General features: G+C 57.6%; 204 protein-coding genes, 2 tRNA genes and 5 pseudogenes (2 of these 211 only partly in view). 97 read left to right on the forward strand and 114 right to left on the reverse strand.

Annotation, left to right across the window (positions count from 1 at the left end):
* The 3 genes from FIU92_RS01080 to FIU92_RS01090 all read left to right on the forward strand — a co-directional run.
* Positions 1–1,190: the 3' portion of an electron transfer flavoprotein-ubiquinone oxidoreductase gene (locus tag FIU92_RS01080; RefSeq protein WP_152456797.1), read on the forward strand. Its footprint begins 457 nt before the window's first position; 1,190 of the gene's 1,647 nt are visible here — the last part of the coding sequence; its start codon lies off the left edge, out of view; the stop codon is at positions 1,188–1,190.
* Between the two features lie 145 nt (positions 1,191–1,335).
* Positions 1,336–3,006, forward strand: coding sequence for a tetratricopeptide repeat protein (locus FIU92_RS01085; RefSeq protein ID WP_152459806.1), 1,671 nt, complete (start codon positions 1,336–1,338; stop codon positions 3,004–3,006).
* Complete coding sequence (locus tag FIU92_RS01090) at positions 2,996–3,817, forward strand: 4-(cytidine 5'-diphospho)-2-C-methyl-D-erythritol kinase (protein WP_152456798.1); 822 nt, start codon at positions 2,996–2,998, stop codon at positions 3,815–3,817. Before FIU92_RS01085 ends, FIU92_RS01090 begins: the two co-directional genes overlap by 11 nt.
* On the opposite strand, the gene FIU92_RS01095 is transcribed toward FIU92_RS01090, so the two are convergent.
* On the reverse strand, positions 3,810–4,808 hold the full coding sequence (locus FIU92_RS01095) for a polyprenyl synthetase family protein (protein WP_152456799.1): 999 nt from the start codon (positions 4,806–4,808) through the stop codon (positions 3,810–3,812). The two genes, FIU92_RS01090 and FIU92_RS01095, sit on opposite strands and share 8 nt — an antisense overlap.
* 56 nt (positions 4,809–4,864) lie before the next feature.
* Here FIU92_RS01095 and FIU92_RS01100 point away from each other — a divergent pair, with 56 nt between their 5' ends.
* The 3 genes from FIU92_RS01100 to FIU92_RS01110 all read left to right on the forward strand — a co-directional run bounded on the left by FIU92_RS01100 (position 4,865) and on the right by FIU92_RS01110 (position 6,136).
* Positions 4,865–5,080, forward strand: a complete 216-nt coding sequence (locus tag FIU92_RS01100) for a DUF2007 domain-containing protein (protein ID WP_152456800.1) — start codon at positions 4,865–4,867, stop codon at positions 5,078–5,080.
* The gene (locus FIU92_RS01105; protein ID WP_152456801.1) at positions 5,077–5,856 is read left to right on the forward strand and encodes a tRNA1(Val) (adenine(37)-N6)-methyltransferase; all 780 of its coding nucleotides are present in this window, start codon (positions 5,077–5,079) and stop codon (positions 5,854–5,856) included. The genes FIU92_RS01100 and FIU92_RS01105 overlap by 4 nt, the downstream gene beginning before the upstream one ends.
* Before the next feature lie 115 nt (positions 5,857–5,971).
* Positions 5,972–6,136 carry a YdcH family protein gene (locus FIU92_RS01110; RefSeq protein WP_083445267.1) on the forward strand — a complete coding sequence of 55 codons (165 nt, stop codon included), beginning with the start codon at positions 5,972–5,974 and terminating at the stop codon, positions 6,134–6,136.
* On the opposite strand, the gene FIU92_RS01115 is transcribed toward FIU92_RS01110, so the two are convergent.
* The 11 genes from FIU92_RS01115 to FIU92_RS01165 form a co-directional block, all read right to left on the reverse strand.
* Positions 6,133–6,999 carry a DMT family transporter gene (locus tag FIU92_RS01115; RefSeq protein WP_152456802.1) on the reverse strand — a complete coding sequence of 289 codons (867 nt, stop codon included), beginning with the start codon at positions 6,997–6,999 and terminating at the stop codon, positions 6,133–6,135. The genes FIU92_RS01110 and FIU92_RS01115 overlap by 4 nt on opposite strands.
* The gene (locus FIU92_RS01120; protein WP_152456803.1) at positions 6,996–7,943 is read right to left on the reverse strand and encodes a transcriptional regulator GcvA; all 948 of its coding nucleotides are present in this window, start codon (positions 7,941–7,943) and stop codon (positions 6,996–6,998) included. The genes FIU92_RS01115 and FIU92_RS01120 overlap by 4 nt, the downstream gene beginning before the upstream one ends.
* A gap of 299 nt (positions 7,944–8,242) precedes the next feature.
* Positions 8,243–8,965 (reverse strand): acetoacetyl-CoA reductase, encoded by a 723-nt coding sequence (gene phbB, locus FIU92_RS01125; protein ID WP_152456804.1) that lies wholly within the window; start codon positions 8,963–8,965, stop codon positions 8,243–8,245.
* Positions 8,966–9,151: 186 nt separating this feature from the next.
* A complete protein-coding gene (locus FIU92_RS01130; protein ID WP_152456805.1) occupies positions 9,152–10,327 on the reverse strand; it encodes an acetyl-CoA C-acetyltransferase in 1,176 nt (391 codons plus the stop codon).
* A gap of 190 nt (positions 10,328–10,517) precedes the next feature.
* Complete coding sequence (locus tag FIU92_RS01135; protein ID WP_152456806.1) at positions 10,518–11,351, reverse strand: EAL domain-containing protein; 834 nt, start codon at positions 11,349–11,351, stop codon at positions 10,518–10,520.
* A 103-nt stretch (positions 11,352–11,454) separates the two neighbouring features.
* Positions 11,455–11,643: a hypothetical protein gene (locus tag FIU92_RS01140; protein WP_152456807.1), complete on the reverse strand. Its 189-nt coding sequence runs from the start codon at positions 11,641–11,643 to the stop codon at positions 11,455–11,457.
* A 93-nt stretch (positions 11,644–11,736) separates the two neighbouring features.
* Complete coding sequence (locus tag FIU92_RS01145) at positions 11,737–12,708, reverse strand: sterol desaturase family protein (RefSeq protein ID WP_152456808.1); 972 nt, start codon at positions 12,706–12,708, stop codon at positions 11,737–11,739.
* Positions 12,705–13,091, reverse strand: a complete 387-nt coding sequence (locus tag FIU92_RS01150; RefSeq protein ID WP_152456809.1) for a hypothetical protein — start codon at positions 13,089–13,091, stop codon at positions 12,705–12,707. The genes FIU92_RS01145 and FIU92_RS01150 overlap by 4 nt, the downstream gene beginning before the upstream one ends.
* 59 nt (positions 13,092–13,150) lie before the next feature.
* Complete coding sequence (locus tag FIU92_RS01155) at positions 13,151–13,480, reverse strand: hypothetical protein (protein WP_152456810.1); 330 nt, start codon at positions 13,478–13,480, stop codon at positions 13,151–13,153.
* 85 nt (positions 13,481–13,565) lie between these two features.
* A complete protein-coding gene (locus FIU92_RS01160; RefSeq protein WP_216646555.1) occupies positions 13,566–13,982 on the reverse strand; it encodes a hypothetical protein in 417 nt (138 codons plus the stop codon).
* A gap of 15 nt (positions 13,983–13,997) precedes the next feature.
* Positions 13,998–14,564 (reverse strand): TlpA disulfide reductase family protein, encoded by a 567-nt coding sequence (locus tag FIU92_RS01165; protein WP_152456812.1) that lies wholly within the window; start codon positions 14,562–14,564, stop codon positions 13,998–14,000.
* A 21-nt stretch (positions 14,565–14,585) separates the two neighbouring features.
* On the opposite strand from FIU92_RS01165, the gene argH reads away from it, so the two are divergent.
* The 5 genes from argH (at position 14,586) to FIU92_RS01185 (ending at position 20,323) form a co-directional block, all read left to right on the forward strand.
* Positions 14,586–15,974 carry an argininosuccinate lyase gene (gene argH, locus FIU92_RS01170; protein WP_152456813.1) on the forward strand — a complete coding sequence of 463 codons (1,389 nt, stop codon included), beginning with the start codon at positions 14,586–14,588 and terminating at the stop codon, positions 15,972–15,974.
* Positions 15,956–16,171 (forward strand): hypothetical protein, encoded by a 216-nt coding sequence (locus FIU92_RS01175; RefSeq protein ID WP_224854660.1) that lies wholly within the window; start codon positions 15,956–15,958, stop codon positions 16,169–16,171. The genes argH and FIU92_RS01175 overlap by 19 nt, the downstream gene beginning before the upstream one ends.
* 87 nt (positions 16,172–16,258) lie before the next feature.
* A complete protein-coding gene (locus tag FIU92_RS22665) occupies positions 16,259–16,414 on the forward strand; it encodes a hypothetical protein (protein ID WP_171229797.1) in 156 nt (51 codons plus the stop codon).
* 62 nt (positions 16,415–16,476) lie between these two features.
* Positions 16,477–17,742: a diaminopimelate decarboxylase gene (gene lysA, locus FIU92_RS01180; RefSeq protein WP_152456814.1), complete on the forward strand. Its 1,266-nt coding sequence runs from the start codon at positions 16,477–16,479 to the stop codon at positions 17,740–17,742.
* Positions 17,743–17,839: 97 nt separating this feature from the next.
* A complete protein-coding gene (locus tag FIU92_RS01185; protein WP_152459808.1) occupies positions 17,840–20,323 on the forward strand; it encodes a TIGR02302 family protein in 2,484 nt (827 codons plus the stop codon).
* A 3-nt stretch (positions 20,324–20,326) separates the two neighbouring features.
* Here the strand turns inward: FIU92_RS01185 and FIU92_RS01190 are convergent, their stop codons facing one another.
* Positions 20,327–21,067 carry a zinc-ribbon domain-containing protein gene (locus FIU92_RS01190; RefSeq protein WP_152456815.1) on the reverse strand — a complete coding sequence of 247 codons (741 nt, stop codon included), beginning with the start codon at positions 21,065–21,067 and terminating at the stop codon, positions 20,327–20,329.
* Positions 21,068–21,249: 182 nt separating this feature from the next.
* Here FIU92_RS01190 and FIU92_RS01195 point away from each other — a divergent pair, with 182 nt between their 5' ends.
* Genes FIU92_RS01195 through FIU92_RS01210 form a run of 4 tightly spaced genes read left to right on the forward strand, consistent with a single transcriptional unit; the run spans position 21,250 to position 24,155 of the window.
* Positions 21,250–21,927, forward strand: coding sequence for a cell division ATP-binding protein FtsE (locus FIU92_RS01195; RefSeq protein WP_152456816.1), 678 nt, complete (start codon positions 21,250–21,252; stop codon positions 21,925–21,927).
* On the forward strand, positions 21,924–22,823 hold the full coding sequence (locus FIU92_RS01200; protein ID WP_152456817.1) for an ABC transporter permease: 900 nt from the start codon (positions 21,924–21,926) through the stop codon (positions 22,821–22,823). Before FIU92_RS01195 ends, FIU92_RS01200 begins: the two co-directional genes overlap by 4 nt.
* The gene (locus FIU92_RS01205) at positions 22,823–23,566 is read left to right on the forward strand and encodes a 1-acyl-sn-glycerol-3-phosphate acyltransferase (RefSeq protein WP_152456818.1); all 744 of its coding nucleotides are present in this window, start codon (positions 22,823–22,825) and stop codon (positions 23,564–23,566) included. Before FIU92_RS01200 ends, FIU92_RS01205 begins: the two co-directional genes overlap by 1 nt.
* Positions 23,550–24,155 (forward strand): pyridoxamine 5'-phosphate oxidase family protein, encoded by a 606-nt coding sequence (locus tag FIU92_RS01210; protein ID WP_152456819.1) that lies wholly within the window; start codon positions 23,550–23,552, stop codon positions 24,153–24,155. Before FIU92_RS01205 ends, FIU92_RS01210 begins: the two co-directional genes overlap by 17 nt.
* Before the next feature lie 20 nt (positions 24,156–24,175).
* Here FIU92_RS01210 and FIU92_RS01215 read toward each other — a convergent pair whose 3' ends face one another.
* Complete coding sequence (locus FIU92_RS01215) at positions 24,176–24,769, reverse strand: NAD(P)H-dependent oxidoreductase (protein WP_152456820.1); 594 nt, start codon at positions 24,767–24,769, stop codon at positions 24,176–24,178.
* A gap of 103 nt (positions 24,770–24,872) precedes the next feature.
* Here FIU92_RS01215 and FIU92_RS01220 point away from each other — a divergent pair, with 103 nt between their 5' ends.
* The gene (locus FIU92_RS01220; RefSeq protein ID WP_152456821.1) at positions 24,873–25,451 is read left to right on the forward strand and encodes a TetR/AcrR family transcriptional regulator; all 579 of its coding nucleotides are present in this window, start codon (positions 24,873–24,875) and stop codon (positions 25,449–25,451) included.
* Between the two features lie 21 nt (positions 25,452–25,472).
* Here the strand turns inward: FIU92_RS01220 and FIU92_RS23110 are convergent, their stop codons facing one another.
* The 11 genes from FIU92_RS23110 to mdh form a co-directional block, all read right to left on the reverse strand.
* Positions 25,473–25,601, reverse strand: coding sequence for a hypothetical protein (locus FIU92_RS23110; protein ID WP_256367493.1), 129 nt, complete (start codon positions 25,599–25,601; stop codon positions 25,473–25,475).
* A gap of 27 nt (positions 25,602–25,628) precedes the next feature.
* Positions 25,629–27,017: a dihydrolipoyl dehydrogenase gene (lpdA, locus tag FIU92_RS01225; protein ID WP_152456822.1), complete on the reverse strand. Its 1,389-nt coding sequence runs from the start codon at positions 27,015–27,017 to the stop codon at positions 25,629–25,631.
* Positions 27,018–27,089: 72 nt separating this feature from the next.
* Positions 27,090–27,359: a hypothetical protein gene (locus FIU92_RS01230; protein ID WP_152456823.1), complete on the reverse strand. Its 270-nt coding sequence runs from the start codon at positions 27,357–27,359 to the stop codon at positions 27,090–27,092.
* Positions 27,360–27,361: 2 nt separating this feature from the next.
* Complete coding sequence (odhB, locus tag FIU92_RS01235; RefSeq protein WP_152456824.1) at positions 27,362–28,876, reverse strand: 2-oxoglutarate dehydrogenase complex dihydrolipoyllysine-residue succinyltransferase; 1,515 nt, start codon at positions 28,874–28,876, stop codon at positions 27,362–27,364.
* Between the two features lie 3 nt (positions 28,877–28,879).
* Positions 28,880–31,837 (reverse strand): 2-oxoglutarate dehydrogenase E1 component, encoded by a 2,958-nt coding sequence (locus FIU92_RS01240; protein ID WP_152456825.1) that lies wholly within the window; start codon positions 31,835–31,837, stop codon positions 28,880–28,882.
* Positions 31,834–32,376, reverse strand: a complete 543-nt coding sequence (locus FIU92_RS01245; RefSeq protein ID WP_152456826.1) for a DUF805 domain-containing protein — start codon at positions 32,374–32,376, stop codon at positions 31,834–31,836. The genes FIU92_RS01240 and FIU92_RS01245 overlap by 4 nt, the downstream gene beginning before the upstream one ends.
* Entirely contained in the window at positions 32,373–32,870 is a 498-nt protein-coding gene (locus FIU92_RS01250; RefSeq protein ID WP_152456827.1) for a DUF805 domain-containing protein, read from the reverse strand. The genes FIU92_RS01245 and FIU92_RS01250 overlap by 4 nt, the downstream gene beginning before the upstream one ends.
* A gap of 116 nt (positions 32,871–32,986) precedes the next feature.
* Positions 32,987–33,868 (reverse strand): succinate--CoA ligase subunit alpha, encoded by an 882-nt coding sequence (gene sucD, locus FIU92_RS01255; protein ID WP_152456828.1) that lies wholly within the window; start codon positions 33,866–33,868, stop codon positions 32,987–32,989.
* A gap of 13 nt (positions 33,869–33,881) precedes the next feature.
* Positions 33,882–34,709, reverse strand: coding sequence for a glycosyltransferase family 25 protein (locus FIU92_RS01260; RefSeq protein ID WP_152456829.1), 828 nt, complete (start codon positions 34,707–34,709; stop codon positions 33,882–33,884).
* A gap of 97 nt (positions 34,710–34,806) precedes the next feature.
* Positions 34,807–36,000 carry an ADP-forming succinate--CoA ligase subunit beta gene (gene sucC, locus FIU92_RS01265; RefSeq protein ID WP_152456830.1) on the reverse strand — a complete coding sequence of 398 codons (1,194 nt, stop codon included), beginning with the start codon at positions 35,998–36,000 and terminating at the stop codon, positions 34,807–34,809.
* A gap of 309 nt (positions 36,001–36,309) precedes the next feature.
* Complete coding sequence (mdh, locus tag FIU92_RS01270) at positions 36,310–37,272, reverse strand: malate dehydrogenase (RefSeq protein ID WP_117870353.1); 963 nt, start codon at positions 37,270–37,272, stop codon at positions 36,310–36,312.
* 167 nt (positions 37,273–37,439) lie between these two features.
* Here mdh and FIU92_RS01275 point away from each other — a divergent pair, with 167 nt between their 5' ends.
* Positions 37,440–38,195, forward strand: a complete 756-nt coding sequence (locus tag FIU92_RS01275) for a sulfite exporter TauE/SafE family protein (RefSeq protein WP_152456831.1) — start codon at positions 37,440–37,442, stop codon at positions 38,193–38,195.
* Here the strand turns inward: FIU92_RS01275 and FIU92_RS01280 are convergent, their stop codons facing one another.
* Complete coding sequence (locus FIU92_RS01280) at positions 38,196–38,501, reverse strand: hypothetical protein (RefSeq protein ID WP_152456832.1); 306 nt, start codon at positions 38,499–38,501, stop codon at positions 38,196–38,198.
* A gap of 171 nt (positions 38,502–38,672) precedes the next feature.
* Here FIU92_RS01280 and FIU92_RS01285 point away from each other — a divergent pair, with 171 nt between their 5' ends.
* The 14 genes from FIU92_RS01285 to FIU92_RS01345 all read left to right on the forward strand — a co-directional run bounded on the left by FIU92_RS01285 (position 38,673) and on the right by FIU92_RS01345 (position 48,490).
* Complete coding sequence (locus tag FIU92_RS01285; protein WP_152456833.1) at positions 38,673–39,530, forward strand: CoA ester lyase; 858 nt, start codon at positions 38,673–38,675, stop codon at positions 39,528–39,530.
* Positions 39,531–39,536: 6 nt separating this feature from the next.
* Positions 39,537–40,091: an NnrU family protein gene (locus FIU92_RS01290; protein ID WP_152456834.1), complete on the forward strand. Its 555-nt coding sequence runs from the start codon at positions 39,537–39,539 to the stop codon at positions 40,089–40,091.
* A gap of 12 nt (positions 40,092–40,103) precedes the next feature.
* Positions 40,104–40,310, forward strand: a complete 207-nt coding sequence (locus FIU92_RS01295; protein ID WP_152456835.1) for a DUF1737 domain-containing protein — start codon at positions 40,104–40,106, stop codon at positions 40,308–40,310.
* Positions 40,310–41,338, forward strand: coding sequence for a MaoC family dehydratase (locus FIU92_RS01300; RefSeq protein ID WP_152456836.1), 1,029 nt, complete (start codon positions 40,310–40,312; stop codon positions 41,336–41,338). The genes FIU92_RS01295 and FIU92_RS01300 overlap by 1 nt, the downstream gene beginning before the upstream one ends.
* A 54-nt stretch (positions 41,339–41,392) precedes the next feature.
* A complete protein-coding gene (locus FIU92_RS01305) occupies positions 41,393–42,055 on the forward strand; it encodes a DUF1194 domain-containing protein (RefSeq protein WP_152456837.1) in 663 nt (220 codons plus the stop codon).
* Between the two features lie 214 nt (positions 42,056–42,269).
* A complete protein-coding gene (sdhC, locus tag FIU92_RS01310) occupies positions 42,270–42,656 on the forward strand; it encodes a succinate dehydrogenase, cytochrome b556 subunit (protein WP_152456838.1) in 387 nt (128 codons plus the stop codon).
* 13 nt (positions 42,657–42,669) lie between these two features.
* A complete protein-coding gene (gene sdhD, locus FIU92_RS01315) occupies positions 42,670–43,041 on the forward strand; it encodes a succinate dehydrogenase, hydrophobic membrane anchor protein (RefSeq protein ID WP_117870336.1) in 372 nt (123 codons plus the stop codon).
* A gap of 18 nt (positions 43,042–43,059) precedes the next feature.
* Positions 43,060–44,865 (forward strand): succinate dehydrogenase flavoprotein subunit, encoded by a 1,806-nt coding sequence (gene sdhA, locus FIU92_RS01320; protein WP_152456839.1) that lies wholly within the window; start codon positions 43,060–43,062, stop codon positions 44,863–44,865.
* A 24-nt stretch (positions 44,866–44,889) separates the two neighbouring features.
* The gene (locus tag FIU92_RS01325) at positions 44,890–45,489 is read left to right on the forward strand and encodes a class I SAM-dependent methyltransferase (protein WP_152456840.1); all 600 of its coding nucleotides are present in this window, start codon (positions 44,890–44,892) and stop codon (positions 45,487–45,489) included.
* A gap of 147 nt (positions 45,490–45,636) precedes the next feature.
* A complete protein-coding gene (locus FIU92_RS01330; RefSeq protein WP_152456841.1) occupies positions 45,637–46,263 on the forward strand; it encodes a sulfotransferase in 627 nt (208 codons plus the stop codon).
* A 31-nt stretch (positions 46,264–46,294) separates the two neighbouring features.
* Complete coding sequence (locus tag FIU92_RS01335; RefSeq protein ID WP_152456842.1) at positions 46,295–47,074, forward strand: succinate dehydrogenase iron-sulfur subunit; 780 nt, start codon at positions 46,295–46,297, stop codon at positions 47,072–47,074.
* Between the two features lie 121 nt (positions 47,075–47,195).
* Positions 47,196–47,336 carry a hypothetical protein gene (locus tag FIU92_RS22670; protein WP_171119692.1) on the forward strand — a complete coding sequence of 47 codons (141 nt, stop codon included), beginning with the start codon at positions 47,196–47,198 and terminating at the stop codon, positions 47,334–47,336.
* A 49-nt stretch (positions 47,337–47,385) separates the two neighbouring features.
* Entirely contained in the window at positions 47,386–47,580 is a 195-nt protein-coding gene (locus FIU92_RS01340; protein ID WP_152456843.1) for a hypothetical protein, read from the forward strand.
* A 46-nt stretch (positions 47,581–47,626) separates the two neighbouring features.
* Positions 47,627–48,490: a DUF1989 domain-containing protein gene (locus tag FIU92_RS01345; RefSeq protein WP_152456844.1), complete on the forward strand. Its 864-nt coding sequence runs from the start codon at positions 47,627–47,629 to the stop codon at positions 48,488–48,490.
* A gap of 37 nt (positions 48,491–48,527) precedes the next feature.
* Here FIU92_RS01345 and deoD read toward each other — a convergent pair whose 3' ends face one another.
* From deoD to FIU92_RS01360, 3 genes are all read right to left on the reverse strand, one after another.
* On the reverse strand, positions 48,528–49,238 hold the full coding sequence (gene deoD, locus FIU92_RS01350) for a purine-nucleoside phosphorylase (RefSeq protein ID WP_152456845.1): 711 nt from the start codon (positions 49,236–49,238) through the stop codon (positions 48,528–48,530).
* 17 nt (positions 49,239–49,255) lie between these two features.
* The gene (locus FIU92_RS01355) at positions 49,256–49,573 is read right to left on the reverse strand and encodes an H-NS family nucleoid-associated regulatory protein (RefSeq protein WP_152456846.1); all 318 of its coding nucleotides are present in this window, start codon (positions 49,571–49,573) and stop codon (positions 49,256–49,258) included.
* 124 nt (positions 49,574–49,697) lie between these two features.
* The gene (locus FIU92_RS01360) at positions 49,698–51,665 is read right to left on the reverse strand and encodes a protein meaA (RefSeq protein ID WP_152456847.1); all 1,968 of its coding nucleotides are present in this window, start codon (positions 51,663–51,665) and stop codon (positions 49,698–49,700) included.
* A 144-nt stretch (positions 51,666–51,809) separates the two neighbouring features.
* Between FIU92_RS01360 and FIU92_RS01365 the strand changes: the two genes are divergently transcribed.
* From FIU92_RS01365 to FIU92_RS01395, 6 genes are all read left to right on the forward strand, one after another.
* On the forward strand, positions 51,810–53,174 hold the full coding sequence (locus tag FIU92_RS01365; protein WP_152456848.1) for a 1-acyl-sn-glycerol-3-phosphate acyltransferase: 1,365 nt from the start codon (positions 51,810–51,812) through the stop codon (positions 53,172–53,174).
* 136 nt (positions 53,175–53,310) lie between these two features.
* A complete protein-coding gene (gene ccrA, locus FIU92_RS01370; RefSeq protein WP_152456849.1) occupies positions 53,311–54,594 on the forward strand; it encodes a crotonyl-CoA carboxylase/reductase in 1,284 nt (427 codons plus the stop codon).
* A 368-nt stretch (positions 54,595–54,962) separates the two neighbouring features.
* On the forward strand, positions 54,963–55,682 hold the full coding sequence (locus FIU92_RS01380; RefSeq protein WP_152456851.1) for a LuxR family transcriptional regulator: 720 nt from the start codon (positions 54,963–54,965) through the stop codon (positions 55,680–55,682).
* 83 nt (positions 55,683–55,765) lie between these two features.
* Positions 55,766–56,404 carry an acyl-homoserine-lactone synthase gene (locus tag FIU92_RS01385; protein WP_152456852.1) on the forward strand — a complete coding sequence of 213 codons (639 nt, stop codon included), beginning with the start codon at positions 55,766–55,768 and terminating at the stop codon, positions 56,402–56,404.
* Positions 56,405–56,464: 60 nt separating this feature from the next.
* The gene (locus tag FIU92_RS01390; protein WP_152456853.1) at positions 56,465–57,997 is read left to right on the forward strand and encodes an ATP-dependent RecD-like DNA helicase; all 1,533 of its coding nucleotides are present in this window, start codon (positions 56,465–56,467) and stop codon (positions 57,995–57,997) included.
* Positions 57,994–58,722: an SDR family oxidoreductase gene (locus tag FIU92_RS01395; RefSeq protein WP_152456854.1), complete on the forward strand. Its 729-nt coding sequence runs from the start codon at positions 57,994–57,996 to the stop codon at positions 58,720–58,722. Before FIU92_RS01390 ends, FIU92_RS01395 begins: the two co-directional genes overlap by 4 nt.
* A 3-nt stretch (positions 58,723–58,725) precedes the next feature.
* On the opposite strand, the gene FIU92_RS01400 is transcribed toward FIU92_RS01395, so the two are convergent.
* The 13 genes from FIU92_RS01400 to trpS form a co-directional block, all read right to left on the reverse strand.
* On the reverse strand, positions 58,726–59,493 hold the full coding sequence (locus FIU92_RS01400; RefSeq protein ID WP_152456855.1) for a TIGR02186 family protein: 768 nt from the start codon (positions 59,491–59,493) through the stop codon (positions 58,726–58,728).
* A 2-nt stretch (positions 59,494–59,495) separates the two neighbouring features.
* Entirely contained in the window at positions 59,496–60,416 is a 921-nt protein-coding gene (locus FIU92_RS01405; protein ID WP_152456856.1) for a sulfite exporter TauE/SafE family protein, read from the reverse strand.
* Between the two features lie 257 nt (positions 60,417–60,673).
* Positions 60,674–61,642: an ABC transporter permease gene (locus FIU92_RS01410; protein ID WP_152456857.1), complete on the reverse strand. Its 969-nt coding sequence runs from the start codon at positions 61,640–61,642 to the stop codon at positions 60,674–60,676.
* Positions 61,642–62,736: an ABC transporter permease gene (locus tag FIU92_RS01415; RefSeq protein WP_152456858.1), complete on the reverse strand. Its 1,095-nt coding sequence runs from the start codon at positions 62,734–62,736 to the stop codon at positions 61,642–61,644. Before FIU92_RS01415 ends, FIU92_RS01410 begins: the two co-directional genes overlap by 1 nt.
* A gap of 1 nt (position 62,737) precedes the next feature.
* Entirely contained in the window at positions 62,738–64,267 is a 1,530-nt protein-coding gene (locus tag FIU92_RS01420) for an ABC transporter ATP-binding protein (protein WP_152456859.1), read from the reverse strand.
* A 95-nt stretch (positions 64,268–64,362) separates the two neighbouring features.
* Positions 64,363–65,361 carry a BMP family protein gene (locus tag FIU92_RS01425; protein ID WP_152456860.1) on the reverse strand — a complete coding sequence of 333 codons (999 nt, stop codon included), beginning with the start codon at positions 65,359–65,361 and terminating at the stop codon, positions 64,363–64,365.
* 139 nt (positions 65,362–65,500) lie between these two features.
* On the reverse strand, positions 65,501–65,935 hold the full coding sequence (locus tag FIU92_RS01430) for an N-acetyltransferase (RefSeq protein ID WP_152456861.1): 435 nt from the start codon (positions 65,933–65,935) through the stop codon (positions 65,501–65,503).
* Positions 65,932–66,522, reverse strand: coding sequence for a tRNA (adenosine(37)-N6)-threonylcarbamoyltransferase complex dimerization subunit type 1 TsaB (gene tsaB / locus FIU92_RS01435; RefSeq protein WP_152456862.1), 591 nt, complete (start codon positions 66,520–66,522; stop codon positions 65,932–65,934). The genes FIU92_RS01430 and tsaB overlap by 4 nt, the downstream gene beginning before the upstream one ends.
* On the reverse strand, positions 66,512–67,075 hold the full coding sequence (locus FIU92_RS01440; protein ID WP_152456863.1) for a NifU family protein: 564 nt from the start codon (positions 67,073–67,075) through the stop codon (positions 66,512–66,514). The genes tsaB and FIU92_RS01440 overlap by 11 nt, the downstream gene beginning before the upstream one ends.
* A gap of 69 nt (positions 67,076–67,144) precedes the next feature.
* Positions 67,145–67,738, reverse strand: coding sequence for a 2-hydroxychromene-2-carboxylate isomerase (locus tag FIU92_RS01445; protein WP_152456864.1), 594 nt, complete (start codon positions 67,736–67,738; stop codon positions 67,145–67,147).
* Positions 67,739–67,747: 9 nt separating this feature from the next.
* Positions 67,748–68,203, reverse strand: a complete 456-nt coding sequence (locus tag FIU92_RS01450) for a universal stress protein (protein WP_152456865.1) — start codon at positions 68,201–68,203, stop codon at positions 67,748–67,750.
* A 77-nt stretch (positions 68,204–68,280) separates the two neighbouring features.
* Positions 68,281–69,144, reverse strand: coding sequence for a branched-chain amino acid aminotransferase (locus FIU92_RS01455; protein ID WP_152456866.1), 864 nt, complete (start codon positions 69,142–69,144; stop codon positions 68,281–68,283).
* A 59-nt stretch (positions 69,145–69,203) separates the two neighbouring features.
* On the reverse strand, positions 69,204–70,232 hold the full coding sequence (gene trpS, locus FIU92_RS01460) for a tryptophan--tRNA ligase (RefSeq protein ID WP_152456867.1): 1,029 nt from the start codon (positions 70,230–70,232) through the stop codon (positions 69,204–69,206).
* Between the two features lie 86 nt (positions 70,233–70,318).
* Between trpS and FIU92_RS01465 the strand changes: the two genes are divergently transcribed.
* Positions 70,319–71,005, forward strand: a complete 687-nt coding sequence (locus FIU92_RS01465) for a rhomboid family intramembrane serine protease (protein ID WP_152456868.1) — start codon at positions 70,319–70,321, stop codon at positions 71,003–71,005.
* Here FIU92_RS01465 and murJ read toward each other — a convergent pair whose 3' ends face one another.
* From murJ to FIU92_RS01480, 3 genes are read right to left on the reverse strand one after another with little or no spacing between them, the layout of a single operon-like run.
* Positions 71,006–72,547: a murein biosynthesis integral membrane protein MurJ gene (murJ, locus tag FIU92_RS01470; RefSeq protein ID WP_152456869.1), complete on the reverse strand. Its 1,542-nt coding sequence runs from the start codon at positions 72,545–72,547 to the stop codon at positions 71,006–71,008.
* Positions 72,544–75,363 (reverse strand): [protein-PII] uridylyltransferase, encoded by a 2,820-nt coding sequence (locus FIU92_RS01475; protein WP_152456870.1) that lies wholly within the window; start codon positions 75,361–75,363, stop codon positions 72,544–72,546. Before FIU92_RS01475 ends, murJ begins: the two co-directional genes overlap by 4 nt.
* Entirely contained in the window at positions 75,323–76,483 is a 1,161-nt protein-coding gene (locus FIU92_RS01480; RefSeq protein ID WP_152456871.1) for a penicillin-binding protein activator, read from the reverse strand. The genes FIU92_RS01475 and FIU92_RS01480 overlap by 41 nt, the downstream gene beginning before the upstream one ends.
* 88 nt (positions 76,484–76,571) lie before the next feature.
* On the opposite strand from FIU92_RS01480, the gene rsmI reads away from it, so the two are divergent.
* The 3 genes from rsmI to gshB all read left to right on the forward strand — a co-directional run bounded on the left by rsmI (position 76,572) and on the right by gshB (position 78,796).
* Positions 76,572–77,429, forward strand: coding sequence for a 16S rRNA (cytidine(1402)-2'-O)-methyltransferase (gene rsmI / locus FIU92_RS01485; protein WP_152456872.1), 858 nt, complete (start codon positions 76,572–76,574; stop codon positions 77,427–77,429).
* Between the two features lies 1 nt (position 77,430).
* Entirely contained in the window at positions 77,431–77,802 is a 372-nt protein-coding gene (locus FIU92_RS01490; protein WP_152456873.1) for a YraN family protein, read from the forward strand.
* Positions 77,803–77,863: 61 nt separating this feature from the next.
* Entirely contained in the window at positions 77,864–78,796 is a 933-nt protein-coding gene (gene gshB / locus FIU92_RS01495; protein ID WP_152456874.1) for a glutathione synthase, read from the forward strand.
* On the opposite strand, the gene FIU92_RS01500 is transcribed toward gshB, so the two are convergent.
* From FIU92_RS01500 to cobU, 4 genes are read right to left on the reverse strand one after another with little or no spacing between them, the layout of a single operon-like run.
* Positions 78,793–80,307 carry a YifB family Mg chelatase-like AAA ATPase gene (locus FIU92_RS01500; protein ID WP_152456875.1) on the reverse strand — a complete coding sequence of 505 codons (1,515 nt, stop codon included), beginning with the start codon at positions 80,305–80,307 and terminating at the stop codon, positions 78,793–78,795. The two genes, gshB and FIU92_RS01500, sit on opposite strands and share 4 nt — an antisense overlap.
* Positions 80,308–80,354: 47 nt before the next feature.
* Positions 80,355–81,236, reverse strand: coding sequence for a glutathione S-transferase (locus FIU92_RS01505; protein ID WP_152456876.1), 882 nt, complete (start codon positions 81,234–81,236; stop codon positions 80,355–80,357).
* Between the two features lie 58 nt (positions 81,237–81,294).
* The gene (locus FIU92_RS01510; RefSeq protein WP_152456877.1) at positions 81,295–81,873 is read right to left on the reverse strand and encodes a histidine phosphatase family protein; all 579 of its coding nucleotides are present in this window, start codon (positions 81,871–81,873) and stop codon (positions 81,295–81,297) included.
* Positions 81,870–82,391, reverse strand: a complete 522-nt coding sequence (gene cobU, locus FIU92_RS01515) for a bifunctional adenosylcobinamide kinase/adenosylcobinamide-phosphate guanylyltransferase (protein WP_152456878.1) — start codon at positions 82,389–82,391, stop codon at positions 81,870–81,872. The genes FIU92_RS01510 and cobU overlap by 4 nt, the downstream gene beginning before the upstream one ends.
* 99 nt (positions 82,392–82,490) lie before the next feature.
* Here cobU and FIU92_RS01520 point away from each other — a divergent pair, with 99 nt between their 5' ends.
* From FIU92_RS01520 to FIU92_RS01545, 6 genes are all read left to right on the forward strand, one after another.
* Positions 82,491–83,369 carry an RNA polymerase factor sigma-32 gene (locus tag FIU92_RS01520; protein WP_152456879.1) on the forward strand — a complete coding sequence of 293 codons (879 nt, stop codon included), beginning with the start codon at positions 82,491–82,493 and terminating at the stop codon, positions 83,367–83,369.
* A complete protein-coding gene (locus FIU92_RS01525; RefSeq protein WP_152456880.1) occupies positions 83,366–84,190 on the forward strand; it encodes a ChaN family lipoprotein in 825 nt (274 codons plus the stop codon). Before FIU92_RS01520 ends, FIU92_RS01525 begins: the two co-directional genes overlap by 4 nt.
* 63 nt (positions 84,191–84,253) lie before the next feature.
* On the forward strand, positions 84,254–85,450 hold the full coding sequence (coaBC, locus tag FIU92_RS01530) for a bifunctional phosphopantothenoylcysteine decarboxylase/phosphopantothenate--cysteine ligase CoaBC (RefSeq protein ID WP_152456881.1): 1,197 nt from the start codon (positions 84,254–84,256) through the stop codon (positions 85,448–85,450).
* A gap of 15 nt (positions 85,451–85,465) precedes the next feature.
* Entirely contained in the window at positions 85,466–85,921 is a 456-nt protein-coding gene (gene dut / locus FIU92_RS01535) for a dUTP diphosphatase (RefSeq protein WP_152456882.1), read from the forward strand.
* Positions 85,921–86,970: a HesA/MoeB/ThiF family protein gene (locus FIU92_RS01540; protein ID WP_152456883.1), complete on the forward strand. Its 1,050-nt coding sequence runs from the start codon at positions 85,921–85,923 to the stop codon at positions 86,968–86,970. The genes dut and FIU92_RS01540 overlap by 1 nt, the downstream gene beginning before the upstream one ends.
* A 75-nt stretch (positions 86,971–87,045) precedes the next feature.
* Positions 87,046–89,061: a M3 family metallopeptidase gene (locus FIU92_RS01545; RefSeq protein WP_152456884.1), complete on the forward strand. Its 2,016-nt coding sequence runs from the start codon at positions 87,046–87,048 to the stop codon at positions 89,059–89,061.
* Positions 89,062–89,063: 2 nt separating this feature from the next.
* Here the strand turns inward: FIU92_RS01545 and FIU92_RS01550 are convergent, their stop codons facing one another.
* The 6 genes from FIU92_RS01550 to FIU92_RS01575 are packed head-to-tail and all read right to left on the reverse strand — an operon-like array spanning position 89,064 to position 95,631.
* Entirely contained in the window at positions 89,064–89,996 is a 933-nt protein-coding gene (locus tag FIU92_RS01550; RefSeq protein ID WP_152456885.1) for a glyoxylate/hydroxypyruvate reductase A, read from the reverse strand.
* A gap of 15 nt (positions 89,997–90,011) precedes the next feature.
* Positions 90,012–91,151, reverse strand: a complete 1,140-nt coding sequence (gene rodA / locus FIU92_RS01555; RefSeq protein WP_152456886.1) for a rod shape-determining protein RodA — start codon at positions 91,149–91,151, stop codon at positions 90,012–90,014.
* Positions 91,148–93,097 (reverse strand): penicillin-binding protein 2, encoded by a 1,950-nt coding sequence (mrdA, locus tag FIU92_RS01560; RefSeq protein WP_152456887.1) that lies wholly within the window; start codon positions 93,095–93,097, stop codon positions 91,148–91,150. Before mrdA ends, rodA begins: the two co-directional genes overlap by 4 nt.
* Complete coding sequence (locus tag FIU92_RS01565; RefSeq protein ID WP_152456888.1) at positions 93,094–93,630, reverse strand: rod shape-determining protein MreD; 537 nt, start codon at positions 93,628–93,630, stop codon at positions 93,094–93,096. Before FIU92_RS01565 ends, mrdA begins: the two co-directional genes overlap by 4 nt.
* On the reverse strand, positions 93,623–94,525 hold the full coding sequence (mreC, locus tag FIU92_RS01570) for a rod shape-determining protein MreC (protein WP_152456889.1): 903 nt from the start codon (positions 94,523–94,525) through the stop codon (positions 93,623–93,625). The genes FIU92_RS01565 and mreC overlap by 8 nt, the downstream gene beginning before the upstream one ends.
* Positions 94,526–94,584: 59 nt before the next feature.
* Positions 94,585–95,631 (reverse strand): rod shape-determining protein, encoded by a 1,047-nt coding sequence (locus FIU92_RS01575; RefSeq protein WP_039523195.1) that lies wholly within the window; start codon positions 95,629–95,631, stop codon positions 94,585–94,587.
* A 155-nt stretch (positions 95,632–95,786) separates the two neighbouring features.
* Between FIU92_RS01575 and FIU92_RS01580 the strand changes: the two genes are divergently transcribed.
* A complete protein-coding gene (locus tag FIU92_RS01580) occupies positions 95,787–96,572 on the forward strand; it encodes a 23S rRNA (adenine(2030)-N(6))-methyltransferase RlmJ (protein ID WP_152456890.1) in 786 nt (261 codons plus the stop codon).
* A 178-nt stretch (positions 96,573–96,750) separates the two neighbouring features.
* On the opposite strand, the gene FIU92_RS01585 is transcribed toward FIU92_RS01580, so the two are convergent.
* Positions 96,751–98,319 (reverse strand): 2-isopropylmalate synthase, encoded by a 1,569-nt coding sequence (locus FIU92_RS01585; protein ID WP_152456891.1) that lies wholly within the window; start codon positions 98,317–98,319, stop codon positions 96,751–96,753.
* A gap of 290 nt (positions 98,320–98,609) precedes the next feature.
* Here FIU92_RS01585 and FIU92_RS01590 point away from each other — a divergent pair, with 290 nt between their 5' ends.
* Complete coding sequence (locus FIU92_RS01590) at positions 98,610–99,275, forward strand: SDR family NAD(P)-dependent oxidoreductase (RefSeq protein WP_152456892.1); 666 nt, start codon at positions 98,610–98,612, stop codon at positions 99,273–99,275.
* A gap of 4 nt (positions 99,276–99,279) precedes the next feature.
* On the opposite strand, the gene FIU92_RS01595 is transcribed toward FIU92_RS01590, so the two are convergent.
* Complete coding sequence (locus FIU92_RS01595; protein WP_152456893.1) at positions 99,280–100,761, reverse strand: MORN repeat-containing protein; 1,482 nt, start codon at positions 100,759–100,761, stop codon at positions 99,280–99,282.
* A 153-nt stretch (positions 100,762–100,914) separates the two neighbouring features.
* Here FIU92_RS01595 and FIU92_RS01600 point away from each other — a divergent pair, with 153 nt between their 5' ends.
* The 3 genes from FIU92_RS01600 (at position 100,915) to FIU92_RS01610 (ending at position 104,576) form a co-directional block, all read left to right on the forward strand.
* Entirely contained in the window at positions 100,915–102,573 is a 1,659-nt protein-coding gene (locus FIU92_RS01600) for an NAD+ synthase (RefSeq protein WP_152456894.1), read from the forward strand.
* 187 nt (positions 102,574–102,760) lie between these two features.
* Positions 102,761–103,108, forward strand: coding sequence for a hypothetical protein (locus FIU92_RS01605; RefSeq protein WP_254705339.1), 348 nt, complete (start codon positions 102,761–102,763; stop codon positions 103,106–103,108).
* Between the two features lie 136 nt (positions 103,109–103,244).
* Positions 103,245–104,576, forward strand: a complete 1,332-nt coding sequence (locus FIU92_RS01610; protein ID WP_152456895.1) for an FAD-binding oxidoreductase — start codon at positions 103,245–103,247, stop codon at positions 104,574–104,576.
* A gap of 4 nt (positions 104,577–104,580) precedes the next feature.
* Here FIU92_RS01610 and FIU92_RS01615 read toward each other — a convergent pair whose 3' ends face one another.
* Positions 104,581–105,513 carry an MBL fold metallo-hydrolase gene (locus FIU92_RS01615; protein WP_152456896.1) on the reverse strand — a complete coding sequence of 311 codons (933 nt, stop codon included), beginning with the start codon at positions 105,511–105,513 and terminating at the stop codon, positions 104,581–104,583.
* 116 nt (positions 105,514–105,629) lie between these two features.
* On the opposite strand from FIU92_RS01615, the gene FIU92_RS01620 reads away from it, so the two are divergent.
* Both FIU92_RS01620 and gltX read left to right on the forward strand, forming a co-directional pair.
* Positions 105,630–106,064 carry a DUF1801 domain-containing protein gene (locus tag FIU92_RS01620; RefSeq protein WP_152456897.1) on the forward strand — a complete coding sequence of 145 codons (435 nt, stop codon included), beginning with the start codon at positions 105,630–105,632 and terminating at the stop codon, positions 106,062–106,064.
* A 75-nt stretch (positions 106,065–106,139) separates the two neighbouring features.
* Positions 106,140–107,465: a glutamate--tRNA ligase gene (gene gltX, locus FIU92_RS01625; protein WP_152456898.1), complete on the forward strand. Its 1,326-nt coding sequence runs from the start codon at positions 106,140–106,142 to the stop codon at positions 107,463–107,465.
* Positions 107,466–107,517: 52 nt separating this feature from the next.
* Here gltX and FIU92_RS01630 read toward each other — a convergent pair whose 3' ends face one another.
* Positions 107,518–108,087, reverse strand: coding sequence for a gamma-glutamylcyclotransferase family protein (locus tag FIU92_RS01630; protein ID WP_152456899.1), 570 nt, complete (start codon positions 108,085–108,087; stop codon positions 107,518–107,520).
* A gap of 93 nt (positions 108,088–108,180) precedes the next feature.
* On the opposite strand from FIU92_RS01630, the gene FIU92_RS01635 reads away from it, so the two are divergent.
* Positions 108,181–108,627: an Rrf2 family transcriptional regulator gene (locus tag FIU92_RS01635; protein WP_152456900.1), complete on the forward strand. Its 447-nt coding sequence runs from the start codon at positions 108,181–108,183 to the stop codon at positions 108,625–108,627.
* A 2-nt stretch (positions 108,628–108,629) separates the two neighbouring features.
* On the opposite strand, the gene FIU92_RS01640 is transcribed toward FIU92_RS01635, so the two are convergent.
* Positions 108,630–111,158, reverse strand: a complete 2,529-nt coding sequence (locus FIU92_RS01640; RefSeq protein WP_152456901.1) for an ABC transporter permease — start codon at positions 111,156–111,158, stop codon at positions 108,630–108,632.
* Positions 111,155–111,850 (reverse strand): ABC transporter ATP-binding protein, encoded by a 696-nt coding sequence (locus tag FIU92_RS01645; protein WP_152456902.1) that lies wholly within the window; start codon positions 111,848–111,850, stop codon positions 111,155–111,157. Before FIU92_RS01645 ends, FIU92_RS01640 begins: the two co-directional genes overlap by 4 nt.
* Before the next feature lie 66 nt (positions 111,851–111,916).
* Between FIU92_RS01645 and FIU92_RS01650 the strand changes: the two genes are divergently transcribed.
* Positions 111,917–112,543 (forward strand): arylesterase, encoded by a 627-nt coding sequence (locus tag FIU92_RS01650; protein WP_152459810.1) that lies wholly within the window; start codon positions 111,917–111,919, stop codon positions 112,541–112,543.
* 18 nt (positions 112,544–112,561) lie between these two features.
* Here the strand turns inward: FIU92_RS01650 and FIU92_RS01655 are convergent, their stop codons facing one another.
* From FIU92_RS01655 to FIU92_RS01665, 3 genes are all read right to left on the reverse strand, one after another.
* Positions 112,562–113,116: a L,D-transpeptidase gene (locus tag FIU92_RS01655; protein ID WP_152456903.1), complete on the reverse strand. Its 555-nt coding sequence runs from the start codon at positions 113,114–113,116 to the stop codon at positions 112,562–112,564.
* Positions 113,117–113,279: 163 nt separating this feature from the next.
* Positions 113,280–113,486 (reverse strand): cold-shock protein, encoded by a 207-nt coding sequence (locus FIU92_RS01660; protein ID WP_152456904.1) that lies wholly within the window; start codon positions 113,484–113,486, stop codon positions 113,280–113,282.
* Positions 113,487–114,100: 614 nt separating this feature from the next.
* A complete protein-coding gene (locus FIU92_RS01665; protein WP_152456905.1) occupies positions 114,101–115,135 on the reverse strand; it encodes a fatty acid desaturase in 1,035 nt (344 codons plus the stop codon).
* A 309-nt stretch (positions 115,136–115,444) separates the two neighbouring features.
* Here FIU92_RS01665 and rplO point away from each other — a divergent pair, with 309 nt between their 5' ends.
* The 17 genes from rplO (at position 115,445) to FIU92_RS01750 (ending at position 131,686) form a co-directional block, all read left to right on the forward strand.
* Positions 115,445–115,918 carry a 50S ribosomal protein L15 gene (rplO, locus tag FIU92_RS01670; RefSeq protein ID WP_152456906.1) on the forward strand — a complete coding sequence of 158 codons (474 nt, stop codon included), beginning with the start codon at positions 115,445–115,447 and terminating at the stop codon, positions 115,916–115,918.
* 109 nt (positions 115,919–116,027) lie between these two features.
* A complete protein-coding gene (gene secY / locus FIU92_RS01675; RefSeq protein ID WP_152456907.1) occupies positions 116,028–117,392 on the forward strand; it encodes a preprotein translocase subunit SecY in 1,365 nt (454 codons plus the stop codon).
* Positions 117,389–118,033 carry an adenylate kinase gene (locus FIU92_RS01680; protein ID WP_152456908.1) on the forward strand — a complete coding sequence of 215 codons (645 nt, stop codon included), beginning with the start codon at positions 117,389–117,391 and terminating at the stop codon, positions 118,031–118,033. Before secY ends, FIU92_RS01680 begins: the two co-directional genes overlap by 4 nt.
* A gap of 200 nt (positions 118,034–118,233) precedes the next feature.
* Entirely contained in the window at positions 118,234–118,602 is a 369-nt protein-coding gene (gene rpsM, locus FIU92_RS01685; protein ID WP_008757392.1) for a 30S ribosomal protein S13, read from the forward strand.
* Positions 118,603–118,617: 15 nt separating this feature from the next.
* The gene (gene rpsK / locus FIU92_RS01690; RefSeq protein WP_008757289.1) at positions 118,618–119,007 is read left to right on the forward strand and encodes a 30S ribosomal protein S11; all 390 of its coding nucleotides are present in this window, start codon (positions 118,618–118,620) and stop codon (positions 119,005–119,007) included.
* A 114-nt stretch (positions 119,008–119,121) separates the two neighbouring features.
* Positions 119,122–120,138, forward strand: coding sequence for a DNA-directed RNA polymerase subunit alpha (locus tag FIU92_RS01695; protein ID WP_117870179.1), 1,017 nt, complete (start codon positions 119,122–119,124; stop codon positions 120,136–120,138).
* A gap of 130 nt (positions 120,139–120,268) precedes the next feature.
* Positions 120,269–120,691: a 50S ribosomal protein L17 gene (gene rplQ, locus FIU92_RS01700; protein WP_152456909.1), complete on the forward strand. Its 423-nt coding sequence runs from the start codon at positions 120,269–120,271 to the stop codon at positions 120,689–120,691.
* Positions 120,692–120,851: 160 nt separating this feature from the next.
* Complete coding sequence (locus FIU92_RS01705) at positions 120,852–122,237, forward strand: trypsin-like peptidase domain-containing protein (RefSeq protein ID WP_152456910.1); 1,386 nt, start codon at positions 120,852–120,854, stop codon at positions 122,235–122,237.
* 3 nt (positions 122,238–122,240) lie between these two features.
* On the forward strand, positions 122,241–123,551 hold the full coding sequence (locus tag FIU92_RS01710; RefSeq protein WP_152456911.1) for a replication-associated recombination protein A: 1,311 nt from the start codon (positions 122,241–122,243) through the stop codon (positions 123,549–123,551).
* 98 nt (positions 123,552–123,649) lie between these two features.
* Positions 123,650–124,456, forward strand: coding sequence for a crotonase/enoyl-CoA hydratase family protein (locus tag FIU92_RS01715; protein ID WP_152456912.1), 807 nt, complete (start codon positions 123,650–123,652; stop codon positions 124,454–124,456).
* A 120-nt stretch (positions 124,457–124,576) separates the two neighbouring features.
* Positions 124,577–125,620, forward strand: coding sequence for an RluA family pseudouridine synthase (locus tag FIU92_RS01720; protein ID WP_152456913.1), 1,044 nt, complete (start codon positions 124,577–124,579; stop codon positions 125,618–125,620).
* Positions 125,617–126,288: an HAD-IA family hydrolase gene (locus FIU92_RS01725; protein WP_152456914.1), complete on the forward strand. Its 672-nt coding sequence runs from the start codon at positions 125,617–125,619 to the stop codon at positions 126,286–126,288. Before FIU92_RS01720 ends, FIU92_RS01725 begins: the two co-directional genes overlap by 4 nt.
* A 3-nt stretch (positions 126,289–126,291) precedes the next feature.
* The gene (locus FIU92_RS01730) at positions 126,292–126,999 is read left to right on the forward strand and encodes an ATP12 family chaperone protein (protein WP_152456915.1); all 708 of its coding nucleotides are present in this window, start codon (positions 126,292–126,294) and stop codon (positions 126,997–126,999) included.
* A gap of 205 nt (positions 127,000–127,204) precedes the next feature.
* Positions 127,205–128,221, forward strand: coding sequence for an amino acid ABC transporter substrate-binding protein (locus FIU92_RS01735; protein WP_152456916.1), 1,017 nt, complete (start codon positions 127,205–127,207; stop codon positions 128,219–128,221).
* 126 nt (positions 128,222–128,347) lie between these two features.
* Positions 128,348–129,580 (forward strand): amino acid ABC transporter permease, encoded by a 1,233-nt coding sequence (locus tag FIU92_RS01740; protein WP_152456917.1) that lies wholly within the window; start codon positions 128,348–128,350, stop codon positions 129,578–129,580.
* A 3-nt stretch (positions 129,581–129,583) separates the two neighbouring features.
* A complete protein-coding gene (locus tag FIU92_RS01745; protein ID WP_152456918.1) occupies positions 129,584–130,882 on the forward strand; it encodes an amino acid ABC transporter permease in 1,299 nt (432 codons plus the stop codon).
* A 12-nt stretch (positions 130,883–130,894) separates the two neighbouring features.
* On the forward strand, positions 130,895–131,686 hold the full coding sequence (locus tag FIU92_RS01750; protein ID WP_152456919.1) for an amino acid ABC transporter ATP-binding protein: 792 nt from the start codon (positions 130,895–130,897) through the stop codon (positions 131,684–131,686).
* A gap of 49 nt (positions 131,687–131,735) precedes the next feature.
* Here the strand turns inward: FIU92_RS01750 and FIU92_RS01755 are convergent, their stop codons facing one another.
* The 12 genes from FIU92_RS01755 to rpmH form a co-directional block, all read right to left on the reverse strand.
* Positions 131,736–132,233, reverse strand: coding sequence for a histidine phosphatase family protein (locus FIU92_RS01755; protein WP_152456920.1), 498 nt, complete (start codon positions 132,231–132,233; stop codon positions 131,736–131,738).
* Entirely contained in the window at positions 132,230–132,916 is a 687-nt protein-coding gene (locus FIU92_RS01760; protein ID WP_152456921.1) for a ferredoxin, read from the reverse strand. Before FIU92_RS01760 ends, FIU92_RS01755 begins: the two co-directional genes overlap by 4 nt.
* 25 nt (positions 132,917–132,941) lie before the next feature.
* Positions 132,942–133,805 (reverse strand): acetylglutamate kinase, encoded by an 864-nt coding sequence (gene argB, locus FIU92_RS01765; RefSeq protein ID WP_152456922.1) that lies wholly within the window; start codon positions 133,803–133,805, stop codon positions 132,942–132,944.
* A 60-nt stretch (positions 133,806–133,865) separates the two neighbouring features.
* Entirely contained in the window at positions 133,866–134,519 is a 654-nt protein-coding gene (gene yihA / locus FIU92_RS01770; protein WP_152456923.1) for a ribosome biogenesis GTP-binding protein YihA/YsxC, read from the reverse strand.
* Positions 134,516–135,253 (reverse strand): MOSC domain-containing protein, encoded by a 738-nt coding sequence (locus FIU92_RS01775; protein ID WP_152456924.1) that lies wholly within the window; start codon positions 135,251–135,253, stop codon positions 134,516–134,518. Before FIU92_RS01775 ends, yihA begins: the two co-directional genes overlap by 4 nt.
* On the reverse strand, positions 135,250–137,079 hold the full coding sequence (yidC, locus tag FIU92_RS01780; RefSeq protein WP_152456925.1) for a membrane protein insertase YidC: 1,830 nt from the start codon (positions 137,077–137,079) through the stop codon (positions 135,250–135,252). Before yidC ends, FIU92_RS01775 begins: the two co-directional genes overlap by 4 nt.
* A gap of 126 nt (positions 137,080–137,205) precedes the next feature.
* Positions 137,206–138,738 (reverse strand): bifunctional diguanylate cyclase/phosphodiesterase, encoded by a 1,533-nt coding sequence (locus FIU92_RS01785; protein WP_172978450.1) that lies wholly within the window; start codon positions 138,736–138,738, stop codon positions 137,206–137,208.
* 61 nt (positions 138,739–138,799) lie between these two features.
* Positions 138,800–139,693: a tRNA 2-thiocytidine(32) synthetase TtcA gene (ttcA, locus tag FIU92_RS01790; RefSeq protein WP_152456926.1), complete on the reverse strand. Its 894-nt coding sequence runs from the start codon at positions 139,691–139,693 to the stop codon at positions 138,800–138,802.
* Positions 139,694–139,736: 43 nt separating this feature from the next.
* Entirely contained in the window at positions 139,737–141,353 is a 1,617-nt protein-coding gene (locus FIU92_RS01795; protein WP_152456927.1) for an acyl-CoA dehydrogenase family protein, read from the reverse strand.
* A 67-nt stretch (positions 141,354–141,420) separates the two neighbouring features.
* Positions 141,421–141,666 carry a membrane protein insertion efficiency factor YidD gene (gene yidD, locus FIU92_RS01800; RefSeq protein WP_152456928.1) on the reverse strand — a complete coding sequence of 82 codons (246 nt, stop codon included), beginning with the start codon at positions 141,664–141,666 and terminating at the stop codon, positions 141,421–141,423.
* Positions 141,663–142,088 carry a ribonuclease P protein component gene (gene rnpA / locus FIU92_RS01805; protein WP_152456929.1) on the reverse strand — a complete coding sequence of 142 codons (426 nt, stop codon included), beginning with the start codon at positions 142,086–142,088 and terminating at the stop codon, positions 141,663–141,665. The genes yidD and rnpA overlap by 4 nt, the downstream gene beginning before the upstream one ends.
* Before the next feature lie 25 nt (positions 142,089–142,113).
* Positions 142,114–142,248 carry a 50S ribosomal protein L34 gene (rpmH, locus tag FIU92_RS01810; RefSeq protein WP_005980833.1) on the reverse strand — a complete coding sequence of 45 codons (135 nt, stop codon included), beginning with the start codon at positions 142,246–142,248 and terminating at the stop codon, positions 142,114–142,116.
* Between the two features lie 295 nt (positions 142,249–142,543).
* Here rpmH and FIU92_RS01815 point away from each other — a divergent pair, with 295 nt between their 5' ends.
* The 4 genes from FIU92_RS01815 (at position 142,544) to FIU92_RS01830 (ending at position 146,239) form a co-directional block, all read left to right on the forward strand.
* Positions 142,544–143,275, forward strand: coding sequence for a TVP38/TMEM64 family protein (locus FIU92_RS01815; protein WP_152456930.1), 732 nt, complete (start codon positions 142,544–142,546; stop codon positions 143,273–143,275).
* Positions 143,276–143,278: 3 nt separating this feature from the next.
* On the forward strand, positions 143,279–144,697 hold the full coding sequence (locus FIU92_RS01820; RefSeq protein ID WP_152456931.1) for an NAD(P)/FAD-dependent oxidoreductase: 1,419 nt from the start codon (positions 143,279–143,281) through the stop codon (positions 144,695–144,697).
* An 18-nt stretch (positions 144,698–144,715) separates the two neighbouring features.
* Positions 144,716–146,098, forward strand: coding sequence for a sensor histidine kinase (locus FIU92_RS01825; RefSeq protein ID WP_152456932.1), 1,383 nt, complete (start codon positions 144,716–144,718; stop codon positions 146,096–146,098).
* Positions 146,099–146,162: 64 nt separating this feature from the next.
* Positions 146,163–146,239: transfer RNA gene (locus FIU92_RS01830), tRNA-Arg, on the forward strand.
* 350 nt (positions 146,240–146,589) lie between these two features.
* Here the strand turns inward: FIU92_RS01830 and FIU92_RS01835 are convergent.
* The 3 genes from FIU92_RS01835 to FIU92_RS01845 are packed head-to-tail and all read right to left on the reverse strand — an operon-like array spanning position 146,590 to position 148,888.
* Complete coding sequence (locus tag FIU92_RS01835; protein WP_152456933.1) at positions 146,590–148,260, reverse strand: recombinase family protein; 1,671 nt, start codon at positions 148,258–148,260, stop codon at positions 146,590–146,592.
* Positions 148,257–148,661, reverse strand: coding sequence for a DUF2924 domain-containing protein (locus FIU92_RS01840; protein WP_152456934.1), 405 nt, complete (start codon positions 148,659–148,661; stop codon positions 148,257–148,259). Before FIU92_RS01840 ends, FIU92_RS01835 begins: the two co-directional genes overlap by 4 nt.
* Positions 148,658–148,888, reverse strand: a complete 231-nt coding sequence (locus FIU92_RS01845) for a DUF3489 domain-containing protein (RefSeq protein ID WP_152456935.1) — start codon at positions 148,886–148,888, stop codon at positions 148,658–148,660. Before FIU92_RS01845 ends, FIU92_RS01840 begins: the two co-directional genes overlap by 4 nt.
* A gap of 460 nt (positions 148,889–149,348) precedes the next feature.
* On the opposite strand from FIU92_RS01845, the gene FIU92_RS01850 reads away from it, so the two are divergent.
* Genes FIU92_RS01850 through terL form a run of 3 tightly spaced genes read left to right on the forward strand, consistent with a single transcriptional unit; the run spans position 149,349 to position 152,674 of the window.
* Positions 149,349–150,737 carry a DNA methyltransferase gene (locus FIU92_RS01850; RefSeq protein WP_254705340.1) on the forward strand — a complete coding sequence of 463 codons (1,389 nt, stop codon included), beginning with the start codon at positions 149,349–149,351 and terminating at the stop codon, positions 150,735–150,737.
* Positions 150,730–151,206 (forward strand): DUF5681 domain-containing protein, encoded by a 477-nt coding sequence (locus FIU92_RS22680; protein ID WP_172978451.1) that lies wholly within the window; start codon positions 150,730–150,732, stop codon positions 151,204–151,206. The genes FIU92_RS01850 and FIU92_RS22680 overlap by 8 nt, the downstream gene beginning before the upstream one ends.
* The gene (terL, locus tag FIU92_RS01855) at positions 151,193–152,674 is read left to right on the forward strand and encodes a phage terminase large subunit (RefSeq protein WP_172978452.1); all 1,482 of its coding nucleotides are present in this window, start codon (positions 151,193–151,195) and stop codon (positions 152,672–152,674) included. Before FIU92_RS22680 ends, terL begins: the two co-directional genes overlap by 14 nt.
* A 212-nt stretch (positions 152,675–152,886) precedes the next feature.
* Here terL and FIU92_RS22980 read toward each other — a convergent pair whose 3' ends face one another.
* Positions 152,887–153,408, reverse strand: a complete 522-nt coding sequence (locus tag FIU92_RS22980) for a hypothetical protein (RefSeq protein WP_254705341.1) — start codon at positions 153,406–153,408, stop codon at positions 152,887–152,889.
* 103 nt (positions 153,409–153,511) lie between these two features.
* Positions 153,512–154,009, reverse strand: a complete 498-nt coding sequence (locus FIU92_RS01865; protein ID WP_152456937.1) for a very short patch repair endonuclease — start codon at positions 154,007–154,009, stop codon at positions 153,512–153,514.
* A 67-nt stretch (positions 154,010–154,076) separates the two neighbouring features.
* On the opposite strand from FIU92_RS01865, the gene FIU92_RS01870 reads away from it, so the two are divergent.
* Positions 154,077–155,609 (forward strand): DNA cytosine methyltransferase, encoded by a 1,533-nt coding sequence (locus FIU92_RS01870; protein ID WP_172978453.1) that lies wholly within the window; start codon positions 154,077–154,079, stop codon positions 155,607–155,609.
* 51 nt (positions 155,610–155,660) lie between these two features.
* On the opposite strand, the gene FIU92_RS01875 is transcribed toward FIU92_RS01870, so the two are convergent.
* From FIU92_RS01875 to FIU92_RS01925, 9 genes are all read right to left on the reverse strand, one after another.
* The gene (locus FIU92_RS01875) at positions 155,661–156,980 is read right to left on the reverse strand and encodes an ATP-dependent endonuclease (RefSeq protein ID WP_152456939.1); all 1,320 of its coding nucleotides are present in this window, start codon (positions 156,978–156,980) and stop codon (positions 155,661–155,663) included.
* Positions 156,981–157,186: 206 nt separating this feature from the next.
* A protein-coding gene (locus FIU92_RS01880) for an IS3 family transposase (protein ID WP_152456940.1) occupies positions 157,187–158,346 on the reverse strand; the annotation gives its coding sequence in 2 pieces (ribosomal slippage) (positions 157,187–158,097 and positions 158,097–158,346; 1,161 coding nt in all).
* A 110-nt stretch (positions 158,347–158,456) separates the two neighbouring features.
* Positions 158,457–160,262, reverse strand: a complete 1,806-nt coding sequence (locus FIU92_RS01885; RefSeq protein ID WP_152456941.1) for an AIPR family protein — start codon at positions 160,260–160,262, stop codon at positions 158,457–158,459.
* A gap of 1 nt (position 160,263) precedes the next feature.
* Positions 160,264–161,268 (reverse strand): PD-(D/E)XK motif protein, encoded by a 1,005-nt coding sequence (locus FIU92_RS01890; protein ID WP_152456942.1) that lies wholly within the window; start codon positions 161,266–161,268, stop codon positions 160,264–160,266.
* A complete protein-coding gene (locus FIU92_RS01895) occupies positions 161,252–164,140 on the reverse strand; it encodes a Z1 domain-containing protein (protein ID WP_152456943.1) in 2,889 nt (962 codons plus the stop codon). Before FIU92_RS01895 ends, FIU92_RS01890 begins: the two co-directional genes overlap by 17 nt.
* The gene (locus tag FIU92_RS01900; protein WP_152456944.1) at positions 164,137–165,639 is read right to left on the reverse strand and encodes an ATP-binding protein; all 1,503 of its coding nucleotides are present in this window, start codon (positions 165,637–165,639) and stop codon (positions 164,137–164,139) included. Before FIU92_RS01900 ends, FIU92_RS01895 begins: the two co-directional genes overlap by 4 nt.
* Positions 165,636–168,581 carry a sigma-70 family RNA polymerase sigma factor gene (locus FIU92_RS22985; RefSeq protein WP_254705342.1) on the reverse strand — a complete coding sequence of 982 codons (2,946 nt, stop codon included), beginning with the start codon at positions 168,579–168,581 and terminating at the stop codon, positions 165,636–165,638. Before FIU92_RS22985 ends, FIU92_RS01900 begins: the two co-directional genes overlap by 4 nt.
* Positions 168,565–169,425 (reverse strand): WYL domain-containing protein, encoded by an 861-nt coding sequence (locus FIU92_RS01920; RefSeq protein ID WP_152456945.1) that lies wholly within the window; start codon positions 169,423–169,425, stop codon positions 168,565–168,567. Before FIU92_RS01920 ends, FIU92_RS22985 begins: the two co-directional genes overlap by 17 nt.
* A 354-nt stretch (positions 169,426–169,779) precedes the next feature.
* Complete coding sequence (locus FIU92_RS01925; protein WP_172978454.1) at positions 169,780–170,925, reverse strand: GAF domain-containing protein; 1,146 nt, start codon at positions 170,923–170,925, stop codon at positions 169,780–169,782.
* Positions 170,926–171,130: 205 nt separating this feature from the next.
* Here FIU92_RS01925 and FIU92_RS01930 point away from each other — a divergent pair.
* The 5 genes and pseudogenes from FIU92_RS01930 to FIU92_RS01950 form a co-directional block, all read left to right on the forward strand.
* Positions 171,131–171,519: pseudogene (locus FIU92_RS01930) on the forward strand (IS5 family transposase); the annotation flags it as partial.
* A 722-nt stretch (positions 171,520–172,241) separates the two neighbouring features.
* Positions 172,242–173,921, forward strand: a complete 1,680-nt coding sequence (locus FIU92_RS01935) for a serine protease (protein ID WP_152456947.1) — start codon at positions 172,242–172,244, stop codon at positions 173,919–173,921.
* A gap of 64 nt (positions 173,922–173,985) precedes the next feature.
* A complete protein-coding gene (locus FIU92_RS01940) occupies positions 173,986–175,353 on the forward strand; it encodes a hypothetical protein (RefSeq protein ID WP_152456948.1) in 1,368 nt (455 codons plus the stop codon).
* A gap of 1 nt (position 175,354) precedes the next feature.
* Positions 175,355–175,906 (forward strand): D-Ala-D-Ala carboxypeptidase family metallohydrolase, encoded by a 552-nt coding sequence (locus tag FIU92_RS01945; RefSeq protein WP_152456949.1) that lies wholly within the window; start codon positions 175,355–175,357, stop codon positions 175,904–175,906.
* Positions 175,907–175,910: 4 nt separating this feature from the next.
* The gene (locus FIU92_RS01950; protein WP_172978455.1) at positions 175,911–177,239 is read left to right on the forward strand and encodes a toll/interleukin-1 receptor domain-containing protein; all 1,329 of its coding nucleotides are present in this window, start codon (positions 175,911–175,913) and stop codon (positions 177,237–177,239) included.
* A 52-nt stretch (positions 177,240–177,291) separates the two neighbouring features.
* On the opposite strand, the gene FIU92_RS01955 is transcribed toward FIU92_RS01950, so the two are convergent.
* Both FIU92_RS01955 and FIU92_RS01960 read right to left on the reverse strand, forming a co-directional pair.
* A protein-coding gene (locus FIU92_RS01955) for an IS5 family transposase (protein ID WP_152456952.1) occupies positions 177,292–178,049 on the reverse strand; the annotation gives its coding sequence in 2 pieces (ribosomal slippage) (positions 177,292–177,728 and positions 177,728–178,049; 759 coding nt in all).
* 244 nt (positions 178,050–178,293) lie between these two features.
* Entirely contained in the window at positions 178,294–178,899 is a 606-nt protein-coding gene (locus FIU92_RS01960; protein ID WP_152456954.1) for a toll/interleukin-1 receptor domain-containing protein, read from the reverse strand.
* 166 nt (positions 178,900–179,065) lie between these two features.
* Here FIU92_RS01960 and FIU92_RS01965 point away from each other — a divergent pair, with 166 nt between their 5' ends.
* Positions 179,066–179,770 (forward strand): IS6 family transposase, encoded by a 705-nt coding sequence (locus tag FIU92_RS01965; RefSeq protein WP_152456955.1) that lies wholly within the window; start codon positions 179,066–179,068, stop codon positions 179,768–179,770.
* Between the two features lie 129 nt (positions 179,771–179,899).
* On the opposite strand, the gene FIU92_RS01970 is transcribed toward FIU92_RS01965, so the two are convergent.
* Entirely contained in the window at positions 179,900–183,040 is a 3,141-nt protein-coding gene (locus tag FIU92_RS01970) for a hypothetical protein (RefSeq protein WP_371419727.1), read from the reverse strand.
* A 2-nt stretch (positions 183,041–183,042) separates the two neighbouring features.
* Positions 183,043–184,665, reverse strand: a complete 1,623-nt coding sequence (locus FIU92_RS01975; RefSeq protein ID WP_152456958.1) for a toll/interleukin-1 receptor domain-containing protein — start codon at positions 184,663–184,665, stop codon at positions 183,043–183,045.
* Positions 184,666–184,778: 113 nt separating this feature from the next.
* On the opposite strand from FIU92_RS01975, the pseudogene FIU92_RS01980 reads away from it, so the two are divergent.
* Positions 184,779–185,537, forward strand: a pseudogene (locus tag FIU92_RS01980) (IS5 family transposase).
* 9 nt (positions 185,538–185,546) lie between these two features.
* Here the strand turns inward: FIU92_RS01980 and FIU92_RS01985 are convergent.
* The 5 genes and pseudogenes from FIU92_RS01985 to istA all read right to left on the reverse strand — a co-directional run.
* Positions 185,547–186,239, reverse strand: a complete 693-nt coding sequence (locus FIU92_RS01985) for a toll/interleukin-1 receptor domain-containing protein (protein ID WP_152456960.1) — start codon at positions 186,237–186,239, stop codon at positions 185,547–185,549.
* 351 nt (positions 186,240–186,590) lie between these two features.
* Complete coding sequence (locus tag FIU92_RS01990; RefSeq protein WP_152456962.1) at positions 186,591–187,679, reverse strand: toll/interleukin-1 receptor domain-containing protein; 1,089 nt, start codon at positions 187,677–187,679, stop codon at positions 186,591–186,593.
* Positions 187,680–187,839: 160 nt separating this feature from the next.
* Positions 187,840–188,799: an IS110 family transposase gene (locus tag FIU92_RS01995; RefSeq protein ID WP_152456964.1), complete on the reverse strand. Its 960-nt coding sequence runs from the start codon at positions 188,797–188,799 to the stop codon at positions 187,840–187,842.
* 196 nt (positions 188,800–188,995) lie between these two features.
* Positions 188,996–189,319 (reverse strand): annotated as a pseudogene (locus FIU92_RS22685) (transposase); the annotation flags it as partial.
* A pseudogene (istA, locus tag FIU92_RS22930) lies at positions 189,311–190,365 on the reverse strand (IS21 family transposase); the annotation flags it as partial. The pseudogenes FIU92_RS22685 and istA, both read right to left, overlap by 9 nt.
* 90 nt (positions 190,366–190,455) lie before the next feature.
* Between istA and FIU92_RS02005 the strand changes: the two are divergent.
* On the forward strand, positions 190,456–190,863 hold the full coding sequence (locus FIU92_RS02005; protein WP_152456965.1) for a hypothetical protein: 408 nt from the start codon (positions 190,456–190,458) through the stop codon (positions 190,861–190,863).
* A 49-nt stretch (positions 190,864–190,912) separates the two neighbouring features.
* Here the strand turns inward: FIU92_RS02005 and FIU92_RS02010 are convergent, their stop codons facing one another.
* From FIU92_RS02010 to FIU92_RS02025, 4 genes are all read right to left on the reverse strand, one after another.
* Positions 190,913–192,853, reverse strand: a complete 1,941-nt coding sequence (locus FIU92_RS02010) for a CHAT domain-containing protein (protein WP_172978456.1) — start codon at positions 192,851–192,853, stop codon at positions 190,913–190,915.
* 30 nt (positions 192,854–192,883) lie between these two features.
* Positions 192,884–193,702: a hypothetical protein gene (locus tag FIU92_RS02015; RefSeq protein WP_152456969.1), complete on the reverse strand. Its 819-nt coding sequence runs from the start codon at positions 193,700–193,702 to the stop codon at positions 192,884–192,886.
* 95 nt (positions 193,703–193,797) lie between these two features.
* Positions 193,798–194,763, reverse strand: coding sequence for a peptidoglycan-binding protein (locus tag FIU92_RS02020; protein WP_152456971.1), 966 nt, complete (start codon positions 194,761–194,763; stop codon positions 193,798–193,800).
* An 835-nt stretch (positions 194,764–195,598) separates the two neighbouring features.
* Positions 195,599–195,988, reverse strand: coding sequence for a hypothetical protein (locus tag FIU92_RS02025; RefSeq protein ID WP_152456972.1), 390 nt, complete (start codon positions 195,986–195,988; stop codon positions 195,599–195,601).
* Positions 195,989–196,185: 197 nt separating this feature from the next.
* Between FIU92_RS02025 and FIU92_RS02030 the strand changes: the two genes are divergently transcribed.
* Both FIU92_RS02030 and FIU92_RS02035 read left to right on the forward strand, forming a co-directional pair.
* Positions 196,186–196,890, forward strand: coding sequence for an IS6 family transposase (locus FIU92_RS02030; RefSeq protein WP_152456974.1), 705 nt, complete (start codon positions 196,186–196,188; stop codon positions 196,888–196,890).
* A gap of 390 nt (positions 196,891–197,280) precedes the next feature.
* Positions 197,281–198,004, forward strand: a pseudogene (locus FIU92_RS02035) (IS5 family transposase).
* Between the two features lie 165 nt (positions 198,005–198,169).
* On the opposite strand, the gene FIU92_RS02040 reads toward FIU92_RS02035, so the two are convergent.
* Positions 198,170–198,245 (reverse strand) — tRNA-Val (locus FIU92_RS02040).
* A 295-nt stretch (positions 198,246–198,540) separates the two neighbouring features.
* On the opposite strand from FIU92_RS02040, the gene modA reads away from it, so the two are divergent.
* Genes modA through modC form a run of 3 tightly spaced genes read left to right on the forward strand, consistent with a single transcriptional unit; the run spans position 198,541 to position 201,115 of the window.
* Entirely contained in the window at positions 198,541–199,320 is a 780-nt protein-coding gene (gene modA, locus FIU92_RS02045; RefSeq protein WP_254705343.1) for a molybdate ABC transporter substrate-binding protein, read from the forward strand.
* Between the two features lie 5 nt (positions 199,321–199,325).
* On the forward strand, positions 199,326–200,018 hold the full coding sequence (modB, locus tag FIU92_RS02050) for a molybdate ABC transporter permease subunit (protein WP_152456975.1): 693 nt from the start codon (positions 199,326–199,328) through the stop codon (positions 200,016–200,018).
* The gene (modC, locus tag FIU92_RS02055; protein WP_152456977.1) at positions 200,015–201,115 is read left to right on the forward strand and encodes a molybdenum ABC transporter ATP-binding protein; all 1,101 of its coding nucleotides are present in this window, start codon (positions 200,015–200,017) and stop codon (positions 201,113–201,115) included. The genes modB and modC overlap by 4 nt, the downstream gene beginning before the upstream one ends.
* Here modC and FIU92_RS02060 read toward each other — a convergent pair.
* Positions 201,112–202,044, reverse strand: coding sequence for a Hint domain-containing protein (locus FIU92_RS02060; protein WP_152456979.1), 933 nt, complete (start codon positions 202,042–202,044; stop codon positions 201,112–201,114). The genes modC and FIU92_RS02060 overlap by 4 nt on opposite strands.
* Positions 202,045–202,557 carry a toxin-activating lysine-acyltransferase gene (locus tag FIU92_RS02065; protein WP_152456981.1) on the reverse strand — a complete coding sequence of 171 codons (513 nt, stop codon included), beginning with the start codon at positions 202,555–202,557 and terminating at the stop codon, positions 202,045–202,047. It lies immediately after the preceding gene.
* A 185-nt stretch (positions 202,558–202,742) separates the two neighbouring features.
* Between FIU92_RS02065 and FIU92_RS02070 the strand changes: the two genes are divergently transcribed.
* Positions 202,743–203,150 (forward strand): hypothetical protein, encoded by a 408-nt coding sequence (locus tag FIU92_RS02070; protein WP_152456982.1) that lies wholly within the window; start codon positions 202,743–202,745, stop codon positions 203,148–203,150.
* Between the two features lie 3 nt (positions 203,151–203,153).
* On the opposite strand, the gene hemF is transcribed toward FIU92_RS02070, so the two are convergent.
* Genes hemF through clpS form a run of 4 tightly spaced genes read right to left on the reverse strand, consistent with a single transcriptional unit; the run spans position 203,154 to position 206,230 of the window.
* Positions 203,154–204,038, reverse strand: coding sequence for an oxygen-dependent coproporphyrinogen oxidase (gene hemF / locus FIU92_RS02075; protein WP_152456983.1), 885 nt, complete (start codon positions 204,036–204,038; stop codon positions 203,154–203,156).
* 5 nt (positions 204,039–204,043) lie between these two features.
* Positions 204,044–204,844 carry an SDR family NAD(P)-dependent oxidoreductase gene (locus tag FIU92_RS02080; protein WP_152456984.1) on the reverse strand — a complete coding sequence of 267 codons (801 nt, stop codon included), beginning with the start codon at positions 204,842–204,844 and terminating at the stop codon, positions 204,044–204,046.
* 36 nt (positions 204,845–204,880) lie between these two features.
* Complete coding sequence (locus tag FIU92_RS02085) at positions 204,881–205,846, reverse strand: class I SAM-dependent methyltransferase (protein WP_152456985.1); 966 nt, start codon at positions 205,844–205,846, stop codon at positions 204,881–204,883.
* Positions 205,847–205,888: 42 nt separating this feature from the next.
* A complete protein-coding gene (clpS, locus tag FIU92_RS02090) occupies positions 205,889–206,230 on the reverse strand; it encodes an ATP-dependent Clp protease adapter ClpS (RefSeq protein WP_152456986.1) in 342 nt (113 codons plus the stop codon).
* A 93-nt stretch (positions 206,231–206,323) separates the two neighbouring features.
* Here clpS and FIU92_RS02095 point away from each other — a divergent pair, with 93 nt between their 5' ends.
* Together FIU92_RS02095 and FIU92_RS02100 are read left to right on the forward strand one after the other, a co-directional pair.
* A complete protein-coding gene (locus tag FIU92_RS02095; RefSeq protein WP_152456987.1) occupies positions 206,324–207,025 on the forward strand; it encodes an HAD family hydrolase in 702 nt (233 codons plus the stop codon).
* A 279-nt stretch (positions 207,026–207,304) separates the two neighbouring features.
* A complete protein-coding gene (locus tag FIU92_RS02100; RefSeq protein WP_152456988.1) occupies positions 207,305–208,699 on the forward strand; it encodes a D-alanyl-D-alanine carboxypeptidase family protein in 1,395 nt (464 codons plus the stop codon).
* 57 nt (positions 208,700–208,756) lie between these two features.
* On the opposite strand, the gene FIU92_RS02105 is transcribed toward FIU92_RS02100, so the two are convergent.
* The 4 genes from FIU92_RS02105 to FIU92_RS02120 form a co-directional block, all read right to left on the reverse strand.
* Positions 208,757–210,004 carry a hypothetical protein gene (locus tag FIU92_RS02105; protein WP_152456989.1) on the reverse strand — a complete coding sequence of 416 codons (1,248 nt, stop codon included), beginning with the start codon at positions 210,002–210,004 and terminating at the stop codon, positions 208,757–208,759.
* Positions 210,005–210,153: 149 nt separating this feature from the next.
* Positions 210,154–210,915: a LamB/YcsF family protein gene (locus FIU92_RS02110; RefSeq protein WP_152456990.1), complete on the reverse strand. Its 762-nt coding sequence runs from the start codon at positions 210,913–210,915 to the stop codon at positions 210,154–210,156.
* A gap of 12 nt (positions 210,916–210,927) precedes the next feature.
* On the reverse strand, positions 210,928–211,926 hold the full coding sequence (locus tag FIU92_RS02115) for a biotin-dependent carboxyltransferase family protein (RefSeq protein WP_152456991.1): 999 nt from the start codon (positions 211,924–211,926) through the stop codon (positions 210,928–210,930).
* Positions 211,923–212,218, reverse strand: partial view of an allophanate hydrolase subunit 1 gene (locus FIU92_RS02120; protein WP_152456992.1) — the final stretch only. The gene runs 454 nt beyond the window's last position; the window shows 296 of its 750 coding nt (coding positions 455–750); its start codon lies beyond the right edge, outside the window; it ends in the stop codon at positions 211,923–211,925. The genes FIU92_RS02115 and FIU92_RS02120 overlap by 4 nt, the downstream gene beginning before the upstream one ends.

Raw genomic sequence — 212,218 nt, forward strand, 5'->3', positions numbered from 1 at the left:
TCGTAGCGGGCGTTTTTGGCCTTGAGGCAGACGGTTCCTATGGCCCCAACACCGAACCGGGGATGGAGCTGCACGGCAAATATGTCTTCCTGTCAGAAGGTGTGCGCGGGTCGCTGTCCAAGGAAGTGATCGCCAAATACGACCTGTCTGCCGGCAAAGAGCCGCAGAAATATGGTGTCGGCATGAAAGAGATCTGGGAGATCGACCCTGCCAAGCACAAGGAAGGCAGCGTGACGCACACGATGGGCTGGCCACTGGGCAGCAACGCAGGCGGCGGATCCTTCATCTACCATCTTGAAAATAATCAGGTCTATGTCGGCTTCGTGGTGCACCTGAACTATAAGAACCCGCATCTGTACCCCTATATGGAGTTCCAGCGTTTCAAGCACCATCCCATGGTGGCCGATCTGCTGAAAGGCGGCAAGCGGGTCGCTTACGGCGCCCGTGCGATTACGGAAGGCGGCTATCAGTCGATGCCGAAACTGGTCGCGCCGGGCGTGGCGCTGTTGGGTTGTTCGGCGGGCATGGTCAACGTGCCGCGCATCAAAGGCAACCACAACGCGATGCTGTCAGGCAAAGCTGCAGCCGAGGCTGCTTTCGAAGCGATCAAGGCCGAGCGTTCGGGCGATGAGCTGACGGCTTACGAGACCGAAGTTCGCAATGGCGCGATTGGCTCCGACCTGAAGAAGGTTCGTAATGTCAAACCGATGTGGTCGAAATGGGGTCTGACCGCCAGCCTGATGTTGGGTGGTCTGGACATGTGGACCAACACGTTTGGCTTTTCGCTGTTTGGCACGTTGGGCCATGGCAAGAACGACGCGGAATCGACCGAGGATGCCAGCAAGCACCAGCCAATCGATTACCCAAAGCCGGATGGAACGCTGTCCTTCGATCGTCTGACGAATGTCTCGTTCGCAGCGACAAACCACGAGGAAAGCCAGCCCTGCCACCTGCGTCTCGCCGATCCCGAGATCCCCGTGAAGGTCAACCTGCCCAAATACGACGAGCCGGCGCAGCGGTATTGCCCTGCGGGCGTGTATGAAGTGGTCGAGGATGAGGGCGGCCCACGATTCGTCATCAACTTCCAGAACTGCGTTCACTGCAAAACCTGCGACATCAAGGATCCCAGCCAGAACATCACCTGGACCACACCGCAGGGCGGCGATGGTCCAAACTATCCGAACATGTAAGCAAAAAACGGGCAATGGCGGCGCTGTGAAGGCTCTGCCATTGCCTCTTGCCTGCCGAAGCCCTAGCTTACCCCTCAGTCAACGATAGCAAGGCAGGATTTCGGTGTTTTCCCTGGTTCGTCGCGCGGCTTTGTCCGTGCTGTTCATGTCGTCGGTCGCGGTTCCGGCCTTTTCGGAAACGGGCGCCGGGTCTTATCTGGCCGGGCGGCAGGCGATTTACGAAAACGACTATTCTGCCGCTGAAAGATATTACGCTCAGGCCCTCAGGTTTGATCCCCAAAATGCGCTGTTGCAGGAAAGCGTTGTCGTTGCACGCATCGCTTTGGGGGAAGTGGCGCGCGCGCTGCCGATCGCCCAGCAGATCGAGGAAGCCAACCTTCCCAGCCAGGCAGCGCGTATGGTGATTTCGGCCAATCTGATCGCCGATGGGAGATTTGACGACCTGCTGGCCCGGGACCCTGAAACACAGGGAGTTGGCCCCCTTGTTGACGGCCTGATGATCGCCTGGGCCCATCTGGGGCAGGGCGAGATGACCAAGGCGATGGAACAGTTCGATTCTGTCGCCACACAGGATGGCCTCAGGGAATTTGCGCTTTACCACAAGGCGATGGCATTGGCGTCTATCGGCGATTTCGAAGGCGCCGAGGCGATACTTGCCGACAATGATGGAACGGTTGCCCGGTTCTCTCGTCGTGCTGCTTTGGCCCGCACCGAGATTCTGTCGCAGCTGGATCGCAACGAAGACGCCATTCAGTTTCTGGACGATGTGTTTGTGGCGGGCAGTGACCCGACCATCGAGGCGTATTTGAGCCAGTTGGCGGCGGGTGAAACACTGCCGTTCACCCATGTCCGATCCGCTCAGGACGGCATGGCCGAGATTTTTTTCACCGTCGGTGCCGCATTGAACAGCGAAGCTTCGGCCGATTACGTTCTGCTGTACGCACGCTTGGCCAGTTTCCTGCGCCCCGATCATGTGGATGCCATTTTGCTGAGCGCGGATCTGCTGGACAACTTGCAGCAATATGATCTGGCGGTTGAGGCATACCGCCTGGTCCCGGCGGACAGCAACGATCACCATGCGGCCGAATTGGGCCGGGCCGAAGTTCTGGACCGTTCGGGAAAAACCGATGCGGCCGTCGAGGTGTTGCAGAACCTGGCTGCGCAAGACCCTGATTTTCCGGGTGTGCATGTCGCTTTGGCAGACTTGCAGCGCCGACAGGAAAACTATGCCGCTGCCGTGGCCTCTTATGACACTGCGATCGCGCTGACGGACAACGCGGCGGGTGGGAATTGGTTCCTGCATTATGCTCGTGGAATCAGTCATGAAAGGCTGAAGCAATGGGACCAGGCCGAAGCTGATTTCCGTCGGGCGCTGGAACTGAACCCGGATCAGCCTCAGGTTCTGAATTACCTGGGGTATTCGCTGGTTGAGCGCAAAGAAAAGCTGGATGAAGCATTGGATATGATCGAGCGCGCAGTAGCTGCGCGTCCGGACAGTGGCTATATCGTGGACAGTCTGGGTTGGGTTCTGTTCCGTCTGGGGCGTTACGATGAGGCCGTCGAACACATGGAACGTGCGGTTGAGCTGATGCCGGTGGATCCGGTGGTCAACGATCATCTGGGTGACGTCTACTGGGCTGTCGGCCGCGCGCGCGAGGCCGAGTTTCAGTGGAGCCGCGCCTTGTCCTTCATCGACCCGGAAGACACGGACGGCGAAGCCGATCCGGATCGAATCCGGCGCAAGATCGAAGTCGGGCTGGATGCCGTTCTGGCCGAAGAAGGTTCGGAGCCATTGAAAGTCGCCAATGGAAATTAAGGCGTTTGCGCCCGCCAAGATCAACCTGACCCTTCATGTGACTGGCCGTCGAGACGACGGCTATCACCTGTTGGATTCGCTGGTTGTATTCGCCGATCTGGGTGATCGGCTGACATTCACCCCCGGCCCCGAATTGTCCATGGATGTGCGCGGCGAGTTTGCCGACGGAGTCCCCACGGACAGCCGAAATCTGGTCTGGAGGGCGGCAGAAGCTGTCGGCTGGACCGGTCATATTCAACTGACCAAGTCCCTGCCCCATGGGGCGGGCATTGGCGGAGGGTCGTCTGATGCTGCGGCCACGCTTGGGGCCCTGGCAGATCAGGGCCACGACCTCCCGCAGGGCCTGCCGTTGTCATTGGGGGCGGATGTCCCCGTCTGCCTGGAAGGTCGGGCGATCAGAATGCAGGGCATTGGCGATCGTTTGACGGCGGTGAACCTTCCGCACCTGCCCGCCCTTTTGGTCAACCCGAATGTACAGGTGCCCACCGGCGCCGTTTTCAACGCGCTGGCGTCCAGAGGCAACCCGCCAATGCCTGAAAGCACACCTGAGTTTGAAAGTGCCGATGAGTGCGCCCAGTGGCTGCGCAATCAACGAAACGATCTGCAAGTGCCCGCCATGAACGTCGCACCTGAGATTGATCAGGTGTTGGACGAGTTGCAGATGACCAATCGCGCGCTCGTGGTGCGCATGTCAGGGTCAGGATCAACCTGTTTTGCGCTCTATCCGACGATGAAAGACGCGCATTTCGCGGCCTATGAGATCGGCGCAGCCCATCCTGATTGGTGGTGCCGCGCCACACAGCTCAATTGAGACGTGAAACCACGTAATCGGCCAATTCGCGCAACAGGCTGCGAATCTCATGATCCGGCAGCACGTCCAGCGACGTCTTGGCTTTGTTGGCCCAGCCCAAAGCGTCTTGCCGGGTTTCTTCCAGCGTGGCGTATTTGTTCATCAGCCCCAGCGCCTGATCCAGATCCCCGTCCTGTTGGCGGCCCTTTTCGATCGTACGCTCCCAGAAGGCGCGTTCTTCCGGCGTGGATTGCGCCACGGCTTTGATGACGGGCAGGGTCAGTTTCCGTTCACGGAAGTCATCGCCAACATTCTTCCCGGTCGCTTTGCTGTCGCCCTGATAATCCAACAGGTCATCGGCAATCTGGAACGCGATGCCCAGTGAATCGCCATAGTCGAAAAGCGCTTTGACCTGCTCTTCCGAGGCACCTGCGATCACGCCGCCCACTTCGGTCGCGGCTGAAAACAATGCAGCCGTCTTGCCGCGTACGACCTGAAGATAAACGTTTTCATCCGTGCGCAGATCGGTTGCGGCCGTCATTTGCAGCACTTCGCCTTCGGCAATGGTTGCAGAGGCATTGGCCAGGATATCCAGAACGCGCAGCGAGCCCGTTTCCACCATCAGCTGGAAACTGCGTGAAAACAGGTAATCGCCAACCAGAACGCTGGATTTGTTGTCCCAAAGCAGATTGGCGGTCGGGCGGCCCCGTCGCTGTGCGCTTTCATCCACGACGTCGTCATGCAGCAGGGTGGCGGTGTGAATGAACTCGACCGTCGCAGCAAGGCGCACATGGTGGTCGCCGGAATAGCCAAACAGGCGTGCTGCGGCCAGTGTCAGCATCGGGCGCAGGCGTTTTCCACCTGCTTCGACCAGATGCCGCGTCACTTCCGGGATGCGTGGCGCATGGTCCGACGCCATCCGCGTGCGGATCAGCCCGTTCACGGCTTCCATCTCGCCCGCCAGAATTTCAGCCAGACGCTCATGCGGTTTTGAGATCATGTCGACGGTCATCACACTCCTGATACAAGGCTCGACTTTCGCCTCGCCTTGCCCTTACATCCATCCCCATGAAAGAACTGTTGCGCAGTACCGATCCGACAATCCTGGCCTTTGCATCCGCTCTCCTTGAGGGCGAGGATATAGACTGCTTTCAGATGGACGTAAATATGAGCATCCTCGAAGGTGGTATCGGGATCTTTCCCCGTCGACTGATGGTTCGGTCCGAAGACCTGACCCGTGCCGAGCGTGTGATGCGCGACAACGAAATCCCGCTGGGCCGATGATGCGCTTTGACGACAATGAATTGACGTGCAACGATTTCCTTGGTGGCCGGGTGCGATTGCTGCAACCTGCGTCAGGTTACCGCGCCGGAGTAGACCCTGTTCTGCTTGCCGCATCCGTCCCTGCAAAGGCCGGGCAATCCGTGCTGGAACTGGGATGTGGCGCGGGGGCTGCCATTCTGTGCCTGTCCGCGCGGGTACCGGGGCTGCAAATGGTTGGGATCGAATTGCAACCGGCCTACGCGGAGCTGGCCCGCCGCAATTCTGAAATCAACGGCTGTGATCTGGACGTGATCGAGGCTGACCTGAACGCTTTGCCTGATGACCTCCGACAGCGTCGCTTTGATCACGTTATCGCGAACCCGCCTTATTACCGTTCTGGGGCGCATAGCCCCGCCAGCGACACAGGGCGGAGCATTGCCCTGGGTGAAAATACGCCTCTAATTGACTGGATCACCGTGGCGGCCAAACGCCTTGCCCCTCGGGGGTTCCTGCACATGATCCAGAAAGCCGACCGTCTTCCCGATATGCTGACGGCTTGTGAAGGGAAACTGGGTTCAATCGAGGTGCTGCCGCTCAGCGCGCGGGTGGGCCGCGAGGCCGAACTGGTCATCCTGAGCGCCCGCAAAGGGGGACGCGCGGCATTTCGCCTCCATGCGCCTTTGATTCTGCACGCTGGTGAGCGCCACGAAAAAGACGGTGAAAGCTATACCGAGGCGGTCTCAGCCGTGCTTCGACACGCCGCTCCGTTGCCTCGGAACTTGTGCCATCGGCAATGACCAGCCGAATTTGTCGGATTTGTTACAGATTCTGTGCGTCTGCAGCGTGACAGGGTGGAAACGATGTGGTCAAATTCTTACGTGACATACAGACACATAAACAAGGAGGATCGCAATGAGCGTGAGCGCACATCTGACGGAACTGAAGAAAAAGCACGAATCTCTCGGTCTAGAAGTAGAACAAGCCCAACGCTCGCCAGGTATCGATGATCTCCATATTGCTCAGTTGAAAAAGCAGAAGCTCAAGCTGAAAGAAGAGATCGAACGCCTGTCCGCTTAAGTTTTCAGGCTGGCGCGGGCCGCTATCAAGGCCCCGCCGGTGATCAGAAAGGCCGCGATCGCAAGCCCCCAGGACGGGGTCGCGATCCCGGCCACTACCAAAGCAAGGGTCGACAGTAACGGGGCCGCATAGGATGAGGTTCCGAGAATTTGAATGTCGCCTTGCTTGACGCCAATGTCCCAGACGTAGAACGCCAGCCCGACGGGCCCAAGGCCGAGTGCCAGCACCGACGCCCAGCCCAGTACCGTATCGGGCAGTACAGTGTCTTCCACCGCCAGATGCAGCAGACCCGAAGCCGATGCAGCCGCAAGGCAGAAAATTGCGACGGAACTGGTCGGCGTGCCTTCCAGTCTGCGTGATAGAACGGAATAGCCCGACCATGTCAGTGCGCACAGCAAAGCCAATGCGTATCCAGGCAGGTATTGGGCCTGAAAGCCCGCGCCGCCACCCCCGGCAATGATGACAGCGGCCCCTGCGAATCCAAGGCAGGCCCCGATCAGGTGGCCGATACGCAGATGTTCACCCGGAAGCAGGCCCGACAGAAGCACAATGAGCAGAGGCCAGAGATATGCGATCAGCCCGGCCTCGGCAGCCGGCGCCATGCGCAGGGCCGAAAAATACAGCGCGTGATAGCCAAACAGGCCCAATGCGCCAAACAGGTAGGTCGTCCAGGGGACTTGCTTTAGATCGCTCAGACCACCTGTCGCCGTCGCCCAGACAAGCCCAAGCGCTCCACCAATCGAAAAGCAGATCGTGTTCAGCAGCAGGGGCGGCGTGGGCGCCGACCCGACAGTGAACAACGCCAGCAAGGCCCATAGCAAGACAGCCACGAAGCCGATGGCCGTTGCGCGCATTTTGGTCATGGGCGGGAAACCTCTTCAATCGGTATGATTCTGAACTCATCCGATATATGCGCGGTTTTTTCAATCTCGGTCAGGAACCAATCGCGAAACGCCGCGATCTGAGGTTTCTTTTCAGCCCCCGGCAGGCACAGAAACCGGAACCGGCCTTGTGTTTCCAGGGCCACCTTGAACGGCGCAACCAAGCGGCCTTCGGTCAGGTCCTTGAGAATCATGGCGCGTCGCCCCAGTGCCACGCCGACACCGGCAACAGCGGCATCAATCGCGTGATCTGCATTGGAAAAATGCGCGCCATGGGTCGGAGTGAAATCCATTCCGACAGCACGGAACCAAGCGGGCCAATCACAAGGCGGGGTCAGAAAGCTGATCGAATCGTCATGGATCAGCGGGGCCCCTTCAAGGCTTTCCGGCGTGGTGAATTGTTCCGCAAGTTCCGGCGTCATTACAGGGGTCAGCCATTCCTTTCTGACGGGAACGGAATACAGCCCGTCATCGGCCGAATTCCCGAAGCGGATGGCGACGTCCACGTCGTCCCGTTCCAGATCCATGTTGCGCAGCGTGGCCGAGAATTTCAGATCGATCTCGGGATGCGCCCGAGCAAATTCGTAAAGCCGCGGCGCCAGCCACTTGGCGGTCAAAGCTGGGCCCGCGGTGACGGTCAGGCTTGTGTCATCTTCCTGTCTGCGCACCGCACGCCATGCGGCTTGCAAGGTGGCAAACCCATCTGCCGCACCAGGCGCAAGGGCACGGCCCGCCTCGGTCAGTTCTACGGCGCGGTTCAGACGACGAAACAGCGGCCTACCAAGGTGTTCTTCAAGCGACTTGATCTGAAACGACAGGGCAGCTGGCGTCACATGCAGCTCTTCCGCCGCCTTCGAAAAAGACATGTGCCGGGCTGCGGCGTCAAAAGCACGCAACGCGGTCAGCGGAGGCAGATAGTCACTCATAGTGAAGAAAAACTTAACTGAAGTCTCAAGAAAGCTCGTTTGTCGTGTTTGTTTTTAGCCTCCATATTCACATCAGGTCAAACAAAACTGATTTGAAAAAGGAGACTGCCATGATCGAGATGACGACGAATCCCGCCGCCCAGATGGCGATCCTGCGTGCCCACCAAGAGCGCAGCAGGGTGGTCTGGCAGTTTTGCGGATGGATATTCGGTTCCCGCTGATCGCAGCGCGCGCGTTCTTACGGGATCAGAAAGGGCCGGCCCAAAAGGACCGGCCCGTTTTTTGTTCACAAGTCTGGATCAGACGAAGAATTGCGCACCGTTGGCCGAGATCGTCGAACCGTTGATGAACTGCGAATCGTCCGATGCCAGGAAGACCACGCAGCGGGCGATTTCCTCTGGCTCACCCAGGCGGCCGGCCGGGATCTGGCCAATGATGGACTCGCGCACCTTCTCGGGCACAGCCATGACCATTTCGGTTGCGATATAGCCGGGGCAGATCGCGTTGGCAGTGATCCCCGCCCGCGCGCCTTCCTGCGCCAGGGATTTCACGATGCCCAGGTCACCCGCCTTGGTCGCTGCATAGTTCACCTGAGCGAACTGGCCTTTCTGACCGTTGATCGAGCTGATGACGATGACACGGCCGAACTTGCGCTCGCGCATGCCGGGCCAAATGGGGTGCACGGTGTTGAACACGCCAGTCAGGTTGGTGTCGATCACGTCTTTCCACTGATCCGGCGTCATTTTGTGGAACGGTGCATCGCGGGTGATGCCTGCATTGGCGACGACCACATCGATGGGGCCAACCTCAGCTTCAACCTTTTCGATGCCCGCTTTGGATTCGTCATAATCCGCGACGTTCCACTTGTAGGTCTTGATCCCGGTTTCTTCGGTGAATTTTGCGGCTGCTTCGTCGTTCCCTGCATAGGTGGCCGCAACGTTATATCCTTCGGCTTTTAGCGCCTTGGAAATTGCTGCGCCAATGCCGCGGGAACCGCCAGTTACGAGTGCTGTTCGTGCCATTTATGACTCCTTCAATTTTAGTCGTCTTAGTAATGCTGTTACTCTGAGAGATGGTTGTGCGCAATATTGTTTCGTCTTGAATCTCGGTTTCCGGGCGGCAATATCGTCGCATCCAAGGGTTAGAACCTCAATGTAACAAAAAAAGGCGCCCACTGGGCGCCTAATTCTATTTGATTGTCAAAGCGCTTAGTCGCGCTCCACACAAAGGGCAACGCCCATGCCACCGCCGATGCACAAGGTCGCCAGACCCTTTTTTGCATCGCGTCGCTTCATTTCGAACAACAGGGTGTTCAAAACACGGCACCCCGAAGCACCGATCGGATGGCCGATGGCAATGGCGCCGCCGTTTACGTTCACGATCGACGGATCCCAGCCCATATCCTTGTTAACCGCGCAAGCCTGCGCGGCAAAGGCTTCGTTGGCTTCGACCAGGTCCAGATCGTCTACCGACCAGCCTGCTTTTTCCAGTGCCTTGCGCGATGCATAGATCGGGCCGACGCCCATGATCGAAGGGTCCAGACCGGCGGTCGCATAGGACGCGATGCGCGCCAGAGGTTCGATTCCCCGCTTTTCGGCGTTTTCGGCTGACATCAGCAGCGTCGCGGCCGCACCGTCGTTCAATCCCGAGGCGTTGGCAGCTGTGACCGAACCGTCCTTGGTGAAGGCCGGACGCAGTTTGGCCATCGCCTCCATGGTTGCGCCATGACGGATGTATTCGTCCTTGTCCATCACGATGTCGCCTTTGCGGGTCTTGATGGTGAAGGGCACGATTTCGTCTGCGAACTTGCCGGCCTTTTGGGCTGCTTCGGCCTTGTTCTGCGAAGCAACGGCGAATTCATCCTGCATCTCGCGGCTAATCTGCCATTTCTGTGCAACATTCTCGGCAGTCTGACCCATGTGATAGCCGTTGAAAGCATCCCACAAGCCATCGCGGATCATCGTGTCGATATACTTCATGTCGCCCATCTTGTGACCGGCGCGCAGCGCGGCGGCGTGGGGTGACAGCGTCATGTTTTCCTGACCACCAGCAGCGACGATTTCCGCGTCTCCCAGCTGAATATGCTGGGCGCCCAAAGCAACGGCGCGCAGGCCCGAGCCACAAACCTGATTGATGCCCCATGCGGCGCTTTCCTGTGGCAGGCCGGCATTGATATGCGCCTGTCGCGCGGGATTCTGGCCTTGGGCGGCAGTCAGAACCTGACCCATAATGGTTTCGCTGACTTCGCCTTTTTCCACTCCGGCGCGCTCGACAACTGCTTCCAGAACGGCAGCGCCCAGATCATGGGCAGGTGTGTTCGCAAACGAACCACTGAAGCTGCCAACACCTGTTCGTGCGGCGGATGCGATTACTACGTTGGTCATATGATCAGTCCTTTACCGTCATGGGCCAGCGGAATTTCTGACGGCGCAGGTCGAAAGGTGTCCTTTCGAAACAAGAGCGCCCCGTGATCCCCCGCTCAAGTACTCTTGCAATAGCGTAACGCTGCACATGCAGCAACGGGCAGCTTGTCTCAGTGTCGGAAATGGTAGGAAAATGTCGATGAACAGGCAATCAACTGCCTGTTTTTGATCCGTTTTCCTGCTTCCAGGGTTCCACGACACTGGGTGCGCCATACAAGAATCCTTGCAGGCAATCCACGCCACTTGCCACCAAGAAAGCGGCATCCTCCTGCGTTTCAACCGATTCGGCCGTAACCAGAATTTCAAATTCACGGGCCACTGCAATCAGGGCCCGCACCAAAGTCTGGTTGTCGGGATCGTTGCTGATGCCCCGAACGAACTGTCCATCGATTTTGGCTGCGTCGAACAGAAACTCGCGAAAATGCCGAAAGCTGAAATTGCTGGCGCCAAAGTCATCCAGCGCAAAAGCGATGCCGCGATCCTGCAAGCGGTCCATGAAGTCGACAACCAGCTCAGGCACCTGCATGGCCGAGCTTTCGGAGATTTCGAGGATCAAGCGTTCGCCCAATCCGGCATCTCGTTTCAGGAATCTGTCCAGTATTCTGGACCAGTTGGAATAACCGATCGAGCGCGCAGACATGTTGATCGACAGGCGTATTTCCGGGTTCCTCGCCAATGTGCGCAACCCAAGCTCCAGCGCGACGCAGTCCAGATCGCGGCCGATAGGAGTATTTTCGACCTGAGGCATGAATTCGCGCGCCGGGATGACGCGGCCGGTCTCGTCCAGAACCCGAATGAACCCTTCGTAAAACGCGACTCGGTACGGGGCGTGCGCCTGAATCACCGGCTGAAAAGCCAGTTTGCATTGCTTATGCTTCACGGCATCGGTTGCCATCTGCACAACCGAACGATCCCGCGTCGAAACGGCCGCATTCAACGGGCTGTCCGACCCCTCAGGCAGATTTGCCAGTTTTTTGTTTCCCATAAGCGCGGATTCCCATGTGTCCGGGACAGGTGTCCGGTCACAGTCTCGGGGCAAAGAGATGAATCTGCGGTTAAGGGTTCGGAAAAATTTCCGTCTCGCGGGCTCAGCGGGTGGATTGCCGCGCGCGCGACAAAGAAGCTGCCGCACCAAGTATCGCGCCCATCGCACCTAGGGCCATCATTGCAAAACCCAACGCGATCAGGGCTGCAACGGCGCCCCCAAGGGCTGCGAGCATGGCCATCAACAGGCCGAACAGGCCGAAAAAGGTTGAAATGGTTGCCAAACGATTCATACCGACCCTCGCTCACTCACACACGGCGCCTGTTGACTGATATGGCGCTGAATGACCGAGATTCAAGGCACAAGCAGGTTCCAGCCGGCCGTTTCAGGCCTGTTCTGCTTGTCCGCTGGGCAGTTTTTTGTCCAGATGCTCAAAACCTGGCGTTCCGCGGTCTTCCGGGTGGCGCGCCAGATGCTTGGCCTTGATCTGTTCCGAACTGTCCCGGCTGCCGTCATGGCTGTACCCAGGTGGGGCAAAGCAGTAGGCCAGCCGCTGTTTCAGGGTCAGACCCGGCTGGGTCGCGTCGCGCCAGATGGCCACCCATTCGTGAAAGGCCACCCGCAGGGGATTGAAAGTGCCGATATTGTGCACCAGGCCATAGTCCACCCGGTCGTCCTCCTGCTCGGGGACGAAGGTGCCGAACAGCTTGTCCCAGATGATGAACACCCCGGCATAGTTGCAATCCAGATAGCGCGCGTTGCGGCCGTGATGGGCGCGGTGGTGACTGGGCGTGTTCATTATGGCCTCGAACCAGCGGGGCATCTTGCCGATGGCCTCGGTGTGAATCCAGAACTGATAGATAAGATTGAGGCCACCGACGAACAAAACCATCGCAGGATGGAACCCAAGCAGGATCAGCGGGGCGCGTACGACCATCATGAAAGTGAACGTATAGGTCCAGGTCTGCCGCAGCGCGGTCGTCAGGTTGTAGTGCTGCGAGCTGTGATGGTTTACGTGGCTGGCCCAGACCCAGCGGATGCGATGGCCAAAGCGGTGGACCCAGTAGTAACGCAGATCGTCCAGGACAAAGCACAGGATGATAACCGGAATTGACGTACCCAGGTTCATCGGTGTGATCTGCCACAGCCACATGAAAAACGCATAGGCGATAAAGCCCAGCAAAAAACCCGATGCGATGTTTCCGGCCCCCATGATCAAAGAGGTCACCGCATCGCGTGTTTCATAACGCCCGCCTTTTCCTTTGACTGCGATCCACAGAAACTCGGCCAGAATCGCTGCGATGAAAAAGGGAACGGCCCATTGTACCGCATCGGGAAAACTAATTTGGTCTGTCATGCGGGCTCCATTAGGTCACACCAGTGACGGCGTTCGAATTCGTCCAGTCGGATGAGTGTTTTGGGCACCGAGAACTCGTGAAACAGAATCTCAAAGCCTTCCGGATGATCCAGAAGATCATAGTCCATCAGATGCCGGGCCACGGTGTCGGCCCCGAAGGACCAAAGCAACCCATTGCCTGAACTGGTGCGCACCACCGCGGCGTGGCCATCATGGGAAACCGTGACGTCGACCACATCATCGTCCGGAAAGTGACGTGCCCATTGTGATCGTGCAATGTCGGGCGTCAGCATCACCTGCTGCGACCTGCCGGTGAGATGCAATAACAGGGTGACACCAGCTATGCCGCCGACGACCAGCGCCAGTAGAATTTCAAGTGGCATTCCATCCTCCTGAGCGCAGAGTGCAAAGGAGTTGAAACTCTGTCAAAGGTGGCGTAGCGTCAGCTGTTTTCCAGCCGTTCCAGTATCTCGTGTTGCACCACACGTTCGACGAAGGGCACCAGCCCCTCGGGGCCGGATGTACGATCCTTCAGGTGGATGCAGATATCCGGGCGGCGGGCGGCAATAATGCCCACCATTTCACCACGGATCGTGTCGTCAAGCCCCGCGCCCAGGATGGCGCAGGCAATCCGGGGCTCGGCATCCAGCTGTTTCCGAACCTCGTCCGTGTCATGTGCGCCCAGCCACTGAATCGGCAGATGATCCAGTTGCCGCGCCACATCACCGATCACATTTGGCAACCGTCCGATCAGCAGTACGACGGGTTTCATCATTGCCTCCATTCCAAAAAAATATGCCGGCCCTGCCCGGCAGGGCAGGAACAGTATATCACGAGATTGAAAGGGGCTGACGCCTTTAGTTGTTGATCGAATAAATGGTTGTTTTGCCCTTGCCTTTTTCACGGGTCATTCGGGCCGTGGCCCCGTCAATTTCCCAAAGCTGACAATCCGTGCCCAGTGCCTTGCCGTCCAATACTCCGTTTCGGCACCAGAATTTTTTGTTCCAGACCCAGGTTCCGCTGAACTTTTTCCCACTTTTGAGTTTGGCTGAAATCGTGCCATCAGCATTCGCGACAAAAACATTGCCTTGTTCGTCTGTCAGCTTTTTCCCAACAATATCAGAATTGAACTGCTTTGCGGTCTTGATCCGTTTGTAGTCCGCGTGTGCGGCGCCAGCGATTGCCAATGTGCCTGCAACAGCAAGGAATAAAATCGTATGTTTCATAAAAAACCTCCCACTCTTAATGCGTGGGAGGGTACCATAATTCCGCAAATTTTTCTAAATGCGTTAACTTTCGGCGCCAACAAGCGTCGAAATGATCGCCTTGGCACTGTCCGAGTTCCATTCGGCGTCGCCGATCAGCCGGGCGATTTCCTGCCCTTCGGGGTTCAGGATGACCGTGATCGGCAAGGCGATGACGCCGAACTCACGGGCAGCGGCCGAACTGGAGTCCTGGTGACGGGGCAGGTTGGCGATGCCGTTCTCTTCAAAGAACTTTTTGATGCCGGCAGGCGAGTTGCGGCCCGTGGCCAGTGTCAGAACCTGAAACTTGTCGCCGCCGAACTCTTCCTGAAGTTCAGCGATCTGAGGCATCTCTTTGCGGCAAGGCGCACACCAGGTGGCCCAGAAATTCAGCAGCACATATTGGCCCTCATAATCGGCAAGCGTGCCGACGCCGCCGTCATCTTCCAGCTGGAATTCGATTGATTTGGCGGGTTTCGGTTCCTTGTGCAGGATCAGACGTTTCAGGCTGTCTTCCCGCAGAGGGGCCAGCGTCTCGGCATCGGTCGCCAAGGCGGCATTTGCACCCAGCGCAAGGGCCATATAAAGGGGGATCAAACGAAATAGGCGCATATCAACTCCGGGTTTTCTTACATGACCGATCAATCCTCGAACCAGATGTGGGGTGGCCGCTTTGCCGCCGGTCCAGACGCGATCATGGAGGCAATCAACGCCTCGATCGGGTTCGATCAGCGGATGGCAGCCCAGGACATCACAGGCTCGCGCGCCCATGCGGCCATGCTGGCAGCCACAGGCGTCATAAGTGATAGTGACGCCGAAGCCATTCGGGAAGGGCTGCTCACCGTTTTGTCAGAAATCCAGAACGGAGAGTTCCAGTTCTCGACCGCGCTGGAAGACATCCACATGAATGTCGAGGCCCGTCTGAAAGAGATCATCGGAGAGCCCGCAGGCCGTTTGCACACAGGCCGGTCACGCAATGACCAGGTCGCAACCGATTTCAAACTCTGGGTTCGTGATCAGCTGGACGCCGCTGAGAGCGGCTTGCTGGCCCTGATCCGCGCGCTTTTGGCGCAGGCCGAGGCCGGGGCCGATTGGGTCATGCCGGGCTTTACCCACCTGCAAACGGCGCAGCCGGTGACATGGGGCCATCACATGATGGCCTATGTCGAGATGTTTGGCCGTGATCTGTCCCGCGTTCGTGACGCCCGCGCCCGGATGAACGAATCGCCACTGGGTGCTGCGGCGCTGGCCGGAACGTCCTTTCCCATCGACCGCCATATGACGGCACAGGCGCTGGGTTTTGACCGGCCTGCCGCCAACTCGCTGGACGCCGTCAGCGATCGTGACTTCGCGCTGGAGTTCCTGTCCGTGGCCTCGATCTGCGCCGTGCATCTGTCTCGGTTTGCCGAGGAACTGGTGATCTGGTCCTCGGCCCAGTTCCGTTTTGTCACCCTGTCCGACCGGTTCTCGACCGGCTCGTCGATCATGCCGCAGAAGAAAAACCCCGATGCGGCAGAGCTGATCCGTGCCAAGGTGGGTCGGATATTTGGCGCCAACACGGCGCTGATCATGGTGATGAAGGGCCTGCCGCTGGCCTATTCAAAGGACATGCAGGAAGACAAGGAACAGGTCTTTGATGCCGCCGACAACTGGATGCTGGCGCTGGCGGCGATGGAAGGCATGGTCAAGGACATGACCGCCAATCGCGACAGCTTGGCCGCTGCGGCGGGTTCGGGTTTCTCGACTGCAACTGATCTGGCCGACTGGCTGGTGCGGGTGCTGGGCCTGCCCTTCCGTGACGCGCATCATGTTACTGGATCGCTGGTGGCCATGGCCGAGAAGAAGGGCTGCGACCTGCCGGATCTGACGCTGGACGACATGCAATCGGTCCATGCCGAGATCACAAATGACGTCTACTCTGTCCTTGGTGTCGAAAATTCTGTAGACTCACGCCAGTCCTATGGTGGCACGGCCCCGGATCAGGTGCGTGCTCAGGTTGAACGATGGAAGGCAATGGTGTGATGACCGTGCTGCGCGCGATTCTGATTGCAGGGTCCGGCCTAATGCTGGCCGGATGCGGAGCCGACGGTGAACCCGTTCAGCCTGCGCCCGCTCAGCCAACTGTCAGTGCAACCGTCGGCGTTGGCTCTGGTGGAGCGTATGTAGGCGGTGGCGTAGGTCTAAGCCGTGGGCCGCTGGGGATTTACCTGGGATTCTAAGCCACTTTCATATTGCGCATCGGTTTTATATCCACCAACGTGAGGTGGCATGTCGGTGCGCATGTCATCCAAAGAAAAGATACTGAAATGAGAACACTAGGACTGTTTCTGGTATTTGCGGCTTTGACGGCTTGCGAACCTACATCGGCAAGACGCCCGGAACCTGCGGCAGAGCCCAAGCAATCGGGCACCGGAGTTTCGATCTCGGGCTATGGCCGGGTTGGAGTTTCGACCCGAAATTAAACTTGGTCGATGGGTTCGGAATCCATTGATTCGAAGCCATCTTCTGGTCTAAGCGCGCAGACATGGATCATTTTCTCTACCGCGACGGCGCGCTTTTCGCCGAGGATGTCCCTGTCTCCGAAATCGCTGCCGCGGTCGGAACGCCGTTCTATGTCTACTCCACCGCAACCTTGCTGCGGCATTTTCAACTGTTCGACGATGCGCTTGACGGCACGGACCACCTTGTCTGCTATGCGATGAAAGCGGCCAGCAATCAGGCGATCCTGAAAACTCTGGCACAGGCGGGCGCGGGAATGGACGTGGTCTCGGGCGGGGAATACCTGCGCGCCAAGGCGGCGGGCGTTCCCGGCGACAAGATCGTGTTCTCTGGCGTGGGCAAAACGGCGGATGAGATTCGTACCGCGCTGACCGGTGGCATCCGTCAGTTCAACGTCGAATCCGAGCCCGAGATGGAAGTGATCAACGCCGTTGCACTGGAATTGGGTGTGGTTGCTCCGATCACGGTCCGAGTGAATCCGGATGTTGATGCCAAGACCCACGCCAAGATCGCGACCGGCAAGTCCGAGAACAAATTTGGAATTCCGATATCCCGCGCCTCGGACGTCTATGCGCATGCGGCCAGCCTGCCGGGACTGGAGGTGATCGGCATCGACGTCCATATCGGCTCGCAGCTGACGGAACTCGAACCATTCGAGCTGGCCTATAAGAAAGTAGCCGAACTGACCGAGCAGTTGCGGGCTGAAGGCCACAACATCCGCCGTCTTGACCTGGGCGGTGGATTGGGCATCCCCTATACCCGCTCGAATGACGCGCCGCCGCTGCCGGTGGAATATGGCGCGTTGATCAAGAAAACACTGGGCCATCTGGGCTGTGAGATCGAGATCGAGCCGGGCCGCCTGATCGCAGGCAATGCGGGGCTGATGGTCAGCAAAGTGATCTATGTGAAGTCGGGCGAAGGCCGTGATTTCCTGATTGTCGACGGCGCCATGAATGATCTGATCCGCCCGGCGATGTATGAGGCGCATCATGATATCGTCGCGGTGCAGGAACCGGCGGCAGGCGTGGAACAGCAAGCCTATGACATCGTTGGCCCGGTTTGCGAATCCGGTGACACTTTTGCCAAACAACGCAACATGCCGCCGCTGAAATCGGGTGACCTGATCGCCTTCCGCAGCGCGGGTGCCTACGGCGCGGTGATGGCCAGCGAGTACAATACCCGCCCGCTGATCCCCGAGGTTCTGGTCAATGATGATCAATTTGCAGTCATTCGTGAACGACCAAGCTTTGACGAAATCATAAACCGCGATACCATACCTTCATGGCTTTGACGCGATGACCGCGCGGGCCTAACCCCGGAGGCCCGTCTTGTCCGACCGTTCAAACCTGCCCATTCCGCGCCTGTCCGTGTGGCTGACCCATGTCGGCATGGTGGCTGAACAGGTGTTGCGCGCGTTCTGGCCGGCATTCTCGATTGCACTTGTTCTGCTTGCGGCATTGATGCTGGGGCTTCAAGATGTTGTTTCCGTGGAAATCGTCTGGGCAGTTGGCGCGCTGTCCCTGGGGTTGTTGTTGACGGCCGCGGTGCTTGGCCTGAGGGGTCTCAAGTTGCCCTCGCGCGCCGACGTTTTGGTGCGGCTGGATGAGACCTTGCCGGGACGCCCAATTCAGGCCTTGATGGATGATCAGGCCATCGGTGCGGCCGATCGGGATTCCGTGGCGCTGTGGCAAGCCCACAAAGCCCGGATGGCGCAACGGGTCGCAACGGCCGAGGCCGTGAAACCAGATCTTCGGCTGGCATCGCGAGATCCTTATGCACTGCGCTACGCGGCGTTGCTGGCTTTTGTCGTGGCGCTGGTTTTCGGCTCTTTGTGGCGCGTGGGGTCTGTGGCGGACATGGCCCCGGGCACTGCCGCCGCCGGGCAAGGGCCGACTTGGGAAGGATGGGTCGAACCCCCGCGCTATACGGGCCTTCCAACGCTGTATCTTGCGGACCAAACGGATGCAGAGCTTGCCGTTCCCAAAGGCAGTCGCGTTACCTTGCGGCTTTATGGTGAGGTTGGCGCACATAGCCTGACGGAAAACAGCTCGGCCCTGGGGGCCGAGGCGGCGACCGACCCCGAGCAGGAGTTCGTGGCAGAACGCTCTGGCCAGTTGCGCATCGACGGGCCAGCGGGGCGGGAATGGGCCGTTGAGATCATTGACGACACGGCACCACAGATAGCCGTGGCTGGATCGGCTGAGGCCGAAGCGGGCGGGCAGATGAAGCTGCCATTCGTCGCAGGAGATGACTATGGTGTGGTTTCAGGCTCTGCCCGGATCGAGCTGGATCTGGCTGCCGTTGACCGCCGCTATGGTCTGGCAGCAGAGCCCGAGCCACGCGAAGCGATCGCAGTTGAACTGCCTATGCCGATCACCGGCGATCGGGCGGATTTTGCAGAAGAACTGATCGAGGACTTCTCGCAACACCCATGGGCGCATTTGCCGGTCCGGATCACCTTGATGGCTACGGACGCGGCGGATCAGCAATCGTCTTCCGAACCTTATGTGACCGACCTTCCGGCCCGTCGGTTCTTTGATCCGCTGGCCGCTGCGGTGATTGAACAACGGCGCGATCTGCTGTGGTCGCGGTCCAATGCGCCTCGGATCGCGCAACTGCTGCGGGCTGTATCGCATCTGCCAGAGGACTTGTTTCGTTCGGAAACTGCCTATTTGCGTCTGAGGGTCGTGCTGCGGCGGCTTGAGACCTTTGATCAATACGGGTTGAAACCCGAACAGCAGGCAGAGATCGCGCAGGCCCTCTGGGATCTTGCCGTGTTGATCGAGGACGGCACGCTTGCGGATGCGCTGGAACGGATGCGGCGCGCGCAGGAACGTCTGACCGAAGCAATGAAGAACGGCGCCAGCGACGAGGAAATCGCGGAACTGATGCAGGAATTGCGCGAAGCGACACAGGATTACCTCCAACAACTGCAACGGTTGGCCCAGCCAAACGGCGAAGATGGCGAGCGTCAGCAGGGCCAGAACGGCGAGTCCCTGCAAATGACGCAGGATGATCTGCAACGCATGATGGACCGCATTCAGGAGCTCATGGAACAGGGCCGAATGGCTGAAGCCCAGCAGGCGCTGGAAGAGTTCCAGCAGATGATGGAAAACATGCGTGTGACTCAGGGCCAGGGCGGTGGGCAGCAGTCCGAAGGTCAGCAGGCCATGGAAGGTCTTGCGGAAACTCTGCGCGAGCAACAAGGTCTGAGCGATCAGGCCTTCCGTGATTTGCAGGAACAGTTCAACCCGGGCGCTCAATCCGGTGAAAGCCAGGGCAATGAGGGACGCAATGGCGGGCAAGGCCGGGGGCAAAGCCACGAAGGTCAGGGCGGTCAGGGGGAAGGCTCGGATCAGGCTGGCGAAGGCCAGCAGGGTCAAGGCACACTTGCGGATCGGCAGCAGGCGCTGAGAGATGAGTTGAGCCGCCAGCAACAGGGGTTGCCCGGTGCCGGTACGCCCGAAGGCGACGCCGCGCGCGAGGCGCTGGACCGGGCCGGGCGCGCCATGGACGAGGCGGAACAGGCCCTGCGTGGGGATGATCTGGCCGAAGCCATCGACCGGCAATCCGAGGCCATGGAAGCCCTGCGCGAAGGGATGCGTTCGCTGGGTGAGGCGATGGCGCAGAACCAGCAGAATCAGCCGGGTCAGGGAACGCAGGATGGCGACATGCAAGCCAACAACCGCGATCCGCTGGGCCGAAACCCGGGTGCCGCCGGTTCGATTTCAACAGATGAGAATTTGCTGCAAGGCGAAGACGTGTATCGCCGGGCGCGGGAACTGCTGGATGAAATCCGGCGCAGAACCGGGGAATCGGACCGTCCTCAGATCGAGTTGGAATACCTGAAACGTTTGTTGGAGCGGTTCTAGACCTCAGTTCTGGGTACCGGATCCAGCCTGTGCCTCAAGCCAGATACGCGCCTGATCCACAAGCGACACGTATGAACTCAGCAACGGGTCGGCCTGAGGGACCGCTTCGCTGATCTGTTGGGCATTTCCATAGATCAGATACAGAACCACGCCGATGATCAGCATCAACGCGAAGCCGCGTAGGAATCCGCCCGATTTGCGGGGTGGCTGCGGGACCTCTTCCGGCTCATCTGATCGCATGGTTGAATTGATGGCTTCGACATCCGGCAGCGCGTCTTTCTGCCCGGCATCGACAGCGGTTTCCGAAGCCGAAGGCCGCTTGGGGCGCACCTTGGGTTCTGGCGGCGTATCCAGCCCCAGATCGGGCTGGCTTTCGAGGCTGCTGCCTTCCTGCGCCCGCAATTCCGCTTCGCGGGCAGCTTCCTCTCTCAGAATGCTGGCGACGGACGGATCGACATTCCCGGTGGGCGCGGCGGGTTCATCAATTTCTGGCTTGTCTTCGGATACCGCTTTTTCAACAGGTTCCGGTTCAACGCCCTGCGGAGCGTCGACCACGTCGGGCGATGCGTCATCCTGTTCAGGGGTTTCCGCTTTTTCGTCCGGTGCCTCTGCGGCTTCGGCAGGGTGCTTCGCTTGGAACCAGGTCTGATCGCAGTTGGAACACTGTACGTCGCGGCCTTCCTCGGGGATGACCTCGTCAGGAACCTCGTACTGCGCGCTGCAATTCGGACATGTAAGACGCATGCTGCCTCCTCGGCCGGGCGAAGGGCCGATAATAGTTTTTTCAGGAATGATATTCGGTTAAGACCCAACAGCAAAGAGCGTTTTCGGTTTCGCGGGTCAAGTGTCACCAATTGGACTCGGTAGAGCCATTGAAACCATCACCATGCTCGGGCAAGAAGAGCGGCAAAATAACGGGGGCACGTGTGATCGAGCTGGAAAATGTCAGCTACACCTATGGTGGCGGTGAATTGCTGAGTGATGTCTCGGTACAATTGCAGCCGGGTTCGTTTCACTTTCTGACCGGGCCTTCCGGGGCGGGCAAGACCACGTTGCTCAAGCTGTGCTATGGTGCCCTGCTGCCGAGCTCGGGGCGGTTGAGCGTGTTTGACCAGGATATTTCAACGCTTGATCGCGACCAGCTGGCCGTATTGCGTCGCCGCGTTGGTGTCGTGCATCAGGATTGTCAGTTCCTTGACCACATGACGCTTGCAGAAAATGTCGCGTTGCCACTGATGGTGTCCGGGCGTTCCGAAACATCCGAGCAGGAAAACCTGACCGAGCTGCTTAGTTGGGTGGGTCTTGGCGCCAGGCTCGAAGCGCTCCCGCCTGAACTGTCCGGCGGCGAGCGGCAAAGGGCCGCTCTGGCGCGTGCCGTCATATTGTCGCCTGACGTGGTTTTGGCGGATGAGCCGACAGGCAATGTTGACTGGGAAATGTCGCAACGGCTGCTGCGTCTTCTGATCGAACTGAACCGGATGGGCAAAACCGTCCTGATCGCCACCCATGATCTGAGCCTGATCCGCGCGGCCAAAAGCCAGGTACAGGCCCGTGTCTTGCGTATTTCGCAGCGCAAGCTGCAACTGGCGGGGGCGGATCTATGATCAGCCCTGACCTCAGAAATCTGTTGCGCGGTGACAAACGGGCAGACCGGGTTGTTCCCCCAACGGGATACACGGCGCACCTGACTCTGTTTGTCGCGGGTGCGATGGCGTTTCTTGCGGTATTCGCCCTGGCCCTGTCTCTGGCGTCGGGGCGCATTGCGGATCGCTGGGCCTCGGAACTGGCCGGAGCTGCAACCCTGCGTATCAACGCGCCAGCGGAACAGCGTGCAGCCCAGACCGAGGCGGCGCTTACCGTTCTGGGCCAGACGCCTGGCGTGGCCTCGGCCCGTGCTTTGACGCAGGAAGAGCAGGCGGCGTTGCTTGCCCCTTGGTTCGGGCCGGATCTGCCGCTGGATACGTTGCCCGTGCCGCAGCTTATCGAGATCATTGAAACCGAACCGGGCATCGACGTGGCCGGGTTGCGATTGCGACTGGGGGCCGAAGTGCCGGGCGCCGTGCTGGATGATCATACGCGGTGGCGGGAGCCTTTGGTTGATGCGGCGATGTCCCTGCGTCGTCTGGGGTGGATTTCGATCCTGCTGATCGGCGGTGCGACGGCTGCCATGATTACCCTTGCCGCCAACGCGTCGCTTGCCGCAAATGCCCAGATCATCGAAGTGCTGCGCCTGGTCGGTGCACGCGATGGGTTCATAGCGGGCGCATTCGTAAGGCGGTTTACCTATCGCGCATTCTTTGGGGCATCAGTCGGTACATTGCTGGGCATGACCGGTGTTCTGATGCTGCCCGAAGCCTCGGAATCGGGTGGTTTTCTGGCTGGCGTCGGCTTTCAGGGCAAAGACTGGGCGTTGCCGGTTCTTATTCCGATCCTTGGTGCCATGGTCGCGTTTTTTGCCACCTGGGCTGCGGCCCGACGCAAATTGAAGGAGCTTTCCTGATGTTGATGGCTGTTCAATGGGTTCGGTCATTGATCTTCATGATCGTGATCTACGCATGGATGCTGATCCTTGGCATTGTCTTTCTGCCCTATGCACTGTTTTCTAAGGCTGGCGCCCTGAGGGCGTGCAAGACCTACGCGCACAGCACCATGTGGCTGGCTCGTTGGATGGTTGGCATTCGGTGTGAAGTGCGGGGTAGGGTCCCAACGAATGAAGTGGTCATAGCCGCAAAACACCAGTCTTTTCTTGATATCATCATCATTTTTGATGCCATTCCGCACGGCAAGTTCATCATGAAGCGCGAGCTTTTGTTTACGCCCGTCATTGGAATGTATGCGCGGCGACTTGGCTGTATTCCGGTCAATCGCGGCAAGCGCGGTGCTGCCGTGACCAAGATGGTCAAGGATGTATCGAAAGAGTTTTCGGAACCCGGGCAGCTTGTGATCTACCCGCAAGGGACACGTGTGGCGCCCGGTGCGAAGAAACCTTACAAGGTTGGAACAGCCGTTCTTTACGAAGGGCTCGGCTTTCCCTGCGTTCCGGTCGCGACGAATGCCGGCGTTTTCTGGCCCCGAACGGGTGTCATGCGCAAACCGGGCCTTGCGATCGTCGATTTCCTCGACCCAATCGAGCCGGGTGTTGGCCGGGACGAATTCCTTGCCCGGCTGGAAGATGTGATAGAAACACGTTCCAACGAGTTGATGCGGGAAGTGGGGTTTGATCCGGATGGAGCACATTCGTGACATTGAAACGCTTGAAGCTTTGTATGGTCGGCCCGGTGCTCCGTCCTTGCGAAAGGTCGTTCATCAACTGACGCCTCTCTATCGCAAGTGGATCCTCGCATCGCGCCTCTGTGTGCTCAGCACAGTCGGCCCTGAAGGTGTGGATGGCAGCCCTCGGGGCGATGATGGTCCAGTGGTGAAAGAGCTGGATGCGAATACGCTGGCTCTGCCGGACTGGCGCGGCAACAACCGTCTGGACAGTTTGCGCAATATCGTGCGCGATCCACGTGTTTCGCTGATGTTCCTTGTTCCGGGGTCCAACAACGTCGTTCGGGTGAACGGGTTGGCGCGGGTAACGGCGGATGAGACCCTGCGGCATCAATTCGAGAAGGCCGGCAAACGCCCAGCGACCGTTATCGTCGTTGAAATCGCCGAGATATACAGCCAATGTGCCCGTGCTCTGATCCGGGCGCGTATCTGGTCAAGTGGTGACGAAAGCGGCAATCTTCCCACGATAGGCCAGCTTCTGTCCGAGGCATCAGACGGCGTGGAAGGCGGCGCGCAATATGACGAGGAATGGCTTGCACGCGCCGCAAAAACGATGTGGTAGATGTGGGTGTCGGCTGTGGTTCAAGCCGCAGCGGCCCCGATCCTTGATACTTTTTCCACCCAGCGATCTACGCTGCCGGGCTTGGGATAGCTTGCACCGGAAAAATAGGTGAAACGCGTTGGTTTGAAGCCGACGAACCCAAGAATCTGGTCCCGTACCTGACGGATAAGCGCCTGCCGGTATATCAGGCGCATGAACCATCCCGGCGTGTCTGACGTCAGGATGACACGCGCGGTGCGCCCTGTCAGCATCGGGGCCGGAAACCCGATCTTGGTAGTGTTCCGTGTGTCAAAGGTTCGCCCCGGAATGAACATTCGGTCGATCAGTCCTTTGAGTTTGGCTGGAAGGCCGCCCCACCACATGGGGGTGGTCAGGACCAGATGGTCGCTCCACTCAAAGTCTTGCAGCACTTGTTCCAGAACCGGCTCAAGTGGTTTGAAGTCGTGATAATTGCCCTGACCGAAATCAAAATCGAATTGCAGATCGCTCAGATGAACCAACCGTACATCGTGCCCGTTTTTGCGGGCCGCGTCCCTGTACGTTTCGGCAAATGTGCGTGACAGGCTGCTTTCTGCGGGGTGTCCGTCAAGGATGAGAATCTTTTTCGGTTGCATCGGGTATCTCCTGAAAAAGTGACCGTGGTCAGTTTATAGAATCAAAAAATGACCGCGGTCAATAAAAATTTGACCACGGTCAAAAATTATGCGATTGAGCCACATGCAAAAGACAGTTCAGAAACGTACGATCAAGACCCGCGCCAAGCTTCTTGCGGCCGCTGAAGAGGTCATCCGCAATGGCGGATATGAAGCGTTACGGGTGGAAGAAGTCGTAAAGGCCGCAGGGGTCGCGAAGGGCACTTTTTTCGCGCATTTTCACGACAAGGATGCGCTGATGGAAATTCTGATCGCAGACAAGCTGAACGCCTGTCTGGATCTGGCCGAGGCCGGAACGCCACCCAAAACTGTTGCAGAAATCGTCACTGCGCTGGAACCGGTTCACAGTTTCATAACCTCCGAGCGATATGTATTCGATCTGTTGATCAGGTATTCCGGTGCGACGGCTGTCGCCGAAATAGGACCGGTCGCCTATTGCTTTGAGAGATATTTCCGTGTCGTGATGCTGTGGCTCGAAGCTGCAGAGGTGCGAAAGGACGTGCCATGCGAGTTATTGGCCGAAGGTGTGCAGGCTTTCGCCATTCAGGCCATGTCACTAAAGTTTTGCGCGCTGCATTCAGCGACGACATTTACAGACAGGTTGGAGACCTATCTGGATGCCTGGTTGACCCCGACAGGCTGATCGCTGCCGGGGTCAAGGTTGTCAGCTGTGGATCGGGCCGTCGCCGCAAGCCAGTGCCGCTTCACGCACCGCTTCGGAATAGGTCGGGTGCGCGTGGCAGGGTTTGACGTGGTTCGACGCAGCCGATGAAAGGTCCGGTGGACCTTTCACGCGTCAAACGGGCGGAGCCCGACCTGCCTAACTGTGGATCGGGCCGTCGCCGCAAGCTAGCGCGGCCTCGCGCACGGCCTCGGAATAGGTCGGGTGCGCGTGGCAGGTCAGGGCCAGATCCTCGGCGGATGCGCCGAATTCCATCGCCACGCAGACCTCATGGATCAGATCGCCTGCTGCGGGACCGATGATATGGGCGCCCAGGATACGGTCAGTTTCCTTGTCGGCCAGGATCTTGACGAACCCGTCAGAGGCAAAGTTGGCTTTGGCGCGGCCGTTGCCCATGAACATGAACTTGCCGACCTTGTAGGCACGACCTTGTTCTTTGAGCGTCGCCTCGGTTTCACCGACATTGGCGACCTCGGGCCACGTATAGATCACACCCGGAATGACACCATAGTTTACATGGCCATGCTTGCCCGCAACCTGTTCCGCGGCGGCCATGCCTTCATCTTCGGCCTTGTGCGCCAGCATCGGGCCTTCGATCACGTCGCCGATGGCGTAGATGCCCGCTACGTTGGTCTGCCAGTCCGCACCCACCTTGATCTGGCCGCGCGGGGTCATCTCGACGCCCAGAGCGTCCAGCCCCAGACCATCGGAATATGGTTTGCGCCCGGTGGCCACCAGCACGGTATCGGCGTCGATCACATGCTCGCTGTCGTCCTTGAGCAGCTTGTAGGTCACCTTGGCCTTGGTCTTGGTTGCTTCGGTTTTCTGCACCGCTGCACCCATGATGAAATTCAGCCCCTGTTTCTTGAGGATACGCTGGAATGTCTTCTGTACTTCCGGGTCCATGCCCGGAGTGATTTCCTTGAGGAATTCGATCACCGTCACCTCGGCGCCCAGGCGGCTGTACACCGAACCCAGTTCAAGCCCGATCACGCCCGCGCCGATAACCACCATTTTCTTCGGGATCTTACCCAGAGACAGCGCACCGGTTGAGGTCACAACGACCTTCTCATCCACTTCGACACCGGGCAGCGAGGACGGTTCGGAGCCTGACGCAATGATGATGTTCTTGGTTTCATGGATTTCATCGCCAACCTGAACCTTGCCGGCCGCAGGGATCGATCCCCAGCCTTTCAGCCAGTCGATCTTGTTCTTCTTGAACAGGAACTCGATGCCCTTGGTGTTGCCCTCGATCACCTCATCCTTGTAGGTCTGCATCTGTTTCCAATCGACAGAAGGCGATTTGCCTTTCAGGCCCATCTTAACAAAGTTGTGTTCGGCTTCATGAAGCTGATGGCTGGCATGCAGCAATGCTTTCGAGGGGATGCAGCCCACGTTCAGACAGGTGCCGCCCAATGTTTCGCGCCCTTCGGCCACAGCAGTTTTCAGACCCAGCTGTGCACAACGGATCGCACAAACATACCCGCCGGGGCCGGCGCCGATTACGATGACGTCATAATTTGCCATTATATTCTCCTAAATCGACCGGACGTTCCGGCGCTTCCCCGACCCGATCTGGCGGGTCGGGAATATCTATTGTCAAACGGGTTCCAGCAGCTTGATCGAGATATGCGCGATACCGCCGCGTTCATGGTGCATCGCCAATTCCTCGGATCCGAAGAATGCTTTGGCCTTGTCCAGGTTGATTACCTCGAACATCGCGATCGCATGGTCCTTCTGATCGGGGTCGCGCCAGACATGCAGGTCGCGGATACCCGCGGCCTTGCGCATCGGCTTGTCCTCGCGGAACACCTTCAGCCAGGCGTCGAAATCGGCCACATCGGCCTGCCAGAGTACATGTGTCGCCATGGTTACAGATCCATCAGCAGGCGGCGCGGGTCTTCCAGCGCCTCTTTCACACGAACCAAGAAGGTCACGGCACCTTTGCCGTCAACAATGCGGTGGTCATAGGACAGGGCCAGATACATCATCGGGCGGATCTTGATCTCGCCATTGATGACCATCGGTCGTTCCTGAATCTTGTGCATCCCCAGAATGCCCGACTGCGGGGGGTTCAGGATCGGCGAGGACATCAGCGAGCCGTAGACGCCACCGTTCGAGATTGTGAAGGTACCGCCCTGCATCTCGGCCATCGAAAGCTTGCCATCGCGGGCGCGCTTGCCCTTTTCGGCGATGGCTTTTTCGATGGCTGCAAAGGACATGCTGTCCGCGTCGCGAATGACCGGAACCACCAGACCCTGCGGCGTGCCGGCCGCAACGCCCATGTGAACGAAATTCTTGTAGACGATGTCGGTGCCATCGATCTCGGCATTGACCTCGGGCACTTCTTTCAGGGCATGGCAGCAGGCCTTGGTGAAAAAGGACATGAAGCCCAGGCGCACACCGTGCTTCTTCTCGAACTGGTCCTTGTACTGATTGCGCAGGGCCATCACCTCGGTCATGTCCACCTCGTTATAGGTGGTCAGGATCGCGGCGGTGTTCTGCGCATCCTTCAGGCGCTTGGCGATGGTCTGACGCAGACGGGTCATCCGTACACGCTCTTCGCGCGCCTCATCTTCGGCAGCAACCGGTGCGCGCGGAACCTGAGCAACGGGCGCCGGCGAAGCAGCCGCAGGTGCGGGGGCCGAAGCAGCTGCAACCGCCTTGGCGACATCTTCCTTCATAATGCGACCATCGCGACCGGTGCCGGTAACCTGATCGGCTGACAACCCGGCTTCGGCCATGGCCTTTTCGGCAGACGGCGCATTTGCAACATCCTTGCCGCTGCTTGCCGCAGCTGGAGCCGCAGCAGCAGCAGCCGGTGCAGGGGCTGCGCCTGCGGCCGCGCCCGAGATGACGGCCAGCTTTGCGGTTGCATCAACAGTTGCACCTTCCGGCGCGACGATTTCCGCCAGAACACCCGCAGCCGGGGCGGGTACCTCGACCGAGACTTTGTCGGTTTCCAACTCACACAGCATCTCGTCTTGCGCGACGCTGTCGCCGACTTGCTTGAACCAGGTCGAAACAGTCGCCTCTGTCACGGATTCGCCAAGCGTGGGCACCATCACGTCAACCGACCCGCCCGATGCAGAGGGTGCGGCCTCGGGGGTTGCTGCGGCTGTTGCCGGGGCAGGCGCGGCTGCACCTTCACCGGCAGCAATCGTCGCCAGCAGAGCATCGACACCAACCGTGTCGCCTTCGGCGGCCACAATCTCACCCATCACGCCAGCTGAGGGAGAGGGCACTTCGACCGTCACCTTGTCAGTCTCCAGCTCACACAGCATCTCATCCACGGCGACCGCATCACCGGGCTTTTTGAACCATGTTGCAACAGTGGCTTCGGTGACCGACTCGCCAAGCGTGGGAACACGAACTTCAATCGTCATCGCTTATTTTCCTTCGAGGCTCAGCGCTTCGTTAACCAGCGCTTCTTGTTGGGCTTTGTGTTGGCTGGCCAGGCCCGTTGCGGGCGAGGCCGAGGTTGCGCGACCGACATAAGCCGGACGGGTATGTTTCGCGCCGATCCGGGAAAGAACCCATTCGATATTGGGTTCAATAAAGGTCCACGCACCTTGGTTTTTGGGCTCTTCCTGACACCAGACCATTTCGGCATTCTTGAACCGTTCAAGCTCGTTGATCAGAGAATGCGCCGGGAAGGGATAGAACTGTTCGATCCGCATCAGATAAATGTCGTCGATGCCGCGAGCATCGCGTTCCTCCAGCAGGTCGAAATAGACTTTACCGGAACACATCACCACGCGTTTGATCTTGTCATCCGCCACCAGCTTGGTGTCGGAATTGCCCTTCTGGGCATCATCCCACAATACCCGGTGGAAGCTGGATCCGGTGGTGAAATCCTCTGCGGTGCTGACTGCCAGCTTGTGGCGCAGCAGTGATTTCGGAGTCACCAGGATCAGCGGCTTGCGGAATGTCCGGTGCAGTTGGCGGCGCAGGATGTGGAAATAGTTCGCAGGCGTCGTGCAGTTCGCCACGATCCAATTGTCCTGACCGCACATTTGCAGGAACCGCTCCAGCCTTGCCGACGAATGTTCGGGGCCTTGCCCCTCGAACCCATGCGGCAGCAGACAGACCAGGCCGGACATCCGCAGCCATTTCGATTCACCCGAACTGATGAATTGGTCGAACATGATCTGCGCGCCGTTGGCGAAGTCCCCGAACTGGGCTTCCCACAGGACCAACGCATTTGGTTCGGCCAGCGAGTATCCGTATTCGAAGCCGAGCACTGCATATTCGGACAGCATCGAGTCGATCACTTCGTAATGCGACTGACCTGCGCGAATGTTGTTCAGCGGGTAATACCGTTCTTCGGTTTCCTGATGAACGAATCCGGAATGGCGTTGGCTGAAGGTGCCGCGCGTGGCGTCCTGCCCTGCAAGGCGTACCGGGTAGCCCTCGGTCAGCAGGGATCCGAAGGCCAGCGCCTCACCAGTGGCCCAGTCAAAGCCTTTACCGGTTTCAAACATCTGTTTCTTGTGCTCAAGCAGACGACCAACCGTCTTGTGCATGGCAAATCCGCTTGGTGCGCGGGTGAGGGCATCGCCGATTTCGGCCATGGTTTCCGGCGTAATCGCCGTCTCGCCGCGCATGTATTCGTCTTTGTTCTTGTCAAGATGCGACCAGCGCCCATCCAGCCAATCGGCCTTGTTGGGTTTATAGTCCTTACCGGCCTCGAATTCGTCGTTCAGATGAGCCTGGAAGGCCGCTTTCATATCCTCGATCTCACCCTCGGGGATCAGGCCATCCTTGACGAGGCGTTCCGTGTACAAGGACAGCGTGGTCTTATGCGTCTTGATCTTCTTGTACATGATCGGGTTGGTGAACATGGGCTCGTCGCCCTCGTTGTGACCAAACCGGCGATAACAGAAGATATCCAGAACCACGTCCTTGTGGAACTTTTGGCGGAACTCGGTCGCCACCTTGGCTGCATGAACAACTGCCTCGGGGTCATCCCCGTTCACGTGGAAGATCGGCGCCTCGACCATCAACGCGATATCCGTCGGATATGGGCTGGAGCGTGAAAAATGCGGCGCGGTGGTAAAGCCGATCTGGTTGTTCACTACGATGTGCATTGTCCCACCGGTGCGATGCCCGCGCAGACCGCTCAGGCCAAAGCCTTCGGCCACGACGCCCTGACCGGCAAAGGCTGCATCGCCGTGCAGCAGAATGGCCATGACCTTGGTGCGGTCCGTGTCGCCCAACTGATCCTGCTTGGCGCGGACCTTGCCCAGAACCACAGGGTTCACCGCCTCAAGATGCGACGGGTTCGCCGTCAGCGACAGGTGCACGCTGTTGCCGTCGAACTCGCGATCGCTTGAAGCACCGAGGTGGTATTTCACGTCGCCCGAACCATCCACGTCTTCGGGTTTGAAACTGCCGCCCTGGAATTCGTTGAAAATGGCGCGGTACGGTTTGCCCATCACATTGGCCAGAATGTTCAAACGGCCCCGGTGCGGCATCCCGATCACGATATCACTGAGGCCGAGCGCGCCGCCACGCTTGATGATCTGCTCCATCGCCGGAATAAGTGCCTCACCGCCATCGAGACCAAAGCGCTTGGTGCCCATGTACTTGACGTGCAGGAATTTCTCAAAGCCTTCGGCCTCGACCATCTTGTTCAGGATGGCTTTGCGGCCTTCCTTGGTGAACTGGATTTCCTTGCCATAACCCTCAATCCGCTCTTTCAACCATGCAGCCTCTTCCGGGTTCGAGATATGCATGTATTGCAGCGCAAAAGTACCACAATAGGTTCGCTTCACTATCTCGACGATCTGCCGCATCGAGGCGACCTGAAGTCCCAGAACGTTGTCGATAAAGATCGGTCTATCCATATCGGCATCGGTGAAGCCGTAGGTTTTGGGGTCCAGTTCCGGATGATTGCTGGCCGCGCGCATGCCAAGGGGGTCAAGGTTGGCGGCCAGATGGCCCCGGATCCGATAGGCCCGGATCAGCATAAGCGCCCGCAGACTGTCCAGCACCGCGCGTTTGATCTGGTCATCGCTGACTTCGACACCTTTGTCGGCGGCCTTTTCCTTGATCTTCTTGCCTGCGGCCTTGGCGTCAATCTCGGCCCACTCGCCGGTCAACGCACCGGTCAGATCATCGGCAGGCATGGGCGGCCAGTCGGTCCGCGCCCAAGACGGCCCTTCGGCCTCGCGCTGCACATCCGGCGCGGCGTCACCCATGGCCTTGAAGAACTCGACCCAGGCAGCGTCTACCGCACCGGGGTTCTTGGTGTACTGCGCATAAAGCTGTTCCAGGTATTCGGCGTTGTGCCCCTGCATGAAGCTCGAGGCGTGAAAGGCAGTATTGGGCGAGTGTTCGGTCATTGGGCTACCTCATGTGGGTTGGGACCGTATTGATTGGTGCCTGGCTGGCTGGGGCGGGTCAGCCACCACAGCACCAGGAGGGGCGACACCACCAGAACGATAAGTGTCGGGATGACGATCAGCAATGTTGCGCGGGTAAACAAAATGTCGAGCGTTCCGCCATGCTGAAAACTCGAGGCGATCCCGATACCAAAGATCAGGACGGCAAAGGCCCCAAGGATCAGCAGGATCGGCAGCAGAGCATACAGCCCACTGCGCCCGGTGTCGTGCATCCGCCGCCACGCAACGGCCAGATGCGGGAAGAAGACGATCAGGCCGACGATGCTCTGCACCGGAGCCGAGGAAGTTGCGGTGACAGATTTCACCTCATCGCTTTCGGTGATCGCGACCTGAGTGAAGAACTGCCAGTCGATGATGCCGGCGATGATGTTCCAAATCACGATGAACAGGAAAAAGAACCAGTATTCGGGTCGCGAGGCACGACCTGAGAAGGTGAAAAACTTGGAGAAACAGGTGCGTATGGCGTCGGAGAAGGTCATGCGAAGCCCTCTTCACGCGGCACCCCAAATCGATTTTTGTCTGGGTCGGAAGCAACCAGCATCAACCCGATAACATTGGACGCAACCAGCGCGCTTGTCACTATCGCGATTAGGAACACTGGAACAAAAAGAAAGATGACCAGAAGAAACAGGAGAATCGGTCCGCCGATCAGCAACCCGAAGCCAAGAAAGACATGATACCCCAGCCAAACGATAAATACTGTTGCGAACGGATAGAGCGCTTGATGCCCATCTTCGCCAGTATCCTGCAGCCGTCTGCACATTGCCGAAAGCAGGGGCAAAGACGCGGCGGTGATCACCAAAAGCCTCGAGGTGCCCCAGTTTACGAGAACGCTCCAGTCAAACAGTAATGCGGCGGAGATCGGCAAAACAATTGCAATAGGGGCAAACCACCAAAACTCAGAACGCGACGCTCTGCCCGAAAAGACAAATGTCTTTCGGATGCCGGTCGATATGGCTTGCTTTGGTCCCATCGTTACTGTTCCGCCCGGAATTGCCAAAGGCAAACTTCAGGATTGATGGGCGGGCGCGTCTCGCCCACCCCCGAGCCGGGCGTTGCACCAAAAGCATATGCCCGGTTCTTGGTCACTTACCCAATCGCTTCCAGCACGGCTTCGCCCAGCTGCGCCGGGCTTTCGGCCACGACGATACCGGCCGAGCGCATGGCTTCGATCTTGTCTTCGGCGCCGCCTTTGCCACCGGCGACAATCGCGCCTGCGTGGCCCATACGGCGGCCTGGAGGGGCTGTGCGGCCTGCGATGAAACCGGCGGTCGGCTTTTTGCGGCCCTTCTTGGCCTCATCCGCCAGGAACTGCGCAGCTTCTTCCTCGGCCGAGCCACCGATCTCACCGATCATGATGATCGACTCGGTCTCGTCATCGGCCAGGAACCATTCCAGCACATCGATATGCTCGGTGCCTTTGATCGGGTCGCCGCCGATACCCACGCAGGTGGACTGGCCCAGACCCACATCGGTGGTCTGCTTGACGGCCTCATAGGTCAGGGTGCCCGAGCGGGACACAACGCCGACCGAGCCGCGCTTGTGGATATGGCCGGGCATGATGCCGATCTTGCAGGCGTCGGGTGTAATCACACCGGGGCAGTTCGGGCCGATCAGGCGGGATTTGCTGCCTTCCAGCGCGCGCTTCACCTTCATCATGTCCAGCACCGGGATGCCTTCGGTGATGCAGACGATCACTTCCATCTCGGCATCAATCGCCTCGAGGATCGAGTCCGCCGCGAATGGCGGCGGCACATAGATCACGCTGGCATTGGCTTCGGTCACGTGCTTGGCCTCGTGGACCGAGTTGAACACGGGCAGGCCCAGATGCTCCATCCCGCCTTTGCCGGGGGTGACGCCGCCGACCATCTTGGTGCCATAGGCAATGGCCTGTTCGCTGTGGAATGTACCCTGCGAGCCGGTAAAGCCCTGACAGATCACTTTGGTGTTTTCGTCGATGAGGACTGCCATTTTGTCCCTTTCTCTAGGCGGTGTTGGATTGATTGGGTTCAGTCGCCGGCAGAACCTGCGGCGCATAGGTAATTTTCTCGAGCGTGGCACGTCCCAGGGCCAGGTTGGCCGTCGTACGCAGGCCGCTGCTGATTTCAGCGATGCCACGCCTTACTTTTTGCCGGATCAGAGGCCAGCCTGTTGGTCGCGCGCGCGGTGCCCCCATATTGTATTCGCCGGGCGCCTCGTTGCCCTGTTCGACCATGGCTGGGATCACCTGGTAGATGTTGATCTGACGCGCCGCCGGCGATGCGGAAGGGTTGAACAACAAACCATCCAGCGTAATGTCAAAGGGTTTCTGGGCCAGGAAGTGCCGGGCCGCTTCGCGTGTCAGCGCATAAGCTGCACCACCGGGATGGCGCGAACGCATCAGGCGCAGTTCCCGCCCCAAATGGGACAACCGCTTGCGTCCAAGTGCCACGTAAAGCTTCGTGCTGCGCCAGCGTTCAAACCGGACGATATCGGCATCTGTGGGCCACCATGAGGCATCATTCAGCCAGTCTGCCAGTTCCGGTGTCAGAAACACATCATCCTCAAGGATCAACGCCTGTTCCGCGCCCGAGGCGATCAGCGCCTCCCATGCTTTGGCATGGCTGAGGGTGCAGGCCATGTCCTTGGTATGGAAATAGCCCCACGGCCCCTCGGCCCGACAGTCGCGCAGGAAATCCTCACGGGTGGCGGCGTCGCAATCAACGGCATTAACGCGCGTCGCCGACAGGCCTGCCTTTTGCAGCTCCTGCTCCATCAAACGCGCCCGCCCTGTGGCGCGTTCAAGACCTATGAGGAAGATGGGGATGGTCATCAGATCGATTGCTTCTTTCGGCCTTGCGCGGCAATGCTTTTCAGCTTGGTTTTAGCCGCGATGGGGCGGGCCTGAGGCCAGCCCCACTTGAACAAGCTTACCCCTTGACCGCCTTCACGATCTTTTCGGCACCGTCTTTCAGGTTGTCCGCCGCGATCACGTCCAGGCCAGAGGTGTTGATGATCTCTTTGCCTTTCTCGACATTGGTTCCTTCCAGACGCACAACCAACGGAACCTTTAGGCCGACCTCTTTCACCGCGGCCACGACACCCTCGGCGATCACGTCACAGCGCATGATGCCGCCGAAGATGTTGACCAGGATGCCTTTGACCTGCGGATCGCTGGTGATGATCTTGAACGCCTCGGTCACCTTCTCTTTAGTGGCGCCGCCACCCACGTCGAGGAAGTTGGCAGGCTCGGCACCATAAAGCTTGATGATATCCATCGTCGCCATCGCCAGACCGGCACCGTTGACCATACAGCCAATCTCACCATCCAGCGCGATGTAGTTCAGGTCGTATTTCGACGCTTCCAGCTCCTTGGGGTCTTCCTCGGTCGTGTCGCGCAGCTCGGCGATGTCGGGGTGGCGGTAGACCGCGTTGCCGTCAAAGCCGACCTTGGCGTCCAGCACCTTGAGATCGCCGCTGTCGGAAACGATCAGCGGGTTGATCTCCAGCATCTCCATGTCCTTCTCGACGAAGGCTTGATAGAGCTGACCCATCAGTTTGACGCATTGCTTGACTTGCGGGCCTTCCAGACCCAGCGAGAAGGCGATGCGGCGACCGTGATACGGCATGTAACCGGTGGCCGGATCGACCGAGAAGGACAGGATTTTCTCGGGCGTCGCGGCGGCCACCTCTTCGATGTCCATGCCGCCCTCGGTCGAACAGACGAAGGAAATGCGGCTGGTCTGACGATCCACCAGCAGGGCCAGGTACAGTTCACGCTCGATGCCCGAGCCTGCTTCGATATAGATGCGGTTGACCTGCTTGCCTGCCGGACCGGTCTGATGCGTGACCAGAGTACGGCCCAGCATCTTTTTGGCTTCTTCGGCGGCTTCTTCAACCGATTTGGTCAGACGAACACCGCCTTTTTCACCGGCGTCGGCCTCTTTGAACGAACCCTTGCCGCGACCACCTGCGTGGATCTGTGCTTTGACAACCCAAAGCGGGCCGTCCAGCTCACCTGCTGCGGTTTTGGCTTCTTCGGCGCGCAACACGGCGCGACCATCGGACACCGGTGCGCCATAGCTGCGAAGGAGGGCTTTGGCCTGATATTCGTGAATGTTCATCGAAACTGTCCCGTCTGACTGCGTTTAATCGTTATAGGGGTGTCTAGCGGGCAAGTTTAAAGGGTTTTTTGATGGTCGATGGGTTTTTAGCGAAGATTTTCAACATTTGTGATCACGGGATTTTAGGGTGTGATCACAAAATTTCTGATGTGGCAAAACGATTCGAAAAAACTGCGCAGCGTCAGAAAATCACATTCGAAAAAAGGGATTTGCGGCGTTTGCGCCAACATTTGCGACCGGGACATGCGCGGACCAAAAGAAAACCGGCCCTGAAACGGGCCGGTCTGTTATTCGGAGTTCAGGGCTGTTTTACGCCAGCGAGCTGTCGATGCCCTTGCACGCGTCGATCAGACCCTTCACGGCGTTCACCGAGTTGTCGAACCCTGCCTGCTCGTCTTCGTTCAGCTTGATGTCAACGATACGCTCGACGCCGCCTGCGCCGATCACGGTCGGAACACCGACATAGAGCCCGTCTACACCCAGTTCGCCGTTGCAGTAGGCCGCGCATGGCAGAACGCGTTTCTGGTCTTTCAGATAGGCTTCGGCCATTTCGATCGCCGATGTTGCAGGCGCGTAATAGGCCGAACCGGTTTTCAGCAGGCCAACGATTTCGGCGCCGCCGTCACGGGTACGCTGCACGATGGCGTCCAGTTTCTCTTGCGTGGTCCAGCCCATCTCGACCAGATCAGGCAGCGGAATGCCGGCAACGGTCGAGTAACGGACCGACGGTACCATGGTGTCGCCGTGGCCGCCCAGAACGAAGGCGGTGACGTCGCGCATCGAGACGTTGAACTCTTCCGACAGGAAGTGTGCAAAGCGCGCCGAGTCAAGCACCCCTGCCATGCCGCAGACCTTGTTGTGCGGCAGGCCCGAGAATTCGCGCAAGGCCCAGACCATCGCGTCCAGCGGGTTGGTGATGCAGATCACGAACGCGTCGGGTGCGTGGGCTGCGATGCCTTCACCAACCGACTTCATGACTTTCAGGTTGATGCCCAGCAGATCATCGCGGCTCATGCCCGGTTTGCGGGCCACGCCTGCGGTCACGATGCACACATCCGCGCCAGCGATATCGGCATAGTCGCTGGTGCCTTTCATCGAGGCGTCGAACCCTTCCGAAGGGCCGGATTCAGCGATGTCGAGCGCCTTGCCTTGAGGCAGCCCGTCTGCGATGTCAAACAGGACAACGTCACCCAGTTCTTTGACAGCTGCGAGATGTGCGAGCGTGCCGCCGATGTTCCCCGCGCCGATCAGCGCAATCTTGGGTCTGGCCATTTGGAATTTCTCCATATCCGGTCGGTATTGAAATCGCGGTTGTGCTAGTCGTTAAAACGTCAATAGGCAAGAGTTCTGCGACGTGGCATACAACCGCATACTGTTTGCAGGCCCCGCTTTGATTGCGCTAAACGGCCTTTGAGACAAGCCAAAACCGGGACTGTCACATGTTCGAATTGAACTTGATGTTTTTTGCCGTGGCGATCCCTGCCGTGATCTTTGCCGGTATTTCAAAGGGCGGTTTCGGTTCCGGCGTGGCCTTTGCCTCGTCGTCGATTCTGGCCTTGATCCTGACGCCCGGGCAGGCTTTGGCCCTGATGCTGCCGATCTTGATGGTGATCGACGTGGCCACGTTGGGTCCCTATTGGAGGCGGTGGAGCTGGCCGGATTCCCGTCTGCTGATCCTTGGCGCCGTGCCCGGTGTGGCGATGGGTGCGTGGCTTTATCGTGCAACAGATGATGATCTGTTGCGTCTGCTGATCGGTGGCATCTCGGTCGGGTTCGTAATCTGGCACATCGCGCAGTCGAAAGGGTGGGTGCGCGGGTTTGCCAGGCGACTGCCGCCGTCTTCCGGTTTATTTGCCGGGCTGGTCGCGGGTTTCACAAGTTTCGTCAGCCATGCCGGTGGCCCCCCGGCAGCGGTCTATCTATTGTCGCAACGCCTGACGAAAACGGAATTTCAAGCCAGTACGGTACTGGTTTTCTGGGTGATCAATATCGCGAAATTCATACCTTATGCGTATCTGGGTATGTTCACATGGCAGACGTTATGGGCGGATTTGCTGCTGACACCCTTTGCGATCCTGGGGGCATGGCTGGGCGTCCGGGCACATTTCATGTTGTCCGAACGCCTGTTCTTCGGGCTTACCTATGTGCTGCTGACGCTCACCGGCAGCAAGCTGATCTGGGACGCGCTTACTTAATCAGGCATTGGGTGGCAGCGCCTCGGCCACCTCTTCAAAAGCCTGACCAGAAGCCACAAGGCAGGTGATCCCGTTGGGCAACGTCACCGTGATCGTCCAGCTGCCGGTTTCGTCCGAGGCAAAAAGCTCCATGACGGCGCCTTTCCGGACCAGTCCCAAACCCCTGCGCGTTTCACCATAGGACTCGTGCAACCGTTCCAATACAGCTTCTCTGGGCGCACAGTTTTGACCCTGAGCATGCACATGTTGCGCGACCAGGACCATGATCCCAAGCCCCATCGTCATCTTGAACACCGTCTTTTGCATCCCGTACCCCTTTTTGATTCCAACTGCCGATCAGGGTGGGTGGCAAGGGACGAAATCCGGTTAAGGGAACGCACGTTGCGTCGGGTTTGCTGCGGTGCGGCGATTTTGTGCTTGAACTTTCCTGCAAAAAATGTCCCATTCCGCGCAACTTTATTTCAATAGGAGTGGTCCATGGATCCTCGTCTGCGCCCCTATCGTTCGGTTCTCTACATTCCTGGCTCGAGGGACCGGGCCCTGGACAAGGCCCGTTCTTTGCCTGTGGATGCGATCATCTTCGATCTGGAAGATGCAGTTGCAGCGGACGAAAAAGAAAACGCTCGCGAAACGCTGAAAGGGGCCTTGGCCGCTGGGGGCTATGGTGCGCGGGTCAAGATCGTCCGGATCAATGGGCTGGACACCGAATGGGGGCGTGCCGATGCCGAGGCGGTGCGCGACATGGATGCCGATGTTGTCCTGTTGCCCAAGGTGAATTCGGCGGCTGACGTGGATGCTCTGGCGGCGATCACCGGAGAATTGCCGATCTGGGCCATGATGGAAACGCCGCGCGGAATGCTGAACGCTGCCGAGATCGCCGCGCATCCGCTGATGGCCGGGTTCGTGATGGGAACAAACGATCTGGCCAAAGAACTGCAAACCCGCTTTCGTCCCGATCGCCTGCCGATGATGACTTCGCTGGGTCTGTGCCTGTTGGCCGCCAAGGCCGAAGGGCTGATCATCATCGATGGCGTTTACAACGCTTTCAAGGATGCCGAGGGTCTGGCCGCCGAGTGTGCGCAGGGTCGCGACATGGGCTTTGACGGCAAAACTCTGATCCATCCGGCCCAGGTCGATGTGGCCAACACAGCCTTCGCACCATCGGATGACGAGATCGATCTGGCCCGCCGCCAAATTTCGGCATTCGAAGAGACCGAAGCGCAAGGGCAGGGTGTTGCCGTCGTGGATGGCAAGATCGTTGAAAACCTGCACGTTGCAACGGCCCGTGAAATTCTGGCAAAAGCAGAGGCGATTTCAGCTTTGCAAGCGGGGTAAGCCAGCATGGGCTTTGTTCTTCTTATTTTAGGCGTGGCGCTGTGGTGGGCCGCGCATCTGTTCAAACGCGTGGCACCTGAACGCCGCGCCGCGATGGGCGACGGGGGCAAGGGGGCAGTAGCCCTGGCGCTGGTCGCGTCGATCCTGTTGATGGTGTTCGGCTATCGCATGACCGACTTCATTTATGTCTGGGCACCGCCGACCTTTCTGATTCACGTCAATAATCTGTTGGTTCTGATCGCGATCTTCATGATGAGCCCCGCGGGCACCAAAGGCCGGGTGCTGAACAAGCTTCGCCATCCGATGCTGGGTGGATTCAAGCTGTGGGCCTTTGCGCATTTGCTGGTAAACGGAGATCTGGCCTCGATCATCCTGTTCGGCGGTCTTCTGGCATGGGCCGTGGTCGAAGTAGTTGTGATCAACAAGGCCGAACCCGACTGGACGCCCAGTGAGCCGGGTACCTATGGCAAGGATGCGATGTTCTTTGTGGCGTCGATCGTGCTGCTGGGGGTTATCGGATATATCCACGGCCTGGTCGGTCCGTCTCCGTTTGGCTCATGAGGACCTGACCCCATGGCGAAACTCTATCGTTTGTTGACCGAAGAAGACACGTCAGCCTTCTGCCACAAGGTGTCAGATGCGCTGGCGAAGGGATGGGAGCTGTACGGCGACCCGTCCTATGCCTTCGACTCAGCCAACAATGTAATGCGGTGTGCGCAGGCTGTGACCAAAGAGGTCGAAGCCGACTATTCCCCCGACATGAAACTGGGACAGCAGTAATGGTAAAAACAAATCCGGGTCGATTTTTCGAGGATTATTCCGTAGGGCAGGTGTTGCAACACGCCGTGCCGCGCACAGTGACCGAGGGGGAACGCGGTTTGTATCATGCGCTTTATCCCGCGCGTCACGCGCTGTATTCCTCGGACGAATTTGCCCGGGATTGCGGTTTGCCGGAAAGTCCGCTTGATGATCTGGCGGCGTTTCATCTGGTTTTCGGTAAAACGGTTCCGGATGTCTCATTGAACGCGGTTGCCAACCTTGGCTATGGCGAAGGCCGTTGGCTGAAACCCGTCTACGCCGGTGATACCCTGCGATCTGTATCCGAGGTTATTGGCGTCAAACAGAATTCCAACGGGAAAACAGGTGTCGTCTGGGTCCGCACCCGTGGTTTGAACCAATTGGACGAAGTCGTCATCGAATATGTCCGTTGGGTGATGGTGCGCAAGGCAGACGTGAATGCGCCAGCGCCCGAAACGGTTGTTCCCGAATTGAAGAAGGCCTTGACGCCCCAGGATCTGATCGTGCCCGAAGGTCTGGATTTCTCGAATTACGATTTCGCTTTGGCCGGTGAAGCGCATCGTTGGGGCGATTATGAAATCGGAGAGAAAATCGACCACGTGGACGGCGTCACCGTGGAAGAGGCCGAACACATGCTGGCCACGCGATTGTGGCAGAACACCGCCAAGGTGCATTTCGACCTGACGTTCCGCCCGGAAGGCAGGTTGATCTATGGCGGGCACGTGATCTCGATGGCGCGGACATTGTCGTTCAATGGGCTTGCGAACGCGCAGATGATTGTCGGCCTGAATGGCGGCGCGCATGCCAACCCGTGTTTCGCGGGCGACACGATCAAGGCCTGGTCCGAAGTTCTGGATAAGGCAGAAACCGGTGTTCCCGGCGTGGGTGCGATCCGCCTGCGTCTGGTGGCGACAAAGGGTGGCGATCCGTTCGTTTTGAAGAATGACGAGGGCCGGTATTTGCCGGATGTGCTTCTGGACCTCGACTATTGGGCGCTCATGCCGCAATAGGCGTGCTGACGGTAATGTGAGCCATTCGCGTGCAAGCCGTGCTAGGCTTGCAACATGCATATTCTGCGCGCGATATTGACCAGCGTTTGTCTGGCGCCGGCGGCTCAGGCCTGCGATCTGGCGCTGGCCCTGGCGGTTGACGTTTCCGGCTCTGTCGACGCCAGCGAGTTTCGTATCCAGATGGACGGGCTGGCCGCTGGTCTGCGTGACCCGATCGTGTCCGAGGCATTGGTTCGTGGTCAGGCGCAGTTGATGCTGGTGCAATGGACCGGGTCGTCGCGCCAGCAGGTCACGATCCCCTGGACCCGAGTTGACAGTTTCGCGGCGCTGGATCGTTTTGCCGATCAGGTTGCCGAAGATCCACGCATCTGGCGGAACTTCTCGACAGCGATTGGCGAGGCGCTGCACACGACGCTGGACGCATTTGAGTCCGTTTCCGATTGCAAACGGCGACTGATCGATCTGTCCGGGGACGGCGTATCCAATGAAGGCGTCGAACCGACGCAAGTTCACGCGGCTTTGCGCAACCGCGGCATTGTCGTCAATGCGTTGGCCATCGAAGAAAGTGAACCGGACCTGACGGCCTATTTCTTTGAGAATGTCATCGTGGGCGAAGGCGCTTTTGTCGTTTCGGCCTCGGGCTTCGCGGACTACCCGGAACGAATTCGCAAGAAACTGCTGCGCGAAGTGACGCAGCAAACGGCAGGCCTGAAATGACAGTCAGGAGATTCGTGATCACATGCCTTTGGTCTTGAAATCGCTAACATTGATGAAGGGGAATGTTAAATGTGATCACGACAATATTTTGTGTGATCACATACCGGAATAATCCGTCAAATTGCGCTGAATTTAGTGGTTTTTGCACCCGCAGCACGTGACAGTGTCGCAAAAAACAGTAAAACGTTCGGTAGCCAACCGAAAAGGAGCCGCCATGGCCGATGTAAATCGGGGCAACCGCCCACTTTCGCCGCACCTGTCGATCTATCGTCCACAGCTGACGTCGGTCACATCCATCCTGACACGCATCACCGGAAACGCGCTACTGCTGGCGGCGCTGCTGATCGTCTGGTGGTTTCTGGCCGCAGCAACGTCGCCCGAGGCCTTCGCCGTTGCGAACGGAGTGATTACTTCGGTGCTTGGCGATCTGGTGATGGCTCTGTCCGTTTGGGGTCTTTGGTATCACACGCTGGCCGGTGTACGGCACCTGATCTGGGACAATGCGATTGGGCTGGACCTTCCCACAGCGACAAAGCTGGGCTGGGCCGTCGTCATCGGATCGGTCGTGCTGACCCTTCTGACCCTTGTCATCGTCGCGTGATTGGAGGCCTTACATGCGTTATCTGACCGACCGCAAACGCGCCGCTGGCCTTGGCTCGGCGAAATCCGGCACCGCTCATTTCTGGGCGATGAAAGTCAGCTCGGTGGCTCTGCTGATCCTTGTGCCTTTGTTTGTTTTCACCTTCGGCCCGGTTCTGGGTCAGCCGTTTGACGTGGTACTTGAATACTACTCGCGGCCCTTCCCGGCCATCGTGGCAGCACTGACGCTGGCGGTTGGCTTCAAACACTTCGCAGACGGTGCGCAGGTGATGCTTGAAGACTATGTTCACGGCACGCTTGAGAAGGTCCTGATCATTCTGGTGACCTGCCTGTCCTACGGTGCGGCCGCGGCCGGCATCTTCGCCATCGCGCGCATTGCCCTTTAATTCCCGGAGCTGAAAGAAATGGCTGCATACGAATACGAAACGCATGAATATGACGTGGTCGTTGTCGGCGCCGGTGGGGCCGGTCTGCGGGCGACATTGGGTATGGCGGAACAAGGCCTGCGTACGGCCTGCGTGACCAAGGTTTTCCCAACCCGTTCTCATACCGTGGCTGCACAGGGTGGCATTGCCGCGTCGCTGTCGAATATGGGCCCCGATCATTGGCAATGGCACATGTACGATACTGTCAAGGGCTCGGACTGGTTGGGCGATACCGACGCGATGGAGTACCTTGCCCGCGAGGCGCCAAAGGCGGTCTACGAGCTGGAGCACTATGGCGTTCCGTTCAGCCGGACGGAAGAGGGCAAGATTTATCAGCGCCCCTTCGGTGGACACACTACTGAATTCGGAGAAGGTCCTGCGGTACAGCGCACCTGTGCAGCCGCCGACCGGACCGGCCACGCGATTCTGCATACTCTGTACGGGCAGTCGCTGAAGAACAACGCCGAGTTCTATATCGAATACTTCGCCATCGACCTGATCATGTCCGAAGACGGTCAGTGTCAGGGTGTCGTCTGCTGGAAGCTGGACGATGGCACCATGCATGTCTTCAACGCCAAGATGGTGGTGCTGGCTACGGGTGGCTATGGCCGTGCCTATTTCAGTGCGACCTCGGCCCATACCTGCACAGGTGATGGCGGCGGCATGGTGGCCCGTGCTGGGCTGGCCTTGCAGGATATGGAATTCGTTCAGTTCCACCCCACAGGCATCTACGGTTCAGGCTGTCTGATCACCGAAGGTGCGCGCGGCGAAGGCGGGTATCTGACAAACTCGGAAGGTGAACGGTTCATGGAGCGCTATGCGCCCCAGTACAAGGACCTCGCACCGCGCGATTACGTTTCGCGCTCGATGACCATGGAAATCCGCGAGGGACGTGGCGTAGGGGCCGAAGGGGATCACATTCACCTGAACCTCAGCCACTTGCCTGCCGAGGCTCTGGCGGAGCGCCTGCCCGGCATCTCGGAAAGCGCCAAGATTTTTGCGGGTGTGGATGTCACGAAGGAACCGATCCCGGTTCTGCCCACCGTGCATTACAACATGGGCGGTATCCCCACGAACTATTGGGGTGAGGTTCTGAACCCGACTGCCGACGATCCGACTGCGGTTGTTCCCGGTTTGATGGCCGTTGGCGAAGCCGGTTGTGCCTCGGTCCACGGTGCGAACCGACTGGGGTCGAACTCGCTGATTGACCTTGTGGTCTTTGGCAGGGCGGCAGCGATCCGGGCTGGCAAGGTTGTCGACGCCGAATCCCCCAACCCGGTTCTGAACCAGGCGTCGGTCGACAAGGCGTTTGACCGTTTTGATGCGGTGCGTAACGCCAGCGGTTCAATCCCAACCGCCGATCTTCGGCTTGAGATGCAAAAGACCATGCAGGCGGACGCGGCCGTGTTCCGAACCGCCAAGACCATGGCCGAAGGCGTCGAGAAGATGACGGCGATTGCCGCAAAGATGGACGACCTGAAGGTCACAGACCGTTCATTGGTCTGGAACAGCGATCTGATGGAAACCCTTGAACTGACGAACCTGATGCCAAACGCGCTTGCCACCATCGTCGGCGCCGAGGCCCGCAAGGAATCCCGAGGGGCCCACGCGCATGAGGACTTCAGCGAGCGTGATGACGAAAACTGGCGTGTTCACACGGTCAGCCGGGTTGAGGGCAGCAAGGTTGAGCTCAGCTATCGTCCGGTCATCGTTGATCCGCTGACGACCGAGGACCAAGGCGGTATCAGCTTGCAGAAAATCGCGCCCAAAGCGCGGACGTTCTAAAGGCTGGTCAGGAACAGGGGCGAGATGGCAGAGTTTTCTTCGACCGATTATTGGCAACGCCGATATGAGCGCGGCAAGACCTCGGGAGCGGGGTCTTACGGGCGTCTTGCCGTCTACAAAGCGAATTTCATCAACACGATGGTCGAGATGGAAGGCGTGGACTCGGTTGTAGAATTGGGATCGGGCGACGGAAATCAGGCGCAATTGTTTGATATCCCGAAATATACCGGTCTTGATGTCTCGGACCTCTGCGTTCGTCGCTGCAACGAAGTTTTTCGATCCCGCCCCAATTGGGTGTTCAAAAACGCCGATTCCGAGGTTGAGCCGCATGACGTTTCTCTTTCGCTGGATGTCATTTATCATCTGACCGAAGACAGCGTTTTCGAGAACTACATGCGGCGGTTGTTCGGGCTGGCAAAGCGTTTTGTCGTTATCTATTCGTCTGATTTTGACCAGAACCCTTCCAACCAGCATGTGCGCCATCGCCCGTATTCCCTGTGGGTTGAAGAATTCATGTCCGGCTGGCAGCTCTATTGTGAAGAAGAGAACCCGTTTGCCGTCAAAGGGCATGCGCATGCCTCAAAGAACAGCTTTGCCGCGTTCAAAGTGTTCGAGCGGAGTTGAACGTGTGACTGGCGTAAGCACCATATCGACCCGGGAAGCCAAACAAGCCGCTTTTGATCCTGTCACATGCCGGAAGGGCGCTCAAAAAAGCGCAAGTCATGGTGAATTTCCAAGCGCATCGCGGTATATGCCTTGCTGGTGCTTGCAATGACGGTCGAGAAACTCCAATCCGGGCAAAGCGATCCCAAGATCATCCTGATCGGCTTGAACCGCTGTGCGACGACCTCGTTTCACAAGCTGTTTCAGAACAACGGGATTCCTTCGGTGCATTGGGAAGATGAACAGGGTCTAAACCTTGCACACCGCATGGTAACCAATATTGCCATGGGGCGCAGACCGCTGGATGGGTTCGGTGCCGTCCGGGCCTTCACCGATATCGCCTTTGTCAATTCGCGCTTCATGCTGGACGGCGCGCGGTTCTTTCGAGAGCTGCACGCGGCTTACCCCGACGCCTATTTCTTGCTGAACACGCGCAATCGCGATGACTGGATCGCATCACGTGCCAACCATTCCGGCGGTAGGTACCTAGAGCGATGCTGCAAGGCCAATGGACAGACGGCCGACGAGGTAAAACGGGGCTGGGCGCGTATGTATGACGTGCACCATTCCGAGGTCGAAGCTTTCTTTGACGACAACCCGCGCTTTCTGCGCTTTGATATCGACAGGGACGATCCGCAAAGCTTTGCGGATTGGCTTTCGCCGGATTTCGACGTGAACATCGCCCATTGGGGGCATTATAACCGAGGGGCGTCTGAATGCGCCCGGACAGGCTGAAAGGCGGCCTTGTGCTGAATGGAGAATTGACATGGTTCAACTGACCCTGCCCAAGAATTCCCGGATTACCACCGGCAAGACCTGGCCAAAGCCGGACGGCGCCACGAACGTGCGCAAGTTCCAGATCTATCGTTGGAACCCCGATGACGGGCAGAACCCGCGTGTCGACACCTATTTCGTTGATATGGATACGTGCGGTCCGATGGTGCTGGACGCGCTGATCAAGATCAAAAACGAGATCGATCCGACGTTGACATTCCGACGGTCCTGTCGCGAAGGCATCTGCGGATCTTGCGCGATGAACATCGACGGGATCAACACGTTGGCCTGTATCTATGGCATGGATGAGATCAAGGGCGATGTGAAAATCTATCCGCTGCCGCATATGCCAGTGGTCAAGGACCTGATCCCTGATCTGACTCATTTCTATGCCCAGCATGCGTCCATCATGCCGTGGCTGGAAACCAAGACCAATCGCCCTGCGAAGGAATGGAAACAATCCATCGAAGATCGCAAGAAGCTGGACGGTCTCTATGAATGCGTGATGTGCGCCAGCTGCTCGACCTCATGCCCCAGCTACTGGTGGAATGGCGACCGCTATCTTGGCCCTGCGGCCTTGCTGCATGCCTATCGCTGGATCATCGACAGCCGGGATGAAGCCACCGGTGAACGTCTGGATGAGCTGGAAGATCCGTTCAAGCTCTACCGCTGTCACACCATCATGAACTGTGCCAAGACCTGCCCGAAAGGTCTGAACCCGGCCAAGGCGATTGCCGAGATCAAGAAGATGATGGTCGAGCGCGCGGTCTAAACACAGACCCGATTTGCGATTTTCGCATGTCCATCTTGCAAAAACAGGCGATGCAGCCCCGGCTGCATTGCCTTATTTTTTGGGCAGGGAGGAGTGATGAGCTTTAGTCAGGATCACTCCAATGAGCAAAGACACATCCAAACGGAAAACCGACGCCCAAGACGCGCTGGAACTGCTTGAACAGGCATGGGCCTATTACACGCCCGAACCTGCGAAGGCTGACAAGGAACCAGAGCTTTTCGAATACGCAAACGCAGCCTGATACAGGCGGCAAGGCTTGCAAACTGACGGTTTATCGGCAAAGCAGAGGGATGCCTGTTCTTCTGCTTCTTCTGGCGGCCGGCGTGTTTGCCTATTTCCTCTGGCGCTCGCGCCATTCCGGGCTGACACGTGATTGCAGGTGGCGGCAGGACAAGAGCCACGGCATCTGGCGGTGCAGCTTCTGCGGTGCCGAAATAACTGCACTGGACCAACCATTGCGGTGCTTGAAGGCGCGTGACGCCTGAAAGATAGGGCTTTCCGAGGGCTGAATAATACGCCACTCTGCCCGGCATGACCGTTTCAGAAAACACTCTACAACCGCCCGAAGATGCCGAAGCCCGTCGCGCGGTCGCCCCTGTCATCTGTTACCCGAACGAGGCATTGCCACGACCGGATGTACCTTGGATGAAGTCCCTTCGCGCACGCGCAAGCAAAACGGGCGAAGTGCTGGTGCCGCCACGCGATGCGCGTTGTTTTGAAGTGCCTGCCGGCCATTTCTTTCGCATCACTTCCGTCGAGGGGCCGCAGGTTGGCGATCTGAACCTCTGGAACCGAAACGACCTTTCGGAACGCTTCTATTCCGGAAAAACCCGGGCGCTGCATGGCACGCATCTGACCACCGGAGAGCGGATGTGGTCCAGTTTTCCTCATCTGCGCCCGATGGCCACGATTATTGCGGATACGCTGGAGTGGTACGGGATCGATTCCTATGGGGGGTCGGTTCATGACGTCATCGGTACGCGATGCGATCCGTATACGGGCAACCTTTTGTCCGGTACGCAATACCACCATTGTTGCCATTCCAACCTGACCCGCGCGCTTGCGGATCACCTCAATATTCCGCTGGCCGAAGCCGAACCAGCGGTGCACGACGTATTGAACGTCTTCATGTGTACCGGTTTCACCCGCGACACGGGTCAGTACTTCATGAAAGCCTCACCCGTGCGCCCCGGAGATTTTCTGGAATTTTTTGCCGAGATTGATTTGCTGGGAAACCTCAGCGCCTGCCCGGGCGGGGATTGTTCCTCGGAACATTCCTCGGACACGGCTGCATGCTACCCCTTGCTGGTCGAGGTGTTCGCGCCTGCCAATGGTGATTTGAAGGGGTGGGACAGCCCTGCGAGCAATGGTTATGATCGCTCGCACGGGCGTTAGCAACGGCAGGCACCCGTTTCCTCGTGCCTGCCCACCATCAGCTGTTGGGGAACGCAGTCTGAAGCGCGATTTCCACCATTTCACCAAAGCTGCTTTCACGTTCTGATGATGGCAGAGCCTCTCCGGTCAACAGGTGGTCGGAAACAGTGAGAACGGCCAAGGCGCGGCATTTGTGGCGCGCCGCCAGGATGTAAAGTTCGGCCGCTTCCATCTCGACCCCCAGAATGCCGTGACGCACCATCTGTTCATTGAGATCTGGACGCTCGTCATAAAAGACATCTGACGAGTAAATTCCACCAACATGGGTCGGCGTTCCCTTGGCGGCAGCCGCCGTGGCGGCAGCTTGCAGCAGCCCCCAATCGGCGCAGGGTGCAAAGTTCAGCTCTTTCATGATGCCGCGCGACGGCGTGCTCAGCGTGGTTGATGTCATGGCCAGAATAACGTCACGAATTTTGACGCTGTCCTGCATCCCCCCGCAGGATCCGATGCGGATCAGGGTTTTCGCATCGTAATCGCGGATCAACTCGTTTACATAAATGGAAAGAGACGGCATTCCCATGCCGCTTCCCTGAATTGTTACGGGGTTTCCCTTCCAGTTTCCGGTAAAGCCGAGCATTCCCCGAACGTTATTGACCTGTTTGACATCGTCCAAAAACGTTTCGGCCGCCCATTTCGCCCGGTAGGGATCACCGGGCAAAAGAACGGTTTCAGCTATTTCGCCTTTTTCGGCGCCAATATGAATTGTCATTTTCAAAAACGCTCAGATTAGATTTCCAGATCAGAAATATCCACGCCTGCGGTCAGCGCGTCATGCACCCATTGAGGCTTGCGGCCGCGACCAGTCCAGGTTTGATCTGGATTTTCCGGGTTGCGGTATTTAGCCTTTGTTTTTGTTGGCTTAACGCTGCGCGACGCTTCTCCGGACAGCTCAGACAAAGAGAAGCCGAATTCTGCCGCAGCCTTTTCTGCGGCTTTCAAAGCTTCCTGACGTTCGCGTTTTTCTGCCCTGATCAAAGCTTTTTCAATGTCATTGCGCAAAGCCAAAAGGTCTTTGCGTGACATATTCTCAAGATTGATCCCCATCATTCTTCTCCATCAGATAATAATTACGGTGCACATGAGCGCGCACCGTAATTCCAAATATCAGCTTATTCCATCCCGAATTTTTCAGAGACGGAAACAGGAGAAAAAGTGCCTTTAAGCTAATTTACTCTGCCGCGAGGTTCCGAGGATCCGCCAGAGTAACGATATCGCCCATTATCGAATTGAGTTCGAAGTTTTTCGGGGTGTAGACCTTGGCCACACCCATGGATTTCAGTTTTTCGGCATCTTCGTCCGGAATAATGCCACCCACCACGACTGGGATATGAGACAACCCCGCCTGCCGCAGACGTTCCATGACGTCTTTGACCAGTGGCAGGTGGCTGCCGGACAGGATCGACAATCCAATGACATGCGCGTCATCTTCGCGGGCGGCCGCAACGATTTCTTCGGGTGTCAGGCGAATGCCCTCATAGCTGATGTCCATACCGCAATCGCGGGCACGGAAGGCGATCTGTTCGGCACCGTTGGAATGGCCGTCCAGTCCGGGTTTGCCTACAAGGAACTTCAGACGCCGGCCCAGCTTGTCGCTGACGGCATCAACAGCGGCACGCAGGTCGTCCAGCCCTTCGGTCTTGTTCGAAACAGACCCGGAAACACCGGTTGGGCCGCGATAGGTTCCATAGACTTTGCGCATCTCTTCGGCCCATTCGCCCGTCGTCGCGCCGGCCTTTGCGGCGGCAATGGACGGTTCCATGATGTTTGCCCCGGTCTGTGCCGCTTCGCGCAGCGCGGCCAAGGCCGCGGTTACGGCCGCTTCGTCCCGTTCTGCGCGCCACGTATTTAGGCGGTCGATCTGTTCTTGTTCCACGGCAGGATCAACAACCATGATGCCACCGTCTTCGGTTTGAAGCGGTGATGCCTCGCCTTCGATCCATTTGTTCACACCGACAACAACGGTTTCGTTGCGCTCGATCCGGTTCAGGCGTTCAGCGTTGGAATCTACCAGTCGGGACTTCATGTATTCGATCGAAGCGACCGCGCCGCCCATCGAATCCAGGTTGGCCAGTTCGGCCCGCGCGCCTTCTTTCAGCTCTTCGACCTTGGCATCGACAGCAGGGTTGCCATCGAACAGGTCGTCGTATTCCAGCAGATCGGTTTCGTAGGCCAGGATCTGCTGCATCCGCATCGACCACTGCTGGTCCCACGGGCGCGGCAGACCGAGCGCTTCGTTCCAGGCGGGCAACTGCACCGCTCGGGCTCGGGCATTCTTCGACAGGGTTACGGCCAGCATCTCGATCAGGATGCGATAGACGTTGTTTTCGGGCTGCTGCTCGGTCAGACCCAGAGAGTTCACCTGCACGCCATAGCGGAATCGACGGAATTTCGGATTTTCAACGCCATAGCGTTGTTGCAGGATCTCATCCCAAAGATCCACGAAGGCACGCATTTTGCACATTTCGGTGACAAAGCGGATGCCAGCATTTACAAAGAAGGAAATCCGACCGCAGAGCGCCGGGAAATCCTCGGCAGGTACACGTGGGCGCAATTCGTCCAGCACGGCGATGGCAGTGGCTAGGGCATAGGCCAGTTCCTGCTCTGGCGTCGCACCCGCCTCTTGCAGGTGATACGAGCACACGTTCATCGGGTTCCATTTCGGAACATTGGTATAGCAATACTCGGCTACGTCCGCGATCATCTTGAGCGACGGTTTGGGCGGGCAAACATAAGTGCCGCGGCTCAGGTATTCCTTGATCAGGTCGTTTTGAACCGTGCCCTGTAGTTTGGATACATCCGCGCCTTGCTCTTCCGCGACGGCGATATAAAGCGCCAAAAGCCATGGCGCAGTGGCGTTGATCGTCATCGAGGTGTTCATCTGCTCAAGCGGGATCTGGTCGAACAGAACCCGCATGTCGCCCAGATGACAGACCGGCACACCGACCTTGCCGACTTCACCGCGGGCCAAAGTGTGGTCGCTGTCATAGCCTGTTTGCGTGGGCAGATCGAAGGCCACGGACAGGCCGGTTTGGCCTTTCGCAAGATTCCCCCGATAAAGCGCGTTCGAGGCTTTGGCCGTGGAATGACCGGCATAGGTTCGGATGAGCCAGGGGCGATCTTTCTGCGTCTGCGTCATAGCGGGGCCTCGCGTTTCAGTGGGCAATAAAATTTCGTCTTGAGGTTCTAAAGCGCAATTTTCGGGACATGTCAATTCGCTGCGTTGCGGCATGCCGCAATTGTTCAGATTGTGGGCAGCTGTGATTGGTGGCAATCTGCCGCCATGACGCAAACCGTGGAACTTCCGCTTTGGCTTTTCGTGCTGATCGTGGTCTTTGCCATGGTCACTTTTGCATCGCATTTCCTGTTTCCGTCCGTCCGCTGGTTTTTCCGTCGCAGGTTGGAACGCGCGGTGGCGCGCCTGAACCAGCGCCTTCAACGCCCAATCCAGCCCTTCAAGTTGGCGCGTCGACACGACATGATCCAGCGCTTGATTTATGATCCGCAGGTCGGCCAGGCGGTTCAGCAACATGCCCGTGAAACCGGCATGCCCGAGGCCGTCGCCTCGGAGCAGGCACGTCGTTATGCCCGAGAGATCGTTCCGTCATTTTCGGCCTTCGCCTATTTCAGCTTTGCGATCCGGTTGGCCCGCTTGCTGAGCAACACATTCTACGAGGTACGGCTTAGCTACCAGGACGAAGAATCCGTCAGGAACATTGACCCCGAAGCTACGGTTGTCTTTGTCATGAACCACCGGAGCAACATGGATTACGTTTTGGTCACGTATCTTGCAGCCCGACATTCTGCACTGTCTTATGCTGTAGGAGAGTGGGCCCGGGTCTGGCCGCTCAGCCGATTGATCCGGGCGATGGGGGCGTATTTTATCCGGCGCAAGTCCGGCAGCGAACTCTATCGTCAGGTTCTGTCCACCTATGTGCGCCACGCAACCGAAGCCGGCGTAACTCAAGCCATGTTTCCAGAAGGCGGGCTGAGCCTGACCGGGGCCATTGCGCGCCCCAAGCTTGGACTGCTCAAATACATTATGGATGGAACGTCGCCACAGGGGCGCGATGTGGTGTTTGTCCCGGTTGCCCTGAATTACGACCGTGTGTTGGAAGATACCATCCTGACCCGCGCGGCACTTGGAACAGAGCGGCGGTTTCGCGCGCGGATCGGCGTCATCACGCGCTGGATAGTGAAACAGATCTGGCGTCGTTTGATCGGCCGATACAAGCGGTTCGGTCTGGCGTCCGTCCGATACGGCAGGCCGATCTCTCTGAGAGAATTCCGGGCCAAGGGCAGCGACGACATGATGACGGATTTGGCCCGGGCGCTGATGCAACGTATCCAGCATGCTATTCCGCTTGTGCCGGCACCAGCGGCCTGTTTGCTGGTGCGCGACAAGGGCCCGATGTCCGAAGAAGACGTGCTGTCACAAATCCGACAGATGATGGAGCGCGATGATCCGCAGACCAAGGACAATTCGCAGGCCATATCAAATGCTTTGGATCAACTGGTTGAACGCCGGATTCTGAACCGACAGGGGAACATGCTGTCCGTATCAGGTCAGCGCGGCGATCTTCTGGACTATTACGCCGCATCCGTCCCGTCGGATTCAGGTGACCGAATTTCTGCGTCCGCAAAATAACTTTCTGCAACCGCTGGGTCATAAAATTACAATATGGCGCCAAAAACGGTTGCAATATTACTCAGCGCCCAATATTCCAGTCTGTGAAGCGCGCGATTCTGCGTCGCGGCAAAGGCACTGAACAGAGGAGGCCGGCATGGCTTTGGACACCGAAAGTGGTATCGCGTCGTACGAGGCACCTGAAAAAGATCTGTATGAAATGGGTGAAATCCCGCCCATGGGATATGTCCCAAAGCAAATGTACGCTTGGGCCATCCGCAAAGAACGTCATGGTGAGCCGAACACCGCCATGCAGCAGGAAGTTGTGGATGTTCCGACCCTGGACAGCAACGAAGTGCTGGTTCTGGTTATGGCCGCAGGGGTCAACTACAACGGCGTCTGGGCCGCTCTGGGGCAGCCGATCAGCCCGTTTGACGGCCACAAAGCACCCTACCACATCGCGGGTTCGGATGCGTCGGGCATCGTTTGGGCCGTTGGCGACAAGGTGAAGCGCTGGAAAGTTGGCGATGAGGTTGTGATCCACTGCAACCAGGACGACGGCGACGACGAGGAATGCAACGGCGGTGATCCGATGTATTCGCCCAGCCAGCGGATCTGGGGCTATGAAACACCGGATGGCTCGTTCAGCCAGTTCACCCGCGTGCAGGCACAGCAGCTTATGCCGCGCCCCAAGCATCTGACATGGGAAGAAGCGGCGTGCTACACCCTGACGCTGGCAACCGCGTACCGGATGCTGTTTGGCCACGAACCGCACGATCTGAAACCGGGTCAGAATGTCCTGGTCTGGGGTGCGTCGGGCGGTCTAGGGTCCTACGCGATCCAATTGATCAACACCGCAGGCGCAAATGCGATCGGTGTGATTTCAGACGAAAGCAAGCGTGATTTCGTTATGGGTCTGGGCGCCAAAGGCGTTCTGAACCGTCGTGACTTCAACTGCTGGGGTCAATTGCCCACGGTCAACACACCGGAATATGCCGAATGGTTCAAAGAGGCCCGCAAATTCGGCAAGGCGATCTGGGACATCACCGGCAAAGGCAAAAATGTCGATATGGTGTTCGAACACCCGGGTGAAAGCACTTTCCCAGTGTCGACCTTCGTTGTGAAAAAAGGCGGTATGGTCGTGATTTGCGCCGGAACATCGGGTTTCAACTGTACATTCGATGTGCGCTACATGTGGATGCACCAGAAGCGTTTGCAGGGCTCGCACTTTGCTCATCTCAAGCAGGCGGCAGCCGCGAACAAGCTGATGGTCGAGCGCCGCCTTGACCCCTGCATGTCCGAAGTATTCACGTGGAATGACCTGCCCGAGGCCCATATGAAAATGCTGCGGAACGAGCACAAGCCGGGCAATATGTCTGTTCTTGTTCAGGCGCCGCGTACGGGTCTGCGTACCCTCGAGGAAGTCCTGGACGCAGGCTAACAACCCGCCAGGGTTGTAGACAAAAAACGCCCGCGAATCACCTTGCTGGTTCGCGGGTGTTTTACGTTTTTCAGTCCCCTGACGATCTTTCAAATGCTTGCAATTTTTCCCATCGCTATTTTTGGGGAGTAGAAACCGGCGAATAGGCCAAAAAAGATCATACATGTTATGGTTGTGTTAACCCTTCGTTAACTGTTTCAGAGAGACCCTGATGGCGCAAAATGAGTGGATATTGGACGTATTGTCGGACCTCAATGCTTTCGCCGTTGCGAATGGTTTGAGCGCGCTTGCAGAGCAGCTTGATGACACAAGACTGATCGCGGCTGCCGAGATTGCGTCCATGAAGAACGAGGCACGGGCGCCCGCGGATGGCAACGAAGGTCGATTTGGGTCAAATCCTTCAGGATTTGGAAAACACCAACACGCTTGAAGAACTCAGCGCCGTAGCTGAGCGTTTGCGGGACGCGTTGAACGTCGAGCACCTGACGTATCACTGGGTTGACGGTGCCGGAGATCAATACGGCTACACCACCTATTCAGACGCCTGGGATGAGCGCTACAGGGAAAAAAACTATCACCGTATCGACCCTGTGATCTTGGGGTGTTTCCAGCGGTTTCATCCGGTTGACTGGAAGTCGTTGGATTGGTCCGGCAAGGTGGCAAAGGCCTTCCTTCTGGATGCGCAAAACCATGGCGTTGGCAATCAGGGGTATTCAATCCCAATTCGGGGTCCAAATGGTCAGTTTGCCTTGTTCACGGTCAACCACAGTTGTGATGATCAAACCTGGAAGAACTTTATCTCGACTTACGGGCGTGATTTGATTCTTGTTGCGCATTACATAAATCGCAAGGCGCTGGAGTTTGAAAAAGACAGGCAGCCGGACTGCCCGCGCAGCTTGTCGCCAAGGGAAATCGACGCGATCACACTTTTGGCGTTGGGATACAGCCGCGCCCAAGTGGCCCATTCCCTGACGATTTCCGAGCATACGTTGCGCGTTTACATTGAAAGCGCGCGCTCAAAGCTGGGCGCACATAACACAACCCACGCAATCGCCACGGCACTCAGCCGGGGATTAATAGTGGTTTAAGAGGCGAACGGCCTCCACACGCAAAATTAACCACGACTCTGTACTCCCTTCGTTCCTGCACAGGACGACAAGGGGAACAAGTCATGTTGCGTTATCTATATGCCGATGAGTTACACAGATTTCCGACTCTGGCAGAGGGGATGTTCAAAGATCGTGCGGATCAGTTCAAGACCAGGTTGGGGTGGGATGTCCACGTCAACGAGAAGGGCGAAGAACGGGACGAATATGATGATCTCAATCCGCTTTATGTCATCTGGGAAGAGCCGGATGGCAGCCACGGAGGGTCGATGCGTGTATTGCCTACGACCGGTCGGGTGATGATCAATGAGGTTTTTGGTCATCTGAATGGCGGCAAGCCGATTTGCAGCCCCCTGATCTGGGAGGTCACCCGGTTCTGCCTGTCCCGAACAGCCAGCCCGCATACTGCCGGCGCCATCATGTTGAGCGGCGGTGAAATGATGGAAGGTTTCGGCCTGACGCATATCGCCGGCGTATTTGATGCCAGAATGATCAGAATCTATCGCCTGATCGGGTCATCGCCCGAGGTTCTGGGAACCCAGGGCAGCGGGCGCGATCAGATTTCAGTCGGATTGTGGCCCTATTCAGCGGACGACTGCAACCGAGTGGCCGAGCGTGCGGGCATCCCGCGCGACCTGTCTCGGATGTGGTTCAAAGCCGCATTCGGGCCAAAGAAACAGCACCGGTTCGCCCTATCCGCTTAAGTGCCGGAAAACGCCAATCCACATCTGGTGGTGGTCGGCGCGGCCCTGTAGGGTCGCGCCATGTCCTTGCCGAATGTAACGTTCTCAGATGATCAGGCCGCCGCATATGACAGCATCGCCGAGATGCTGCGGGCAGCAGGTGTTGATCTCGAAGATGATGCCCTTCTGAAACTGCCAAGCGCAGGAAAATCCGGTGTGATGGCCGTGATCGGAAAGGCCGGATCGGGCAAAACGCTGCTGTTGGCCGAACTGTACAAGGCTCTGGCAGAGACGGGTGTTCAGATCGTGTCCGGCGATTATGAAAGCCGCAAATCGAAAGACAAGCGCAGCCTAGCCATCCTGGCCCCGACGAACAAGGCTGCAAGCGTTCTGCGATTGCGCGGCGTGCCTGCGACCACGATTCACCGCATATTGTACACGCCGGTCTATGATCCGGAATACGAGCGTATTGCGGAATGGCTGGCCGGCAATGACGAACGCCCCGATATCGAAGGTTTGACGGATGAAGCCTTGGATCGTGCGGCTGCTTTTTACCAAAACAACAAATCTATCCCCGGGGCGCTGGCCGCCGCCGGTTTGCGAGGGTCGGATTTCATCACCGGGTGGAAGCGCCGTGACGAACCGCTGGATATCGGGTTCGTCGACGAGGCGTCGATGCTGGATGACCGCCAGTTCGATGATCTCAAAGAGATTTTCCCGACCCTTCTGTTGTTCGGCGATCCGGCTCAGCTGGCACCGGTAAATCAGTCTGGCAGCATGGTGTTTGAGGGATTGCCCGAGCCCAGGAAGCTGACACTTCAGCGCGTGCACCGCCAGGATGCAGACAATCCAATTCTGGATCTTGCGCATGCGCTGGCTGACCCGGCAATGGGCTTCGAGGATTTCGAGCGACTGATCGAAGAAACTGCCCGTCGGGATGATCGGGTTGTCTGGGGCCAGCGGGTTGAGGTCGATCTGATGGCCCGAAGCCCGGTTCTCGTCTGGCGCAACGCCACGCGCATTCGTTTGATACAGGCCTTCAGGCAAGTTCACGGCGCACCGGATACGGAATTGCTGGAAGGTGAACCGCTTATTTGTGATGGGATCGAATTGCCCTTGAAACATCGCAAGAAACGGCTGGACCTTGAGGCGCGCGGGCTGATCAAAGGAGCTCAGGTGGTATATCTGGGGCCGGGACGAAAGCCGGGCTTCTCGCGTCTTCACGTGATGGGGGCCGAAGACCCGCAGGTCAGCGCAGCGTCTATTGTGCAGATCGAAAAACCGGACGAGGAAGAGCCGTTTATTCCCTATGCCGCCCGCATGGGGGCGACCTTTTTGCACGGAGCGGCCGTGACGATCCACAAGGCGCAGGGGTCACAATGGGATACGGTTCAGGTGTTCGCTCCGGATCTCTATGCCGCCGCTCGCATGGGCCGGACCGAGGCCGGACAGCCATTGTGGAAGCGTTTGGCATATGTCGCGATCACGCGCGCGCAAGAGCGGTTGATCTGGGTGGTGCGAAATCGCCTGTCAAAGCCCACGCACACCCTGCGTGTGGATGACTTGAGGGCGATTCCGGCGGCTTCGCTGACGTTGGAGGCGGAAGAGACATGAAATCCATCATCGTAACGGGTGCCAGTTCAGGTATCGGCCGGGCAACGGCCCTGCTGTTTCTGTCCCAAGGGTGGACGGTCGGGCTGTTGGCGCGCAGCAAGGACAAGCTGGAAGCTCTGGCAAAAGAGCATCAGGCAGCCATTGTCCTGCCTGCGGATGTGACCGACCCGAATGCGGTAGAACGGGCATTCCGGTCTTTTTCAGTTCGCACCGGGCGGCTGGATGTTCTGTTCAACAACGCCGGGATCTTTGCGCCGGGCGGCACGATCGACGAGATCGCACTGGACGATTGGTATCAAAGCGTCAACGTGAACCTGAACGGCATGTTCCTCTGCGCGCGTGAAGCTTTCAAAATCATGCGTCATCAAAACCCGCAGGGCGGCCGGATCATAAACAACGGCTCGATAGCGGCACATGTTCCGCGCCCGAATTCGGTACACTATTCGGCCACAAAGCACGCCATTACAGGGCTGACGCGCAGCCTTTCGCTGGATGGGCGTCGCTTTGGAATTGCCTGCGGGCAGATCGATATCGGAAATGCGCGCACGCAGATGGTTCAGGGCCTTGTGGACGCGGCGCAAGCCGCGGGCGAAACACCAGATCCGACGATGGCCGTGGAAGACGCCGCGCGCTCGGTCCTGCATATGGCAAGCCTGCCGCCCGAGGCCAACGTGCAGTTCATGACCGTCATGGCCACGACCATGCCCTATATCGGCCGGGGGTGACGGTTACTTTTCTCGCAACAGCCGGAAGGCTGTCGAGGCGCCCCAGCCTGCCGCAATCGCTATGACCAGCGACATCAGGCCGTACCAGACGGGCTGCTGGCGGGACATATTGTACAAAAAACGCTCCAGACCGACTTTCCGGACATCAATGATCGCTTCATATTGCGAGACGACCTCTCCGCCTCGGGTGAGGAAAATCCGGGCGGAATAATCGCCTTCGGTCAGGTCGGCGGGCATATCGATTGAGGTACGGAACAGGGTTTGTTCATCCACTGCTACGGTGTTTTCGCGGATCGAATATAGTTGTTCGTGTTCTCGAATTCTTATTACGGCGTCTGCAAAATCCTGTGCGCCCCGGATATGCATCGCGGCACCGACCGAGCGGATCGCGCGTTCGATCGAAATCCGGTAACGCAGGTCTTCGGTGTCGGACAGGATGTCGTCAAAGGGCCCGCTGGTTGCAACGGCGTAAAAGCTGGGTGCAAGGTCGACAAGAACACTGTCGGTGTTCACCCAGATCCCAAGCTTGCGTTCCTTGCGTCGCACGGTGACAGGCTCGGACGGACCCGCAACCGCGACGATGACTTCGACCGGAGGGCCGGAAGGGATTGGGGTTTCCCGCTTGATGGCCCCAAAAATCAGAAGTTCAGATCCGTCGAATGTCGCGGTGATGGCAACCCGGTCCTGGCTGAGACCAAGGACAACCTGTTCTTCCGCTGCCAAAGCGGGCGAGCAGAACAAGCACAGGGCGGCAATAAGCGAACGCAGCATCCTCAGTGCCCTCCGCCGCTGCCAAGCGAGTAGAGCTCGGCGGGTTCGATAAGCAGATCAAGTGCAAGCTTGCCACATACGGCCAGTACCAGAGCGGCAAGCAGCACGCGCAATTGTTCCGCCGGCATCCGGGCTCCGATCACGGTTCCGATCTGGGCGCCAATGACACCGCCCACCAGCAACAAGACTGCCAGAACAACATCAACCGTGTAGTTGGTGGTGGCGTGCAGCATCGTGGTGAAGGCTGTCACAAAGATGATCTGAAACAGCGACGTGCCGACAACGACCTTGGTCGGCATACCCAGCAAGTAGATCATGGCAGGAACCATGATGAAGCCGCCGCCAACGCCCATGATCGCCGACAAAACCCCAACGCACAGACCGACCAAGGCCGGCGGGATGACCGAGATATACAGGCCCGAGGTGCGAAAACGCATTTTGAAGGGCATGGCATGGACCCAGCCCCGCTGCCGGCGCTTGGCAGGGGCCGCGCCGCCTTTCTTGGCTTTACGCAGGGCCCTCAGGCTTTCGACAAACATCAGGCTGCCAATGACGCCGAGAAAAACAACGTAACAGAGTGTCACCAGCAGATCGACCTGACCCAGGCTTTTGAGATAGTTGAAGACAACCACGCCCAAAGCGGCCCCAACAAGCCCGCCAACCAGCAATACCGTTCCCATTTTGAGGTCCACGGTCTTTCGTCGGAAATGTGCCAGAACTCCGGAAAAAGATGATGCGACGATCTGATTGGCTTCGGTAGCAACAGCCACCGCCGGCGGAATACCGATGAAGAACAGCAGCGGGGTCATCAAAAAGCCGCCACCGACACCGAACATTCCGGACAGGATGCCAACCATGCCGCCCAACCCCAACAAGAGAAAGGCGTTTACTGAGACTTCGGCGATGGGAAGGTATATCTGCATGGGCTCTTCTAGTTGCACTGAGTTGAGAGGCGCAACGCCATAGCGTCGCATTCGCCTAAATATTTAAAAAATTGAATGTGACTAATCGGCACATACGACCAGACCTGCCTGTTTGCGCTGATCGGGTCTGCGGGCAACTGCCAGTTTGCAGGAAGGTACACACTCATACCCTCTTAGAACGGTTGCGGCATGCAAAATCAACTCTGCATGCCGCTCCGCAGCGAACAGGACTGAAACTCAGTTCGGAACTGGCCTTATCAGCGCTCTTTGACGTAGGGTTCTCCGCCTGCCCGAGGTGGGATGGCTTTGCCGACGAAGCCGGCAAGGATCACCACCGTCAGAATATAGGGCAGGGCGTCCATCACCTGCACGGGAATCACGACGCCACCCAGGTCGATATTTTGGAACCGCAGCGCGATCGCTTGCAGCAGACCAAACAGCAAGCAGGCCCACATGGCATGCCACGGGCGCCACTTGGCAAAGATCAGGGCGGCCAAGGCGATAAATCCACGACCGGCGGTCATTTCCTTGACAAACCCTGCCTGCAAGGCCGTAGCCAGATAGGCGCCTGCGATGCCGCACAGCACACCACAGATGGCGACGGCGGCGAACCGCAGGCCAACCACCGAGACACCGGCGGTGTCCACTGCGGCCGGGTTCTCACCCACCGCCCGCAGGCGCAGACCGAACCGGGTGCGATACAGAATCCACCAAGTGGTCGGAACCATCAGGAACGCGACATAAACCAGGATCGAATGGCCCGAGAGCAATTCGGAATAGATGGGACCAACAATTGGCACACCGCCGAGGGACTCGGCGAATGGGAAGTTGATCGGTTCGAACCGGCCCCCGCCAAACAGGGACGGTGTACGACCACCTTGCTGAAACCAGCTTTGCGCGACCAGGACGGTCAGGCCCGAGGCCAGAAAGTTGATCGCCACGCCCGATATCAACTGGTTGCCCCGGAAGGTGATCGACGCCAGCCCGTGCAGGCCCGACAGCAACAAAGAGGATGCGATACCAGCCAGCAGGCCCAGCCAAACCGACCCTGTGACAGCTGCGATTGCAGCTGAAAAGAACGCTGACATCAACATTTTGCCTTCGAGGCCGATGTCGAAGATCCCGGCCCGTTCCGAAAACAGACCGGCCAGACAGGCAAGCAGCAGTGGGGTGGACAGGCGAATGGTCGAATCCAGAACCTGAATGAGGGTTACAAAAAATTCCATCACTCAGCCCTCTTCCGCATACCCAGGAAAAGTTTTTCAAGCGGCATTCGCACCATGTTGTCCAATGCGCCGGTGAACAGGATGACCAGGGCCTGAATGACCACGATCAGTTCCCGCGGAATCGAAGCCCACAGCGCCAGCTCGGCGCCGCCCTGATACAGAAATCCGAACAAGAGCGCAGCCAGAAACACACCGAACGGATGTGAACGCCCCATCAGAGCCACGGCGATGCCTATGAAACCCGCTCCCTCGGTCGAGTTCATAACTAGTCGCTCGGCTTCGCCCATGACATTGTTGATGGCCATCAACCCTGCCAGCCCGCCGGAAATCAGCATCGCGACAATCGTGATGCGCACAGGTGAAATACCGGCATAGACAGCGCCGGTCTCGGAATGGCCGTAAGCCCGGATTTCATAACCCAGACGCGTGCGCCAGATCAGCGCCCAGACAACGACGCAGGCAAGCAACGCGATGAAGAAGGTGATGTTCGCAGGGGCGCCGCGGAAAACAACGTTCTCTGCGGTCGAGAACATCTCCTGGAAAGAGGGCAGATGCACGCTTTCAGAGAACCGCGCGGTGGCCGGATCCTGCGACCCTTGGGGGCGCATGACATTGACCAGCATGTAATTCAGGAAAGCAGCGGCGATGAAGTTGAACATGATCGTGGTGATCACGATATGGCTGCCACGCTTTGCCTGAAGATAGGCCGGAATGGCTGCCCAGAGCGCGCCGAACAGCATCGATGCCGCACAGGCGGCAAGCAAGGCAATGCTCCAATGCGGCCAGTCGACATAAAGACAGACCATGGCCACGCCTAGCCCGCCCAGCATCGCCTGACCTTCGCCCCCGATGTTGAACATACGGGCATGGAAGGCGACGGCCACCGCAAGACCGGTAAACATGAAGTTGGTCGCGTAATAGAGCGTATAGCCCCAGCCATAGGTCGATCCCAGCGCACCAGTGACCATCAATTTGACGGCTTCGACAGGGTTTTCGCCGATGGCGAGGATGACCAGCGCCGAAAGGATTGCGGCCAGTATCAGACTGATCAGGGGGATCAGAATGACATCGGCCCATTTAGGCATTTTTTCCATGTTACGCGGCCTCTCCCGCAACACCGGCCATCAGAAGGCCCAGTTCTTTTTCATCTGTCTCATGGGGCAGGCGTTCTCCCATGATATGTCCGTCAAACATCACCGCGATCCGGTCCGAGAGCGAGAAGATTTCTTCCAGTTCGACCGATACCAGCAGGATTGCCTTGCCCTGATCACGCAGCGCGACAATCTGTTTGTGAATGAACTCGATGGCGCCGATGTCCACGCCCCGCGTGGGTTGCCCGACCAGCAGCAGGTCAGGGTTGCGTTCAATCTCGCGGGCGACAACGATTTTCTGCTGATTGCCGCCCGAGAAACTTTTGGCTGCCAGCCAGGGATTGGGCGGGCGGACGTCGAATTTTTCGATCTTGGCTTCGGTATCGGCGCGCAACGCCGCGTTGTCCATGAAGATACCGCGTTTATAGGCCGGGTCGCGGTGATATCCGAAGGCCACGTTTTCCCAGGCGTGGAAGTCCATGATCAGGCCTTCGCGCTGCCGGTCTTCGGGCACGTGGGCGATGTGATGCGCGCGGCGGGCCTGACCATCTGATCCGGCCCCACTCAGTGCCAGCGGTTCGCCGTTCAGCTTGATCGTGCCCTGTCCGGGGCGCATTCCACCAAGAACTTCCAGCAGTTCGGATTGACCATTGCCGGCCACGCCGGCGATGCCGACGATCTCACCTGCGCGTACGGTCAGGTCGATATTTTTGACCCGTTCAACGCCTGCCGAATCAAAAACGCTGAGATTTTCGATCTCGAGAATGGGTTCGCCGGGCGTCGCGGGCACTTTGTCGACTTGCAGCAGAACCTTGCGGCCGACCATCAGCTCGGCCAGCTCCTCGGGGCTGGTCTCGGATGTTTTGACCGTGGCCGTCATTTGCCCGCGCCGCATAACCGATACCGTGTCGGTGTTTTCCATGATCTCGCGCAGTTTGTGGGTGATCACGATGACCGTTTTGCCCTCGGACCGCAGCCGGTCGAGGATGCGGAACAGCTGATCGGCTTCGGCTGGGGTCAACACGCCGGTCGGTTCGTCCAGAATCAGAATTTCGGCCTTGCGGTACAGCGCCTTCAGGATCTCGACCCGCTGCTGCATCCCCACGCCGATCTCGTCGATGCGCTTGTCGGGATCGACGAACAGTTCGTATTCTTCCTCGAGCTCTTTCAGCTCTTTGCGGGCTTTTGCCAGTGATGGCGCCAGCAGCCCGCCATCCTCGGCGCCCAGTACGATGTTTTCCAGAACTGTGAAATTTTCCACCAGCTTGAAATGCTGGAACACCATCCCGATGCCCGAGGCGATGGCCGCCTGGCTGTCCGGGATGTCGGTCTTGGTCCCATTGATCCAGATCTCACCTTTGTCGGCTTTGTAAAAGCCGAAGAGAATGCTCATCAACGTGGATTTGCCTGCGCCGTTTTCACCGATGATCCCATGGATCGTACCGGGTGCAACGCTGATCGAGATGTCTTTGTTGGCCTGAACTGGCCCAAAGGCTTTGGATATCCCTTTGAGCTCAATGGCTGGGACGGTCATGTCTTGCCCTCAACTGCCGAGAAACCCATCCGGCTGTCCGCCAGGATGGCGAAGTGGGTGGCGAGGCGGAAGGCACTCTCCCGCCCCGCACGGTATCAGAACTGCAGCGCCGGGCAGCTGTCGTTCTCGTAATAGCTTACAACATTGATTTCGCCGTTGATGATCGCCTTGCGGGCTTCGTCTACGGCGTCGCTCATGCGAACCGAAACAAGCTCTTTGTTGTTTTCATCCATGGCAACGCCGACCCCATCTTCGGCCAGACCCATGATGAAAACGCCGGTTTCAACGTTTTCGCCTGCTTTCATCGCTTCATAAACAGCGACGTCCACACGCTTCAGCATCGAAGTCAGAACTTTGCCTGGGTGCAGGTGATTCTGGTTGCTGTCCACACCAATCGACAGGATGCCCTCGTCAGCCGCAGTTTGCAGAACGCCAACGCCGGTTCCGCCGGCCGCAGCGTATATCACATCAGCGCCCTGGCTGATCTGCGCTTTTGTAAGCTCCGAACCTTTTACCGGATCGTTCCAGGCAGCAGGCGTTGTTCCTGTCATGTTGGCAACAACATTGATGTCTGGGTTCACGGCCTTAGCGCCCTGGGCATAGCCGCATCCGAAATGGCGAATCAACGGGATGTCCATACCTCCGATGAAACCAACGGTGCCGGATTTCGACGCCATGGCGGCCATCATCCCGACCAGGTAGGACCCTTCGTGCTCGGCAAAGCCAATCTGGCGGATGTTTGGAGCGTCCAGCCAAGTCACGTCAACAGCGACGAATTTGGTGTCGGGGTAATCACTTGCAACAGCCGCCAGGGCGTCAGCGATTCCGAACCCCATGGTGATGATCGGATTTGCACCGGATTCCGCAAACCGGCGCAGGGCCTGTTCGCGCTGCGGTTCTGCCTGAATTTCGATTTCCAGATACTTGCCGCCGGTTTCATTCGCCCAGCGCTGCGCGCCGTTATAGGCGGCCTCGTTGAAGGACTTGTCGAACTTGCCGCCCAGGTCAAAGATCACCGCCGGTTCGGCCAGTACCGCTCCGGCTGACATTGCGACGGCAGCGGCAGCACCCATCAAGGATTTCATCAGGGTCATTTCAGTCTCCCAATTTTATTTTGTTGGCACAGGGTCAGATTAGCCCCGTTCACCCACTTTTAGCGAGCATAACTGTTGTGATGGCGGGTATTAAGGGGGTTTGCAACCACCATGGTCAACTGAATTCTGACCAAATGGTCTAAAAAACGGGCGATTGCCGTAGGGGCAGGCGGCATTCCATTACGAGTGCATTAGTTTTCTGGCCCGTTTCGCGTGCATAGTACGCCTTGCGCAGCCCGCACTGCCGATATCCGCATCGATTGTACAGGGAAATGGCCGCAATGTTGTCGGCCGCGACATCCAGAAAGGCACGCGTTGCCTGCAAATCGATCGCTTGATCATGCCATTCCTGCATGAGTCGAAGTGCCAGGCCTTGCCTTTGAAACGAAGGGTGGGTCGCAATTGTCAGCAACTCGGCTTCGCGCGCAATCACCTGAAACAGTGCAAAGCACCGGGAATCTCCGACGGCATGAGTAAAGCGGTTTTCAAGAAGGGCGGCGAATTCATCTTCTGTCCAGCCGCGCGAGTGCGAAAACGCTGCGGCTTGGGTCGATGCCATCTCGTGCGGTGTCATTCGTTCAGCAGAACAGGGGGGGTATCGCGGGACGGAGCCGCGTCGGCGGGCCTTACGTACAAAGGTGCAGGCGGCAAGCTGGTACGATCCCAGCGCCGCGCGGCCAGCCGGGCGATGGCTTGTGCCAGCAAGGCAGGGTCAGAGCAGGAATACAACGGCCCGCCAAGTTCCGCTTCGGCCCGAGGCAAGAGACACGGATCGGCACCGGGCATTTTCACATAAACCTGGTCGCGCGGGGCAGGGATCGCCGGTGTCTGCCCGCCTTCCGCCAGCTCACGCAAGGCATCGAAGCCGGAAACTCCGACCGCAGGGATTTCCAGCCCAAGTGCAAGACCCCGCGCGGCCGAAACCGAAATACGGATGCCGGTGAAGTTCCCGGGCCCTATCCCAACGCCGATCGCGTCCAAACCGGCCCAATCACATCCGGTTTCCGCCAGAACGTCTTCCAACAGCGGAATCAATCGTTCGGCTTGTCCGCGTGACATTGCTTCGGCACGAGACGTCACGATTTCGCCGTCGCGCAACAAAGCGGCCGCGCAATGCGCGGCCGATGTGTCAAATGCCAGAATAGTCGGGTTAGACGGCAACAGGGCGAACCTCGGTCACTTCCGGAATGTAATGGCGCAGAAGGTTTTCGATACCCATCTTCAGGGTCAATGTCGAAGACGGGCAACCCGCGCAGGCCCCCTGCATGTGCAGATAGACGACGCCGCGATCAAACCCGTGGAACGTGATATCACCCCCATCCTGAGCCACGGCAGGACGCACACGGCTGTCCAGCAAATCCTTGATCTGATTGACGATATCAGCGTCCTCTCCAGAGTGTTCGGCATGGCCCGAGGCCCCGGCGGAATCTGCGCCCATAACAGGCTGGCCGGATTGATAATGCTCCATCACTGCGCCAAGAATGGCCGGTTTGATGTGGTCCCACTGAACGTCGTCCGATTTGGTAACGGTGACAAAATCGTTGCCAAAAAACACGCCAGTCACACCGTTGACCGCAAAAATGCGTTTGGCCAAAGGGGATTTTTCGCCCGCTTCCGCAGTTGGGAAATCCGCTGTTCCAGCTTCCAGCACCGTTTGGCCGGGCAGGAATTTCAACGTGGCCGGATTGGGGGTGGATTCGGTCTGGATGAACATGAGGGCGCTCCGTCTGATGTGCTTCTGATATGCGCGCAGGCGCACGGGAAGTCAAGATTTGGAACGATTCTAAATTGTGGAGGCGTATTCTAGTGCATCATCCAGACGATCATCGCCCCAGAACAACTCTTCCCCGGCCAGAAAACTTGGTGCACCAAACAGACCAAGCGCCTTGGCGCGGGCAGATTGTTCGAACAGGGCCTGTTTTATGTCCGGGTCCCCTGCGCGGTTCATCACGCCGCTGTGCACCCCTGCTTCGTCGAGACAGGAGGCCAATACGCTGTCCTCTGAGATATTCTGCCCGGCGCCGAATTCGGCGCTCAAGACGGCCCGAACAAACGCCGCCCGTTCCCGATGATCCTCGATGCCCAGAACCAGACGTGCTGCCCTGAGCGAATTCTGCGGAAATGGATCAGGCTTTGCAAAAGGAAGCCCGCGCGCCTTGCACAGACGTTCCATATCGCGCCACATGTACCGCCCTTTGGCCGGATACAGGTTGAAAGGTGAGGTGCGCCATCCTTGATCCGCGAAAATCGGACCCAACAGGAACGGGTGCCATTCAATGTCAACGCCTTTGTCTTGCGCGGCCGCTTCGATCCGCATCGCGCTGAGGTAGGAATAGGTCGAGGCGAATTCGAACCAGAACTGTATCGTCTTCGCCATCGCCGCTCCTCAGGTTATTTCTTCCAGTTTCTCTTTGCTCAGATTGCCCGGAACGATCGTGATCGGAATCGGCAGGCTACCCGAATTCTTCGTCAGTTGAGTCACCAACGGACCAGGACCTTTCTTGTCGGTCCCTGCCCCAAGTACAAGAACACCAATCTCGGGATCGGACTGAACATGTTCGATGATCTGTGCCACGGGATCGCCTTCGCGAATGGCCAGTTCCGGTTCCACGTTCTGCTTGTCCCGCATCCATTTGGCAAACACTTCGAAATGCGCGTGGATACGTTCGCGGGCTTCTTCACGCATGGTTTCGGCCACACCGATCCAGTGATTGAACTCGTCGGGCGGGATGACAGACAGGACCGTCACACCACCTCCGGTATGGGCAGCCCGCATCGCGGCAAACCGCATCGCGTTCAGGCATTCGCGGCTGTCATCCAGAACGACTAGGAACTTACGCATGGGTATCCTCTTTAGGTTTCCGGGATCATGCCCGACCGATCGCACGCTGGCAACTCGGGCAAGCCTGAGGCATAGTGCTATCGTTCACTTGCAGCCCAATCCCAATAGAGGGCGCGGGCACGGCGAGCAATAGGACCCACCTGAAATTGCGTTTCCTCCAGCGCAGTTACCGGTGTGACCTTGCTCATGTTGCCGGACATGAAGACCTCGTCGGCCTCGTGGAAATCCTCGAAGCTCAGAACCGTTTCGTGGACCTTTACTCCATCTGCGCGCAGGTTTTTGATATGCCGTGCTCGGGTAATTCCAGCCAGGAAGGTTCCGTTCGGGATCGGTGTAAAGACTTCGCCATCCTTCACCATGAAGATGTTGGCCGTCGCCGTTTCCGCCACATGCCCCATCGCATCGGCCACCAAAGCGTTGGAAAAGCCTTTCGAGCGCGCCTCTTGCAGCATGCGGGCGTTGTTGGGGTAAAGGCACCCCGCCTTGGCGTTTACGACCGCGCTTTCCAGAACCGGGCGGCGGAAGCGCGTGGTCGACAGAGTGGCCGACGCGGTTTCCGGGGCCATTGGGATTTCTTCCAGGCAGATGGCAAAACCGGTGCTGTTTTCCTGAGGGACTATTGCCGTGCTGTCACCGTCGATCCCCCAGTACATCGGACGAATGTAAACGGCTGTGTCCGGGCTGTAGGCCTGCAACCCTTCGCGTATCAACTCGACCATCTGTTCGGTCGTCGTGGTCGGCGTCAGCATCAAGGCTTCGGCTGACCGATTTACCCGTGCGCAATGGGCCTCCAGATCCGGGGCCACGCCGTCAAAATATCGCGCGCCGTCAAAGACCGAAGATCCCAGCCAGGCGCCATGATCCGCCGCGCGCATGATGGGTGCATCCCCCTCATGCCATTGGCCTTGAAAATAGGTCCGGATGTTCGTGCCGGTTGCCATGACGCCCTCCTTTGATTCAGGCAAACCCTAGGAGGGCGTCAGGCGAAGGTCCAGTGCAATCAGCGTGATGCGGCGCCAACCATGCCAACGATTTCGTAGGTCTTTTGCAGGATCGGAGCAGCGATTTCACGTGCGCGCTCGGCGCCGCGGGCGAGAATCCGGTCAATCTCGGCCTGATCCCCCATCAGGCGTGACATTTCGGTCGAGATCGGAGCCAGTTTCGCCACTGCCAGATCGGCCAGCATCGGTTTGAACTCACCGAACTGCTTGCCGCCTACTTCGGACAGAACCTGTTCGATGGTTTGATCGTTCAGGGCCGCGTAGATATTGACCAGGTTACGCGCCTCGGGGCGGTCCTCGAGCCCTTCGGCCTCTGACGGCAGAGCATCAGGGTCGGTCTTGGCTTTGCGGATTTTCTTGGCAATCGTTTCGGCGTCATCCGTCAGGTTGATCCGGCTCATGTCAGAAGGATCGGATTTCGACATCTTCTTTGATCCGTCCCTCAGGCTCATGACCCGTGTGGCCGCACCTTCGATCACCGGCTCGGTGACGGGAAAGAAATCGACGCCGAAATCGTTGTTGAACTTGATGGCGATGTCGCGAGTCAGCTCAAGATGCTGTTTCTGGTCTTCCCCTACCGGTACGTGGGTCGCGTGGTAGATGAGGATGTCCGCAGCCATCAGAGCAGGATAGGCAAACAAGCCAAGCGAAGCGTTCTGCTGGTTTTTGCCGGCCTTGTCCTTCCACTGGGTCATGCGCTGCATCCAACCCATACGAGCAACACAGTTAAATATCCAAGCCAGTTGCGCGTGTTCCGGCACTTGGCTTTGATTGAACAAAATCGATTTTTCGGGGTTTAGTCCAGAAGCGATGTAACCGGCACAAAGCTCCCGCGTTGCATGCTGCAACTCGGTTGGATTTTGCCAGACCGTGATTGCATGAAGATCGACCATGCAATAGATGGTTTCAAATTCCTCGCTTTGCATTCTCACCCAGTTCCGAAGCGCACCGAGATAATTGCCGAGGTGCAGGTTACCCGAAGGCTGTGCGCCGGAAAACACGCGGGGCGTGAACTGGGTCTCGGTCATCAAAGGGAACTCCTGTCTGGAAAAATCGGCTCCCGTCGCTTACCCATGAGGCAAAGGGACGTCAACAGCCGCGAAAGGCCAGCCCGATGAGCAGTGAGCATTACACACCCGCCGTAAACCCGTTGCCGCCCGTTGTGGTGGCGCTGGTTCTGTTCATCATCGGCATCGAACTGGCCTTCACGCTGGGATCGCGCGGTTTGATCGGAGGGCCGGCGGCCGTGGGTTGGCGTCTGGACGCGATACAGCACTATGCCTTCTCGGCAGATATTTTCGATTGGATGGTGCTGAACGGGCGTTGGCCGTTCGAACATCTGGTCCGGTTCGTGACCTATCCCTTTGTATCCGCCAACTTTACGCAGGCGATTTTTGTCTGTGTCTTCGTTCTGGCGATGGGAAAAATGGTTGGTGAGGTTTTCGGTGGTGTCCCCATGCTGCTGATCTTCGTCGTCTCGGGGATTGGCGGCGCGTTGAGTTATGCCGTTTTGCTGGACCCGCGCTATCCCCTGATCGGAGGGTTTCCACCTGTTTATGGCCTGATCGGAGGATTCACGTGGTTGTTGTGGCGCAAACTGTCGCTTGTGGGGGCAAATCAGGCAAGGGCGTTCCAACTGATCGCCGTTCTGATGGGCATTCAGTTCCTATTTGGTCTGATCTTCGGCGGAAACGCGGAATGGGTCGCCGATCTGGGTGGGTTTGCCACCGGCTTTGGCATGTCATTTCTGGTGGCGCCGGGGGCCTGGGCCCGGATCGTCGGGCGCATCCGCCGCGATTGATCAGGCCCGGCGCAAGGCGCGTTTGAACTCTGACAATTTGAACGCTCCCAGGACATGACCAAGACAGAAATACGAGACGGCGGCGACCACGATCAGGACCAAAAGCGCCAGATAGCGCCAACCGGGAATGTCCAGCGTCCAACCTAAGAAGTGGATCAACGCAAACAAAACCGCGCCCATGCCGACCGAGGCCAGAACGATCCGTCCCGCACGTGCCTTGAAACGGTCATCGAAACGCGCTTCTTCGCCCATGCGACGTGCACCGATCGCCAGAAGAACAACCATGGCCCAGCCGGCAGTTGACGCAGCAATCGCAGGGGCGATCCAACCCACCAGCGGGAAAAGGCCAAACGCCAATGCCGCGTTCACGACCATTGCGACCACCGCATATCGGAATGGGGAACGCGTATCCTCGCGCGCAAAGAAAAGTGGTTGCAGCAGTTTTTGCAGCATGAATGCAGGCAGACCAATGCCATAAATCGCGACCGCCAGAGCTGTCGCAGCGGTATCCTCGGGACTGAACTGTCCCCTTTCGAACAGTACCGAAACCAGCGGGTTCGGGATCATCAGGAACGCCACGGTCGAGGGCAACGTCAACAGCAGCATGAATTCCCCGGCGCGGGAAAACGCGTTGCGGGCCCCTTCCTTGTCGTCGGCGCGCAGGCGGCGGGACAGGTCGGGCAGCAGGACAATGCCAATGGCGATTCCGACGACGCCCAAAGGCAGTTGGTACAGGCGATCCGCGGCAAACAGCCAACTCACGGCCTTTTCGGTATTTGACGCCACCAGTTGTCCGACCACCAGATTGACCTGCGTAACCCCCATGGCCAAGGCGGCGGGAACCGCGATGCGGACCATCCGGCGCATCTCGGGCGTCAGGTGGGGCAGGCCCGGGCGGATACGGATACCTGCACGTTCGGTCGCCACCCAGACCAGCACCAGTTGTGCGACGCCGGCGACCGGAATGACCGAGATCAGCCATCGTATCACCTCGCCTCCAGAGATGGCCCCGGCAATCAGCGCGGTGCAGGCAAAGATGTTCAGCAAAACAGGTGCCGCTGCGGCCGCTGCGAACCTGCCAGTGGCGTTCAATACCCCCGAAAACAACGCCGCCAAGGACATGAAAAGGATATACGGGAACACGACATAGCCATAGTCCACGGCCAGCTCGAAACGTTCATCCCCATGGAACCCTTCGGCCGTCAGCCACACCAGACCCGGCATGAAAACCATGGCCAGCCCGACCAGCGCCAGAACGGCCACGGCCAACAGGTTGAACGCATCCTGCGCGAACCCCTGGGGGTTCTCGTCCGCCTCCAGCCGTTTCGAGAACATGGGCACAAAAGCCGCGTTAAACGCACCTTCGGCGAAAAAGCGGCGGAACATGTTCGGCAGGCGAAAGGCCGCGACGAAAGCATCCATCACCGGCCCGGGGCCGATGAAGGCGGTCAGCAGAATTTCCCGCAGAAACCCCAGTATTCGACTGGCCAGCGTCCAGAAGCCGACCGTGAACAGGCCTGAAAACAAACGGATTTGCTTCATGAGGCCGCACGCTCGGCGCCTTCGGTGATCGCCTTGCGCAGCTTGGCCTCAAGCCCACGTTGCTTGCTTTCCGAATGATATTTCAAGCCGAACATATCCTTGACGTAAAATGTATCGACCACCTGTTCTCCATAGGTCGCGATCACGGCATTGGCGATGTAGACATTCGCTGCGGCGAGGGTCCGGGTCAGATCGAACAACAGACCCGGACGGTCGCGGGTGTCCACTTCGATGATCGTGTATATTTCAGAACCGTCATTGTCGAAGGTGATATGCGTTGGAACGTTGAAGGCACGCTCGCGTTTCTTGATCTTGTCGCGTGACTTCAACGCCTCCTTCGCAACCACTTCGCCGCGCAATGTCTTATGGATCATCTGTGTAAGACGTGGCAGGCGCGAGGCTTCAAACGGGTGCCCTTCGGCGTCTTGAATCCAGAATGCATCGGTGACATAGCCGTCTTTGGTCGTATAGCTGCGCGCATCCACGACATTCGCGCCAACCAGGGCCAGCGCGCCGGCAATGCGGGCAAAGATACCGGGGTGGTCGCCCATGGCAAAACAGGCTCGGGTTGCGTCGCGATCCTCGTCCGGTTGCAGGCGGATCTCCATCGCGCCGGGGTCGCCGCTTTGTTCCAGCGCACGCAGCATGTTCGCAAACTCGACATGTGTGGCCAGATTGAGACCCTGCCAATACGGGTCGTAGTGGCGCCCCGTCTCGGATTTGAGGTCGGCCTTGGACCAGGCTGCCAGTTCGGTGCGCAGGGCTTTCTTTGCCTCGGCGCCGCGATTGGCGCGGTTGAGGTCCTCCATCCCGGTTTCCAGCGCGCGCTTGGTTTCAGCGTGAAGGGCACGCAAAAGCGTGGCTTTCCAGTTGTTCCATGTGTTCGGCCCCACGCCGCGAATGTCGCAGACGGTCAGAACGGTCAACAGGTCCAGCCGTTTGACGGTTTGAACTGCCTTGGCGAAATCACGCACTGTGCGGGGGTCTGAAATGTCACGTTTCTGTGCCATGTCGGACATCAGCAGGTGATAGCGCACCAGCCATTCGACCGTTTCCGAATCTGCTTTGTTCAGGCCCAGTCTTGGTGCCACCTTGCGCGCGATCTGTGCCCCAAGGATCGAGTGATCCTCGGGGCGCCCCTTCGCGATATCATGCAGCAACAGGGCGACATACAGCACCTTGCGATTGACCCCACCTTTCAGAATCGATGAGGCAAGAGGCAGCGATTCAATCAACTCTCCGCGTTCGATCTGGGCCAGATTTACGATGCACTGGATGGTATGCTCGTCCACCGTATAGCTGTGGTACATGTTGAACTGCATCATGGCCACGATGGGCTCGAACTCGGGCAGGAAGGCGGATAGTACGCCCAGTTCGTTCATCCGCCGCAAGGCTCGCTCTGGGTTGCCGTGTTTCAGCATCAGGTCCAGAAAGATGCGCCGCGCCTCTTTGTCATTGCGCATTTCGTCGTCGATCAGATGCAGATTTGCCGCCACCAGACGCATGGCATCCGGATGGATCAGCATTCCCGTTCGCAAGCCTTCTTCGAACAGGCGCAGAAGGTTTACCTTGTCGGACAGAAATTTGTCAGGGTCCGCTACGTCCAGACGACCGTGAACAACCCGGTATCCCGCTTTGACCCGACGGCGCCTGCGGAAAATACGCTCCAGCAAAGGTGCGCCTTTCACGTGCAGCGCCTCAAGCTTCGTCAGAAAAATCCGCGTCAACTCGCCGACACGCGTGGCTTCGCGGAAATAGCGTTGCATGAACACCTCGACCGCCCGGCGACCGGCGTGATCCTCATAGCCCATGCGCGCGGCAACCTCGACCTGCATGTCAAAAGTCAGTTGCTCGGTGGCGCGACCCGTCACCAGATGCAAATGCGAACGAACAGCCCAAAGAAATTCTTCGGCCTGAACGAAAGTCTTGAACTCTTCCGGGGTGAACAGACCCAAAGGCACAAGTTCGGCCACGTCCTGAACGCCATAGATGTACTTTGCGATCCAGTAGAGGGATTGGAGGTCGCGCAACCCCCCTTTGCCCTCTTTCACATTGGGTTCGACCTTGTAGCGCTCTCCCTGTTTCAGGTGACGCTCATCTCGTTCGTTCAGTTTGGCTTCGATGAATTCCCGCTCGGTTCCTTTGAACAGCTCGGTTTTCAGGCGTCGCTCAAGCTCGTCGGCCAACGCCTTGTCGCCCGCCAGATAGCGTTGTTCAAGCATTGCCGTGCGGATCGTGAAATCCTCGGTGCCCAGCCGAAGGCAGTCTTTGATCGTGCGCGAGGAATGCCCGACCTTAAGCCTGAGATCCCAAAGGATATAAAGCATCGATTCAATGACGCTCTCGGCCCAGGCGGTGATTTTGTACGGGGTCAGAAACAGCAGATCGACATCAGAAGACGGTGCCATTTCACCGCGCCCATATCCGCCAACGGCCAGTACGGCGATCTTTTCACCTTGTGTTGGCGTCGCAAGCGGGTGCAGGCGCGTGCTGGAGACCAGCATCGCGGTTCCGACCAGCTGGTCCGTCAGGTAGGTATAGGACCGGGTCAGCGCACGCGCGTCGAACGGACGTTCGCTGAAGGCATCGGCAATGGCTTTGCGACCCGCTTTCTGAGCGTCGCGCAGAATGCGCACTGTTTCAGAACGCATTTTGCTGTTGTCAGAGCTGGTCTCGAACACCTCGGCCAGCGCATCATTGACGCTGACGCTGTCAAAGATGTTTTCGGCAGGGCAAATTAGCGCGCCATCCGGCGCCATGGTCTCGCCCGATCGCTCAGAAACCGGCACCAGAGAAGCTTTGCGGGGCAGGGTCAATCACAACCACCTGTTTATTCTGAATCGTCGCTACGGCAAGGCCGCGTTCATTGGTGCCGTTCGGGCGGAGGCGGAAGATACCGCCAACACCTTGGAAACCGGCATTTTGGGTCAGGGCAGCACCGGTCAGAGCATTGGATTTGCCCTGGCTGACCAAAGCACCAATCGCCGCTATTCCGTCATAGGCCAGACCGCTGATCGGATGAGGCGCTTCTCCATATGTCGCGTTATAGCGTTGACGATAGGCTTGGGCCTTTGACGGGTCGGGCAGGGCGAACCATCCCCCTTGCACGCCCGGCAGCTCCAGCGTTTGCGGGGGGATATCCCAACGGGTTAGACCGATGAATTGTGTCGTCGCCGGAGAAACGCCGGCCTCAGGCAGCAATTGCGAGAAAAGTGGCAAGGCACCCGCTGTCGTTGCCGTCATGAAAATCGAGTCCGCCCCTGTCGAATCGACGGTGGCCTTGATGGTGGGAACCGAGTTGATGACACCCTGTTGCGACCGGTCGTATCCGACCGTTCCCGCATTGTTGACCCGGCTGTTTGCCAGAGCATTGGCGATGGCAGCTTGCCCCACTTGCCCCGCGGCATCATTGCTGTGCACGATAACCGTGTTCGTTTTGCCTTGCCTGCCCGCATAATTCACCAGCCGGTTGGCGGTGTTTTCAAAGGTCGGTCCAAGTACAAATACATTGCCACCCGCAATGCTGGTGTTGTTCGAGAACGAAAGAACATTCACGTTATTGTTCAGTACGGCCAGTCCGGCAGCGTTTGCCGCCTGGGCGTAAACAGGGCCGACAATGATCTTGGCGCCTTCGGCAACGGCCTGCTGGGCCACCGCTGTCGCCGTGGTCGGGTTTCCTGCCGTATCGTAAACACGCAGGTCGATTTTGACGTTAGGCAGATCGGACATTGCCATACGGGCCGCATTCTCAAGGCTCTGCGCCAGCGCGGCGTCGCCCGAGCGGGGAACCAGCAAAGCAACCGGAACAGGATTCGACGTGTCAATCGAAGGGCCACCCCCAACGCCGCCCGGCTCACAAGCGGCCAGAAATGCTGCGGTCGTCAGGGCAATGGCGGCTTTCGCCAGCTTGCTTACGGGCTTGCAAACGGTAAACATCTAAATGAAAACTCCCTGATCCGGCGGCTGTGAATGCTTCTGTTCTGTTGAGCCGCGATAATAAACGTCACGCTGTGAGGGTCCAGCTTTGAATTTCCAAAAGATCAGATTGGCTGCGGGCCTGTATTTTGTTGCCACTCCGATCGGAACCGCGCGCGACATTACGCTCAGGGCGCTGGATGTTCTGGCCTCGGCCGATGTGATAGCGGCGGAGGACACCCGGAGCCTGCGGCGGTTGATGGAAATCCATGGCATCCCCCTGGAGGGTCGGCATATCCAAGCCTACCATGATCACAGCGGCGCCGGGGCGCGTGGCAGGCTTATGGATGCCCTGGCACAGGGGCAATCGGTCGCCTATGCATCCGAGGCGGGTATGCCGCTGATCGCTGATCCGGGATATGATCTGGGCAAACAGGCGGCCGAAGCCGGGCATATGGTGACCTGTGCGCCCGGGGCTTCCGCCGCCATAACAGCGCTGACCCTGGCGGGTCTGCCAACGGATTCGTTCTTTTTCGCAGGTTTCTTGCCGAACGCATCAGGTGCACGCCGGACCCGGATTGAGACGTTGAAAAACATACCAGGCACCTTGGTGTTCTATGAATCCCCAAAACGCGTCTCGGCCAGCCTTGCAGATCTTGCGGATTGCCTGGGGGCAGACCGTCAGGCGGCTTTGTGCCGTGAACTGACAAAAAAATTCGAAGAAATCCGCCGTGGAAGCCTGGCCGATCTGGCGGCAGAAATTCAGGAAAAACCGGTCAAGGGTGAGATCGTTCTGCTGGTGGACCGTGGCCATTCGCAAAGCGTTAACGAATCCGACGTAGAAGAGGCTTTGAAACGAGCTTTGGAAACTCATTCGGTCAGGGACGCAGCGGATCTTGTGTCAGAAATGTATGATCTGCCGCGCCGTCCAATTTACCAGAAAGCTCTGAAACTGGGAAAGGGATGACATGGGGCGGCGTGCAATTCAGGGCTCGGTTTCCTATCAGGCGGGGCAGTCAGCCGAGCTTCGGGTCGCCTCGGACTACGAGCGCCGGGGGTTTGCAATTGCGCATCGCCGGTGGCGGGGTGCCGGTGGTGAAATCGATCTGATTGTGCGGGACGGCGATGGGCTGGTGTTCATCGAGGTCAAGAAAAGCTCCAGTTTCGAAAAAGCTGCAGCCCGGATCAGCCAAAGACAAATCGACCGAATCTGTGCTTCAGCCGCGCAATACCTGGAAAACGAACCGGGTGGGCAATTGACCAATGTCCGATTTGACGCGGCACTGGTAGATGGCACTGGCGCGGTTCAAATCATCGAAAACGCCTTCGGTCACGCCTAAGCCCCATTGAACCCTCAGGCCTGCTGGGCCATGTATCTTGCGTGAAACTGAGGGACACGCCATGAAAATCGCCTTTCAAATGGACCCGATCGGGGCCGTGGACATCAACGCCGACAGCTCCTTCCGTCTGGCGGAAGAGGCGCAGGCGCGCGGTCATTCGTTGTTTTTCTATGGGCCGGATCAGCTGGCCTATCAGGAAGGTCGTATCACGGCGCGCGGCCATGACATGACCGTGCAGCGGGTCGCCGGCGATCCGGCGGTTCTGAGCCCCGAACGTGAAGTTGACCTGGCCGATTTCGACGTGGTCTGGCTGCGTCAGGATCCACCCTTTGACATGCATTACATCACGTCCACCCATCTGCTGGACCGCCTGAAAGGGCAAACGCTGGTGGTCAACGACCCGTTCTGGGTTCGGAACTATCCTGAAAAACTGCTGGTTTTGGATTTCCCTGACCTGACGCCGCCGACAACGATTGCCCGTGATATAAAAACGATCAAGGCGTTCAAGGAAAAGCACGGCGATATCATCCTCAAGCCGCTTTATGGCAATGGCGGTGCGGGCGTGTTCCGACTGGATGCCAATGACCGCAACCTGACCTCTCTGCACGAGCTGTTCACGGGGTTCTCGCGCGAGCCTCTGATCGTGCAAAAGTTCCTGCCGGATGTCAGCAATGGCGACAAGCGGGTGATCCTGGTGGACGGTGAACCGGTTGGCGCAATCAACCGGGTGCCGGCCGCGGGCGAAACGCGGTCAAACATGCATGTGGGCGGACGCCCGGAAAAGATCGGGTTGTCAGAGCGTGATCTGGAGATCTGCGCCGCCATCGGACCGCTGCTGAAGGAAAAAGGGCAGATTTTTGTCGGGATCGACATCATTGGTGACTATCTAACCGAAATCAACGTGACCTCGCCGACCGGTATTCAAGAGCTGGAACGGTTCGACGGCGTGAACATCGCCGAGAAGATCTGGCAGGCGATTGAAGCCAAGGTCTAAGCCATGACCCGGGCGCTGATGCGAAAGCTCAGCGCCTCTGCCACATGTGGTCTACGGATGTCGTCTGAGCCGTCCAGGTCGGCGATCGTCCGCGCCACCCTCAGAATGCGATGAAAGGCACGGGCCGATAGGCCGAACCGATCAGCCGCCTTCAGCAAAACTGCTTTTCCTTCTGCATCGGGTGTTGCGATCTGTTCCAGAACTTTGCCTTCGGCGTCGGAATTCTGACGCATCTCTGGCATTCCCCGAAACCGGTCTGCCTGTATGGCGCGGGCGTTTTCAACCCGCGTGGCAACTGTCGCCGAGCTGTCGCCGGAAGGGGGCAGATCAAGATCGGTGAAGCCCACAGGCGGAACTTCGATCCGCAGGTCGAACCTGTCCATCAAGGGCCCCGAGATACGGTTCAGATAGTCTTCGCCGCAGCCGGGTGCGCGAGAGCAGGCGCGCGATGGATCCGTCAGGTAGCCGCATTTGCACGGGTTCGCGGCGGCCACCAGCATGAAGCGGCAGGGGTATTTCACATGGGCATTGGCACGCGCCACCATGACTTCTCCGGACTCTATTGGCTGGCGCAGGGTCTCCAGAACCGTACGCGGAAATTCGGGGAACTCATCCATGAACAGCACGCCGTTATGCGCCAAAGAGATCTCACCGGGCTTGGCACCTTTGCCCCCGCCGACAATGGCTGCCATTGAGGCCGTATGATGCGGTTCCCGAAAAGGACGCGTGCGGTTGATGCCGCCTTCATCCAGCAACCCGCACAGGGATTGGATCATCGAAGTTTCCAACGCTTCGACTGCGGTCAGCGGTGGCAAGATGCCCGGAAGCCGTGCAGCCAACATGGATTTGCCCGACCCCGGCGTGCCGATCATGATCAGATGGTGACGCCCGGCTGCCGCGATTTCCAAAGCGCGTTTGGCGCGTTCCTGCCCCTTTACATCGCGCAGATCCCGCACGCTGGGCGTCAGATTCACCTCGCCGGGTTGTGCCGCCGGCAAAGGGCACTGTCCCGAGAAATGGCGGACGACATCGCCCAGGGAACCCGCGCCGATAACCTGAGTGGCGTCGACCCATGCAGCCTCGGCGCTGGAAGCTTTGGGACACAGCAACATGCGTTCCTCGGATGCGGCCGTCATGGCGGCGGGCAGGGCGCCGACGACAGGCACCAGAGAGCCATCAAGCGACAACTCTCCCAGTGCGACCGTTCCTTCGGCGGCATCGGCTGGGATGACCTCGAGTGCCGATAACAGCGCGACTGCGATGGGCAGGTCGAAATGGCTGCCTTCCTTGGGCAGATCCGCAGGAGACAGGTTGATCGTAATTCGTTTAGAGGGCAGAGCGATGGCCATCGCACTCAGCGCGCTGCGGACACGGTCGCGGGCTTCGGACACGGCCTTGTCGGGAAGGCCAACGATGGAAAAGGCCGGCAAGCCGGGCGATACGGCACATTGCACCTCGACCGGGCGGGCTTCGACGCCGTGAAAGGCAACAGTGTGGGCGCGGGCGACCATGGCAGTCCTGTTCTTGGTTAACAGGGTGTTGCTGCCATGATTGTGGTTTAAGAGTCGTTAACGGTTGCGCGCAATGCAGCGAATTTTGGCCACGCGTCGGGATCGGCAATTGTTTTGTCGCGGCAGAATGGATTGCAGAAGCCCCAGCATTTTCCATCCAACTCCAGAAATTCCGCAACGGGTTTGCCGGAATACGGGCAAACTTGGTTGATTGACGGGCCGGAGACCGGCTTGGCGGTTGAAACCCCTCCGATCGGCCAGGGCTTGGACGGCAAATCCAGACGATAGGGAAAAGGGTCGTATCTGACAGTCAGGCCCATTGCGCGCCATTGTCTGACGGCGGGGTCTGACAAAAGGTCCAGGCAGTAGGTCCGGTTCGCCTTGGAAACTGGCAGCCCATATCCGATGATCCGCGCTGCGACAGGTGTGTAAAACACGTCCGCCAGCGAATACGAGCCGAACAACGGGCCTTGTTCCGCACCAGACTCTCTGCGTGCATGGTCCCAGAGTATTTCGATGCGTGCCAGATCTGCCAGTGTTTCATCTGATGGGTCGAAACCCTGCCAGACGTGCAGCAATTGCATCGGGCATTCATCCCGCAAGGCACCAACCCCTGCCACCATCTCGGCGCATAGCCAGCGGGCGGTTGCCCGGGCGGCGGGATGTGATGGCCACAACCCGGCATCAAGGTGGCGCTCGGCCAGGGTTTCAGCAATGGCCAGGCTTTCGCTCACCACGGTTCCTTCCGGCAGGCGCAGGGCAGGCACAAGTCGCGCTGGGGCCAAGGGCTCCATATCCTGTGTCATTGTGCCCGAATACAGGCCAATCATGTGGCTTCTGTAGGGCAAGTTGAATTTCTCAAGCATCAACCAGCCACGCATTGACCAGCTGGAGAAGAGGCGGTCGCCGATATACAAATCATATGTCATACGCAGACGATGCCGCAGGTTCGCAGTTCGGTAAAACATTGATTTGTGCGGGGTCTGTTCACGGAAGGTGATTGATTGTACCGACGGACGACCTGTCTGCGTCGATCAGGATATCCGTCACCGACAGGTTGTCGATTCGGTGTGAAAAAGTCTGTTGTCCGTCCAGATCAAGGGCGCGCTGCACCTGGGTAAGGATAACGCCGAAATGTGCAACGATGATCAGATCGCGGCCTGAATGTGCAGAAACAAGCGTGTCGATCGCCGCGTCGACCCGATCGCGGACGTCGTTCCAGCTTTCACCTTGCGGCGGGCGGACATCGCCGGGGTTGTCCCAATACGCAAAGGCCAGTTCCGGGTCTTCGGCTTCGATTTCGGCAAATCCGCGCAACTCCCAGTGACCAAAATGGATTTCCCGCAAGCCCGGATGATGAGGAAGGCGTTGACGTTGGCCTTGTATGGCCGTGGCGGTTTCAACTGCCCGTGACAGATCGGACGAGATCACAAGCGCCTCGGGCGGCAAATGGTCGTGCAGACGTTTCAGTGCGGCTGTATCACTCAGGTCGGCGGGCAGGTCGGACCAGCCGACCATGGTTTTCGCATGTGTCGGCCCGTGTCGGACGAGGTGAAGGCGCGTCACGGCATTTGCCCTTTCAGAACCAAGGGCAACCCGGCAGTGATTTGCACTACCAGATCGGCCTGCGCTGCAAGTGCGATGTTCAGCCGCCCCTGGGCTTCGCGAAACCGGCGGGCTAGGGCGTTGTCCGGGACAATGCCGTGGCCAACTTCGTTCGAGACCATCACGATTTGCGCCGGGCATCCACGAAGGGCGTCAAGTAGGGCGGTTTGTGCCGCTTCCAGATCGGATTCGGCCAACAGGTGGTTGCTCAGCCACATGGTGGCGCAGTCAATCAGGCAAATCTGATCGGGCGACAATGTGGCCAGAACCGGCCCCGGATCGAAGGGTTCTTCAACCGTAGTCCACCCGTCGCCGCGTTGTTCAAGATGGCGCTCAATCTTCTGGCGCATCTCGTCATCAAACACTTGTGATGTCGCAAGGTAAAGTCGGCTTTTCCCCTGAGAAACAACCAGTTCTTCGGCGAAAACCGACTTGCCTGACGCGGCCCCACCCAGAACCAAGGTTAAATCCGGCGACACAGTACTTACCTATAGTTGATCCGTTTGGTGCTGTTTTGCGTAATGGTCATAGGTCGGCAAAGCAAGTCTGACCAGTACCTGCAAACAGGGGAGAGGTTTATGGCACTGGATAATGCGACGGACTTTTCGATGTCCCGGCAAGCAATGAAGGCCGAGCTGCTGGATGCGGAAACCGAACTGAAACTGGCTTATGCTTGGCGTGATGAGCGTGATGAACAGGCGTTGCACCGTCTGATCACCGCCTATATGCGTCTGGCGATTTCGATGGCGGCCAAGTTCAAGCGCTATGGCGCGCCGATGAATGATCTCATTCAGGAAGCAGGCCTTGGCCTGATGAAGGCCGCAGACAAGTTCGATCCAGATCGCGGCGTGCGGTTTTCGACCTATGCTGTATGGTGGATCAAGGCAAGCATTCAGGACTATGTGATGCGGAACTGGTCCATGGTTCGGACCGGGTCAACCTCATCTCAGAAGTCGCTGTTCTTCAACATGCGGCGAGTTCAGGCCCGGCTGGAACGTGAAGCCGCCACTGAAGGTCAGGAACTGGACCGTCATCAGTTGCATCAGATGATCGCCACGGAAATCGGTGTGCCGCTGCGCGACGTCGAGATGATGGAAGGTCGTCTGTCCGGCTCTGATTTTTCGCTGAATGCGGTGCAATCCGCTGATGAGGATGGGCGCGAGTGGATCGATGCTCTGGAAGATGACCGCGAGCAGGCAGCCGAAGCAGTTGAACACAGCCATGATACCGAACAATTGCGCAAGTGGCTGTTGACGGCGATGAATGCCTTGAATGATCGCGAGCGTTTCATTGTGCGCGAGCGCAAGCTGCGAGACCCCGCGCGAACCCTGGAAAGCCTGGGAACCGAGCTGGGCCTGTCCAAGGAACGTGTACGACAGCTTGAGGCCGCAGCCTTCGCGAAAATGCGCAAGAACCTTGAAGCCCAGTCGCGCGAGGTGCAACACTTCATCGCATGAAACAGTTTGCGATTCTTGTGTGCCTTCTGGGTCTTACGGTTGCGGCAGCGCGACCGGGGCTGGCAGATAGACTTGTTCCCGCTGATGCCATGTCCGTGATGCGGGACGCCGATGTCGTGATATTGGGGGAAGTTCACGACAACCCGACGCATCATCTGGTGCAGGCCGAAGCGCTCAAGGCTGTTTCACCTTCGGCCGTCGTCTGGGAAATGGTCACGGAAGAGGGCGCGCAGAGGCTCGCTCAGAAAGCTGTGTCCAACCCAGAAGAACTGAGCCGCATTTTGAAATGGGCTGAAAGTGGCTGGCCGCCGCTCAGCATGTATTATCCGGTGTTCGAGGCATCGGGCGCGCCGGTTTACGGGGCCATGGTTCCGCGTGCTGCTGCGCGTGCCGCGATGGAACGCGGTGCCGCCACGGCGTTGGGGGCAGACGCGGCGCGTTATGGTCTGACGGTGCCTCTATCGCCCGAAGAACAGGCCGCGCGCGAAGCCGACCAGTTGGCGGCGCATTGCGATGCGCTTCCGGCTGAAATGTTGCCCCAGATGGTTGCGATCCAACGATTGCGCGATGCTGTGCTGGCCCGTGCCGTGGTCCGTGCGATGGACGAAACCGGGGGTCCGGTTGCCGTGATTACTGGAAATGGTCACGCGCGAAAGGATCGGGGCATACCGACCTATCTTGCGCGCCTCAGACCAGGTTGGAAAGTCGTGGCCGTCGGACAATCCGAGGATGGAGCAATCGACGGAGAATTCGATATCGTGGTTGATAGCCCCACGGCCGAGCGCGAAGACCCCTGTGCAGCATTTCAGGTTCAGAATTAATCGCTGGAACTACCTGCGGGCCTTGCCTAATGTCGGGACCGACCGGGACGGGAAGGGCTGAACATGCTGTCATCCAAACGCATTCTGCTGATTATCGGTGGCGGAATCGCGGCCTACAAATCGCTGGACCTGATCCGCAGATTGCGCGAGCGTGGCGCGGACGTGACCCCTGTATTGACGCGCGCTGCGGAAGAGTTTGTGACACCGCTGTCGGTATCGGCTCTGGCAGGTGAAAAAGGCTATCGCGATCTGTTTGACCTCACCGATGAGGCCGAGATGGGGCATATTCAACTGTCCCGCTCTGCGGATCTGATCGTTGTGGCCCCCGCAACGGCGGATCTGATGGGCAAGATGGCCGCAGGGCTGGCCAACGATCTGGCCTCGACGCTTCTGATGGCCACGGACACACCCATTCTGTGTGCGCCCGCGATGAATGTGCGCATGTGGACCCACCCGGCAACACAGCGAAACCTGAAGCAGCTGCAAGCGGATGGCGTGCGCTTTGTGGGCCCGAACGAAGGCGACATGGCCTGTGGCGAATACGGTCCGGGGCGCATGTCAGAGCCGCTGGAAATTGTCACGGCGGTTGAGGCTCGGTTGTCTGCGGGGCCCTTGGCGGGCAGGCGGGTGCTGGTGACGTCCGGCCCGACGCATGAGCCGATAGATCCGGTCCGGTATATAGCCAACCGTTCGTCCGGGGCCCAAGGTGCCGCCGTGGCCCGGGCGCTGGCGGAATTGGGGGCCGAGGTGACCTTTGTGACCGGCCCGGCAGACGTGCCGCCCCCGGTGGGTGTGCGGGTCGTACCTGTCGAAACCGCGCAACAGATGTCTGATGCAGTTGATGCAGCTCTGCCCGTCGATGCCGGAATATTCGCGGCTGCGGTCGCGGACTGGCGGGTCGCCAGCGCATCGGACAAGAAGCTGAAGAAAAGCCGCGATGGCCTGCCGGTACTGGAATTCGCCGAAAACCCGGACATTCTGAAACGTGTTTCCGGGATGGGCGTGAACCGCCCGCCGTTGGTTGTAGGCTTTGCGGCCGAGACCGACAATGTGATCGAACACGCCACGGCCAAGCGTCTGCGCAAAGGCTGCGACTGGATCGTCGCAAACGATGTCAGCCCTGCAACAGGCATTATGGGCGGGTCGGAAAATGCGGTAACCCTGATTTCGGACAACGGGGCCGAGGAATGGCCCCGTATGGGCAAAGACGAAGTTGCCCGGCGTCTGGCGGCGAAAATCGCGGACGCGTTGGTAGGCTGAAGGAAAGGCAAGGGCATGGTTGCAATCCGGGTGATCCGCGAAGACGGGGCAGACCCCGCCGTGGCGCTTCCCTCTTACGAAACCTCGGGGGCAGCCGGCGCGGACGTGCGTGCCAATCTGCCCGACGGCGCGCCGATTACGCTGGACCCCGGTCAGCGGGCGCTGGTGCCGACCGGCCTGCGCATTGAAATCCCGCAAGGGTATGAGGTTCAGGTTCGGCCCCGCTCGGGCCTTGCGTTGAAACATGGGATTACACTGCCCAACACGCCGGGCACCATCGACAGTGACTATCGTGGGCCCTTGGGCGTGATCGTGATGAATGCGGGCCAGGAACGGTTCGAGATCGCCCACGGAGATCGTATCGCGCAGCTTGTGGTCGCGCCGGTGGTGCAGGCCAGGTTTGAACTGGCTCAGGCGCTGGGCGAAACCGATCGCGGGGCTGGCGGTTTCGGCTCGACCGGGCGCGGCTGATGCTGTTGGTTTTCATCCTGGCTGCGGGGCTTTGGGGTGTCGGTTATATCGCCGGCACGTCGAAAAAAGCGCGCATGGTTTCCGTGAGTGTGCTGCTGGCCGGCGTCATACTGTCCCATCTGATCTTGCCGGATGGGCACCCTCTTCGCGAAGCAACCGGCGGGTCTGCGGCGCTGTGGCTGATCCTTGTGGGTTTCGTGGCGCTGGCTTTGCTGTATGGCAGAGTACTCAAAGCCTTGCGCAACCGTGCAGTTTCATCTGCGGACCCGGAGCCCGACATGCCCTCGGACCGATTTACCGAGACCGAGCTGGACCGCTATGCCCGCCATATCGTTTTGCGCGAACTGGGTGGGCCCGGTCAGAAAAAGCTTAAAAAAGCCCGCGTTCTGGTCATTGGCGCAGGTGGTCTGGGCGCACCTGCGCTGCAATATCTGGCGGCTGCGGGTGTCGGCACGATCGGGATCATCGACGATGACGTTGTCGAGAATGCCAACCTGCAACGACAGGTCATTCACCGGGACGCGGATATTGGAATGCCCAAGGTCTTTTCGGCCCAGCAGGCGATGGAGGCGCAAAACCCGAACGTCGTTGTTCTGCCCTATCACCGCCGCTTGAGCGAGGAAATCGCCACCGACCTGTTTGCAGACTTCGATCTGATCCTTGACGGAACCGACAATTTTGAGACCCGGTATCTGGCAAACCGAACCGCCGTCGCGCTGGGCAAACCGCTGATTTCGGGGGCTTTGTCGCAGTGGGAAGGTCAGCTGAGTGTGTTTGATCCGGCCAATGGCAGCCCCTGCTATCAGTGCATCTTCCCAGAGGCCCCGGCCCCCGGTCTGGCCCCGTCCTGTTCCGAGGCCGGCGTGATCGGCCCGCTGCCGGGCGTCGTCGGATCGATGATGGCGGTCGAGGCGATCAAGGTGATGACGGGCGCCGGCATGGCGCTGCGCGGCGAGATGCTGATCTATGACGCGCTGTATGGCGAAAGCCGAAAGATTGCTCTGACCCGCCGGGACGATTGCCCCATTTGTGGCATCAGAAACGATTAACCTTTCTTCACGTGGGTTGGGTGTTCTGGAACACCCGGCCATGGCGACATAGCTATGGGATCAAAGGAGATCCGCATGACCAACCCGATCCTGTCCAACTGGACCACACCATTTGAAATCGCCCCTTTTTCCGATATCTCGGATGATGATTTCTCGCCGGCACTGGAGCAGGCGATGAAAGAGCACAACGCCGAAATTGACGCGATAGCGGCAAATCCGGATACCCCCACATTCGCCAACACGATCGAGGCGCTCGAGGCTGCGGGCGGGCAACTTGACAAGGTCCTGTCGGTCTTCTTCACGATCGCGGGCGCGGACAGCAACCCCAAGCGGGAAGAACTGCAACGCGCGTTTTCCCCCAGGCTTTCGGCGCATTTTTCGGGCATTTCTTCCAACAAGTCGCTGTTCAAGCGTGTGGCCGACCTATGGGCACGGCGCGATGATCTTGACCTGACCGAGGAACAGGCGCGTGTGCTGATGCTGACCCACCGGGGCTTTGTGCGTGCCGGCGCGGCTTTGGAAGGAGACGAAGACGCCCGTATGCAAAAGATCAAGTCGCGCCTCGCGTCGCTGGGCACGTCGTTTACCCAGAACCTGCTGGCGGATGAGCGGGACTGGTACATGGATCTGACCGAAGAGGATCTGAACGGCCTGCCGGATTTCGTCGTGGACGCGGCGCGTGCCGCTGGGCAGGAGAAGAAGGCACAGGGGCCGGTGGTCACCTTGTCACGGTCGCTGATCGTGCCGTTTCTGCAATTCTCGCCCCGCCGGGACCTGCGTGAAAAAGCCTATCGCGCCTGGGCCGCACGCGGTGCCAATGGGGGCGAGACAGACAACCGAGATATCGCGGCCGAGATTCTGGCCTTGCGCGAAGAGCGTGCCAAGCTTCTGGGCTATGATACATTCGCCGACTACAAGCTGGAAACCGAGATGGCGCGCACGCCGGATCGGGTGCGTGAACTGTTGATGCAGGTTTGGGGACCGGCCAAGTCCCGCGCCGACGCCGACGCGGATGTTCTGACGCAGATGATGCAGGAAGACGGCATCAACGGCCCTCTGGAAGCCTGGGATTGGCGGTACTATGCTGAAAAGCGGCGCAAGGCGGAACATGATCTGGATGAGGCCGCGTTGAAACCCTATCTGCAACTGGATCGCATGATTGAGGCTTCGTTTGCCTGCGCCAACCGGCTTTTCGGGCTGGAATTCAAACCGTTGGACGTACCCCTCTATCACCCGGATTGCCGGGCTTGGGACGTTACCCGCGACGGGCAGCATGTTGCCGTATTTATCGGAGACTACTTTGCACGAGGGTCCAAGCGGTCAGGTGCCTGGTGCAGCGCGATGAGGGCGCAGGCCAAATTCCCAAAGAAGCAGACACCGGTTGTCATCAATGTCTGCAACTTTGCCAAGGGGGATCCCGCCCTGCTGTCCTATGATGACGCGCGGACCCTGTTTCATGAATTCGGCCATGCCCTGCACCAGATGCTGTCCAACGTGACATATGAAAGCATCTCGGGCACGTCTGTGGCGCGCGATTTCGTAGAATTGCCCAGCCAGCTTTACGAACACTGGCTGGAAGTGCCCGAGGTTCTTGCCGAGTTTGCGACCCATGCGGAAACGGGCGAGCCGATGCCGCAGGAAATGCTGCAAAAGGTGCTGAAGGCGGCCAATTTCGATCAGGGATTCCAGACGGTGGAATATGTCGCCTCGGCCCTTGTTGATCTGGCCTTCCACGATGGCGAGGCGCCGACAGATCCGATGGCGAAACAGTCAGAAGTTTTGGCCGGGTTGGGGATGCCGAAGGCCATTGGAATGCGCCACGCTACTCCGCATTTCGCGCATGTCTTTGCAGGCGATGGCTACAGCTCGGGGTACTACAGCTATATGTGGTCCGAAGTGATGGATGCCGACGCCTTTGCCGCCTTTGAAGAGGCGGGAGGTGCCTTTGACCCCGAACGCGCCAAAGCGTTGGAGGACAACATCCTGTCCACTGGCGGTTCGCGCGAGGCAGAAGACCTGTATCTGGCGTTCCGGGGAAGATTGCCGGGGGTTGACGCCCTGTTGAAAGGCCGCGGTCTGATCGCGGCCTGAAATCAGTAGCCCAAAGCGCGATCCACCAGGTGCACGAAGGGCTCTCCGGCTTCGCCGCGCCGGATGTTTTCGCAAATGACCTGCGCGGCTGTGGCCGGGCGGGTCTCGGACGCGATATGAGGGGTCACCGTCACGTTCCGATGTGCCCAATACGGATGATCGGGGGGCAGGGGTTCGACCCGGAACACATCCAGCGTCGCGTGACCGACCTGACCCGCGTTCAAGGCAACCAGCAGCGCATCGTCATCGATCAGGGGCCCGCGACCCGGGTTGATGATCCGCGCGCCCTTGGGCAGCAGGGCCAGCGTTTCAGCATTCAACGCGTTTTCGGTGGCAGCGGTGTCAGGCAGCAGCAGAACCAGTATCTCGGCCCGGGAAAGCGCGTCACGCAGACCGTCTGGGCCATGCAGGCAGGTTACGCCGGGGATGGCCTTGGCGGTGCGGCTCCAGCCTGTGACCGTGAAATTCAGCGAGGCCAGGGCGCGGGCCGCGGCTTCGCCCAAAGCGCCCAGGCCCAGAATGCACACTTTGCGCTCTTGCGCCAAAGGCGGGGCATCCGGGGCCCAGACGCCATCCTGGATGGTGATGTGGCGATCCATTCCCAGATGATAGCGCAGCACGTGGCCCACCACCCATTCGGTCATACCCTGCGTCAGCCCGTGATCCACCATTCGCGCCAAGGGGACGGTCAGCGTGTCATTGTCCGCGATCTTTTCAACCCCGGCCCAGAGACTCAGAACCGCTTTCAGGCGTGTAAAGGGCGAAAAATCCAGTAACCCGCCATTCGGAGCGTAGACAACGTAATCGACCTGATCCGGGTCAAACTCCGTACCGAGCCGCGCCTCAACGCCGGCTTCCGCAAGGTATCGATTGAGCAGCAGTTCATACACGGGCCACAGGGCAGGGCGCGCGGAAAACAGAACGTTTACGGGCATTGGGGGCCTTTCAGATCAGCGGGGACGATGGATATGAGCGCTTTGGACGATGCCGAACGCGGCCATCAGCACCAGCATGGCCGATCCGCCATAGCTGACCATTGGCAGAGGGACGCCCACAACCGGTGCCATGCCCATCACCATCGACATGTTGACGGCAAAGAACAAGAAGAAGTTCAGCGCGATGCCCAGAGTAACCAGTGACGAGAACCGATCCTTGGTGGCCAGCGCGGTCGCCATGCAGAACACAAGGATCAGGGCGTAGAGAATCAAGAGCGTGATGCCTCCGACGAATCCGAACTCCTCTGCGAGGGTGGTGAAGATGAAATCGGTGTGTTTCTCGGGCAGGAAGTTCAGCCGGGATTGCGTACCCTGCATGAAACCGCGCCCGTTCCAGCCCCCGGAACCAAGGGCGATCTTGGATTGCGTGATGTGATATCCGGCACCCAAAGGATCGGTAGAGGGGTCAAGAAACGTGTCGATCCGGCGGAACTGATAATCCTTGAGCAACTGCCAGTCGGTCCCGCGACTGTTGAACACGGCGGCGATCAGGCCCACGACGGCGGCAATGACGGCTGCAAAGTAGGCCCAGTGGACACCCGCAAGAAACATCAGCCCGCCACCGGCAGCCAACAGCAGGATCGACGTGCCGAGATCCGGCTGCTTCAGAACCAGCAGCGTGGGCAGGACAATCAGGGCCACGGGAATAAAGACCCACAGAGGGCGGGACGTCTTGTGCGATGGCAGCCAGTCGTAATAGGCCGCCAGAACCATGACCAGGGCCACTTTCATGACTTCTGAGGGTTGCAGGCGCATGAATCCAAGGTCGATCCAACGCTGCGCGCCCATGCCGATGGTTCCGAACAACTCCACGAATACCAGCAACGCAACCGACCCGAGATAGGCCAGCACGGACATGTTGCGCCAGAACCAGATCGGAACCAAAGCAATGATGAACATCGCGATCAGGCCAAGTCCGAACCGCTCCATCTGCGGTTCTGCCCAGGGTGTCCACGACCCACCGGCAACCGAATACAGCATCAGGAACCCGGCGCTGGCCGTGCTGATCAGCAACAGGGTCAGCGGCCAGTTCATGTACAGGAATTTCCGAAACCCCGAGGGCGTGGATTTCACGGCATATTCAAGATAGCTCATGCGCGGTCCTTTCCATCGGGACGCGCTTTGGGGCGACGGTCGCCCTCGAGCCGTTTTTGCTGTTCCTTGATACGCTCGCGGTCGGCAACCGGATACGCCTCAAGCGGCGGAGTACCGTCATAGAGCGCCTGAAGCATGATGTCGCGGGCCACCGGTGCCGCCGCCTTGGACCCGCCGCCGCCATGTTCAACGACCACGGCAACCGCGTATTTCGGATTGTCATAGGGCGCGAAGCAGACGAACAAGGCGTGGTCGCGACGCTCCCATGGCAGGTCTTCGTTGCGGATCACGCCGGCGGCACGCTCGGCCTTGGTGATGTTGCGGACTTGGCTGGTGCCGGTTTTGCCGGCCATGCGGAACTCGTCTGCGATGATGCGACTGCGATAGGCCGTCCCCCGCCGATCATTCGAGACCGAGTACATGGCCTTGCGCACCTGTTCCAGATTGTAGGCGTTGATGTCCAGCGGTTCCCCTGCGCCCGAAGGCTGCTCGACACCGTCGATCGATCGTACAAGGCGCGGTGTCACCGATCGGCCGGTGGCTATACGAGCCGTCATGACGGCCAGTTGAAGCGGTGATGCCAGCATGAACCCTTGCCCGATGGACGCGTTGGCCGTGTCGCCCACCAGCCAATCCTGACCGTGTGTCCGCTGCTTCCATTCCTGATTGGGGGCAAGTCCAGCGGCAACCGCCGACATCGGAATATCGTGCTTGACGCCCAGCCCCAATGTACGGGCCATTTCGGATATCTTGTCGATCCCGACCCGCAAAGCCACGTCGTAGTAATAGACGTCGCAGCTGCGTTTAAGCGACAGGTTCAGATCGACCGTACCATGCCCACCGCGCTTCCAGCAGTGGAACCTGCGGCTGCCGACCTTCAGATGTCCGGGGCAATACACTGTGTTTCCAGGGCCTATTACGCCGGCCTCCAGCGCGGCCAATGCGGTGACCATCTTGAACGTCGACCCCGGAGGATAAGTGCCTTGTACGGACTTGTTGGCCAGAGGGCGATACTTGTCCCCCGTCAAAGCCCGATAATCCGCGACCGAGATACCGCGCACAAACAGATTAGGATCGAAACTGGGTGTAGAGCTGACAGCGCGCAGGTCCCCGGTTTCGCAATCCAGAACAATTGCAGCCGCGCTTTCACCTGCCAGCCGCGCTTGCGCATATTGTTGCAGGTCGGCATCGATCGCCAATTGCAAGTCCGCACCCGGCTGACCTTCCTGCCGGTCCAGCTCGCGCATGACGCGCCCTGTGGCGTTGACTTCGACACGCTTTGCGCCGGCTTTGCCACGCAAGGCTGTTTCCTGCTTGGCTTCCAACCCGACCTTGCCAATCTGAAACCGGGGAATTCGCAAAACCGGCTCGGGGTCTTCGAGCTTGCTGAGATCGTAGTCGCTGACCGGGCCGACATAGCCGACGATATGGGCGAAATCCTCATAGCGTGGGTATTGCCGTGTCAGGCCGACCTCGGGCGTCACACCCGGCAGGGCCGGGGCATTGACCGCGACTTTCGAGATGTCTTCCCAAGTGACCTGATCCGCCAGAGTCACCGGCAGGAACGGCGCTGATCGGCGCATTTCGGTCCGGGCGCGTTGGATCTCATCATCGTTCAGCGGGATGAGTTCCGACAATTTGGCAATCACCTTGTCGACGTCACCTGCGTCTTCACGCACGATAACGATGCGATAGGATGGTGAGTTCTGACCGATGATCTGACCATTGCGGTCATAGATGCGTCCACGGGTTGGCGGGATCAGTCGAATGTTGATGCGGTTTTCTTCGGCCAGCAGGCGGTATTCGTCGGCCTGATCCACCTGCATGAAACGCATCCGTGCGGCCAACCCGCCGATAAAAGCCGCCTGCAAACCGCCCAGCAGCAGCGCCCGGCGTGGCAGGCGTTTATAGGCAAGGCCCTGCGACTTGGGTTTGCGTTGTTTCATGCTCCGCCCCCTACGGCTCCGCCATCAGCAGCAGACTGGCGGTGGACGCCAAATACGCTTTGGCTCAACAGCACGATGAACGGGTAGAAGGCGATTGTCAGCACAAGTTGCATCACGACTGGCCACAAAGCGGCCTGCTGCACCGACAAGATCGACAAAACGACTCTGTTCGTCAAAAACACCATGGCAATCACCACACCGACGGACATCCATTCTCCGACAAATCCAGTGTCCTTCATACCCGGAGCGGCAGAGCGCAGATAGGCTGTGCCAAACACCACCAGCGCAGCCAGAAGGCCGGGCGGGCGTTGCAGCAAAAGATCCGCCATCAGCATGACAAACGCGACCAACAGGGTGGGCACATAATCGGGGCGCCGCAATACCCAGGCAAAGGTCAGCGCAACCAATACATCAGGAAAAGGCCATCGATCCGGTTGCGCATCGAGCGGCAGCAAGTGCATGAACAGCACGACAAAGGCCAGCGCAACGTAAAGGCCGCGCATGGCCCAGTTGTATGAGGCGGGCCTATCCATCGCTTACCTCATCCGGTACAAGCGCAGTTTCGGGCCGAGTTGGCCCGACGATCCCACCCGGATCCTGAATTGGCGGGGGCGAATGGAAGCGCAGAACGCGAAGAAACTCGAGCCGTTCAAAATCCGCAGAAAGGCGAACGCGCAGACGGCCGCCCGGATCCGCGGCGATCTGGCCGATCAAAAGGCCTGCCGGAAAAACGCCTCCGTCGCCGGATGTGATCACCCGATCACCGGGGCGGACCAGCTCTCGGTTTTCCAAGAATTCGACCACTGGGGCCGGAGTATTGTCTCCTTTGATCAACGCGGTCTGGCCAGAAGGCTGAATCGTTGCCGGAATGGCGCTGGTGGCATCCGTCACCAGGATCACCCGAGCCGTATCTGGTCCGACGCCGGAAATTCGGCCAACCAGCCCGATTCCATCCATCGTGGCCCAGCCATCAACGATCCCGTCGCGCTCCCCTACATTCAACAGGACGGACTGCCGGAAGGGTGACCCGCTGTCGGCCATCACAACACCCGTGATGTATGTCAGGCGCGGGTCGAGGCGGACATTGTTCAGATCCAACAGCCGCGCATTTTCCTGCTCCAATTGCAGTGCGGCCTCTTTCCAGGCACGCATCAGGCGCAGTTCGCTGCGCAGCTCGCGGTTCTGCTCGCTCAGACGCTGGTAGCTTTGGAAATCGCGCACAAGGTTCACAGCGGCGGTCACGGGCACCATGGCCCAATCCATCGACGGTACGACCGCGTCCACCACCTGCGCGCGGAACCGCTCGACGCGCGGGCTGTCGATCCGCCAAACCAGAAAGATACCCAGCAAGCACAGGATGATGATCCCCAGCAACAAGCGGCGCAGAGGGGTCGTGTAGTCATCGCGCTGTGATCGGTCTTTTGCCACAGGTTACCTTCCCGTGCTGCTCGTGCCGAATTCAGACTGCCCCCTGAAAGGTGCGCGCCTCAGCTTTCGTAGTCAATCGCATGGCGCAGCTGTTTTTCGTATTCTAGCGCCTTGCCGGTGCCCAAAGCCACACAATTCAGGCTTTCGTCGGCAATCGACACGGCCAGGCCGGTCTGTTCGCGCAGGGCCAGATCCAGATCACCCAGCAATGCACCACCGCCTGTCAGCATGACGCCGCGATCCACGATATCGGCGGCCAGATCGGGCGGAGTGGTTTCCAGCGCAGTCATCACCGCTTCGCAGATCTGCTGGACGGGTTCCGACAGCGCCTCGGCGACCTGGGCCTGGCTGATCTCGATTTCCTTGGGTACGCCGTTCAACAGGTCACGACCCCGGATATGCATCGACTGGCCGCGGCCATCATCAGGCATCCGCGCCGTGCCGATCGTCGTCTTGATGCGTTCCGCAGTGGATTCACCGACCAGCAGGTTCTGCTGGCGACGCAGGTACGAGATGATGGCTTCGTCCATGCGGTCGCCACCCACGCGGACCGAGCGGGCATAGACGATGTCGCCCAGCGACAGAACCGCCACTTCGGTTGTACCACCGCCGATGTCGACGACCATGTTGCCGGTCGGGTCGGTGATCGGCATGCCCGCGCCGATGGCGGCGGCGATCGGTTCGGCGATCAGGCCGGCGCGGCGGGCACCAGCGGACAGAACCGACTGACGGATCGCCCGCTTTTCAACGGGTGTCGCGCCATGGGGGACGCAGACGATGATCTTGGGCTTCGAGAAAGTCGAACGCTTGTGCACCTTGCGGATGAAGTGCTTGATCATTTCTTCGGCTGTATCGAAGTCGGCAATCACACCTTCGCGCATGGGGCGGATGGCTTCGATCGAACCGGGCGTCCGGCCCAGCATCAGCTTGGCATCTTCGCCGACAGCCAGAACTTTCTTCACGCCGTCCTTGACGTGATAGGCTACGACCGAAGGCTCAGACAGGATGACACCGCGCCCCTTGACGTAAACCAGCGTGTTCGCCGTTCCAAGGTCGATGGCCATGTCCGCTGTGAACAGGCCGCCCAGATTGCCAAAGATCCCCATGTTTCCCCTGATCCTGTATGTCGGTTTTTCTACTGCCCGCGACTCGACGGTTCCGGGACGGATGACTTATAGGGTGCCATCACGCCCGGTAAAAGGGCTGATTCCGCGACAATCAGCACCTTTCCGCCTTATTGAATGGGACTTTAGAAGGCAAAATGCTCTCTTATCAACACATTTACCACGCCGGGAATCTGGCTGATGTCCAAAAGCACGCATTGCTGGCCTGGGTGCTGAATTATCTGACACAGAAGGACAAGCCGCTCAGCTATGTCGAAACGCATTCCGGGCGGGGGCTGTACCAGTTGGACGCGGACGAATCCATGCGGACGGGCGAGGCGGCGGCAGGAATCGCGCGCGCGCAACGAGAAGGGTGGTTCGGCCCCGGACATCCGATGGCGCGGGTTCTGAAAAACATACAGGCCCGGCACGGCGACGCGGCCTATCCGGGATCGCCGATGATTGCAGCACATCTGTTGAGGGATCAGGACAGCCTGCATTTTGCCGAGCTGCACCCCCAGGAATATGCCGCGCTGTCTTTGGCAATGTCACCGTTCGGGGCGAAGGTGTATCGGCAGGACGGGTTTGAGCTGGTGCAATCCCTGCTGCCTCCGACGCCGCGACGGGGGCTTTTGCTGATAGACCCAAGCTATGAGGTGAAGACCGATTACGATCGACTGCCCGGAGTGATTGCCAAACTGCACCGGAAATGGAATGTCGGGGTGATCGCGCTGTGGTACCCGGTTCTGTCGGACAAACGCCACGCCCGGATGATCGCGACGCTTGAAGCGCAAAACTTCCCCAAAGCCATTTGTCATGAGGTGACATTTCCACCGGTGCGCGAAGGGCATCGGATGGTGGGGTCAGGGATGTTCATTCTGAACGCACCATTCGGCATCGAGGAAGAAACGACACGCCTGTCGCAGCTATTTGCAGGTCTCTGAGGTCAGCCATCAGAAATGCAACCGATACTCCCGCCCTGTTTGCCTGCATCAGAGATGCCGTCAAACATGTTGGGCCCGGCAGCGCGCCGCAGGCGCGCTGCCGGGCCCAAAGCTGCAAGGGTGCTCGGCGCAGCCGGGCAACCGCAGGTGCGGGAGCCCCTCACCGTGCCAATTTGGATCAGGTCAGGTCTTTGTAGCTGATTTCGCGGGCATCCGCGCCCGGGCCGGTCTTTTCCCGGCGCACGATCAGGCGGTTCAGCGCGTGGATGTAGGCTTTGGCCGAAGCCACGACGGTATCCGTGTTCGCCGACTGACCCGTGGCGATCATGCCATCTTCTTCCAGCCTGACCGAAACCGTGGCCTGCGCATCTGTGCCTTCGGTCACCGCATGAACCTGATACAGCTGCAAACGGGCCGTGTTGGGGTGAATCGCTCGGATCGCCTTGAAGGTCGCGTCTACCGGCCCGTCACCGTGTTCAGTTGCGATGACGTCCTTGCCGTCGACTTCCAGCTCGACCGTCGCTTCCGCCTGCCCGCCGGTGCCGCAGGTGACTTTCATCGACACCAATTGCAGATAGTCGTCCGCCTCGTCCAACGTCATCAGCGCAATGAGATCGTCGTCGAACACTTCTTTCTTGCGATCCGCCAGATCCTTGAACCGCACGAAGATGTCTTTGAGTTGATTGTCGCCAACTTCAAAGCCCAGCGTTTCCAGTTTGTCGCGCAGAGCCGCGCGGCCCGAGTGTTTGCCCAGAGGCAGGGACGTGCCCGACAGGCCGATATCCTCGGGGCGCATGATCTCGAAATTGTCGCGGTTCTTGAGCATGCCGTCCTGATGGATGCCGCTTTCGTGGGCAAACGCGTTCTTGCCGACGATGGCCTTGTTGAACTGAACGTTGAAGCCCGACACGGTCGCGACCCGGCGCGAGATATGCATGATCTTGGTCGTGTCGATCCCGGTGTGGAAGGGCATGATGTCATTGCGCGTGCGCATGGCCATCACGACCTCTTCCAGGGCGGTGTTGCCGGCGCGTTCGCCCAGGCCGTTGATGGTGCATTCGATCTGGCGCGCGCCGCCGATGACCGCCGCCAGCGAGTTCGCTGTCGCCATGCCGAGGTCGTTGTGACAATGGGTGGCGAAGATCACCTGATCTGCGCCCGGAACCGTTTCGATCAGGCGTTTGATCAGGTCAGCGGATTCCAGAGGCGCAGTATATCCCACGGTGTCGGGGATGTTGATGGTGGTTGCCCCGGCCTTGATCGCGATTTCGATGACGCGGCACAGGTAATCCCACTCGGTCCGGGTCGCGTCCATCGGCGACCACTGCACGTTTTCGCACAGGTTGCGCGCGTGGCTGACCGTTTCGTGAATTTTGTCAGCCATCTCGTCCTGCGTCAGGTTCGGAATGGCGCGGTGCAGCGGAGAGGTGCCGATGAATGTGTGAATGCGGTTCTGTTCCGCGTGTTTGACCGCCTCCCAGCAGCGGTCGATATCGGCGAAATTGGCGCGGGCCAGACCGCAGATGCGGCTGTTTTTCGATCGTTGTGCGATCTCGGACACCGCTTTGAAGTCACCTTCGGATGCGATCGGAAATCCCGCTTCGATGATGTCGACGCCCATGTCATCCAACAGTTCGGCAATCTCGAGCTTTTCGTCATGGGTCATCGTCGCGCCGGGGCTCTGCTCGCCGTCGCGCAAAGTGGTATCAAAGATCAAGACACGGTCTTGGTCGGTCACGTTGGTCATGGGAATCTCTTTCTTGTCTGTCCTAAAGCCTGTTGGCGCGCTGGCGTCCTCCTCTGAGCGGGCGCGCCGGATGGCACGCTCAGAGGCGGATTAGGATCAGTAGGCCACGCAGAACCGCGCCGCGAGGGGCGGCTTTGGCAAAAGGGATATCTGCGCAGTTGATCATGGGGTTGAGGTTATACAGACGCCGCCGGGAATGAAAAGAACCAATTTTCGACAAGTTGCGGTGTAGGGGGGGTGGAAATTCCCTGTCCCTTGATTGATCCGTCCATGCCGCTAGCTGGTCGAAAATGGATACTGCTTTGATCATTGGTGCGTCCGGCGGGATTGGAGCGGCCGTACGCGAGCAATTGGAGGCGCGGGGCGTTGCGGTGACGTGCCTCTCGCGCTCTGTCGAGGGGTTCGATCTGATGGAGCCAGATCGAGCAAGCCGGATGCTTGATCGCCTATCGGGCCCGTTCGATCTTGTTCTCGTCGCTTCCGGGGCGCTGGAAATTTCAGGCAATGCGCCCGAAAAGACCATTCGATCTGTTTCGGCAAGGGCAATGATGGACCAGTTTGCTCTGAATGCCGTTGGTCCGGCGTTGGTGCTAAGCCGGGCCCATCAGTTGTTGCCGCGACAGCGGCGTTCGGTATTTGTTGTATTGTCCGCGCGGGTCGGGTCCATTGGCGACAATCGGATGGGCGGCTGGATCAGCTACCGCGCGGCCAAGGCCGCGGTCAATCAAATCGTCCATACTTCGGCAATTGAATTGGCCCGGACTCATAAACAGGCGATATGTGTTGCGCTGCATCCCGGCACGGTCAAAACAGAGTTTACTCGGAAATATCTGGGACGGCATCCCGCCGTTGAACCCGGTGAAGCCGCGCGCAACCTGTTGTCCGTGATCGGCGGGTTGCTCCCGGCGGATACCGGTGGGTTCTTTGACTGGGCCGGAAAACCAGTTCCCTGGTGAACGATCATTCGCCAGACGGATCTGGTTGCTCCGCCTCTGAGAGCGGGTCTGTCTGCTGTGCCGGAGCGTCTACGCCGCCCTGCTGGTCCGGAGTTTGATTTGGTAAAACACCGTTTTCCCAGATACCGGTTTCTTCTTGCCCGTTGGCATAGCGCATGGTTCCGCTGCCCTGCCTTTTGTTGTCGACAAAGTTGCCCTCATAGACGTCGCCGTTCGAATAGGTCGCTATGCCTTCGCCGTTGATTCTGCCTTCGGACCAGTCGCCGACATACTTGAACCCGGCAGGGGTCACGATTTCTCCTTTGCCGTGGCGCTTACCGTTCACGAAATCCCCGGTGTAGACCGTGCCGTCAGAGTAGGTCGCCTTGCCTTTTCCCTGACGAACCCCGTTGACCCAGTCTCCGTCATAGATCGAACCGTCCGCGCGGGTCATCACACCCTTGCCGTGGCTTTGTGCGTTTTTGAACTGACCCTTGTAGATCATGCCGGTGGCATAGGTCGCCGTACCCTGGCCTTCGATGACGCCGGCGATCCACTCACCCTCGTAAGTGGAGCCGTCGGGATAGGTGATGCGGCCGTTTCCTTCCGCCAGATCGGCCACGAAATCGCCCACGTAAACCGAACCGTCGGGATAGGTCAGCTCACCCAGGCCTTCTATCTGACCTTGGTTCCAGTCGCCGGTGTACACAAAACCATCGGTTCCGGTGAACGTGCCTGTGCCATGGCGGCGATCATCGACAAAGTCGCCCTCATAGACGTCCCCTGACGCGTGAGTTACTTTGCCTTTGCCCTGACGGCGCCCCTGCACAAGCTCGCCTTCATACACATCACCATTGGCATAGGTCAGGCGACCTGTCCCGGTGATCTGGTCCTGCGTCCATTCGCCTTCGTACACCATTCCGTCAGGCATCGTCTGGGTGCCCGTGCCATCGCGCAAGCCGGCGTTGACATCGCCTTCGTAAACGCTGCCATCGGCATAGGTGATTGTGGCCTTGCCTTGCCGCTGACCGTCCACCCAGTCGCCATCGTAGACGTATCCGTCGGGAAAGGTCAGTTTGCCCTTGCCGTGCCGTTGTGCGTTCCTGAACTCACCTTCATAGCGCGAGCCATTGGCAAATTCAGCGATGCCCGTGCCGTTGATGGATCCGTTGGACCATTCTCCATCATAGCTGCTGCCATTGGCGTAAACGATCTTGCCGCGCCCTTCCGGCTGACCTTTGACGAACGCGCCTTCATAAACCGATCCATCCGGGTACTTGGTGACGCCCTGGCCCTGAATTTCGCCTTCCACCCACTGGCCGGTGTATTCGAACCCGTTGGGCAGCCTATACGTACCCGTCCCGTGGCGCAGGCCATTCTCATAAGTGCCCTCGTAGACGCCACCCACTTCGTCATCCTTGACGATAATCGTGCCGTCCTGCGCAAAAGCGGTCGCAGCTGCCAGGCTCATGGCCACAGCCCCAATTGAGTTTCGGATCACGTTCATTTTGGTCCTGCCTGCCGGATCATCGTTGGTTGCATCCCTGGGCGCAAAACTAGGATACCGTCGAGGGCAGGGCAACGGGTTTTGCCGCATTGGCCTTTTACTCGCGCGATGATCTGCTAAATGGCAATAGGACTGACGAGGCAAGAGGGCAGCATGGCCGACCGTTTCCGCATCACTCTGGCGCAACTGAACCCGACCGTAGGGGATATCGACGGCAATGCGGCCAAGGTCGTTGCCGCGTGGGAACAGGGCAAGGCGGCGGGGGCCGATCTGGTGGCGTTCCCCGAGATGTTCATCACCGGATACAACACGCAGGATCTGGTGCTGAAGCCTGTGTTTCATCGCGCGGCCATGGATGCGGTCGAGTCTCTGGCCGCGAAATGCGCCGATGGGCCCGCGATTGCCCTGGGTGGTCCGTGGGTCGATGATGGCAAGTTGTACAATGCCTATCTGATCCTGAAGGGGGGGCGGATCACCAGCAAGGTTCTGAAGCACCACCTGCCGAATGAGACTGTTTTCGACGAAGTGCGCCTGTATGATGCGGGTCCTCTGGGCGGTCCGTATTCAGTTGGCAACTTCCGGATCGGCAGCCCCATCTGCGAGGATGGCTGGCACCCGGATGTGGCGGAAACCCTTGAGGAAACCGGGGCCGAGTTTCTGCTGATCCCCAATGGGTCGCCCTATTTCCGGAACAAATACGATGTACGTCTGAACCATATGGTCGCGCGCGTGGTCGAAACGGGCCTGCCGCTGATCTACCTGAACATGGTCGGCGGGCAGGACGATCAGGTCTTTGACGGCGCCAGCTTCGGTCTCAACCCGGGCGGAGAGCTGGCCTTCCGGATGCCGGTATTCGACGAAGTTGTTGCGCAGGTGGATCTTGAGCGCGGCGATGATGGCTGGCGCATTGTGCCGGCAGAAATCGTGCCCCAGCCGGATGTGTGGGAGCAGGATTATCGCGCGATGGTGCAGTCCCTGCGGGACTATATGGGCAAGACCGGTTTCAAAAAGGCAGTTCTGGGACTGTCCGGAGGGATCGATTCCGCGTTGGTGGCGACCATCGCGGTGGATGCCATCGGGGCCGACAATGTTCGCTGCGTGATGTTGCCGTCGGAATATACCAGCCAAGCGTCATTGGACGATGCCGAGGCCGTCGCCAAGGCGCTGGGTGTGCATTATGACCATGTGCCGATTTCGGAAAGCCGGGCTGCCGTTACCAACACGCTTGCTCCGCTATTTGCGGGGTTGGACGAAGGCTTGACCGAGGAGAACATTCAGTCGCGCCTGCGCGGGCTTTTGCTGATGGCGATTTCGAACAAGTTTGGTGAAATGCTTTTGACCACCGGCAACAAGTCCGAGGTCGCGGTGGGCTATGCCACGATCTATGGCGACATGAATGGCGGCTACAACCCGATCAAGGATCTGTACAAGACCCGCGTGTTCGAAACCTGCCGCTGGCGCAACGCCAACCATCGGGACTGGATGATGGGGCCTGACGGAGAGGTCATTCGCCCGTCCGTCATTGACAAACCCCCCAGCGCCGAACTGCGCGAAGATCAGAAGGACAGTGACAGTCTGCCGGACTATCCCGTACTGGACGCGATACTTGACATTCTGGTCGATCAGGATGGCTCCATCGCGGATTGCGTCGCCGCCGGATTTGACGAGGCGGACGCGCGAAAGGTCGAGCACCTGATCTATATCAGCGAGTACAAACGGTTCCAGTCCGCTCCGGGCACGCGCTTGAGCAAGCGGGCATTCTGGCTGGACCGGCGGTACCCGATCGTAAATCGCTGGCGTGATCGTCACTGAAATCGAAGCCAAGCCCGTCAGATCGGAAACAGTGAAGTTTCCGTGTTGTGCATTGTTCCTTGATCGAGGGGCAAAGCCCGCGCAACCGTGCGAAAAGGCCATCCCTGGCTTGCTTGGGTGACATTTTTCTGACACATTTTTGCTTGGAAGTTGCCCAATGTGGGGCGGATGCGACGCATTGCCGTTGATGGCGAAGGCTGAATGTGGCGAACGCAGCGTATCCGGGGTTGGATGTCTGAGTGAATGGTTTGGTGTTAAAATGTACGAGGATTATGAAAGATCGCTTCATGCGCCTTTGAAATGGCGCACAATGGAATCTCCGCCGCAAGAATTGGATGAAAAAAAGCTGGATGCAGCAATTGCCGATTTGTTGAATGAACAGCGGCAGTCGGAAGATCAGAAAGCGGCCATGTTGCGGCCAGAGTTTCCGCAATTGCTTCCTCAGGAAGACGTATCCGCGCAAGCGGCGCTGAAGGAAAACCGGTTGTCCGCGATCTTGCGCCAGAAATGGGCGGAACTGTCCGGCGCAGCGTAACCTTCGGCCCGCGCTTTTAACCTCAGGCGTCTGGGTCACAGATGCCGAAAATCTTATGTTGCGGTGGCAGTTTGTATTGCCCATGCTTTGTCTTTTGGTCTCCATAGCGGTCCAAGCGACAGAGTAAGGCCTATTGATGACCGCGCCCAAACCGACTCCTGTAGAACCTGATCTTGCCCTGCCCAAAACCGTTGATGTCGTGGTCATCGGCGGCGGAATCATCGGCGTTTCAACCGCGTTGGAACTGGCCGAGCGGGGCGCTTCGGTTCTTTTGTGCGAGAAAGGGCAGATTGCGGCCGAACAAAGTTCTCGCAATTGGGGTTGGGTCCGTCTTGGGATGCGCGACCCAAGAGAGATACCCCTGATGCAGGAATCGTTGCGCATCTGGCAGACGCTCGATGACCGGCTGGACCGCAAGACAGGTTACACCCGATCCGGTATCCTTTTTGGCGCATCCGGCAGGCGGGATGCCGGCAACATGGAACGGTGGCTGCACCATGTGGACGGATTGCAGACCGGCGCGCGGATGGTTTCGGGCGGTGAGTTGGCAGACCTTTTGCACGGCAACCAATCGGGCTTTGAATCCGGTTTGTACATGCCGCAGGACGGTCGTGCCGAACCTCAATGGACAGCCCCCGCTATCGCCGAAGCCGCGCGGGCTCGGGGCGCAGTGATCATGACGAATTGCGCCGTGCGCAGTGTGGACGTTCAGGCTGGACGTATCGCCGGTGTTTTCACCGAGCGCGGCAAAGTTGCCAGCGGCCGCGTCGTTCTGGCCGGGGGCGCGTGGTCGCGCCTGTTTGCAGGCAATGCGGGGATCGAACTGCCGCAGCTGAAGGTTCTGAATACGGTCCTGCGCACATCCCCAGTCGCAGAGGGGCCCGAGACGTCGTTGTGGTCGGATGACTTTGCGATCCGAAAACGGGCCGATGGCGGTTACACAATTGCCTCCGGCCATGAGAATACCGTGGACATCGTGCCGGACAGCTTTCGATTGGCGATGCAGTTTCTGCCGGCTTTTGTACAGGAGTGGAAATCTCTGCGCTTTCGCCTGTCCAAACGCTGGACGATCGAAGCAAAACAGGATCGGAGATGGCTGCCAACCGATGTGACGCCGTTCGAAAAGTGCCGGATCCTGGACCCTGAGCCGTCTCAAAAAACACTGCGACGCGCCTGGGCCAGTGCATGCAAGGGATACCCAGCTGTGCAAACAGGCGAGATCGTACAAAGCTGGGCAGGTATGATCGATGTGACGCCGGATGCCATTCCCGTCATCTCGGGCGTGGATGATCTGCCGGGAATGTACATTGCCACGGGGTTTTCAGGCCATGGCTTTGGAATCGGCCCCGGGGCGGGGCGGCTGATGGCTGATCTGGTTGCCGAAACAACGCCTTGCGTGGACCCGGCCGCCTTTCGCTTGTCGCGGTTCAGTGACGGTTCAAAAGTGCGGCCGGATCCGGGGTACTGAACGCTTAGCCCATCATCTGGTAGCTGACCGGGACAAAGCGAAAGCCTTCTCCACGGGTCTCAACATACCCGGCGCCGGGGAAGGGCATGTGATAGCCGACCATCGGCACTTTGTCGGCAGCCAGCATGCCAAGAACATCGCGGCGTGCGGCAGTGGCTGCGGCCTTGTCCATGTCAAACCGGACTTCCCATTCGGGATGGGCGAAAGACCAGACATAGTGGTTGGCCAGATCCGCCGTCAGCACCAGACGTTGCCCGTTGCTTTCCAGATGGTAGACCGTGTGGCCCGGTGTGTGGCCATAAGCGGCCACTGCGGTAATGCCCGAGGCAACCTCGCCCCCGTCTTCGACAAAGGTCATTTTCTCGGCCAGCGGTGTAACTTTTTCAGCGACCAGATCGCCCACGCGATTGCCTGCGTCCTGCGCAGCCCAGAAATCATATTCCGGAGAAGCCGTCACGTAGCGCGCATTCGCAAAGGTCGGCGCGCCTTCGGTGGTCATGCCACCGATATGGTCAGGGTGCATATGCGTTATCACGACCACATCGATCTGATCCGGGGTCACGCCCGCATCTGCCAGCGCGGCCTGTATGCCACCTTGCCCCAGACCGGTATCAAACAGAACCAGCTCTGATCCCGTGTTGACCAGTGAGGGGGTAAAGAAAAACTGTGCGACGTCTGCCGGAATGAAGTTTTCAGCCGAAACCTTGGCAAATTCTTCGTCCGTCGCTCCGCCCCCAAAAATCTCTTTGGCTCCGTCGCGTGGAAAGCTGCCATCCAGCAGGGTCGTGACCGTGAAATCGCCAATATGAAATGACCTTGCGATGGTCGAGTTTGCTTTGGTTTCCGGGCTGGCGGCCAGAACCGGTGCGGCCGCAGCTGCAAACGGCAAGGCGGCGGCACTTCCCAAAGCGGCGCGGCGTGAAAGTTTTATTGTCATCTTCGTTCTCCCTGTCAGGACATCATTGTTGCAGTTAGGGCGTCGAGAGTCTCTTGCCAGTTTATACGCCATTCAGATGGGGTGCATGGATGAATAATACGTGTTAATTTTTGTTCATGGCGCGATCAGACAACAAGACAGTTCCGACAGATCAAAGCGTCGAGAATTTCCTGAGAACGGTTCAACCGGCGCGCCGTGCTGAAGACGCGCACCAGCTTGACAAATTGTTTCGCGCCACCACCGGGTTTAGCCCGGTCATGTGGGGCCCGTCGATCGTCGGGTATGGCCGCTACCACTATCGCTACAAATCGGGTCGTGAAGGGGACTTTCTGGCAACCGGTTTTTCGCCGCGCAAATCAGCTTTGGTGATTTACATCATGCCGGGTTACGCAGATTTTGCGGAACTCATGGCCAGATTGGGAAAGCACAAGCTGGGCAAGTCCTGTCTTTACGTCAACAAACTGGCGGAAATCGACACGGGCGTTTTGCGCGAACTCATTCGCGCCGGACTGGACGACCTCGACAGGGTGTGGCCGGTGAAACCGTTCTGAATCACCTGATGGATCAAGCGGCGGCTGGACAAAAACGCCCCCATGTGACAAGAGCCGCGCCAACAGGAGACACCCATGACAACCACCCGTTTCGCCCCGTCGCCCACCGGTTACATCCATGTGGGCAACCTGCGCACCGCCCTGATGAACTATCTGATTGCCCGCAAGGCAGGCGGTACGTTCATCCTGCGCATCGATGATACCGACCCCGAGCGGTCGAAAGAAGAATATGTCGATGCCATCAAGCAGGACCTGGAATGGCTGGGTTTGCATTGGGACCGGGTCGAGCGTCAGTCGGACCGTCTGGACCGCTATGCCGAAGCGGCCGACAAGCTGCGCGCGATGGGTCGTTTGTACGAAGCGTTCGAAACGCCGACCGAGCTGGATCTGAAACGCAAGAAGCAACTGAACATGGGCAAGCCGCCGGTCTATGACCGCGCTGCGCTGAACCTGTCGGAGGCCGAGAAAGAGAAGCTGCGCGCTGAACGTGGCAACGGCGTCTGGCGCTTCAAGCTGGATCATGAACGTATCGAATGGAATGACGGCATTCTTGGCGACATCTCGATTGATGCGGCTTCGGTTTCCGATCCGGTTCTGATCCGTGGCGATGGTCAGGTTCTCTATACGATTGCGTCGGTTGTGGATGATACTGAAATGGGCGTGACGGATGTCGTACGGGGTTCGGACCATGTGACCAACACGGCAACGCAGATCCAGATCATCGAGGCGCTGGGCGGGCGTTGTCCGCGTTTTGCCCACCATTCTCTGCTGACTGGTCCGCAGGGCGAGGCATTGTCGAAACGGCTGGGCACGCTGGCCTTGCGCGATCTTCGCGAACAAGGGGTGCAACCGATGGCGTTGCTGAGCCTGATGGCGCGTCTGGGCTCGTCTGATCCGGTTGAGCTGCGCTCGGAAATGGCCGAGCTGATCGAAGGGTTCGATGTACGCCGGTTTGGCGCCGCGCCGACCAAGTTCGATGTACAGGACCTGTTTCCGCTGACCGCCAGGCATTTGCAATCGCTGCCGCTGTCAGATGTGGCCAGTGCCGTTGCGGATGCCGGTGTTCCAGATGAATTGGCAGAACCTTTCTGGGCCATGGCCCGTGAAAACATCACCACCCTGGCCGATCTCAAGGGCTGGTGGGAACTGTGCCGTGACGGGGCCGATCCCCTGATCGCCGATGAAGATCGGGAATTTATTGCCCAGGCGATGGCCTTGCTGCCCGAAGGTTCGTTCGATGGTGACACGTGGGGCACCTGGACCAAAGCCGTGAAAGAGGCAACCGGTCGCAAGGGCAAAGGCCTGTTCATGCCTCTGCGCAAAGCGTTGACCGGCATGGAGCGCGGCCCGGAAATGGCTGCGTTGATGCCGTTGCTACAGGTGATCCGCGCGCGCGGCTAACGTGGTGGCACACCAATTTTCTGGGCCACGTCATCGGCGTGGCCCATTTTTGTTACGCCGGCTGTACGAACCGCACCGATAAACTTGTCAGGCGGTCATCGACAAAATCACGTTCGACAGGTTTGAGTTGCTGATGGCGTGGATAACGCGGTTCGGCGCGATCATTCAGGATCGGGGCGGCCCAGCCTGTTGTCGTCTCAAAGAAACGATCCGCGCCGTCCTCGCCGAACGCCCCCAAGTAACCCTGCACGACAACGTCGATATAGCTGAGCAGCAACGGGTGGTGATTGCTGGGCTGGCTGTGCCGATCCTGCGGGACGGCGTAGACAGCTATTTCGACGTCGTGCGTCAGGGGATGTGAAACCGACTGCGTTGCAGGAATTCGGTCATACGCCCATTCCCGTTCATCCAGCGCGGCCCAGTCATTATTGGGAACATGCGCAATCATGCCTTCGATCTCTGACTTCGGGTCGGGCACAGCAGTCAGAAACGCCACGGGTCGCAGATCGGTATGCCGCCAGGCCCGCCGCCAACCCTTCAGTCGCGCGGGGCGCGGATCGGGGAAATCATGCGTCGCGAGGTTCACGAGGCTGCCATAGCCAAAGAAATAGGGGTCGGCCATCCAAGAAGTGTCCTTTGGGTCGATTGATGTATGTCAAACCGCTTTTTTCCCGGACATGCAATAAGGTTGCATCTTGAATTTAGGGAGGCCCTCATGCGGATTACCAAAAGGACGAATATCGCTGTGCGCCTGTTGATGTATTGCGCAGCTCACCCGGACAGGCTGGTCACGAAATCCGAAATCGCCGAAGTGTGCAACATTTCGGAAAACCATCTGGCGCAGGTGATCAATCAGCTGAGCCAGCTGAACTATCTGAGCACGCAGCGCGGTCGAAACGGTGGCATGTCGCTGGCGCGCCCGGCGGATCAGATACGCATCGGTGCGGTGTTCCGGCATGTTGAAGGGGCTTTGCCCCTTGCCGAGTGTTTCGCCGACGCTGACAACACGTGCCCGCTCACGGATGCCTGCCGGCTGAGGCTTGCGCTTCAGGACGCGGCAGAGGTGTTCTATGCGTCCCTGGACGATGTTACCCTGGATGCTTTGGTATGTGACAATGATCCGCTGCTGAGGCTCTTGCAGCCCGTGGCCTGCGTGCGCTGATTTCAATCGCTCGCGCGCAATATGCGCGCCGGACGCACCGAAAGTGGACGCAGGGCAAATGCCAGCCCAGCACATAACGTGACGCCTATCCCGGCCAGAACGATGCCGAAGGCCGATGACCAGATGACCGTGAACTCTGTGTCGAAGATGTAGGTGGCAACGGCCCAGCCGCCCAGAATGCCAACGAACAGCGCGACGCATCCCGCAGCGGCCCCAAGCAGAACAGATCGCAGGCCAAAGCTGCGCAGGATACTGCCACGATCTGCACCCAATGTCCTGAGGATCGCTGCTTCGTATCTGCGGGCAGGTTCGCCCGCCGCCGCTGCGCCGATCAGAACCAGAAATCCGGTCAGCAGCGATACTCCTGCACCGTACGAGGTCGCTGCGGCGATGCCTGCCAGCAGGCCCGAGACACGATCAATGGCGTCGCGCACCCGGATGGCCGTGATATTGGGGAACTGGCCGGCAAGATCCCGCAGGATGGCCGCCTCGGCCTGTTCTTCGGCATAGACCGTCGCGATAAAACTGTGCGGCGCACCGGCCAGCGCAGAGGGGTTCATCGACATGACAAAGCCCATTCCCGCGGTAGAGAAATCCACCTCGCGCAGGGACGTCAGCTCTGCCGTGATGTCTCGCCCCAGGATATTGACGGTCAGTTGGTCGCCCAGGTTCAGGCCCATCTCTTCGGCTTCTTCTGCGGCAAAGCTGACCTGGGGTGCACCTGCGTAATCTTCGGCCCACCATTCCCCTGCGGTCAGGCGTGCGTTCGGCGGCGGTTGAACCGAATAGGTCACGCCGCGATCCCCTTCCAGCACCCAGTGATCTCCGGCCACGTCCCGAGCGGGCCGGCCGTTGATCTGCGTGATGATCCCGCGCAACATCGGCGCGCTTTCAATGCGGCTGACCGCGGGGTCACTTTGCAAGCGTTCGGTGAAGCCGGGCATTTGATCTCTCTGGATGTCTACGAAGAAGTACGACGGCGCGACATCCGGCAAGTTGCCCGAAATGGCGTTGCGCAGGGTACCGTCGATCTGCCCGACCGCAGCCAGCACCGACAAGCCCAGCCCCAGTGACAGAACCACAGATCCTGCACCTTCGCGTGGGTCCGAGATGGCCGACAACGCCCATCTGACTGTGGGTCGCCCGCGGGCCAACGAAGTCCCAGCCCGGGCCAGTTTGCGAATGGCATAAGCGGCGAGGGCCAACAGCGCCAGTGCACCGACAAGCCCGCCGCCGGTCCAGACAGTAAGCCGCGTCGAGCCGCTGAACCATGATGCCAGGGCGATCAGCAACAACAGCCCGGCACCCGTTGCCACGACGTAAATCAGACGTGGAAAGGGGCGGGCCGAGCTCAGCGCGTCGCGAAACAACGTCGCGGCGCGCACATCTTCGGTGCGGGCCAGTGGCCAAAGGGTGAACAGGAACGCTGTGAGCAGACCGTATATTGCTGCCTCGATCAGCGGCTGTGGATAAAGGGAAAACACTGCTGGAACCGGCAATTGGCTTTCCAGCAGCGGGGCCAGAACAAGCGGCGCCAATCCACCCAGCGTCAGGCCGATCGCGATCCCGAAGACGGACAGAACGCCAATTTGAATCATGTAGGTTTGAAAAATGGTGGCGCGATCGGCCCCCAAGGTGCGCAGAGTCGCAACCGTTTCCGTCTTCTGCCCCAGATAAGCACGCACGGCGGCAGAAACGCCGATGCCTCCGACGGCAAGCCCGGACAGCCCGACAAGGACAAGAAATGCACTCAGGCGATTGACGAACTCGGATATCCCGGGGGCACCGTTGCGTGCATCCGTCCAGCGCATTCCCGTGCCTTCGAATGCCGCGTCGGCCCTTGCGGATACATCCGAAAGATCTGCGTTCCGGGGCAGGATCATCCTGTACTTTGTTGAAAACAGCGTTCCGGGTTCCAGCAGACCGGACGCCTGCAATGCCTCGGTTCGCACCAGAGTGCGCGGCCCAAGGCCAAACCCATCCGCCGCGCTGTCGGGCTCGTCCAGCAAGCCAGCCGTCAGGATGAGCTCTTGCGTCCCAAGTGAAAACCGATCACCGACGGACAACCCAAGCCGGTCCATCAGCACAGGTTCCATCACGGCCCCGGGCAAGCCGGAGCTACCGTTCAGGGCGTCTTCCAGCGGGATCTCGGGTTCCAGCCGTACCGAGCCGACAAGTGGGTACGCGTTGTCGACCGACTTAACCTGAGTCAGCGCTCGTTCCGGACCTGTCGCGCCGGGCACAACGGCCATCGAGCGGAAATCGACAACCTCGGACATCTGGACGGATGTCTGTTGCATCCAGGCGCGCTCTGCCTCATCGGCAAAACGATAGGTGAATTCAAGTTCGGCATCGCCCCCCAGCAGCGAGGCCCCTTCTTGCGCAAGCCCAGCCTGTATGGCCTGCCGCACCGACCCGACGGCCGCGATGGCTGCGACCCCCAACGCCAAGCAGGCCAGAAAGATCCGAAAACCGCTCAGGCCTCCGCGCAGCTCGCGGCGGGCGAGCCGCCCGGCCATCCGCAGGCTCATTCCGCGGCCTCCTGCCGGGTCTCTTCGGCGATCCTGCCGTCACGCAACCGAACGACCCGATCACATCTTTCGGCCAATGAATGGCTGTGGGTCACCAGAACCAGGGTTGCATCGTATTTCCGGCGCAGACCAAACAGCAAATCAACAATTGCGGCCCCGTTGGTTTCGTCCAGGTTCCCGGTCGGTTCATCAGCCAACAGGATTTTGGGGCGCGGCGCAGATGCTCGTGCCAAGGCAACACGCTGTTGTTCTCCGCCCGAAAGTTGCGCCGGGTAATGATCGCGACGGTGCGACAGGCCAACGGCGTCCAGCTCTTGCTCGGCCCGGTCGAACGCATCCTTGTGCCCTGCCAGTTCCAGTGGGGTTGCCACGTTTTCAAGCGCGGTCATCGTCGGGATCAGATGGAAGTTCTGAAACACCACCCCCATACTGTCGCGCCGAAACCGGGCCAGAGCGTCCTCATCCATGTCGGTAAGGTCTTGACCCAGCGCCATGATTTGACCGTGCGTCGCCTGCTCCAACCCCGCCATCAACATCAGCAGCGAAGACTTGCCCGAGCCAGAAGGCCCGATAAGCCCCAGCGTCTCGCCCTTGTTCACAGTCAACGTAATGTCATGCAGAATATCGACCCGCCCGGCATTGCCATCCAGGGACAAAGAGGCATCTTGGAGGGCGAGAACAGCAGTCGTCATGGGTCTACCCGAAAAAGGAGCGGTCTTTTGGGATATGGAGCGATCACCACGTTGCGCAAGGCTTTGATGGCAGGCCTTTTCACGTGGTGCGGTTTTGCGGCCACAGCCGAACAAGTGGTGATTGCGGCTTTGGGGGACTCGCTGACTCAGGGCTATGGGCTGGTGGAGGAAAGCGGGTTTGTTCCACAGCTTGAACGCTGGTTGCAGACGCAGGGCGCGGATGTCCGCGTCATCAACGCAGGTGTTTCGGGCGACACGACGGCGGGCGGGGCCGCACGTGTGGACTGGACCCTGACACCGGATGTGGATGGCATGATCGTTGCCCTTGGCGGCAACGACCTGCTGCGTGGGATCGACCCTGCCGTATCAAAGGCCAATCTGCGCAGGATCCTGGACGTGGCGCTAGACGCGAATGTACCGGTTCTGCTGATCGGTATGCAGGCGCCGGGCAACTACGGGGCCGATTACAAGCAAGCTTTCGACGGAATGTACCCAGACTTGGCGAAGGAGTTCGACGTCCTCTTCGCCGCCAGTTTCTTCGAAGGGCTTGCGGCCGAGGGCGACCCCGGTGCGGTATCGCAGTTCATGCAGCCGGACGGAATACATCCAAACGCGGATGGGGTGGTAAAGATCGTTGAATCACTGGGGCCGTCCGTTCTGAAGCTTGTTGATCAGGCGGGTCGAGCGGAATAGGCGCCAATCCATGGGCACCTAGACGACCGTGACAACGGTTCCGATCGGGACCCGGTTGTACAAATCGATCACATGCTCGTTCAGCATTCGTATGCAACCGTTGGACACCGCCCGGCCAATGGTCTGCGGCTGCGTCGTGCCGTGGATGCGGAAATAGGTGTCGACACCGTTCTGGAACAGATACAGCGCGCGCGCGCCCAGCGGGTTATCTCCGCCGCCGGGTTGGACATAGTCGTTGTCCTTGAATTTGGCGTAAGCGACGGGATCACGTTCGATCATCTCATCGGTCGGGCGCCAGGTCGGCCATTCCTTTTTCACATCGATGGTTGCTGTGCCGGTAAATTCCAGCCCTGCCTTGCCGACGCCACAGCCATAGCGGATCGCCTTGCGAGGTTCCGTGACGAAGTAAAGGTAGAACGACCTGGGCGCGACCAGCAGCTGTCCTGGTACGAACTGTTTCTTGATGCGCACGAATTGCGGTGTCGGATCATACTCGACCGCCTTTTTGGCGCGGGCGATGCCCGGCAACATGCTTGCTGCTGTTCCGGCCAGAAAAATACGGCGTGTAAACATCGAAACCCTCGTCGAATGACCAATGAAACTGAAACCAATTTCATCATCATATGATATTTGGTCAATTCTAGGGCAGTCATCACGTGGACGTGATGTGTCCTGCCTGCCACCCGAGGTGGTGGCGGGAAAGGGGCGAGGGGGATCCCCTCACCCGATATCAAGCTCAGGCCAGCTGGATGCTGTCGGCGCTTTCGCGGCCGTCACGACCGGCGCGCAGCTCGTACGTGACTTTCTGGTTGTCGGCCAGACCGGTCAGGCCCGAACGTTCGACAGCCGAGATGTGTACGAATACATCTTTGCCGCCTTCTTCCGGTGCGATGAAGCCGAAGCCTTTGGTGGTATTGAACCATTTTACGGTGCCTGCTGGCATATCCGTGTCTCCTGTTTGAGTGCTGCCCACGGAGTTGCGGCAGCCTGGCGTCGTCGGTCTGTATCGATAGACTGACTGCCGATGAAGGAGACAGTAGGTCGAATAGAAAAACGTAAGCACTTTGCATATGGCATCGGGGCGGGGGTGTGACAAGGGATTTTGTTTGATTTCTGCAAAGGCATGAGGGATTTCCGCCGTGTCCACAGGCCCGGGGAGGCTAGTTTTCTTTCACGGTGCCGCAGCCTTGCCCAGCATCGACGAACAGGTTGAACGGTCAATCCTAGTTATCACTGATGTCGTGCAGAGTGGTGTTCATGTCACCAGATGGTCACCGCCTTTTTCACTGCAATGCAGGTCGCGATGCGGCTTGCGTCAATCGCGATCGCTTTCCCGTCCAGGCGCGGGCGATCAAGCCAGCCAAGATCCGGATGAAGGCACCTTAGTCGCGCCTGCGTTTGCACCGGTTGAATACCGGTTTGTGACGCGCGCATTCTTTGTCAAAATCGCGCCCGAGAAAGTCGTCGTGATGGATAGAGGCTATCCCGCGCCACACGCCTGCCGTTGACGCAAGGCATGCGCTTCGATTCCAGAAACGAAAGCGCCGGGCATGCCCGTTACCCATAAAGTGCGCGGGCCTCGGCGAAGGACAACAGACGACGTTTCTTCTCGTCCCACAGGTGAAGCCGCGCATTGGCGAGGCTTTCCCGGATGGTCATCCGGTTGCTGTTCGCCAGTTCTTCATGATCGCGCAGCACTTCGGTCAGACGATAGAACGGAATGCGGCTGTAGAGGTGGTGTACATGGTGGATGCCGATATTGGCACTGAACCACTGCAACACCGAGGGCAGGATATAGTGCGAACTTCCGTGCAGCGCCGCTTCATGCAGTTGCCAGTCTGCATCCGCGTCCCAATGCGTGTTCTCGAACTGGTGTTGTACATAAAACAGCCAAACTCCGGCCGTTGCGGCAATCAGAGTCGACGGCAGGAAGATCAGCAACATCGGCATCAGCCCGCCAAAATAGTAGATGGCCACAAGGGCAACCAGAATCGCAAGATTGGTCGCCATCGCGCTGACCCAGAACCTTACGCTGTCTGTCAGGCCCAGCGGAAGGCGGTTTTGAAACAGAAACAGATAACCGGGGCCAAGCACGAACAGAGTGATCGGGTTCCGGTACACGCGGTACCAGAACCTGTTCAGTGGTGTTTTGGCGCGGTATTCCGCCACGGTCAGGGTGTGGACATCGCCCATCCCGCGCTTGTCCAGGTTGCCGGAACTGTTGTGATGCGTGGAATGACTGCGGCGCCAGACATCATATGGTGTCAGTGTCAGAACTCCGATGCCGCGCCCGATCCAGTCGCTGACGGCCCGGTTTTTGAAGAATGCGCCGTGCCCGCAATCATGCTGGATGGCAAACAAGCGCAACAGAAAGGCCGCATTGAGGGCGGAAATCACAAAGGCCAGCCAATAGCTGACTGAAAGTGACATCCAGGACAATGCCCACAGTCCGAAAAAGGGGACAATGCTTACGCCCAGCTCAAAAGCGCTGCGCATTTGGTCCGGTTCGCGATATTTGGCAAGCGTTGTTACCCAGTCACGTGCGGCGGTGGTCTCCGGCTTGTCGCGGAGCGAGAGAGAGGGTTCAGTCATACGCCTGCCAGTCTAGTGTTTGCTGGCCACCGGATAGACGACCACCCCGACATAGCAAGCGGTTTTTGCAAAAGTTGCTGCATTTCACGGTCACTTTTCGGTCAAAGGCCGGCAGAGGTGCCCTTTGCGTAACACTGGGCTCAAGACCTCATGCCGGCATCCCGCGGCGCAAGGCAATCTACAGGCTTGTCAAGTGCGGTTATCGGGCCTATACGCCTGCGGTGGCTTTCCGCCACGAGAATCAAAACCAAGAAATGCCGTGTTTGGCCCATCACGCTTCGGGGTCATATCCGGCTTAGGAGAAGCGACATGAAACTGAACGAACTGCGCGACAATCCAGGCGCCAGCCCGAAACGCACCCGCGTCGGCCGTGGTCCGGGTTCCGGCAAAGGTAAAATGGGTGGCCGTGGTATCAAAGGCCAGAAATCCCGTTCGGGTGTGGCCATCAATGGCTACGAAGGCGGCCAGATGCCATTGTACCAGCGTTTGCCCAAGCGCGGCTTCAACAAGCCGAACCGCAAGGAATTCGCGGTTATCAATCTGGGTCTGATCCAGAAATTCGTCGACGCCGGCAAGCTGGACGCTTCGGCTGCGATCACCGAAGACGCTCTGGTCGCGTCCGGTCTGGTGCGCCGCAAGCTGGACGGTATCCGCGTTCTGGCCAAAGGCGAAATCAGCGCCAAGGTGAACCTGGAAGTGACCGGTGCTTCGAAATCTGCCGTCGAGGCAGTTGAGAAAGCGGGCGGTTCACTGAAGGTCACAAAAGCTGCTGCGGCAGAGTAATCGCTTGTGAGCGGGCAAAGACCCGCTTACATAGACCTCAGAGTTTTCCAAGACGCCGTCCGAGCCGGAAAACGGTTCCGGGCGGCGTTTGCATAAGAGAGACCGATTTATGGTATCAGCAGCAGAACAAATGGCAGCCAACACAAGCTGGGCTGCTTTAGGCAAGGCCACCGATCTGCGCAACCGCATCCTGTTCACGCTGGGTTTGCTGATCGTCTATCGTCTGGGCACCTTTATTCCGGTGCCGGGGATTGACGGAGCAGCTTTGCGCGAATTCATGGAACAGGCGGGGCAGGGCATCGGCGGCATGATTTCGATGTTCACCGGCGGGGCGCTGGGGCGGATGGGTATCTTTGCCCTCGGCATCATGCCTTACATCTCGGCCTCGATCATCGTTCAGCTTCTGACATCCATGGTTCCCGCGCTCGAACAGCTCAAGAAAGAGGGCGAGCAGGGGCGCAAGAAGATCAACCAGTATACCCGGTTCGGCACCGTGGCTCTGGCCACCGTTCAGGCTTATGGTCTGGCCGTTTCGCTGGAATCGGGCGATCTTGCGACTGATCCGGGGCTCTATTTCCGCATGTCGACCATGATAACGCTGGTTGGCGGTACCATGTTCCTGATGTGGCTGGGTGAGCAGATCACTGCACGCGGGATCGGCAACGGTATCTCTTTGATCATCTTCGTCGGCATCATTGCCGAGGTTCCGGCTGCTCTGGCGCAGTTCTTTGCAAGCGGCCGCAGCGGTGCGATCAGCCCTGCCGTGATCGTCGGCGTGATCGTTATGGTCATCGCGGTCATCACCTTTGTGGTGTTCATGGAGCGCGCCCTGCGCAAGATCCACATTCAGTATCCGCGCCGCCAGGCCGGTATGAAAGTCTACGAAGGCGGCTCAAGCCACTTGCCGGTCAAGGTCAACCCTGCGGGTGTTATTCCGGCGATCTTCGCCAGCTCGCTGCTGCTGCTGCCGGTCACGATCTCGACCTTCTCGTCCGGTGCTGCCAACGGGCCGGTCATGTCGTGGCTGCTGGCCAATTTCGGCCCCGGACAGCCGCTTTACCTTCTGTTCTTTGCCTCGATGATCGTGTTCTTCGCCTATTTCTATACGTTCAACGTGTCGTTCAAACCGGACGATGTGGCGGACAACCTGAAAAAGCAGAACGGTTTTGTGCCCGGCATCCGGCCCGGCAAGAAAACCGCCGAGTATCTGGAATACGTGGTCAACCGCGTGCTGGTTCTGGGTTCGGCCTATCTGGCGGCGGTCTGTCTGCTGCCCGAAATTCTGCGGGGCCAGTTTGCCATTCCGTTCTATTTCGGTGGCACCTCGGTTCTGATTATCGTCTCTGTGACCATGGACACGATCCAGCAGGTCCAGAGCCACCTGTTGGCGCATCAATACGAAGGGCTTATCGAAAAGTCCCAGCTGCGCGGCAAAGGCAAGAAACGCGGCAGAAAGGGAGCTGCTCGCCGATGAACATCATTCTTCTGGGCCCCCCGGGGGCAGGCAAGGGAACGCAGGCGCGTCACCTGGTAGAGACCCGCGGGATGGTGCAGCTCAGCACCGGGGATATGCTGCGCGAGGCCAAGACCAGCGGAACCGAAATGGGCCAGAAGGTTGCCGCGATCATGGACGCGGGCAAGCTGGTCACCGATGAGATCGTGATCGGCCTGATTGAGGAAAAACTGACCACCGAAAAAGGCGCCGGTTTCATCTTTGACGGCTTCCCCCGCACTTTGGCACAGGCCGACGCGCTGTCGGCTCTGCTGACCAAGCTGGGCCAGTCCCTGCATACCGTGATCGAGATGCGCGTGGATGACGATGCTCTGGTGGAGCGGATTACCGCGCGGTCAACCTGCGGCGGATGTGGTGAGGTCTATAACGACAAGACCAAGCCGATCCCGGCTGACGGCAAATGCACCAATTGCGGCAAGGAAAATGACTTCGTTCGTCGCGCCGACGATAACGAAGACAGTCTGCGCACGCGGTTGATGGAATACTACAAGAAGACCTCACCGCTGATTGGCTATTACTACGCCAAGGGCGATCTGCGCCCCGTGAACGGGCTGGCGGACATCAAGGAAGTCACAGCGTCGATCGAGGCCATTCTCGGCTGATTTCAATATGGGCTTGACGGCACCGCCAAAAGCCCATATCGACCCCCATCCCTAAAGGGAATCAAGACCGCGTGCGGGATTCGTCCCAACCGCCCCGACCACCTCGATTAATGCTGAACCCTCTGGCCACACTGCCACGGTAAAGCGTTGTGAAAAAAGGTTCTGGAGTTACGGAACCGCAACGAAAAGGAAAGTGACACGTGGCACGTATTGCCGGCGTAAACATCCCGACTGCAAAGCGGGTACCTATCGCCCTCACATATATCACCGGTATCGGAAACACCTCGGCCAAAGCGATCTGCGAAGCCGTGGGCATTGAAGCGCACCGTCGCGTCAACGAACTGTCCGACGCCGAAGTTCTGGCCATCCGCGAGCACATCGACGCAAATTTCACCGTTGAAGGTGACCTGCGTCGTGAAGTTCAGATGAACGTCAAGCGCTTGATGGACCTGGGCTGCTATCGCGGTCTGCGTCACCGCCGCAACCTGCCGGTTCGCGGTCAGCGTACCCACACCAACGCTCGTACCCGCAAAGGCCCCGCAAAGGCCATCGCTGGTAAGAAGAAATAAGGGAGGGTCTGACCGATGGCACGTGACAAGACTCGCGTTAAGCGCAAAGAGCGTAAGAACATCGCATCGGGCGTTGCCCATGTGAATTCGACCTTCAACAACACCAAGATCCTGATCTCGGACGTACAGGGCAACGCCATCTCGTGGTCGTCTGCCGGTACCATGGGCTTCAAGGGATCGCGGAAATCGACCCCCTACGCCGCTCAGATGGCTGCCGAAGACGCAGGCAAGAAGGCGCAGGAACATGGCGTCAAGACGCTGGAAGTCGAAGTTCAGGGCCCCGGTTCGGGCCGTGAATCGGCACTGCGCGCGCTGGCTGCCGTGGGCTTCAACATCACGTCGATCCGCGACGTGACACCGATTGCTCACAACGGCTGCCGCCCGCCGAAACGTCGTCGCGTCTAAGCGATTTTGAATTGAGCTGGGGCTGTGTTTCTGCACGGCCCCAGCACGTCATTTTGAACCTCGGGCGTCTGCACCTTGTTGGTCATGGGGCGCGGACAGGAATGGAGGGATTACATGATCCACAAGAATTGGGCAGAATTGATCAAGCCGACCCAGCTGGAAGCCAAGCCGGGCAATGATCCTGCACGTCAGGCCACCCTGGTTGCCGAACCGCTGGAGCGTGGCTTTGGTCTGACCCTGGGCAACGCCCTGCGCCGCGTCCTGATGAGCTCGCTGCAAGGTGCGGCCATCACCAGCGTCCAGATCGACAACGTCCTGCACGAGTTTTCGAGCGTGGCAGGCGTTCGTGAAGACGTCACCGACATCATCCTGAACCTCAAGCAGGTTGCCCTGCGCATGGAAGTCGAAGGCCCCAAGCGCCTGTCGATCAATGCCAAAGGCCCCGCGGTCGTCACTGCGGGTGACATCAGCGAAAGCGCCGGCATCGAGGTTCTGAACCGCGATCACGTCATCTGCCACCTCGACGATGGCGCTGACCTGTTCATGGAGCTGACCGTCAACACCGGCAAGGGCTATGTCTCGGCCGAGAAGAACAAGCCCGAAGACGCACCCATCGGCCTGATCCCGATTGATGCGATCTATTCGCCGGTCAAAAAGGTCGCTTATGACGTTCAGCCGACCCGTGAAGGTCAGGTTCTGGACTATGACAAACTGACCCTGAAGATCGAAACCGATGGTTCGATCACGCCGGAAGACGCACTGGCCTTTGCCGCTCGTATCCTTCAGGATCAGCTGTCGATCTTCGTCAACTTCGACGAGCCGGAATCGGCAAGCCGTCAAGACGAGGACGATGGTCTGGAGTTCAACCCGCTGCTGCTGAAGAAGGTGGACGAGCTGGAACTGTCGGTCCGTTCGGCAAACTGCCTAAAGAACGACAACATCGTCTATATCGGCGACCTGATCCAAAAGACCGAAGCCGAGATGCTGCGCACCCCGAACTTCGGCCGCAAGTCGCTGAACGAGATCAAGGAAGTGCTGTCCGGCATGGGCCTGCACCTGGGCATGGATGTCGAGGATTGGCCGCCGGACAACATCGAAGATTTGGCCAAGAAATTCGAAGACGCGTTCTAAGCGCGTCTTCCCCAATGCCCGGCCCAAAGTGGGAATATCCGGGGACCATATGGGCATTCCCGCCCCAAGGAGAGCCGGTGACACGCATCGCCGGCCAGACAAAGCAAAACGCAAAAGAAGGAACTAGAAAATGCGTCACGCACGTGGTTATCGCCGCCTGAACCGTACTCATGAGCACCGCAAGGCGCTGTTTGCGAACATGGCTGGCTCGCTCATCGAGCATGAGCAAATCAAAACAACTCTGCCCAAGGCAAAAGAACTGCGCCCGATCGTTGAAAAACTGATCACTCTGGGCAAGCGCGGCGACCTGCACGCCCGCCGTCAGGCCGCAGCACAGCTGAAGGAAGACAAAGACGTCGCCAAGCTGTTCGAAGTTCTGGGCCCCCGCTACGCCGAGCGTCAGGGCGGTTATGTCCGCATTCTGAAAGCTGGCTTCCGCTATGGCGATATGGCCCCGATGGCGATCATCGAATTCGTTGATCGTGATCTGGACGCCAAAGGTGCGGCTGACAAAGCCCGCGTTGCCGCCGAAGAGGCAGCAGACGAAGAATAAGATCTGACCCAAGGTCACGGTCGAACCTCCGTTCGGGAAACCGGACGGAGGTTTTTTCGTTATGGCATGTCCGACATGTTGCGGGGCATACCCGACCGCCGACTTGCAATTCAGATTTTGTGTCAGCATATCTGGGCCAATCGCAAAAAACGGAGCCACCATGATCCGCGTAATGCTGACCCTTGTTGCCTTGACCTGCGCGACGCAAGGAATGGCCGAAACGAAAGTTCCGCAGTCACAGGCCGAGATTTCGTTGGGATTTGCCCCGGTCGTGAAACAGGCATCGCCGGCGGTTGTGAACATCTATGCCAAGATCGTCCGGCAGGGCCGGGCTAGCCCGTTTTTCTCGGACCCGTTCTTTCAGGATTTCTTTGGCCGGGGATTTGGCGAACCCCGTCAGCGTGTTCAAAACTCGCTGGGTTCCGGGGTTATTCTGTCTGACGATGGGTATGTTGTTTCCAACTATCACGTGGTTGGCTCTGCGACCGAGATCCGGGTTGTCACCACGGATCGGCGCGAGTTTTCGGCCGAGGTTGTGCTGGGCCATGAGGAAAGCGATATCGCGATCCTGCGGCTGAAAGAGGCCGAAGACCTGCCCTACCTGACCCTTCGCGATTCCGATCAGGTCGAGGTTGGAGAGCTGGCCCTGGCCATCGGAAACCCGTTCGGGGTCGGGCAGACGGTATCGTCCGGCATCATCTCGGGGCTGGCGCGCACGGGCACGGCAACCGGGAATGGTCGCGGGTATTTCATCCAGACGGATGCGGCAATCAATCCGGGCAACTCCGGCGGGGCGCTGATCGATGTGAATGGCCAACTGATCGGGATCAATACCTCGATTCTGACCCGATCGGGTGGGTCAAACGGAATAGGCTTTGCCATCCCCGCCAATCTGGTGGCGCAATTCCTCAAGCAGGCGCAGCAGGGAAACGAAACCTTCGTCAGCCCGTGGGCGGGAATGTCGGGTCAACACATGAGCGCGGATATCGCGGAATCCCTTGGTCTGGCCATCCCGTTGGGCGTTGTGATCTCTGATCTGCATGAGCTCAGTCCTTTGCGCGACGCAGGGTTCAGAGTGGGAGACGTGGTAACCCATGTGGACGGGGATGAGGTCAATTCGCCCGCCGAGATGAAGTTTCGGATGTCGGTCGCCGGAGTGGGCGGAACCTCGGTTCTGACCCGTCTGCGCGGCGACCAAAGTGAAGATGTCGAGGTGGCGCTTATCAAAGCCCCCGATGTTCCGGCCGCCGAAGAAACGACGTTGAATGACAGAACCGTTCTTCCGGGGTTGGTGGTGTCCCGGGTCAATCCCGCGGTGATCACCAGGATGGGATTGTCGCTGTCGCTGACCGGTGTCGTCGTGGTGGATCCCGGCCCGTATGGCGGAAGGGCGGGTTTGCGAACCGGTGATATTCTTGAAAGCATCAATGCCGATGAGATCCAGCGCCCTCGGGACGTTGAGACCGCGCTGACCGATCCGGGCCGTTACGTGCAGATAGGTCTGGTGCGCGGGGGGCGGTCCGTCTCTTTGCGGTTCCGGTTGTGACCTGTGAGTGATCTGTTCGATACCGGGGCGGCAGAACCTGCCGCTTCTCCTCACCGGCCTCTGGCTGACCGGTTGCGGCCTCGATCCCTGGCCGAGGTGATCGGGCAGGAGCAGGTGCTGGGCCCCGAGGCCCCTCTGGGTGTCATGCTGGCGGCAGGCAGTCTGTCCAGCCTGATCTTCTGGGGCCCTCCCGGAGTTGGAAAGACCACGATTGCACGGCTGTTGGCACAGGAAACCGATCTGCATTTCGTTCAGATCAGTGCGATCTTTACCGGTGTGCCGGATCTGAAGAAAGTCTTCGAGGCCGCGAAGATACGCCGCCAGAACGGACAGGGCACCTTGTTGTTCGTGGACGAGATTCACCGCTTCAACAAGGCTCAGCAAGATGGGTTTCTGCCCCATATGGAAGACGGGACCATCCTGTTGGTCGGCGCAACCACCGAGAACCCGTCATTCGAACTGAATGCCGCAGTGCTCAGCCGGTCGCAGGTGCTGGTGCTGGAACGGTTGAGCCTTGCCGATCTGGAGCGTCTGACCCAGCGGGCCGAGAAAGAGCTGGGCCACGCGTTGCCATTGACGCCTGCCGCCCGCGATGCGTTGCAAGAGATGGCCGATGGCGACGGTCGGGCTTTGCTGAACCTGATCGAACAGGTTTCGGCGTGGAAAGTGGACGCGCCGCTGGACCCCGACGCGCTGTCAACGCGTTTGATGCGGCGGGCTGCAAAATACGACAAATCCGGAGATGAACATTACAACCTGATCTCGGCCCTGCACAAATCGGTGCGCGGATCTGACCCCGATGCGGCCTTGTATTGGTTTGCGCGCATGCTAACCGGGGGCGAAGATCCGCGGTATCTTGCGCGCAGGATCACACGCATGGCGGTCGAGGACATAGGCCTGGCCGATCCGCAGGCGCAGGCCATTTGTTTGCAATCGTGGGAAACCTACGAACGTCTGGGTTCACCCGAGGGCGAGTTGGCGCTTGCTCAGGCGCTGGTCTATCTTGCCCTGGCGCCAAAATCCAACGGCGCCTATGTCGGCTACAAGGCGGCAATGCGGCTGGCCAAGCAATCCGGCAGCGAGCCACCGCCCAAGCATATCCTGAACGCGCCGACCTCTTTGATGAAGGGTCAGGGTTACGGCGCGGGCTATGCCTATGACCATGATGCCGAGGACGGGTTTTCCGGTCAGAACTACTTCCCCGAGACGATGAAACGCCCGGTTTTGTATCAGCCGGTCGAGCGCGGTTTCGAGCGTGAGCTAAAGAAACGCCTCGATTATTTTGCCAAGCTGCGGACACAGCGGAACAGCTAGTAACGCAGGGTCAGTCGTGGAGGTTCCGCTGCGTCACAAGCGACAGGATTGAAATTGAACGCTTCCCTTGGGTCAAAGCTTGCAGGGGAGGACTTGATATGCCGGTTTCAATCGAAAAATCCGAAGATGTCTGGACCGTCATTCATGACAGGCCGGATGCGCGGAACGCCGTTGATACGAAACATGCCGAGGCTCTGGTTGAGGCATTTCTGAGTTTCGAGGCCAGTTCGGCCAAGGCTGCGGTATTCTGGGGCAAAGGTGGCAATTTCTGTGCAGGGTGGGATCTGAAACTTGCCGCATCGCTGGCCGATCCCGAACGGCGCGAGGCGTATTTCGACAAACATGGCTTTCCCATCGGTTCGGCCCCGTCAACGCTGGGGCCCATGGGGCCGTCGCGGCTGGAGCTTTCGAAACCTGTCATCGGCGCGATAGAAGGCGCGGCAGTGGCCGGAGGAATGGAGCTTGCCTTGTGGTGCGATATCCGGGTCATGGCGGAAACGGCTTACTTGGGTGTGTTTTGCCGCCGCTGGGGGATTACCCTGATGGATGGTGGTTCGGTCAGGTTGCCGCGTCTGGTGGGGCAGGGCAAGGCGTTGGAGATTGCTCTGACCGGTCGCAAGGTCGAGGCGGAGGAGTGTTACAGGATTGGGCTGGCGGAAAAGGTCGTTCCGCATGGCGCAGCACGAAAGGCGGCTGAAGACATGGCACATGATATCGCCCGTTTCCCGCAAGAGGCCGTTCGGGCAGACCGCCGGTCGATCATCGAAACCCGTGGAATGCCGGTTCGTGACGCGCTGAAGGTTGAATGGGCCAACGGGTTGGATGCCATTCGCCGCGAAGGAACCGCTGGTGCGGCCCGTTTTCGGGATGGAGCGGGGCGGCACGGCGACTTCTCGAACATCTGAGATCCAGAGCCTGATACCTTGACTCTTGCCGCGTTGCGCGCGACAGACGCCCATGATTTCTGGGACACGGATAAACACGCAATCCGGGCGGATCACCCGCGCGGAAAAAGGGGTAATGGCATGAGTGGCGTGCAGATGATTACAGTCGCCGAAGGGGATGGGGACCAGCGCGTGGATCGCTGGCTGCGCCGCCTGTTTCCGCATGTCAGCCAGGGGCGCATTGAAAAGATGTGCCGCAAGGGAGAATTGCGTGTTGACGGTAGCCGTGCCAAGGCCTCGACCCGGTTGGAGGCAGGGCAGGTTGTTCGCGTGCCGCCTTTGCCGGACGCTGATCACAAACCGGCTGAGGTCAAGCATCACATCTCGGATGCGGATGCCAAGATGATCCAGTCCTGCGTGATCTACCGCGACGATCACATTCTGGCGCTGAACAAGCCGCATGGTCTGCCGGTGCAGGGCGGCAGCGGGCAGACAAGGCATGTTGACAGCCTGTCCGAAGCGCTGCGGTTCGGCTATGACGAGAACCCTCGGCTGGTTCATAGATTGGACAAGGACACGTCAGGTGTTCTGCTGCTGGCACGCACGCGTGAGGCCGCCAAGGGTTTGACGGCCGCTTTCCGTCACCGTGATACGCGCAAGATCTACTGGGCGCTGGTTGCCGGTGTTCCAACGCCGTACCTGGGTGAGATCAAGACCGGCCTTGTCAAGGCGACCGGTCATGGCAAGCACGGCGAGGGTGAAAAGATGATCCCCGTGCACATGAACGAAATTGACAGCACTCCGGGCGCAAAACGCGCGCATACGCATTATGCAACCCTTTATCGCGTTGCCGGCCGCGCCGCCTGGGTCGCGATGGAGCCGATCACCGGACGTACGCACCAATTGAGGGCGCATATGGCCGCAATCGGACATCCGATTATCGGCGACGGAAAATACGGTGGTTCGGGGCAGGAAAACCTTGGCGACGGATGGGGTGCGCAACTGGGTGGGATCATCAGCAAAAAGCTGCATCTGCACGCACGGCGGCTATCCTTCCTGCATCCGGTGACGCGGAAACCAGTGACCGTGACGGCGCCCTTGCCCGAGCATATGAAGCACAGCTGGGACACGTTCGGATGGAGCGAGGATCTAGCGGCCGACGACCCGTTTGAGGCGCTGCAATGAGCGCACCCTTGCGGCTGGTCCTGTTCGACGTCGACGGCACTCTGGTCGACAGTCAGGGCAGCATCGTTCATTCCATGACCGCCAGCTTTCAGGCCGCTTCCGTGCCGGTTCCGACGCGAAAGGCGATCCTGTCCATTGTCGGCTTGTCGCTGCCGCATGCCATCGCACGGTTGGTGCCGGAACAGCCTCTTTCGGTCCAGAACGATCTGGTCGACGGGTATAAAGTGGCCTATCACGCCCATCGTCTTGAATTGGGCGCGGCAAGTTCGCCGCTGTACCCCGGTGCGCGCGAGGCGATTGAAACGTTGCATGCCGTGCCCGAAGTGCTTCTTGGCGTGGCAACCGGCAAGTCGCAGCGCGGGTTGGACGCATTGATCGAAGCCCACGGGCTGGAACCGTATTTCGTGACCCGGCAGGTCGCGGATCACCACCCGTCAAAGCCGCATCCGTCCATGGTGCAGACCGCATTGGCGGAAACCGGGGTCGATCCGGCCTGCGCAGTGATGATCGGCGACACGAGCTTTGACATGGATATGGCCGCGGCCGCCGGTGTTCGCGGTATCGGCGTCACCTGGGGCTATCACGACCGATCGGCTCTGACCGCAGCTTCTTGCATTATCGAAACCTTTGACCAGTTGCCCAATGCGCTGGCTGGGATGTGGAATTGAAAGATGAGTGACTGGAAACCGAAACGCTTTTGGAAGGACAGCACCGTTGTCGCGGTTGATGGCGGCTTCACCGTCGAACTGGATGGCCGCAGGGTCAAAACACCCGCCAAGGCAGACCTGATCCTGCCAACCCGCCCCATGGCCGAAGCGGTGGCAGGGGAATGGGACGCGCAGGAAAAAGAAGTTGATCCTGCCGTGATGCCTTTCACCCGTTCTGCAAATGCAGCGATAGACAAAGTCCGCATCCAGCACGGGGAAGTGGCCGACATGCTGGCCGATTATGGCGATTCCGATTTGTTGTGTTATCGCGCAACCCACCCGCAGGAGTTGCAGGATCGTCAGAGCGCCGAATGGGATCCCGCCCTGGATTGGGCCGAGACCGCGCTGTCTGCCCGTCTGGTTCCGGTTGCGGGCGTCCTGCATCAACCGCAGCCGGAATCCGCCCTGGCGATATTGCGATCTCGGGTGCACGGGCTGGATGCGTTCCAACTGGCCGCTTTTCACGATCTGGTCAGCCTGTCGGGGTCATTGATTCTTGGCTTTGCGGCCGCCATGAATTGGCGCAATCCGGACGAAATATGGCGCATTTCAAGATTGGATGAAACCTGGCAGATTGAACAATGGGGCCATGACGAAGAAGCCCATCAGGTTGCCGAGGCCAAGAAAGCAGCCTTTATGCATGCCAAACGCTTCTTTGAATTATCGGTTTGATCCTAAATTCCGGTTTTTTGAGCAAATCTGTAAACAGCTTGGGGCCTGATCCATCGATTTCGATGATCCGGCCCTTGACGTTTGTTTATGAATACGCCCAAACTCGGTGCCACTAAAGGGGAGACACCTTTGGGGTAACCTATCCGGCATCCACTTGCCGGGCAGAGCCGTCTCGGACGGGGCGGAAAATCAGGAAGAGGTAAAAATGAAAAAATCCGTAATCTTGGGCGCGGCAACGATTGCCGGTCTTGCTGCTGGCGCAGCCATGGCGGGGACCGTTGACGACGTTAAAGCACGCGGCAAGCTGAATTGTGGTGTGACCACCGGTCTGGTTGGTTTTGCTGCGCCCGACGCAAATGGCGAATGGCAAGGCTTTGACGTATCGCTGTGCCGCGCCGTTGCTGCTGCCGTTCTGGGTGACGCCAACGCCGTTGAATTCGTTCCGACCACTGGTAAGACACGTTTTACCGCTCTGGCCTCGGGCGAGATCGACATGCTGGCAAGGAACACCACCTGGACCTTCAGCCGCGACGTCGACCTGAAGTTCGAATTCACCGGTGTGAACTATTATGACGGTCAGGGCTTCATGGTTCCCAAGGCGCTGGGCGTCAGCTCGGCCAAGGAACTGGACGGCGCCCGTGTCTGCATCCAGACCGGCACCACCACCGAGCTGAACCTGGCCGATTTCTTCCGCGCCAACAACATCAGCTACGAGCCGGTTCCGATCGAAACCAACGCCGAAGCGCAGCAGCAGTACCTGGCTGGTGCATGTGACGTTTACACCACCGATGCATCGGGCCTGGCCGCAACCCGCGCCACCTTCGAAGCGCCGGACGAGCACATCCTGCTGCCCGAAATCATCTCGAAAGAGCCGCTGGGCCCGCTGGTCCGTCATGGCGACCACGAGTGGGGCGACGTTGTTCGCTGGACCCTGAACGCACTGATTTCGGCTGAAGAGCTGGGCGTGACCTCGGCAAATATCGACGAGCTGAGCGCCGGCACCGACAACCCGGAAATCAACCGCCTGCTGGGTACAGAAGGCACTCTGGGTGAAATGCTGGGTCTGGACGCCGACTGGGCGGCCAAAGCGATCAAAGCTGGCGGCAACTATGGTGAAATCTTTGCCAAGAACATCGGTGAAGAAACACCGATCGGCCTGGCGCGCGGCCTGAACGCACAGTGGACCGAAGGCGGCCTGCTGTACTCGCCGCCGTTCCGTTAAGGCATCAATGGAAGAGGGCGCGGGGCAACCTGCGCCCTCTTCTACAATAAATTGCTGCGGGCAGATGCAGAGCGGGGAAAACCTCGCCGAAATGAAACAGCTCGCAAGCCACGGGGATCCCAAAATATGTCGACTATGACTGACCCACCGAAAGCTGATTTTCGGTTGTCTATGCTCATAAACGATACCCGCTATCGCTCTCTTACATTTCAGGTGATTGCGGCCATCGTCATTGCGCTTTCCATCTGGTATCTGGGCAACAACCTGATCCAGAACCTCAGGGCCGCAGGGCTCAATATTTCCTATGCTTTCCTCGGCGATTCCGCCGGGTACGACATCAACCAGCGTCTTGTTGAATATGACAGTCAGTCATCGCATGCACGCGCGGCACTTGTCGGTTTGCTGAACACTTTGCTCGTGGCCTTCCTGGCCTGTATCACCGCAACGGTTTTCGGTGTGATCGCGGGTGTTTTGAGACTGTCGAACAACTGGCTCGTGTCGAAGCTGATGGCAGTATATGTCGAGATCTTCCGGAACATCCCGGTTCTGATCTGGATCATCATCATCTTCACGATCATGACGGCCGTGTTGCCGGCGCCCAGCGCGTTCCGGGGGGAAAACCCGACGTCTTCAATGCTGTTTGGGTCCTTTGCCTTTACCAATCGAGGTATTTATTTTCCCCGTCCCGAGTTCGCCAATGGCCTGTTTGCATCGACAGCCCTGAACTGGTTGCTGGTCATCGCCGTCCTGATCGGATCGTGGTTCGTCAGTGGCGAAGTCGAAAAACGCGCGACCAAGAAGCAGGAGGAAACCGGCGAGCGTCCCGCGACGCTGTTGCCGAAACTGGCAATCTGGCTGGTGCCTTTTGTGCTGTTGATGATCATCATGGGCCTGACCTGGGATGTCCCCGAGCTGAAGCGCTTTAACTTCAGCGGTGGACTGAATGCCGGTGGTCCACTGATTGCGCTGTGGTTTGCCCTGTCGATCTATACCGGTGCCTTTATCGCGGAAAACGTGCGTGCGGGCATTCAGGCGATCAGCAAAGGTCAGACCGAGGCGGCCGCCGCGTTGGGCCTGCGTCAGGGACGGATCATGAAACTGGTCATCCTGCCCCAGGCATTGCGGGTCATCATCCCGCCGCTGATCTCGCAGTATCTGAATATCACCAAGAACTCGTCTCTCGCGATTGCCGTTGGCTATGCGGATATCACCGCAACACTGGGTGGTATTACCCTGAACCAGACCGGCCGGGCGATTGAATGCGTTCTGCTACTGATGTTGTTCTACCTCACGGCCTCGCTGCTGATTTCGACGGGGATGAACATCTACAACGCTTCCGTCAAGCTGAAGGAGCGCTGAGCCATGAGTGATCAAGCAACAAACCCGATCGCCTTCGTGGCCGAAGGCACCATCCCGCCCTCACCGCCGCCGGCAAATGAGACCGGCGTCGTCAAATGGCTGCGCGAGAATCTGTTCTCAGGGGTCGTCAACTCGATCCTGACAGTTCTGTCGCTGATCCTGATCTACATTCTTCTCAAGAATACCTTGCCATGGATTCTGAACGGAGTGTGGAATGCCAACTCACTGGCGGAATGCCGCGAGATTCTGGGGGACAAGACCGGAGCCTGTTTCGCGGTTCTGACGGAACGCTGGCCGCAGCTGATCTATGGGTTCAAGTACCCCGTCGATGCCTATTGGCGGCCGAACCTGGCCTTTGTGCTGATGCTGGTAGCGATTGCGCCGGTGCTTTTCTTTGACTTGCCTCGCAAGATGCTGTTGTTCACTGCGGTCTATCCCTTCCTGGCTTTCTGGCTGATCTGGGGTGGCACGATCCTCGTGCCTCTGGTTGCACTAGTTGGCTGCATAGCCGCCGGTGGTGTCTTCCAGAAGCTGGGCAACAACAACTTTGCGGCCGGGTTCTTCGGAGCAATTGTGACGGCACTGGTCATCTGGAACGTCGGAGGGGCCCTGATCCCGGAAGGCGCATCAGAGAATGCGTGGCTGACGGCCGTTCCCAGCCGTGATTTGGGCGGTTTCATGCTGAACATGATGCTGGGCGTAACCTGTGTGTCGCTGTCGGTACCACTTGGGATCGCACTGGCCTTGGGGCGACAGTCGAACATGCCGCTGATCAAGTGGGTTTGCGTCATCTTCATCGAATTCATCCGCGGCGTGCCTCTGATCACGCTGCTGTTCGTGGCTTCGGTGATGCTGGCCTATTTCTTCCCGCCTGACAGCACGGTCGACCTGTTCCTGCGCGTCGTGATCATGATCACCATGTTCTCGTCCGCCTATATCGCCGAGGTGATCCGCGGCGGTCTGGCAGCGCTTCCGCGCGGGCAGTACGAGGCCGCAGACAGTCTTGGGTTGGATTATCCGCAGGCGATGCGGCTTATCATCCTGCCGCAGGCGCTGAAGATCTCGATCCCCGGGATTGTGAACGTGGCCGTGGGCCTGTTCAAGGATACGACACTGGTTTCGGTCATTTCGATGTTCGATCTGGTGGGCATGATCCGGGGACCCATCCTGGCGTCGACCGAATGGAACGGCGTCTACTGGGAGCTTCTGGGCTTTGCCGCGCTTCTGTTCTTCGTCGTCTGCTACGGCATCTCTCAATATTCTCAGTGGCTCGAGCGTCGCCTTGCCACAGATCATCGTTAAGGAGTTCAACACATGTCTGAACTTGCAATCGACCGCGAAATCGACCGCTCCAAGATGCAGGTGAGCGACGAGGTCGCCATTGAAATCAACAGCATGAACAAGTGGTACGGGTCCTTCCACGTGCTGCGCGACATCAATCTGACCGTCAATCAGGGCGAGCGGATCGTGATCGCGGGCCCGTCGGGTTCGGGCAAGTCCACCCTGATCCGCTGCCTGAACGCGCTGGAAGAACACCAGCAAGGCAAGATCGTGGTGGACGGTATCGAGCTGTCGAATGACCTGAAGAACATCGACAAGATTCGCTCCGAGGTCGGAATGGTGTTCCAGCACTTCAACCTGTTCCCGCACCTGACCATTCTGGAAAACTGTACGCTGGCCCCAATCTGGGTGCGCAAGACGCCCAAGAAAGAGGCTGAAGAGCGGGCGATGCATTTCCTGGAAAAGGTGAAAATCCCCGAGCAGGCTGACAAGTTTCCCGGTCAGCTTTCCGGCGGTCAACAGCAGCGTGTGGCGATTGCCCGCTCGCTCTGCATGATGCCACGGATCATGTTGTTCGATGAACCGACATCGGCGCTGGACCCCGAGATGATCAAAGAGGTGCTCGACACCATGATTGAACTGGCCGAGGAAGGCATGACCATGCTTTGCGTGACGCATGAGATGGGTTTTGCCCGCCAGGTCGCCAACCGCGTGATCTTCATGGATGCCGGTCAGATCGTGGAACAGAACGAACCCGAAGAGTTCTTCAACAACCCGCAAAGCGAGCGGACCAAACTGTTCCTGAGCCAGATTCTGGGTCACTGACCTGCACAAAGGCTGAAAGAATTAAGGCGGGGTATTGCCCCGCCTTTTTTTATTCGATCAACTCACGCGGGATGGTGAACCCCAGCACCGTCCCGGTTTGCCATCGGACCTCGGCCCAGCTGTTTAAGTCGAACGACATGACGGTTGTTGCACAGGTTGGATAATCGAAAAAGCGTGTATGATTTGGCGGTTGTCGCACCAGACGGTTGGCAAAATCGGCGATCCCGGGATTGTGGCCCAGCATCAATACCACCGGTTCCGTAGCACCTGAAAGTTCCCGCAGCATGACCTTTGAATCAGCGTGGTAGAGCGCGCTGTGAAAGCTGACTTTATCGGCCTGCAAACCCATGCGATCCCATGTCTCGCGGGTGCGGGTTGATGTAGAGCTCAGGACTTCATCCGGCAACCAGCCGTGGTGACGCAACCAAGCAGCGATGGCCGGGGCTGACTTTCGTCCACGCTTGTTCAGCGGGCGGTCATGATCGCCAAGACCCGGGCTATCCCAGCTGGATTTCGCATGACGTGTCAGGATCAGAATTCGGGTCATGACGGATGAAAGGATTTCATGTGATGGGCCGATTGTTCCGGGTCGCGTCCTGCGCCCGCGCTCAGGGGGCAGGCAAGGCGGGCCAGACACCCGCCCGCCATACAGGTTTGACCTTCAGCGGTGCCCAGATGGTCGTGGCATGCAGCGACGTCATAGAACTCCTGCGCGTTCAGCGCGCTGACCGGGCAGGTCGTCGTGCAAGGCGCGGCGCAGCTTTCGCAAGGCGACACGCCGGAAGGGGCCGGGATGGCGAACTCTTCGGTAAAATGCAGTGCGCCGCGATAGGAAATCATCATCCCAACGGTATCATGCACCAATGCCCCGACCGGGCTGCTGAACGTCCGCCCAGATTTGAGCGCCCAGTCGATGAATGGCGTGTACGGAGGGCCGCCGAACGGGAAATACGCCTGTGCGCCCAGCCTTTCGGCCATCTGACCGACGACCCTTTGCGACCATCGGTCAACGGGGTCGGTCTGGTGCCATTCCGGTGAGGCCTTCAGTACGGGCCAGAATTCCGGCCCGGCCCCCAACAGGATCAGCGTACCGGTTTCGAGGTCTTTGGCTGCAACATGGCGAGGATGCAGCGCGCCCATGACCAACAAACCAGCATCATGGGCGGCGCTTTCAACCTGTTCATAAGGCGTCGCGTCAGGATCAGAGGAAGGCTGTGCAAGATGTGTCATGTCTCCTCCTCCTCTCTTGCGGGGATCAGTCCGGGCGTATCAGCGACCCGGCCCCATGTTCGGTGAACAGCTCCAGCAGCACGGCATTGGGTGCGCGCCCATCAAGTATGACGACGGCCCGCACGCCGCTGTGCAGGGCGTCCAGCGCGGTTTCTGTCTTGGGTATCATACCGCCTGCAATGGTGCCTTCGCGGGTCATTTCCCTTATCTGACCGGCCTTGAGTTCGGTCACGACCTCGCCCGCCGCGTTCTTGACACCGGAAACATCCGTTAGCAGCAACAGACGGTCTGCCTTGAGCGCAGAAGCGATTGCCCCGGCTGCCGTGTCGCCATTGACGTTGAATGTTTCACCGTCGCAGCCTGCACCAAGCGGGGCAATGACCGGAATCACGTCATGTGAAAACAGATCATGCAGGATCTTCGGATTCATCTCGGCCGGGGTGCCGACAAAGCCCAGCGACGCATCCGTCTGATCACAGACCATCAGGCCTGCGTCCTTGCCGGACAGGCCTACGGCTGATCCGCCCTGATCATTGATCGCCTGTACGATGCGCTTGTTCACGAGCCCGGACAGAACCATTTCGACTACTTCAACCGTGGCCTTGTCGGTCACTCGCTTGCCGTTCACGAATTCGGATTGAATGTCCAACTTGCCCAGCATTGCATTGATCATCGGACCACCGCCGTGGACGACCACCGGGTTCACACCCACCTGGCGCATCAGAACCACGTCCCGGGCAAAGCTTTCCATCGCCTCGTCGCTGCCCATGGCGTGTCCGCCAAGTTTGATGACGACGATGGCTCCATCATAGCGCTGTAGATAGGGCAGGGCGCTGTTGAGTGTGGCTGCGGTGGCGATCCAGTCCCGGTTCATATCTCGTGTCTTCATAGCTAAAGTCCTTCTGGAAAACCGTGTTAGGACCTTTGCCCCACGCTGCCAAGGGCGAAGCTATTCCAGATGCGCAATGATGGACCGCAGGGTCGCGATGCCATCACCCTTTTCGGAAGAGGTAAGTACAATTTCCGGAAAAGCCGCGGGATGTTTGGACAACGCGGCCCGGGTTTGCTCCAGCACCTTCTCGCGATCCTTGGCTTTGACCTTGTCTGCCTTGGTCAGAACGCATTGAAATGTCACGGCGCTGGTGTCCAGCAACTTCATGATTTCGTCATCGACCGGTTTTACCCCGTGGCGCGAGTCGATCAGGACAAAGGCGCGGCGCAGTGTCTGGCGCCCGCTGAGATATTGTTTCAGCAGCTTCTGCCACTTCTCGACCACTTTCACCGGGGCGTTTGCATAGCCATAGCCCGGCAGGTCCACGAGATAGAGTTCAGGGCCTTGGGTGAAAAAGTTGATCTCTTGCGTGCGGCCAGGCGTGTTGGATGCGCGGGCCAGACCCTTCGTGCCGGTCAAGGCATTGATCAGGCTGGATTTGCCCACGTTCGAACGCCCCGCAAAACAGACTTCCAACCGGTCAGGGGCGGGAAGGCCATTCATGGCGACAACGCCTTTGACGAACTCGGACGGGCCTGCAAACAGTTTGCGGCCTCGCTCCAGGGCGAATTCATCCGGGTCTTCGGCCAGGGGGAAGGGAAGCGTGGTCATAGCACCTGCACCTCATCGTTGACGCGGATTTCGCCACCCTGGACGACCTCGGCGTAAACGCCGAAATCCTGATGGTCCCAACTGTTCAGGGCGCGCAGGGTGTCTGCGTCCCTCTCACCGGTTTCGGGATTGGCGGTGGTGGCCATACATCGCGTGATCCGCTCGCGGACGCGAAGCACGGCCTCGCCAATGCGCACGTCACGACCCAGCCAGTCAAACTCATCCCATAACGGCAGACCTTCGAACCAGATATTGCCGCGCCATCGAACAATGGACAGAGTCCGGTCCAGTTTCTGTTCGACTGCGCGATGCGATGCCATGTTGCACAGGCTGATCGATGGAAAGTCGCTGTCCGTCATACCGCGCCCCGGAACCCGAACGATCCGGGCAGATGCAGCCCGGTCCGCCGGCATAATCGGTTTCACCCAGTCCAGAAAAGCCTCTTGTTCGGTGTCCGGCGCAAAACTGAGACCCGGTCGTTGCGGGTGGCGCAATTTAACCCGGTCGCCCTGCAATTCGGCCGAAATGGCCATCAACTGAGGCGCTTTTGAACCGCGGCTGAAATTGAAACAGGGTGCCCATTCCGAACCATCGGTTTTGGCGGCCTCATGAGCGACCGCCCAAACGCGATCCCCGGGCATGGTCTGCCCGGGGATGAGTGTGACGTGGCTCAGGGCTTCTCGCCCATGGCTTTTGATCGGGTGGCGCCAAAGGCTTGAGACCGTTCCGCTCATTTGCTGTCCGTTTTTGGCGTCCGCTTGAAACCGGACTTTATGTTTCCGAATACATCCGGCTTATAGCCCTGGCTGCGCATGATCAGATATTGCTGTGTGAATGTGATCGTGTTGTTCGCGATCCAGTACACGACCAGACCACTGGCGAAACCACCCAGCATGAACATGAAGACCCAAGGCATCCAGGCAAAGATCATGGCCTGCGTCGGATCGGTTGGCGCCGGGTTCAGTTTCTGCTGCAACCACATCGAAATACCCAGCAGCAGCGGCAGAATACCGATGAAGATCAGCGCCATCAGGCTTTCGGGTGCAGGTGCGGCCCAAGGCAGCAAGCCAAAGAAGTTGAAGATCGAGGTTGGGTCCGGCGCGCTCAGGTCCTGGAACGGGCCGAACCATGGGGCCTGACGCAGTTCGATCGTCACGAAAATCACCTTGTACAGCGAGAAGAAGATCGGAATCTGCAACAGAATTGGCAAGCAGCCTGCGGCAGGGTTCACCTTTTCCTTTTTGTACAGCTCCATCATGCCCTGCTGCATTTTCTGGCGATCATCGCCTGCGGCTTCTTTCAGGGCTTCCATTTGCGGCTGCAATTCCTTCATCTTCGCCATCGAGACGTAGGACTTGAAGGCGAGCGGGAAAAGGATGGCCTTGATGATCAGCGTCAGGCCGATGATTGACCAGCCCATGTTTCCAATCAGGGCGTTGATGTTGTGCAGCAGCCAGAAGATCGGCTTGGTCAGGAAGTAGAACCAACCCCAGTCGATGCTGTCGATGAACTTCTGAACACCTTCTGCCTGATACTCCCGGATGGTTTCCCACTCCTTGGCACCGGCGAACAGTCTGGTCGTGACCTCTTCCGTCGTACCGGGCGCGACTGTCAGTGTCGGCAGCACCGTTTCCGTTTGATAGATTTTGCGTCGTGAATCGTATTTGGCAGCGGCTTTGAACGCTGCACCCTCGGCCGGGATCAGGGTGGTCATCCAGTAGTGATCCGTGAACCCGATCCAGCCGCCTTCTTTGACCTGATAGACCTCGGCCTGTGCGCGTTCATTGGGGTCGATATCGAAATCGCGCACATCGCCATAGTCGATCTCATCCAGAACGCCGTCAGACATGACCATGACGCCTTCGTGAAGAATGAAGAAGTTCTTCAGGCCCGGCAGATCACCGTCTTCGCCCATGCCGTGGCGGGCCAGAATGCCGTAGGGGGCCATGCCGACTTCGGCGTCCGTGGTGTTCTCGACCGACTGGGTGACCGAGAACATATAGTCTTCATCAACGGCAATGGTGCGGCGGAAGGTGAGGCCGTTTCCATTGTCCCAGGCCAGCGTGATCGGAGTGTCAACACCCAGAGTTTCGCCCTGCTCAAGCGTCCAAAGAGTGTTCGGGCCGGGAACGTCCGTGACCGACAGGCCCGCGCCGGGGGCCCAGCCATAAAGGGCATAATAGGCAGAGTCACTTCCAACCGGGGACAGAAGTTCGACGATCGGAGAATCCTCGGCCAATGAAACCTTGTAATCCTTCAGCGACAGCTCATCAATTCGGCCACCGGCAAGCGACAGGCTGCCCGTCAGGCGGGGCGTGTCGATGCTGACGCGGGGCGCTTCGGGTTCGGCTTCGGCCTCAGTGGCGCTTGCAGTTGCTTCGCCGACCGTACCGGTATCAGCGGCGCTGGGCGTCTGAACCTCATTCCCTTCGATGCTGGCGATTTCAGCCTGTTCCGTGGTTGGTGTGGGTTCCGGCGGAGGGAACAGCACGAACCAGACCAGGATCACGAGAAAGCTGAGCGCGGTTGCGAGGATGAGATTCTTGTTCTGATCGTCCATCTGGGACAGCCACCTTGAGCAGTGAAAGACACCCGCAGGGTTCAACAGAGTGCAGGCCCAAAGGTCAAGCGGAATCGCTCGTCATTTCGTCACGGATTGGTCTTCTGTGGCGCAGTTTCCGGTTCTTCAGCCGGTTTGCCGCCCGATTTTGGGCATTCCGTCGATCTTGTTGCAATGAGACGTGATCCAGCCCTTGGTTTTTTCGAAAGGCATGGGCTTGCCGATGCCAAACCCCTGAACGTGGTCACATCCCAATTGCGCCATCAAGGCGTGTTCCCCGGGCGTTTCAACACCTTCAGCAAGCGTTTCCAGACTCAGCCGTTCTGCCATGGTCAGAATTGCGCTGGCCAACTGCTGCTGGCTTGGGTCCTGGTCCGCCTTTGTCACGAAAGAGCGGTCGATTTTGATCCGGGACACGTTGAACCGCTTGATTGACGCGATCGAGGCATGCCCTGTGCCGAAATCGTCCAGATCGATACAGCACCCCATCGCGGCCAAGCCCGTGACATTGCGGGTGATTACGTCATCCGGCCCTCTGGAAAACACGGTCTCCAATACTTCGACCGCCAATCTGTCCGGGGTCAGATCGCATTGATCCAATTCCCATTTCAGGCGGTCGATCAGCCCCGGGTCACGCAATTCGTCCGACGAAAAGTTGATGCCGATGCGTGGTACGGTCAGACCGGCGCGATCCCATTCGCGCATTGCGCAAAAGGCGTGATGCCGCATCGCCTGCCCCAGCTTGCCCATCAACTCCGCCTGTTCGGCAAAGGGCAGAAAGACATTGGGACCCAGCACTCCTTTTTTCGGGTGTTCCCAGCGGGCCAGAGCCTCGAACCCGGACACGCGCCCGGTATCCGTCGAGATCTGCGGTTGAAACCATGGACGAATTTCACCGCTTTCCAGCGCCGCATCAAATTCCTTGCGCAGATTGGTTCTGACCTGAGCCCGGCGACGTGTTTCGGACGAAAAGGCACGAATCGTCGACGGCCCGTTTTGCTGTGCTTCTTGCAGCGCGTTGTTTGCAGCGTCGCACCAATCCGTCGCGGTGCCGTCGGGGACATTGCTGCTGAGGCAGAAACCGATGGAGCAGGACATGTAAACTCCGGTTCCGTTCAGCATGATGGGGTCTTCGACCGCGGATTGCATTCGTCCCGACATCTGAATGCAGGTTTCCAGATCAAGCTGTTGCGCCGGGTGCAGAACAACCATCATCTTGTTTCCATCGATCCGGGTCGCGGAGTCACTGGCGCGGATCATGGACATGACACGAGAGCAGAATTGCAGTGCCACATGGTTTGCTGCTGCTTGGCCATGCAGATCGAGCATTTGCATATAGTCGTCCAGGATCACAGCGAAACAGGCCGACGTTTCACCGCTGCGGCGACTATCCGAGAGCACCTCTGCCAGAACAGTTTCGAACTGGTCATTCGGCAGCAGGCCACCTTGTTGCCGTTTCCTGTCTGCCGGGTTGGGGGCCATTGCCGCTATGCCGGCAATCATCATGGGCAAGCCCAGAGCCACCGCGACCAAAGCGCGTTCACCGCCAAGCCAGAACGCCCCCAGGCTTGTTGCCGGAACAAAGGCGAGAACGGCTGGGCCGTATGCCACATTTCTCAAAGCTTCAATAATACGGTCGACGAAAGGATGATTCCGCATCGGGTCCTGACCTTGGGCATGAATGGTGTGCCGAGCCTAGGAAACCAGTCTGAGTCAGTCGTTAACGCAGAAGCGGTATTTCTTCCAAATTTTCCGCTTTTTCGTCAGAGTTTACGGAAAGATTAACAAAATCAAAGAGTTTTGCATCCAAAAGGTGCGACGGGCGCGCATTTGTTAACGCGCGGAACATAACCTGCCGCCGGCCCGGACTGTTCTTTTCCCATTGATCGAGAATCTGTTTGACCTGCTGCCGTTGCAACCCGTCCTGACTGCCGCACAAATCGCAGGGGATGATCGGATATTGCATGGCCTTGGCAAATTTCTCGCAGTCGGCTTCGGCGACGTGGGCAAGCGGGCGGAAGACAAAAAGATCTCCCTCTTCATTCACCAGTTTCGGTGGCATGGTGGCCAGACGGCCTCCGTGGAAGAGGTTCATGAAAAACGTTTCGAGAATATCGTCGCGGTGGTGGCCCAGCACGACGGCGGAACAGCCTTCTTCCCGGGCAATGCGATACAGGTTGCCGCGGCGAAGTCGCGAGCACAGGGCGCAATATGTTCGGCCCTGCGGGACCTTGTCCATCACAACAGAGTACGTGTCCTGGTACTCGATCCTGTGTGGCACACCCATGCGGTCCAGAAACTCTGGCAGGACCGTTGCCGGAAATCCGGGTTGTCCCTGATCCAGATTGCAAGCCAGAAGATCGACGGGCAGCAATCCGCGCCATTTGAGTTCGTAGAGGACGGCCAGCAGCGTATAACTGTCCTTGCCGCCCGACAGGCAGACAAGCCAACGCGGCGGTGTGCCGGTCTTGTCATGGGCGGAGGGGTCCACCATCCCGTATTGCTCGATCGCTTCGCGGGTCTGGCGCACGATGCGTTTGCGCAGTTTCTTGAACTCGGTGGTCGAGGGCGCGCCAGCAAAGAGCGGGTGGATATCGTCTGCATCATCAAACATGCGCTGCCCCTACAGCAGATGGCGCAACCGGGCAAGTGGCGGGTCAGCCAAGCCGCGCCAGCAGGGCGCCGGTATCCAACCCGGCTACTGCTCCGGGAATGCGGCCGCTATCGCCTGAAAGACGTGTGGCAACAAAGCCGTCAGCCACAGCGCCGGGCGCATGGCGCAGCAATTGCGAGGCCGTCAGCAGCAGTGCCGTACGTTCAGCGTACCAGCGCGCTTCGGCCTCGGGCGGCGGACCGGGCCAGCGGCTGCGATGCGCGGTCAGAGCTGCGTCATAACTTCTGTCCGTGCCTCTCACCGCATCCAACTCGGCCCCCAGAACCTCGGCGGCCAGCGGCTCACGCGTCAGGGTGCGCAGGATATCGAGGCAGATCACATTGCCTGACCCCTCCCAGATGCTGTTCAGGGGCGCTTCACGGTAGATCAGGGGCAAGGGCGTGTCTTCGACGTACCCCATGCCGCCCAGCACTTCCATCGCTTCGACGACGACGACCGGGCAGCGCTTGTTGTTCAGGAACTTGGCCAATGCGACGCCGATCCGGGCAAAGGCCTTGTCTTCGGGTGTCTGGCCGTCAAATGCCTGCGCCACACGCATTCCCAGAGTCACTGCGCCTTCCCAGTCCAGAACAAGGTCGGACAGGACCGCTTGCATCAGCGGTTGATCAATCAATCGGCGCTGAAATGCGCTGCGGTGTTCCACCCAATGATGCGCTGCGCTGAGCGCGGCACGCATCAGCCCGGCCGGTGCCATGGCTGTATCAAGCCGCGTGTGGTGCACCATTTCCAGTATGGTGCGTATGCCCGCGCCTTCTTCGCCCAACTGATAGGCCAGCGCGTCATGATACTCGATTTCCGAGGATGCGTTGGATTTGTTGCCCAGCTTGTCCTTCAGACGCATCAGTTGGATCGCATTGCGTTCGCCCTCGAGCCAGCGGGGCGCCAGAAAACAGGTCAACCCGCCGGGCGCCTGCGCCAGTGTCAGGAACCCATCCGACATTGGCGCGGAACAGAACCACTTGTGCCCGCGCAAGCGCCAGTGATCCCCGTCGCGTGCCGCAATGGTCGTATTGGCGCGTATGTCCGAACCGCCCTGTTTCTCGGTCATCGCCATCCCTAGCGTCGCGCTGGTCTTTTGACCGATCGGTTCCTTCGAAGGATCATAGTGGCGGGCCATGAGTTTTGGCTGCCAGAGCGAGGCAATGTGTTCATTGGCGGCCAGTGCAGGGATTGCTGCATAGGTCATGGTCATCGGGCAGCAATGCCCGGGTTCGACCTGTCCGGCCAAATAGACCATCGCCGCATGGGTCGCGTGCCCTCCGGGCTGTCTATCCCAGGCCAGTGCGGCATAGCCCGCCGATTGGCTGATCTGCATCATCTGATGATAGGCCGGGTGAAAGCGCACCTCGTCCAGGCGTCTGCCGCCGGGATCGAACAGCCGCAGCTCTGGCGGATGCCGGTTGGCTTCCCGACCCAGTTCCCGCGTTTCTTCGGTTCCGAGTGTTTTGCCATATGCCGCCAGTTCCAAGGCGCGCGCGCCCGCTGTCTTTGCTGCGTCTTGCAGGACCGGATCGGACAGCCAAAGATCGATGCCGCCGCGCGCGGGCGGTTGGTTCAGGACATCGTGGGTTGGCAGGGTATCGCGCGCTGGGGATTTCATCGGGACCTCGGGTTGGACTGGTCCAACTGTTCAGGCGCGGCACTTGCCGGTCAAGTCTGACGAGGGGTCAGGACGAAGGGTCGTTATGCTTGTCGTCAGGTACCGGATCGTATCCGTCGCCGCCCCAAGGGTGGCAACGGCAGATCCGATGAGCGGCCAGGTAGGATCCTTTGACCGCCCCGTGTTTCTCCAGCGCCTCAAGCGCATAGGCGGAACAGGTGGGTTGGTAGCGACAGTTGAAACCGACCCATGGGCTGAAGATCAGCCGATACGCCCGAACAGGCAGGGCGACGATATGGGACAGGAAGGTCATTCTTCGGCCGCATGCACCTTGCGGAGCGCATAGCGCAGGTCGTCCAACAATGCGTCATAGGGGCGGTTGGCGGTAACTTCGGCACGGCCGATCAGAACGTAATCCCACCCGTCGCGGCCGGCTTCGGGCAACACGGCCCGTGCGGCTTCGCGCAGACGGCGCTTGGCGCGGTTGCGGGCCACGGCATTGCCCACTTTTTTCGAGCAAGTGAAGCCCACGCGAATCCCGACGCCCTCGCCGGGCGCGCGCTTGCGGGCCTGAACCATCATCGAAGACGTGCCTTGTCGGCGGGCACGCGCCGCTTTCAGAAAGTCGGACCGCTTCTTGAGAACGGTCAGGGGTGCAGATGCACAAACGGACGCCGCCGGGGGCTTGTTCCCGGGGTGGTTCCTACCAACCTCAGGGGCCTCCGGCGGCGTCATGTTCATAACCTGATCGGTGAGCGGTTTACGCGCTCAGCGATTTGCGGCCGCGTGCGCGGCGTGCATTCAGGATCTTGCGGCCGGCCTTAGTGGCCATGCGCGCGCGGAAACCGTGGCGGCGTTTGCGAACCAGGTTCGAAGGCTGATAGGTGCGTTTCATCGCTCCGTCTCCAATCTATGCGGTCGGGTGCGGCGCGGATTCGCCTGCCCGTGGTGTTCGAAGCCCGTCCTCTACTGCCAAGCGGGGGGTAAGTCAAACCCCAACGGCCAGGTTTTCGCAGCTTTTGCAACAATTCTGTAACCGGCAACGGCAAAAGGTTTCAAAATACCCGTTTATCGCCGAAATCCCTCACATTCGGTGCCACACAGATCAAGGCCCCGTGATCCCCCTGTTGCCGGCCCGTCAGTCAGCGCATCTTGGGCATAAGATGAAGCACAAAGAACCGGAAAATCTGATGTCCGACACAAGCCAGGCGCCGCGCAATGGTTTCGCGCGCCACATTCCGTTGCTTGTAATCCTGAGCGTTGCCGTTGTCGGCTTTTTCACACTTGGGGATTACCTGACTTTCGAGACCTTGCGGGACAATCGCGAGGCGCTTCTGGCGTGGCGGGACGGTCACTATTGGATCATGGCAGCCGCTTTTGTCGCCATTTACATCGTCATTGTGGCCTTTTCACTTCCCGGTGCCGCGGTGGCTTCGATGACGGGCGGTTTTCTTTTCGGTCTTTTTGCGGGAACCGTTTTCAATGTCGTGTCCGCCACCATCGGTGCGTCGGCGATCTTTCTGGCGGCGCGCTGGGGCTTGGGCGAAGCCCTGACGTCGCGCTTGGAATCATCAGAAGGCACGGTCAGGAAACTGAAGGACGGTCTGCGGGAAAACGAAATCTCGGTGTTGTTTCTGCTGCGTCTGGTGCCGGTGGTGCCGTTCTTTGTTGCCAATCTCGTGCCGGCTTTGGTCGGTGTGAAGTTCCGCAATTTTCTTTTGACGACCGCGCTGGGCATCATTCCCGGAGGTATCGTGTACACGTGGATCGGGGTCGGTCTGGGCGGTGTATTCGACCGTGGGGAAACGCCTGATGTTTCGTTGCTGTGGGAACCGTTCGTGATCGGGCCGATTATCGGGTTGTGTATATTGGCCGCCTTGCCCATCGTTTTCAAAGCACTGCGCGCGAAAAGAGGCACCTGAACCATGAAAGAGTTGAAAACCGATCTCCTGGTCATTGGCGCCGGGTCCGGAGGATTGTCCGTCGCCGCGGGTGCCAGCCAGATGGGTGCGGATGTTGTCCTGCTGGAAGGGCACAAGATGGGTGGGGATTGCCTGAATTTCGGCTGTGTCCCGTCGAAGGCGCTGATCGCAAGTGGCAAAGCGGCCCACGCTCAGGCGCATTCCGTTCGTTTTGGCGTCGCTGATACAATCCCTCAGGTCGACTACGCCGCAGTAAAGGATCATGTTCATGATGTGATCGCGCAGATCGAACCGATGGACAGTCAGCAGCGGTTCGAAGCCTTCGGCGTGAAGGTCATCCGCGAATACGGCACGTTCATATCCCCTGAAAAGGTGCAGGCCGGGGATCATGTCATCTGTGCACGTCGCATCGTCATCGCGACCGGTTCATCACCGCTGGTGCCGCCGATTCCGGGGTTGGACACGGTGCCCTATTATACGAACGAAACCATCTTTGACTTGAGAGAGCGGCCAGATCACCTGCTGATCATCGGGGGCGGACCGATCGGGATGGAGATGGCGCAGGCCCATATACGCCTCGGCAGCAAGGTGACGGTCGTCGAAGGGCTCAAAGCCTTGGGCAAAGACGATCCCGAGGCTGCCTCCGTGGTGCTGGATACCCTGCGCAGTGAAGGCGTGGACATCCGGGAAAACGCCATGATCGCGCAGGTGCGCGGAACAGAGGGCGCTGTGGAGGTCGTTGCCGAAAACGGTGAAACTCACCGGGGCTCTCATCTTTTGATCGCCGTCGGTCGCAAAGCCAATATCGAGCGTCTGAATCTGGAGGCAGCCGGAATTGAACGCACGAGAACCGGCATCATGACGGATGACGCGCTGCGCACGACCAATCGCCGCGTCTATGCGATCGGAGATGTGGCCGGTGGCCTGCAATTCACCCATGTTGCAGGGTATCATGCAGGTGTCATCATTCGTTCGGCCCTGTTCGGTCTGCCGTCCAGGGCGAAAACGGAACATATTCCTTGGGCCACCTATACGGACCCGGAGCTGGCCCAGATCGGACTGACCGAAGCTCAGGCCCGCGAGGCGCATGGAGAAAAGCTCGAAATCGCCCGTTTTGACTATCACCACAATGACCGGGCGATTGCCGAGCGCAAAACCAAAGGCTTCGTCAAGGTCATGGTCGTGAAAGGCCGACCCGTCGGCGCCACAATCGTCGGGCATCAGGCGGGTGAGTTGATCAACTTGTGGTCGTTGGCTTTGGCCAATAACCTGAAGATGGGGCAGATCGCCGCCATGGTTTCACCCTATCCGACGATCGGAGAGCTTAACAAACGGGTGGCGGGAGCCTATTTCTCGCCAAGGCTGTTTGAGAATCAGACAGTTAAACGAGTGGTCAGGTTCGTCCAGCGCTGGATTACCTAACCTGAGGAGGGGCGCAAATTGAACTCGCTGTCGGGCCGATTTCTGATCCTGACGACGGTCTTCGTCATGTTGGCCGAGGTTCTGATCTTTGTCCCGTCGATCGCCCGATTCCGCGAGGACTTTCTGCTGAACAGGCTCGAACGCGCGCAGATCGCCTCGCTGGCTTTGCTGGCGGACGACATGCTTGCCGAAGATCTCGAGGCGGAACTGCTGGCAAACGCAGGCGTCTACAATGTCGTATTGCGACGGGATGAGGTTCGGCAACTGATGTTGTCGTCGCCGATTCCCGATCCAATCGCCGACACGTTCGATTTGCGGGATGCAAGCCCATGGGTTTTGATCCGGGATGCGCTCAGCCGCTTTCTCAAGCCCGAAAACGAAGTCATCCGGGTCATCGGAGAACCGGTAAAGGGGGCAGGCCTTCTGATCGAAGTCACTATGGACAGCATGCCGTTGCGAACGGCGATGATTGACTACGGGTTGCGTATTCTCGGTCTCTCCTTTGTGATCTCCATCATCACGGCGTTTTTTCTGTTTCTCGCCGTGCGCGTCGTACTTGTGCGGCCCATCAAAAGCGTCGTCGGCTACATGCAGCGCTATGCCAGTGCGCCAGAGGACGCGCGTGGCGTAATCACACCGAATTCGAAGGTAACGGAGCTGCGCGAGGCCGAGGAGGCGCTGAAGATGCTGCAAACGGACCTGACCCAGGCGCTCAAACAGCGGGAAAGGCTGGCGCAGCTTGGGGGGGCCGTCGCCAAGGTCAGCCATGACTTGCGCAATATCCTGACGTCGGCGCAGCTGTTTACCGATCGGATCGAGGCCAGCGATGATCCGCTGGTGCGGCGGATGGCGCCGAAACTGGTGAATTCCATCACCCGGGCTGTGTCTCTTTGTGAAAGCACATTGGCCTTTGGACGCGCGGAAGAGCCCGCGCCCACTCTGACTATGGTTCCGATCCGCGCAATCGCGGCGGATGTCGCGGCCAGCGAACAACTCGCCGTCGCTGATGCCTGCGTCGAGATCGTGAACGAAGTGCCGGACACCCTTGTGGCCCGTGCCGACCCCGAACAATTATACCGCGTCATCATGAACCTCGTGCGCAACGCAAGACAGGCGCTGGTTGCCTCCGGAAAACCTGGCCGGGTTACCATTGCGGGTTGTGAAAACGATGACACTTGGTGCATCGAAATCCGCGACACAGGGCCGGGTCTTCCCCCCAAGGCGCGCGAAAACCTGTTCACGCCTTTCCAGGGCGGGGTCCGAAAGGGTGGCTCGGGTCTGGGGCTGGCAATCTCGCAAGAGCTGGTGCGCGGCCATGGCGGGGATCTGGTTTTGAAAGAGACCGGACCCGAGGGAACAGTCTTTGAAATCAGCCTTCCGCGCGGGGACATGACTTTTTGATTTTTTTTTGAAGAATCGGCTTGCACGTCTCGGGCAGCAGGTCTAAACACCGCCTCACCAACGCGGACCGATAGCTCAGCTGGATAGAGTACTTGACTACGAATCAAGGGGTCGGGGGTTCGAATCCTCCTCGGTCCGCCACCCACCCTTGTCTCATTCTGACAGTTCCGTTTTGCGTGGATTTCCCACGTGAATTCCGCGCCTTGCGCGGGTGCCTTTCGACCTGAGACGGACCGTGCAGTCCCATCCCGCGCCATTATCCCCGACAGTCTCAGTTGCCTGAATAAGCCGGTCCGGTTTCCCTGATAACAGCCAATTTACAGGGAATTTCTGTGACTTATACAGGTTCTGAGTGATTTATGCCGTGATTACGGCAGTAATATCAGTGAGTTGTGGAGAAATTCCCTAAGCCGCGGAACAGGGAATTTAATCTGACGAACAGGGAATTTGCAGGAGCCTAACAGGGAAGCTGACTCGCTGAGCAGGGAAGCTTAGAAATTCGAGCCGAATAGCCGGTCTTGGTGAGTCCAGTCGAGCGGGATGTTGCTACGCACGAGGGCTTCCAAATTCAGTTCCGCGGGCTGCGTGCCCTCGAGGATCGCGCCCTGAAGCCTGGGCGAGAGCGAGATTAGGGATGTGATGCGCCGGACGTAGCGCTCCGAGTGTCCGATGCGCTGGGCAAGGTTTTTCAGTGGTTCGCCGGACTTTAGTGCATCCGCCCAGATATGCGCATTGCGCAGAGCGCGGATCAGGGTTTGGTCAGGCTCGGGTCTGCTGTCACCGGCCACGATCCTCATCTCAACGCCGCGGCGTTTGCAGGTGAGGGGCGCGGTGAACGTGCATAGCCTCGCGCTGAGCGACGCGGCACTACCGTCAATGGCCTCGGCAACCGCCGAGGGGTCGAGTTCAACAGCCAGAGTGCACTGCTCCAGTCTCACGGCGCGGATGAGCGGGACTGCATGTTTGCAGCCTTCGGCGTCGAGCCGGGCCGCGAGTTTGAGAACGGCTGTCGCGTCGGTGTCAGATCGGGCAACATCACAGGCGCGCAGGACATCGTGCCGGCGGGCGTGATCACGGAGATGCGCGGTGATCGCTTTGATTACGGCGGTCTCGAACGTCGCCGCCGGCAGCCGCCACCCTGTCGGATCCGCGCCGCCCGAGATCAGGCGGTTGGACACATAGTACCTTTGCCGCTTGCCGTGTCGATTGGTGTGGGTGGGCGTCAGGATGTCCCCAGTCTCATCCCGCACCTTGCCTTTCAGCGGCGCATCGGACGAGGCCGGCTGTGTTGTTGATCCCCCGCGCCGTCGCGTGCTGGCGGATTGAAGGTGTTGCTGTACACTGTCCCAAAGCGCCTGATCAATGATCGCCGGATGCTGACCGTCAAAGGTCTGATCCTTGTGACGGATCCGTCCGAGGTAGACCGGGTTCGTGAGCAGATGGTAAATTTGCCCCCGGCTGAAGGACATGCCGCCCTGCGTGCGCCCAGTGGAAAACACATGCCGCTTCGAGCGTATTCCCAGAGCCTCGGCCTCACGCACAACCGCATTCAAACAGTGATGGGTCTCGTAGAGACGGAAGATCCGACGAACTGTCTCAGCTTCTTCTACGTTCACGACCAATTCGCGGCGGGTTTTGTCGGGGTGCGGATCATATCCCAGCGGCGGGATGCCTCCCATCCAAAGGCCTTTCTTCTTGGAGGCCGCGATCTTGTCCCGGATGCGCTCCGCTGTGACTTCGCGTTCAAACTGGGCAAAAGACAACAGCACGTTCAGAGTCAGGCGTCCCATCGACGAGGAGGTGTTGAAAGCCTGCGTCACGGAAACGAACGAACAGTCCGCCTTCTCCAGCCGCTCGACCAGCTTGGCGAAGTCGGCCAGCGAGCGTGTGAGCCGATCGATCTTGTAGACCACCACCATGTCGATGCGTCCAGAGTCGATGTCAGCCATGAGCTGCTGCAGAGCCGGGCGGTCCAGCGTGCCGCCGGAGATGCCGCCGTCGTCATACCGCGTCGGCAGCATCTTCCAGCCCTCGTGTTTCTGGCTTGCGACATAGGCCGCGCAGGCCTCGTGCTGTGCGTCCAGCGAGTTGAAGTCCTGATCCAATCCTTCTTCGGTAGACTTGCGGGTGTAGATGGCACAGCGGATCTTGGCTTTACTCATGACTTTGTCACCCCCGTCAGGCCAAAGAACCGCGGCCCCGACCAATGTGCGCCGGTGATCTCGCGGGCGATCTTCGACAGCGAGCGGTATTTTACATCTTTCCAGAGGAACCCGTCGTCGGTCACATCGACAACATGCGTTACACCATTCCACTCGCGCAGAAGGCGCCCGCCGGGTTGCAGTACCCGGCTCTGTGGTCGGACCGCATGATCCGGCGCCTTCTGCAGCGCGGCCTTTGTCTTCTTTGACAGGCCGCCCATCCGCCGTGTCTGGATCTCCACCGCGAGAAAGCGGCGCATCAGGGCCTTGCTCAAACCTTTGGGCACCGGGGTGCGGAAGACCTCTGACCAGGCGGTGACAAGCGCCGCCCGGTCCATGGCTTCGATCTCCGCGACCGTCACGACGCCACCTCTGTCGCGGCGACGATGCGATACACCGGTTTGCCGGTTTTGCTGTCAGCCGCGCTGCGTTCGATCGCGTGCCCGGCTTTGCGCAGCCCGGTCAGTGCAGCTCGCACCGAGTGGGCTTGCCAGCCTGTCGCCTTGCACAAGGCATCAATGGTTGCGCCGGATGGGCGTTGCAGCATCGCTTGTACCTTGGCGATCTTGGTTTGTCTGGGTTTGGTCATGTCCGTCTCCTCTGTGATGGCACCCGCGAATTACGGGCCCGGTACCGAGGAGCGCCCGAAACGGCTTCGGGCGTGAGGACATTGATGCGTGCTTCGCAGCACTAGTCCAGTCGTTTCTGGCTGAGTGGCAAATTGTCTTGAGAACAGTGCGGCGTGCCGTGTTACCGTTTATTCGTCAACAAAACCATAAGGTTAATAGTGCGTTAGCATCCGTGAAGGGTTGCGTGACGTGTCGTGATGCGCTATGTAGGAATTGTCCTTCCCAACGAAGGGCTTGACTGTCCCCGCAGGCAGCACTCATTCGGTCCGGAAAAAACCTGACCAGCAGAGAGCATTCGAAGGGGCAACTTAACCGGATCGTTTGGTCCGGGGAGTTGCTTTGTGTGCTCTCTCCGAATGTCCACCGCGATCCTTTCCGATGCAGCGCGCAAGAGACGCGCCGACCTGAAAGGAGGGCAAAATGCCCACGCAATCGAATACAACACCCGAAACCCGGCGCAACAGGCCTGTCTGGATGACCGGGAAAGTTGATCAGACGCCAATCTCCGATCTCAAACCCTATCCAACCAATGTCCGGTCTCACTCTGAAAAGAGTCTTGGCCGCCTCGCGGACTCCATCTCCGAGTTCGGTTTTGTTGTTCCCGTTGTCATTGACAATGATAACACGGTTATCACAGGCCACGGGCGGATAGAGGCTGCAAAACGCCTCAAGCTCTCTACTATCCCTACAATCTGCGCTGATCACCTGACACCAGCGCAGGTGAAGGCCTACCGGATAGCGGACAACAGGTTAGCGGAGCTCTCTGACTGGAACGAAGACGCCTTGCGGATCGAACTCGGTGAGTTGATGGATCTGAGCCTCGCGGGAGATCTCGACTTCAGCCTCGACATCACAGGCTTCGAGATCCCGGAGATCGACATCATTATCGGTAGCGTCGATGATGACACGACTGAGGCGGCCGAGACAGTTGAAGACCCGGATCCCGCGAAACCCGTTGTCACGCGGCCCGGCGATCTCTGGCAGCTTCGGGATCATCTCATTTTGTGCGGCGACTCTCTGCGGGCTCAAAGCTACGAGTCACTGTTGAACGGTGAACCGTGCCGTATGATCTTCACGGATCCGCCGTACAATGTGCCGGTTAATGGTCATGTGCGCAGTGGCAATGGCGGCGATCATCGCGAGTTTGCGATGGCCTCCGGTGAAATGTCAGACGCCGAGTTCCGCACGTTTCTATCGGATGTAATGGTGCGCTTGATTGAGCAGTTGGTAGATGGCGGGATTGCTATGGTCTGCATGGATTGGCGCCACATTGAAGAGCTGATTGCGGCGGGCAAGGCCTGCGGCTTTAAGCTGATCAACCTCTGCATCTGGAACAAGACGAACGGCGGGATGGGCAGTCTCTATCGCTCCAAGCATGAGATGGTGGCCATCTTCAAGAAGGCGGGTGCACCGCATATCAACAATGTTGAACTCGGCAAGCACGGCCGGAACCGGACCAATGTCTGGGAATATGCGGGCGTGAACACCTTCGGGGCAGGGCGGGAGGCAGACCTCGCCGACCACCCGACGGTGAAGCCAACAGCGTTGGTGGTCGACGCTCTGATGGATGTAAGCCATCGCGGTGACATTGTTCTCGATGCCTTTGGTGGTTCCGGCGCAACATTGCTGGCGGCGGAAAAGACCGGTCGTTGCGCTCGGCTCGTCGAGTTGGATCCGGCCTATGTCGATGTCGCCATCCGGCGCTGGCAGGAAATGACCGGCCAGCAGACGGTGCATGCTGCATCGGGCGAGACTTGGGACCAACGCGCGGCTGCGGTCGCAGAGGTGAAAGAGGTGGACCATGTCTGAAGGTCTTGATGATCGTGACTACGACGTAGGCTACGGCAAGCCGCCAAAACGCACGCAGTTCAAAAAGGGCAAGTCAGGTAATCCGAAAGGCCGGCCCAAAGGGGCCAAGGGCGTTAAAGCGAGCCTCAAGCGTGAACTGGAGTCCAAAATAACGATCCAGGAAGGCGGACGCTGTGTGAAAGTCTCAAAAGCCGAGGCCCTCTCCAAGCGAATGATGGCGAGCGCTCTCAAGGGTGACACCGCGGTTTTAATGCAACTTTTGAAGATCGATGCAGATCTCTTTGGGGATGTGCACTTGGAAGCGTCGGAATCGGGAACGGAAACCCCATCGCCCACCGTGGACAAGGTCGACTTTGAGATCCTGCGGGACTTCTTGCTGCAATCGGCGGACGACGATGTCGCCATTGAAGACAGGGAAACCGACGATCGAACCACGGACACGGAGGAGTGGGACGATGACGACCATTGATCCGCAAATGATCGCGCAGGCCTCACAGCAGGTTTGTCGCGATCACTTCTTTGCCTTTGTGTGGAAGGTCTTTGATACGTTGCACAAGGGCGCCGACACGGCGTTTGAGCCGGCCTGGCATATCCGGGCGATGTGTTTTGAGCTCGACAACGTCCGCACTGGCAAAAACCAGCGGTTGGTGATCAACATACCACCGCGGTGCCTGAAGTCGGTGACGGTCGCGGTGGCTTATGTCGCTTTCCTGCTTGGACATAATCCCCACGCCAAGATCATCGTGGCGAGCTACGGTCTCGATCTGGCGCGAAAACACTCTGAGGATTGCCGCAAGGTCATGGCATCCCCCTGGTATCGCGCCATGTTCCCTGAAACGCGTTTGGCGAGGAAGGGGAATACCTCGGAAGAAATCCGGACCACGAAGGGCGGCGGCCGCAAGGCTGTGTCCATCGGCAGTGCGGTGACCGGACATGGGGCCGACTACATCATCATCGATGATCTGCTGAAGGCCGGCGATGCCACTTCCGAAGCAGAGCTGCTCAAGGCCCAGGAGTTTATCGAACAGACGTTGCTTTCCCGTTTCGACCGCCCCGCAGACGGTCGCGTCGTGATGGTTGCGCAGCGCCTGCACGAGATGGACCCGCCTGGATATCTCCTCGACAAGGGTACGTATCGACATCTGAACCTTCCGGCGATCGCCGAAGAGCATGAAGTGGTGCCGGTCGGGGGTGGGCGGCATTATCGGCGCAAGCCCGGCGACCTCTTGTCCCCAACGCGCCTCGATCAGGCCACGCTGGACCGCATGCGCCGCGAGATGGGTTCCGCCACCTTCAACTGTCAGTATCAGCAGAATCCGATTGCGCCGGATGGCTCGCCGCTGCGCTGGGAATGGTTCGGAACCTATGAGACTGTCGAGGACCGGCGCTGGTATCAGTTGGTGGTCCAAAGTTGGGATACTGCTGGGTCGGCGGATCCCACCGCGGCATTCTCGGTTTGCACAACATGGGGTTTTCGAGAACATAGCTGGTACCTGCTCGACGTCTGGCGTGGGCAGTTGGATTATCCCGCACTCAAGGCCAAGGTCCTTGCGCTTGTTGATCGTTGGGACCCGGACCGGGTCTTAATCGAAGATGCGGCGACCGGAAAACCTCTTCTGGACGAGCTATTTAGCCAGGATCGCACAAGGTACCGGAGTATCAAGCCAATTCACGACAAGGAAATCCGGTTCCAGTCCTCGCTTGCCCCGGTTGAAAATGGCAGGGTGTTCTTGCCGAAAGAGGCCCCCTGGTTGCCTGCCTTCAAGAGAGAACTGCAGTCGTTTCCGCGCGGTGGGAAGAACGATCAGGTGGACAGCTTCAGCCAGTTCCTGAATTGGTCAAAGACCGGTGGCGTCTACAGTGCACTTGGCCGCGATCACCCGCTCACCGTCGAGAAACGTGAGCGGAGCCGAGAACGGCAAAGACGGAGACGCTGAATTCTTGCGTCGAGCACGACGAAGCGAACCATCGGTTCGAATCCCGCTTCCTCCGCCACCAACCATTCGCAAACCCGAGATGAGGTCCCTAGCGGGGCCTTTTTTCTTTTTGGTTCAAAGGGGTTTAGCGATTCCATCCGACTTTCGGAGACTGGTCGTTAGGCCGAAATCTGTCTCTGAACGCCCGGCGTCTCTTTCCACCCGCCCTTCAATCAAATCGAGACGCATTCAAAAATAGGCGTATTTTCAGTTAGTTGTCGAGAATGGATCGCGCCGGGGTTGAAGCAGGTGCGATCACTGTCGAAGCGAACGGAGACACCCGAAGGCGGCGTAGTTGTTCGAAACGGTGCGAACGCTTGGAAGAAACCTTTGATTGAGTGCCAAACTCGGGACGCGCCGGAAGCGATACAGTGGAGGCTGACCGCTGAAGTCTCCCGCCCGCAGGTCAGCCGTTTCAACACCTCCGGCGCGAGATAGGCCAGCCGCAATTGACGGCTTACATGGCGCTCAGCTAGCCCCACGGCTTCGGCCAGTTCCTGGATCGTGCTGAACTCGCCAGCTTTCATGCGCCGCCGCCAGCCCCATGCCCGTCCGATGGCGCGCAAAATATGTGGGTCTTGCGTGTGATCGCCACTCGGCCGGTAGTCAGTGGGCGGCAGGATCGTAGGCCGACCGTTCTTCTTGCGAACCTTCAGGGGGATCAGGATGCGGATCGTGGCGTCGGTTTTGGTCATGCTACCGCCTCCACCCTGCGCGGCGCGACCATCTCACGGACGACCCCCGCGATGCCCTCGCGCCTGATGTCCACCTCAAGGTGTTCAGAGGATTCTGGCGTGGCTAGGTGTCAGGAGCTGAACGGACATCCGCTCGAATGACGGAAGATGCCTCATCGTCGCCGATCTGCAGCTGAGGCTCATTCGACCGCAACCACGCTGATAGGAGGTCGGTTGTGACGTTCATCTGATCCGGTTTCCGGAGAGCGCACTCCCACACCGTGGCGATGCGCCACCCGTCTTCCAGAAGCTTATCGCGAACTGCCTCGTCCCGAGCGACATTTGCGGTGAACTTGGCTTGCCAGAACTCCTGGCGGGTCGATGGACTGGTTGTGTAACGACAGCCCTCATGGCGGTGCCAGAAGCAGCCATGCACGAAGACGATTGCGTGATGCTTTGGAAACACGAGGTCAGGTCGCCCGGGCAAATTTTTCGAATGCAGCCGGTAACGGAAGCCGCGGGCATGAAGTGCCCGCCGAAGCACTAGTTCGGGCTTCGTGTCCTTCCCCTTGATCCCGGCCATCATCCGGGATCGGGTCTGTTTGTCGACGATATCGGCCACGTGCACCCTGGTCTTCGATCTGGAACCTGGTATACACCGACTGAATGAAGTTCGTCAGGAGCCTGATTTGCCTTCGACTTTCGGCATCGTTGATCTGTTCGCCGGCCCCGGCGGACTTGGTGAGGGGTTTGCATCCCTTGTCGAGGACGGACATGCGCCGTTCCGGATCGGCATCTCGGTCGAGAAGGAGGCATCGGCCCATCGCACGCTGAGGCTGCGCGCGTTCCTGCGTGAATACAAGGCACGTCAAGGCGCCTTGCCCGATCAGTTCATCGATTTCCATGCAGGGCTTGTCCCCGAGCCGGATTGGTCAGCAGTCGACGCCGAAGCGTGGCAGCTTGCCATTGATGAGGCTCGTGCACTCGAGCTCGGCACTGAAGCAGCTGCGACGGCGATTGACGGTGCCATCGCGAAGCTGCGCAAAAACTATGACGATACAATTCTCATCGGCGGGCCGCCCTGTCAGGCTTATTCCATGGTTGGGCGCGCCCGGGCCAAGGGCAAGATCGGCTATGTACCTGAAGATGATGAGCGGCATTACCTATTCCGAGAGTACATCCGCGTGCTCGAAAGGCTTCGTCCCGCCGCTTTCGTCATGGAAAACGTCAAAGGCATGCTTTCCTCGACTGTTGCAAGTCGGCTTGTCTTCGAGATGCTGATGGAGGACCTGTCCTCACTTGGTACGGGCCAAGATCATCACTACGACTTGCTGTCAGTGCGAGTGGAAGACGGAAAAGCTAGCCTGCAAGAAGCAGTACGACCGTCTGATTTCATTGTGCGTGCTGAAGAATTTGGAGTGCCGCAACGACGTCACAGGGTGATCATCGTCGGTATCCGATCCGATATTGCGGGCAAGGCAACCCGCGCCGAGATTGCCGTCTCGGGTCTGACGCGGACGGTTAGCGACGTCATCGGGACAATGCCCGACGTACGCAGCGGTATTAGCCGTGGTCGTGACGATTCATTGGCGTGGCGAGAAGAAGTTGTCGAAGCGGCGAAATTAATGGCCGACATACACAAGGGGAAAGAGAACGCTCCTCTTCGGCGGGCATTCTCATCCGTTGCCAAGCAAATGAAGTCACGGGCTCCGAACCGTCGAACTGCGTCATGTCTGCCGGATCGTTACGGTAACTCAAACGATGAACTACAGAGCTGGCTTGAGCGGCCAGAGCTAAGTGCTATCACCCAACACGAAACTCGCGGGCACATGGCCGCGGACCTCGGGCGGTATCTCTTCGCCGCTGTATTCGGGTCAGTGCATGGCTACAGCCCGAAGGCTGCCGATTTTCCTCTCGCGCTCAGCCCAGATCATCGGAACTGGCACAGCGGCGTATTCAATGATCGGTTTCGAGTCCAACTTGCCGACGCGGCCGCGACTACGGTAACCAGCCATATTTCGAAGGATGGACATTACTTCATACACCCCGATCCATTCCAGTGCCGCAGCTTGACCGTGCGCGAGGCTGCACGACTACAGACATTCCCTGATGACTACTTATTCATGGGCAATCGAACGCAACAGTATGTGCAGGTTGGTAATGCGGTTCCTCCGTTTCTTGCTGTCCAGATTGCTAGACTCCTAAATGCAATTCTCAACTAGCTTAGGTAATCTTTGAGCAGCGTGACTTCGCTCAACAACTATTGGGATTTCTTAGTCCCTTGCGGCTCTGATAGCGGAGGCATCCTTTGCTGAAATGGTCAATACATCTTCGGGATTTGCACAATTAACGATGGTGGGCGAGTGGGTAGCAATAAATATCTGACCAAACTTACGCGCGGCCAATTCAACCATGCGGACCTGAAGTTCAGGATGGAGATAGATGTCCGGCTCATCCAAGACCAAGACGGACTTATCGGAACCACGCATGAACTGTAAAACCATCTGCATCCACACCTGAAGGCCAAAACCTGACCAGAACATCTCTCTTGGGATTCCCTCTTCGAAAAACATCATTTCTATCGGCTCCCCAGGTCTCAAAACCCTCGGGCGCTCCAATGATATTTCAGGCCATGCAGATGACACTGCCTCAGAAAATTCGTCAAACTCATCTTCTGTTTTTCGAATGAGGATATTTCTCAGATGTCGGTGAGCGGTGCGGGTATTCTCGCTAGTTGAGATCGTTTTATCGGTCAAATATTGTTCATTCTCTTCAACTGGACCCAAAGTTGGAACGACAACTAGGGACAATGGAAACTGACGCCGAAAGGCAGATGTCGTTCGAGGCAAGGGCCCGTCACAAAGGAGATAGGCCCTAATTGGTTGATCTGGATGCAGCAGGATCACAAATTGAGATCCGTTTTTCAGTGATAGCCGAACTGAAGCTGGGTTATCAGAGTAGTTCCATGTGATATTAACGATTGGAATTTTTAACGTACTGGTTGGCATGGTAAAGCTTGCACAGCTTCTTCCCTCGAACTCGGACATTTCAGGTTTTCTTCTGGACGCGTACCTGAGCACGTCGTGAGCGACTCGGAGTGCGTCAAGAATGCTTGACTTTCCAGCATTGTTTTTGCCGGTAAGTATGTTTGTAGCTCCACAGTCAATTCTGAAGCTTCGAAATTTTTTGAAATTCTTCAGTTGGATGGAAGCGACATGCTCGCAAATTGCTGTGTTGCTCTTTAGCGTCTCTTTTTGCTTGCTTGCATTCGAGGTATCGGGCGTGACGGAAACAGTGCGACCAATTCTATCTTTTGGGGCAGACTGCCCATCTTGGCAACTCTCCGTCGCAATTGTCGTCCCAGTGTCAAGGTCGCCTAGTGACCAATCGACTTCGTGATGATCCCATTTAGTCTGACTAACCTTGATGAATTCACCTTTCGAGGTTTCCGCTTGCCTCGCTCGATGGTAGTCCTCGGCCGCAACCTCCGAGCTGAACTGCGGGGGGGAAAGTTCTGAAAAATCTTCCAAGGAAGACTCATGATCCTTGGTCGGTCCATGATTATCTCGGCCTGTTTTTCGGTCATTTGGCATGGTCTAACCTGTTGACAATCTTCGTAAATGACGGTCTGTGATTTTGCTCGTTCGGTTGGCAAAGGTGGAGTGATATTCAGTTCAATGACAACTTCTAAGATGAGACTTTGGTACAGTCTTTGAATTGTGATTTTTTGACTGTTCACCTGTTCAAAGAAGGAAATATTTCTGTAGCGATCCTGACCTGCCCCCCGGGGCTCCCTCATTCATAACGAGAGTCTGCGAGTCTGGTTTTCATATTCTTCGTTGTCAGTTTGGGCAAGCGCGTCGGGCGCGGAGCCCTCAAATTGCTCAAGCGTCCGGCGTGCTTCTGCGGGTGTTTGGTTGCCGAGCGATGAGTGCGGCCTGACGTTGTTGTAGTCATATCGCCAGAGCGCCAGCTTTCGCCGCGCATCTTCCAGGCTGTCGAACATCTCCTCGTTCAGCAACTCGTCCCGGAGGCTGCCATTGAATGACTCGATGAAGGCGTTCTGTTGCGGCCTTCCCGGATCGATGTAGTGCCACTCGACGTCGTTGTCGTTGGCCCATTTCAGGATCGCCCGGCTGGTGAACTCTGTTCCATTGTCGCTGACAATGCTGGCAGGCATGCCGTAGATCCGGACAAGCGCATCCAACTCCCGCGCGACACGGGTTCCGGATATGCTGGTGTCAGCCATCAAGCAGAGGTTCTCGCGGCAGCAATCATCATTGACCGCCAGGATGCAGAACCTGCGCGACGCTCCGAACGTGTCGGCCAGGAAGTCCAGAGACCAGCGTTCGCCGGGTCTCAGCGCTTGGGGCATCGGCGTTCGCGACCCACGCGCCCGTTTGCGGCCCCTTCGCCGCCTGACGCCCAGCTTCTCCTCGGTGTAAAGCCGATAGAGTTTCTTGTGGTTCATGATCATCCCTTTACGCTCCAGCATCACCCCGATCCGGCGATAGCCAAACCGGCGCCGCTTGGCAGCGATGGCCTTCATCTCTGCTCTGATCTCTGGGTTGTCAGGCGGGCGTTCGCGCCTGACCGTCTTGGGGTCGACACCGACAAGCCGGCAGGCTCGGCGCTGAGAGATGTCATGATCCCGCATCACCCTGAGCGCTGCCTCTCGCCGCTCATTCGGCGTCGTCAGTTCTTTCCCAGAAGATCCTTCAGAACAGCATTGTCCAACATCGTATCGGCCAGCAGGCGCTTGAGCCTAGAATTCTCGTCTTCCATCGCCTTCAGCTTCGCGACATCGGACACCTCCATGCCGCCATACTTCGATTTGTATTTGTAGAACTTGCCCTGGCTGAGGCCGTGCTTGCGGCAAACCTCCGCTGTCGGCATCCCGGCTTCCTGTTCCTTGATCATCCCGATGATCTGCGCATCGGTGAAACGGCTCTTTCGCATTCGTTTGCTCCTTCGAAAGGTTGAGCAAACTCTACATCAGAACGAGGGAAGTTTCGGGGGGCAGGTCAATCCGGTTCACGTGCACAAAGGCCAATTCATATCTTCTCATATTAATTCTCCTGCAGTTCATCAATTCCTCCATATTGCTGGGGAAAAGTGACTAACTTGATTTTATTCCACGTTTCGAGTCTTTTGGCGACTTCGGAAAATTGCTGACCTGGAGCGATCCTATTGAACTCGGAATTCACAATTACTGCCCAGTCCCAAAGCAGATCCCGGAACTCTGCCGAGATACCTTGTCGCATCCAGATCTTCTCAAGGTCGAGCCTATCTCCAATTCGATCTGCGACTACTGCAACAACGTAGGTGGCAATATTTACATAACCTTGGCGAAAGATCTCTTTTGCGTCTTTTGTCTTAATCATACTCTCAATGGCTTTGAACACGATTACCTTTGCAATCATTGCGCGAAACCACTTTGCATTAAGCGGACTGGGAGCGATGTTTGGATCCTCGTCAAGCGCTGCCATGAGGGCTGCGAAGTTCTTTTCGCCGCCAAGCGCGACCTGGTTTGGCTTTCCGCGCCACGCCTCATGGTATTTGGCAAGGTCGTTCTTGGTCAGCTTGCGCCTCGGTGGGATCATCTCCTTCAACTTGCGGCGTTTAGCAGGGGTAGTGCCCTCTCTCAGCAGCATGACGTTGTAGGCGCCAGCCGCCCGCTCATAGAACCAACGGGTAGCGCCATCAGGACACCAAGTGTCGTTTGCAAGTTTTTCGAGCTCTCGATGGAATGGGCGATTTGCCGAGAGATCTGACATTTTAACTGCGTTTTGACTGTTTGCATAACGCGAGACGTTACTGATTAACCGCTCACGCGCTTCGTCTTGTGAGGCCTTGAGAATGATGATCTTGGCCGGAACCATGACATGGCTCAGATCTATGGTACGGTCGTCGCGCGACGCGAAATAGATGCTCGATGTCGTCTGGCCACCGTTCACGATCTGCAATCCCTTCATGAACGACAAACCCAGATTACCGTCATCAGTACGCTCGAACGCAGCCTCGTCGCAGACTAGGACCAAGCCGTTATTGAATGCGAGAAAGTGCTCCGGTTCCTTTCGCAGGGTTTCGACGATACCTTTGTTCACTGCACGTTTGTTTCCCAGGAACGTGCGAATGTTGGCTTCGAGTAGCGTTGTGCCGTAACGAAGATAAAGATCTCGAATAAGTTGCCCGGGAATGGCAGTCAGGGCGTACTCATAATCCGCGTCAGGATCAGGAACGTGAACACAAGGTAGAGGTCGACCTATCGACTGAACAAAACTGACTGCGAGTTCATCCCTTGGTTTTCCTTCGGTGTGCCGAAACAGCCGCTCAATATCCATGGCCTCGACAGCCACCATCTTCTGATGAACCTCTTTGTTCGAGAAACGCTTGGTTTTGGTTCGTCCATCTGTGATCACGAAAACCCGTAAGCGGTCGATGTCGTGCCATCGGGAACGGATGGTTGCAACGAGGTCCCTGACCGGGTGGGTAGGATCTATTTTTGCGTCAAGCTGGCCACTCGCAGCGCGAAAGAGGAAGCGTACGCCTTCGCTCGCCGTTCTTGTGGCGTCTGAGTCACGTAGATCGTTTAACTCATCTGTTCCAAAATAGTGGGTCACGAACAGGTCGAGCGCCGTTTCGTCGGAGCTGAGGGCATAGCCGGTTATGCGCAGCTTGGCGTTACCGACCTTGCCGTTCCAATGACAAACGGTGGGTGCGTCGCATATGCCGGTTTCTGCCACGTGCTCCATGACCATTTCGGCAAAAACGAGTTCCTCAGAAGGAAAGGGACCCTCACCATCCGAAACACGTTCGGCGATGATCGTCTGCATGTCGGAACGAAAATTGTAGTGAAATTCTTCAAGACTCATGTCAATCCAGTCCAAACTCGTTGATCAACTCTGGAAGGGTAATGGAAGGAACTTCCAAAGCATCCAGGTCAAGGACATAGGCGGCAGAACGGATGGCGATTGGCAGGTCAGTACGCGTGAGGCGTGGCATGTGACCTTCCGCGCGAAATCCCTTTGCATCCTTCAATATCAGCGTGCGGCCATAGAGCGGCGCATGCTCGTCAAGGTACCCCATCACCATCAGTAGGGCTTCGAAGCTTCGCTGCACCCCAGCACGCTCAAACCTTTCGCGGAGTTCAGACACGAAATCGACAAGTGAAGATCCGTCCGTGTTTTCCTCGAAGCGAAGCCCGCAAAGAAGAATTGGATCTCGAGAACCATCCAGCTGCTCGATGCTGTTGATCCGGGCAAGGAAGCTGCCGGTCCGAACCGTGCTCTTTACTTCAATCGCGCCTCCGCGCACGTGAAAGTCTTGCGCTGCTCGTAATGGTCCTTGCCAGCAATCGAGAGCACCAACTCCCAAGGAAGTGTCCGCGAGCAGTCTCAAAATCCATAACTCGCCGAGAAGGCCGATCTGTGCATCGGGTGAAAGGGGGCGGTGCGTACGGGCCATGAATGCCTGCCATTCCCTGACCCGTTCGAGGAAGGCCTCTATCACATCGCGCTTCGCCGTGTTTGCTGCGACTTCCAATGTTCGCAAGACATCGACGACCATTATGGCGAAGATGTCCGGCGATCCTTCGGGCCGTCTGACCAACGCTATGGCAGTCTTTTCGGCAACGACAGTCTGACCCTCGATGACAACGACATCGAAACCCTTGCCTTCAGGCAACCGTGCCGAATTCATTGACCACGAGCTGGGAAATGAAACAATTAACGCTTCTCGCCCCAGGGGGAAGTGGCAGCCGGCCTCAACAGAGACAGCACCCATCTCGGTGAGATGTACAAAGCGCCAGTCTTCACTGGCCTCCTGGCGCGCGAGCGCTCGCCAAGCGCGTTCAAGCCCTTCCTCAGTCCACCCAGTCATTCAGACCTCCCCACAGAACGCTGTTGGCGATATACTTGGAATTGGAAACTCTTCTCTCGGAAGTGCTCGAAGGGAAGCTGATTGCCCAAGCTACTACAGGGTCTGCATTTTCGAGTTCAGGGACGCCAGAGCCGGCAGGATCCAGCAGGTAGAGCATCAGTAAGCCACGTTCGCGCCGAGCCGGAATGCCAGCGTCAAGTACCCCGTTTCCGAGAACGTGACGGATCTGGGGTCCTCTGGGTTCGGTAGGTGGTTCTTTGCCTTCGTTTCGATCCGTATCATTGCGCCAGGTTTTTTGACTGAGTTCGAGGGCTGCCTTCCACTCTGCCTCGGTTAGATCAATAGCCTGATCGCGTGGGGAAATGAGGGTCTTGATGGAGTACCGATCCGCATGCTCGGCCGCTCTGCGGCGATCCAGCATTTTGACCGATGCGCCACCAACCGACTTTTCTGTTCCGGGTTGTTCCTTTCCGATAAGGGCCACGGTCCAGTTTGTCAGTTCTTGGTCCTTGTTCATTTCCTCAACGAAGTCTGCGATCAGCGGGCTCATAATCCGGAAGCTGGCCGAATGGGTCCTGTACTCCCGAAGGAACGAGATCACGCTGAGTGCTGGCACATCTCGCCACAGGTGTCCGTTCCACTTCTGACCTGCAGGTACAAAGAGCTGGTGGTTCAGGTCTTTCGATGGGCCTAGTGCGCTGATGAAGCGATCAGTGGCATTGAAGTTTACCGTGATATCGTCCCTTCGATTTGGGAACACGATGGTCTGCAGCAGATCGCCTGAATAGGTCAACTGCATCGCTCGCGCGTTTCGCATCTTTGCCCGCGACGTCACGGTCAGCACGGAGTGGGATTTCACGCGCAGGCCGAACTGCTTCGGCGTGGCACCGGCCGCAACCATGTTATCAAACTCTTGGCGAAGCTCTTCGGCTGCATCGGCGATGTGGCCGAACCACTCCACCATTTCTTCGGATGTGTATAGGCGGCAGACATCGAGGTAGCCGTCACGGTAGCCGAACCACCGACCCATTTGCATCAGTGTGTCGTACATGCGTGCGGTCCGCAGGAAGTAGCTTGTGCAGAGACCCTCGAGCGTCAGACCACGCGCAAGCTTGTCGCCACCGATGGCGATAACCTTCAGGCCGCTGGCGTCGTTCTCGGCATAGTCCAAAGCGTCCTTCGCCGTGCCGTTGATCTCGCGCACGCGAATGTCCGACAGGACGTCCGGCAAAACGTCTCGAATTTCCGCCCATGAGAAATCATCCAGCGTCTCGCCTTCCACAAGCGCATCTCGGATCCCTCGCATACCGGGGAGAAAGGTCGCTTCATATTCTTCGCGCATGGATGCTTCAAGGGGAGCAAGTTCGATGCCACGTGTATATCGGCCTTTCATGTCTCTCACGTAGGTGGCCACCTGATTGAAGACTTCATTTTGTACTGAGGTGAAGCGCGTCACGTGGATGAGCATGGAAGAGTGCTTGTCGCCTTGTCCGCGCAGTTTCCGTACGGCGCAGGCAAACACGAATGACCGGATCGCTTCTGCGAGCGAGTCCGGCACGCGATCTTCGCCCTCCCAGCGTGGTCGATGCCCGTTCTTGTGCGGCTTCATTTCTGGCGACGTTGTCGACTTGCTGGGCATCCAGGGCTGGAATTCATCGTCTGATAGTGCACGCACCAGTGGCAGGTCTTCTGGCGTGCTTGAAGCGGACCCAAACACGCGTCCCGGTCCGACATAGTTCGATGGTGCCGCTAGGTTGGTGATGAATGCGGAAGGGAATAGGTCGGGACCATGCTCTTGCGTTTCACCTCGCTCGTGAATGAAGATGTTTGCAAAGGGTGTCGCAGTGTAGCCGACGTAAGCCTTGCGTGCGAAGTGGTGCAAAATCGCCCGGATGAGCCTGTTGATGGTTTTCGGCTGATGCTCGAGATCTGGGTTGCCGAAATCATCTACGACGTCTTCGCCCGTGTCTACTGAACCATGATCCGACTCATCGTCGATCACAAGAATTGGCAAATTGGTAACCATCTTGCGACCCGTTGCGGGATCGGTGTGATTGGCAACGCGATTGCGGATCCAGTGTAACAAGCGCTCAAGGACCGTCTTGTTTTTCTTGACGACGAACAACCAAGGTCGCTGCTCCGGACTGATATTCATCTTGGCCGCAACGGCTGTGTTGAAGTCGCCTTTGTCACTTCGATTAGTTGCGGCATTGGGACGGACAGATGTGTCGTTGTCGATCAGTCCGACCCCGACCGCGGGAAGCTCATCGGCATCCGCGATCGTGGCAAAGCCGAGAAACCCCTCGTCTAGGCGGATCTGGGTCTGAGCCCTCAAGTTGTTGTGAAGACCCGCAAGCACGATAATGATCTTGTAACCAGCGTCTGCGGCCTTGCAGATCAGACCGGTGTAGTTGCCTGTCTTTCCGGACTGCACGTGGCCGACGACGAGACCGCGGCGATCCCAAGCGCCTTCGCGGACCGGATCCTCGAGGTTTGAAAGAACTTCATCGGTAGCAACGTCGAGGGCGTCGAGAGCCGACCACGGAATACGCGTTTCCATGTATTCGGAGTAGCGTTGCCAGTATGTCCACCCCTTTTTTCTTTCAGCGTCGAGCCACGGAATATGGTCCTCGCCGTTCATCAGGGTGGCGTTCTGACCAACGGTGCGGCTTGAGCGACGGATCAGTTCGTCAACGAGCGCATCCCGATCGACGAGGGCAAAATCCTCCTCCATCATCATTGCGAGCTTTGCCAGCTCCTTTTCGATCATTTCTGGCGTCACAGGGCTCTGTGCCCGCTCCGCAGCGAGGCGCAGCATGTTCTGCGCCATGGAAAGTATTGAATCGAAGGCCTTCTGATTAGAAATCGTCATAGTGAATCTTTCACTTCAAGGGATGAAACTAGGTCGAGATACCTGTCGAATGGGGGCGTGCGACCGAGCCGTTCGCGCGCCTCAGCAGGACTCAGACCGCGAAATGCAACAAGTGCTTCGAACATCGAGGACAATGTCTCCATAACTTCTTCGTCCGATGCCCCGGTGAAACCTGTCCTCGGCGTTTCCTTGTCTTCTGCGGTGTCAAGCCAGATGCGCTGAACTGGAACGGTCTCCTCAATGAGCCTGAGAACAGCGAGGATGTCCGGTTTGAGCGATCCTGCGCGTTTCAGGATTGAGGCGATGAGGTCATGTTCTCGGGCAATCCGGTAAGAGGTCCCTTGTGCGGAGCGCCGCACTTGCCAAGCCTCGGCAACCGCGTCCGAGCGCGTGCCCGAAACAGGCGCGACGTGACCTCGGTGGGCAAAGACCCGTCTCGCCGTGTCCCGCGTCTCCGATGCAAGGCGGTGAAGTTGAGGCCGCAGACGTACCGGCGGATTGGCGGTCGACTTCAGAACATTGATCTTCCAATCGGCGTCCGCGCTGTTTGGTATGTCAAGGCTTATGCGGGCGAGCCGGTGAGCTTCATCGCGCGGCCATGGCTTACCGCCATCGCCTAGGCCCAGCCAGCCCCCTGCAAGAAGGAGACGGCGATTGCGATAGACGTAGAAGCCCTCCTGCTGCGTCCATCCTCCGGGTCCGGCTGCGGATTCTTGTTCGGTAGGCTTGAGCATGTCGCGGTGCGGAAGGACATGACACTGAACTGTCACACCTGTCGTATGTAGGATGCGATACTCGGGGCTTTCGAGCGCTTTGCCGGGATGTCCTATCATGTAAGGATCCCAAGGCTTCACCCCCCTACCGTTGAGAAGGAGGCGCAGCGTCGGCTGCTGCCCGTCCAAAAGACGATGAAAGGTCATCGCAAAATGTGCTTCGACGCGATCGGCGAGCTCGATCATGTCGGTGGCGGCGAAGCCATCGGTCACAATACGGTCTAGCTTCTCCCAAAGGACGATAGTGCCGTGTTCCATCTGCTCGAGGGGCGCAAGCAGTTTCTCAGATCCTTGTGCGGGCCCTTCAAAGAGCGGCCATTCGGCGCCCGGCTCCTGACCAATTAGGTCGAGATCCCAGCGCAGGCATACAACAGGTCCGCCATTCTGCCGACTGGCAACGGTCAGTCTTCGAGCTTGAGAGAAACTTGCTGTCTTAAGGCCCAGTCCGAAGCGCCCAAGGTCGCTGGCTGCGCGCTCCGCCCGAGGATCACGTGCACCAAGGCGCATTCCGGCTTCAAGGGCCGCGTCGTCCATGCCGTCGCCGTCGTCAACAATCCTTACCCAGCTGTCTGGGCCAGCCCATTCGAGATGGATGGCGACCTCGCTTGAATTCGCTGTAATGGAATTGTCAACCAGATCGGCCAGTGCAGTAGGAAGCGCATAGCCAAGCCCGCGAAGTGACTCAAGCATCGAACCGGCATAGGGGGGAGCATTTCGCACAGTCATTGGAGTTGCTCCCTGCCGGAGTCTGCTAGACCGAGGCGGCTCAGCTTACCAATTACTGCATTCCGGCTGGTTCCCCCCAGTTCCTCCGCGATCTCACTTGCGCTCATGCCGGTCGCCCAAAGCTCCTCAAGACGAGCTACTCGGTATCTCGTCCAGGACATAAGTTGCCGGTTGTTGTTATCTGTTTCGGATGCGCCATCTTTTTCTTTGTGCAGCACAGAGGGGACTTTCAATCCGCGACTGCTGTCGTAGCCCAGTAATTCTTGGAGCTGACGCTTGCGACCAGGATGAGAAAGTCGGTCAAGGCCCTTTGCCTCGATCTGTCGAATGCGCTCGCGTGTCACTCCATAGATCTGACCAATTTCCTCGAGGGTCATCTCGGACTCGCGATCGATCCCAAAGCGCATCCGAATTATATCTGCCTCGCGCTCTGGCAGTTCAGCTAGGGCGTCCGCAATGATTTTTTCAGTCTCTGCCTCGTCGAAGGCGTTCGCGTCCTCTTGACCAGGGAATATCTCATCCCAGTCGTCGATGCTTTCTGGATACACAGCCTCGCGGGGAAACCCACGAAACTGAGACACCTCTTCAGTTGTCCATTCCAGTTCCTCGGCAAGATCCTTTTCGGAAACATAGCCGTCGGCCCTAACGTCGAGCTTATCCATGGCGAGATCTAACCTCGCAATTTTCTCCTTCCTATGAACAGGGATGCGGATCGTAGATCCTTCGTCAGCACGCCATCGCATGATCGCCTGCCGCATCCAGTAAGAGGCATAGACAACGAAGCGATAACCGCGCTCTGGATCAAAGCGCCGCGTGGATCGCTGTAGCCCCATGAACGCCACCTGAAAGACGTCCTCCGGGTCTTCACCTTCCTCCACGCTCCGTGCAGCAAAGCGTCGTGCGTAAGGCAGGTGTTTGCGGACTAGTCGCTCGTTGGCGGCCTCAAAGAGCGAGATTTGCGTATTCAGCTCGTTGACATGCTCTGTGCTGGCAAGGTTTTGTTCAATCGAACTAACGAGCTCCTTTAGGAATCCCAGAGATAGATCGAGCGCCTCAAGCGCTTCAAGCGCTTGCCGTCGCCGTTTACCATCCATAACGCGTCCATTTTCTTGCCAAGACTTGAGGGATTCCGCAGCGGCCATGACTTCGGCCGTCTCGGTGTGGCCGGGGCGAGAGGGGATTATGGTCTTCAGCGAGACAGAACTTGGGTTCCGGACGCCACTCTGGATGGTGTCGACGACATCAAGGATCGTTTGGACGGCGGCTTCGGAGGCGAGAATTCCCAACTGAAGCCCTTGCTTTGCCCGGACCATGGGCTCCAAGAGTTGCCGTTCATCGGACTTGTCCATGACGAAGCGATGTGTTCCAGGCAGCCGCGTCGATCTTGTGAGAGCTGTCTCGATTGCTTCAGAAAGCTCATCCGAAGATATCTCCGTTCGGGAGTCCCAAAGCCCGTCATTATGCCTGAAGGCTAAATCTACCTCGTCGAAGCCGCCGACCTCAAGGTTGCGCTGGAGGTTGATGCGCAATTCCTCAAGATCACCATTGCCGTCGCATAGAGCGAGAAGGCTTTCGATGTCGCTGGATGAGTACCATCCCTTTTGCAAAATTTCCTTGGCCCATGAGGTGCAGATCTCCGGATCGATTGACAGTCGCGTGCCGCTCTGAACCACCGCGGATTTGATTGATTGGCGCCCACGGTTACGTACCTTGAGAAAATCATGCTCGGTGCGATTATCCGAGCTTACGGCGGCGGCACCAATGCCTTCACCGGCAATCGATGCTGGTGAAAGGTCGAGATCCCAATCTCCGTGCTCATCCGTGGAAACTACAGGTGAGGGACTGACGAGCGCAACGAATGTCCCCGAAACCGCTTCGCGCTTGGACTCGCCGAAGAAATTCTCCGGCTCTTCCTCAGCTTCAAAAACAAGCAAGTCGTCAAGGTCATCTAGTTGGCTTGGTGCCGCATTAGATTGCTCAGTCTCCGCGCTGAGCGGTTCCGGTTGCGCTGCAATGGGCGGAGCGGCAACGGACGGGGGTACTTCAGCTAACGTTTCGGAGCTGCTGTCGTCATCACCCTCTTTTTTCCACAGGCCGAGACGATGTGCTTTGCTCAGCACTGCATTGCGGCTGACCCCACCCAACTCCCTTGCGATCTGGTTCGCACTTCGGCCTTCGGCCCACATTCTTTTCAGGAGGTCGACCCGCTCCTCTGGCCAAGACGACCTTGCGGATGACTTTGGATTTTCTTCGTATTGGGTGAGCTCCGTGCGCTCACTGGTTGTTCCCCTCAACCTGTATATACCCAAACAGTGAATCTGATTGAGTATTGCGCCGGGAGTGGCGGGTCCGCCAAGTTTTTGAGCGATCTGGCCTGGTTCTGCGCCTAAGGACCACAGTCGTGTCAGTTCCTCATTTCTTTCTTCGGTCCAATACTTTTCCTCAAATTGTTCATCAGCATGCTTCGAAGGCGCTTCCGGTTTTCTTTGCGGGGTTGGCGAGATTCGATGTTCTGAAACATCGTTTCTAAGCGCTTTGCTGGTTTCGGATCTTGGGGTGATGCCGCCTTCTTCAGGTTTTTCTTCGGTTGGCGATTCTGTAACAAGCGAAGACAGAAGCTGCGATGCTAACCCGTGACCCTCGGAAAATGCGACGTCAGCGGGGGTTTGCCGTTCATCGTTAAGTGTATTGGGGTCGGCCCCGGAACGGATGAAGAGATCGCATAGAGCAAGGTTTCCCGACCGTGCTGCCAGATGGAGTGGGGTGTCTCCCTTCGGATCAGAAAAATGGAGGCGTGCAGACGCAGCGAAATCGGAAAGTCTATCGAGCTTACCTTCGGCAATCAGCCGGATCTCGTAAGGGGCAAGAACTTGGCTTTCGGGTGTGTAGTTAGGCGAGGCACGACCGCCCAGAACTCGAGACAATTTATCCATAATTTTCATAAACGGCCTCCCTGTTGAGAAGCACGATTTGCTGATCCTGCGGCTTCCTTGCGCCAGGATCAGTATCAAGCCCAAGTCGTCTTAGCGCATAATAGAGCAGCGCACGCCGAACATTGATTTTTGCCCTGCCACCGCGCATGCCGTAGTCGAGAGCGATGACCTTGGCTTGGGTCTCCGAAAGGGCGGGGTGTGGCCCGATCTCAAGCGTAACATGTTCTTGCCAATCCGCATCGGCCGCATCCGTGACTCTGCTGGCCTCTACACCGCGCGTCTGGAGGATGCGCGAAAGCAGGAAATCCTTGAAGATCTCGTCAGTCTTACAATAGGCCCGGGTGTGCCATCGAAATCCATCGAACCCGATGGCATGGGGCGCGATCCACCGCCAGCTCGGCTCTGGGCGCGAAAGGAACTGATACTTCACCTCGATCGCTTCAGAGCGGCGGATTGCACCAACAACAGATCGTAGTGTCACGGGGTCCACACCACGGGCCGGAGTGGGCGCGGAGTCATAGGCTGGTAGCTCGGCGATCCATGCGTCGTCGCTGTCCATGACGCCGTCAGCCAAAGACCGAAGCTGTGCGAGGTAGCGGCTTGCATCGGGTTTCAGGAACTGTGCAGCATATTCGGGGCCTCGGACATACGTCCGGGCGCTCTTATCGTAGACCATGTTTTCCGGAGCCAGACCGATATAGCGGTTCAGGTCGGCGGACGCTTGGTTCACCGATTGTCCGAACTGCTCCATCAAATCACTGCGGTTCACATGCCCCTCCCAAAACAATCGGAACTCGATGAACTCGAGGCGCTGCGTGACTCCCCATCGAAGCTCCGGCTTGTCGCTATCCACTTCGCACTCCCGACCCGGTGCGTATGATTAATGTACGCGCCCATTTTTTGTGCTGATCGAAAGCTAGCGGGGACTCGTGTCGGATTCAATCGGAATCCTACGATGTTTCGGGGGTTTGCTCGAACGAACAGAACCTGAAGATCGCAGAACTTCTGTCCTTTCGATATTAATAATGTGAATAATTTTTCTTTGAATGCCACCAGCCAAACAGAATTGACCATACAAGTGAAGTTCGTCGCAAACGGACGTGATGCAACAGTCCAACTCTTAGGTTTGGAGCGCGAGCTAAACAGGGCGGACCAGCTTTAGCCGTGCAGCAGCTTATAGCGATCCGGAAGACATGCCGTAGGCGCTTCACGAGATTAAGCTCTTGATACTGGCAGACACCATCGCCTCGAATTGGTCAGCGTTCAGGGCATTGCCCTTGCGCGGTACAAAAACAAACCGCTGCTCCGCGAAATCGAAGGGAAGATCCGAGGTCCGCTCTTTGTCCTCACGGATCGGCAACCAACGGCGGATGTCTTCAGGCGAGTTCCCATAATGGGCGTGCATCATCCCTGCCTCTATCAATACGTTGGGGTTGTCTTGGTACCTGGTCTTCTTTCCACCTCGTGGCAAAGGCTCCGAGAAGTAGCAGATGCCGTAAGCTGCCTCATTGATCTTGTTGATGATACCCGCAGTGATCGAACCAGTCTTCGTATCCTTGTCCCAGCAATAGAGCTCGATCTGGTTCTTGAAGCTCTTTTCGCAAACAGCCCGGACGATCTCTATGACCTTAGGATCGGCGCGCTGCCCGAAGGCAAAGAACACTTGCGGGGTTCGCAGCGATCCAGGCTGCGTCGGATCGGATAGCTTTGTTTTTAAATCCTCGGCTGCCCGTGCGGTGCCGTTGCTTTGCTCCCTGGTAGTTTCGAATAGCCAGATTACCCGTGAAATAGCTTTGACCAATGTGCCTATCTGTTGCGTCCGTTCAGGCGTGAAACAAATCCGGTCCCGGAACTCTATGTTCATCACACCAAAAACGCGCGAGCGCTTCTCGCCGAATCGGATCGGAACGATGACTGACGTGCCAGCGTCACCGCCGCCGTAATCAACGTATGCTGGCAAGTCTGCCGGCGGGTCGTTGCCATTATCGCTTCCATTGCCCCAACTCCGCACCGTTACTTTGGAATAGTCGAGGCCCTTGAGTCGCTTGTCTTTGCCGCTCTTCGTCGTGATCCAAAGGGGACAGCCGTGGGTGTACGAATAGGCTCGTTGACTAGAATAATTTCCTCCGTCGTTGAAGAGCGGGTGCGAGTCTCGCTCTTCCTCGCGGCTCGACCAGAAACTCGTCAATGCAGGTTTTCCGTTGACGCGTATGCCATCGATCTTCACCTCGAAGTACACCGCGCCCAGACTGCCGAGCACGTAGCTCTCTACGGCCGCTTTGAAGGTAGTAAATGCGTGTTCGCTAATCGAGTCGATAGAATTTGCAAAATTGAGGATTCGCTGCTCTTGCATATTCAAACCTTGTTCTTGTAACTAAAAACGACACGTACTTTCGTCAGAATGATTCAAGCATAACATAACCATAAGTCTCTGCCCAACACATGGCTGGCGCACGCAAACATTTCGGCGTAGCGCGGGTCGACTTAGTTGTGCCTAGGTCGTGTTGACAAAAGGGATTCACATCAGGCTTTGAGCATGATTTAAGCTGATATCTGCGATGGAGACCAGCTTGGCACGAGATTTGATGTCGGACGAGGAGTGGGCGTTCTTTGAACAGTTCATTCTTTCCGTTCGCGCCCGGAATGGGCGAAAACCTACCAACCACCGCCTTGTCCTTGACGGCGTTTTCTGGATAGCACGTACCGGCGCACCGTGGCGGGACCTTCCTGAAGAGTTCGGGAAATGGTCGAGTGTCTATCGGCAATTCCGGCGTTGGACACTTGTTGGCCTCTGGGAACAGATCCTAGAGGCGCTGATCGAGAGCAGGATCGTTCCAGATGCCCTGCAAATGGTCGACAGCACCGTGGTTCGCGCCCATCATCAGGCAGCGGGCGCTAAAGGGTGACTCCGCGACAGGGTTTTGGCCGCTCAAAGGGCGGCTTCACGAATTTATTGACAACGGAAGATTTCAAGGGTCGCTCGTGCGAAAAGGAACACGTTTGGAATAAAAAATTTTCTCTTCACGACAAGAGTTATAGCGCATTTGACGACCTTAGTACGAAAAAGGTTCGCCGCGGTCGGGTAGTCATGCCGAGAGAAGGAAGTCTCGTTTGACTGTATGGTTCTGCGGCTTTCACAGTTTCTTGTCGAAAACGGACTCTGCCGCGGCTCAGCAGAAGAGTTGTTGGTGATGGGCACATGCAAAGAAACCGAATGCCGGCCATGCGCGGGCCCGACCTATCCCGCCAGAAGAGCTTTGGCTCCTGATTATACCCGTCGCAATAGCACTTTCTCTTTTTCGCGGTATTGTGGACGACAAGATAGCAGCAAAAGTCACCTCTGCCTTTAGGTCCACTCGTAGCAACAATTGCATCTGCGGGCCAAGCATCAAACATTGAAGCACTCGACTTCTCTTCTCCTGATGTATCTGCGAAGGAACTTGCTCGACGATGGAAAACCTCATGGAAGACCTTGAATTTATCGGTGCTCTCGGCGTCCAAAAAGCATTCATCCACGTCGACGGTCGCGGACATAACGCAGACTTGGGCGAGGCAGTCCCGGACTGACAGAAAAACAACATTTATGAACCTTGGGCTGGGCTTGCCGTCGTCGCACGATTATTGACTAACTCATAGGTATAAGCAAATCTGCGCACGGGTAATCTGTAGTTGAATTCAATTTATCGGGGCAAAATGCCTAACGTTTTTAACAGTTACGACAAAGTTGTTGCGCTCGCCGAGAACATACGCGCTGGTTCCATAGTTTCGCAACAAGACGCGTGGGATATTATGCGGGCTCTTCAAAACTTTCGGGATTTCGAACGTGTTGTCGGTCTGGCCGAGTCGCTGCTGGTTCAGTATCCTGAGGACCACACGCTGACCAAGGCCTACGCGCAAGCCCTGGTAGAACTGGGGAACCCAATAGCGGCGCAGGGACTCTTGCAGCAGGTCTTGTCCGGTATGTCGGAGGCCGATAGGGAATTTAGCGACATTAAGGGCGTCCTCGGGCGTGCGTTCAAAGAAACGTGCCAGTCAGCAGCGCGGCTTGGACAAATTGGCTTGGCGAACGACGCTCTCACGCATTCTTTTGCAGCCTACGCCGAACCATATGAGCGAGATCCGAAAAAAAATTACTACCACGGTATTAATCAAGTGGCGCTGCTGCATTTGGCGGAGCGATGTGAAGCTGACGTGCTGACGAGTGTGAACAAGAAACAACTGGCTCGGGAGGTTCTTTCAACGCTGGACGATACAGACACAAGCGACGTCTGGATGCGGGCAACCCGTGTTGAAGTTTGCGTGGCGCTGGAAGACTGGGACAATGCGCTGGAAGCAGTAAAAAGCTATGTCGAAGTAAACAGCAACGGCGATAAAACAGCCACCGCCTTTCAACTCCACAGTACACTACGCCAACTGCGAGACATCTGGGACATCGGTGCGGCCGGCGATACTGGCCTCGACATCCTTACCACTCTGGAAGCTGCTGCTTTTCAACGTAGCAGCATATCTGATGTCGGCGACGGTATCAGTATCGAAAAGAGTGCGGCCAGTATGGCTGATACACTTGACTATACTAAAGAAAATGCGTCGCACCTTGAAAAGATGTTCGGGCTGGACGGCCTAAAAACACTCCGCTGGTTTCGGCAAGGTGTAGAGCGCGCCTCATCCGTGGCTTCAGTGATCGGAGAAGATGGCAGCAGGGTCGGGACAGCTTTCGCCATTTGCCCGAAAGAATGGCAATTGCCACAGGTCGAAGCTGGCGAGATCGCGTTGATGACAAATTACCACGTCATGAACGAAAACGGATACGGTGATGAGGCGCTTACACTAGCAGAGGCCAAGGTCAGGTTCGAAGCGCTTTCGGAAAAGGAATTCCGAGCAAAGCGTATTCTCTTCGAAAACCAGACGTTTCGGAACGGTCTCGACGCTACAATTTTCACAGTTGCCGGAAACCTTCAGAAGCTGAAGCCAGTGCCTTGCAATCTCGACAGCCTTCCTCGCCTAAATAAAGATAAGCGTGTATACGTCATCGGGCACCCGGATGGCGGAGAACTACAGTTTTCGCTGCAAGACAACCGCTTGTTGGACCATGAAGGCGGGCCGGACGGCAACCCGCCCGAGCCGTCACGCGTACGTGTCCATTACTTCGCGCCGACCAAGCCTGGGAGCAGCGGCAGCCCGGTATTTAACGAAGGCTGGGAGTGTATCGCACTGCACCGTGCCGGCAGCAGATATGTCGCTGGTAAGGAACCAGGAATGAAGCAACTCAATGGAAAGACAGGCCGCTACTCAGCGAATGAAGGTGTTTGGGTTGGCTCGATAAAAGCGCGCATACCAGACAATTCATGACAGAACTCGATGGCCGCAGGTTTTAGAATTCGGAAATTCAGAACAGTTCTTTAGGAGACCGAACATGTCACATGCGATTGTTTTTCTACCGGGTATTATGGGGACCTCGCTTACTCTTGATGGCAAAGAGGTCTGGCCGCCCAAACCAAGAGAAACGGTTTTTGGTTACAAGCGGATTGACGCCCTGCAATCCGACGATGTTCAAGTCGGCGAAATCATCAATTCGGTATCCTGTTTCGGGTTTTATAACACGATTTTGAAATATTTCGTAGAGCTAGGATACACCGAGGGCGGTGCCGAACGACGGTTTGTGCCCGTACCTTACGACTGGCGGCTTGATCTGTTCGAACTCGCGGATCAGTTGGCCAGCAAACTGGACCATGTAGAGCAGGACAATATCTCCATTGTTGCCCACTCCATGGGAGGACTCATCAGTCGCTTGCTCCTCGAATCCGGTAAATACAGGGACAGAGAATGGTTCGAAAGGGTGGACATGCTGGCGACACTTTCGACACCACACACCGGAGCGCCTCTGGCACTGGCCCGCACATTAGGTCTCGACAGCGCTGTTGGGATCAGCGCGAAGGATTTCAAAACACTGAGTGCAAATCCCAAGTATCCATCAGGATACCAGCTGCTTCCTGCTCCCGGCGAACACGCGGCGTGGGATGCGGACGAGGATGGCACGATCGAACCCCTCGACATTTACGATGAAGCGACAGCACAGTCTTTGGGCTTGGAATTCAATCTGGTCGAAAGAGCGAAAGCGGTGCACGACTGCTTCGAGCAAGGCACTGCGCCAGATCATATTCGGTACTTCTATTTCGCCGGAACCGGTCACAAAACGCTGACCCGCATCAATGTCGTGCGTGGCGGCCCCGGTCAGCCGGACGTCATGACAAAAGTAATGGCTCGAGCTTCTGGCGACGGGACGGTTCCACTGTGGAGTTCACTGCCGCGCCCGACACAAAAACATTTGGTGGTTCAGGAACACGCCACAGTGTTCAGGGGCAATCCATTTAAGAACGTATTCTTCCAACTCTTCGGCGTCCACATCGGATCCCTCGAACTTGAAATGCTGGGTGACGATGTGGAGTACTCGATTGGGCAGCCAGTATACAGCCTGGATGATCCTGACAATGAGATCGAAGTTGTTTTGACGGGCCCGAGCGGAATCGCAACTTTGGAGGGGCAAATTGTTGTTGAAGAGATTGGCGAAAACCAACTGGCAACTGGTAAAGGCCGGCGGGAGTTTCCGATAAATTACAACGGACCACCTTTGCGCATTTTGACTCTCGACGTAAGTCTTCCTAAGGCACCCGGGTTTTACAGACTTATTCTGCGCGATCTTTCGGATGGCGCACCTCGCGACGTTGGCGACGGAATTGTTTTCTCAGTGACTGGCAGCGATTCAGACGAAAGGGAGAATTGATATGGCTCAAGGCGAATTCGCAACAGAAGGACCGGAGAACGACGTCTTATCGATCGAAGAGTTCGAAGATATTTTCGATGCCGTCCGGACGCAGGAATCCAAGGATGATCCGTTCCTCAAGAAGTTTGATGCATTCTTCGACACCATTGGCGCGAAACACTTCTCGTCCCGCGAACTGCTTTTCATGGGCGGTGGCCACTACGGGACAGGCAAATGCAGCGGTTTGAATGGATACCCGGAAGAAAACAAATGGGACGGGATAAAATCGCTTGTTCCAGTATTGGATGAAGTTAGAGGCGAACTCGGGCACTCTATTCGCTTGACGTCCATCTACAGGAACACGGCGTATAACAAGTGCATCGGGGGAGTCGAGAGTAGTTTTCACCGTCGCGGTATAGCCGCGGACTGTATTGTGAGCGCGGTCAGCGTGAAAGACTTGCGCGATGCCGCGATGCGCGTCCGGAATCGTGGTACATTTCGTGGCGGAATTGGCCTTTACTCTGGATTTGTGCATATTGATGTGCGCGGTCAGAACGCAAACTGGACGGGGTAGCCTCATGCCGAAGATTGCTGATTTTGCGCCTTCACCGCCGGAGCTTATGGAGGGACAGGACTATTCGGTGTTCCTGTCTTACCGGTCTGTCAACCGTCCTTGGGTGATCGCTTTACATGACGCATTGACCAACCTCGGACACACAGTTTTTTTGGACCAGTTCGTTTTGGTTCCAGGCCAGAAACTCGATACGTCTTTGAAAACAGCACTTCGCAGGAGCCGCGCGGGCGTTCTCATATGGTCGACGGCTGCCAAAGACAGCGAGTGGGTAGCTATGGAATACAAGCGCATGATGGAAAGGCGCGAATTTGATGAGAGCTTCAATTTCATCGTTGTATTGCTCGACGACACCTCACCTCCTGAAGAAAGCGAAGGCATGATTTTCGTCAATTTTAAGGAGTACCCGGATGGCCCCAACGGTATCGAACTCTTGCGTCTGTCGCATGCAGTCATCGGCAAACCATTTGACGATCAGTCAGTCAACTTAGCCTTACAAATCACGGAAGACTTGAAGCAGCGCACACTTGATATCCAGACCGCCGTACAGCTTGGGCGGGTTGAAGACTTGAAAGAAATGGCGAAGTTGAAGGATGATGTCTGGGAGTATTCTTCACAGGTTGGCTGTATGCTGGCCGAGGGAATGATCAAGCTGGGCGAGCATGAACAGGCCATCGCGTACCTGACAGATCTGGAAGCCGAGTTCCCAAAATCATTGCGACCGAAACAACTGATGGCGCACGCATTAACACGCATGGAAACAAAAGAAGATGTCGGACGAGCCATATGGATACTGCAGCGCCTCCGCAACGAAAGGCATCGAGATCCGGAGACCCTGGGATTGTACGGCAAAGCGCTTTATGTCGAATACCTTATGTCAGGAACCAGCGAAGACACCCGAGATGGTCAATTGCTGCGGCGGTCACGCAATCTCTACCGCGAAGGGTTCGAGAACTCGTCTGACGATACCTATTGCGGCATCAACGCAGCAACAAAAACGCTGCTCTTGGGTGAGCCCGGATCAAAGGAAGAGGCGGCCGCTATCGCTGCCGAAGTGGTAAAGCGCCTGCCTAGCGAAAGTGATCCCTCTCTCGGGTATTGGGAACGTGCCACTGTAGCTGAAGCCAAACTCATTGCGGGGCATGTTGATGACGCGGCGAACGCATATCAGCACGCCGTTGATCACAGCCGAGGAGAACACGGCAGCCATCAATCAACACTGAACAGTGTTCGCGATCTGATTGCTGTGCTTGATTTGTCGTCGCAAGATCAAATCAAACTCGAAGAACCGTTTGCGCATTTGCAAATCAACCAGATCGAAGAAGGGCCGCAGTGAAAACAAAATAGAACCTCTAATTCCCGTCGGCCTAGGCTCCAGACTCATTGATTTACAGCCAGAACAGCACGGTAGCTGCTAGAGCGATGGCCGAAAGGAATACCTTTGGGCATCTGTCATATCGGGTGGCAATCCGCCGCCAGTCCTTCAGGCGACCGAACATGATCTCAATGCGGTTGCGGCGTTTGTAGCGACGCTTGTCGTACCGGACAGGCTTGTCGCGTGATTGTCGGCCTGGGATGCAGGGCCTAATTCCCCTGTCATCAAGGGCTTCGCGGAACCAGTCTGCGTCATAGCCTCGATCTCCCAGTAGCCAGTCAGCCGATGGCAGACTGTTCACCAGAGCCTTGGCTCCCGTGTAATCGCTGACCTGGCCCGCGGATATGAAGAAGCGGATGGGGCGTCCGAGGCTGTCAGCAACAGCGTGCAGTTTCGTATTCATGCCACCCTTGGTACGCCCGATCAGCCTGCCGCGCCCCCCTTTTTCAACCGCAGGCTGGAGGCCGTGCGGTGCGCTTTGAGATATGTTGCGTCAATCATGATCGTCTTGTGATCCGTGCCTTCAGCAGCCAGCCCGGTCATGATCCGAGCGAATACACCCATATCGCTCCACCGCTTCCAACGGTTGTACAGTGTCTTTGGTGGTCCATATTCACGTGGCGCATCGGACCAACGTAACCCATTGCGGTTGACGAAAATAATCCCGCTCAGTACACGACGATCATCAACTCTCGGCCTGCCATGGCTCTTTGGAAAGTAAGGTCGAAGCCGCGCCATCTGCTCGTCGGTCAGCCAGAATAGATTGCTCATGTTATACCCCTGAAACTCAGGGGTTTGAATCACGCAGCCGAGATGACGGCAACCAAATTAATGGGTCCAGAACCTAGGCTATGGCATAACCAATTCTTCTCTCTGTCGCCATTTGCAGATGTGTCCACACATCAATCTTCCGAGCAGCGCTATGAACATCCGACTTGCGACAAATCTCCGGAATGCTTGAGTGCTTTGCTCATGTAGACACCCCATAATAAAAACTCAGCCACTTATTCGGTCTTCACGGTAGCCAATTAATCACTTCATCGTCATTTTTAACTTTTGCACCAAGATGAAGATACTCAGCCGCAGTAACCCCACGCGAAAGACGAGCTGCGACTTCCACCGCAAAGGGCGACTTTGGCTTCACTCGACCGTATTCGTACGGGATCCACGCTGATCCTGCAGCATTCTCAGTGATCAAAGCGACCAGATAAGTTGAGTTGAGCAGTCCCATTTCTATCGACAGGGCAATCAACATGCCCTTGGCTTTGTCGGGCAGCGCGCTGTGTTGGAGTTTTGAGAGCGTTGGGTCCCAGACATCGAGCCAGACGTCATATTCCCTCCTCTCCGATACGATTCTTTTCGCTAGAGTGATAGCGTCGCCCGCGTCTGTTTGACGGTGCGAAATAAACACCATCGGAGATGTGGCCGATTTCCCGAAATAGACATCTTCCACGACGGCACGGAAAGACTGCACAGGATTATCAAGCGCAGTCCACCTGCTCGGATCGCCATCAAGGATTCCTTCTATCGCGGCTGACCAGGCGTCCTGCCCCAACCAATCGCCTTCGAAACGGTCATATGCATAGGATGTTTCAGCCCAGTTGTAGATTTGTCCACTCATGCGGTGTTCCTTGAGAGAAGTTCACTTTCAGAATTAACACTCCACAAATGCCGCGTCTACGTTCCCTCTTACATGCTCGCGAACTCGATTTTGGAAGAGTTCACAAGAGGGCTTTGTCAGAACGATTCCTGTTGAGGCGGGCAGGGCGGTCTCGTAACTTTGGTCCATGACCAAATCTAACCCGTTCAAGGGCTTTCAGAGTAGCCCGGAAATTATCCGCCTGGCGGTGATGCTGTACGTCCGTTTCCCGCTGTCGCTCCGCAACGTCGAGGATCTGCTGCATGAGCGCGGCGTCGAGATCAGCCATGAAACGGTCCGGTTCTGGTGGCACCGCTTCGGGCTAATGTTTGCGGCCGAGATCCGGAAACGCCGGATTGAGGGGATGCGATCCAGTCGATGGAGATGGCACCTGGACGAGATGTTCGTGAAGATAAACGGCGAGCAGCACTATCTCTGGCGGGCTGTCGATCACGAGGGCGAAGTGCTGGAGAGCTTTGTGACAAAAACCCGGGACAAGAAGGCCGCCTTGAAATTTCTCAAGAAATCAATGAAGCGCCATGGTCGGCCGCATGTCTTCGTTACCGACAAGCTGCGCTCTTACGGCGCCGCGCTGAAGGAGATCGGTGCGGCGGATCGGCAGGAAACCGGCCGCTGGCTGAACAATCGTGCGGAAAATTCTCACCTGCCATTCCGACGACGGGAGAGGGCCATGCTCCGCTTCCGGCGCATGCGAAGTCTTCAGAAATTCGCCGCTGTCCATTCTTCCGTGCACAACCATTTCAACCAGGACCGCCACTTCTATTCACGACAAAACTTCAAACTCAACCGTGCCGCCGCTCTCGCCGAGTGGCGTCAACTCTGTTCCGGGTAAGTTCACGCTGTTTGCTGGAAACTGAGACTGGTTCGAATCCGTCTGACAGCACCAATTGACGGAATGGTTTTCACATTGAAAACGGCCCCACAGACACTGGCAAAATAATTCTCCGAGTAAACAACAAAGCTAATTCTTCTCGATACAAGCCAGCGCGCGCTCCTTTCTATCAGAAAACGCCGTCGTTGGCCATTTGTCTTGATAAGCAACGGCTCTTACGACATCCCCCCCTTCGCAGACTATGAGGCTAAGAGGTATGTAGAGCCCGCTTGCATCCGACTTCTCTGCAACGCGTTTTAGCATCAAAGTGAATTCCCTTGTCAGCCAACCTTCTTTGTCTAGGGTCTGCAGCACTTCGTCGGTTGTCCATTCCCACGCAGCCGTCGAGAGCAGGCTTATTTGCGTGCTAGTGGGATTTTCGCTTGGAAATACCCTAACGAATTCGACAAGGTGCTTATTGGCAGCCTTTAGGTAATTGTCCGCTGCTTCACAATAACCCGACTCTGAAGACTGAATTTCGCAACCACCCAACTCGAAGAAGCCGCGATAAGCGTTAAGGTTAGCCTCAAACCTTCTGAAATGGTGTCGAGGTTGAGTTTCTAAGCTCTCTTTCGAGTAAGCTTTTCCCTCATCATAAAGCAGAGCTTTCTGCGCCCAAGCGGCCGAGGAGATAAGGACATCCCCGTTACGTGCTGGAACCACAGTTAGATTAGACCAACTCCAAACCAGTTGCTCGTCGCGGTTCGATTCATCCTCGATATTACATGCTGAAGTGAGAGCATTGCGAAAGCATGTCCAAGCTGAGCCGTCGTCGCCTTCACCAAAATATGCCCACCCGGCGTGTCGAAACACCCGCGGTATATTGGGTTCTTCCTGATGGACAAGCCCGAATGACTGAAGCGCAGCTTCGTTCTGTTGGCGATTCAATTGGCGGCGACCAAGCTCGAAAGACTTTTCAGCGTCGGGATAATTCTGCGGGATGTCTGCAAAAGTGCTACGATCCTCCACAGGTGTACAAATTGGCACAGTTTTATTTGCCTGCCATGTTTCGATTTCTAAGTTTGACACAGAAGTCAAAATTTCATCACCTTCGCATTCCAAAATTCGACCTCGGAGGCTTGCTTCGATCAGGGGATCGGTTTGATCGGGCGATACTGGCGGCACATCTGCAACCGTTTCATTTTTTTGGCCGGTTTCGGCGATGCCCTGCGTGGCAGCACGCGCAAGCGCCTCTTCTTTCTGCTCTTCAGCGGCACGACTAACCGCGGCCTTTAAATTGGCCTTTAAATTATTCTCATCAACTTGGCCGCTCTGCTGCAAATCTTCAGAAAGTGTCTGAATTTGTTCCTCGTTAAAATCAGCTACGCAATCAAATTCTGTATCGTCGACATTGCCGTCGGCGAGAATGCCCACTCCACTCTCAAGATCAGAACAGTATACAAGCTTCCCTGTTCCTCCAGGTTCCGCCAACTTCTCGATTTCTGTCGCCTTCTGCTCCAGAACAGCGGCTTCAAGTTCCGCGTTAAAATAGGACACTTCCGCGTTTGTGGCTATTTGCCTCTCCTTGTACCAAGAAACCGCAGCAACAAAGGCGACCCCCAAGGTTGCCACGCCCGAAATCTGAAAAAGTACCCTGCGTCGTTTTTTCTTATGCCGTTCCTGTTCCTTACGAGCCCGCATATCATCTTCGCAAAACTTGAGAAAATCAGCAGAGTGCTCATAGACTTCTTCAGGCGTTAATACTCGACCATCTTCGCGCCAATCCAGTGTGCGTAGAAACGGTGCCCCCCATTGCACAGTAGGCGAATGCCGTTCACGCCAAGCGCTGTATGTCCTGATTTGAGTATCACTTAACAAAGCACCGCCTTGGCGAGCATGTGACATAGCAGTGCGGGCCAAAAACTGAAGTTCAGTTATGGCACGTTCATGATTACGCAGCCAATCAAAGCGAAGCCTTCGCCATTGCCGCAGCAAGCACTCGTGCATGACCCTTACGACTGTATCCGACGCAAGGTCGTCGGTAACGTAGACTTTGGTGTCGTCTAATGTAGTATCTGTAATTCCATCCACATTAATCGGTCGGATTGGATGCAAGTACTGACAACCCGGTTTGCGGAAATGATCCACTACTTTTTTGATATCATCTTCCGGGGCAGCGCAAACCTCGGCTAACTGGTGAATTGTTAGCCGGCGCTTTATATCCTTGTCACCGGCGAAGACTTCCACCAATGCGCAGAATATTTTTTCGCAAAGAGGTTTCAAACGCTCCTCAAGCGCATCGAAGACTTCGTCAAGCCGATCTGATAACGCGAAGCGAAGAGCGTCACCTGAACTCCGCGCTCGAGCAAGTGCATTAGGGAAATTCCGTTTAAAATCATCGATATCGAAATGTGGGTGCTGGGTTTCATTGACTTCAAGCTCAATTCGCTTCGCTTCGTCCTCCCAAAGAATATTCATAACATGCTGCATCAAAGGAAGACGATCAGGCTCGTTAGCCATCTCGTTCAATAGCCAACCAACAAATGGGGGGTCTACGTCCCCATTGTGCAATGCAACAGGCCCGCGGACAATCTCCGACAACTCTTCTCGAGTCAGAGCGGGTGTTAAAAACTGACCTCTATTTATCGCCTCAGCTAATCCTTCGTAGCGAGAACAGCTATCCAACGCATCGGCGCGAATCGTTACGACGACGTAGAGGTTAACTCCTTCCGCGGGACGCAGGGCATCCAGAAGCATATGCACAAAGCGCGCCGCTCCTGCCCGGTCCATTTTCGCATACTCAAAAAGCTCCTCAAACTGGTCGACAAGTAGCAGAATTGGCTGTTGCTTGAACAGGGAATAACTACTCAGTACCCGCGAAAGACTGTAATGTGCCTGTTCGAGGCTGCGAGCGATCAATCGGTGCAGCTCAAAATCAACTGGCAATTGGTTCGCCGTTTCAGGCTCTGCAAATACTTCCGCTAAACTGTCCGAAATTGTTGAAATCAACGCCTTTATTGGATCGTTTCCCGGTAGCATCTCGAGAATAATCCAATCCTCGCAACCTTCAATCTGGCCTGCCCTAAGGCCGGAGATCAGACCTGTACGCGCGAGCGAGGATTTGCCGCACCCTGATGGTCCCGTGATACACAGAAATCGTTCCTCTTCGAGACGGTCCGTCATGAAATGGACTTGAGAGTCTCTGCCAAAAAAAATCAGTTGTTCATCAGGCCGAAAAGACCTTAACCCAGGATAGGGTGGAGGAAATAGAACTCTATGCGTGTCTACCAAAACTAAACGACTCTATCTGGGTTAAGTGCAGCATCGCCAGAACCGAATTCTTGCGCAATTGCACTCAGGTGCTCCACAAAAGCCTTTGTCCTGTCATCGTTTAACGACGTCTTGTCTAAAAGAAGACGATAAATTTCCTTTCCACCCGCGTACCCGCGAGGCGAGGGCGGAGCGCTAGGATCGCAAGGGTCTCCAATCGCAAGCGCACTCAAAATAGTGCGATTGCGTTGACGTTGCAGGGCAATTGGCTTGATGTACTCTGGCATTCGTTCTTGGACACGACAGCGCCCAGCTCGCGAAGGTCCATACATCATTAGAACCGCGTGTATCTTTGCAGCCGCTAGGAGCTTTGTAGTGTCACGATAGCTTTCCTTACCCTCATCCACGAACTGTACGACGATGTTATCTAACAAGTTTTTAGCCGCTTGCTCTACTCGTTCTTGGAAGCGCTGTCCGGCATCCCAATCATCTTGATGAGCATCAATCACTACGATGGCGTTGCCTGCGGGTATGTTGTAGCTTTGAAAAAGAGTTTCTTTCTCATGCTCATCTTTTACAAGCCGACAAAGAGACCGCGCGAAATCTTCAACACTACGATTGTCGAATTCAATCGATTGGATGAAATCTCGGTAGCTGTCGCTTAGATGCACAAGGTTTCTTGCAGATTTGGTTAACCAGGTCAGCTGTGGTTTTCCAATTTTGCTAACACGTTTGTACTGCATTTCGGCAAGCGCCTCGCCTCCAATCTTGCGCCCTGACATAATACCAAGGGTTTGCGCAACTACGCGAGCCCTGCCAACTGCCTTGTCCAATAGATCTGTTGTAATTGAATTCTCATCAAGTCTCCTCACATGAATGTCACTTTGACGCAGTATAGCAACTAATTTCTTGGCCGCTTCTTCAGTCTCGGGCTCTGGGCACGTGGCTAGCAATAGAACGTCACAAAGTGTCGTGTCTTCTTTAGGTTGATCGCCTCCATCAGAGCCTGCTGTGTCCTCCAATTCTAGTACATCGAACTTGCGCAGAATATCTTGAGCAAGATGGAGGGCTTTATCATAAAACAGTTTCTCGTTTGCTTCGTCGATTTGCGGGGTAGGGTAACCAATCAGCGTCACGCGACCGTCCGGGGTTTTTGGCGGATCAAACAATTCGCAGTACAGTTGCGTCTTGACTTCATTGTACCTTTCTAACCAGTCAAACCTTTCCAGTTCATCGGAAATGGGCTCTAGCTGAAGTACCAAAAATGGTTTGCCGGAACTGACCAACAAATCGAATTCTTTTGTGCAGTTCTCTGACGCAACATATGACTTTGAAAGAATGACCAACCCAACGTCGCACTTGTCGATAATCTTCTCAATTGTTGAATCAACGTCGTCACCGTAGCGCAGCGCACCTTCAGAGTCTCTCCGCCATATGACGTTTCGTCGATGGTCATTTGCACCAAGGTTCTGCCGGATAACATCAACGAAGATTTCCAACCTACTTTCAGTGTAAGCAGGGGCCGGCTTCCAATCTTGGTGTGCATAACTCTGAAAAATACTCAAGGCCATAATTACGCATCCAAAAATAAAATTTAATGGTAGCTCATATCCCGTGATTCGCGCAACTTCTAAGAGAATCTCCATTTCGCTGCGGCCTCTTAGAGGACGCTACGAGAACCCGAAGATGCTGTTAGGGTCAGGATGCATTGATTTCCAACGCGCAGCATGATTCACGGCTCGGAAAACGGAGCGGTGACATGAGCGACCTTTTCTGGCTGACCGATGAGCAGATGGCCAAGCTTTCCCCTTTCTTCCCGCGGTCGCATGGCAAGCCACGGGTCGATGACAAGAGAGTGCTGAGCGGTATTATCTTCATCAATCGCAATGGGTTGCGTTGGCGTGACGCTCCCAAGGAATATGGGCCGCACAAGACGCTTTACAGCCGGTGGAAGCGTTGGAGCGAGAAAGGTATCTTCGCTCGGATGATGGTCGGCTTGGCTGCCGAACACGGCGAGGAAAAGACCGTGATGATCGACGCGACCTACCTAAAGGCACATCGTACCGCGACCAGCATGGCCGCAAAAAAGGAGGGTGTGGCCGTCTGATTGGTCGAACCAAAGGGGGGCTTGAATACCAAACTGCATGCTATCTGTGACAGCCAAGGGCGGCCGCTCAGCCTTTTTGTCACTGCGGGGCAAGTGAGCGATTACATTGGTGCTCGGGCTCTGCTCAGCAGTATTCCAAATGTGGACTGGCTGCTCGGGGATCGTGGCGATGACGCAGACTGGTTCCGAGATGCGTTGAAAGACAAAGGGATACGCGCCTGTATTCCTAGTCGAAAGCAACGCAAGACACCGGTCAAATACGATGAGTGCAGGTACAAACGCCGCAACCGGATCGAGATCATGTTCGGCAGGCTCAAAGATTGGAGGCGCGTGGCGACACGCTAAAACCGCTGCCCCAAGGTCTTCCTCTCAGCCATCGCTCTCGCGGCAACCGTCATCTATTGGTTATGAATCCTGACCCTAAATTTCCAGACTTGGCGGCAAACCGATAGGTGGCTCCTTTGGAATATCAAATAGCTCTTGTAAGAGATCCGTTTTCAACCGTTCTTGGTCCAACTCACTATTCCAGTGCATGCAGTATTTTGTTTTGAGATAGCGCGGAACACCAGAGTCGAAGTTGTTCTCCCTTAAGATGGTAAGATATTTTGTCGAGTCTGGTGGAAGGTTCGACATATCCCCTTGGATGAGCATTGTCTCCCAACCATCACCGCCAGATCGACCGTCAGCGCGGTCTGCATATCGTGCATCAGATATGATAACGACGCGCTCAGCGAGTTCGAGCTCGTTGGTCATCCACTGGGGTATGTCCATGCCCGGTCTGAGGTGCCATTGATCTAGACGTGCATTTATTCCGTTTGCTCTAAGGTAAGTGCCGATGTCTGCAACCCAGTTTTTATGGTGTTCACTTGTTCCAGAGTAGCTAATGAATGCCCTAACCGGCCTGTGGGGTTTGCCTGCTTTTTGGCGGTTAGCTGAAGGTTCTTGCTCAGATCGAAATCTATCGAAAACAACCTGGTGCAGGATGTGAATGGTGAGTGTCGCTTGCTCTGGGGCAGTGCTCTTGAAACCATCAGAGAGAGCTTTGACGCTCACTTCACCGCAAATCCGCCGCATAATCAAACAAACCAGATGAGCCAGATCCTCTCTTATCAAATCGACCTAAACTGTCCCATTGGTGCTGACGTCAGACAGTGTTAGTGCATGACCTTGATCGCCAGGCACTCGCGGTTGAACTCGTCGAGAATGTTGAGCGTCCGGAATGCCTTCGCGTTCAAGATTTGGTGGGGGCTTGAATACCCAAGTTCTACCAGCCTGAGTTCCTACTGTATGAAGATGTCTTCGTCCGAGTATCGCTTCCGAGCCATCCCTTGTTTCCCCTTCTCGGCCAAAGTAGTGGCCCAATTTTAGGGGGCAAAGACAGTCGGGCGTATCTTGTGTGATTATCAGAGGCACTCGCGTACCGTCTGTCACTGTGCACCAGAAAAATATTCAGGAATGATCGAGCTATACGATATCTTTCCAATCCCTGCAAAGTCGAAATAAAGAGTGCTTTCCCCGCCCTTCGTCTTGCGTCCAGTCGCACAATGCAATCTCAAGATAACACAACGCCTTTATTATCCGTAAATGGCTTTCCAACTCATTCTTCAGTGTTTTTATTTCCATCCGATCCCCTCGGTATACACTCCCCGACCACCTATCAATCCATTTCGCGATTCTGCCACGTGCAGAGTGAAACCGCTCCCAGGCGTCTTTCTTCATTATCGACACCTCAAACTGTTTTTTTTCGCCGCTTCGAGGTCCGTACACACCAACACAAAAATCCAACAAAACACGATCAAACTTCTTAAGCTGCGGTGCGAAACTTGAACTGTAATCTCTCAAGTTCTCCCCACGTTGAAGAGGTAATCCTACGGGAGGATCAGCCAAATCAACTAACCCCTCAAATGTTATTTGGTCGTTGAGAATCTCGGATTCTGACCTGAAAACAGGAAAACACTCTCGCAATGCATCCCAGAATACTTTTCGATCCTCAGCAAGTTCGGCCCACTCGCGCTTGAGTTCTTCAACTTCAAAATACTCTCGATCCTTTACCGCGGGCGGAAGTGGACCAGGCATCTGTTCCAGCAACGGTTTGGAAAGCTCAAGAACCTTGTCTATATGCTCAGCATTAATCGATGAAACCAGCTTAAACTCTAGCTCAATTTTGCGCACTAACAGATTTACTTGTTCTTCGTCTTGAAGGGAAATTACCTGATAAGTATTCAGAGGTTCAATTACCTTGAAGATATCGAGACCCTTCGCGCAGATTGGTATGGGGTTTAGGCCCCTTCCGACAGCTGCGCCCGCTTCGAAAATAACCCAGCTTTTTTGGTAAGAGAACGGTGTCAGTAGAACCAAGACAAAATTTGCGTTTTGCACACGCGCTCTTATTACAGAATACCAGTCTTCGCCAGGCAAAAGATCGCTAGAAGAAACAAAAGTGTCGATGGCACCAGTAAAAGATTGATCTAGCATTCTCTTAAGCGCCAATGCCAAATCTTTATCGTTGCTTCCATGACTGATAAAGATGGATACCTTCTCTGAATCCGGCATCTCCCAATCTCCTCCTACGATAATTTTGTCTGTACAGCCCCAAAACGAAAAACCACGTTTTTGAGTTTCACAAACATTTAAAGGCTAAAAGTTCCTATCCTTTGGGCTATCACTCTAAAAAATTCTTTTAATCAATGCCACTGACTAGCAACTGTATTTCTCAGGCGGTTTGAGCCGACCAGTTTTGCCGAGATTTGAGGAGTGCGTTCGCGATTGTAACAAGCTTTCTGGCGACTGCTGTGATGATGACTTTGTGTGGTTTGCCTGCGTCACGCAAACGATCTGCGAAGATCTTGAGATGCGGATTGTGATGACTCGCGACGAGAGCAGCTTGGAACATGACGTGTCGTACCTGTCGCCGACCCCCACCAATGGCGCGCTTGCCACGCATCGCATCGCTGTCGTGAGCAATGGGAGCCAGACCCGTGAGCGCGGCAGCTTGTTCTCCCGAGAGTTGGCCCAGTTCGGGCATTTCCGCGATCAGAATAGTGCTGGCAACGGGGCCGATCCCAGGAACAGAACGCAAGATATCAGCGGTTTTTGCAAGGCCCTGATCGGCAGCGATGGTCTGCGCAATCTGATCTTCCAATGTACCGATCTGCCGATCCAACAGCTCCCTCAGCTCAGCATCAACTTCAGTGAAAATCCCATCCGTTCCCAACTTCTCATGCGCCCTGATCTGCGCCAGAAGTCTCTTGCGCGTCTCGACAAGTTGCGCACGCTTTGATGCCAAGGCTCTGAGAAGGCGCAATTTCCCATGTGGCAGTTCGCGCCCTGCGTCTGGTCGAAATGCCATGAATCGCGCAATGAGTTCCGCATCGATCCGATCCGTCTTGGCGCGTGTGCCACGGCTGGCAGCGAAGGCTTTGATCTGAGCTGGCGGCAACTGCCGAGTCGCGATACCGGCTGCATCCAGCGCGGTCCACAGACGCCATTCCTGCCCTCCAGTCGCCTCGAAACAAACAAGCGCGTGCGTTGATTGTGCCAGACAAACAAGCTGCGCGTGGCCCTCATCGCTGTTTGGGAGTCGCAACCTACGAGTCTCCGGCAGACAATGAACATCAAGCCAATCGCGGCTGACGTCTATGCCGATGATCTGCTCGTGTGATACTTTGTTCATACCCTCTTCCTTCTGCTCCGCGGTCCAGACCGGCCGCATTCAACTGTTCGAGACGATGAAGAGAGACGGTGCTGGCTCGCTAGAAAACGTGGTCATGCCACAAGGCTCAGACGCCATACACCGCCCCGTCAGCAACCTCGGCAAAGGTGGCTGACGGGGTTAAGTTAGCAAACTCGAGATACAGAAGGGTCAGGACTCATAGCCAATATATGACGAGAGCTGCGAGGGCGATTGCTGATAGGAACACCTTTGGACATCTGTCGTAACGGTTCGCCACACGCCTCCAGTCTTTGAGCCTGCCGAACATGATCTCAATGCGGTTCCGGCGCTTGTATCGACGCTTATCGTATCGAACGGTCGTCTTTCGCTGTTTTCGACCAGGGATGCATGCGCGTATCCCTTTGTCTTTCAACGTTTCTCTGAACCAATCGGCGTCATATCCGCGATCTCCCTGTAGCCAGTCTACCTTTGGCAAACTGCTCACGAGTGCCCGTGCGCCGATGTAATCGCTGACCTCCCCACCACATCCGATGACCACACGGTCAACATAGGCGCGGATCCAGACATCGCGATGGCCGTAGGCAACCGGCACGGAATAGTCGTTGGTCTTATAGCGCAGCAGCGACAGGGAACTGACCCGGCCCGATGCCTGGTCACAGGCGTCAAAGGACCGGGCGGGAAGCGGCGCCATGATCTCCAGATCGCGTTGAAGCCGCTCTCCAATTGTCTCATTGTGCCCGCGCAGCTTGTCGGTTTGGCGCTTCCGGCACTGCTCTTCGAGCCAGTCGTTGAAGGCACCCCAGGTCGGAAAGCTCGGGACCGGCACCATGAAGTTGCGCCGGGAATAGCCAACCAGCCCTTCGACGGACCCCTTGTCGTTGCCCTTGCCAGGACGCCCGTAGCGGTCCCGGATCACGTAGTGGGACAGCATCTCGCTGAACAGCCGCGCGCGCCTGCGAGTTCCGTCGGGCTCGATCTTCGCCACAAGGCACCGGTCGTTGTCGTACAGGATCGAATTCGGAACGGCCCCGAAGAACCTAAAGGCATGGACGTGACCATCCATCTGTCACCCGGCAGGCGATTGCGAAGCAATCTGCCGAGAGGGCAGGCTTCCGCGGTCGCCGCCGGATAGGCCCGGACGTAACAGGCATCGCTATGTGGAAGGTCCAAGGTAAAGAAATGGGCCTTCTGTTCAATGCCACCGATCACAACCACAGCTTCGCCGAAATTGACCTGAGCGTGGCCCGGTGCATGATTAAGCGGCACGAACATCTCGCGATGCCGTCGACCGTGCTCCCGAACATAATCCTTGATGATGGTGTAACCACCCTCGAAGCCATGCTCATCACGCAGTCGCTCGCAGATCCGCTTGGCCGTATGCCGCTGTTTGCGCGGTCGTTGCCGATCTTCCGACAACCATTGATCAATGATCCCGGTGAACCCATCCAGCTTGGGCCGCCGGATCGGTGCTGACCGCCGGTAGCCGGGCGGGACCGAAAACGCCAAAATCTTGCGAACGCTGTCACGAGATATTCCGAAATGCCGGGCCGCTTCTCGCTGGCTCATGCCCTCGGCACAGGCCAGACGAACTTTACGATACAAATCCACGGAAAAGATCCTCTCGCCCCCCCCTCCGTTACGAAAAGAAGGGCAAAGATGGACGACTTTTACGCCGCCCGCAGCAGGCTCATCCCACCGCTACCGTGGTCGACTTTCTCACCGCCGTTCTCAGGTGACATGGTCGTAAAGAACCGTTGCGAGGCAACCGGAAACGAAGAGATACTCGTCAAGGCCGACAAGTTCGCAACGCGTTATCAAGGACCACTACACGGCACCACTAGTAAGGACTGGGCGGAGTATCGCCCCATCGGTAAAAAGATGGAGTTTTTTATCGTTCCAACAAATCAGGCACCCTTTTCTTTCGTCGCCCCCTGGGGCGAGACTATGCCGCCATGTCCGGGAGAAGCGATCGTACAAGATCCCATTGACACTTCCGATACTTATCGTATCGCGAGAGACGCATTCAATTGCACCTACACAGTGTTGGTTCCGAATCGAGAATAATACAGCCGCACCATCAGCAACAAGCTAAGCTTTTCTAGAAAAGTCCGGCTCAACTTGATGAGCCTTTGACCTTTTCGAGCACTCGGGCAGCGATTTCTGATAGATCTTTCTCCGAGTTCCGGAAAAAGCCGTTCTCTTTCGTCCACCAATCTCGATAACGTATCAGTGTCTTGATGGTTGTCGCGGGCGGGTGATCCTTGCCGTGAGACGTTGCCTTCAATCTGTTGAAGCAAGCAACAATTTCGACGATATCGGTCGAACCATCAATATGTCCCTCTAGCAGTTCGCATTCCATAAGTGTTCCGTGTGCCCAACACACTTTTTCAAGGTCGCTTTCCGATGCGACGACATTCTCACTCGCCATTCGACCGATCTTGAGGAACAGATTGTTGCTGGCATCGCCTAGGGTAATGATCTCCGTCGCTGCGGCTTGCAAGACACCCCAGTGGTTGTTCAGGTCCTCGGCAGAGCGCTTGTACCAGTCCCGTGCCTCATTCAACTCATGTCGCGATTTTCCAACTAATTCTTCACGATAATCGGCAAAACACTTGGCCAACTCCCAATACCACTCCGCTCTGCGTTTAGCTGAACTCGCTATCAGTCCCAATATTTCATTTTTTAGAAATTGTATTTGGACCAAGTCCGGTTCTTTGTCGACCGTTTTAAGTTTAAGTTTTAACGCATCAGCATGTTGACAGGTCGCGTCAATTTCTTCGCGATACCTGTCGATTGTGCTGGCGTTGGCCGCAATAAGCTTGCCCATCCGGTCGCTTGCGGCTTCCATCCTCAACAAGTCAGCTCCCGTGGATGTCAGAAACAATCGCTGTCTATAGTCGTCTGGCAGCCGCACATATGGTGTAATTGCAGCCCAGTCATGGGTGTTTTGCTCTTGCCCGTAATCGAACAACTCCCGTCGCATCTCCAGTAAGGACTCGCGAACATCCAAACCATTGGCTTCCCCTCGATAGAAGCTGCTCACCATAATACTGGAACCGCCAAATGTGAGCGGAAACTGAGAACCTATCACAACAGGGAAGCCGGCCTCGTGCAGCTTATGTGCAAGTGACTCTCCTGGCTCTAACAGGCTTGTTTCATTTCCCCCATCGCAAATTGCCAATGTGACAGCTCGACAACTGGAGAGCATTGGAGACAGAGCCTTGCACAAGTCCTCAGAACTAACATCTTGAGAAATCGAGTCTTCTCCTCGGAGGCGAACACCATATACGGTGCAGTTTTGATGCTTTTTTGCAATTGGGACTCCATGAGCAAGCATATGCACGTGAGTGTATGGAGCGTTTTCATCACGAGCTTCTATGCATGCCGTTTCAATATCGTGCAGGCTAGCATCTTTGAGCTCTGTAATTATCGACTTTGCATCGGGAATAACATCTGTATAGCCCTCGAACGTCCGAGATGGAGTTATATGCAAGAAGGCGTCCCGTAAAGCATCGTAGTGCTTTTTGTGTTCCGGTTCGCTGCGCTGTCCTTTTGCATCGGCCGCGGCCCATGCAAAAAGAACACGCGGCCTGATCGGCCAAGGGCCACTTTTTTGAATTTCCGCTCCCCGAATTCTTCGCGTTAGGATGACTTTGCCAGCTCTATGATCACCTAGATGGACTTTGTTTCCCTCTCCGTCCGGAATTGTAAGCGTCTCAAACGGAAGTTGCGTCAGTTCATCAAAACTAAGTACCAAGTCTATTTGCGTGAAGGCTTGCTCAGACTTGAATTCTGCTTTTTTGAACAGTTTGCCCACCAATTTGGAGCAGTTCTCTAGCGCTTGGTTGCGCGTCGCAACATTGATCGGTTTGTGGCTCTTGTCAAAGTAAGCTAAAGACTGAAGCGAGACTAAAAACTGTTTATGAAAGTCACGGTCGAAGACATCTTCATCTAGCCTAGACGTGAAGGTTTCTTGAGATGGGATTAGCAGCTGATAGCTCCGTTGCGGATCGAGCATTGCATTTCTGACGCCCGTCCGCACTGGCTCAACCATTATACTTTTCCATTGACTGGACATAGTCGGTTACACGTCGTTGTCGTCGAGATCCTCCGGCCCGTCTAACTCGATCATGCCCAATTCTGCGTCGTCTGGAGCATGGCCGTTGCTGAGAACTCTGAGACCGCCGCCCAAAAGTCGAAGCTTGAACAAACCTAATCCCATTACGCCACCTTCTCCGACAATTTCTAATCCAATATCTTGATTAGAAGAGTAGGTTACCTCTGTTGAAGCCGATGCAGCATCTAGTGCTTTTAACGCCGATGCGGATCCACCAAGTTTTATCTCCGCTCCAGCTCGTTTTGCAGAAATTACGGTACAGCCTTCTGTTTTGTAGAGGCTACTGACTACTCGATATTTTAGCTTCCATCCACTTTGCTTTTTGAGTTGCCCCGCCAAAAAGGCCGTGTTGTCGAGGTCTTCTCGAGTAAGTTTGGCCTTGACCAAAAACGAGTCCTCTCGAGTGAATTCGATCTTCATTTCAGCGTCCACATCCCCGGCAGGAGGGAAAGCATCAACCTCGACGCCCGCTGCCGTTCGAGCCACTACGGTACCCTCACTTTTAAGATCGACTGTCGTGCTGTTGTCGCTGGACCGAGTGTTACCAGGTCCAACAGCATCGCCGCCCAAAAACTCTGAGATATGACCGATTTGATGAAAAACACCCCCAGACATTAAACCGTAGTCACCAAGTCGGAACGTATTGGTCACGGGCAGCCAAGCTGCGAACATTTTTATCTGAGTGTTTAAAAGTCTGTTGTAAGTCCTGGGTGTACCCATTTTGTCCTCCCAAAATTTAACTTGCCCAAACTCATCTACGCGAGCGCTCTTGAAATCCGCATTCACCAAGTTGTGTCATTTATTAGTCCCAGTGCTTCTCCTGGCAATCAAACTTACCACAAGTATACTCCCAAAAAAACGTTCTCCGATTCAGTGTCTCATCACAACCTAATGAAGTCTTTCTTTTTGCGCCCTCGAGTTCGGCGACAAACTTCGTACCCTTCCCTAGACCCTTCGTCGTTTGTGTTGCCCTCGATCGTATCAAATGTGCCGTTTTCATAGTCAAAGGCGAAACCAGTGTGCGTCCAATCGCTCGAAGTTCTTCGAACAAGAAAGATACAACAACTTCCCAGCCCACTATTAGAGAACTCTGTCGGTGAATTATCGAGGCTACGTTCTGACACAAACAAACCAGCTGTTTTCGCCTGGGTCGCAAGTATGTCACAAGAAAAAGACCCGCCAATTGGCATGGCAATTCCATTGACCTTCGCTGCTTGCTTCATCACAAAAGTTACGAAACCTGCGCACCATGGCCACGCGTCCCCTTCATTGCCATTCATGTAGGCTCTGACCCATGGCCCTTTATTCTGGCCGCTAATTTCGACCGGGTGCTCACGCAAATGCTGTCTGGCTATGCGCAGCACGGCATCCGATAGCGAGGTCGGCGCGTCCATTTCTGGCCTCGCGAATGCTCTTAGCATGGGCGCCACCAAGTGGCTCCATGTCGCCTCGTCCACCACCCCTGTGCTATCTAGGCCTCGAGCAGATTGAAATTTTTTGACCGTCCGCTTAGTTGCATCGCCAAAGTCATCGTCTACTGCAGTCCGGAAGTTGTGAAATGTTAGCCATTCTTGAACGCGACGGGCTTTTATACCACGCGCTCCCGTCTTAATTTCGCCGGGAAACTCAAACTCATCTTCAACCTTACTAGAATAAGAAAGGATTTCGCCGGTAACGGGTTCTTCGGTCTGATCAGCGCCACGATACCGGGAATATGCATCCTTTGTTCTGGGGCCGGGCTTACCACGAAATGTCCCGTCATAAAATCCCAGCGCGTGTAGACCGCGCTGGATGAGTATCCCGTCCTGCACATCCACTTCACATAAATCGATGGGGCTGGTGCTCATACTTATCTCCAATCAAATATAGTTTGAATAACCAACAGCGCCCTGATCAATCTCCACCAAACGAAATGTTTTTCGCAAAGTAGATGAATTTAGAGATCGGCAACTAAAGGTTCATAAGACTACAAACATTCCATTAAAAATAGAGGATATAACATCTCCAAGTTGAAGTATACTGCGTGGTTGGGGACTTGCCTAGGGCGCCTCGAAGCAGCCGTAGACTCCTTGTGGTACAACTCCTACTAAGTCGGGTTGGTCCTGCCAAGATAGCCAAGGAACATCACTAGCACATAGGCTCCCACCGCGAACGACTTGCCAGTCTCCATTCTCTCGGGAAAGTAACAGTACGGTCAAATTGTCTAGATGATCTTCACCGTCAAAACAGTCCAAGACCAATGGTGCCCAGCTTCCGGACGAGCGGGTTCCCGGTTGTGCACCCAATACGGCCCAATCATCAATTACGCACATGATGGGATGACCTGTACTCAACTTATTAACCTTGAACACTAGTTCCGCTGGCTCTTTCAAACCAAAATCTGCAGCTACCGTAAGTCGCGCTGCATTCAAAATCGGTTTCCTGTCTGGATCACCCGGTTCGAGGCGGCGTAGCACTTGTTCGGCGTGCAGCTCTCCCGCCCAAGAAATGATGTAACCGAAACAAACAGCTAGAAAAACTTCTTTCCTCATGTTCTACACCGTGCTTGTCTTTGCGCGTTTGTGAGGTCGTGAAAAACCCGGTTGGCAACTGCTAAAATGCGACAAACCTCAGAGCCAGGGTCCGCTCTATGTACTCAGTACAACCTTGTTGAAAGGTGCCGACGAGTCAGCATTCCCGTCCTCACTCGTCAGGTTCGTACAATCTTTCAAACTCTTTCGGGCTCATTGCCCAACCATCATTTTCATCGGTGCTGTTGAATGCAATCATATCCCCGGCTTGATAATTGGTAAAACCAGACGTGGATTTCACTTGCCCATCAGACTTTGCGACTCTCGCCCAGGTTAATGTCGTCTTCTCATACAGACCAAGGCTGATTTCCGAGTAGGTCCGCTCAAACACTCTGCTATCAATTGTATACACGCTGCCATTGTTATTGACGAGCCAATCTCCGGCGCGTGCAACTTGAACGTCTCCCCATTTCTGATAAGTGAAACCGTCAGTTTCCAGATCAATTTGCACAGCAACCACGGTAGCATTTTTACGCCGACGGTAACGCTTCAATTCATCCATACCGTGCCCCTTTTCTAGTGGCAGCTAACGTATATCAAAAACTGCAGGGAAATGATCGCCCATCACTTTTGCCCTGGCATCTGCCTCAGAGAGCTCTTGCAGCAGCTCCATGTTGTCTGGTTCATCCATAGCCGTCAAATGGTATTGTCAGAAAGATTCCGGTTGAGACGGGCAGGGCGGCCTCGTAGCGTCTGAACATGACCAAACCTGACCCGTTCAAAGGCTTTCAAAGCAGCCCGGAAATCATCCGCCTGGCCGTGATGCTGTACATCCGTTTCCCTCTTTCGCTTCGGAATGTCGAAGATCTGTTGCATGAACGCGGTGTCGAAATCAGCCATGAAACGGTTCGGTTTTGGTGGCGCCGTTTCGGGCCGATGTTTGCCTCAGAGATCAGGAAGCGCAGGATCGAAGGCATGCGATCCAGTCAATGGCGTTGGCACCTCGACGAGATGTTCGTGAAGATCAATGGCGAACGCCACTACTTGTGGCGGGCCGTCGATCACGAGGGCGAGGTGCTTGAAAGCATTGTTACCAAGACGCGTGACAAGAAAGCGGCATTGAAATTCCTCAGGAAATTGATGAAGCGGCATGGCCGTCCACACGTATTCGTCACGGACAAGTTGCGCTCCTATGGCGCTGCGCTGAAGGAAATCGGGGCGGCGGATCGGCAAGAAACGGGCCGCTGGCTGAACAACCGGGCGGAGAATTCCCACCTACCGTTCCGACGACGAGAGAGGGCGATGCTCCGCTTCCGGCGCATGCGAAGTCTGCAGAAATTCGCCTCAGTTCATTCCTCAGTGCACAATCATTTCAATCAAGAACGCCACCTTTACTCACGAGAAATCTTCAAGCTGAACCGGACCGCCGCTCTCGCCGAGTGGCGTCAACTTTGTTCCGCATAGGTTCACGCATTTGGCGGCAAACTGAGACTGGTTCGAATCCGTCTGACACCACCGCCACTTTCCTTTGAATTCATTGGAAAAAATGGCGGTTTTTACCAGCTACCCGCCAACATACCCGCCAAAGCGGTGGCTAGTTTCGAATGGGCTGTAGACATCGACGGATTGATACCGGGAAATAACTCGTCAGTTCAAACTGACTATGAGTTACCTGATCGGGTTCAGCCAAATATTCTATCCGTTTACTGTTTTTTGCTGGGCGACAGACTTCCATACAAGTTCTAAGTTAACTCCTAGGGTCAGGATGCATTGTGTTTAGCTGCGCTGCGTGACTCACTGCTCCTAGAACGGAGCGGAGACAAGAGCGATCTTTATTGGCGAGCCGACGCGCAGATGGCGAAGCTTGTCCCATTTTTCCCGAAGTCGCACGGCAAGCCTCGGGTTGATGACAAACGGGTTTTGAGCGGGATTATCTTCATCAATCGCAATTGTTTGCGCTGGTGAGATGCCCCGGAAGCTTACGGGCCGCACAAAACGCTTTACAGCCGATGGACGCGTTGGAGCGAGAAAGGCATCTTCGCACGGATCATGTCTGGTCTGGCCGCCCAGCATGGCGAAGAGACGACAGTCATGATTGACGCGACCTATCTAAGAGCACACCGCATTGCGACCAGTATGGCCGCAAAAAAGGGGGCGTGGCCGCCTGATCGATAGAACCAAGGGTGCCATGAATACCAAGCTGCATACTATCTGTGATAGCCAGGGTCGCCCGTTCAACCTGTTCGTTACGGCCGGGCAAATCAGTGATTAAATCGGTGCTCTGGCTCTGCTCAGCAGCATACCAAACGTGAATTGGCTTCTCGGGGATCGTGGTTATGACGCCGACTGGTTTCGAGAAGCGTTGAAAGACAAAGGGATACGCGCCTGCACCCCCGGGCGAAAGCAGCGAAAGACGCCTGTCGAGTACGACAAGCGCAGATACAAGCGGCGAAACCGCATTGAGATTATGTTTGGCAGGCTTAGGGATTGGAGGCGCGTGGCGACACGCTGTGACCGTTGTTCCAAGGTCTTCCTATCAGCCATCGCACTCGTAGCAAACTTAATTTACTGGTTATGAATCCTGACCCCAGGTCGTTTTTCGATTGTTGCCATTGCCCAAATCTCCTGTGTTGGAGATATCTTTTCCGTTCAAGTGCAGCGGAGGCGCAGCGGACACAGTTTCATGCGCAGCATAGCAAGAGGTGCTAGTCGCGTAAGACCTTGATACACTGCGGGGAAAGGATGGTGGGTGATGAGAGACTCGAACTCCCGACATCTTCGGTGTAAACGAAGCGCTCTACCAACTGAGCTAATCACCCGTAATGCTGCATTTAGCCAAGCCTGCGGGCAGGTGCAAGAGGGTCTGGAAGATTTTCTTGCGTTCCGTCTTCGGTGGCCGTCCAACGGGGCATCTTGTCATCCGTAGGCCGAACAGGCGGGCGCTCGGGGCGCCTCTCGGCGCTGGAAGGTGGGCAGCACATTTTCGGACAGATCGATGGAAAACGCCTTGCTCAACCTACAACCCATCATGTGTAAATGGCCAAAGGCGCTTGCGCGCCACCGGTGGCGTCCGATATCCCCGGAGAGACTGAAGCAAACCGGTCGGGAGTGTACATGACCCTATCCTTCGCCCGCCGATTTTGGATGGTGGCATTGGTCCTTGGCATGACGGCGCTGGCCCCGATCCGGGCCGGTGCAGAAGGCATTCTGGTCTTTGCAGCGGCCAGCCTCAAGACCGCCTTGGACGAAATCGTTGTCGGGTACGAAAACCAGACCGGTCAGAGCGTTTCCGTTTCCTATGCGGCGTCGTCGGTCCTGGCCCGGCAGATTCAGCAAGGTGCGCCTGCGGATGTGTTTGTCTCGGCCAATACGGATTGGATGGATGTGTTGGAGCAGGACGGATTGATCCGGGCAGACTCTCGGGTTGATCTGCTGGGCAACGGCCTGGTTCTGATCGGGGCTGAAGATCATGCGCAAGTGGGTGAAATCCAGCCCGGATATGACCTCAAGGTGGACTTGAAAGACGGCTATCTGGCCATGGCACTGGTCGACGCGGTGCCTGCCGGTATCTATGGCAAAGCTGCTTTGCAAAGTCTGAACCAGTGGGAGGCTGTGCGGACACAGGTGGCGCAGGCCGACAATGCGCGCGCTGCGCTGGCTCTGGTGGCGGCAGGGGCCGCGCCGCTTGGGATCGTGTACCAATCAGATGCCAGGGTGGAAGAAAGGGTCCGGGTCGTTGGGACGTTCCCTGCCGATCTGCATCCACCGATAATTTACCCCGCGGCACTGACCCTCGATGCAAAAGAAGGAGCACACGCCTTTCTTGAACACCTGAAAACGGATGCAGCCACGGCTGTATTTCTGGAGCAGGGATTTACCCTGCCGGTCAGGTGATTGCCTTGGATTGGTTAGGGCCTGCCGAAGCAGAAGCTTTGAAGCTATCATTGCGCGTGTCCTTCTGGGCGACGCTGGCGACTTTGCCGTTTGGTATATTTGTCGCTTATGCTCTGGCGCGTTGGCGGTTTCCCGGACGACAGGTTTTGAACGGTCTGGTGCATTTGCCTTTGATCCTGCCGCCGGTTGTCACCGGATACCTGCTGTTGCTGACTTTCGGCATTCAAGGGCCGCTGGGCCGGCTTCTGGCCGAGTTCGGGATCGTCGTGGCCTTTCGCTGGACAGGCGCGGCCCTTGCCGCCGGGATCATGGCCTTCCCTTTGATGGTCCGGGCGATCCGTTTGTCGATCGAAGCGGTGGACCCGAAGCTGGAACAGGCAGGGGCAACTCTGGGCGCGTCGCGTCCGATGGTGTTTTGCACGGTGACCTTGCCGATGATTTTGCCGGGTGTCATAGCCGGGGCTATTCTGGCCTTCGCCAAGGCCATGGGTGAATTCGGTGCGACGATTACCTTCGTGTCCAACATCCCGGGTCAGACACAGACGTTGCCTTCGGCTGTCTACGCTTTTTTGCAGGTCCCGGGCGGCGAGGCGGCCGCGACCCGGCTGGTTCTGATCTCGATCGTCATCGCAATGAGCGCGTTGTTGTTGTCGGAGTATGTGGGGCGGCGTGCCGCGGCGCGGGTGGCCGGATCATGAGCCTGTCTGTTCGATTGCACCACCATCTGTCGGGGATTGATCTGGACGTCAGTTTTGATGCGCCGCCGGGCGTGACGGTGCTGTTCGGGCGCTCGGGATCGGGCAAGACCACCATCGTCAATGCCGTGGCAGGGTTGTTGCGGCCCCAGGCGGGCCGGGTGGCGGTAGATGGCTGGGTTCTGTTCGACACGGAACAGGGCCTGTGGCTGCCGCCGCATCGGCGTCGGTTGGGGTATATTTTTCAGGAAGGGCGGTTGTTCCCCCATCTGACCGTGCGCCAGAACCTTGCCTATGGGCGTTGGTTTGCGCCGAAAAACACACGTCGCGAAGACCCCGACAAAGTCATCGACATGCTGGGCATCGGTCATCTGCTGGACCGCAGACCTGCCGGGTTGTCAGGCGGTGAGAAACAGCGCGTCGCCATCGGGCGGGCCTTGTTGGCAAGCCCGCGATTGGTCCTTGCAGATGAACCGCTGGCAGCACTGGATGATGGGCGAAAAGCGGAAATCCTGCCCTATTTCGAGCGTCTCAGGGACGAGGTCTCGGTTCCGATCCTCTATGTGACGCACTCTGCCGCTGAAGTGGCCCGGCTGGCTACATCCGTTGTTGCGTTGCAGGATGGCAAGGCCGTTCGCCACGGGCCCGCATCCGAAATGCTTGCCGACCCGTCAGTGGCCCCTGCGGGAATTCGCGCCGTCGGGGCCGTGTTGCAAGTTCAGGTTGCAAAGCATCATTCCGACGGGCTGACGGAGTTGAACGCCAATGGCGCGCGGCTCTTTCTGCCTCGTATCGCGCATGAGGTCGGGGCAAACTTGCGGATTCGGATACCCGCTCAGGAAGTGATCCTGTCGAACAACAAACCCGAAGGGCTTTCGGCACTGAACGTGCTGGCCGGGACCGTGGACACGATCCGGTCGGGCGAGGGGCCGGGTGCCATCGTGTCGGTAAAGACCCCAGCGGGCAATGTGCTTGCGCGGGTTACGCGTCGATCTGTTACGGCCCTAAACCTGAAACCAGGCAGCACATGTTATGCCGTGATCAAGACGGTTGCATTGGCCCCGCAGGATGTCGGCGGGCGCATTGTGGCCGGCAGCTAGTCGCCGGCAAGGGCGCGGGCTTCGTGTTCGCGCAGTATCAGACGAGCCGCGCGCCCGAACCCGGTGTGACCCGAGGTCGGTCTGTCGGGGAATATCGAAGCCAGTTCGCGCAATGCCTCAGAGGACAGCGAATAAAGGGCCTCTTCCCCCAGAAACAGGCTTTCGGCCTGCGCGCCCTCGGCGTTCAGGATCTCATGCCGGTCCAGCAGGACGTGAAGATACTCGACCGTTTGAACCGATGTATCGATGCCGATGCCGGGCCATCCGCACAGGTGTTTGGCGGCAACCAGGGCTTCGGATGCGCCGAAAAGCAGCTCGACTTTCGGGCCTTTGACCAGGATCCTGTGCTGCTGCGACACCAGAAGGTCCCGTGAGGGTTCGTTCGGCCCCAGACTGCCCGCCGAGATACGAACGGGGCGCAAAGCAGGTTCATCGCATAATCGTTCGGGTGGAATCCTGCTGCTTTCGATCCAGCGGATAGGTTGCAGACCGTGATCGGCAGTGGCCACCATATGACCCGCCTCCAGCGTTTCGATCGCAAGCGGGCCGCTTTCAGTTTCGATCAGGGTTCCGGCCGCAAAACAGACGCCCTCGATCCGGATGACCACTTCCACCGGGTCCGGTGTGCCGGTGAATGGAAGGGTGAATGGGCCGGCTTGGGTTGTACCCGAGACGCTGATGAAGAAAGAATCGAAGACGACTTCGCCTTTGTCGAGGCCATCGAAAAATGTCGGGTCGACGGTATAGGTCCACTCTCCTGTGTTCGGGTCGATCGAGGCGGTGCCGTTGGCGGGCTGTGCCGCAATCGTCCAGGTTTGCGTGACCGGATTGAAGTTCCCATTGTCCAGAGTGGGTTGTCCCGTCTCAACGTTGGGTGGAAAACCAGTCACATCCCCGGTCAGTTCGCCTGTGATCGGAACTGAAACCAATTAACCCTCGCCTTGCTGCAGCACGCGTTCAAATTCCTTCTTGCGATACAGGCGCATGTGAACCTCGCCCGCTTCATCCCGCGTCCATTCGACGATGCGATTGCGTGTCATGTCACTGTCCATCCGGTTGGTGCGCACACGCGGGTGCGGGATTTCCTGCTTGAGGATATCAACAATTTGGCTGGTCTGTCCAAACGGAGCCACAAGATCAATGATCCAGAAGGATGATCCGCTGGTGAAGTCCGTGTCGGAAAGGGGTTTTTCTTTCACCGCGTAACGGAATTCGGCTTCGGGGCTGAGCCCGGCGAAGGTGACAAAACCACGGGGGAATCCGTGCTGTCGGAAGATATGGTACTGGCCCAGGCGAAACGGAGTTTCGAACGCGTACAAAACCTGTGCCAGACTGCGTTTCTGATGTGTTTTCGTCAAACCCGCCAGATAGAACATAGCGCCCAGATCCGCGTATTTTTCCGGTGTGAAATCGAACCAGTCTTTTGGAAACGTCTTGCTCAAAGAGATGCCCAACAGTGTAACGGGAACCAAAAGTCTACAGCGAGTGTACTGCTTTCCTGCAATATGGGTAGAATAAATTCTTTGATGTGGTCAGTGTTGCCGGCTCGTTGGCCTGTCCTGCTTTACTCGCAGGTCGTCCCGACTATGCTATTAGTATCGGACCCTTGTTTCGGGATACCTGGATTATGCGTTCATTCAAGACTTTGGCTGCTGCCGTGCTTTTGTCGATACCTGCGATGGCCGAGGCTGTCGGGTTCGGCTTGTCCGTTCGGCCGCAATTTCGTACGGAAATCACGCCAATGCCGGACGGTGTCTACGAGGTCAAGGCCATCGGATCCTCAGCACCCGTGAATTATTGGTGTGGAATTGGGGATTACGCGATCCGTAGTCTGGGCGTGCCAAACAACCAACGGATCTATATCTGGCGCGCCTATGAACCCGGCGTCCGGACCGTGCAATTCTCTCTGACCCCGCCGCCGGGGGCGGATACCAAGCCGGGATATTCCATCACCGTCAGGAAAGTCGGGGCCAACATGTCGGCGTCGTCGGCGCAGAACTACTGCTATGACAACTTCATCATGGACACGTTCTGAGGGTCAGATCCATTTCGCCATTGGTGGCAGGCTCATCAGAACCGCGTCCGGATCATGTCCGGTTTCCAGTCCGAATTTGGTGCCGCGGTCATAGACCAGATTGTATTCCGCATAAAGACCGCGATGCACCAGCTGGGTGTCTTTGTCGGCGTCCAAGAAACCCTGTACGCGCCGTTTTTCGACCAATGGCACGAAAGCGGGCAGGAAAGCCCGACCGATATCCTGCGTCAGGGCGAAATCGGCCTGCCAGTCTCCGGTGCAATAATCATCCATGAAAATACCGCCTACGCCGCGTGCGCGTTTGCGGTGGGGAATATAGAAATATTCGTCCGCCCACTCTTTCAGGCGCGGATAATGTCCGGGTCCATGCGGGTCCAGATGAGCCTTTTGGGTATCATGGAAATGCGCCGTATCGTCATCATATTCGATGCAGGGGTTCAGATCCGATCCGCCGCCGAACCACCAGGCGTGCTGGGTCCAGAACATCCGAGTGTTCATATGCACCGCCGGGACATGCGGGTTCTGCATATGCGCCACGAGGCTGATCCCCGAGGCCCAGAAACGCGGGTCTTCGGTCATCCCGGGGATGCCTTTGCGTGCTGCCATCGCCTGTTGTGCACGCTCGCCCAGGGTCCCGTAAACTGTCGAGACATTGACCCCGACCTTTTCAAACACTCGCCCGCCGCGCATCACGGACATCAGACCGCCCCCTGCGTCAGAGCCGTCCTCGGACTGGCGTTTGGTTTCCTTGACTTCAAAGCGGCCGGGCTTTGCGTCGGAAAACGGGCCGGTGTCGTGGCTGTCCTCCAATGCTTCGAAGGCGGCAACAATGTCGTCGCGCAATTGGCGGAACCAGGCTGAGGCGGTGTTTTTTTCTGTTTCGAACATGGGTCTCAATGCGCCGGTGCGGCGACAGGGTCAAGCAATGTGCGGCCGCCATCGATTGTCAGGATCTGGCCGGTGATGAATCCGGCTGCATCCGATGCCAGATACTGCGCGGTTTCCGTCAATTCAGTGGCCGACGCGATACGGGCAAGCGGTGTGTGCTTTTCGATATCGTCGCGGAATTCTCGGTTCTCTCTTAGCGTCGATTGCAGTGATGCACTCATGACCGAGCCGAGCGCAATCGAATTGACCCGGATGCGGTTCGGCGCCAACGCCACGGCCAGTGAACGTGTCATCTGGTCCAGCGCGGCGGTCGACACGGAATAGGCCATCAGGTCGGGATGCGTGCGGCGGGCCGCGATGGATGACAGGTTGATGATCGATCCGGCAGGGTTTTCATCGTCGCCCCCGGCCTGCTTGATCATGCGTTTTGCGACCAACTGGCTGAGCCGCAGCGCAGGCATCAGGTTCTGGTTCAGCAAGGTACGCATCGAATCGTCATCGGGATCAAGCGGATCAGACTGGATCACCTGGCGCGCTCCGTTGATCAGAATATCCACCTGATCAAACGCATCCAGTGTTGCCGACAGCAAATTGGCAATGGTCAGCTTTTCGCGCAGGTCGCCTGCGAAATAACGAATATTGCCGTCTTCTGCCTGTTCCCCAAGCTCATCGATCAGACGTTTCTCATCTATATCGGCGAACATGACATTTGCGCCCGCGTCCGCGAAATGCCGACCTATGGCCAGCCCGATGCCATTGGCCCCGCCTGTAACGATTGCTGTCTTGCCTGCGATGGAAAAGGACATCCGAATCCTCCTGAATTGAGGGCAGGTTAGCTGGCCTTATCGCCGAGGGCGAGAGGCCTCAAACACCTTGAACCGGTTGTCGCCGGCGGCTTCATCGACCCGAGCGAAGTGTTCGTTCAGAGTGGTTTCGTAGGGAAGGTGGCGATTGGCGACCATCCATAGGGTTCCGTTGCGCGTCAGATTGCGTGCCGCTGCTGCGATGAAACCCTGCCCCAGCGTAGGGTCGGCACTGCGTGAGGTGTGAAAAGGGGGGTTCATTACAACAATGTCCAATGGCTCTGGCGCAGACCAGGTGACGGCGTCGGCCCAATAAAACCGGGCCTTGGGGTCAGAGGCGTTGATGCGCGCGCAGGCAAGGGCCGTGTGATCTGCTTCGACAAGATGCACGGATTTTAGGTTGTCGCGCTTCAAAAGCTCTGCGGTCAGATACCCCCACCCGGCACCCAGATCGGCCACGCGCGGCCCCAGCTGGGCAGGCAAGGCGTTCAGCAACATGGCCGAAGCGGGATCGATCCCGTCCGCTGAAAACACACCCGGTGCCGTGTGGTACCCATCGACGATCTGCGTCTTTGGCGCAGCCCAATCTGCAAAGCTCTGCGGGTCAGCCCGAAACCAGAAGATTTTCCCGTGTGCCTTGGACAGAGGCCCTTCGACCGGAACCCTTTTGCGAACATCTTTCAGAATGCTGTCCACGCCATCGGTCTTTGCGCCATCGATCACGACAACGCCGCGGGCTCGTGAACTGGCCAGATGGATCATCGCCCGCGCAAGCGCCTTGGCCCGCGGCAAAAAGACAATTGCATCCTGGCAAGGGTCTTCCGCCTCGGGCACCGTGTCAAAGCTTTGCGCGGCAAAATGGTCGTAAAAAGGTTTGAACGGCTGCACCACCTGCGCCGCATGGGGAAGCGCCGACAGATCATGGGCTGGAACAGGGCAGATCACGCTGAGGGGAGATGACAGCGACAGGCCGTTCTGCAATGCAAATTCCAGGCGAGGGGACATGGGCAATTCCGGCAAATATGGGTGAGGGTCAGGCGAAAAGCCTTATTCTTCGCGTTCCATGGTGCATTGCAGCGGGTGCTGGTGCCGGCGGGCGAAATCCATAACCTGGCCAACTTTGGTCTCGGCAATTTCATGGCTGAAGACCCCGACGACGGCCACACCTTTTTTATGCACGGTCAGCATGATCTCGAATGCTTCTGCATGGGTCATGCCGAAGAAACGTTCCAGAACATGAACCACGAATTCCATCGGCGTGTAATCGTCGTTCAGCAACAGCACCTTGTACAAAGGCGGACGCTTGGTTTTTGGGCGCGTCTGCACCAGAACGGACGCGTCGCTGTCGTCGTCCGGTTCGTCAGACATCATCCAGGTCTTTTCCAGCATCGTAGGCAACTGTCCGATTCAGTTTTGGGGTTTATCTTCGCGCTTATATAACGTGGGGATGGCCGGTGAAAAGAGCAAGCGGACGTAAACGAGATGACTGACAAGCTGACGACAATCGGTTTCGATGCGGATGATACCCTGTGGCACAATGAACGCTTTTTTCAGCTGACGCAGGCGCATTTTGCCGAGTTGCTGGCCGATCATGCCGACCAGGATCATCTGATGGAGCGGCTTCTGGCAGCCGAAAAGCGCAACATTCGACACTATGGCTACGGCATCAAGGGCTTTGTTCTGTCGATGATCGAAACCGCTCTCGAGGTTACGGATGACCGTGTGCCGGCCTCGGTCATTCGCCAATTGATCGAAGCCGGGCAAGAGATGCTGGCCTATCCGATCGAGCTGTTGCCCCATGCCCGCGACGCGGTGGAAGGCATGACAGGCTTGTGCCGGGTTGTCTTGATTACCAAAGGGGACCTGATCGACCAGGAACGCAAACTGGCTCAGTCGGGTCTGGGTGATCTGTTCGACGCAGTGGAAATCGTGTCTGAAAAGACCCCTGAAACTTACCGGTCGATATTTGAGCGGCATGGTGATGGCCCGGCGCGCGCGATGATGGTTGGCAATTCCATGCGATCTGACGTTGTGGCTCCGATCCAGGCAGGAAGCTGGGGGGTTCATGTCCCGCACGGCCTTATCTGGGAGGTGGAGCATGCTGAAGCCCCGGTCGACAGTCCCCGATTCCGGGAGTTGAGGGATTTGGGCGGTCTGGCCGAATTGGTGCACAGCCTGAAGTGATGTTGCCTTTTGGCAGCAGTTCCACGAAAACCCTGCCGGGTGTTGACCAAGTTCTGCCTCAATCGCGCATCTGGTGGGCTCAGGGCAGTATTTGTCTAGATATAGCCCAGTTCGGGCAACCTAACGAAACCGCGAAATGCTCAGCTTTCGGTTTATTTCACCAAGTCTCTGTGATAGTGTTTACGATAATAAAATAATTTTTGCTGACCGGGAAAACCCGGCGGCGCGAGGCAGACAGAGGCAAAAATCGTGCAGATTCGGCGGACAGTTCCGGCCCGAATGGGCTTTTTTCTCATAATGTTGCTATGTGTGCTGGCGTTTGCGCCGCTCAGGTCCATGGCGGCACCTTACGCAGCGATGGTGATTGATGCCCGAACCGGAGAGGTTCTGCATTCGCGCAATGCTGACACAAGGCTTCACCCGGCATCGCTGACCAAGATGATGACGCTTTATATCGCGTTCGAAGCGGTGCGGAATGGTGAGATCACGCTGGATACCCCGGTTCGGATCACCAAAAAGGCGGCAGCCGAGCCACCGTCGAAGCTGGGGCTGCGCGCTGGTCAGACAATTGCTTTTCGCTATCTGATCCGCGCGGCTGCTGTGAAATCGGCGAATGATGCTGCCACGGCCATCGGTATTGCCATCAGCGGATCCGAGGCAGCTTTTGCGCGTCGTATGACGCGAACCGCCAAGGCGATGGGGATGAGCCGCACGACCTTCAAAAACGCCCATGGTTTGACCGAGGCGGGGCATCTTTCGACCGCACGTGACATGACCACGCTGGGTCGGCATCTGCTGTATGACTATCCGCAATACTACAACCTGTTCTCGCGCCAATCGACCTATGCAGGGATCAAAACCGTTCCCAACACCAACCGTCGCCTGTTGGCAGCCTACAAAGGCGCCGATGGCATCAAAACCGGGTACACCCGAGCGGCTGGGTTCAATCTTGTGGCATCGGCAAAACGCAAGAATGAACGCATCATCGCCACCGTCTTTGGCGGAAAGTCCGGCGCCTCTCGGAATGCCAAGGTTGCCGAGCTTCTGGATTTGGGTTTCCGCCGTGCGCCGTCGCGTGCGCCCATTCGCAAACCTGCGCGACCGGCTTATGCAGGAAATACCGGATTGGGTGCCGGGACGCAGGTCGCCAGCGTGAGCGGGGCGCCAAAATCCAGTTTGCGCCCAGTTCGGCGCCCCTCCGCGTCAACGCAAGTCGCAAGCGCGGTTGCTGTGACAGCTGATGAGAATCGCGACCGCATCACCAGCGCGATCGCGGCTGCCATTGCAGAAGCTGATATCGCACCAACCGCACCGCCTGTAGAAACATCCGACACCCGTCCGGCATTGCGCCCCGAAAATCTGGTTCTGGCTTCGACGGATTCCACCAAACAGCCCGAGCCTGAACAGGAGGTTGTCACTCGGCTGTCTTCGTCAGGTGGGCACCTGTGGGGCGTCAATGTGGGGCGCTACACCACGCGGTATGAGGCCGAGAAGGTTCTGCTGAAAACCGCATTGTCGGAAATGACCACTCTGGAAGGCACGCTGCGCAAAGTGAACCAAAGCTCGCGTGGGTTTGACGCAACCTTTCAGGGCATGACCCGCGAACAGGCGGATCTGGCCTGTCGCCGTTTGCAGGCCCGCAACGTCACCTGTTTCATGATCGGGCCATCATAAGGTTCGGCATATTCTCTCCTGAATGGGTCTGGGCTGCGGCATTCCGCAGCCCTTTTTTCAATCGAAAACGTGACCGTGCTGGTATTGTTCGTCCTGTCCGGCGGCGGCTGTCAGGGCGGCGACATTGTCCTTGGTGAAGAACCCATCATATTTGTGGCACCGCTCGATGTACTCGGTAATCAGCAGGGTATGCTTGGAGTGTTTCGAGAAAATCTGTTTCAGGTTCGGATCGTCTTTGCACTCACCCACCACATGGGCGAGGAACGGGACACCCTTGTCCTTCAGTGTGTTCACAACGAAATCGACGTTCTTTTCCCCGGCGCCGTGATCGCCATCCTGAATCTCGACGGCCATGTGATGCAGACGACGGCCAAAATTGCGCACGAAATCCTCGGTCGGCATCGGCAGCTTGGCGAAGGAGTTCACGAAGGATGGCGTGTTGTTTGCGGTGAATACCTTGGCCGGAGATTTTTTGTCATCGTCCACATTGCCGTTGCGGTTCACGTTGGTCGATGAGTTCATGTCAAATATGTTGTAAGCGCCCCAGAAATAATAGGGCACCATGGTCAGAAACTCGAGGATCGCATCCTCGCGCTCGCCCGCCAATACCCGCGTCGCAAGATGGTCGATTCCCAGCATCAGCGGGGCGATTTTGCTTTCGGTTCCGAAAGCGGCGGCCTGTTCCAGACGGGCCTGTTCCGTGTCGCTCAGCAACACGCGATCCCCAAGGCCCAGACTGTCGGTGTCGTTGAAGTCGTGGGTCGAATACCCGACGCGGTTGCAGGTGAAATCGGACGGGGTGGTGAATCGGAACCCGTCTGATGTGTAGAACGGGTTCTCGGTATCTCCGGGATATTCGAACCGTATGTTCTGATCCTCAAGTGCATGGGTCAGCGTGTCCAGATCGCAGGCTGCGTATACCTCGCCCACATAGCGCGTCTGCGGTGTGTTGCGCGCCAGTGGATACATGCGATTGATGCGGGGGATGAAATCTTCAAACCCGGGGCTGAGCGGCGCCATCAGGATCAGCGCGGGATAGTCGGGATGTGAATGCAGAACCGAGAATCTGTGGGTCCGTCCCAGATAGCTGGCGGTGTGCCGATAGGGTGTCATCACGTAAAGCTCGACCATCGTGTCGAACGCCGCGTCGGGTTCGACCTGAATGATGATGGCCCGCATCGCGCCGACCTGATCCGCAATGCCCGAGCTTGTCCGGCGTTCGTAAATCTTCGGAAGGTATTCATTGAAGAAATCCGAGTTCTTCTTGTCGCCCCGGGGCTGATAAGACATCAGATCAAATGACATTCCACGACCTCCTTGCTCTTGCCCGCCACGGGTCAAGGCATTGTTTGAAATTGTAGTATTCAGAATTTGCGTTTGCCCGACATGCTAGGCGCTGAGGCCTGTACGGGCAACAGTCGTGAATTTGGGTTGCCGACGTTAACCCATGATGTTCAGCGGGTGAATTTCGTGACCTCGACACCGCCCCCGATCAGGCTTTCGCGAACAGAACGGGCGATCTGCACCGCGGTTGGTCCGTCCCCATGCAGGCAGATTGTGTCAATCGATGTTTCCAGCCGCTTGCCGCTTTCGGTGATGATCGCGCCTTCGCGGACCATGTTCAGGATGCGGGGTCCTGCGACATCCGCGTCATGGATCACCGCGCCTGGCCGGCTGCGGTCAACCAATGTTCCGTCGTCATTATAGGCGCGGTCGGCAAAAATCTCGCCCACCCATTTGCAGCCCAGCTCGCGCACGGCGTCTTCCTGTTTCGTCACGGCAAGAACCATCACGATGATGTCGGGATCGACGTCCAGCGCGCCCTGATAGCAGGCCCGCGCCATATCGACATCGACCGAACACATATTGGCCAGTGCGCCGTGCAGCTTTAGATGGCGAACTCTGGTGCCAACCGCTTTGGCCATGCCCATGGCTGCGCCCAACTGATACCGCACCAGATTGCGGAGGGTGTCCTGAGACAGCTTCATGTTCCGGCGGCCAAAGCCTTGCAGGTCGGGAAACCCGGGATGAGCCCCGATACCGACATCATTCTCGGCCGCCAGCTTCATTGTCGATGCCATTACATCCGGATCACCCGCATGAAAGCCACAGGCAATATTGGCCGAGGTGATGATCTTCAGAAGGCTTTCGTCGTCGCCCATTTTCCATGGGCCATAGCTTTCCCCCATATCGGCATTCAGATCGACGCTTGGCATCGGCACATCTCCTTAGTCGGTGGCAGAGATCACTCCGCTGATCAATTGGTAGGACAGCAAGTCCGGGATGTCATGCGGGTTACGCACCAACGCTTCGACTTTTGAGGGCAGGCGGGCAAGATCCGCCATGAATGCCGCGTGCAATTCGGTGGCTTGCTCCATGCTGACAAATTCGAACGTGATCGCTCCGCCGGCGGGTGTCTGGGCTGCGCGGGGCATGTCGCAGGGCAAAACGGTCGCGATGCGGGGATACCCTCCTGTGGTCTGGCATTCAGGCAGCAGGATGAACGGATCTCCGGTTCCGGTCATCTGGATGTCGCCCGGGGTAATAACCTCGGACAAGATGTTCAGTTGGCCAGTGGCCGCGAACCCGTCGCCGTCACTGTTCACTTGCATCCCCATCCGGTTGGCGCGTGCGCCACGATGGAATGAGGTGCGCGCAAATCGATCAAGCGTTGCGCCATCAAACAAGGACGTCTGGAAGCTGGCGACGACACGCAGAACGCCGCCCGAGAAGCGTTCGGAAGGGGGAAGTTTCAAACCAGCGTCGCCTGCATCCGGGCCACAGGTCAGCCGGTCGCCCGGCTTCACCGCTCGCCCGATCCGTGCCGTCAGGTGCGCGGATCGAGATCCAAGAAAAACCTCTGAATCGATACCGCCTCCCAAATGAAGATAGCCGTAATTGCCTTGCAGAAGCGCACCGATGACCAGCCGTTGTCCGGGTTCGAGGTGATGCGAGGCATTCCAGGCCACGAGGCTGTCATCAATGCTGGCCTGCATCCGCGCGCCGGTCAATGCGATGCGCATGTTCTGTGTGGCCTCGAACGTGCCACCCATTCCGGCCATTTCCAGCGCAGCAAGTTCCGGGCTCTGGCCGAGCAATGCGGCGCCTTCATGAAGGGCCATTGTATCGACGGCCCCGGACCGGGACAGGCCCTGGTCCAGATAACCTGTGCGCCCCTGATCCTGGATGGTGCAAGCCGGGCCGATCTGGTGGACGATTAGGCTCATGGCGCAATCTCCTCGCAGGTTGCTCCGCCGGTGCCATCTTCGTTTTTGGCTCTGATATGTTCCAGGTCTTCGCGGGAAACGGGTTCGAATATCAGTTCATCCCCAGGCTTGAGGGCGAATGCCTCGGTCGTCTCGGGCCGGAAACACCGAAAAGCCGTCTGCCCGACATGCCGCCACCCGGTTGGCGTCGGCCCGGAAAACAGGACAAACTGCGATATTGCAAGAACCAGAGCGCCTTCGGGCACCATGGGGGTCAGGTTTTGCAGCCGCGGAATATTGAACTCGGGGGGCA

It is taken from the genome of Ruegeria sp. THAF33 (assembly GCF_009363615.1).
Taxonomy (GTDB): Bacteria; Pseudomonadota; Alphaproteobacteria; order Rhodobacterales; family Rhodobacteraceae; genus Ruegeria.

Coding starts and splice junctions, on each gene's coding strand:
- FIU92_RS01085 (WP_152459806.1), top strand. CDS start 1,336: ATGTCGTCGGTCGCGGTTCCGGCCTTTTCGGAAACGGGCGCCGGGTCT.
- FIU92_RS01090 (WP_152456798.1), top strand. CDS start 2,996: ATGGAAATTAAGGCGTTTGCGCCCGCCAAGATCAACCTGACCCTTCAT.
- FIU92_RS01095 (WP_152456799.1), bottom strand. CDS start 4,808: ATGACCGTCGACATGATCTCAAAACCGCATGAGCGTCTGGCTGAAATT.
- FIU92_RS01100 (WP_152456800.1), top strand. CDS start 4,865: ATGAAAGAACTGTTGCGCAGTACCGATCCGACAATCCTGGCCTTTGCA.
- FIU92_RS01105 (WP_152456801.1), top strand. CDS start 5,077: ATGATGCGCTTTGACGACAATGAATTGACGTGCAACGATTTCCTTGGT.
- FIU92_RS01110 (WP_083445267.1), top strand. CDS start 5,972: ATGAGCGTGAGCGCACATCTGACGGAACTGAAGAAAAAGCACGAATCT.
- FIU92_RS01115 (WP_152456802.1), bottom strand. CDS start 6,999: ATGACCAAAATGCGCGCAACGGCCATCGGCTTCGTGGCTGTCTTGCTA.
- FIU92_RS01120 (WP_152456803.1), bottom strand. CDS start 7,943: ATGAGTGACTATCTGCCTCCGCTGACCGCGTTGCGTGCTTTTGACGCC.
- phbB (WP_152456804.1), bottom strand. CDS start 8,965: ATGGCACGAACAGCACTCGTAACTGGCGGTTCCCGCGGCATTGGCGCA.
- FIU92_RS01130 (WP_152456805.1), bottom strand. CDS start 10,327: ATGACCAACGTAGTAATCGCATCCGCCGCACGAACAGGTGTTGGCAGC.
- FIU92_RS01135 (WP_152456806.1), bottom strand. CDS start 11,351: ATGGGAAACAAAAAACTGGCAAATCTGCCTGAGGGGTCGGACAGCCCG.
- FIU92_RS01140 (WP_152456807.1), bottom strand. CDS start 11,643: ATGAATCGTTTGGCAACCATTTCAACCTTTTTCGGCCTGTTCGGCCTG.
- FIU92_RS01145 (WP_152456808.1), bottom strand. CDS start 12,708: ATGACAGACCAAATTAGTTTTCCCGATGCGGTACAATGGGCCGTTCCC.
- FIU92_RS01150 (WP_152456809.1), bottom strand. CDS start 13,091: ATGCCACTTGAAATTCTACTGGCGCTGGTCGTCGGCGGCATAGCTGGT.
- FIU92_RS01155 (WP_152456810.1), bottom strand. CDS start 13,480: ATGAAACCCGTCGTACTGCTGATCGGACGGTTGCCAAATGTGATCGGT.
- FIU92_RS01165 (WP_152456812.1), bottom strand. CDS start 14,564: ATGCGCCTATTTCGTTTGATCCCCCTTTATATGGCCCTTGCGCTGGGT.
- argH (WP_152456813.1), top strand. CDS start 14,586: ATGACCGATCAATCCTCGAACCAGATGTGGGGTGGCCGCTTTGCCGCC.
- FIU92_RS01175 (WP_224854660.1), top strand. CDS start 15,956: ATGGAAGGCAATGGTGTGATGACCGTGCTGCGCGCGATTCTGATTGCA.
- FIU92_RS22665 (WP_171229797.1), top strand. CDS start 16,259: ATGAGAACACTAGGACTGTTTCTGGTATTTGCGGCTTTGACGGCTTGC.
- lysA (WP_152456814.1), top strand. CDS start 16,477: ATGGATCATTTTCTCTACCGCGACGGCGCGCTTTTCGCCGAGGATGTC.
- FIU92_RS01185 (WP_152459808.1), top strand. CDS start 17,840: ATGGTGGCTGAACAGGTGTTGCGCGCGTTCTGGCCGGCATTCTCGATT.
- FIU92_RS01190 (WP_152456815.1), bottom strand. CDS start 21,067: ATGCGTCTTACATGTCCGAATTGCAGCGCGCAGTACGAGGTTCCTGAC.
- FIU92_RS01200 (WP_152456817.1), top strand. CDS start 21,924: ATGATCAGCCCTGACCTCAGAAATCTGTTGCGCGGTGACAAACGGGCA.
- FIU92_RS01205 (WP_152456818.1), top strand. CDS start 22,823: ATGTTGATGGCTGTTCAATGGGTTCGGTCATTGATCTTCATGATCGTG.
- FIU92_RS01210 (WP_152456819.1), top strand. CDS start 23,550: ATGGAGCACATTCGTGACATTGAAACGCTTGAAGCTTTGTATGGTCGG.
- FIU92_RS01215 (WP_152456820.1), bottom strand. CDS start 24,769: ATGCAACCGAAAAAGATTCTCATCCTTGACGGACACCCCGCAGAAAGC.
- FIU92_RS01220 (WP_152456821.1), top strand. CDS start 24,873: ATGCAAAAGACAGTTCAGAAACGTACGATCAAGACCCGCGCCAAGCTT.
- lpdA (WP_152456822.1), bottom strand. CDS start 27,017: ATGGCAAATTATGACGTCATCGTAATCGGCGCCGGCCCCGGCGGGTAT.
- FIU92_RS01230 (WP_152456823.1), bottom strand. CDS start 27,359: ATGGCGACACATGTACTCTGGCAGGCCGATGTGGCCGATTTCGACGCC.
- odhB (WP_152456824.1), bottom strand. CDS start 28,876: ATGACGATTGAAGTTCGTGTTCCCACGCTTGGCGAGTCGGTCACCGAA.
- FIU92_RS01240 (WP_152456825.1), bottom strand. CDS start 31,837: ATGACCGAACACTCGCCCAATACTGCCTTTCACGCCTCGAGCTTCATG.
- FIU92_RS01245 (WP_152456826.1), bottom strand. CDS start 32,376: ATGACCTTCTCCGACGCCATACGCACCTGTTTCTCCAAGTTTTTCACC.
- FIU92_RS01250 (WP_152456827.1), bottom strand. CDS start 32,870: ATGGGACCAAAGCAAGCCATATCGACCGGCATCCGAAAGACATTTGTC.
- sucD (WP_152456828.1), bottom strand. CDS start 33,868: ATGGCAGTCCTCATCGACGAAAACACCAAAGTGATCTGTCAGGGCTTT.
- FIU92_RS01260 (WP_152456829.1), bottom strand. CDS start 34,709: ATGACCATCCCCATCTTCCTCATAGGTCTTGAACGCGCCACAGGGCGG.
- sucC (WP_152456830.1), bottom strand. CDS start 36,000: ATGAACATTCACGAATATCAGGCCAAAGCCCTCCTTCGCAGCTATGGC.
- mdh (WP_117870353.1), bottom strand. CDS start 37,272: ATGGCCAGACCCAAGATTGCGCTGATCGGCGCGGGGAACATCGGCGGC.
- FIU92_RS01275 (WP_152456831.1), top strand. CDS start 37,440: ATGTTCGAATTGAACTTGATGTTTTTTGCCGTGGCGATCCCTGCCGTG.
- FIU92_RS01280 (WP_152456832.1), bottom strand. CDS start 38,501: ATGCAAAAGACGGTGTTCAAGATGACGATGGGGCTTGGGATCATGGTC.
- FIU92_RS01285 (WP_152456833.1), top strand. CDS start 38,673: ATGGATCCTCGTCTGCGCCCCTATCGTTCGGTTCTCTACATTCCTGGC.
- FIU92_RS01290 (WP_152456834.1), top strand. CDS start 39,537: ATGGGCTTTGTTCTTCTTATTTTAGGCGTGGCGCTGTGGTGGGCCGCG.
- FIU92_RS01295 (WP_152456835.1), top strand. CDS start 40,104: ATGGCGAAACTCTATCGTTTGTTGACCGAAGAAGACACGTCAGCCTTC.
- FIU92_RS01300 (WP_152456836.1), top strand. CDS start 40,310: ATGGTAAAAACAAATCCGGGTCGATTTTTCGAGGATTATTCCGTAGGG.
- FIU92_RS01305 (WP_152456837.1), top strand. CDS start 41,393: ATGCATATTCTGCGCGCGATATTGACCAGCGTTTGTCTGGCGCCGGCG.
- sdhC (WP_152456838.1), top strand. CDS start 42,270: ATGGCCGATGTAAATCGGGGCAACCGCCCACTTTCGCCGCACCTGTCG.
- sdhD (WP_117870336.1), top strand. CDS start 42,670: ATGCGTTATCTGACCGACCGCAAACGCGCCGCTGGCCTTGGCTCGGCG.
- sdhA (WP_152456839.1), top strand. CDS start 43,060: ATGGCTGCATACGAATACGAAACGCATGAATATGACGTGGTCGTTGTC.
- FIU92_RS01325 (WP_152456840.1), top strand. CDS start 44,890: ATGGCAGAGTTTTCTTCGACCGATTATTGGCAACGCCGATATGAGCGC.
- FIU92_RS01330 (WP_152456841.1), top strand. CDS start 45,637: ATGACGGTCGAGAAACTCCAATCCGGGCAAAGCGATCCCAAGATCATC.
- FIU92_RS01335 (WP_152456842.1), top strand. CDS start 46,295: ATGGTTCAACTGACCCTGCCCAAGAATTCCCGGATTACCACCGGCAAG.
- FIU92_RS22670 (WP_171119692.1), top strand. CDS start 47,196: ATGAGCAAAGACACATCCAAACGGAAAACCGACGCCCAAGACGCGCTG.
- FIU92_RS01340 (WP_152456843.1), top strand. CDS start 47,386: ATGCCTGTTCTTCTGCTTCTTCTGGCGGCCGGCGTGTTTGCCTATTTC.
- FIU92_RS01345 (WP_152456844.1), top strand. CDS start 47,627: ATGACCGTTTCAGAAAACACTCTACAACCGCCCGAAGATGCCGAAGCC.
- deoD (WP_152456845.1), bottom strand. CDS start 49,238: ATGACAATTCATATTGGCGCCGAAAAAGGCGAAATAGCTGAAACCGTT.
- FIU92_RS01355 (WP_152456846.1), bottom strand. CDS start 49,573: ATGGGGATCAATCTTGAGAATATGTCACGCAAAGACCTTTTGGCTTTG.
- FIU92_RS01360 (WP_152456847.1), bottom strand. CDS start 51,665: ATGACGCAGACGCAGAAAGATCGCCCCTGGCTCATCCGAACCTATGCC.
- FIU92_RS01365 (WP_152456848.1), top strand. CDS start 51,810: ATGACGCAAACCGTGGAACTTCCGCTTTGGCTTTTCGTGCTGATCGTG.
- ccrA (WP_152456849.1), top strand. CDS start 53,311: ATGGCTTTGGACACCGAAAGTGGTATCGCGTCGTACGAGGCACCTGAA.
- FIU92_RS01380 (WP_152456851.1), top strand. CDS start 54,963: ATGGCAACGAAGGTCGATTTGGGTCAAATCCTTCAGGATTTGGAAAAC.
- FIU92_RS01385 (WP_152456852.1), top strand. CDS start 55,766: ATGTTGCGTTATCTATATGCCGATGAGTTACACAGATTTCCGACTCTG.
- FIU92_RS01390 (WP_152456853.1), top strand. CDS start 56,465: ATGTCCTTGCCGAATGTAACGTTCTCAGATGATCAGGCCGCCGCATAT.
- FIU92_RS01395 (WP_152456854.1), top strand. CDS start 57,994: ATGAAATCCATCATCGTAACGGGTGCCAGTTCAGGTATCGGCCGGGCA.
- FIU92_RS01400 (WP_152456855.1), bottom strand. CDS start 59,493: ATGCTGCGTTCGCTTATTGCCGCCCTGTGCTTGTTCTGCTCGCCCGCT.
- FIU92_RS01405 (WP_152456856.1), bottom strand. CDS start 60,416: ATGCAGATATACCTTCCCATCGCCGAAGTCTCAGTAAACGCCTTTCTC.
- FIU92_RS01410 (WP_152456857.1), bottom strand. CDS start 61,642: ATGGAATTTTTTGTAACCCTCATTCAGGTTCTGGATTCGACCATTCGC.
- FIU92_RS01415 (WP_152456858.1), bottom strand. CDS start 62,736: ATGGAAAAAATGCCTAAATGGGCCGATGTCATTCTGATCCCCCTGATC.
- FIU92_RS01420 (WP_152456859.1), bottom strand. CDS start 64,267: ATGACCGTCCCAGCCATTGAGCTCAAAGGGATATCCAAAGCCTTTGGG.
- FIU92_RS01425 (WP_152456860.1), bottom strand. CDS start 65,361: ATGACCCTGATGAAATCCTTGATGGGTGCTGCCGCTGCCGTCGCAATG.
- FIU92_RS01430 (WP_152456861.1), bottom strand. CDS start 65,935: ATGACACCGCACGAGATGGCATCGACCCAAGCCGCAGCGTTTTCGCAC.
- FIU92_RS01440 (WP_152456863.1), bottom strand. CDS start 67,075: ATGTTCATCCAGACCGAATCCACCCCCAATCCGGCCACGTTGAAATTC.
- FIU92_RS01445 (WP_152456864.1), bottom strand. CDS start 67,738: ATGGCGAAGACGATACAGTTCTGGTTCGAATTCGCCTCGACCTATTCC.
- FIU92_RS01450 (WP_152456865.1), bottom strand. CDS start 68,203: ATGCGTAAGTTCCTAGTCGTTCTGGATGACAGCCGCGAATGCCTGAAC.
- FIU92_RS01455 (WP_152456866.1), bottom strand. CDS start 69,144: ATGGCAACCGGCACGAACATCCGGACCTATTTTCAAGGCCAATGGCAT.
- trpS (WP_152456867.1), bottom strand. CDS start 70,232: ATGACCGAGACCCAGTTCACGCCCCGCGTGTTTTCCGGCGCACAGCCT.
- FIU92_RS01465 (WP_152456868.1), top strand. CDS start 70,319: ATGAGCAGTGAGCATTACACACCCGCCGTAAACCCGTTGCCGCCCGTT.
- murJ (WP_152456869.1), bottom strand. CDS start 72,547: ATGAAGCAAATCCGTTTGTTTTCAGGCCTGTTCACGGTCGGCTTCTGG.
- FIU92_RS01480 (WP_152456871.1), bottom strand. CDS start 76,483: ATGTTTACCGTTTGCAAGCCCGTAAGCAAGCTGGCGAAAGCCGCCATT.
- FIU92_RS01490 (WP_152456873.1), top strand. CDS start 77,431: ATGGGGCGGCGTGCAATTCAGGGCTCGGTTTCCTATCAGGCGGGGCAG.
- gshB (WP_152456874.1), top strand. CDS start 77,864: ATGAAAATCGCCTTTCAAATGGACCCGATCGGGGCCGTGGACATCAAC.
- FIU92_RS01500 (WP_152456875.1), bottom strand. CDS start 80,307: ATGGTCGCCCGCGCCCACACTGTTGCCTTTCACGGCGTCGAAGCCCGC.
- FIU92_RS01505 (WP_152456876.1), bottom strand. CDS start 81,236: ATGACATATGATTTGTATATCGGCGACCGCCTCTTCTCCAGCTGGTCA.
- FIU92_RS01520 (WP_152456879.1), top strand. CDS start 82,491: ATGGCACTGGATAATGCGACGGACTTTTCGATGTCCCGGCAAGCAATG.
- FIU92_RS01525 (WP_152456880.1), top strand. CDS start 83,366: ATGAAACAGTTTGCGATTCTTGTGTGCCTTCTGGGTCTTACGGTTGCG.
- coaBC (WP_152456881.1), top strand. CDS start 84,254: ATGCTGTCATCCAAACGCATTCTGCTGATTATCGGTGGCGGAATCGCG.
- dut (WP_152456882.1), top strand. CDS start 85,466: ATGGTTGCAATCCGGGTGATCCGCGAAGACGGGGCAGACCCCGCCGTG.
- FIU92_RS01540 (WP_152456883.1), top strand. CDS start 85,921: ATGCTGTTGGTTTTCATCCTGGCTGCGGGGCTTTGGGGTGTCGGTTAT.
- FIU92_RS01545 (WP_152456884.1), top strand. CDS start 87,046: ATGACCAACCCGATCCTGTCCAACTGGACCACACCATTTGAAATCGCC.
- FIU92_RS01550 (WP_152456885.1), bottom strand. CDS start 89,996: ATGCCCGTAAACGTTCTGTTTTCCGCGCGCCCTGCCCTGTGGCCCGTG.
- rodA (WP_152456886.1), bottom strand. CDS start 91,151: ATGAGCTATCTTGAATATGCCGTGAAATCCACGCCCTCGGGGTTTCGG.
- mrdA (WP_152456887.1), bottom strand. CDS start 93,097: ATGAAACAACGCAAACCCAAGTCGCAGGGCCTTGCCTATAAACGCCTG.
- FIU92_RS01565 (WP_152456888.1), bottom strand. CDS start 93,630: ATGGATAGGCCCGCCTCATACAACTGGGCCATGCGCGGCCTTTACGTT.
- FIU92_RS01575 (WP_039523195.1), bottom strand. CDS start 95,631: ATGGGGATCTTTGGCAATCTGGGCGGCCTGTTCACAGCGGACATGGCC.
- FIU92_RS01580 (WP_152456890.1), top strand. CDS start 95,787: ATGCTCTCTTATCAACACATTTACCACGCCGGGAATCTGGCTGATGTC.
- FIU92_RS01585 (WP_152456891.1), bottom strand. CDS start 98,319: ATGACCAACGTGACCGACCAAGACCGTGTCTTGATCTTTGATACCACT.
- FIU92_RS01590 (WP_152456892.1), top strand. CDS start 98,610: ATGGATACTGCTTTGATCATTGGTGCGTCCGGCGGGATTGGAGCGGCC.
- FIU92_RS01595 (WP_152456893.1), bottom strand. CDS start 100,761: ATGAACGTGATCCGAAACTCAATTGGGGCTGTGGCCATGAGCCTGGCA.
- FIU92_RS01600 (WP_152456894.1), top strand. CDS start 100,915: ATGGCCGACCGTTTCCGCATCACTCTGGCGCAACTGAACCCGACCGTA.
- FIU92_RS01605 (WP_254705339.1), top strand. CDS start 102,761: ATGGCGAAGGCTGAATGTGGCGAACGCAGCGTATCCGGGGTTGGATGT.
- FIU92_RS01610 (WP_152456895.1), top strand. CDS start 103,245: ATGACCGCGCCCAAACCGACTCCTGTAGAACCTGATCTTGCCCTGCCC.
- FIU92_RS01615 (WP_152456896.1), bottom strand. CDS start 105,513: ATGACAATAAAACTTTCACGCCGCGCCGCTTTGGGAAGTGCCGCCGCC.
- FIU92_RS01620 (WP_152456897.1), top strand. CDS start 105,630: ATGGCGCGATCAGACAACAAGACAGTTCCGACAGATCAAAGCGTCGAG.
- gltX (WP_152456898.1), top strand. CDS start 106,140: ATGACAACCACCCGTTTCGCCCCGTCGCCCACCGGTTACATCCATGTG.
- FIU92_RS01630 (WP_152456899.1), bottom strand. CDS start 108,087: ATGGCCGACCCCTATTTCTTTGGCTATGGCAGCCTCGTGAACCTCGCG.
- FIU92_RS01635 (WP_152456900.1), top strand. CDS start 108,181: ATGCGGATTACCAAAAGGACGAATATCGCTGTGCGCCTGTTGATGTAT.
- FIU92_RS01640 (WP_152456901.1), bottom strand. CDS start 111,158: ATGAGCCTGCGGATGGCCGGGCGGCTCGCCCGCCGCGAGCTGCGCGGA.
- FIU92_RS01645 (WP_152456902.1), bottom strand. CDS start 111,850: ATGACGACTGCTGTTCTCGCCCTCCAAGATGCCTCTTTGTCCCTGGAT.
- FIU92_RS01650 (WP_152459810.1), top strand. CDS start 111,917: ATGGCAGGCCTTTTCACGTGGTGCGGTTTTGCGGCCACAGCCGAACAA.
- FIU92_RS01655 (WP_152456903.1), bottom strand. CDS start 113,116: ATGTTTACACGCCGTATTTTTCTGGCCGGAACAGCAGCAAGCATGTTG.
- FIU92_RS01660 (WP_152456904.1), bottom strand. CDS start 113,486: ATGCCAGCAGGCACCGTAAAATGGTTCAATACCACCAAAGGCTTCGGC.
- FIU92_RS01665 (WP_152456905.1), bottom strand. CDS start 115,135: ATGACTGAACCCTCTCTCTCGCTCCGCGACAAGCCGGAGACCACCGCC.
- rplO (WP_152456906.1), top strand. CDS start 115,445: ATGAAACTGAACGAACTGCGCGACAATCCAGGCGCCAGCCCGAAACGC.
- secY (WP_152456907.1), top strand. CDS start 116,028: ATGGTATCAGCAGCAGAACAAATGGCAGCCAACACAAGCTGGGCTGCT.
- FIU92_RS01680 (WP_152456908.1), top strand. CDS start 117,389: ATGAACATCATTCTTCTGGGCCCCCCGGGGGCAGGCAAGGGAACGCAG.
- rpsK (WP_008757289.1), top strand. CDS start 118,618: ATGGCACGTGACAAGACTCGCGTTAAGCGCAAAGAGCGTAAGAACATC.
- FIU92_RS01695 (WP_117870179.1), top strand. CDS start 119,122: ATGATCCACAAGAATTGGGCAGAATTGATCAAGCCGACCCAGCTGGAA.
- rplQ (WP_152456909.1), top strand. CDS start 120,269: ATGCGTCACGCACGTGGTTATCGCCGCCTGAACCGTACTCATGAGCAC.
- FIU92_RS01705 (WP_152456910.1), top strand. CDS start 120,852: ATGATCCGCGTAATGCTGACCCTTGTTGCCTTGACCTGCGCGACGCAA.
- FIU92_RS01715 (WP_152456912.1), top strand. CDS start 123,650: ATGCCGGTTTCAATCGAAAAATCCGAAGATGTCTGGACCGTCATTCAT.
- FIU92_RS01720 (WP_152456913.1), top strand. CDS start 124,577: ATGAGTGGCGTGCAGATGATTACAGTCGCCGAAGGGGATGGGGACCAG.
- FIU92_RS01725 (WP_152456914.1), top strand. CDS start 125,617: ATGAGCGCACCCTTGCGGCTGGTCCTGTTCGACGTCGACGGCACTCTG.
- FIU92_RS01730 (WP_152456915.1), top strand. CDS start 126,292: ATGAGTGACTGGAAACCGAAACGCTTTTGGAAGGACAGCACCGTTGTC.
- FIU92_RS01735 (WP_152456916.1), top strand. CDS start 127,205: ATGAAAAAATCCGTAATCTTGGGCGCGGCAACGATTGCCGGTCTTGCT.
- FIU92_RS01740 (WP_152456917.1), top strand. CDS start 128,348: ATGTCGACTATGACTGACCCACCGAAAGCTGATTTTCGGTTGTCTATG.
- FIU92_RS01745 (WP_152456918.1), top strand. CDS start 129,584: ATGAGTGATCAAGCAACAAACCCGATCGCCTTCGTGGCCGAAGGCACC.
- FIU92_RS01750 (WP_152456919.1), top strand. CDS start 130,895: ATGTCTGAACTTGCAATCGACCGCGAAATCGACCGCTCCAAGATGCAG.
- FIU92_RS01755 (WP_152456920.1), bottom strand. CDS start 132,233: ATGACCCGAATTCTGATCCTGACACGTCATGCGAAATCCAGCTGGGAT.
- FIU92_RS01760 (WP_152456921.1), bottom strand. CDS start 132,916: ATGACACATCTTGCACAGCCTTCCTCTGATCCTGACGCGACGCCTTAT.
- argB (WP_152456922.1), bottom strand. CDS start 133,805: ATGAAGACACGAGATATGAACCGGGACTGGATCGCCACCGCAGCCACA.
- yihA (WP_152456923.1), bottom strand. CDS start 134,519: ATGACCACGCTTCCCTTCCCCCTGGCCGAAGACCCGGATGAATTCGCC.
- FIU92_RS01775 (WP_152456924.1), bottom strand. CDS start 135,253: ATGAGCGGAACGGTCTCAAGCCTTTGGCGCCACCCGATCAAAAGCCAT.
- yidC (WP_152456925.1), bottom strand. CDS start 137,079: ATGGACGATCAGAACAAGAATCTCATCCTCGCAACCGCGCTCAGCTTT.
- FIU92_RS01785 (WP_172978450.1), bottom strand. CDS start 138,738: ATGCGGAATCATCCTTTCGTCGACCGTATTATTGAAGCTTTGAGAAAT.
- ttcA (WP_152456926.1), bottom strand. CDS start 139,693: ATGTTTGATGATGCAGACGATATCCACCCGCTCTTTGCTGGCGCGCCC.
- FIU92_RS01795 (WP_152456927.1), bottom strand. CDS start 141,353: ATGAAATCCCCAGCGCGCGATACCCTGCCAACCCACGATGTCCTGAAC.
- yidD (WP_152456928.1), bottom strand. CDS start 141,666: ATGACCTTCCTGTCCCATATCGTCGCCCTGCCTGTTCGGGCGTATCGG.
- rnpA (WP_152456929.1), bottom strand. CDS start 142,088: ATGACGCCGCCGGAGGCCCCTGAGGTTGGTAGGAACCACCCCGGGAAC.
- rpmH (WP_005980833.1), bottom strand. CDS start 142,248: ATGAAACGCACCTATCAGCCTTCGAACCTGGTTCGCAAACGCCGCCAC.
- FIU92_RS01815 (WP_152456930.1), top strand. CDS start 142,544: ATGTCCGACACAAGCCAGGCGCCGCGCAATGGTTTCGCGCGCCACATT.
- FIU92_RS01820 (WP_152456931.1), top strand. CDS start 143,279: ATGAAAGAGTTGAAAACCGATCTCCTGGTCATTGGCGCCGGGTCCGGA.
- FIU92_RS01835 (WP_152456933.1), bottom strand. CDS start 148,260: ATGAGTAAAGCCAAGATCCGCTGTGCCATCTACACCCGCAAGTCTACC.
- FIU92_RS01845 (WP_152456935.1), bottom strand. CDS start 148,888: ATGACCAAACCCAGACAAACCAAGATCGCCAAGGTACAAGCGATGCTG.
- FIU92_RS01850 (WP_254705340.1), top strand. CDS start 149,349: ATGCCCACGCAATCGAATACAACACCCGAAACCCGGCGCAACAGGCCT.
- FIU92_RS22680 (WP_172978451.1), top strand. CDS start 150,730: ATGTCTGAAGGTCTTGATGATCGTGACTACGACGTAGGCTACGGCAAG.
- terL (WP_172978452.1), top strand. CDS start 151,193: ATGACGACCATTGATCCGCAAATGATCGCGCAGGCCTCACAGCAGGTT.
- FIU92_RS22980 (WP_254705341.1), bottom strand. CDS start 153,408: ATGACCAAAACCGACGCCACGATCCGCATCCTGATCCCCCTGAAGGTT.
- FIU92_RS01875 (WP_152456939.1), bottom strand. CDS start 156,980: ATGCCAAATGACCGAAAAACAGGCCGAGATAATCATGGACCGACCAAG.
- FIU92_RS01885 (WP_152456941.1), bottom strand. CDS start 160,262: ATGAGTCTTGAAGAATTTCACTACAATTTTCGTTCCGACATGCAGACG.
- FIU92_RS01890 (WP_152456942.1), bottom strand. CDS start 161,268: ATGACTGGGTGGACTGAGGAAGGGCTTGAACGCGCTTGGCGAGCGCTC.
- FIU92_RS01895 (WP_152456943.1), bottom strand. CDS start 164,140: ATGACGATTTCTAATCAGAAGGCCTTCGATTCAATACTTTCCATGGCG.
- FIU92_RS01900 (WP_152456944.1), bottom strand. CDS start 165,639: ATGACTGTGCGAAATGCTCCCCCCTATGCCGGTTCGATGCTTGAGTCA.
- FIU92_RS22985 (WP_254705342.1), bottom strand. CDS start 168,581: ATGAAAATTATGGATAAATTGTCTCGAGTTCTGGGCGGTCGTGCCTCG.
- FIU92_RS01925 (WP_172978454.1), bottom strand. CDS start 170,925: ATGCAAGAGCAGCGAATCCTCAATTTTGCAAATTCTATCGACTCGATT.
- FIU92_RS01940 (WP_152456948.1), top strand. CDS start 173,986: ATGTCACATGCGATTGTTTTTCTACCGGGTATTATGGGGACCTCGCTT.
- FIU92_RS01945 (WP_152456949.1), top strand. CDS start 175,355: ATGGCTCAAGGCGAATTCGCAACAGAAGGACCGGAGAACGACGTCTTA.
- FIU92_RS01950 (WP_172978455.1), top strand. CDS start 175,911: ATGCCGAAGATTGCTGATTTTGCGCCTTCACCGCCGGAGCTTATGGAG.
- FIU92_RS01960 (WP_152456954.1), bottom strand. CDS start 178,899: ATGAGTGGACAAATCTACAACTGGGCTGAAACATCCTATGCATATGAC.
- FIU92_RS01965 (WP_152456955.1), top strand. CDS start 179,066: ATGACCAAATCTAACCCGTTCAAGGGCTTTCAGAGTAGCCCGGAAATT.
- FIU92_RS01975 (WP_152456958.1), bottom strand. CDS start 184,665: ATGGAGATTCTCTTAGAAGTTGCGCGAATCACGGGATATGAGCTACCA.
- FIU92_RS01990 (WP_152456962.1), bottom strand. CDS start 187,679: ATGCCGGATTCAGAGAAGGTATCCATCTTTATCAGTCATGGAAGCAAC.
- FIU92_RS01995 (WP_152456964.1), bottom strand. CDS start 188,799: ATGAACAAAGTATCACACGAGCAGATCATCGGCATAGACGTCAGCCGC.
- FIU92_RS02005 (WP_152456965.1), top strand. CDS start 190,456: ATGGACGACTTTTACGCCGCCCGCAGCAGGCTCATCCCACCGCTACCG.
- FIU92_RS02010 (WP_172978456.1), bottom strand. CDS start 192,853: ATGGTTGAGCCAGTGCGGACGGGCGTCAGAAATGCAATGCTCGATCCG.
- FIU92_RS02020 (WP_152456971.1), bottom strand. CDS start 194,763: ATGAGCACCAGCCCCATCGATTTATGTGAAGTGGATGTGCAGGACGGG.
- FIU92_RS02025 (WP_152456972.1), bottom strand. CDS start 195,988: ATGGATGAATTGAAGCGTTACCGTCGGCGTAAAAATGCTACCGTGGTT.
- FIU92_RS02030 (WP_152456974.1), top strand. CDS start 196,186: ATGACCAAACCTGACCCGTTCAAAGGCTTTCAAAGCAGCCCGGAAATC.
- modA (WP_254705343.1), top strand. CDS start 198,541: ATGACCCTATCCTTCGCCCGCCGATTTTGGATGGTGGCATTGGTCCTT.
- modC (WP_152456977.1), top strand. CDS start 200,015: ATGAGCCTGTCTGTTCGATTGCACCACCATCTGTCGGGGATTGATCTG.
- FIU92_RS02070 (WP_152456982.1), top strand. CDS start 202,743: ATGCGTTCATTCAAGACTTTGGCTGCTGCCGTGCTTTTGTCGATACCT.
- hemF (WP_152456983.1), bottom strand. CDS start 204,038: ATGTTCGAAACAGAAAAAAACACCGCCTCAGCCTGGTTCCGCCAATTG.
- FIU92_RS02080 (WP_152456984.1), bottom strand. CDS start 204,844: ATGTCCTTTTCCATCGCAGGCAAGACAGCAATCGTTACAGGCGGGGCC.
- FIU92_RS02085 (WP_152456985.1), bottom strand. CDS start 205,846: ATGTCCCCTCGCCTGGAATTTGCATTGCAGAACGGCCTGTCGCTGTCA.
- clpS (WP_152456986.1), bottom strand. CDS start 206,230: ATGCTGGAAAAGACCTGGATGATGTCTGACGAACCGGACGACGACAGC.
- FIU92_RS02095 (WP_152456987.1), top strand. CDS start 206,324: ATGACTGACAAGCTGACGACAATCGGTTTCGATGCGGATGATACCCTG.
- FIU92_RS02100 (WP_152456988.1), top strand. CDS start 207,305: ATGGGCTTTTTTCTCATAATGTTGCTATGTGTGCTGGCGTTTGCGCCG.
- FIU92_RS02105 (WP_152456989.1), bottom strand. CDS start 210,004: ATGTCATTTGATCTGATGTCTTATCAGCCCCGGGGCGACAAGAAGAAC.
- FIU92_RS02110 (WP_152456990.1), bottom strand. CDS start 210,915: ATGCCAAGCGTCGATCTGAATGCCGATATGGGGGAAAGCTATGGCCCA.
- FIU92_RS02115 (WP_152456991.1), bottom strand. CDS start 211,926: ATGAGCCTAATCGTCCACCAGATCGGCCCGGCTTGCACCATCCAGGAT.